This window comes from Kushneria marisflavi (assembly GCF_002157205.1).
Classification (GTDB): Bacteria; Pseudomonadota; Gammaproteobacteria; order Pseudomonadales; family Halomonadaceae; genus Kushneria; species Kushneria marisflavi.
In genome coordinates this window covers 2,936,812-3,167,497 of record NZ_CP021358.1, presented here as the reverse complement: position 1 = coordinate 3,167,497, position 230,686 = coordinate 2,936,812, and the positions used below count along the sequence as shown (strand labels likewise).

Here is a 230,686-nt window from a genome sequence, read left to right as displayed (position 1 = left end):
CATCAAGTGATGCCAGCGCACTGCTGACCTGCTCGATCCCCGACAGCTGCTCTTCGCTGGCGCGGCTGATCTCATTGACGATAACGCTCAGACTTTCCATTCGTGCGGTGATCTCTGCGATCTGCTCACCGCTTTGCTGGATGTGAGCGTTGCCGGTAGTGACCTCTTCGATGGTATGTCGAATCAGTTGACCAATGTCGGCAGAGGCTTCGCTGCAGCGCACTGCCAGACGCCGGACCTCGTCAGCCACGACGGTAAAGCCGCGCCCATGGACGCCGGCACGCGCCGCTTCAACCGACGCGTTGAGTGCCAGCAGATTGGTTTGGAAGGCAATAGCATCAATGGTGGCGATGATATCGGACATCTTAGAGGCCGTAGCATCGAGGTCTCTCAGAGTGGTCACGGCACGCTCCAGCCGCTGCTGCCCTTCCCGGGCCGAAGCCACCACTTCTCCGGCCATGATGTCACCCTGATGGGCTCGCTCGGTATTCTGGCGCACCGTGGCGGTAAGCTCTTCGATGCTGGCCGCGGTCTGCTCAAGGCTTGCAGCCTGACTTTCGGTACGGCGAGATAGATCCATGTTGCCACTGGCAATTTCGCCTGACGCATGGCCGATACTTTCCACCGACTGACGAACGCGACTGACGATATCACGCAGACCATCTCCAATCCCGTTCATGGCCCCAATCAATGAGCCAATTTCATCCTGACGACGACTGTCAAGATGCTGCCTGAGATCACCACTGGCCAGATGGCCGGCCATCCCCTGAACGCGAGCCAGAGGATTGCTCAGGCTGCGACGCATCATGATATAAACGCCCAGTGCGGCGGCCAGCGCCAGACCCAGTGCGATCAGCAAGAATCGGTTACGCGCGGCGGCAATCCGATCATCGATGTCATCGTTGATGGCTGTGGCCGTGACGATCCAGTGCCAGTCGGGATACTGCATGAAATAGCTCGTACGACCCGCGTGTTCGGTATCAGGCAGCTGATACTCGAAAAGCCCCTTCTGTCCGTTAAAGATCGGTGCAAAGGCAGGGTTACCCTCGACATCGGAGACATCACGCAGGGACGACCCTTCATTTTCACCCCCTGCCAGTACCTTGCCGGTATCATCGTCCACAATCATGAAATAGCCGCTGTCCCCGATCATCAGTGATCGAACGCGCGACTCGAAGTTTTTCAGGTCTTCCGTGATGTTCACACCGATGAAGCTTGCACCGATCACGCGCCCCTGGGCGTCATGAATGGGCTCGTAGCGGGTGATATAGGGCGTACCAAACAGCGTGGCAATCCCCGAGTAGACACGGTCTTCCATCAGGGCACGATAACTTGCGCCACTGCGATCAAGCAGCGTACCGATGGCACGAGCCCCCTGGTCATTCTTGAGAGAGGTGTTCACCCGAACGAAATCGTCACCGGTACGGGCAAAAATGGTAATCGGAGTGCCGGTACGCTGGGTAAAGTCATCCACCCGCTGAGTGTCCATGTTGAGCACCCCGCGCTGGTCCATCAACAGAGGGGTCTGGCGAGCATTGATCTCCATGGTCTGATCAGCATCGAGCACAAAGGGCGGGGCCAGATTATCGGTCTGAAAAAGCTTCAAAAAGCGCGCACTCTGCTGCTGTAGACTTTGATCAAAAAGCGCGACCGAATCGGTGAACTGCTGCGTTTGTTGCTCCATGCTCTTCGTCGCCTGCTCACGAAGCGCCCGAGCACTCGAAGCCGACAGCCCCCAGCTCAGGGCAACAAATGCGATAATGGCCACCAGCCCGATAATCAGCGCCAGACGTGAGCCGAGCCCCATGCGACGAAGATAGTTTCCCATGATAAAAATCCGGTAATGTGACGTGTCGTTTTCGGTGGCCAGAACCTGGCAAACCCTTCCGAAACTCAATGTCGGCCGGAATGGATAAAACTTAAGAGGCTTTAACGTGTCACCGGGCATCTGCCAATGCACCACCATTATGCCGGTCTCAGAGGTGCAATCATGATCGATTGGCTCGCCCCCCGGCCTGTCGGTTTCCCACCGCCGGAGAACGCGCTTCAAACGCCCAACGGCCTGCTGGCCGCAGGAGGGGCACTCACGCCGAACTGGCTGCTGGCGGCCTATCGGCGTGGCATTTTCCCATGGTTCAATGAGGAAGACCCCATACTCTGGTGGTCACCCGACCCCAGAATGGTGTTGTTCCCGGCCTCCCTTCGCGTGCGGCGCAGTCTGGCCAAACGAATGCGTAACTCGGGGATGACAGTGACGTTTGACCAGGCCTTCGAATCTGTCATCACACAGTGCGCCGAACAGCGACAGGCCCGGGAAGGAACATGGATTTCATCCGACATCATCAGGGCGTATGTGGCCCTGCATCAGATGGGTCATGGGCACAGCGTTGAAGTATGGGAAGGGAATACACTGGTGGGTGGACTCTACGGTATCCTGCTGGGGCGCGTATTTTTCGGCGAATCCATGTTCTCGATACGCCCTGACAGCTCCAAGATTGCCCTGGTGCGGCTGGTAGAATGGTTATCCGAGGGGCATGACCTGGCGCTGATAGACTGTCAGATGCATACGTCACACCTGGCCAGCATGGGTGCCTGTGATATTTCACGCGAGCATTTCAATGCCCTGCTCAGGCGCTACATACCTGCAGATTATCAAGAAGCCTCGACACCGCGCCGATAATCATGATCAAGTCATCCATGTCACAAGCCTCGGCCCACTCTTTTGGATGTTGCGCCCGTTGAAGAACTCAAGCACGCAGTCGTCTCTTCAGAATTTACGATTTTTTCTGACCAAGCCTCATGATTGCAGTTACCTGGGATCACATGAGGCCACAACGCTGTTCATGGACCCGCATACCCCTGTGGATCATGACATGTACAGCGCACTGACCTTGATGGGGTTCAGGCGCAGCGGCACGCACCTCTATCGCCCTCACTGCCAGGAGTGCAATGCCTGTGTCTCCGTACGCGTGCCGGTTGATGATTTCGAACCCGACCGCTCGCTCAGACGTACCGAACGCAATAACCAGGATCTGGAAGTCATCGAGCGGCCGGCCGTGTTTGATGACGAGCATTATGCGCTTTACGAGCGCTATATCAGCACACGTCACAGCGATGGCGAGATGTATCCGCCAGCCATCGAACAGTACCGCGCCTTTTTAAACATCGCGCACGACTTCTCACGCCTGGTCGAGTTTCGCCTGGAGGGGAGGCTTCTGGCGGTGGCCGCCGTGGATTTTCTGACCCACGGGCTCTCTGCCATCTATACTTTCTTTGATCCCGATGACGCATTTCGGTCGAGATCAATGGGAAGCTGGGCAGTCATCTGGCAGATTCGCAGGGCGCAGTCACTGGGACTCAAGCACGTTTATCTCGGGTACTGGATCCACAAGAGCCAGAAAATGGATTACAAGCAGCGCTTCAAACCCCTTGAATATCTGCAGGGACATCGCTGGCGCCGGGGCATTCCAATCACCCAGACACATCATTAAAGGCGCATCAACGTCAAGCGGCTTTGCGCTTCAGGCAGGTATCAGGCAAAATATCGCACGTTCAGTCCGCCATCATTTACGTTGCCTGATTATTTAATCAGCAAGACTGCCCTGATGGCGTGCTCATATTACGATTATCGGGGACTACATCATATGGCAAGAGAAGATCATATTGAAATGGAAGGCGTGATTGTCGATACGCTTCCCAACACCATGTTTCGCGTCGAGCTGGAAAACGGCCACGTCGTGACCGCGCATATTTCCGGCAAGATGCGCAAGAACTACATCCGCATTCTGACCGGCGACAAGGTCAAGGTTGAGCTGACCCCCTACGATCTGTCCAAGGGCCGTATCGTTTATCGCTCCCGCTAAAGGACGCCACGCGTCCTGACGACACTGCCCTCCTCATGCCCTTCGCTGCTCGGCAGCGCCCTGACGGTCCTGACAATGGCTGACAGCCCGCTGCCCGAGGCATGTCCTTCTGTCTGCCGTTCATGTCATGCATAAAAAAACGCCCCGTCCGAAGACAGGGCGTCAGTAGTGACCGGCAGCCGATCAGGCCACCTGTTCGGCAGCCGCTGACAGCTGCAGCTCGCCGTTTTCCAGCGTGACATGTACCGTTCCACCGTTATCGGCCAGATCACCAAACAGGATCATCTCGGCCAGAGGCTTCTTGAGCTTTTCCTGAATCAGGCGCGCCATGGGACGTGCGCCCATTTGCGGATCGTAGCCGTGCTCGGCCAGCCAGCCCCGTGCATCCTCGTCGACGTCAAGCTGTACACGCTTCTCGTCCAGTTGGGCCTGCAGCTCAACCAGGAACTTGTCGACGACGCTTCGCACAATCTCCATGTCCAGATGGCGGAACTGAATGATGCTATCCAGACGGTTACGGAACTCGGGCGTAAAGGTGCGGCGAATGGTTTCCATGGCGTCGGTAGTGTGATCCTGCGTCTGGAAGCCAATGGAGCGACGCGAGGCCAGCTCTGCCCCGGCGTTGGACGTCATAACCAGAATCACGTTGCGGAAATCCGCTTCACGACCGTTATTGTCGGTCAGCTTGCCGTGGTCCATCACCTGCAGCAGCAGGTTAAAGACATCCGGATGCGCCTTTTCGATCTCATCAAGCAGCAGCACGCAATGCGGATTTTTGGTAACGGCTTCGGTCAACAATCCACCCTGATCGTAACCAACATATCCGGGAGGCGCACCGATCAATCGCGATACGGTATGACGCTCCATGTACTCGGACATGTCAAAGCGTACCAGCTCAATGCCCATGATCTGAGCCAGCTGACGGGCCACCTCGGTTTTACCCACCCCGGTTGGTCCGGCAAACAGGAAGTTGCCTACCGGCTTGTCCGGAGACCCAAGCCCTGCACGCGACAGCTTGATCGCCGAGGACAGGCTATCGATGGCCTCATCCTGTCCGAAGACAAGCATCTTGAGATTGCGATCCAGATCGGCCAGCAATTTGCGGTCCGAGCTTGAAACGCTCTTGGGCGGAATACGGGCAATGGAAGCCACGATCGATTCGATCTGCTCGACATCGATCTGCGCCAGACGTGCCTCAACCGGTAGCAGCCGTTGATGGGCACCGGCTTCATCAATGACATCAATCGCCTTGTCCGGCAGATAACGATCATTGATATACCGTGACGCCAGTCGCACGGCAGCCTCCATGGCGGCATCGGTGTACTTGAGCTGATGATGCTCCTCGAAACGACCGCGCAGCCCTTTCAGGATGCGGATGGCGTCATCAACGGTCGGCTCCAGTACATCAACCTTCTGGAAGCGACGCGCCAGCGCTCGATCCTTCTCGAAGATGCCGCGGAATTCCTGGAAGGTTGTGGACCCGATACAACGCAGCTCACCCGAGGAGAGCATGGGCTTGAGCAGGTTGGAGGCATCCATGACACCGCCTGAGGCAGCACCGGCACCGATAATCGTGTGAATCTCGTCGATGAACAGAATCGAGTTGGGCTCTTTTTTGAGCTCGGCGAGAAGCCCTTTCAGGCGTTTTTCAAAATCGCCCCGATACTTGGTCCCTGCCAGCAGGGCCCCCATGTCAAGTGAGTACACTACGGCATCACTGATGACATCAGGAACATCTTCTTCAACGATGCGCTTGGCCAGACCTTCCGCGATGGCCGTCTTGCCAACACCGGCTTCGCCCACCAGCAGTGGATTGTTCTTGCGACGACGCGCCAGAATCTGCACCACACGCTCCAGCTCGTGATCACGGCCGACCAGAGGATCGATACGACCGATACGCGCCTGTTCATTCAGGTTGGTCGCATAACCGGTCAAGGGGTGCGAAGAGGCATCACCGGAGGCATCCTCGCTGTCCTCGGACTCTGTGCCACCGTTGTGCTGGCCCTGCTGCTGGTTGTGCCCGGCCACCTTGGCAATGCCATGGGCGATATAGTTGACCGCATCCACTCGAGCTACATTCTGCTGCTTGAGGAAATAGACAGCCTGGCTTTCCTGTTCGGAGAAGATGGCCACCAGCACATTGGCGCCAGTCACTTCCGACTTGCCAGAAGACTGAACGTGAAACACCGCGCGCTGGAGCACACGCTGAAAGCCCAGAGTAGGCTGGGTTTCGCGATCATCCTGATCCTCGGGGATCAACGGTGTGGTGGTATTGATGAAATCCTGTAGATCGGTGCGAAGCTTGTCGAGATTTGCCCCGCAGGCCCGCAGAACGTCTGCAGCTGACGCATTGTCCAGCAATGCCAGCAGAAGATGCTCCACGGTCATGAACTCGTGTCGCTTTGAACGCGCCACGGTAAATGCGGTGTTCAGGGTCAATTCAAGTTCTTTGCTCAACATGGCAGTCCCCTCTTGGCCGCTGCAGACAGCTCAGTCTGCCCGGTCGATATCGCACAGCAGTGGATGCTGGCATTCTCGAGCGTATTGATTGACCTGCTGGCTCCTGGTTTCCGCAATATCACGGGTATAGATGCCACAGGTCGCCTTACCCTGAGTGTGAACGGCCAGCATGATCTGTACCGCCTTCTCGTGATCCATGGCAAAAAAGGTTTGCAGTACTTCGACGACAAACTCCATGGGCGTGTAGTCGTCATTGTGAAGCACCACCTTGTACATTGGCGGTTCTTCAAGTTCCGGATCGCTCGACTGCTCGGCCACATCGCCCTGCTCCTGATGATCAGGATCGGAATCGGGAGGTGTCATGCCTGCGTGAGTAACCGTATTACGAAAATCGTAGTGAAGTGCTTCACTATCTATCTTGAACATATGTGTCCGGATCGATGAAAACAAGCGGAAAGATGATTGAATGCACTCATCGAGCTAACAGTTTGAGCGCTAACACGCCTCAGTGTTCCCCATAAAGATGGTGCTGCCATGCCGACGATGCAAGCGTGCGGCGATAAAAACAGTATCTCATGCCTTGAGGGTGGCAAGGGAGTCGAGCATGAACGGATATATCACGCAGGCGGCCATCATCCCCTCAGCAGCCGCCATGCCTGATATCAGACGTTCCTGAAAGGCCTTCAGGCCGACATGTTGTGCACCACGGCATCGGCAAAGGCCGAGGTACTCAAAAGCGTTGCCTCTGACATGACCTGATGAAAGTCGCCGGTTACCTCACCGCGCGCAATTGTGGCTTCCATGGCGCTGACGATACGAGCTGCCGCCTCATCCCAGCCAAGGTAGCGCAGCATCATTTCAGCCGAGAGGATCAGTGACCCGGGGTTGGCACTGTCCTTGCCGGCCAGCTTCGGCGCCGTTCCGTGAGTAGCCTCGAACATCGCTACCGCGTCCCCTCGATTGGCGCCGGGCGCGATACCGATGCCACCGACCTGAGCCGCCAGTGCATCAGACAGGAAATCTCCATTGAGATTGAGGGTCGCAATGACATCAAACTGCTCGGGGTGAATCAGGACTTCCTGCAGCATGGCATCGGCGATGACATCCTTGATCACGATGGTGCTACCATCGCGCGGGCTTTCCATGGAAAGCCACGGCCCGCCGTCCAGAGGCGTCGCGCCGAACTCGTCACGCGCCACCTCAAGGCCCCACTGTTTGAAGGCGCCTTCGGTGAACTTCATGATGTTGCCCTTGTGCACCAGCGTCACCGACTCCCGGCCATTATCAATGGCGTAGTGAATCGCCTTTCGCACCAGTCGCTTGCTGCCCTCCTCCGATACCGGCTTGATGCCGATTCCGCACTGCTCGGTAAAACGAATGTTGTCGACCTGCATCTCTTCCTGCAGAAACCGGATGATCTTACGGTTTTCAGCAGTACCCGCCTGCCACTCAATACCGGCATAGATGTCTTCGGCATTTTCCCTGAAGATTACCATGTCGACATTCTGCGGCTGACGTACCGGGCTGGGGACGCCCTTGAACCAGCGTACCGGACGCTCGCACACGTAAAGATCCAGCGTCTGGCGAAGCGTGACGTTCAATGAGCGCATGCCGCCGCCGACCGGCGTGGTTAACGGCCCCTTGATGGACACCACGTAATCCCTGACGGCGTCGAGCGTTTCCTGCGGCAACCAGGTGTCCTCGCCGTAGACACGTGTTGCCTTTTCACCGGCATAAATCTCCATCCACTGAATCTGGCGTTGCCCGCCATAGGCATCTGCTACGGCGGCATCTACCACCTTTTTCATGGCCGGCGTGATGTCTGCGCCGATGCCGTCGCCTTCAATGAAGGGAATGATGGGACGATCCGGTACCGACAGCGTGTGATCGCTGTTGATCGTGATCATGTGGCCACTGTCAGGAATGCTGATATTGCCGCTGGACATGGGGTGAGGTACTCCGACGTGATGAGGACGAAAGGTTCTGTCCTGAGATGAGTCGCCTAATGTAGCATCAAGGGGCTGTCACTGCGTAGAGGTTGTCGACAATCAGGCTGAACTTATGAGTACACTTTATCTTTTTCACAAGCCCTTCCAGGTGCTGACCCAGTTTACCGACCCGCAGGGCCGTAACACTCTTGCCCGCTGGCTCGACATCCCGAACATCTACCCGGCAGGCCGGCTGGACTATGACAGCGAGGGGTTACTGCTGCTGACCGATGACGGCATGCTGGCCCACCGAATAACCCATCCTGATCACAAACAGTCCAAAACCTATCTTGTACTGGTAGAAGGTCAACCTGATGACAATGCCTTGAAGGCCCTGTCCAATGGAGTGACGCTCAAGGATGGCCTGACTCGCCCCTCCCGGGTGCGTCGCGTGACCTCACCGCAGGTTCATCGACGAGAACCGCCGGTGCGGCATCGTGCCAACATTGTTGACACATGGCTTGAAATCTCGATTACCGAAGGACGCAATCGTCAGGTACGTCGGATGACCGCGCATGTGGGCCATCCCACACTGAGACTGATCCGCACCGCCATCGGCCAATGGACGCTGGATACCCTTTCGCCGGGAGAATGGCGGCGCGAGACCATTCACATGCCACGCAAGACGTCATCGAAAAGTGCACGACCATCTCGTGACAGGTCACGCAGGAAACCAGAATGAGCCGATTTCTGCCTCACGTGACAGTAGCGGCCGTAGTGGTTGACCGCGATCGCTTCCTGCTGGTCGAAGAGCGCGACCGGATCAACCCGGACGCGACCGCAACGGTCTTTAATCAGCCAGCCGGCCATCTCGAAGCCGGTGAATCGCTTTTCGACGCCGCGCATCGGGAAACGCTCGAAGAAAGTGGCTGGGAAATCACGCTCAAAAGCTATCTGGGCCTTTACATCAATACTGCCCCCAATGGCGTGGTCTATCACAGTCATACCTTCTTGGCGCGCCCGTTGCGACGGGCCAGCGAGATACTCGATGAAGGCATCATGCGGGCTGACTGGTATTCGCTGACCGCCATCAAGGCACTGGAACGTGATGGACGGCTGAGAAGCCCGCTGGTGGTCAGACGCATACATGATGCCCTTGAAGGCCGTTCGTGGCCGCTGACTCTGATTCGAGACTTCGATCACCCCGATAACGCCTCATGAAGCCTCGGGAGCAGCAGCGCGTCAGCCTCGTTGACTCCCGCCTGTCAAGGCAGGGGGCGGCTGACGTATAATGTCGGCCAAATGATTTCTGACGACGGGTACGCCATGACATCCCCTGTCAATAACACAGTCTCCTCTTCCACCCCTTCAAGGGTCATCGTGGGCATGTCCGGCGGTGTGGATTCTTCCGTGACGGCACTTTTGCTGCTCGAGCAGGGCTATCACGTGGAAGGTCTTTTCATGAAGAACTGGGATGAGGATGACGGTACGGAGTACTGCACGGCGAAAGCCGACCTGGCCGATGCACAGGCCGTCTGTGACCGACTGGGCATTCGCCTGCACACGGCCAATTTTGCCGCCGAATACTGGGACAACGTCTTCGAGCACTTTCTTGAAGAATACCGCGCCGGAAGAACGCCCAACCCGGACATCCTTTGCAACCGTGAGATCAAGTTCAAGGTCTTTCTCGACTACGCCGCCATGCTGGGCGCCGACCTGATTGCCACAGGCCACTATGTCCGCCGCGAGGATCGCGATGGACGCACCCTGCTGTGCAAGGGGGTCGATGCCAACAAGGATCAGAGCTATTTTCTGCACGCCGTCAGCGAACAGGCCCTGAGCCGTACCCTGTTTCCAATCGGTGAAATGGAAAAGTCTGAAGTACGAGCGATCGCCGAACAGCACGGCCTGGCAACCGCGCGTAAAAAGGACTCCACCGGCATCTGCTTTATCGGCGAACGTCGCTTTGCCGATTTTCTGCGTCAGTATCTGCCGGCGCAGTCCGGACGCATTCAGACTCCAGAAGGCCAGGATATCGGCAAACACATGGGGCTGATGTATTACACCCTGGGGCAGCGCCAGGGACTGGGCATCGGTGGTATTAACGGCTACCCGGAGGCCCCCTGGTATGTGGCCGACAAGGACCTTGAGCACAACGTATTGATTGCGGTACAGGGCAAGCACCACGACCTGCTCTATCGACAGTCGTTGACTACCGAAGCCATGCACTGGATCGGCGAGCCGCCGTCAACGCGCGATTTTCGCGCCAGCGCCAGGATTCGCTATCGCCAGAGCGATCAGCCCTGCCGGGTGATCGTCAACGATGATCAAAGCATCACCCTGATCTTTGACGAACCCCAGCGCGCCGTCACGCCAGGCCAGTCCGCGGTGCTCTACCAGGACACTGTCTGTCTGGGCGGTGCGGTGATTGCCACGACATTTCGCCAGGCACTGGAGAGTGCAGCATGAATAGCGAAGAACGCCAGGCAGTGGCACTGGCTGGCGTATTCCAGGCCGCTACCGTGGTCGATGAACTCGCTCGTACGGGACATACCAATGAACGGGCCTGGTCGACGCTGATCAGGGCCACGCTGGATACCGACCCCGCCTCATTCGAGGATATCTACGGAGGTCAGGTCAACAATCTGCGTCCGGGTATCGAAGCACTGGAGAGTGTTCTCACACGCCAGCAGGTCTCCCCCAATGTCATGCGCTACGGCTTCTCGCTGATTCTGCTCATGCACCGCCTTCGCAAGAATACCGAGATGATGAACACACTGGGGCAGCGCCTGGGGCGAATCCAGGGCCAGGCGGAACATTTCGGCGAGCTGCACGAAAACGTGATCGCAAGCCTGGGGGAGCTCTATCAGGAGACCCTGTCCACCTTTCGCTACCGCATCGTGGTACAGGGTGACCCCTCCCTGCTGCAAAGCCGGCAGATGCCGGAGCGGGTCAGGGCGATTTTGCTGTCCGGCGTTCGTTTTGCCCTGCTCTGGCATCAGCAGGGCGGCCGACGATGGAAACTGGTCGCCGGCCGTAGCGGCATTCGACGCGCGCTTAAATCGCTCGACGAGTAACGGCTTTTCGGGCAGCTCTCCCCCGGGCTGCCCTTTTCATTTCACAACGATTGGGCAAAGACCCGGGAATCACGATGGAACTTTCTGCACTGACCGCTCTCTCTCCTGTTGATGGCCGCTACGGCAGCAAGACGATGGCACTGCGTGAACACTTCAGTGAATACGGCCTGATTCGCGCCCGTGTCATTGTCGAGGTGCGCTGGCTGGAACGTCTGGCCGAACATGAGCAGATCGAGGAAGTCCCGCCGCTGTCGGATGAGGCACGACAGGTTCTGGATCGGTTGATCAGCGACTTTTCCGCTGAAGAGGCCGAGCGCGTCAAGACCATCGAGCGCACCACCAACCATGACGTCAAGGCCATCGAATACTTTCTCAAGGAGAAGTTCGAGGGGCATGCAGAGCTTGAAGCCATCAGCGAGTTTGTACACTTTGCCTGTACCAGTGAGGACATCAACAACCTGTCCCACGCCCTGATGCTGCGCGCCGGGCTCGACAACGTCCTGCTGCCGGCCATGCGCGACATTGTCGACGCCGTGACCGCACTTTCACAGGCGCATGCCGAGCAGCCCATGCTGTCGCGCACGCACGGTCAGACCGCCAGCCCCACCACGCTTGGCAAGGAAATGGCGAACGTGGTCTATCGCCTGCGCCGCCAGCTCAAGCAGATCGAATCCATCGAGATGCTGGGCAAGATCAACGGCGCGGTCGGCAACTACAACGCCCACCTGGCCGCCTATCCCGAAATCGACTGGGCCGAGAATGCGCGCGTGTTCATCGAGCGTCTGGGGCTGAGCTTCAACCCCTATACCACCCAGATCGAGCCGCATGACTATATCGCCGAGTTTTTTGACAGCGTCTGCCGCTTCAACACGATCCTGATCGATTTTGACCGTGATGTCTGGGGCTACATCTCGCTGGGGTATTTCAAGCAGCGCACCGTGGAAGGTGAAATCGGCTCCTCGACCATGCCCCACAAGGTCAACCCGATCGACTTTGAAAACTCCGAAGGCAATCTGGGACTGGCCAACGCCATTCTTGGGCATCTGGCACAGAAGCTGCCCATCTCGCGCTGGCAGCGCGACCTGACCGACTCTACCGTTCTGCGTAATCTGGGCGTGGGGCTGGCTCATGGCCTGATCGCCTACCAGGCCACGCTCAAGGGCATCAGCAAGCTGGAAAGCAATCCGGCACGACTGGACGCCGACCTTGATCAGAGCTGGGAAGTATTGGCCGAACCGGTTCAGACCGTCATGCGCCGCTACGGTATCGAAAAGCCCTACGAAAAGCTCAAGGAGCTGACGCGCGGCCGCCAGATCGACCAGCAGGGCTTTGCGGAATTCATCGATACGCTGGCGCTGCCGGAAGACGTCAAGACGAGGCTCAAGGCCATGACACCGGCGAGCTATATCGGTAACGCCGCCGAGCAGGCACACGACATTACACGTACCTGAAGCGTGTCCAACAGCAGGGATCCCTCATGACAGATCAAACACGCCTCCCTCTGGGAGGCATGTCAGCCGAAACCTTCCTGCGCGACTACTGGCAGAAAAAACCGCTGTTGATTCGGGGCGCCTTCCCGGATTTTCAGTCGCCGCTAGAGCCGGACGAGCTGGCGGGACTGGCCTGTGAAGACAACGTCGAGGCTCGTCTGGTCGAACTGGAAGGTCCGGACAAGGCATGGCAGGTCTCGCACGGTCCGTTCGATGACGAAACCTTTGCCCGACTTGGACGCAAGGACTGGTCCCTGCTGGTTCAGGCCGTCGACCACTATGTGCCGGATGTGGCCGAACTGCTGGAGCACTTCACCTTTATCCCGCGCTGGCGGCTTGATGACATCATGGCAAGCTTTGCCCCTCCGGGCGGCAATGTCGGCGCGCACGTCGATAATTACGATGTGTTTCTCCTGCAGGCCAGTGGCCAGCGTCGCTGGCAGCTCGGTGATGTCATGTCCGAGGATGCGCCCATCATTGATGGCATCGATCTGCGCATTCTTGCCGACTTTCAGGTGATCAGGGATCAGGACTGGGTACTCGAACCCGGCGACATGCTGTATCTGCCGCCGCGGGTGGCGCACCATGGCATCAGCCAGAGTGAAGACTGCATGACCTTTTCGGTCGGCTTTCGCGCACCTTCCATGGATGAAATGGTGACGTCCTGGGCGGATTACCTCGGTGAACAGCTTGAGGAATCATCGCGCTATCACGACCCGGATCTGGAAGCATCGAGCGATAGCGCCCTGATCAATGATGTCACACTCGCCCGCGTGCGTGAGCAGATGCTGGCCGCGCTGGATAATCCCGAGCAGATGGCGCAGTGGTTCGGGCGCACCATGACCCAAGTAAAATATCCCGATCAGCTGATGCCGCCCGCCACATTGGCCAGCGAAGACACGCTGACCCGGGCGCTGGAAGAAGGTGACCTGCTGGAACCGGCGCCCGGCTCGCGCCTGGCCTGGCACCCTCAGGGTGAGCGCGCCACGCTCTTTGTCGATGGCGATGGCCATGCGTGCAGCCCTGCCCTGGCAAGGCGCCTGACTGGTAATCGGATTCTGGATCAGGAAATACTGTTACTGGAAGGTGCAGGCGCTCTGCTCGTAACGCTGATCAATTGCGGCAGCCTGCGCTGGGTGGATGAAGATGAGGATCTGGATGACGACGATGAGTTTGCGGATGACTGACCATGTCGGGTAATGACATCACGATCGAAGCCGGTAACTGGGACACGCTGAGCGAGGCCTGTAGCCATATCCGACGGGTTGTCTTTATCGATGAGCAGGGCGTGGATGAAAGCGAGGAACTGGATGCACTGGACCCGACGTGCATCCATTTTCTGATCCGGGATGGCCAAATGCCCTGTGGGACTGCAAGGTTACTTCCCGATGGCCATATCGGGCGCGTCGCTATTTTCAAGACCCACCGCGGTCTTGGACTGGGCGCAAGATTGATGCGTCATGTGATTGAACATGCCAGAACGCAGCACTTCACCGAGTGTGCGCTCAGCGCTCAGACCCACGCCACCGGGTTCTACGAACAGCTTGGCTTTGTGGCGCATGGCGAGGTGTATATAGATGCGGGAATTCCACATCGTGCCATGACGCTAAGGCTTGCCTGAACCAGAAGGGTGACGCTGGCAGTGGCCATATTCGCAGGCTACAGTGTTGCAGTATATCTTCTGGCCTTTTGTCAGACAGTGATCATGACCATGTAGCCCGGATGGAAACCTGTCCCGGGTTCCATTGTCAAACAGTGTTCCAGAACAAACAGCCCGTCGGTTCAAACAGCCGGCGCAGGAGTGATCCATGAAGCGTTATCTTGCTGTTGCAGCCGTTGGCATTCTGACCCTTGGCGGGTGCGCCAACAGCGATATCTACTCCGGTAATACCTATACCGGCAATCAGGCCAAGACGGCACGTAATGTCACCTATGGCACGGTGACCGGCGTGCGCCCCGTGACCATCCAGGCGGGTAACGAAAACAACTCGGGGCTTGGTGGCATCGGCGGTGCCGTTCTGGGCGGCCTTTTGGGCAACCAGTTCGGGGGCGGCTCCGGGCGCGTTCTGACCACGGCAGTAGGGGGGATTGGCGGTGCCATTGCCGGCAGCAAGGTTGAAGACCGTGCCAATCAGGTCAGTGCCTATGAAATTCAGGTTCGCACCGACAGCGGGCAGGACATTGTCGTGGTGCAAAAGGCAGATACACCCTACCAGCCCGGTCAGCGCGTCAGGCTTATCGGTTCGGGTAACAGCATGAGCATCGCGCCTGAATAAGTGCCACCCTGCTTTCGACGCTTTAAAAACCGCCTTTATGGCGGTTTTTTAATGCCTGAAGGATTGATACAGCACAGTCTGCCATCATCGGCTAAAGTAAGCCTGTTAACGAAAACAGCCTCATAAAAACGGGAACTTTTCTTATGATCGGTCGCGCGATACTGGTAGGCGGTGGCCTGCTTTTTTCCGCTTCTTCCATGGCAGATGGCGTTTTGACCCTCAAGCTTTCCAACGACTTCTTCAGCGCCCGAAGTGATGACGGTCACTACACCAGCGGGCTTGAGGGAAGCTGGACCTTTGAGCCGCAGGATGGCCATTGGACACGCACAATGGCCGGCTGGATTCCGGGCTGGACTGCCGGTGACGTTGATGCCGCCGCCTACCGCTTTGGTCAGCAGATATATACCCCCAGAGATACCAAACGTGACGACCTGATTACCGATGATCGCCCCTATGCAGGCTATCTCTATGGCGGAGTGTCACTTTACCGCCACAACCTGACCCCAGAGTGGCGCATCAATGACGCCTTCTCTCTGGATGTTGGTCTTGTCGGTCCGGGCTCTGGCGCCAAGACAGTTCAAAAGAATTTTCATCACCTGGTCGACAGTGATGATCCAAAGGGATGGCATCATCAGCTCAACAACGAACCCACCCTCACGCTTGCCATGCAGCGTAGCTGGTGGTATCGCGACAGCCTGGGCGGACTGGCCATGGAATACGGCCCCAATGTCGGCTTTGCTGTCGGCAATCTTTACGACTATGTTTCTGCCGGGCTGGGGATTCGTCTTGGGCGCCAGCTGGATAATCAGTACACCACACCCAGTACAGCGCCCTACTCCTCTTCGAACATGATGTTCTCGCGGGACCGCAGCTTTAACTGGTATGTCTTCAGCAATGTCCAGGGCCGTTTCGTGGCGCGCAATATGCTGCTGGAGGGCAACACATTTGAAGACAGCCACAGTGTCGACAAACGCCAGTGGGTTGGCGACCTGGAACTTGGTGGTGCCATTGCCTGGCAAAATTACAACTTAAGCCTGACAACATTAAAACGCAGTCGAGAATTTGAACGACAGGATGATGCTGACTATTTTAGCGTTGTGACGTTATCGAGCTGGCTTTGATTCCTGCTTGAGAATTCAGGGACCGGCCACTATGTACAACCGCCGTAGCGGTTCATAGGATTCGATTATTAAAACGATAAGAAACACTGTAAAAAAATTACGTGACAAACAAAACACTGTTCTCTATAGTTGATCTCAAGCATTAGGAAACAGCGTTTTCCAACTACAACCCCATCGATATGAACCTTTTCATTTCGAGCAAGGAGAAGATCATGACTCTGAACAAACTCTTCGCAGCTTCTGTTCTGGTAGGCTCCAGCGTTTTCGCCGCTCAGTCTGCCATGGCTTATGGCCAGGGTGATGTCTATGCCCGCGCCGATGTTGTTAAATCCGACATCTCTGCCAGCGGAAAGTTCGACGACGAAAACACCTGGAATGGCGCGATCGGTGTCATGCCGTTCGACAAGCTGGGTGTTGAACTCAGCGGCAGCAACAGCAATGACTATGATGGTAACAACGGCGACAGCTTCAAGATGAAGCAGTACAACATCATGGCGCAGTACTACCCGCTGGGCGGCACTGATTCACGCGTACAGCCTTATGCAGGTCTGGGCGCCAGCTATGTTACCTTCAATGATTCAAGCCTCAATGGCGGTGCTGACTCCTTTGAAAAGCGTCAGTGGGCACCGACAGCTCAGGTGGGTACCGATCTTCTGATCACTGATAACTGGGCGCTCAACGGCTTTGTCCAGTACACCGATCTGAAGGCCGATTACAACGACGGTGGCGATCGTGACCTCAACCCGCTGACTGTAGGCGGTGGTGTCTCCTTCCGCTTCTAATCGCTTGATATGACAGGTTCTGCATGAGTTGCTGCAGAACACAAAAGGCCACCTTTACAGGTGGCCTTTTTCATTTATATGGCAATCATCCCGGCGTGGTTCGAGAAATGCCCAGTGACAACAGCGCTTCGTCTCCAAGACTGTCGATGCAGTGCTGGGCACCTAAACGCTCAAGATAGGCGTGACTGAGGAAGTCCCTGCCTTCCAAAAGATGCCCCAGATATTCGCGGGCCGGCAATCGCCCGGGCGCCGTTTTTTCCGGCAGGGCCACATAGACCCACGCCGCCCGAGGCCCATCGGGGGTATCAACGCTTTCTACCTGACGGCAGTATTCTGCGGGGTGGCCCTCAAAGGGGTCCATGTCCCTGATCTGTGCCGGATGATTCAGCTCGTATAAAACACCTTCGACCTGCCCTCCTGCTTCCTTTCTGACGTTGGCATGCGCCACGCCATCAATCCGGGAAGCCTTGTCGAAATAAAGCTGCCAGCCCTCAAGAGTTCCGGACATTCTGCGCCGGGTATCTCCCACACGAGCCTGCATTCGGGCAGCGTTCATATTGCTGCCGTAGGCAAAGTAGAAGTGTATGTCGTCGTCATCGTGGTGTTGAAAATCGCTGCTCATTGTCCCTCCTGTGGACGCAGCTCCCCGTTGACGAGCACGTTATCCACATCGCGCAGCGCCTCCAGAATAGGCAGTCGAACACTGGACCGATTTTCCTGCAGATAGACTTCAGCCGCCGGGGCGATGTTGGCATTGTCCGGCAGCGGGTGCCTGCCCTCCATCAGGCTACGCAGTCGAGGAATCAGTACATAGCGCAACCACTGGCCCATTGACATGGTATCGGCATTGAAAGGCTGCTCACTGTCAAAGGCTGACGGCTCCGGCTGCACCTGGCTTTTCCAGAGATCTCCTGCGCGCATGGCAGCTTCAAGACGTGTCAGTGCAACATCCAATGATTCATATTGGGTCATGGAAATTCCTGCCTGGTAAAATGGGATGTCCGTCATTATGCGGGCGTAAAACAATGAATAAAATGATGAGTACCTGACACGGACCTGTCATCACCCGGTCATCATGTTTTGCACAGATCGGCTGAACGAACGTGTGGATAAGATCGGGATAGTTTTGCCTGCCCCTGTTAATTCGCTGGCTGCAGGGATTTGTTTATTTTTTGCACAGCACTGGACTGGCGCACCGACCATCAACACGATACATTGCGCGGCCGCGCCGACATGAACCCTTCTGGAAATGCCCTGATGTTAACGCCCACACTCGTCGACCTTTTTGATCATGCCGACATCACGCTTCGAGTCTATCATCTCGGCCGGCGGGTCGTGCCCTGCCCCATCGATCATTTCAGGGACTTTGAGAGACAGGAAATTGCCTGGTCTCAACCATGGCAATCACAGGCACAGGTAGCACTGGTCTTTACGCCTGCCTCTGCTGACGATCCCATTATCTGGTGTCTGGCGCTGCCTCTGGATGAGCAGTCCATGCTGGTGCCGGCACTGCGTGACGGATTTCTCGAGCAGTTGATGAGTGCCTTCAAGCGTCAGCCGGACGGCAGTCTGGCACTGGACAGCGCCGCTGAGACACTCAAGGAGGTGGCGATTGCCCTGCAGCCCAACGAGCTCACCAAAGCGCTTTTGCATGCGCGCATTGCCCAGGACTTCAAGCGGCCGGCCAGCCGTTTTCATGCCGACGCTCGTACCTACTATTTAAGCAATGACCCGGCATCGACATGGCAGGGTCTGGGGCTGCAGGGCATCGCTGATCTGGTCGTCCGCCGAACCGACGAGGATGAAACGCACCTGGCCGGCCGGTTGGAGGAGCTCTCCCATCAGGCGCTGATTGCTCTTTGCGACTGTCTGGCACACGCGCCCATACAGCAGCCGTCACTGCTGGCTGCCATGGTGTCACGGCATCAGGCAATGACCACGGACGATCCCGGCCAGCAGGCGATTATGGGCGCGATTCTGGCCAGCCCGCTCGAGGAGGCAGGCCTGTGGCTGGCACCGCTGCTGAAGCACTCGATGGATATCACAGCACTGGCCATCATTGCCGCACGTGGCTGGCACCATCTAGAGCATGAACAGCGCAGCATCGACTATCTTGTTAATATCTCGCAGCTTTCGACGCATGATTTCAGGGTGCTGATCAAGGATCTGACCCGAATACCACGTCTTCGGCTGCCCATGATCATGGCCATGAAGCAGGCAAGCCCCGGCTCTACCCTGTGGCAGCAGATTGACGCGATACAGAGAGAACAGCATGGATGAGCTACCTTATAAACCAAGAGCCATCGTGGGTCGCCGAGAGATGGTAGCCCTGCCGGAACTTGATCTGCGCCTAGCCTGCAAGATCGATACCGGCGCCAGAACCTCTGCCCTGCACGCCCGCAATATTCATGCCTTTGAGCAGCAGGGTCAGTGGTGGATCAGCTTTGACACCTGGAGCGGTGAAGACACACGGGATGACAGCCGATTTACCCTGCCCCTCAGTGACCGGCGCAAAGTCAGAAGTTCCAATGGCCATGCCAGCTGGCGATATGTGATTCGCACTACCATGCAACTGGGAGAACTGACCCAGGAGCTGGACCTGACCCTGGTCGATCGCGCGGCCATGAAACACCCAATGCTGCTGGGACGTCGTGCCATGAAAAGGGTGCTGGTCGCACCCGGCACTGCCTTCCTGCACGGTACACCCTGAGCTCGGCTCACAAGGACATCTTCATGCATATCGCCCTGTTGTCCCGCAATCGTAATCTTTACTCCACCAAACGACTGATCGAGGCCGCCGAGCAACGTGGACACACGGTGCGCGTTATCGACACCCTGCGTTGCTACATGAACATCGCCTCTCATCACCCCACGATTCATTATCGGGGCGAACAGCTTGAGCCCTTTGACGCTGTCATTCCGCGCATCGGGGCTTCGGTCACGTTCTATGGCACGGCAGTATTGCGCCAGTTTGAAATGATGGGCACCTATGTACTCAACGACTCGGTCGGCATTACCCGGTCACGCGACAAGCTGCGCTCGCTGCAGCTTCTGTCTCGCAAGGGGCTGGGCCTGCCGATTACCGGTTTCGCCCATTCTCCCGACGATATCCACGATCTGATCAAGATGGTCAAGGGCGCCCCGTTGGTCATCAAGCTGCTGGAAGGGACTCAGGGAATCGGCGTGGTGCTGGCAGAAACCCAGCAGGCGGCAGAGAGCGTCATTCAGGCCTTCATGGGCCTGAATGCCAATATCATGGTGCAGGAATACATCAAGGAAGCACGCGGGGCGGATCTACGCTGTTTCGTGGTGGGTGACAAGGTAGTCGCGGCCATGAAGCGTCAGGCCGCCGAAGGAGAGTTTCGCTCCAATCTGCACCGAGGTGGCAGCGCCAGCAGTATTCGAATCACGCCGGAAGAGCGCTCTACCGCCATTCGCGCCGCGAAGGCCATGGGACTTCAGGTGGCAGGCGTCGACCTGCTGCGCTCCAATCACGGACCGGTGATCATGGAGGTTAACTCGTCGCCCGGTCTTCAGGGCATTGAAACCAGCACCGGCAAGGATGTTGCCGGCATGATCATCGAGCACATTGCTCGCAACGCGGCCCCGGTAACCAAGACACCACCACGCCCCAGGGGCTGACGGGAAACGAGTTCGCAGTCCGCCTGAAGATCGGAACACCATCAGCGGGATTTTCCTCTAATAAATCCCTGCTGATGGATATCACAATTCCCTCAAGCACGTTAGAATTTCAAGACCCTTCCCCCCCCATTCTTCTGGCATCAGTGGAGATAGCCCCTCATGTTTCTCGACAATCGCCAGGCGGCGATGGATGGCCTGCTCGAGGCTCTGGCCGATAGCCTTGACTACTATCAGGATAATGTCGCCCGCCTGCGTAATGACATGCGTGAGGCACTAAATCCCTGCTTTGAAGAACGCCGTCATGATATGCGCTTGTTGCAGCAACAGGCACGACGTCATCTTGATCTGCTGCCCCGTGACGCCGATGTCGAGCGCGATGATTATCTCTGGCTCTGGAGCCGGCTCAAGAGTTTTGTGGTCAACAATGAACATGTGCTGATCAATGAGCTGCTGGAGCAGGAACGCATCATCATGCAGGCGCTTTCCACCATGATGACCCACGCTCTTCCGGAAGAGATCGAGCCCGTCATGGAGCGGCTCTGGAAGAACTGCCGCGCCACCATCCGTGTCCTGCATCAGTATCAGCACCAGAAAAAGCGCTGATCACCGCGCCAACGTTGACCGATCAAGCAGCACCGTTTCATCGGATGACGCGCCAGGGCGTCTTCGGTTGTGGCGCACTCGGCGCATCGAGTCGAATTCTAAGATTTCCCAGAGCCTGCTCTACGGGGTCGGGCATGGCAACGCGTTGGTACACCGGGATGATATGACCGGGGCCCTGAGCACTGGTGGGCAGAACAATGCTCGGCCCCAGAAAATAAGGATGGCGGTCAAGAATATAAAGATCGGCGATGACCTGTACGCGCGCAAGGATCTCTCTGGCCCACATCCAGCGGTCATCGAACATCGTGCGTCCACGAGTGGCGCAACCTCTGGCTTCAAGTCCAAGATACTGAGCAATGAAAAGCGCGCGAGGCAGATGCCATCGCTGAGAAATGAGCGTTACCCTTGATACGCCGAAGACATCACGACTGCGTGCCAGCGTATCGAAGGTACTGAAACCGGCGTAATCGAGCGTCATGGCAGCATCCGGTATCTGTGCCTGACGAAGGTCACGCCACATGCGAACAGGCTCGTTGTAATAGCGCGTGTGGTTGTCCCCGGAAATAAGCAGATGATCCACCTGCCCGGATTTCCAGAGGCTTGCAGCCAGATCCAGTCGGGCCCGATACCAAGGGTTCTCCCCGCCACCGCGCAGCCCGTAGGACGTGCCGAAGACCAGCCCTACCGGTTCATGAGCACACTGCTCGCTTTCAAGCGTGATACTGGCATGGGTCTTTCGCCATACCCAGTAATTGGCGCTCACCGTCACCACAACGATCAGTACCAGCGCCATGGCACCCACGATTGCCATGCCCTTGAGCAATCCTGCCATGTATTTATTCATTCGCCAGGCAATCACCAGAACAAACCGCCAGCCAGCTTAAGCGACCACTCCCGGGCGGGCAATACCCCTGCGAAAACGCCCCAAGCCTGAGCTCTCGGGGCGCTGAATATCGGGCTTTTAAGCCTTCAAAACATGTTGAGCGCAAGCCTTGCCTCATCGCTCATCATTTCACGTGACCATGGCGGATCAAAGACCAGCTCAACATTGACGCGATTGATCTGTTCGGCGCCCAGAATCTTGTGTTTGGCATCCTCGGCAATGACTTCACCCATGCCACAACCCGGTGCCGTCAGCGTCATCCTGATCTGGACCATCTTTTGCCCATCAATCAGGGTCGTGATCTTGCAGCCATAGACAAGGCCCAACTCAACGATATCGACCGGAATTTCGGGGTCGAAACAGGTATGAAGCTGCGCCCAGGCAAAGGCTTCCAGCTCCTCGTCGGTGGCGCCATCAGCGAGATAGGGCCTTTCCATGGGCTCCATCCCGAAAGCATCCAGATTGAAGCCTTCGATCAGGAACATGTTCCCCTTGTGCAACACCGACACCGAGGTACCGAGTGCCTGCATGACCTGAACCGTCTCGTCCTCATCGAGCCAGACCGGCTTGCCGAAAGGAATCGAAATCGCCTCGACATCACGCTGCAGCGGTAACTGATGCCCTTTTTGCAGGGACATAATCGCGCTCATCAATAACCCTCTCTGATCATGCTCAATCCCGCACCATGCTCACGACACGCTGAAGGGCATCAACAAAGTAGTCGACTTCTTCAAGCGTATTGTAGGCAGCAAACGATGCACGGCAGGTGGCATCGAGCCCATAGTGGTGCATCAGGGGCTGTGCGCAGTGGTGGCCGGTGCGTATGGCCACGCCGAACTGGTCGACCAGAAGGCCGATATCCTGCGAGTGGGCACCTTCCACGACAAAGGAGATGACCGCCGCCTTGTGCTGTGCCTCACCAATGATGCGCATACCATCAATGCCCTTCATGCGCTCGGTGGCATGCTTCAACAGACGCTGCTCCCAGTCTTCCAGAAGCTCGAAGTGCAGATTGGTGACCCAGCGAATGGCACGCTCAAGCGCGATGACCTCGGCAATCGCTGGCGTCCCGGCCTCGAATCGATGAGGCGGCTCGGCAAAGCTCGTCCCCTCTTCAAGGCTGACGGTCTTGATCATCTCGCCACCGCCCTGCCAGGGCGGCATCGCTTCCAGCAGGGACAAACGGCCATAAAGCACACCAACACCGGTCGGCCCGTAGAGCTTGTGTCCTGAAAAGGCGTAGAAGTCGGCATCGAGTGCCTGCACATCCACCCGGGTATGCGCGACCGCCTGGGCACCGTCTACCAGAATGCGCGCATCATGCTCATGCGCGATGCGTGCCATCTCGGCAATAGGATTGACCGTTCCCAGCGCGTTGGAGACATGTGCAACACAGACCAGACGGGTTCTAGGTGTGAAGAGTTCACGATAGGCCGCCATATCCAGCTCACCGTGCTCATCGACCGGAATGATCCGGATGGTGAGTCCCTTCTCCTGCGCCAGCATCTGCCAGGGCACAATGTTGGAGTGATGCTCCAGCCTGGAAATCAGAATCTCGTCGCCCTCGACGAGCTGGCTGCGACCCCAGCTCTGGGCGACCAGATTAATGGCTTCCGTGGTCCCGCGCGTAAAGATGATCTCGCGAACATCTTCAGCATTGACGAACTCACGCACGGTATCCCGGCTATGCTCGTAGGCCTGTGTGGCCTCATCAGCCAGACGATGCAGCCCGCGATGGATATTGGCGTTGTAGCGCTCGAAATAGTCCACCCAGGTATCCAGCACGGCTTTGGGAGTCTGGGTCGTGGCAGCATTGTCGAAATAGACCAGTGCCTTGTCCCCATGAACCTTGCGGCCCAGCACGGGGAATTCCGCGCGCAGGGCCTGGACATCCAGCGTGAGTTCGTCGGTCATGCTCATAGCGAAGTATCTTCTACCAGGCTTTCGAGATTGAAGCGGTCAGGCAGCTTGCCCGCTACCGCACGTTCAACACGATCGGTCAGCTCGCCATGGCGAATGCGCTCCATGACTTCGTTGGCAAAGGCCAGCGTCAAAAGCCCACGGGCCATCTGCTCGTCAATGCCTCGGGCACGCAGGGCAAAAATGGCGTTTTCATCGAGCTGACCGGTGGTCGTCCCGTGAGAACACTGAACATCGTCTGCGTAGATCTCGAGCTCGGGCTTGGTGTCGATCTCGGCGCGATCGGAAAGCAGCAGGTTGGCGTTGTTCTGATACCCCAGCACCTGCTGTGCGTCCCGCTTGATGTAGACCCGGCCGTTGAACACCCCGCGGGCGCGACCGTCGAGAATACCCTTGTAGTTCTCGTTGGAGTACGTGCGTGGCGCGTTGTGATTGACCTTGGTATGGTTATCGATGTGCTGTCGGTCCTGACCGAAGAAGAGCCCCAGCAGATCTACCGTGGCATTCTCATCGTTGAGATCAGTGATCAGATCGTTGCGCACCACGGCACCACCCAGATTCAGGTTGTGAGAGGTGAAGTTCGTGTCACGCTTTTGATCAACCTGAAGGCTTGCCACGTGATACTCACTCTGGCTCGCTTCCTGCAGCTTGTAATGCGAAAGCCTTGAGGCCGGTGACATCTCGATTTCAGTGACCGCGTTGGTCAGGTTGGCAGCTCCCTGTTCACCCGCGTAATGCTCAATCAGCGTCGCCTCGCTCTCGCCACCACAGCGCACAAGAATGCGCGGATGGCTCATGACCGGGCTTGCGTTATTGCGTGAGATGAACAGCAGATAGATCGGTGTCTTGAGCGCCTGACCCTTGCCAATATCAATCACCGCCCCTTCCCTTGTCAGCGCGGTATTCAGCGCCGTAAAGGCCGAGAACTCGATACCGGTCAGCTGCTCCATCCGCTCACTGATGGCGTGCTGATCGCCTTCCAGCGCCTGGGACAACGGAGTGACAGTCACGCCTTCGATCGAAGGCGCATCGGACAGCTCGGCGTTGAAAACGCCATCGACGAACACCAGCCGACAGGCGTCAATGTCGAGCTTGAGCGCATCAAAGCGGGCCTGATCAAGTTCTCCCTCCTCGGCCTGACCAAACTCAAGGCCGGAGAGGCGAGACATATCGGTGTACTTCCACTCTTCTTCACGACGCGTGGGAAAACCGACCGTTTCAAAGCGTGAAGCACCGGCACGACGCCTCTCGGAGAGCCACTCGGGCTCACCGACGGGGACTTCATGCAGACGCTTCATGAGTGTTTCTGGCAGACTCATGCGGCCGGCTCCTCAATCACCCATTCATAACCACGCGCTTCAAGTTCTTCGGCCAGATGTCGATCACCGGACTTGGCGATGCGACCATCAATCAGCACGTGAACCTGATCAGGCGTAATGTGGTTCAGAAGTCGCTGGTAGTGCGTAACCATCAGGATGGCGCGATTCTCGTCACGCAGCGAATTGACGCCTTCGGCCACGACCTTCATGGCATCGATGTCCAGACCGGAATCGATCTCGTCAAGCAGCGCCAGTTTGGGCTGAAGGATCAGCATCTGAAGGATTTCGTTACGCTTTTTCTCACCGCCCGAGAAGCCTTCGTTGACGGCGCGGTGCAGAAAGCTTGAATCCATTTTCATGAAGGCGATCTTTTCCTTGATCAGCTTCATGAACTCGGGCGCCGGCATCTCATCGAGCCCGCGAGCGGCACGCTGGGCGTTGAGCGCCGACTTGAGCAGATAGATGTTCTTGACCCCCGGGATCTCAACCGGATACTGAAAGCCCATCAGAAGGCCTGCCTGGGCACGCTCTTCAACTTCCATTTCCATGAGATCCTTGCCATCAAACGTGATGGTGCCCTGAGTGACCTCATAGCCATCACGACCGGCCAGTACGGCCGACAGTGTTGACTTGCCGGCACCGTTGGGACCCATGATGGCGTGTACTTCACCGGGCTGGATGGACAACGTGATTCCCTTGAGGATTTCGTTGCCTTCTACCGTCGCGTGAAGATCCTTGATCTCGAGCATGTTGTAACCCTGATTCTGTAATGATGCGCCGCCGGGCGGCTACACGAAAATTGCCAGCGCGGGCAGCCATCAGGGCTGCCCGCATCAACTGTTATTAGCCGACCGATCCTTCAAGCGTGACACTCAGCAGCGCCTCGGCTTCTACCGCAAACTCCATCGGCAGCTCCTGAAAAACGTCCTTGCAAAAGCCGTTGACGATCATGCTGACCGCATCCTCTTCCGAGATACCGCGGCTTTTGCAGTAAAAGAGCTGGTCGTCACCGATTTTCGACGTGGTCGCCTCGTGCTCGATGGTAGAGCGGCTGTTACCGATTTCCTGATAGGGAAAGGTATGGGCGCCGCACTTGTCACCAATCAGCAGTGAATCGCACTGGGTAAAGTTGCGTGAACCGCTCGCACGGGGTGAGACCTTGACCAGGCCGCGATAGGACTGGTTGCTTTTGCCGGCCGCAATCCCCTTGGAGACAATCGTCGATGAGGTGTTCTTGCCGATATGGATCATCTTGGTGCCGGTATCAGCCTGCTGACGCCCATTGGTGACCGCCACCGAATAGAACTCGCCCTTGCTCTCGTTGCCACGCAGCAGGCAGGACGGATACTTCCAGGTAATGGCAGAACCGGTCTCGACCTGTGTCCAGCTGATGCGTGAACGATCACCACGGCAGTCACCACGCTTGGTGACGAAGTTATAGATGCCGCCCTTGCCGTCTTCATCGCCCGGGTACCAGTTCTGAACGGTGGAGTACTTGATGTAGGCATCTTCCAGTGCCACAAGCTCTACCACTGCGGCGTGCAGCTGATTTTCATCACGCTGCGGCGCCGTGCAGCCTTCCAGATAGGAGACCTGCGCGCGCTTATCACAAATGATCAGCGTACGCTCAAACTGCCCGGTGTTGGCAGCGTTGATGCGGAAATAGGTCGACAGCTCCATAGGGCAGGTAACGCCTTCCGGAATGTAAACAAACGAGCCGTCAGTGAAGACTGCCGAATTGAGCGCCGCGAAGTAGTTGTCGCCCTGAGGCACGACCGTGCCCAGATACTGGCGTACAAGCTCGGGATATTCGCGAATGGCTTCGGAGATTGAGCAGAAAATGACGCCGGCTTCAGCCAGCTTTTCCCTGAAGGTTGTGGTCACTGACACCGAATCAAAGACGGCGTCCACTGCCACTCCGGCGAGCGCAGCACGCTCATGCAGCGGAATACCCAGCTTTTCGTAGGTTTCCAGAAGCTTGGGATCAACTTCATCCAGACTCTGGGGACGATCTTCCGGCTTCTTGGGCGCACTGAAGTACGAGATGGCCTGATAGTCGATCGGCGGGTAATCAAGGTGTGCCCAAGAAGGCGAGGTCATCTTGAGCCATTGATGATAGGCCTCAAGACGCCAGTCCAGCATCCACTGGGGTTCGCCCTTTTTCTGCGAAATAAAGGCGATAACGCTTTCGTCGAGTCCGGGCGGCACCGTATCGCTTTCGATATCGGTCACAAACCCCTGCTTGTACTCGCGACGAGCAAGCTGCTCCATTGCTTCGGTAGCCATGATCCTCTCCCCTCAAACGGGTACTGTTCGTCTCATCGGTCGTTGGTCGGAGCCGTCGTGTTATATCGTCTGCGGTCCGTCAGATCCCACGCGCCTCACCGAGTGCCACACTCTGTATGGGCAGCTGTACGGGTAGTTTGATCGGCGCATCATGCGCCAGATCGGCCAGCGTGACACTGTCAAGCAGCTGGCGTACGGCCAGCGATACGCGCTGCCAGTTACTGGCCACCCCGCAGCTGGACATCAGGTCACAGTCACCGTGGCCATGACTGCATTCGGTCATGGCCACCGGACCATCAATGGCGGTAATGATATCGCGCACCGTGATCGCGCTGGCCGAGCGGGCCAGTCGATAGCCGCCGTTGACACCGCGCTGCGATGTCAAAAGCCCGGCACGCAATAAAAGCTTGAGTGTCTTGCTGACGGTGGGTCGAGGCAGTCCAACGCGGTCGGCAATATCGGCAGCAGCATGCGAGCAGTCAGGATGGCGCGAAATCTGCGCCATCACTACCGCTCCGTAATCGCTCATTTTCGACAGCTTCAGCATGTCGGCCTCTTGCCTGACTTATTGCGGACTATTTTAGTCCTAATTACAGACGGTGTGAACCCACTTCCTTGCCAATCAGCATGATAGCTTCAGGCTCTAAAGCCCTCTGTGGCCTTTCCAGACATTAAAAATCCCCGATAAATCATCGGGGATCTGAATGCGATGTCTGTTATGGCTCAGCTATCGAAGGGATTGCGCAAAACGATGGTTTCCACACGATCCGGCCCTGTCGAGATGATATCGATGGGCGTGCCAATCTGTTCTTCCAGAAAGCTGATATAAGCCCGGGCGTTGTCAGGCAGGTCATCCAGCGAACGAGCACCGACCGTGGATTCACGCCAGCCCGGCAGATCGTGATATTCCGGATTGATCGCCTCGTAGCCTTCGCTGTCCACCAGATTGTCGATCAGCTCGCCATCCTTGGTGCGATAGCCCACGCAGACACGAATGTTTTCCAGTCCGTCCAGCACGTCCAGCTTGGTCAGACACAGCCCGGAGATCGAATTGATCTGTACGGCATGGCGCAGGGCCACGGCATCAAACCAGCCGCAGCGACGAGCACGGCCGGTGTTGGAGCCAAACTCGTGACCGTGCTCTGCCAGGTGACGCCCGAACTCGTCGAAAAGCTCGGTAGGGAACGGCCCTGAACCGACACGCGTGGTGTAGGCCTTGGTAATCCCCAGCACGTAATCAAGATAAAGCGGTCCAACGCCGGAGCCGGTCGCTGTACCGCCAGCCGTAGTGTTGGAACTGGTCACGTACGGATAGGTGCCGTGGTCGATATCCAGCAGCGATCCCTGGGCACCCTCAAACATGATGTTCTTGTCCTGCTTTCGCAGGTTATGCACAAAAGAGACCGTGTCACAGATCATCGGACGCAGCTCTTCGGCCATGGCCATGGCATGATCCAGCACTTCCTGGAAGTCCACGGCGGGCTCGCCGTGATAGCGGGTCAGCACGAAATTGTGATAATCCAGCACCTCTCCCAGCTTGCTGGCAAAACGCTCGCGATGCAGGATATCACCGAGCCGCAGCCCGCGACGGGCAACCTTGTCTTCGTAGGCCGGCCCGATACCGCGACCGGTAGTACCGATCTTGGCCACGCCGCGCGCCTTTTCACGCGCCACGTCGAGGGCCACGTGATAAGGCAGAATCAGCGGACAGGCCGGTGACAGACGCAGCCTTTCACGCACCGGTACACCGCTGTTTTCCAATTCGGCCATCTCGCTGAGCAGCGCTTCCGGCGACAGCACTACGCCATTGCCGATCACACAGGTCACGTCCGGACGCAGAATACCTGACGGAATCAGACGCAGAATGGTTTTCTTGCCATCGATGACCAGCGTATGGCCGGCGTTGTGCCCGCCCTGAAAGCGCACCACGGCGGAGGCGGATTCCGTGAGCAGATCGACGACCTTGCCCTTGCCTTCATCCCCCCACTGCGTGCCCAGTACTACGACATTCTTGCCCATTGTTTCATCTCTGATTCAAAGGCCTGCCCGGAAGGGGCAGACACCGGGTGTCAAATTCAGTTGGCGAGCGGCTCGACCTGCCAGGCGCCATCGCGACGGACGAGCTGACGGTCACAGAAGTGGGCCAGTGCATCGGTAGACTGTCCCGGCAACTGCTGAACGACCCTCTCCCCTGCATTGCGCAGCTCGTCAATGCGCCGACTCAGGGTCTCGTCATCTTCCTCGGGTGCCCAGATACCGTCATGGGAAGGCGCGCGCTGACTCAGGGTCGCCAGCTGCTTAAGGTCCATGGAGCAACCGGTCGCCGGACGTGGCCGCCCGAACGCACGACCGGTATCGTCATAGCGACCGCCCTTGACCAAGGCCTGACCATAGCCGGGTACGTAGGCGGCAAAGACCAGCCCCGTGTGATACTGGTAGCCGCGCAGCTCTGCCAGATCGAAATACAGCGTGACATCTTCATGCGCCATGCGCAGGACTTCCTGCAGCGAGGTCAGCTGATCCAGCGCGCCAAGAATGGCTTGTGAACCATGAGCAAAGACATCGCGAGCGCGCTCAAGGACATCGGCGCTGCCGTGCAGACGCGGTAGCTGCTTGAACATGGCGGCAAGCGACGCATCCGTAATGTGCTTTTCGATCAGCGCGTCGACTTCCGAGACGGCCTTGCGCTCCAGCGCCTCAAAGATCAGTGACTCGACGTCATCCTCAAGCCGGGCCTCTTCGGCCAGCGCCCGATAGATGCCAATATGACCAATGGCGAGGTGAACATCACAGGCGCCAGCAAAGGAAAGACTGGCGAGCGCCAGCTTCACGATCTCGATGTCGGCTTCGATACCAGCATGCCCGAACAGCTCAAGACCCGCCTGAACGGGGCTGCGTCCGCCCTGATGCTCATCGGCTCTGGCACGCAGAACGTGAGCACAGTAACAAAGTCGCACCGGCCCCTGACGTCGTAGGGAGTGAGCATCCATCCGGGCCACCTGAGGCGTCACATCAGCGCTGGCCCCCATCAGTCGGCCGGTCAGCTGATCTGTCAGCTTGAACGTCTGTAAATCAAGGTCAGTACCGGCACCGGTCAGAAGCGAGTCCAGAAACTCTACCGGTGGCGGCATGACCAGGTCATACCCCCAGCGATAGTAGAGATCCATCAGGCCACGACGCAGCGACTCCATGCGCAGCGCCTGAGGTGGCAGCACTTCATCCATACCGTCCGGCAGCAGCCAGCGATCCGCAATGGTCATCGAACATGCCCTGGCAGAAGTAAAAAAACGGTAGCCCGAACAGCCCCCGAACAGGCACCACACCGAGACCATCGATAAACGACAGCCACAAAAAAACCGGGGGAGGCCCCCGGTTGAAGAATACTATCACAACTCGTCAGCGGAGGAATCCCGCTTGAGTATCTTCGCTGGTGTCAGGGCGTCGCTGCCGTTGAAGCATCACCGTTACCCTGCTTGAAAAGCTGCAGGAACTGGTTGCTCGACGGGCTCAGCACCATCAGGTCATTCTTGCCCTTGAAGCTCTCACGATAGGCCTGAAGGGTTCGATAGAAATCGAAGAACCCGGCATTTTGCTGATAGGCCGCCGAATAGATGGCGGCCGCTGCCGCATCGCCCTCACCACGAGTGGTTTCAGCGATCTGACGGCCGCTGGCAAGCGTCTCTTCACGCTGGCGATCAGCATCAGCCCGAATTTCTTCAGCCTGACGCGTCCCTTCGGCGCGATACCCGCGGGCCGCCTGCTCACGTTCCGAGTTCATTCGCTCATAAACCGCCTGAGTGACTTCGCTGGGCAGTTCGATACGCTTGACTCGAATATCGAGAATTCGCACCCCAAGCTCGCGACGCATGGCCTGATCAAGCTGAGAGATGGGATCTACCATCAGCTCGTCACGCTCGGTGGCCACGTCGCTGTTCTCTTCCTTCACCTTCCTGACAACTTCCTGATTGTTGCTTTGCGTCGCCGGACGCTCACGAACAATCTGTGTCAGGGTGGTCTGGCCGAACTTGTTACGCAGGGCTTCATCGGTACGTGGCGCAATCAAACGTTCTGCAGCCTGTTCGTTACCACGCGTGGCTTCGTAGAAAAGGCCCGGATCGATGATCTGCCATTTCACAAACGAATCCACAATGACGGCCTTGGAATCGCTGGTCAGATAGCGTGTGGCACTGGCATCCACCGAAAGCACACGCGTATCAAAGATTTTCACCGTATTGAGGATGGGCCACTTGAAGTGCAGACCCGGCTGAATGTCATTTTCCACGATTTCACCAAAGCGCAGCTTGATGCCACGCTCGGTTTCATTGACCGTATAGAGGCTGGCACTACCCACCCAGGCAAGAATGCCGAGTACGATCACGATGACAAGGGCGCGATTGTTGAACATTAGCGTCCCTCCCGCAGACTGCTGCGGCCATTGTTTTGATTCTGATTGCTTCTCATATGCTCGACGACCTGCTGAGAAAGCTGCTCAAGCTGGCGTGCATCCACACCACTCTGATCACTGTCACTGTTGCTACTGTTATTGCTGTTGCTGCGGCCCATCTGATTAAGCGGCAGAACCGTGACGGCATCGTTGCCCTCGCCCAGATCGACCAGCGCCTTGGGCGTGTTCGACAGAATCTCGGTCATGGTGTCCAGATACAGACGCTGACGCGTCACTTCCGGTGCCTTCTGATATTCACCCAGCAGCGAAACAAAACGGTTGGCATCACCCTGTGCATCAGCAACCACTGCCGCCTTGTAGCCCTGGGCTTCCTCGATCATGCGCTGACGATGACCTTCGGCTTCCGGCAGGATGGCATCACGATAGGCATTGGCGCGGTTGATGGTGCGCTGCTGCTCTTCACGAGCGCGAATCACGTCATCAAAGGCGTCCTGCACCTGATCCGGCGGTGAGGTCGACTCCATGTTGACGGTCTGCAGCCGGATACCGGTGCCGTAGGCTTCCAGATAGGACGCCAGTCGGTCATAGATGTCGCCGGCCAGCTCTTCACGACCGGTGGTCAGAATCCGCTGCAGCTCCATGTTGCCCACTTCCTGACGAAGCGCGCTGTCCATGGCATTTTGCAGCGTCATCTCAGGGCCGCGAACATTGACCAGAAATGCATGCGGATCCGAGACCACATACTGGGCGGAGATGCTGACACGCACGATATTTTCATCACGCGTGAGCATGGAATCCGTCTGACTGGCAGAACGAATGCGAGTGACGTTGACGCTGTCTACCCGATCAATCAGCGGAGGATTCCAGTGCAGGCCCGGGCCAATGGTATTGGTATATTTACCGAAGCGAAAAACGACACCGCGCTCGGACTGATCGATCAGATGGAACCCTGAGCCTGCCCAGACCACGGCCCCCACTATCAGCACAACAATGGGTAACAACAAAGCACTACGGCCACCGCCACCCTGATTGTTGCCACCATTGTCGTCGCCACTGTTGACCGACCGAAGCTGCCGACGGCCCAACAGTCCATTAAGCTTGTTGCGCAGTTTCCTGATGACCTCATCGAGATCAGGAGGTCCACCACCCTGGTTTTTATTGCCGCCACTGTTACCACCGCGGCGGTCACCACCACTCCAGGGGTCCTGCTGGTTATTATTGCCGCCACCACCAGGCTCATTCCAGGCCATACATCTTCTCCACTGGGCAAGAGTTGCGAAACGCCAGTCTCATAACGTCATTGCGCGCCATTCTTACAGTAGCGCTTTGAATATCCGATCATCCTGATAATGACGGAAGCGTCCCTATTTGTAACATGTCGTGATACCAAAGACCTGAAATTCTTCCTGGCATGACGAAGTGGCGATTTATTCCTGCCACTGCTCCCGGCCCTGCTCTGCCTGAGAGAGGTAATCATCCGGGTTTTCATCAGCGTGGGAAAGAAGACGCAGCAGGTCACGACGTGGCAGTCGAACCTTTAAATGCGTTCTACCTTCTTCATCGAAGGTTTCTTCCTGGACGGCATCGTGGGAAAAGAGCTGAGCCCGCAACCAGCCCTGAGAGGGCTCAAGCCTCATGGTGGTCTCTACCAGATCCGTGGCGAGTCGCTCTGAAAGCGCCTGCTCCAGCAGATCAAACCCCGTGCCCTCACGTGCAGAAAGCCAGACGGTCGCGGCATCGTCACTGCCACTGCGCTCAAGGCGCGGCGACATTCCCAGCAGATCGGTCTTGTTCATGACCAGAAGTCTTGGCACTTCGCCGGCACCAATCTCATCAAGCACGGCATTGACCTGCTCGATATGTGCCTCGCGCTGAGGGTCTGCCGCATCAATGACATGCACCAGCAGCGTGGCCTCGGCGGCCTCCTGAAGCGTGGCACGAAAGGCTTCGACCAGCTTGTGTGGCAGGTGACGGATAAACCCGACCGTGTCGGCCATGACGATAGGGCCGACATCACTTATTTCAAGGCGTCTGAGCGTGGGGTCCAGAGTGGCAAAGAGCTGATCGGCGGCATAGACCTCGGCATTGGTCAGCGCATTGAACAGCGTCGACTTGCCCGCGTTGGTGTAGCCCACCAGCGAGACAGAGGGAATTTCTGCCCTTGTACGCGATCGGCGGTTCTGGTCGCGTTGGCTGCGAACCCGATCAAGGCGCTTGTGAATGGCCTTGATTCGTCCACGCAGCAGGCGTCGGTCGGTTTCGAGCTGGGTTTCCCCGGGCCCGCGCAGACCAATGCCCCCCTTCTGACGCTCAAGGTGTGTCCAGCCTCGCACCAGACGGGTCGACATGTACTCAAGCTGAGCGAGTTCCACTTGCAGCTTGCCTTCATGCGTTCTTGCGCGCTGGGCAAAAATATCAAGAATCAGACCGGTACGATCCAGTACGCGGCACTGAAGGGCCCGCTCAAGATTTCGTTCCTGAGAAGGCGAAAGGGAGTGATTGAAGATGACAAGCTCGGCGTGATGCGTGGTCAGCATCTCGCGCAGCTCTTCGAGCTTGCCTTCACCAATCATGAGCTTGGGGCTGGGAGAGCGTCGACTGCCTGTCAGCAGCGCCGCCGGTACGGCACCGGCGCTGCGAACCAGCTCCATGAACTCTGAAGTGTCTTCACGCTCGGTGCTGTCCTGGAAATCGATATGCACCAGGACAGCCGTTTCTCCCGAATCGGGGCGTTCAAAAAACAATCAGCGCCTCTCTATTGGATTTCCTGACCGGGGGCAGAAGCATCCTGCGCCGGCAAACGAACGTTACGCGCAGGCACGACAGTAGAAATGGCGTGCTTGTACACCATCTGACTGACGGTATTACGCAGCAGAATGACAAATTGATCGAAGGACTCGATCTGGCCCTGAAGCTTGATGCCGTTGACCAGAAAGATGGAGACGGGGATACGCTCCTTACGCAGGACATTCAGATACGGATCCTGAAGGGATTGTCCTTTGGACATGTGGCTCTCCCAAAATATTAGTATTAATTGCTGTATGTTTATCGGTTTTTAACTTGCTGTAAGCGCAAGAAAGATCCACGTCCCGGAGCTTCATGAGAGGCTCGCTGGTAACCGATCATATTACGCTAAGTGCCGATGTCGCGCACGATTTTCAGTAGTCGTGGCACAATCGCGGCATCCTGCGGGTCAAGCTGCAATGCGCCCGGCCAGCGCCGCAACCAGGTCATCTGACGCTTCGCCAGTTGCCGGGTCGCAGTCAGTGCCTTGAACGCCATTTGGGGGCGATCGTCGCCGCGATCAAGTCCTTCCCACACCTGACGATACCCCACACTTTTCATCGAAGGTAAATCCGGGCTTAAATCGCCACGAGCACGAAGCCCTTCCACCTCTTCAACGAAGCCATCGGCAAACATTTTGTCAAGACGCTGACCGATCCGCGTATGCAACTGTTGGCGATCGCCAGGCAATAGCGCAATCGGATGCGGCGTAAACGGCAGCGTCACGGGAGCTTGACGTGCCCAGTGCGCGCTTAGCGTCTCTCCGCTGACACGATAAACTTCCAGAGCGCGCATGAGTCGCTGCGGATCGTTGGGGTGAAGCCGCGCGGCGGCCTCGGGGTCCACTCGGGAAAGCTCATCGTGCAGGGCGCCGGGGCCGCCTCTTTCAAGCATCTCCCGCAGCGCCTGACGAATGTCAGGGTCGGCCTGAGGCATATCGGCGGCGCCTTCCGTCAGAAGACGAAAATAGAGCATCGTCCCACCGACCAGCAGCGGCACTCGACCGCGGGCGGTGATGTCTTTGATGCACCCGAGCGCATCGTCGCGAAAGGCAACACCTGAATAGGGCTCGGACGGATCCCGGATATCGATCAGCCGGTGCGGCGCCCGGGCAAGCTCCAGCCTTGATGGCTTGGCGGTCCCGATATCCATGCCTCTGTAGACCAGCGCTGAATCGACGCTGATCAGCTCTACCCCGAGCTGCTCGTGGAGTTCGATGGCCAGATCGGTCTTGCCGACGGCCGTGGGCCCCATCAGCATGATGACCGGCGGGCCCGATGCAGTAATGTTCATGAGGGCATCCTACTGGCCACGCAAAAAGAGACGGTCAAGGTCACGCATCGACATTTCAGTCCAGGTCGGTCGGCCATGGTTGCATTGCCCGCTGCGCTCGGTGCGCTCCATGTCTCGCAGCAGCGCATTCATCTCCTCGATTTCAAGACGACGGTTGGCGCGCACGCTGCCGTGACAGGCCATGGTCGAAAGCAGATCGAAAAGATGATCCTTGACGACCTGACTGCGACCGTAGCGCTCAAGCTCCTCGAGCATTTCACGCACCAATGCCTCAACGCTGCCGTTTTTCAAAAGCGCGGGAACCTCCCGAATCAATAGCGTTTCCGGCCCGGCCGCCTCAAGCGTCACGCCCATCGCCTCGATTGTTGACTGCTCTCGCTCGGCAAGCTCGACCTGTGCCTCGCTGACCGACATGGAGACCGGCACCAGCAGCGGCTGTGTGTCGATGCCCTCTCCAAGATACTGCGCCTTCATGCGCTCATAGGTAATCCGCTCGTGCGCGGCATGCATATCAACGACCACCATACCGCGCTCGGTCTGCGACAGAATATAAACGCCGTGCAGCTGTGCCACGGCATACCCCAGTGGCGGTGCTCGAGTCGCATCCACAGAAGAGGTTGGTGGCGTACTGCCCGGCGGTGATGCGTTATCGCGGGGTGCCGGCACGCTTGCAGGTGCCGAAGGCGCAACCTGTGGGCCATCCGTTGTCGAGCGGGACGTCAACAGCCGCGACTCATGGTCCGGATGCAGCGCCCGGTAGCCAGCCATGAATTCTCGCACCTGCTGCTCACCTGGCCGCCCGGCACCACGATATTGTCCCTGTGGTGACCGGTCATTATCCGAGTAGGTAGCACTTTCCTCCCCGGTGACCTGGTTGAGCGCCATACGCTGCTGATCAAAGCGGGGTTCCGGCGCAGGCGGCGCAGAAGAAGCCTCGGGTGCCGGCGTCGACCGTCCCTGTGGCCTGACCTCCGCCAGCGCCCGATGCAGGCTTGAAAATAGAAAATCATGCACCAGCCGGCCATCACGAAAGCGCACTTCATGCTTGGTAGGGTGCACATTGACGTCCACGCCATGGGCATCCAGATCCAGATAGAGCACAAACACCGGATGACGGCCGTGAAAGAGCACGTCGCGATAGGCCTGACGTACAGCGTGCGCGACCAGACGGTCTCGAATCACCCGGCCATTGACGAAAAAGTACTGCTGATCGGCCTGGCTGCGGGTGTGGGATGGCAGCCCCACCCAGCCCTTCAATGCCAGTCCGGTCGCCGCCATATCAATATGGATGGCATTGTCCAGAAAGCCACGCCCCAGTAGCTGGGAAATGCGCTTTTCCATGGCGACCTGGCTATTGCCGCCCATCAGCTGATGCACGGTCTTCTGGTTGTGCCGCAGCACCAGATCGACATCCTGACGTGACAGGGCCAGCCGACGAAAGGCTTCCTCAACGTGATTGAACTCGGTCTTTTCGGTACGCAGAAACTTGCGACGCGCCGGCGTATTGAAAAAGAGATCGCGCACCGCCACGGTCGTGCCGCGCGGATGCGGCGCGGGTGACAGGCGTGGGGCCATCTCGCGCCCCTCCGCCACCACACGCCAGCCATTGACCGGATCATCACTGGTATTTGAATACAGCTCGAGCCTTGACACTGCGCTGGTAGCTGCCAGTGCCTCACCGCGAAATCCGAGGCTGGCGACACCTTCGAGATCATCCAGCGAGGTAATCTTGCTGGTGGCATGCCGCGACAGCGCCAGGCCGAGATCGTCATGTTCGATCCCGCTGCCGTTGTCGCGCACGCGAATCAGCCGGCTACCGCCGGATTCCAGCTCAATCTCGATGCGAGAACTGCCGGCATCGATGGCGTTTTCGACCAGTTCCTTGACGACCGACGATGGGCGCTCGACCACTTCGCCGGCCGCAATCTGGTTGGCCAGACGCGGGGCCAGCGCCTGAATGCGGCGGCTTCCGATTGCTGTGGTATCACTCATTGCCGCTCTCCGAGATTATGAACACAGGCATAACCATCCCATCAGGGGATGGTCAGTACCTGTCCCAGACGCAGCACATCGGTATCCAGACCGTTGACGCGGCGAAGCGCCGCCAGGGACACGTTCTGGCGTGCCGCGATACCTGACAGCGTATCACCGGGCTGAACGCGATACTCATTGGAAGCACCACCACGGTTCTGATCACGCTGCCACGCCAGCAAACTGTCCGGCGGCGGGCTGCGCAGGAAATGCTGTCGAATTCCCTGAGCAATGGCCTGCGCCAGCTTTTCCTGATGCGCAGGAGACCGTAGCAAACGCTCCTCGGAAGGATTGGTCAAGAAGCCGGTCTCGACCAGCAGCGACGGAATATCCGGCGATTTGAGCACCACAAAGCCGGCCTGCTCGACGCGTGAATGGAATAGCTTGTTGAAACTGGAGACGCGGCTGAGTACATCCGTACCGGCCGACAGCGAATCGTTGACGGTTGCCGTCATGCTCAGATCCAGCAGCACGCCACGCAGTACCTGATCCTTGTCATCAAGATTCAGGTCACCATCCACACCACCGATCAGATCGGAGCGGTTTTCACTCTGTGCCAGCCAGCGGGCGCGCTCCGAAGTGGCACCGTGCTGGGACAGGGCATAGACGGACGTGCCGCGGGGTGACGAGGAGCCACCGGCATCGGCATGAACCGATACGAAGAAGTCGGCATGATGCTTGCGAGCGATGCGCGTACGGCCGCGCAGCGGAATAAAGGTATCGTCACTGCGGGTCATGTAAGCCTTGAATCCGGGCATGGCGTCGAGCTTGGCCTTGACCCGCAGGCCAATCTGCAACACCACATTCTTTTCATGAGTACCGCCGGGACCGGAGGCACCCGGGTCCTTGCCGCCGTGACCGGGATCAACCACCACGATGATATCGCGTCGCGGGTGAGGCTTGGCCTTCTGGCGCGACTCTGCAGTGGGCTCGTTGCTGACCTGCTGTGCCACCTGAGGATTTTCCGTGGGGCGGCTGCTGGCCAGCTTGCTGCGGGCGGCCTGTTCCTGCTTCTGGATCATGGCCGTGATGGGGTCTTCACTCCCGCCTGAGGCTTTCGAGCTGCTGCCACCCTTGCCGGGCGCCAGATCCACTACCAGACGATGGCCGTGCCCGCCTCCCGGAGGCAGCTTGAAGGCATTGGGGGTGGCCTGATGTTCGAGTTCCACTACCACACGCAGGTCCGTACCCGCGCGCACTCCGGAACGAACGTCCTTGACCAGCCCGCGGCCATTCACGGCGCTGCCAAGATTCGTGTCCAGAGTGGTATTGGAAAGATCGATGACCAGTCGTGCCGGGTCATCCAGAGTGAACACATCCGCGTTGACCTCACTGGAGAGGTCAAACACCAGACGGGTTCCGTCGCTGTCGGTCCACTGCCGAAGCCCCTCAAGCTGGGCAGCCTGAGCGGCACTGGCCATGAGACTCAGCATGATCATGGCAAAAAGGGTCAAGAAAGCTGCCGGAAACTTCATCACTGCCTTATCACTATATTGGTGTTCATGGCGGGCAGGGCCGGCCCGGAATCAGACATCATGAAAGGTCCAAGCGGTGTCCGCCATTTGTTGCAGGGCCTGCACCCCATGGTCGCTGCCGGCCTCGAAGACCAGACGTCGCCCCTGATCGATCAGCGACAGCGTAATGACAACATCGGCAGCAGGCAGCCATCCTTCACCACGTACCGGCCACTCCACGAGCGTCAGGGCCTCGTCGGCAAACATGTCACGACCGCCCAGAAACTCGAGCTCTTCGGGATCGCCCAGACGATAAAGATCGAAGTGATAGACCCGACCGGCCGCCAGATCGTAGGGTTCTACCAGCGTATACGTCGGACTCTTGACCGCGCCGTCATGCCCAAGCGAGCGCAGAACGCCTCGAGCGAGGGTAGTCTTGCCGGTTCCCAGATCGCCGTTGAGATACACGATACCGCGATACTCCAGCGCTTCAGCCAGCCGTCGACCGATGGCGACCTGTGCAGCCTCATCGCCGGCTTCAAGGATGATGGTTGTCTTGCTCACGTTATCCCACTTTAAACTGATCAAGGTCCTGCCCTGTTATCGGCAGGCCGCCGTGTCGATGACATCCTTTCATCCGCCGGGATTAGCGCGGCGGCGCGCGTAGCATGCCAGATCGCTTGCCAGCAGGCCACGCTCGCCCTGGTCGCGCGCCGCATCATCGGCGGCCAGTCCATGGATCAACACGCCACTGGCGGCGGCCTCCAGCGGCGAAAGGCCCTGTACCAGCAATGAGGCAATCATGCCGCCCAGCACGTCGCCCATGCCACCGGAGGCCATCCCCGGGTTACCAAAGGGACTGATGAAGCACTCTTCAGGGCTTTCACCGCCGACCACCAGCGTGCCGGCCCCCTTGAGCACGATCACGCCGCCATAGAGACGGTGCAGACTCAACGCAGCCTGATAACGATCGGCCTGCACTTCGGCCACACTGCAGTCCAGCAGCATGGCCGCCTCCCCTGGGTGCGGGGTCAGAATCCAGTCATCACGACGCTCGCCTGCGTAGCCCGCCGCCAGCAAATGAAGGCCGTCGGCATCCACCAGTCTGGGCCCCTCCGCCTTCATGACAGCCTGCATCAGCCCCTGCCCCCAGGCGCCCTGTCCCAGGCCCGGACCGATCAATACGGCCGTGGCCTTGTCGACCAGCGCCTCGATATCCAGGCCGTTGCGCGCCTCATGCACCATCATTTCCGGGCAGCGTGTCAGGGCCGGCGGAATATGCACACTCGCTGTGGCCAGACTCACCAGTCCGGCACCCAGACGTGCAGCAGTCTCGGCGCTCATGATGGTCGAGCCACCAAAACCCGGCTGCCCGCCTACCACCAGCAGATGACCACAGTGGCCCTTGTACGTGGTGGGCTGCCGCCGAGGCAGCGTGTCCTGAAGCCGCTCGGCCAGCATCAGCTCGCCCACGTGACCACTCTCGGTCAGAGTCGACTCGGCAACTGCCAGCGGTGCCAGTACGATCTCGCCGGTCACATCAGGCGCCTGGCCGGTATAGAGCCCGAACTTGCGCGCGATGAACGTGACCGTCAGATCAGCCTTGACCGCCTCACCCAGCAGCGCGCCCGTATCGGCATGCAGTCCGGAAGGAATATCCAGCGCCACGACCGGCGCGCCTGATCGATTGATGCTCGCAATGGCGCGATCAAACGGCGAGCGAATTTCACCACGGGTACCGGTACCCAGCAGCGCATCAACGATCACGTCGATTTCAGACGGAATCTCGATCTCCGGATGCCAGTCATCAATGCTCACGCCACTTTCGCGTGCCAGCTGAACGGCGTCAGCGGCCTCACCCTTGAGCTGATCCGGCGCGTGCAGCGCCAGAATCCGTACGTTCAAGCCCAGTCGATGGGCCAGTGCCGCGACCACATAGCCATCGCCGCCGTTGTTGCCACTGCCACAAAAAATGCAAAGACGCTGCGCTCTGGGCCAGCGTCGGGTAATTTCATCCAGGGCCGCACTGCCGGCCTGCATCATCAGGGCAAATCCCGGCACGCCCTGCTCGATGGTGCGTTGATCCAGCGCCTGCACCTGTTCTGCGCTGTAAAGTCGTGCATTCGCCGCCATGGCGTTCTCCTTCCAGACCATCCGTGTCTTTGATATTGATTGTGGCTGTCGTGAGTCGGCCATCATACGCGGCCAACACATACGATCAGCCGATATAGGCCGACGAGTAGTGTTGTGACCCTGTTGCCCCGGGCAGGTTCCGATCATCAGCGCGCGTTCACGCCGCAAAACGTCCCTTTGGCCGAAGGCGTTGGCGCTGTCATACTGTCATCTTCATATCGCGCTTCACTTGACGGGCGCCCATCATGCCCCGCACTACCGAGCCTCGAGGCTCGAATACCATGACCACTGCTTCTTCAGATACTGCTGCTTCAGAGATGGCCACGGGCCATGATGCCGATTCATCGACCGCGCTCGAGACGACCCGGGCGCTGGACCCTGCCCGGATGGCAGAAAAGCTTAGGGTCTGGGCACGTGAACTGGGCTTTCAGCAGCTGGGCATTACCGATACCGACCTTGGCGCTCACGAAGCCCGCCTTGAGCAGTGGCTGGAGGCAGGCCATCACGGTGAAATGGATTACATGGCGCGTCATGGCACCAAACGAACCCGTCCGGCCGAACTCGAGCCCGGTACGCTGCGTATTATCAGCGTGCGCATGGACTACCTGCCCCCCGAAATCGAGAGCACTCGGGTGCTGGGTCAGCCAGAGCGCGCCTATGTGGCACGTTACGCGCTGGGACGCGACTACCACAAGCTGATCCGCAAGCGTCTGACGCAGCTGGCGCAAAAGCTGCAAAAGGAGATTGGGACGTTCGGATTTCGTGCCTTCGTGGACTCCGCACCGGTCATGGAGCGCGCGCTGGCTCAGAAGGCGGGCATCGGCTGGTTTGGCAAGAATGCGATGATTCTCAACCCGAAGGCCGGATCACTGTTCTTTCTTGGCGAGCTTTATACCGACCTGCCCCTGCCCGTGGATGAGCCCTTTGAAGGCGATCACTGTGGCAAGTGTACGCGCTGTCAGACCTGGTGCCCTACCGGCGCCATCGTGGATGACAAGGTGATCGATGCAAGACGCTGCATCTCCTATCTCACCATCGAAAAGCACGGTGCCATCCCGCTGGAGTATCGCCATGCCATGGGCAATCGCGTCTTCGGCTGCGACGACTGCCAGCTTGTCTGTCCCTTCACGCGATTCACACGCGCCACCCGGGAGAAGGATTTTGCGCCTCGCCACGCGCTGGATCGTACCCGGCTGGTCGATCTTTTCAACTGGAGCGAGCCCGAGTTTCTCGAGCATACTCAGGGCAGTGCCATTCGACGACTGGGCTATGAACGCTGGCTGCGCAACCTGGCCGTGGGGCTTGGCAACGCCCCCTTCAGCGAGGAGATTGTCTCGGCGCTCAAGGCGCGTCTGGCCTGGCCCAGCGACATGGTCCGCGAGCACGTGCGCTGGGCGCTGTCACAGCAGGCTCAAAAGCGCGACGCCACTCGGGAAGCGGCGTCAGCACCACTGATCGAGGCCGGCTTCAAGGACATCATCGCCCGCCAGCCGGCCTGATAGGGAAAGCCGGGAATCGAAACAGGCCTACAGCGCCAGCAGATTGGCGCGGTAGTAGCGCAGCTCCTCGATGGAATCACGAATGTCATCAAGCGCCAGGTGCGTGCCCTTTTTGCTGATCCCGGACAGGATTGATGGCTTCCAGCGACGTGCCAGCTCCTTGAGCGTCGAGACATCCAGATTGCGATAGTGAAAGAAGGCTTCCAGCGCCTGCATTTCGTGCTGCATGAAGCGTCGATCCTGATGGACGCTGTTGCCGCACATCGGTGAGGCGCCCTTCTCGATGTGCTGTTCCAGAAAGCGCAGCGTCGCCTGCTCGGCGTCCTGTGTAGAGACGCCGCTTTGACGTACCCGCTCGGTAAGGCCCGTATTGCCGTGTGTGCAGGTGTTCCAGTCATCCATCAGCGCGAGCTGCTCATCGCTTTGATGAATGGCCATGACCGGGCCTTCGGCGATCACGTTAAGCTGGCTGTCGGTCACGATGGTGGCGATCTCGATAATACGATCCCGCGCCGGATCCAGACCGGTCATTTCGAGATCGATCCAGATCAGACGTTCGTTTTGAGTACTCATGACACTTTCCGGATAGACTTGAAGGGAGATTCCTCCCGATGCCCCTGATAGGCCGGGATGAAACACGAATGCCCTAAAGCGTACAATTGCGCGACGCTTTCCACCAGCCGGGATCGGCACCGGCGTGCAAGCCCACGATCGCCCAGGAGTTTCATGAGTCAACGCAAGCTATCCCGCCAGCAGCGCTGGCGTGTCGAGAAGGTCCAGGCCGAGCGGGTCAAACGCGCCGAAAAGCGCGAGCAGACCGACCAGCGCCAGCTGGCCGAGGGAGAATACGGCCCCGAACAGCTGGGACGGGTGGTGGCGCACTTTGGCCGCAACATGGAGGTGGAAGGCACCGACGGCGTGCGACACCTGTGTCATCTGCGCGCCAATCTCGACACGCTGGTGACCGGTGATCGGGTCAGCTGGCGCGAGGCAAGCGATGGCAGCGGCGTGGTCGAGGCACGCCTTGAGCGTTATTCGACGCTGGAGCGCCCGGATGCTCGTGGACGGCTCAAGAGCGTGGCGGCCAACATTGACCGCATCATGATCGTCTTTGCCGTGGAACCCGAGCCGCATCCGTTTCTGATCGACCGCTATCTGGTAGCGGCTGAAGCCACCGGAATCGCGCCGGCACTGGTCCTCAACAAGATGGATCTGCTCGATGAACATCATGCGCTGCACGCGCTGGCCAGTCGTTATCGCACACTGGGGTATCCGGTCATTGGCGCCTCGACCAGGCGTGACGGCGGCCTCGAGGATCTGATTGCGGCCATGGATGACACCACCGCCGTCTTCGTCGGCCAGAGCGGTGTGGGCAAGTCCTCCCTGATTGATGCCCTGCTACCCGATGAATCGCTGGCCGTGGGTGAGCTTTCCGTGGATAGCCGCAAGGGTCGCCACACCACCACCACCGCACGGCTTTATCATTTCAGCCAGGGCAGCGGTGCCCTGATCGACTCCCCCGGCATCCGTGAGTTCGGTCTGGGCCATCTCGACGAGCAGCAGGTTGAAAACGGCTTTATCGAGTTTCGTCCGTACCTGGGGCACTGCCGCTTTCGCGACTGCCGCCATCGCCTTGAGCCCGGCTGCGCCATTCTGACTGCGGCGGAAAACGGCGAGATTCTTCCCGAGCGACTGGAAAGCTTCCGCCGCATCGTGCACGAACTCAATGCCCCGCCGCGATAGTCTCTCGCCCGCCCCGTGACGCCTCATCATCGACAATACAAAAGGGGCCGCCCGAAGGCGGCCCCTGAGTCATTCCCCACACCGAGCAGTGCCTACTCCTGAAACAGCAGTAGCAGTGACAGCGCGGCCAGAATCCACATGGTCGGGTGAATCTCGTGACGCTTGCCCACACCCGCCTTGACCACCACAAACGCCAGAAACCCAAACACCACACCGTGCGTGATCGAGTAGGTCAGCGGAATCAGAATCATGGCGATAAAGGCCGGAATGGCGTCATCAAACTCATACCAGTTGATGTGACGAATCGGGTCGAGCATGAACACGCCCACCATGATCAGCGCCGGTGCCGTGGCAATCGAGGGCACCAGTGACAAAAGCGGCGACAAAAAGAGAAACGGCAGAAAAAGCAGCGCCGCTGTCACCGCCACAAGTCCGGAGCGCCCCCCCTGGCTGATGCCCGCCGCCGACTCGACGTAGGCATTGGCCGGACTGGTGCCCAGCGGCCCGGAAATGATTGCCGACATCGCATCAACCATCATGGACTGGCGAATGTTGCGCGGCTCACCGTTGCGATCAAGCAGCTTGCCGGCCTGACACACGCCCATGAAAGTCGACAGGGCGTCAAAAAACGTGGTGAACAGCACAACGAAGATAAATGGCCAGTAGGCGATATTAAGCGCCCCGATCAGATCCAGCTGTCCTACGGCACTAAAGTCCGGCAGGGCAAAGATGCCGCTGAAATTGACCAGCGTTGCACTGCCCGTGGGAGAAAATGCGCTGGCATCGCCCCAGAGCCGACCGATGGCTGTTGCCATCAACGTCGTGGTCACGATGCCGATGATCAGTGCCCCCGGCATGTTGCGCGCCACCAGGACAGCAGTGATGGCAAGGCCGATCAGAAAGGTCACCAGGGTTGGCGTCATCTCGCCCAGGCCCACCACAGTCGCCGGATTACTGACCAGAAAACCGGCATTGACCAGGCCAATGACCGTGATGAAAAGCCCGATACCGCATGAGATGGCATAGCGCAGCTGCGCCGGAATGGCATCAATGATGTAGCGACGCACATTGAGTACTGCCAGCACGGCAAAAAGAACGCCGGCCCAGAAGATGCACCCCAAGGCCGTCTGCCAGGGAATGCCGGCACCAACCACCATGGTGTAGGTAAAAAGCGCGTTGATGCCCATACCCGGCGCCACCAGAATCGGGTTGCGCGCATAAAGGCCCATCATCAGGCTTCCAAAAAAGCTGACCAGCACGGTGGCCGTCAGGGCACTGGCAAAGGGAATTCCTGCCGCATTCATGATGGTCGGGTTGACCACGATGATGTACATGGCCGCCAGAAAGGTGGCGATACCGGCCAGGATATCGCGACGGACGCTGCTCCCCTGACTTTTTGTTTTAAAAAACGATTCGAGCACGCTGACTCTCCACTTGCACTGTTGTCTGTCCTGATAGCGGGTTGATTGTCGACATATCCCTGCCTGTGGTGTCACTGGAACACCGTTGTCCCTTAAGACCGGCACTGCCACCGTTCGCGAGCGGCCATCGAGTGTGCAATGCTTGGGCCATGTTAACCCGCTCGCGTCACCAAAAGGAGAGTGAGGATGTCACAGGATGAGCCAAGGTTTCCCCGAATCATCGAGCCCGGGACGCTATCCGAGCATCTCGAGGCGCCCGATCTTCTGATCATCGATGTGCCGGCCAGCACCCAGAGCTATCAGGACGGCCACGTCCCCGGCGCCGTTTTTCTCGATTATCGTCGCCTGCTGTCGGGTCAGGCCCCGGTGGCCAATGACGTGCCTGACGAGGACGCCCTCTCGACACTTTTTTCCGAACTGGGCCTGACGCCGCATACCCATGTCATCGTCTACGACGATGAAGGGGGCGGATGGGCCGGGCGACTGGCCTGGACGCTGACCCTGCTGGGCCATGACCAGTGGTCTTATCTCAACGGCGGCATTCACGCCTGGCGCGCCGACGACCTGCCCCAGTCACAGCAGCCACATTCGCCTACCCCTTCACGTTATCAGGCCCGCATTCAACACCCGGAGCTGATGATCCGACGCGAGGAGCTGATCGAGCGCCTTGAAGACCCGGAGCTTGCCATCTGGGACGCCCGCAGCCTCGAGGAGTATGACGGCCTCAAGGGCAACAATCAGCGGCTGGGCCATATCCCCGGTGCGGTCAACCTCGAATGGACCGACACCATGGACAAGGCGCGCCATCTGCGTCTGCGCGATCTATCGGAGCTGGTTACCGAACTGGCCGCGCTGGGCATCGATGCCGATGGCGACATTGCCACGCACTGTCAGAGCCATCATCGCAGCGGGCTGACGTGGATGATCGGTTATATTCTGGGCTACAACATTCGCGCCTACCCCGGCTCCTGGCAGGAGTGGGGCAATCGCGACGACACCCCCATCGAGACCTGACGCCCCGACCCTGCCGGTGCAAGGCTTGAGCCCCCGGCAGGGGTATGTAACATTGCCTCCCCATCATGACTGTTTTCAGGTGCCCCTTTTGAATCGTGATCGTCTGTTTGCCCTGCTGCAATATCCGCTGCCCCAGCACGCCATTTCCCGACTGGCAGGACAGCTTGCCGATGCGCGCACGCCCTGGATCAGGGATACGTTCATTCAGCGCTTTGCCAGCCACTACGACATCGACATGAGCGAGGCGCTGGAACCCGACCTCGGTGCGTACAAGAGTTTCAATGACTTCTTTACCCGGGCACTCAAGCCCGATGCCCGTCCCATTGATTCCGGGATCGTCTCACCTGCGGACGGCGTGCTCTCGCAGTTCGGGCGCATCGATCACGGCACGCTAATGCAGGCCAAGGGCCATGCCTACTCGCTGACGGCCCTGCTTGGCGGAGATGATGCCGCAGCGTCCGAGCTGCGTGATGGCAGTTTTGCCACCGTGTATCTCTCGCCACGGGACTATCACCGCGTGCACATGCCCCTTGAAGGACGCCTGATTCGCACCATCTACGTGCCCGGCCGGCTCTTTTCGGTCAACCAGGCCACCGCTCGTGAAGTGCCCGGGCTTTTTGCTCGCAACGAACGACTGGTGTGCCTGTTTGAAACCGAACTTGGGCCCATGGCGCTGGTACTGGTCGGCGCGATGATTGTTGCCGGCATCGAAACCGTCTGGTCGGGTCAGGTCACCCCGCTGTCGCGTCAGCCCCACAGCAATGACTGGGCCAAAGGCGACATCACTCTGGGCAAGGGCGACGAAATGGGCCGCTTTCACCTCGGCTCTTCCGTGGTCATGTGTTTGCCGAAGGCCTACACCTTCAATGAGACGCTCACGCCCGGCATGAAGATTCGTCTGGGTCAGCAGCTGGCGCCTGATCCTGACATCCCGACCGATACACTCACGCCGGAAGAGCTTTCCTGAAGCCTGAACACATCGCTCACAACACGCCCTGCGTCATCATCGGATCAGGCAGGGCGTCGATCCACCCGGTGGCCGCCGCCTCATAAGCACCTGCCAACGCCAGCATGGCCCGTTCGGCACGGTGGCGCCCGATCAGCTGAACCCCCATGGGCAGCCCATTGTCATTGAAGCCTGCCGGCAGACTGATTACCGGACAGCCGGACATCGACCCCGGGATAACCACCTCCGTCCAGCGATGATACGTATCCATCGTCCGTCCATTGATCTCTGACGGCCAGCGCTGCTCGACCGGAAAGGGAAAGACCTGTGCCGAGGGCAGGGCCAGATAATCGTAGCGCTCAAAAAGTTCAAGCAGACAGGCATACCAGCGGCTGCGCGTTCTATTGGCTTCAAAGACCTGCATGGCCGACAGCGCTACCCCTCGCTCAATTTCCCAGCACGCCTCCGGCTTGAGGGCATCGCGGCAACGGCTGTCCTGCCATAGGGATGACAGATTGCCCGCCACGGCCCACTGACGCAGCACCAGCCAGGCCGACCAGAGCGAATCCGGATCAATCCCGGGTGTAACAGGCGCTATCTCGCAGCCCAGCGTTTGAAAAACGTTCAGCGCCTTCTCACACAGGGGCAGGACACCCTCTTCCATCGCGAGGTAACCCTCCCAGTCGCCGATCCAGCCGATACGAGTACCGGCAACGGATGTTTCAAACGGCGGCAACAGCAGCGTCGGGTCATCGGTAATGGAAAGCGGAACACTCGAATGGGCACCAGCCTGAAGGGAAAGCAGTCGCGACAGATCCGATACACTGCGTGCCATCGGTCCGGCCGTTGACAGCTGCTGGCCGAAATTATCACCGGCCGACAGCATTGGTACCCGGCCAAATGACGGCCGCAGCCCAAACACGTTATTGAATGCTGCAGGGTTGCGCAGCGATCCCATCATGTCGCTGCCATCGGCGACCGGCAGTAGACGACAGGCCAGTGCCGCGGCCGCGCCACCGCTGGAGCCTCCGGCACTCAGTGCTGGCTGCCAGGGGTTTCGAGTCGCCCCATGGACCTCGTTGAAGGTATGGGAGCCAAGGCCGAATTCAGGCGTATTGGTCTTGCCAATAAACAGCGCTCCGGCCTGGCGCAGGCGGGCTGCCATGAGGCTGTCACTGCCTGCAGACTGCCCGACAAAAAGCGGCGAGCCCATGCTGGTAGGCAGTCCCCTTGCATCACTCAAATCCTTGATCGCCTGAGGAATACCGTGCAGCCAACCGCGACTTCTCCCCTGATCCAGCTCGAGATCGCACTGATCGGCCTCCCTGATCAACTCATCGCTGTCGCGACGCGACACGATGGCGTTGATGCGCGGATTAAAGCGATCGATATGGGCCAGGTAGGCACTCATGACCTCGCGACAGGAGACATCACGTGCATGAATGGCGCTTGAAAGCCGGGAAGCGTCCCAGCGAACAATGTCGGGAAAAGACTCGGCAGATGAAGCAGCCTGCGACATGGTAGGTCTCCACTAAAAGAGGGGCCAATGGCTAGACGGCGTCACCGGTGAGTCGTCGCTCGGCAATCCGCGCCAGTAGACTGGCTCCTATCGGCAGTATCCCATCATCCAGCGTAAAGGCCGGATTATGGACCGGCACATTGCCGGCATGGCCTACCCAGCAATAGGCCCCCGGCACCACTTTCAGCATGTCGGCAAAGTCTTCACTGCCCATGACCGGCCGTGGCAGGCGAGTAACCCCCTTTTCACCCACAATGTCCCGTGCTGCCCGTGCCAGAAACTCAGTCGGCTCGGGATAGTTTTCAAGTACTGAAAAGATATTGCGAATATCAACTTCAATCTCCACCCCATAGGCACTGGCAAGCCCCGCCGCCAGTTCTCTGATGCGACGATCCACCAGCGACGCTACTTCATCATCAAGGCTTCGAATCGTGCCGGACAGCGTCGCCGACTGCGGAATGACGTTATAGGCCGCGCCTGAATGGATCTGGGTAATCGAAAGCACTGCCGCATCCAGCGGATGCGTATTGCGACTGACGATACTCTGCATGGCCTGCGCCAACTGAGTGGCCACCACAATCGGGTCACGGGCATTATTGGGTTGCGCGCCATGACTGCCGCAGCCGCGAATATGGATATCGAAAAACTCGGCTCCCGCCATCGCCTTGCCGCTGAGGATCCCGACCTGACCATGATCGAGATGAGGCGCATTGTGCAGGGCATAGATTTCATCACACGGGAAGCGCTCGAAAAGCCCATCGGCCAGCATGGCACGGGCACCGCCAAGCCCCTCCTCGGCGGGCTGGAAGATCAAGACCACGCGTCCGGCGAAATCACGATGAGCGGCCAGGTGCCGGGCAGCGCCCATCAGCATGGTGGTATGACCATCATGACCGCAGCCGTGAAATCGCCCGGCATGACGTGATGCAAACGGCAGACCGGTCTCTTCTTCCATGGGCAGGGCATCCATGTCGGCACGCAATCCGATCGAACGACCCGGCCCCTGATGCCCCTCGACAATCCCGACCACACCGGTTTTACCGATACCGGCATGCACCTCGATATCCAGTTGCCGCAGGTAGTCTGCGACGATGCCGGCGGTACGCTGCTCCTCGAATCCGATTTCCGGATGGGCATGCAGATCCTGTCGAATACGGGTCATCTCCTGCGAAAACGCTTCGATATCTGCCATGACGGCCATATTCAGCTCCTTGTATTGTTGTTGGCAGGAAAGGTCTGGGATTCAGACAACGGGACCTGAAAGTTGAAGGGTGTCCCCAGCGGTGAAGTACGAAGCCCCGGACGCAGACGACGCCAGGGCAACCGCCCGGGATCAACCGCCATGGGGCCGGGCGCGGCACAGACCAGAATGGCCCGGGCGATCGGGGCGAAGTCGGCACGAAAGTGCACCGAGCTCTTGTTGACCAGAATATGCTGCTTTTGCGGCTCGATCCCTACCGAGCGGTACATGGCCTGATCGGCCATCTGTGCCTTGCGACTGACCACTACCACCCGGATGCCACCAATGCGCAGACAGGCCGATGGCCCCATATCAAGCCGCGCACCACCATAGTAGGGGCCAGCGGCCTCGAACCGGCCGTCGGAAAGGGCCTCCACCACAAATAATGCCTCAAGTGGTGCATCCCCCACCACGTTCGAACGACCGCCCAGTGACAGCTCGACCACGGCCCCGACGCCGGCCTCATGCGCAAGACGTGCCGCCTCCGGGTCAAAGATGTTACCGATGGCAGCGTGATCGGCGCCACAGGCCATCAGCGCCCTGAGCATCCCCATGGTGTCGGAGTTACCCCCGGCGCCGGGATTGTCCTGCGTATCCGCGATCACGACCGGAGCCATGCCCTGACCGATCAGCCGCATCGCCTCTCGCACGCCCTCCTCGGGCAACAGCACTCGACCGGCAAAGGCGGCCTCCTGTGTCCTGATATTCGCCACCAGAGCATCAGCAACCCGGTCAATGTCTGCCTGTTTGTCTCCATAAACCAGCACGCTTGGACCGCAGTCAGGGATATCAGCAGCCGGAAAGCCGGTCAGAAACGATACGGAGGCCAGCGCCGGCCCCTCCAGTGAGCGGATATCGTCATAAAGGGCCCTGCATGGCAGCTCATCGGTGCACTGCCAGGCAATCGGCATCAGAAAATCGAGCTGACGAAACGCCTTGAACGGGGGTGCCTTCCGGCTCAGAAGATCACTCATGGCCACCGCACAGCGCTGACCGGTCTCGGCCATGTCAACGTGCGGGTAGGTCCGATAGGCGATCAACATGTCGGCCTCGCTCACCATCAGGGCGGTGACATTGCCATGCAGGTCCAGCGAGGCCACGATCGGTACCTGCGGCCCGACCAGTGCCCTCACCCGGCGCAGAATTTCTCCTTCGCCATCATCGAGATGAGTGGTCACCATGGCCCCATGCAGATCGAGATACACGCCCGCCAGCGGCATGGCATTCTCGATATGCGCCAGCAGGCGAGCCACAATGTGTTCAAAGGCCGCCTCGGTGACATGGGCTGAAGGACTGGCTGTTGTCCATAGCGTCGGCAGCAGTGTCCAGCCCTGAGCGCGTGCGCCCTCGATGAACCCGCACAGACCGATATTGCTGTCGGCAAGGGCCGAAAAAATGGCCTCACCTTCTGTTAACGGCGGCATGCCGCCCCCTTGCATGAAATCTTCAAGCGTCGCCGGACTGGGCCCAAAGGTATTGGTTTCATGCAGGAACCCGCCCATGGCAATACGAGGTGGTGCCATGCTGCCTCCTTGTCTCGTGACTTTTATGCCTGCATTACCCGATCGAGAAGAGATTGCTCGGGAGCTGTTCCGACGTTTCTGCCAGCGGTCTGAAGGCGGCAAAATCCCAGTGTCGCCCCGGCGCCGCCGCCATCAGGGACCGGGTATAGGCATGCTCCGGCGCGCCCAGCACATGGGCCGTTGGCCCGTACTCCACCACGCGGCCCTTCTGCATGACCATGATGTCATCGCAGATTCGAGCCGCGACCCGCAGGTCATGGGTAATGAACAATACCGCCACGCCCATGCGCTTTTGAATATCCTCCAAAAGGGTCAGCACCTGCGCCTGAACCGACACATCCAGTGCCGAAACGGCCTCATCCGCCACCAGCACATCAGGCTCCATCGCCAGCGCCCGGGCAATGGCGATGCGCTGACGCTGACCGCCGGAAAACTGATGCGGATAGCGGGTCATGGCATCTTCCGGTAGCCCGACGATTGCCAGCAACTCACTGGCCCGTGCCAGCGCCTGCGTCCTCGTACTGCCGTAGTTGACCGGCCCTTCGATCAAGCTCTCACCGATGGCAAGCCTCGGATTGAGCGAGCGAAACGGGTCCTGAAAGATCATCTGGATTCGCTTTCGATGTGGTTTCAGCGCGGTGCGCCCGAGACTCGAGATATCGCGCCCCATCACGCGCACGCCACCGCCCGTAGGCTCAATCATGCGCATCACACAGCGCGCCACCGTGGATTTGCCGGATCCACTCTCACCGACAATGCCCAGAGTACGCCCTCGGGTCAGCGCGAAACTGACGTCGCTGGCTGCGTGTGTACGCATGTCCCGCTTGCCCATCAGTCGCGCCCATCGCGAGCGCTCGCCGTAACACTTTTCAAGCTCGATCGCCTCGAGCACGATCTCGCGCTCGGTCACCGGACGCGCCGGCCGGGGCTGAAGGCCTGGCACCGCCATCAAAAGAGACCGGGTATATTCCGTGGCCGGATGGCGCAGCAGGGCTTCAACCGGCTGTGTCTCGACCACTTCGCCATGACGCATGACACACACACGGTCGGCAATATCGGCCACGACGCCCATATCATGGGTAATAAACAGGACCGAGGTGCCGTGACGCTCCTGCAGCTGTCGAATCAGCCAGAGAATCTGCTTTTGAGTGGTCACATCCAGAGCGGTCGTCGGCTCATCGGCAATCAGCAGCCGGGGCTCGAGAATCAGTGCCATGGCGATCATGATGCGCTGACGCTGCCCGCCCGAGAGCTGATGCGGCCAGCTGTCATACATGCGTTCGATATCCGGCAGCTGCACCTGCTCCAGCATGTCGAGAACACGTGAGCGCCGCTCGCGGGCAGAGCCCTCTCGACGGTGCATGACCAGTACTTCCTCGATCTGCTCCCCGACGCGCATCAGAGGATTGAGCGCTGTCATGGGCTCCTGAAAGATCATCGCAATGCGACTGGCACGCAGCTCGCGCAGTCGAGCGGATGACAGCGACATCAGCGAGGTCTGCTCCAGTCGAATATCACCGCCGCGATGTTCAAGAACTCCCCTGGGCAAAAGCCCCATGATGCTCAATGAGGTCACCGATTTTCCGGACCCCGACTCCCCTACCAGACACAGGGTTTCGCCGGCCGCAATATCGAAGCTGACCCCCTTGAGAATCTGCCGGGCGGGTGAGCCGTGACTCGATACGCTCAGATCCCTCACCCTGAGAACGATCTCGGAGGACATGTCATGAACGGCACCTGGTGCGGTCATCGGGCACCTCCACGCTTTTGCAGTCGGGGGTCAAGATGGTCACGGGCGGCATCACCCAGCAGATTGATGGACAGGATGCACAGCGACAGCAACAGTCCGGGCCAGAAAATCAGGCCGGGCTTGATCATGAAGTAGGTTCGCCCCTCGGCCATGATGTTGCCCCAGGTCGGGGTTTCCGTGCCCAGCCCGGCGCCCAGAAAGGAGAGGATGGCTTCGGTCAGGATGGCCGAGGCACAGATGTAGGTACTCATGACGATCAGGGGCGCCAGGGTATTGGGCATCAGGTGTCGCCACATGATGGCCGGCAGACTGCTTCCGAGCGACACGGCAGCCTCGACATAGGGTTCTTCCCTTGCCGACAGCACCACCGAGCGCACCAGCCTGACCACCCGCGGAATTTCGGGCACGGTAATCGCGGCCATGACCGTCCACAGACTGGCACTGGTGAGCGAGACAATCGCAATGGCCAGCAACACGCTGGGAATCGCCATCAGACCATCCATGACGCGCATGATCAGCGTATCCAGCGTGCGGAAAAAGCCGGCCAGAATACCCAGCGGCAGACCGATCACTACGCTGATCAGAGCACTGCCGATCCCCACGATCAGGGAAATCCGCGCGCCGTAAAGAATGCGTGACAGCAGATCGCGCCCGTAGGCATCGCTACCCAGCCAGTAGCTGTCACCGGCAGGCTTGAGACGATCGGCAGGCGACATGGCCAGCGGATCGTGTGGCGCAAGCCACGGCGCCAGTATGGCGACCAGCACGATCAGCGCCAGACACAGAGTGGCTGCCATGACCGTCCAGCCAGGGAGCCGGGCCGGCCACAGACGCCAGCGCCGCCCGGGAACAGGGCCTGCAGCCATTGAGGGAGAGGATGTATTCATTGGTAGCGAATCCTCGGGTCGAGCAGCGCATAGGAGAGATCAATCAGAAGATTGATCAACACATATACCCCGCTGGTGACCAGGATCAGTCCCTGAATGACGGGATAGTCCCGGGAGAGAATGGCATCCACGGTCAGACGTCCGAGCCCTGGAATGTTGAACACGCTCTCGGTGACCACAACGCCTGTGATCATCAGCGCAAACCCGGTTCCGATGACCTCGAGAATCGGTACCCCTGCGTTGCGCAGGGCGTGTCGAAACAGGACCCGTTTTTCGCTGGCCCCCTTGGCATGGGCCGTACGGATGTAGTCCTCGCCCAGCACATCCAGCATGCTGGCGCGCGTCATGCGGGCAATCAGGGCAATGTAGATGGTCGAGAGCATTATGGCAGGCAGCAGGGCGTGCTCAAGGAAGGGCCATGGCCCTTCCTCGCTGAGACGGCGAAACCCCTGCACCGGCAGCCACCCAAGGTCGATGGCCAGCAGCTTGATCAGCAGATAACCGATCACAAATACCGGAACCGAAAACCCGATAACCGACAGCGACATGATGGCCCGGTCAATCAGGCTGCCGTGCTTCCAGGCCGCCAGAACACCCATCGGCACCGCCACCAGCACCGACAGCAGCATGCTGAAAATGGCCAGACTGACCGTGGGCTCAAGCCGCTGTGCCATGAGCGTCGTGACCGACATGCCGGACATCAATGATGTCCCGAAGTTGCCCTGCAAAAGCTCTCCTGACCAGCGGAAGAACTGAATGTGCATGGGCTCGTTAAGCCCCAGCGCCTCGCGAATGCGCGCCAGCTGATCAGGCGTTGCCATGTCACCGGCAATGATGGCGGCCGGATCACCGGGTGACAGCCGCAGCAGCAGAAAGACAAAGAGCGCCACAATGACCATGACAGGAACCGCCGCCAGGGTCCGTTTCAGACAATAACCGAGCATGGGAACACCTCTGCAGACGTGAGAGACATCAACACCAGCGTCAGGTGTGTCGACTATCTGGACCGTGACAGATTCCAGAACACCGGCAGCGGCGCATGCAGTATTCCCGTGAGGTCACTGCGCCAGGCAGAAGGCGTCTTGTACTCCCCCAGCGGGATGTAGGTGACCTGCTCGAAGGCGTGGACCTGAAGGCGCTCGGCAATGTCCTTGCGCGCCTCATCGGTCTCGGCCCTTGCAAACGCCTCGCGCATCTCCTCCAGCGCCTCGTCCTGCGGCCAGCCAAACCAGCCACCATCACGACCGCGCCCGTTCAGCATGGGATTGACCAGCGGGTTCCAGACCTCAGGCAGCGCCCAGTTGGTGAAAAACATGTTCCACCCTCCCTGATCAGGCGGCTGCTGACTGGCTCGACGGGTGACCAGCGTCTGCCAGTCCATCGGCTGCAGATCCACCGTAAAGCCGGCACGGCGCATGAGCTGGGCGGCGATCACCGGCTGCGGGCTGACCGTAGGGGAATCGGTGGGCTGCATCATGACCACTGGCGTACCGTCATAGCCGGCATCCTTCAGCAGCTGTTGCGCGGCCGCCACATCACCCTTGCCGGTCAGCAACGCCGGCGCGCCGGCATCGGTCGCCAGCGGCGTCGAGCAGCCATACATGGAAGGACAGGTCGAATAGTATTCGGGATTGCCTACCAGTGAGGCCAGCACATCGGTCTGATTCAGCGCCATGAGCGCAGCGCGTCGAATGTCGGGATTATCAAAGGGCGGGTAAAGAAAGTTGAGCCGGCCCATGGTCTGACTGCCCAGCTCGTTGGGATTGTCCACCACGATATCGGCATTGGCCTGGAGGATCGGCAGCAGATCAACGGAGGGCGCCTCGAGGAAATCGATTTCACCGGTATTGAGCGCGTTCAGGGCCGTCTGTGCATCACTCATGTTGATCCACTCGACGCGGTCGACATTGACGACCTTGCCACCGGCCAGCCAGCTTGCCGGCTCATCACGAGGCACATAATCCTCGAATTTTTCATAGACCACCCGGTTGCCCGGATCATAGTCCCCGGCGACGAACCTGAAGGGGCCGGAGCCGATCTGATCCTCGACGCTGAGCATTTCATCGGGCGATTTGTCGGCAATTCGGGCGGGCATGATAAATAGCGGTATGGAGGAAGGCTTTGCCATCAGCTCAAGCACATAGGCAAAGGCGGATGACAGCGTCAGGGTCACGGTCTGAGCGTCCGTGGCTTCGATGCCTGCGACATGATCCATCAGCATCTGGCCGCCGCCATCCCGTGCGGCCCAGCGCTGAAAGGACGCTACAACATCGCTGGCAGTGACATCGCTGCCATCGTGCCATTTGAGGCCATCACGCAGGGTAAAGGTATACACCATGCCGTCATCGGAGACCGACCAGTCCGCCATTTGCGGCCGTGGCTGGAACTTCTCGTCCATGGCCAGCAGGGTATCGAAGATCATGTAGCCGTGATCGCGCGTGATGTGCGCCGTCGTGGCCACCGGGTCCAGTACGCGCAGTCCTGAGTGCATTACGGCGCGAACGGTTTCGGCCTGCACCGGTGTTGCCAGCAGTGGCATCGCACTGACCATCGCAGAAGCCATCAGAGCGCATGCAGCACCCTGAGCACCCTTTTGAAGCCCTTTGAGCGGTTTCATGATGTGTCCCTCGTTGAATATTGTTATGTCGTGACATGTCCTGGGCCCTCGCTTGTTGTTTTTGGATGCGATGGGCAAGGACATGCGACCACGGGGATCAACCCGGCGGTGAGCCACCTGTGCGCGGATTGCTTTCAGCATAACGAGGGCTGGGAGGGAAGCAATGTCATCGACAGGCAGGGAGTGTTGCTCCAAAGGCAACACTAATGGATAGTAGACAAAGCGTTTTCATGATCGCGCCTGAAACTTCAACACAATAAAAAGGCCGTCTGCCCCGGCGCAGACCATCGCAGGAAATGCCCATGTCCATCGTTCAGGAACAGCTGTTTCATCAGCTCAATCCACGCAGCATCCACTATTTCAGTGAGGCTATCGCGGCAGGCTCCATTCGCAGCGCATCCGATCGGCTGGATATCGAGCCTTCCGTCATCAGCCGGCAGATCCGCCAGCTTGAGCAGTGTCTTGGCCTGGCCCTCATGGAGCGTCATGGTCGAGGGGTAAGGCCTACCGAGGCGGGAGAACTGCTGTCCGACTTCCATCGGGAGCGCCAGGCGTCCGAGCAGAGCCTGCTGGGGAGACTGGCCGCGCTGGATGGCCTGCAGCGTGGCCAGATCAAGCTGTCCATCAGCGAAGGATATAACGAGATCCTGGCGGGCAACGTCATGGGCAGCTTCAGTCGTCGTCATCCTGCCGTCCAGATCACGTTATTGCTGGCCAGCGTCAACGAGGTCGTACGCCAGGTCTTTGAAGGGCAGGCCCACATGGGGGTGGCCTACTCGCCCCGCTTGATACCGGGCATTCATGCCGTGGCATCCGTTTGTCAGCCGGTACGACTGCTGGTCAGGCCGGACCATCCACTCGCGCGCAAGCAACGGCCCCTGTCTCTTGAAGATATCCTGGCCTGGCCACTGGCCCTGATCGATCATGGGTTTGGACTGCGTCAATTGATCGACACGGTCGAGGTCATCGAAAAGTGCAACTTTCAGGCCACGCTGAACAGTAACTCACTGGCGACACTCAAGCATTACGTGGCCAATAGCGACGGCGTAACCTTCATGGCCGAAGTCGCGGCACTGGGTGACATCAGTCAACAGCGACTGGTGGCCCTGCCCATCGACCACCCGGTCTTCATGAACGCCGAAACACATGTGCTCGTTCGCAGTGGCCGCCCCCTTTCTCCGGCGGCCGCGCAGCTTTTACACCATATTCTGCAGACACCGCCGTTCAGCGAAGGCCGTATCGATACGGATGGTCTGTCAAATATCATGAGCCGGGCCGGACACTGAAGGGATCGACGATCGGACCCAATGAGGCGAGACCATCCCTTTGACATGACCCATTCATTCACAAGGAACAAGACATGACACAATTTACGCTGCTGGCCTGGGACTACACCGATGATGGCGCACTCGAGCGCCGCATGGGCTGTCGAGAGAAGCATCTGGAGGATCTTCGCGAGCTTGCCCGACAGGGGCATTTCATCAGTGGCGGCGTCATCCTGGATGATGAAGGCAAAATGATTGGCTCCAATGTCCACTGCCGGTTTGAAAGCCGGGAAGCGCTGGAGGCCTGGCTCGAGACGGAGGTCTACGTCACCGAGAAGGTCTGGGAGCATATCGATGTTCGGGAGATCAAACTGTTCGACCCGAACGCCTGACCCCGATACCTGAAACGCCCCGTGGCGAGATGACGACGGGGCGGATCAAATCATCATGTGATGCCGACCGAATCAGCAGCGGGCGGTGCCAAAGGCCATGGCTCTATCGATATCATCAATACCCAGTGCCAGCATGACCAACCGGTCGACGCCCAGCGCCACGCCGCAGCCCTGTGGCATTCCGGCGCGCAGTGCCGCAATCAGGCGTTGATCTGCCTCGACCAGAGGTTTACCCAGTGCCAGACGCGCCTGATTATCCGCCTCAAAGCGGGCCTGCTGCTCATCGGCATCGGTCAGCTCATCAAAGCCGTTGGCAAGCTCGACACCTTCCAGATAAACCTCAAATCGCGCGGCCACCATCGCACCGTCATGATCAATGTGTCGACGCGCCAGCGCCGCCTGAGAAGCCGGATAATCCATCACGACATCAAGCCCCTCTCGCCCCAGAAGTGGCTCGATGACCAGCGACATCAGAAGGTCACAGCAGTCATCGCGCGACCAATCATCCGTGTCAGCGCCTGAATGCTGAGCGGCCAGGGCACGCAACGCTGACAGCGTCTCCGGGCCATCCATTAGCGGGTCCACCGACAGGTGGGTGATGAACAGTGCTCGATAGGGTTGCAGGCGTACCGCTGGCAGGGATCTGTCCAGCACGGTCTCGATCAGCGTCACCACCTCCTGGATCAGCGCCTCCAGTTCAAAGCCGGGACGATACCACTCCAGCATCGTGAACTCGATGTTGTGACGCCGCCCCGCTTCATTGTCTCGAAACACCCGCGACAGCTGAAAAATGGGGCCGCTGCCGGCCGCCAGCAGACGCTTCATGTGGTATTCCGGCGACGTCTGCAACCAGAGCCGTTCATCACCATTCATGGTGCGGGCGCCGAGAGAGAGCGAATCCAAGTGCACGTCACTGCTGCCGGCATGGCCCAGCACCGGGGTTTCCACTTCCAGCACGTCACGCGCGTCAAAAAACTCGCGGATGCGGCGCATTAGACCTGCGCGCGCGCGCAGGACCTCCAGGGTGGCGCCGGGACGCCAGTCATCAGCACTCATGGCACTTCATCCGTTGATGGGGCAGGACCAAACGCAAGCGCCGGGCCATGGGGCCCGGCGCTTGCCATACTTCAGGACACGCCTTATGCGCGGCTGACGTACTCACCGCTGCGGGTATCGACCTTGAGCGTTTCGCCCTGGTTGATGAACAGCGGGACACGTACCACGGCGCCGGTGGTCAGAGTGGCCGGCTTGGAGCCGCCCTGGGCCGTGTCGCCCTTGAGGCCCGGGTCGGTTTCAACCACTTCCAGTTCGATGAAATTGGGCGGCGTGACCGAGATGGGATTGTCGTTCCAGAGCGTGATGGTGTAGACCACCTGCTCCTTGAGCCATTTGGAAGTGTCGCCCACGGCCTTCTTGTCGGCAGCAAACTGCTCGAAGGAGCCGTCGGTTCTCATGAAGTGCCACATCTCGCCATCGTTGTAGAGATACTCCATGTCGATGTCGAGCACATCGGCACCTTCCAGCGATTCGCCGGATTTGAAGGTGCGCTCCCAAGTGCGGCCGGTCATCAGATTGCGCAGCTTGACGCGGTTGAAGGCCTGACCCTTGCCGGGTTTGACGAGCTCGTTTTCGACGATGTTGCAGGGATCGCCGTCGAGCATCACTTTCAGACCGCCCTTGAATTCGTTGGTAGAATAGCTTGCCATAACGCCTCGTTGTGTTCGCAGCCACCTGAACACCAGAGCAGCTGCGGGGACAGTGAATCAACAGAAAGCCTCGACGCCCTGCCCACCCGGGCCCGGCGACGTCGAAGCATGACAATGTGTGCGATGATAACGCGAACCATGCAGCCTGTGCAGACTATCTCTTTATCCGCTGACGGTAACGACAGCGCTCCCGACCAGAGCTGGCAGTCACAGCTCTCCGGCGCCCTTCGTGATCCCGGAGCACTGTTGAGCGCCGTTGGCCTTGACGAGCGCTGGCTGCCTGGTGCCCGGGCGGGCCATCAGGCCTTTGAGGTGCGTGTGCCCCAAGCCTATCTATCGCGCATTAAAAAGGGCGACCCGAACGACCCTCTACTGCGACAGGTGCTTCCGCTGGGAAGTGAGACGCAAACGGTGGCAGGCTATGTCACCGATCCGCTGGAGGAAGCCGATCACACCCCGGCCGCCGGACTGATCCACAAATACGCTGCACGTGTATTGATGATCGCCAGTGGGGCCTGTGCGATCAACTGCCGCTACTGCTTTCGTCGTCACTTCCCCTACGAGGATCACGCCGCCTCGCGCGCACAGTGGCATAAAACGCTGGACTACCTGCGTGATGACGCGTCATTGATCGAGGCGATCCTTTCCGGCGGCGACCCGCTGGTGTCAAGCGATGCCCGGCTTTCCTGGCTGGTAGGTGAGCTTGATGGCATTCCCCACCTCAAGCGACTTCGGCTGCACACGAGGCTGCCGGTGGTCATTCCCGACCGGGTCGATGACGCCATGCTTGAATGGCTTGCCGCGACACGTCTTCAAAAGGTGATCGTGTTGCACATCAACCATGCCAACGAAATCGATGACAACGTGATCAGGGCCTGTGACCGGCTTAAAAGGGTGGGAGTGACGCTGCTTAACCAGAGCGTACTGCTGCGGGGTGTCAACGACAATATCGAGGCACTCAGAGCGCTGTCCGAGCGCCTGTTCGAGGCCGGCATTCTGCCCTACTACCTTCACGTGCTGGACCCGGTAGCGGGTGCTGCACACTTTGATGTGCCGGATGATGAGGCTCAACGCCTTCACGACACACTAAGGGACTGCCTGCCCGGCTTCCTGCTGCCGCGATTGGTTCGTGAGGTCCCGGGTGAAAAGGCCAAGACACCGGTCCAGGCCCACCACACGTCTTCAGCGCCGTGATAATCCGGCTGCCTCAGTCGTCGCAGGGCCCGTTTTTCCACAGCGTCACCAGCGACTCCGGGGCACGATGCTCGGGAACATGCAGGGTGATCACATCATTATCGCTGCCGATGGGCATGATAATGATGCGAAAGTAGCGCTGATCACCCTGCCCGGCCTGATCCCCCGGGCATTTCAGCTGTTCGGCTTCATCCAGAAGCCTGCAGACCTTCTTGCGCTGCGACAGCGAACAATCATGAAAGGCAATTTCGCGAGGATGAGCGAGCGCCGGCATATAGGCCACGCCGCCCTCTCGCGCCAGGCGAACGCGTGCGCGCTCACCCAGAGTATGTTGATAGCTCACAACTCGACTCCTACGCCCAGCCAACCATCACGGACAGCATCACGCACCTCGCTGCCATCAAACAATGTCTCGGCGTTATCCAGTGTCAGGCGGGCAAAGTCCAGAAATTCAGCATCGTTGGCCAGGCGATCATCCGTAAGCGTGGCATACCAGACCCGTCCGGCGCGCTCCCAGCTGTAACCGCCCAGCGCCATGGCCGTCAGGTAAAAAGCCCGATTGGGAATACCCGAGTTGATGTGAACGCCGCCATTGTCCTCATTGGTTTCCACGAAATCGCGCATGTGCGCCGGCTGTGGATCACGCCCCAGCAGAGGGTCATCATAGGCCGTGCCCGGTTCGGACATCGAGCGGAGCCCTGTTCCATTGATCCCGGGCGCCAGCAGTGCGCGCCCGATCGCCCAGTCAGCCTCATCGACCGTCTGGTGGGCGTCATACTGAGCCACCATCACGCCAAAGACATCGGAGACGGATTCGTTCAGCGCGCCTGACTGGTTGTAATACACAAGCCCGGCTTCACGCTCGGTAATGCCGTGGGTCAGTTCATGGGCCACCACATCGAGCGCTTTTGTAAAGGAGAGAAAGATTTCGCCATCACCATCGCCAAAAACCATCTGATAACCGTTCCAGAAGGCGTTCTGATAGTCCTCGCCATAATGCACGGTGCCCAGCAGCGCACCGCCCTGATCATCGATGGCGTTGCGCTCAAACACTTCCCAGAAAAAACGGTAGGTGGCGCCAAGGTCCTTGTAGGCCTCATCCACGGCCTCGTCCCCGGTGCTGTGCTGGCCTTCACGTCGGACCTGCTGCCCCGGCAGCTCCATGGTATTACCCGCATCGAAGATGTAGCGCAGCGGTTCCCCTCTTGCCCCACGACGCGCATCGGTAGGCGCCGTGTGGCGCTCGGTGCGGGCCCTGAAACGCGAATCGAGCGTCAGGGTGTTCAACGCGCAACGGCGATGGCGGTCGTTACCGTTTTCAATCAGGTAATTGAGAAGATGAGGAGGGATGACCCCATAGGGATTGTTGCGCGTCGCCTTCATGATGACTCTCCGACTGTCCACCGCAGTGACCGCACACAAGGGGGTAGGGCCGTCACTGTCTTTAATTGAATCCTTTCGTCAGTAAGCCTAGTCGATTACGGACGGGTGGCCCTTTCCAGTGTGCTGAATCGCCACATCGACTTTTGTCTAACCCCGCCCGATATTCCAGATCCGGCCAACTGTTTGACTGCGACTGTCAATATTATGGCTGGCGCAGTGCTTCCAGCACGCTGCTGCTGGGGAAGCCATCCGGCGTTTTCCCGACGCTGCGCTGCCAGGCCCGCAGCCCTTCCCGGGTATTGGGCCCCATGATGCCGTCCGGCGTGCCGGTGCCAAACCCCTTCTGATTCAAAAGTGTCTGTATCTCCCTGGTCTGAGAGCGCGTCAGCGGTTTCAGACCACGTGGCCAGTCACCCTGCACGCCGGGGCCGCCGTCGATGCGCTGTGACAGCAGCGCCACAGCCAGCGCGTAGCTGGTGGCATTGTTGTAGCGCATGATGACGCGGAAGTTGGGCCCGACCATGAACGCGGGCCCCTGAGCGCCGGCCGGCGCAATAATGGAGGCCTGATCGAATGCCGGCAGGGATTGCCCCTGCACCGCGCGAACGCCCTGCGCCTGCCAGGCCTGAGTAGACTGACGTGTGGAAAGCTCGGTGCGGGTGTAGTCAAAGCCCTCCGGCAACGTCACCTCAACCCCCCAGGGCTGACCAGACTGCCAGCCGTTTTTGGCCAGATAGTTGGCGGTAGACGCCATGACATCCGGGATACTGCCCCAGATATCGCGGCGGCCATCGTTGTCGCCATCCACGGCATAGGCCAGGAAGCTGGTAGGGATGAACTGGGTATGTCCCATCGCCCCGGCCCAGGACCCCAGCATATGGTCGCGGTCGATATCGCCTTCCTGAATGATGCGTAGTGCTGCCATTAACTGCTCTTCGGCAAAGGCGTGGCGGCGCCCCTCATAACCGAGCGTGGCAAAGGCATCAATGGTCGAGAAGCTGCCAAAATTACTGCCGTAATTGCTTTCGATCCCCCAGATGGCCGTAATGACCGAGCCCGGCACGCCATAGCGGGCCTGCGCCTGATCGGCGGCACTGCGATGCTCGGCCAGCTTCTGGCGGCCGTTATCAACCCGGCTTGAGGATACTGCGCTGTCGAGATACTCCCAGATCGCCCGGGTAAACTCTGGCTGTGAGCGATCCAGTTCGATAATGCGCGGCTGATAGCGCACGCCTGCCAGCGCTTCATTCAGCGTGTTGGACGTAATGCCCTGCGCGCGCGCCTTTTGGCGAAACTCGCTGACCCACTGATCAAAGGATTCCCGCTCGGCGGGCGTCTGATCATCGCGGCTGGAAGTACTGGCCTCGGCCACCGTTGATGACGTCCCGGCGCTCGCGTCACTGGAAGTCTCGTTCGTGGACGCCGCCTGAGGTGCGGAGGATGTCGGCGAGGACGGCGAAGCCCCGGCCTGACAGCCCTGCATGACGCCGCTGCCAAGCAACAGCGTCAGCATCACCGTGCGCGCACCTGTCACCGACATGCCGGCAACTCGACATGACGATCCCTTTCCCTGAATTCCTGGTGGCATTACCGCTTCCCTGTCTGATGAGCTGAACTATCATGGCTGATAATGCATGGCATTGACCACTTTTGAGCACATGATGTGGCCGGGTATTTCAGCATCGCTTCATGAACTGCCTTAAAGGCCAACTCACGGATGACAGGATGAAGGCATGAGCACATCAAAGGCTGCCCTGACCGGCCAGCCACATCAGAATGATGGCGAGAAGCCGGACTGCCGCAGGCACCCGGAACATTATCGCGTAGGCCGCGGCGAGCAGGGCGTACTGACCGTTGAACCCTACAAGGGAGAGTTGCTGCCGCACTGGCGCTTCAAGACGCCGGCTGACGCTCATGCCTCATCGCAAAAGCTTCTGGAAATGTTTGAAGATTACCGCGCCCATGATGATTTTGTCGGCATGGATATGGCACGCAAGTTCATCCAGATGGGCCATACCCGCGCCCGGCGCTACGCCAACTATCCTGGCGGGCGCAAATACGATAAAAATGGCGAGATTCGCGAGCGTGACATTGACGAGGAAAAGGCCAAATCAGCGGCCATCTTTGAAAAGGTCTGGATAAAGGTTCGCGAAGACGAGGACTATCTGAAACGCAAAAAGGCCCATCAGCGCGCCCATGGTTGACAACCACCGTGACTGAAAGACCTTCACTACGGACCATCGATATGCCCACACTGCTTTTCCACCATCCTCGGGAGCTCGGTGATGACACGCTTGCCCCGTTGATGGACGCCCTGCATCACTGCGCGCTGGATTCAGGGCTCTTTGAAGCACGCGCGATCAAGGTCGCCACGCTTCCCCTGTTTCACACGCGTCAGGCCGGCGAGGCAAAACCCTTTGCCATGCTGCAGGTGCGTCTGTTTGCCGGGCGAACGCAGGAGCAGCGCCAGGCGCTTTCAACCGCTCTGCTGGCCACCATCAATGAGCATTTAGGCGGGCACATGAGCGCCATTGTCGAGATAGTGGAAACCGATCGCGCTACCTTCTCGCGCTGATCCATCTTCTCGCGCTAGGAGGTTACCAGGGCGTCATGGCGCTGTCATGACGTCCGACACAGCCTTCAAGCGACCCCAGCTGTACCAGCTCCTCCCCTTCAAGCATCTGATTCATGCGCTTGTCATGCGTCAGTTCACGTACCACCCGCACTCGCGATGGCTGCCCTCTGGCATCAAGACGCATGACCCAGGCCTGAAAGCCGCTGGAAAAGGTCACCAGAGAACCGATCGGGGTAAATCCATAGCGTTTGACGTAACGATTGACGCTGGCAGTATCAAACTGGCTACCGGCGTTGAAGATGTGGCGATAGATGTCCAGCGCCAGCCAGGCGGGTCGATCCGAACGTGGCCGACTCATGGCATCCACGGCGTCTACCACCGCGGCCATGCGTGCCAGACGATTCAGCGAGTGCCCTTTCAGGGCGCGTGGATAGCCACTGCCATCGAGTCGCTCGTTGATACTCAGCAGTACATCACGGCGCATGTCGGAGGAAACCCCGTCTCTTTCGATGCGAAAGCGCAGCAGTTCCACGTGGGCGTGCAGATGCGACAGCATCGAATGGTCCATGCTGCCCTGATGCAGCCGCACGTTTTCGGGGAGCAGGATCTTGCCGAAGTCATGCACCATCGCACAGGCCATCATCTGCACGATCTGCTCCGTGGTGCGATCACCACTTTCCAGATCGGCCAGGCGCGCGGCCACCGATAATCCATGACAGACCAGCGGCGTGGAGTGAGGCTCGACACAGGCCAGTGCATACAAAAGCGCCTGACGATCTTCCTGCAACAGCGACAGCAGCATGCGCGCCTGCTCGCAAAGCACCGCTGTTTCCAGACTCATGCCGGCCTGCAGATTGATCAATTGAACGCCCAGCGCGCGGGCAATGCTCTTGACGTTATCAAACAGGGGCAGTGACACCAGCGCCTCTTCCTGAGGAGAAGCGACAGGCTCCATCTCAAGGGCGGCACTGCCTTCGTTAAAAAGCCTTGAAGGGGCCACTGCCCGCTCTACCGGGGCATCCAGACGCACGGCCTCGCGCTCGATTTCGCGCACATAAAACCATACCTTGCGCTCAAAATCGGCCAGGCTGGCATCAAAGACAATGCCGACCAGCACATCGCTATTGTCATCGCTGCAGCGCATGTGACGCACGCAGCCGCTCGCGTCAAAGACCTCGGAATTGGGAAAGACCGCCCGCAGCTGATGCAGCGGCATACCGATCTGAAAATTGATCGCGTCATTGACCGACACCGCAATCAGACAACCGCCAATAGAGAGATCCACCAGCCGTCCCTCTACCTCGTTGCCCCCTCGCTGCGCGGTCATGAGCATGTTGACCTTCATGCCGCGTTCGAGCGTGGCCCGAAACAGATTGCGCTGGCGGGTCAGCTTGAGCGATACGGGCAGCGCCGCACGAATATCGATCCAGTCGCCCTGCCCGCTGATCTTGAGCGGACGCATCATGGCGCTGGTCATCGTCATCGAGCTGTACTGGATATCAAAATAGAAGGGAAGACGCTGGGTCAGCAGCGAATCGAGGTCCCTGAGGGCACTGGCTCTGAGCACACACTGGTGCAGATCACGGTCCAAAAGGGCCAGCGTCACGGGATACTGAACATCAAGGTCTTCAAAACGAATCGTGAGCCGAGCATCGCTCTTGATCAGGTCGGCAAAGGTTTCAACGATCTGATCCGGCGCGCCGATGTCCAGATGGCGCGCCTTGCTTGCATTGAGATTGGAATCTGGAAACATGAGATTATCCACCGGAGAGGCTTGAGCGCCTAAATGCCGGGGATATCGGCATACGGGAGGCTTTCTTGAGCGCAGGTCCTGCGACCTGCGCCCGAGTGTTACCCCTGCATCCGGCGTCGCGCGTCGTGTCCAAGCAGATACAGGATGGCGTCCAGACCCAGAATGGACAGCGACATACGCGCCTTTTCCCGTACCAGTGGTTTGGCATGAAAGGCAACACCCAGCCCGGCCGCGGCCAGCATTTTCAGATCGTTGGCGCCATCTCCCACGGCCAAGGTCTGCTCAAGTGCGATACCGTGACGACTGGCGATCTCACCCAGCAACACCGCCTTGCGCTCCGCATCCACGATCGGCAGATGCACCTCTCCGGTGACCACCCCGTTTTCGATCACCAGTTCGTTGGCGTGAATCTCGTCAAAGCCGAGTCGCTTTTGTAGATAGCGTGCAAAGTAGGTAAAGCCGCCCGATAGAATCGCCGTGCGATAGCCCCGTTGCTTGAGGCCAGCCATTAAACGTTCAAGGCCGTCCATCAGCTCAAGCCCCTCGGCCACCTCTTCCAGTACCGACTCGCTGAGCCCGTTGAGCATGGCCATACGCTCGCGAAAGCTCTGCTGAAAGTCGATTTCACCGCGCATGGCACGCTCGGTGATGGCCGCCACCGCCTCATAAACCCCATGACGACGCGCCAGCTCATCAATGACCTCGGCCTTGATCAGAGTGGAATCCATATCAAAGCAGACCAGCCGGCGCTGGTGCCGCCAGGGACTGTCTTCCTGCAGCGTGATGTCGACACCTAACTCCGCACCCAGCGTCAGCAGCGTTTGTCTCAGCGCCGCCAAATCGATGGCATCGCCACGTAGCTGGTATTCAAGGCACACCCCCTCGACGGGTGCGCGCTCGACCAGAGAAGACGGTCCGGACAGGCGCTGCAAACGCTCGATGACAAGCCCCTGCTCGCCGATCCACCGATCCATCTGCGCCAGAAGATCCGTCGGCAACTGCGCGGCCATAAGCGTCATGATCAGCTTTGGTGACTGATGCAGACCCTGCCAGTGCTCGTACGTTGGCTGGTCGATGTCGTAAAGCGAGATTTCGAGTCCTGTGGCCTCCCCCATCACCTGAGGCGATGGCCGCTCATCACACACGATCAGCGCTTCAAGCACGGTCTGACCCAGCGTGACCTGCTGATTGATGTCCAGCAGCCGAGCGCCACTGTCATTGAGCGTCTGGCTCAACATGGCCAGCTGATTGGCCCTGACCGGGCCGGTGGCACGCAGGAGCATCCTTTGGTTCATGTCGTTCTCTCACACACTCTGGAAAAAGCCCAGGGCCGGGGGTTGCCCCACCGGCCCTTCCAATCACGATCAGCGGTGTTCGCAGCACACCTATTCGGCGTCCAGGCGATCCACCTTCTGAAAGCCCTGCGGAAGTTTCATGCCCCGCTTGCCGGCACTACTCACATAACCGGCCAGCTCATCACCCGCCAGACGTTTCTTGCGCTTGCCGGCATGCACAACCAGCGCACTGCCCGGATCAAGCACGATCCAGTCACGGACGAACTCTTCCCGATTAGCTGCCCGCGCACCGGTAATGTCCATCATGCGCGATCCCTTGCCCTTGCTCATCGCCGGCAGCTCACTTGCCTCGAACACCAGAAGCCGCCCCTCATTGGAGACCACGGCCACCCGTTGCGCCTCACCCGAGAGCGGTAGTGGCATCAGGACGTCGCAGCCTTTCGGAATGCTCAGCACCGCCTTGCCGGACTTGCTGCGTCCGATCATCTCCTCCAGCGCCACACTAAAGGCATAACCGCCGTCGCTACCCAGCAGATAGCGCTGCGATGGCGCCCCGATCATGGCCGCACGAAGCTTCGAGCCTGCTGCCAGATTGACCCGGCCGGACACCGGTTCACCCTGCCCGCGCGCTGAAGGCAACTGATGAGCCGCCAGCGTATAGGCACGGCCGCTGTCTTCCAGCAGCACCAGCGGCTGGTTGGTCTTGCCGTGGGCGGAAAAGGCGAAGCTGTCACCGGACTTGTAGGAGAGGCTCTTCGGATCGATGTCGTGGCCCTTGGCCGCTCGAATCCAGCCCTTTTCGGAAACCACCACGGTAATCGGGTCGGCGCCAAGCAGGTCGACCTCGGAAAGCGCCCGCGCTTCCTGCCGCTCGACCAGCGGACTGCGACGCTCGTCACCGTAGGCCTTGGCATCGGCGCGCAGCTCACGCTCGATCAGGTTGGTCATGGCCCGTTCGCTGCCCAAAAGCTTCTCGAGCTGCTTGCGCTCGCGCTCGAGTTCGTCGCGCTCACCCTTGAGCTTCATCTCTTCAAGCTTGGCCAGATGGCGAAGGCGCAGCTCGAGAATGGCATCGGCCTGGCGTTCACTGAGCCCGAAATGGGCGATCAGGGCAGGCTTTGGCTCATCCTCTTCACGAATGATGCGAATGACCTCATCGAGATCGAGATAAGCAATCAGCAGGCCTTCCAGGATATGGAGGCGATCCTCGACCTTGCCCAACCGATGCTCCAGACGTCGCCGTACTGTATTGCGTCGAAACAACAGCCACTCATCAAGCAGACGATCCAGCGACATGACCTGCGGGCGCCCGTCCAGCGCAATCAGGTTCATGTTGACCCGCGTGCTCTTCTCCAGATCGGTAGTGGCAAAGAGATGGTCCATCAGCGCGTCAACATCGACGCGGTTGGAACGCGGTACGATGACCAGCCGCGTGGGCTCTTCATGGGTGGACTCATCGCGAAGGTCCGCCACCATCGGCAGCTTTTTGGCCTGCATCTGGGCCGCCATCTGTTCCAGCACGCGAGCACCACTGACCTGCCAGGGCAGCGCGTTGATGATGATGTCGCTACCGTCCTGATAATAGCGCGCGCGCATGCGCACCGAACCACGCCCGGTGGTATAAAGCTTTTGCAGATCGGCACGCGGCGTCACGATCTCGGGGGCGGTCGGAAAATCCGGTGCCGGCAGCAGTTCGCACAGGGTCTCGACGCTGCAGTCGGGATGACGCAGACGATGTACGGTCGCCTCGACCACCTCGGTCACGTTATGTGGCGGAATGTCGGTGGCCATGCCCACGGCAATGCCGGAGCCGCCGTTGAGCAGCACATGCGGCAGACGAGACGGCAGCACCGCCGGCTCGTTCATGGTGCCGTCAAAATTGGGAATCCAGTCCACGGTACCCTGGCCCAGCTCGGCCAGCAGCACTTCGGAAAAGCGGGTCAGACGGGACTCGGTATAGCGCATCGCCGCAAACGACTTGGGATCGTCAGGGCTGCCCCAGTTACCCTGACCATCCACCAGCGGATAGCGATAGCTGAAGGGCTGTGCCATCAACACCATGGCTTCATAGCAGGCGCTGTCACCATGAGGGTGAAACTTGCCCAGCACGTCGCCGACGGTACGCGCCGACTTCTTGTACTTGGCATTGGCCGTCAGCGACAGCTCGCGCATGGCATAGACGATGCGGCGCTGCACCGGCTTCAGGCCATCACCGATGTTAGGCAGGGCGCGATCCAGGATGACGTACATCGAATAGTCGAGGTACGCCTTTTCGGTGTAGCTTCGAAGCGCCAGACGCTCGACGTCGCCCTCGCGCACATGAATATCCATGGTCATTGTTAAACGTCTACCTCAGCCATATTGCCGTAACGTTCCAGCCAGCCGCGCCGATCGCCGGCACGCTTTTTGGCCAGCAGCATGTCCATCAGCTCCAGAGTGTCGTCACCGGCCTCGCGGGTCAGCTGTACCAGTCGGCGCGTGTCCGGCGCCATGGTGGTTTCGCGAAGCTGGACCGGGCTCATCTCCCCCAGCCCCTTGAAGCGCTGAACGTTGGGAGTACCCCGACGACTGGCCAGCTTCTTGAGCACGGCCGCCTTTTCGCTCTCATCCAGGGCGTAGTGCACTTCCTTGCCCAGATCGATGCGATACAGCGGTGGCATGGCCACAAATACATGACCGGCATCGACCAGTGACGGGAAATGGCGCACAAACAGCGCGCACAGCAGCGTGGCGATGTGCAGCCCATCGGAGTCGGCGTCGGCCAGAATACAGATCTTGTGATAGCGCAGGCGCTCAAGGTTATCGCTGCCCGGGTCCATGCCCAGTGCCACGGCGATGTCATGAATTTCCTGGGAGCCCAGCACCTCCTGGGAATCGACTTCCCAGGTGTTCATGATCTTGCCCTTGAGCGGCAGGATCGCCTGGGTTTCCCGGTTGCGCGCCTGCTTGGCGCTGCCGCCAGCCGAGTCCCCTTCGACCAGAAACAGCTCACCAACCGTTGGGTCCTGACTGGAGCAGTCAGCCAGCTTGCCGGGCAGTGCCGGTCCCTGGGTCACCTTCTTGCGCGCGACCTTTTTCGAGGAGCGCTGACGGCGCTGGGCGGCGCTGATGACAAGCTCTGCCAGCTGTTCGGCCTGGGCGGTGTGCTCGTTGAGCCACAGCGAGAAGGCATCCTTGACGACGGCCGAGACGAACCCTGCCACGGCACGCGAGGAGAGACGCTCCTTGGTCTGGCCGGCAAACTGCGGCTCGAACATCTTGATTGAAAGCACAAAGGCCACCCGCTCCCACAGGTCATCGCCCGAAAGCTTGACATTGCGCGGCAGCAGACTGCGGTAGTCACAGAACTCGCGCAGCGCGTCCAGCAGTCCGGTACGAAAGCCGTTGACGTGGGTGCCGCCCAGCGTGGTGGGAATCAGGTTAACGTAGGATTCGACCAGCGCCTCACCGCCTTCGGGCAGCCATTGAATCGCCCAATCAACGCTATGCTCATCGTCTTCGAAGGCACCGACAAAGGGTGAGGCCGGCAGCGGCTCGAACCCGTCGGTGGACTGGGCAAGATAGTCGCGAAGCCCATCTTCGTAATGCCAGGTGCTGACATTGCCGTTGCTCTCGACCAGCCTGACTTCAAGCCCCGGGCAGAGTACAGCCTTGGCGCGCAGCAGATGCGACAGGCGTGCCACGGAGACATTGGGACTGTCGAAATAGGCGGCTTCCGGCCAGAAGCGAACCGTCGTGCCACTCGCCTTTTTCGGGCAGTCACCGATGACGGCCAGCTCTTCGATCTTTTCGCCGAAGGCGAAGGCAGTACGATAGCGCTTGCCGCCCTTGCAGACTTCTACTTCAAGGCGCTCGGACAGGGCGTTGACAACCGATACCCCCACGCCGTGCAACCCGCCCGAAAAGCGATAGCTGGACTGGGAGAACTTGCCGCCCGCATGCAGGCGCGTCAGGATCAGCTCGATCCCGGATACCCCGTGCTCGGGGTGAATATCGATGGGCATGCCGCGGCCGTCATCGACCACCTCAATGGCACCATCCTCGCGAAGATGCACGCTGATCTTGCGTGCGTGCCCGGCCAGCGCTTCATCAACGCTGTTGTCCACCACCTCCTGAACGAGGTGATTGGGTCGGGTCGTATCGGTATACATACCGGGGCGCTTTCTCACCGGTTCAAGACCGGAAAGCACCTCGATGGAACTGGCACTGTACTGGGTCATACGTGAAATCGCGTCAGAAATGAACGAGAAGCGCTCATCGTCAAGCGCCGAAGGGGCTCTCTGGAATAATCGGCACTGACGCAACAGGCCGGCATCTCGATCCGACCGGTCACGTCAATGGCATGGCGCTGTTACTCTTGAAGCCTACGGTACGGGATTGAAATCTTCCGGCAGCGTCAGGCCACCATGGGCCAGCACGGTCGACAGCAGCTCAGGATACCGGCTCAGGCCGTGATCATCACCTTCATTGATGACAAACCGGCTGCCTTCCAGCATTTCCAGGGCCTGCCGATAGTCGAGGATCTCGTCCTCGCTGCCCAGCAGGACCAGAAAGCGCTCCGCGTTGACTACCTCGGCCTGCTGCTCGCGCAGGGCATCGGCATAGCTTTCATCGATGACAAACATCTCACCGGTTTCAACGTGCTCAATCTCGCTACCCATTCGCTCCAGTGCGATCCTCAGCGGATCGACGGCCGGATTGATGAGCACCACGCTTGCCACATCATGTGTCCGGGCAAGGCCCATGGCGAGAAAGCCACCCATGGAGCTCCCGATCACCATGGTACGCCCCTTGAGCGTACTCATGACTTCCTGCGCGGTTTCCCAGGCAGGGCCGGGGTGATGAGACAGCGCCGGCGCGATAAAGCGCGGACGCGGACGAGCCTGCTCGCAGGCCCGCCGCGTCAGTTCGGCCTTGGCCGAACCGGGGTGGCTGTTGAAACCGTGCAGATAAAGCACGTTGTCGACGGCATTGGCATGATCATTCATGACATCAGCATAACGCAGTTACTGTATAAATAAACAGCCATTTTTTTAAGCGTTGCCGCGCTTGCCCAGCACGGTCTCGATCAAATGACGGCTTGAATCATCGAGCTGATCGGCACCCTGCCCGGTTTCCAGAATGTCGGCCGCTTCATTGGCGATCTTCTTGCCAAGTTCCACGCCCCACTGATCGAACGAATCAATGTTCCAGATAGCGCCCTGGACATACACCTTGTGCTCGTAGAGCGCGATGAGCGCACCAAGCGACTCGGGCGACAGCGTCTCGAACAAAATGGTCGAGGACGGCTGGTTGCCGGCATAGCGCTTGTGCGCCGGCGGCGTTTCATTGCTCTTGATGGCGTCATCGCCAAGCATCAACACACGGGACTGGGCAAAGCAGTTGGCCAGCGACAGGCGATGCTGGCGCTCGAGACTTTCCCGTACCGGCGCACTGTCGATGTGGTCATAGCGCTTGATCGGGGCGATGAAATCACAGGCCACCGAGCGCGTGCCCTGGTGGAGCAGCTGATAGAAGGCGTGCTGACCGTTGGGACCGATTTCGCCCCACAGGATCGGACAGGTGTTGTAGTCGACCTTTTCGCCATCGTTGGTCGACGACTTGCCGTTGGATTCCATCTCAAGCTGCTGAAGATAGCCCGGCAGATGCTTGAGGCGACCGTCGTAGGGCAATACCGCCAGCGATTGAATATCGAGGAAGTTGGTGTTCCAGATGCCCAGCAGGCCAAACAGGACCGGCAGGTTGTCTTCCAGCGGTGCCGAGGCGAAGTGCTCATCCATGGCATGGCCACCGGCGAGCAGGCGACGGAAGTTGTCCATGCCCAGACGAATGGCGATCGGCAGACCGATGGCACTCCAGAAGGAGTAGCGGCCGCCGACCCAGTCCCAGAACAGCAGCTGGTGATCGGGCGCGATGCCCCACTCGGTCATCTTCTCCGGCTTGGTGGAGACGCCGATAAAGTGATGACGCTTGATGCGCTCGATGTCGCTGCCGGTCTGCTCGGCAAGCCAGGCCAGCGCCGTGTCGGCGTTGGCCGAGGTATCGATGGTGCCAAACGACTTGGAGGAGTAGATGAACAGCGTCTCGTCGGCCTCCAGCGTCGGCAGCAGCTCGGCCAGCTGTGAACCGTCGATGGTGGAGGCAAAGTGCACTTCCAGCGCATTGGGCGCCACAAACGCATCTTCGAGCGCCTTGACGACCATCAGGGGACCCAGATCAGAGCCGCCCACCCCCAGGTTGATGACCTGTTTGATGGCACGGCCGTTGGCACCGCGCCACTGGCCGGACTGAAGCTTTTCAACCATCTGCTGCATGCGATCAAGGCTTTCATGCACGTCGGCCTGGACGTCTTCGCCCTCGACGTGAAACTCGCCGCCCTGGGGCAGACGCAGCGCCGTATGCAGAGCCGGTCGATCTTCGGTCAGATTGACGCGACGTCCGGACAGCAGACGCTCGACGGCCTCTTCAACGCCGGTTTCACGAGCCAGATCCAGCAACATGTCCAGCGTCTCGCGACGAATGCGCTGCTTGGAGAAATCAAGCGTAAGCCCGGCAGCCTGACGGGAGAAGGCGTCAAAGCGCCCATCCTGTTCAAACAGGGTGGTCAGGTGCACATCGCGCATGGTCTCGCGATGGCTTTCCAGCGCCTTCCATGCCTTGTTTTGACGAATTGACATCCTTGCTCTTCCTCCGTGATAGGTGCAGCTTTAATGCTCAAAGCGTAACATGGTCGGCCGTAAAGACCGCCCCTGTTCGATATTCATTCTGGCAGACGGCGTATCCGACACGCAGCGGGTCTCTATCAGACCACTGTCTGCATGACCGAACAACCTCCTCTCAGAGCCTGATAGATCGTGGGTACCCCGATGACCGACGTCTCCCGACGCGACGCCCTTTTTTCGACACCGCTGGATCAGGTCGCCGACTTCTCGTTTGATGAGCGCGTGGTCGACTGTTTCCCCGACATGATTCGCCGCTCGGTACCGGGCTATGCCCAGATCACCAGCATGGCCGGTGTGATCGCCGCACGCCACCTGAGCCCCGGCGCCCATATTCTGGACCTGGGCTGCTCTCTGGGCGCCTCGACGCTTTCCATCTGCCAGCGGCTGGCACCCGAAGCCTTCACCCTGCAGGCCATCGATCTCTCCCAGCCCATGGTCGACAAGGCCCGCGGTCTGCTGGCACAGCAGGCACCCGAGCATCGCATCGAGGTGCTGCAGGGTGACATCCGCGACTGCCCACTTCCCCGGGCCGGCATGATCATGGTCAATTTTACGTTACAGTTTCTTGACCCGAGCGAGCGTGACCAGGTCGTTCAACGCCTGTATGACGCCCTCACACCGGGTGGTGTGCTGCTGCTGTCGGAAAAGATCCTGGGCGAGCCCGGCCAGGAATCGCTTTTGATTGATCTCCACCACGACTTCAAGCGCGCCAACGGCTACTCGGATCTCGAAATCAGCCAGAAACGTACCGCGCTCGAGGAAGTCATGATTCCGGATCGGCTCTCCACCCATCATGAGCGGCTGGCGCGCACGGGCTTCACACGCCATGACACCTGGTTTCAGTATCTCAACTTCGCCTCGATGCTGGCCTTTAAATAAGTGACTCCTTTTTCATCAGGCTGGACCCCCGCATGTCGATCGATGAGCGTCATCTTCCCCTTTATCACGCCTTTCTCGAACAGGGGCTGGAGAGCTGGCTGGCCCGTCTGCCCGAGCAGCTGGCCCGCGGCCTTGACCGCCAGCGCTTTGGCGACCTGCCCGCCTGGGAGCGTGCCGTCAAACGCCTGCCTGCTCTGGAAGCGTCACAGGTTCATCTGGATCAGGACACGGTGAGCGTGGAGGTGGCCATGGACGCCTCCAGTCGTCGACAGTGCGACAACCTTCTGAAGATTCTCGCCCCCTGGCGCAAGGGTCCCTACCGAATCGGCGAGATCACCATCAATACCGAATGGCGCTCGGACTGGAAGTGGCAGCGTCTGGCGCCGCACCTGAGTGACCTCAAGGGTCGACGCGTGCTCGATGTCGGCGGCGGCAACGGCTATCACGGCTGGCGCATGGCCGGGGCCGGCGCCGATTTTGTGCTGGTCATCGACCCCTCCCCGCGCTTTTACTGGCAGTTTCATGCCATTCGCCACTTCATGAAGGATGCCGGGCGCGGCGTTCATTTTTTGCCGGTGGGCATCGAGGACGTTCCGCCACGGCTGGCCGCCTTCGACACGGTCTTTTCCATGGGCGTGCTCTATCATCGCCCCTCGCCCATCAATCACCTGCGCGAGCTATACGACACGCTGCGTCCCGGCGGCGAACTGGTGCTTGAAACGCTGGTAGTGAAAGGCGATGAGCATCAGGTGCTGGTCCCTGGCGAGCGCTACGCCCAGATGCCCAACGTCTGGTTTCTGCCCTCCTCCAGAGCCCTGACCCACTGGCTATCGCGGGTGGGCTTTCAAAATCCCCATGTAGTCGATGAAGCCGACACCACGCTTGATGAGCAGCGGGCAACCGAATGGATGACCTTCCAGTCGCTGGCCGACTTTCTCGACCCACAGGACCCGAGTCGCACGGTAGAAGGCCATCCAGCGCCGAGACGGGCCGTGGTTATCGCGACAAAACCCTGACGCGGCGCTGAAATGCTCGACATTTGATCAGGGCCAGCGAGCTGCCGGACGATACACGTGGTTTTTGCTTGATGGCTTCTTGCAAATGGTTATCATTAGCATAATAAGCCCTGTATCCATCCATCACGCTGCGAGGGTCGCCGCATGCACCAGACCAACGTTGTGTTTGAAGCGTTTGAAGAAGCACGCCTGCGGGCCCCGCATCTGGAGTGTCGCGCGCTTGCGAGACTGCTTGGCTGCAGTGAAGGCGAGATTCAGGCCTCGCGTCTGGGGCGTGGAGTGCACTCGCTGGCACTGACCCCCTGCGACCTGATCATGATGCTGCCACGGCTGGGGCGGGTGCAGATGGTGACCCGGACCACACACGCGGCATTGTCGAGCCGGCTGAACGCCTGTCACATTGACGCCGACCAGCGCCATGCCAGCCTCTGGAGCGATCAGGCCCTGGCCATGCAACTGCTTTTGCCCTGCTGGTACTGGGTCTGCCTCTCGAATGAGCGGCCCACCCCCGGAGAACCAGAGGTGCCCTGCCTTCAGGTCTTTGACCGGTTCGGTCGCGTGCTGCATCAGTTGTATGGCCTGACGCCCGAGGCACCGGGCTGGACGCTGCTGGACTACTTTACCGCCCTGAAACGCCCCGGCTTCACCCGCTGCATCGAGATGACCCACGCCTGCTCCGAAGATGATCGGCCGGCGCTGCTCGAGTCATGGCGCGCCCTGCGTGATCCCGGGGGTTCTCGCAGCTTCTGTCGCATCATCGGCTACGACGGGTGGAGGCCAACCGTGCCGTGGCCGGACATTTCAGCACGGCGCTGCCACGTGAGCGTTTTGTCATGGCACTGGCCGGCGCCTGTCGGCGTACGCAGCCCACCCGGGCCAGCCTGATCCACGCCGGTGGTGCTCACCATCATCGTGCCCGTTTCAAACACTTCCATCAGGGCCGCTGCAATGCTCTGCGCCTTGAAAGCGATCACCTGACCCTGTCGCTCGACAGCAGCGCCCTGCACGAGGTCTGGCAGGTCGTGCGGCCGGGCCCCGACGGGCTTGCGACGTCACTGGAGGCATTCGACGCCAGCGGTGAGATGATGCTCGCCCTCGATCTGGCGGAGCGCGGCTAACCCTTCCGGACGCCCTTCCAGCGCCAGCAGGTGGGCCTTGCGCGCCAGACCGCCCGCATAGCCGGTCAGTCCACCGCTGCCGGCCACGACGCGATGACAGGGCACGATCATGGATACCGGGTTGCGTCCGACCGCGCTACCTACTGCGCGGGCATGGCCGCGTGACAGACCCAGCGCTCGCGCCAGCGCGCCATAACTCATGACCTCACCGAACCCAATGCCTTCAAGGCACTGCCAGACGCGCCGCTGGAAGGGGCTGCCCTGCAGCGACAGCGCCAGCTCGAAATGCTGCCGCTCTCCGGCAAGGTACGCCTCGATCTCCTCGCAGGCCTTTCGAATGACATTCGAGCGGCTCTGTTTGGCCAGTATGAACGGTCCCTTGACCGAAGGCGGGAAATGCCGCTGATCATTAAAGAATACCCCGGTCAGATGCTCCGACTCGGCGCGCAGTACGGTATCCCCCAAAACAGAGGGCATAACGGCATATTCGATCATGATGATGAATCCTCGCTCGAGGGCGCCGGCGCAATATCTGCCTGCGCGCCCATCCGTGAACCGGCATCGGGTGACGTGATGACTGGAGGTGACGTCATGACCGGGTATGAAACGGCTTCACCGGAGGCCTGCTGCCAGAGCCGAATGGCGACGTAAGCACGCCACGGCGACCAGTGGCTCACCCGCTGTGCAGCCTCGCGGGCACTGTCACAGCCCAGCGCCCGTTTGAGCATCAGATCACCGGCCGGAAAGGCATCGGGCCAAGCCAGCGCCCGCATGGCGATATATTGTGCGGTCCAGTCACCAACGCCGCGAATGTCGCAAAGCCTTGCCATCGTGTCTGCCACCGACACCCCCGGACACAATCTCAGCGCGCCGCTGTCCATTGCTTTCGCCACGGTAATGATCGCCTCGGCCCGAATGCGCAACAGACCCAGTAAAATCAGGTCTTCACAAGGCTGTGCGGCCATGACCGAAGGGGTCGGGAATCCATAATAACCGGGAGAGCCAGACAGCGGCTCGCCGAACCGGGCCACCAGCTCGGCCAGCACCCGCCGCGCCCGGGTAGTCGTGATCTGCTGACCAACGATGGCGCGTACGGCCATTTCAAAGCCGTTGACGGCACCGGGAACGCGAAGGCCGGTGCCCGCCAGCCCCTCGAGATGTGACTCGATCAACGCCATGGGCGCGTCCAGATCAAACACATGACGCACGATGCTCAGCACATCGCCCATGACCGGCACCAGCGTGACCGGCAGGATCAGCGCCAGCTGCCCCGGGCCGGCATGTTCAACGCTGATCCAGCCAGCACAGGTCACGGGCTCACCGCCTTTATCCTTTTCGATCAACAGACTGCGCTGCCAGCGCCCTGCCTCAATCTTCTCAAGACCGTCGATCTGGCGGGCGGCCAGAAAATCGAGCATGGCGGCCCAGTCCAGCGGCGGCTGATAGGCCAGCGACAGCGTGATCGAGGCGCAGGTATTACCGGCGCGCGCGGCGCGACGCAGTCGACTCGGCGACAGGCGATAGTGCGACTGAAAAAGCGCGTTCAGGCGACGCTGGCTGCCAAGGCCGACAGCATGAGCCACCTCGCTGACGGGCAGCGTGGTATCGGTCAGCAGCCGCTTGGCTAGCAGCAGGCGTCGGGTTCTGGCCACCTCGACCATCGTCACGCCGAAGGAGGCCTTGAACAGGCGACGCAGATGACGTTCGCTGACGCCGATTCGCGCCGCCAGAGCGGCGCTGCTGTCACGGTCCAGAAAGCCGTTATCGATCATGACCATGGCGGCCCGTGCCAGCTGATCGCGAGCATCCATCATCGAAAGCCCCGGTGCCAGTTCAGGCCGACAGCGCAAGCAGGGACGAAAGCCGGCCTGCTCGGCCGCCGCCGGGTGCATGAAAAAACGGCAGTGATCAAATTTTGGACAGCGTACGCGACAGACCGGCCGACAGTAGATGCCGGTCGAGGTCACCCCAACGACGAACTGGCCGTCAAAGCGGCGATCGCGGGAGCTCAGGGCCTGATAGCAGAGATCGGGAGCAAGGTTCATGCCCCCCAATATATCCTGTCCGGGATCACATCACTGGCCGTTTTCGGACATGTGGTTAACGGCCCGCGACGTCGATCAGAACTTCATCGCTGCTCTGGAAGCCCCTGACGCCGTCATCAAAAGTCGTAGCGCAGCCTGGCCAGCACTGAATCGGGCTCACTGTCCGAGGTATTGGCAAAGATGCGCTCAAGATCCAGCCGGAAGCCGTGATTGAACTGGGTGGTGACCCCCAGCACCTGATGGTTGGTCTGGGAATCGGCACTGCCTAGCCGTTTCAGGCGGTCACCGGCCACAAAGGGCTTGATGCTCTGCACCCAGTCGTGATCGATCTGAAAGCTATAGCGGGCGATGTATTCGACTCCATAGGCATCGCTTGCAAAGTAATTCTCGAGCCCGCCCGCCGGATCAGGCACAAAATCCGTGTAATAACCGGCGCCCATGGCGAGATACCAGTTGCCGCCCGTCCAGGTCAGGGAGCTACCGGTCAGCTGCTGACGAAAGGACTGCTGATCACCGCTGCCCTTGATCTCGGCAGAGGTATTGGCATAAGCCGCGCCCAGCGTCAGGTCATCCGTAAGACGCCATCGAAAGCCCAGCGAGCCGCCGCTACGGCGGCGATAATCATAGGGGCCGTCCAGATGCAGGTCATCATCGGGAAACAGCCAGCCGGCAAAGAGTGTGAAGTCTTCGGTGCCGTTGGAATAGCGCAGGCTTTTACGCGCGCGATAGGAGCCATCGTAACTGCCGTCGACCCCGACGCCCGGTGCCTGGGCGAACTGGTTGTAATCCCAGACATCCGTGCTCACCCCGACGGTGTCGTAATAGACGCTGTTTTGCTTGCCGGCGGTGAAACGGCCATAGCGGTCGCTTTCAAAGCCAAAATACACCTGGCGACGGTTGGTCGCGCTATCGGCGCTCTCCCGATCGTAATGGTCATGCCAGCCCATGGCTTTTGCCGTATTTACGCCCAGCTCGCCGTAACTCAAAAGCGTCAGATCATCGCTCAAGTGATAGTTGACGTGCAGGCGAAAGCGCGTGCCCCCGTCATAGCCGCGGTGCTTGTAGCTGCCGTCATCGCCGCCGCCCATCTCATTGAAATACTGTGGCCTGATGCTGCCGCCGACCTTGACCTCAACGCGCTCAAGCGCCGTGCGTGGCTGTTCGGCAGGCGACAGCAGCGTGACTTCGGCTTTCGCAGCCCCTGCCTGCGAAAGCATCAGACCACCCGTGGCCGCCAGCAGCGCTCGCCTTCCCCTTGCGATATTCATGATATTGTTCCGGTTGTCACGATAAAAACGCCGCCCGGGACAGGACGCACGCTGCCTGACGGTTTGATAAGCGGTGCGAGTATAGTGAGACGGCGCAACGATTTGAAACCGGATGGAATACCCGGCGGGACATGCCTTGCAGCGCATCAGCGACCGGGCCCCATACGACAACGCCCGACACAAGGCCGGGCGTGAATCGATCAGCGGATATCTTCAGCGCTTGAAGATATCGCGCACGTCTTTCGCTTCCCAGTGCGGGAAGTGACGACGAATCAGATCGTTGAGCTCTACCTCAAAGGCCTGCCAGTCGACGGTGCCACCATTATCGGCACTGTCGGCGGCCTGGCGGATCATGCCGGCGCCAACGGTCAGATTGGTCAGACGATCAATGACGATAAAGCTGCCGGTGCCCGGACTGACATCGTAGGCATCCACCGGTACGGGCTGGGTCAGTGTGACCTGACAGCGACCGATTTCGTTGAGTGCCAGCCGGTCGGCGTCGTGATGTTCCAGCGTGTTGACGTCGATGCTGTAATCAATGGCGCTGATCTGACCGCTGACATCCCGTGTGGCCAGCTTGAAGTCATAGCCGCGGCCGGGCGTCATTTCACGCTCGTTCATCCAGACGATGTCGGCGATAAACGCATTGGACATCGGCAGCTCGGTGTCGGAAGCGACCAGCCAGTCACCGCGCGAGATATCGACCTCGTCGGCCAGCGTGACCGTAATGGCCTGACCGGGCCGGGCCTCATCAAGATCACCATCAAAGGTCACGAGTCGCTCGACCGTGGAGACCTTTCCGGAGGGCAGTACCTTGACCTGCTGACCCGGGCGCAGCACACCGGCCTGTAATGTCCCGGCATAGCCGCGAAAATCAAGATTGGGGCGGTTGACGTACTGCACCGGAAAGCGCAGGTCCGTCAGGTTCTGGTCACGCGAGATTTCGACGTTTTCAAGCTGTTCCAGCAGCGGCACGCCGTCATGCCAAGGCATGTTGACGCTTTTGTTGACGACGTTATCGCCTTCAAGCGCTGACATGGGCACAAAACTGATGTCGCGGGCCTTGAGGTTCTCGGCAAAGCTCAGGTAATCGCGCTTGATCTCCTCAAAGCGCGCCTCGCTGTACTCTACCAGGTCCATCTTGTTGACCGCGATCACCAGATGCTGGATGCCCAGCAGGTCGGCGATGAAGCTGTGACGGCGCGTCTGCACCTGCACGCCGTAGCGCGCATCGATCAGAATGACCGCAAGGCTTGCGGTGGAAGCACCGGTGGCCATGTTGCGAGTGTACTGCTCGTGCCCGGGCGTGTCGGCAATGATGAACTTGCGCTTGTCGGTCGAGAAAAAGCGATAGGCGACATCAATGGTGATGCCCTGCTCGCGCTCGGACTGAAGTCCGTCAACCAGAAGCGCCAGATCCACGCGCTCGCCGGTGGTGCCGCGGGTTTTCGAGTCCCGCGTCAAGGCTGCCAGCTGATCTTCATAGATCATTTTCGAGTCGTGCAGCAGTCGCCCGATCAGGGTCGACTTGCCGTCATCGACGCTCCCGCAGGTAATGAAGCGCAACAGATCCTTGGCTTCATGCTCCTTGAGATACGCCTCGATGTTTTCGGCTATCAGGGATGATTGGTGTGCCATATGCGCCTCAGAAGTAACCTTCGCGTTTCTTGCGTTCCATGGAACCGGCCTGATCGTGATCGATGGCACGCCCGGAACGTTCACTGGTACGGGTCAGGAGCATTTCCTGAATGATATCGGGAAGCGTGGCCGCCTCGGATTCCACGGCACCGGTCAGCGGATAGCAGCCCAGCGTTCTAAAGCGCACGGACTTCATCTCGGGTACTTCGCCCTCGTTCAGTGGCATGCGTTCGTCATCGACCATGATCAGCGTGCCGTCACGCTCGACGACCGGACGTTTGGCGGAGTAATACAGCGGCACGATCGGGATCGATTCGAGATAGATGTACTGCCAGATGTCCAGCTCGGTCCAGTTGGACAGCGGGAAGACGCGGATCGACTCACCCTTGTTGATGTGACCGTTGTACAGGCTCCAGAGCTCCGGGCGCTGGTTTTTCGGGTCCCAGCGGTGATACTGGTCACGAAAGGAGTACACGCGCTCCTTGGCACGCGAGGCTTCTTCATCGCGACGCGCCCCGCCAAAGGCGGCATCGAAACCGTATTTGTCCAGCGCCTGCTTGAGCGACTGGGTCTTCATGACGTCGGTGTACTTGGAGCTGCCGTGATCAAACGGGTTAATGCCCGCTTCACGGCCTTCCTCATTGATGTGCTCGATCAACTCCATGCCGGTCTCGGCCGCCATGCGATCGCGAAACTCGATCATCTCGTGGAATTTCCACGTGGTGTTGACGTGCATCAGCGGAAACGGCGGTGTACCGGGGTAGAACGCCTTGCGAGCCAGATGCAGCATGACCGAGGAGTCCTTGCCGATCGAATAGAGCATGACGGGATTACGAAACTCGGCCGCCACCTCGCGAATGATATGAATCGACTCGGCTTCGAGCTGTTTCAGATGTGTTTGCCGCTCGGGAGAAAGCATGCGTATCACAACCTCTCATGACCAAACGTCATCACCGAACGGCGATGACGCTATAAACGGGGGTGCTCGCGATAAAACGTCACAAGCAAACAAGGATGCGCTCACGTTAGCGAGCCGCCTTCATAACGTCAAAGAATCAACGTTTCTTCCTTTAGACGTTTAAGCTATAAAAATCAGCTGCCGGCCGCTTTGCCGATATGTGCCATTAGACCGGCACGTACTCTACCCGGGTTGATAATCGAGGCCGCTGCGTATCATCAATGGACAGTCGAATCAGGCGAAAGCCGCCCGGAGCGCACGCATCGACGGCAAAATCGGGTCGATCGGGCACGAACTGCGCCGCAATGGCCGGCACCGACATGACCGGTACGCCCTGATGCAGACAGGTCATTTCATGATGAATATGGCCGCACAGCACGGCCTGGACATGATCATATCGGCCAAGGATCTTCCAAAAGGTTTCGCGGTCCTCAAGACCGATCTCATTCATCCAGGCGGTGTCCACGCTTACCGGCGGGTGATGCAGCACAATCAGCGCCGGTGATTCATCGCCTGCCAGCTGCGCCTCAAGCCTTACCAGCTGCGCCTCACCCAGTCGGCCGCCCTCCTCACCTTCAATCCAGGTGTTAAGCAGCAGAATCTGCCAGCCGTTGGAATGGATGACCGGCTCCAGCGCGCGCACTTCGGTCATGGTGGCGGGATGGTCATGATTGCCCGGCATCCAGACCCAGGGGCAGCCGAGCGCCTCAAAAGACGCTGCTGCCCTTTGATACGAGGCAGTCGAGCCGTCATCGCTGACATCACCGCTGACCACGACCAGATCCGGCTGATACCGGGCCACCCGCGCCAGCATCGATGCCAGCCGCGTGTCAGCGTCGACATCGCGATACCGCCGCGCGGGATCGGCGCTCAGATGGCTGTCCGAGAGCTGAACAATCAGCATGACACGCTCCTTGCGAAGGGATATTCAATAGGCTCAGGGCTTTACAGCGAACCGGCATGGCGGGGCTTTGACGGGAGCGGCGCGATGGATGATGCCCGAATCAGGGCGTTTCAAAGATGCGGGTATCATGGCCGTGGGCCAGACCGTGCTCGAGCCACTCGCCCAGAAAACGATTGAGCTGTAGCTTCTCATCGGGCTGGTGCATATGAGCATTGGGGTAGCGATAGCGCCCTTCGAAGTGACGCTTGCGCTGGAAGTCGGTCACCTCGGCCATCTGCACGTCGTGATACAGATGGACCATCATGCGCGGCGCATCGATCATGCCATCCAGCACGCCACTCTGAAAAACGCGCACAACCGTGGTATAGGGCGCTCGTTCGACGACCTCGAGATGCAGGGTACCAAAGCGCGCGGTGTGGCTTGCCAGCGGCAGCTCTACCCGCTCGCCGGCCACCGTATCGCCCAGCAGCCGGTCAAGACGCACGAAATTGGCCGTACACTCGGCCTGTAGCGTCCTGAGATCGGTAACGTAAGCGGTTCGTTGACTCAAAAGACTATCTCCTTGCTCTGAGGGCCGGGCGCTCACGGGCCAGCCAGTACAGCGCAATCAGTAACATGGCATTGTTGATGGTACCGTTTTCCAGCATTTCCCAAGCGTCACGGAAGGGTAGCACACGCACCATGATGTCCTCGTGCTCCTCTTCCAGCCCGTGCACACCGCCGACATCGCCCGAATCCACCAGCGCACAATAGAGCGTAATGTATTCGTCACAGGCTCCGGGACTGGGGAAATAGCGGTGGACCTCCATCAGCTGTTCGGTGTGGCATCCCGTTTCTTCTCTCACCTCGCGTCGGGCCACGTCTTCCGGTGACTCGCTGGAATCGATCAGGCCGGCAGCCGGCTCCAGCAGCCAGGGGCTGAAAGCCCGCCCCATGGCCCCGGCGCGAAACTGTTCGACCAATACAACGGCGTCGCGTTCCACGTCATACAACAGCACGCCCACGGCATCATGATGACGAAACACCTCACGCGAAACGGTCTCGCTCCAGCCGCCCTGATACTGGCGGTAGCGCACATCCACGCGGTCAAGATTGAAAAATCCACGATGCAGCGGTGTGTCCTCGATATGCTCGACATCGTTGCCATCAAAGCGTGGCAGAGAGGTCGTATCCCGGTTAGTCATCGGCTTTTCCTTGAAAAACATGAGCATGACTGCCGAATAAGGAAGGCAGGCAATGTCTGGTGACGGGAAGACGGAAGGCGCCGGTCACAAGGGAAGTGTGGGCGTGTTTATGGGCGCTGCGCCAGAAACTTTCAAGCCTGTGGCAACGGCCGGCCTTGGCAGCACAATACGAGGCGATTATGGTAACTGCCCCACTGTCATACGGTCACCGCCTGCATGAAAGGACGCAATATGACTCGCTGGCGCGATCCCGCCAAGGATCCGCGCCAGGAGAAAAAGACCGATCTGATCACACCGGAAGGTTACGCCTCGATGCAGAGCCTGCTCGAGCATCTGGTGCGCGTACGACGCCCGGAGCAGTCCCGCAAGACCGGAGAAGCCGCCGCCCAGGGGGATCGCAGCGAAAACGCCGACTACACCTATAACAAGAAGGCCCTGAACGGCACCATTGCCCGGATCGCCTATCTGCAAAAGCGCCTCGACGCCCTGACCGTGGTCGACCGTATGCCGGCCGACCGCGACCGGGTTTTTTTCAGTGCCTGGGTGACGCTGGAAGATGACGACGGTGAAGAGATGCGCATCCGCATTGTCGGTCCCGACGAGACCGACAATAAAAAACACTGGATCAGTGTGGATGCCCCGCTGGCGCGGGCACTGCTCGGCAAGCCGCTGGACGCTGAAGTCACCGTCGACGCTCCGGGCGGCGAGACCACTTACATCATTACCGACATCACCTACGCCGAGCGCTGATTGTTGGTTAAAAACAGTCGTTGCTCGGCGCCAGGCTCTTAACGCCGGCTACAGCGATAAACCCGAAAGCGGCTGCTTTCCGCCAGCACATCGACGCGGCCGAAGTGTTTTTTCATCAGGCCCATATAGGGCAAAAAGCTGTTGGCCACGATATACAGCGCCCCCTTGGGGGTCAGCTTTTTGCTGGCCTGCTCGATCAACTTGCGAGCCGGATCGATCGAGACATGGCGCTCCTGATGGAAGGCCGGATTGCTGATGATGGCGTCAAAGGGACCCTCAACGGCGTCCAGCATATCACTGGCAAGCACGTCGCCTTTCAGGTCATTGGCTTCAAGCGTTCGGCGCGTGGCTTCAAGTGCCAAGTGATTGATGTCTACGGCCGTGACGTCTGCGCCCTGGCGTGCCAGCCAGGCACTGATGACACCATCGCCACAGCCGGCATCCAGCACGCGTCCCTCACTCACGGGCAAAACATCCAGCAGCATGCGGGTGCCGTCATCCAGCCGGCCGTGGCCGAAAATGCCCGGATGACTGACCAGCGTAAGATCCAGCGCCTCGAACGTGGACCAGTGATCGCCCGCTTCACCGGCGATGGTGGCCGCTTCATACAGCGAGCAGCGCCGCGCGTTATCCAGACGCTGATGCGTCATGCCGCGTGCCTTTAGCTCACCCGGCACCCGCTTGCCACCGCCGTGATGCTCGCCGACGATGCGCAGTGTGCTGCCCACATCGCAGTGCGCATTGAGCTGATCCAGCCACCAGCGACCCAGGTCCATCGTCTTGGGCCAGAACAGCAGTGCCGCCGTCATGCTTTCCGGCGGTGTCAGCCCTTCGACGACCTCATGACCATGCTTGCGCCACACCTCGGCGATCAAGTGATCCAGACTCCAGATGCGGTGTTTCGCGCCGCTTAAAAGCCCTTCATCCAGCGGCGGGGCAATCAGCCATTCCCCTTCTCTGATCGCGGGTGACTGTCGGTCCAGTAACTGCCCCATGGGCGTGGAAAAACTCATGAATCCCCTGCTTTACTCAAATAATGACTGGCCTGTCCTGTGACATGGCCGTAAAGATAACGGTATATCTCCGAGCAAGCCCGGAAACACCCCTGCGATGAGGTGAAGAATATCAGCTCGGACGATAAACGCTGTAATGAAGATAGCGCCCCAGGCGCCAGTAGGGTTCCTGCCGGCAATAGCGATGCTCGAGTTCAAACAGCCGTTCCAGCGTGGCCTCGTCCGGGTCGCGCTCGCGCAGATAATCATGGAACACGCGAATGCCGGTCACGGCCCGAACCTCCAGCCCCGCCTCACTCAGCCAGCGCACCACGTCATCATGGCGCAGCGGGGAAATCGGCGTCAGACGCTTGCGTTTACCAAAGCCTGCCAGCTGGTCATCAAGTACCTTTTGCAGGTTGCCCTTCACCACGTTGGAAAAGCGCAGCGCATCCTCATTGAACACCATTAGGGATAGCCAGCCATCAGGTGCCAGCTGTTCGCCCAGTCGATGAACCGCTGCTTCGGGGTCAATCAGCCACTCCAGCACCGCATGGCAGAACATCAAAGGCCATGGCCCGGGCGCCACCTCGGACAGTTTCTGCAGATCGCACTGATAAAAGCGGGCGTCATGCCCCTCCAGACGCTCGCGTGCCGCGGCAAGCATATCCTCGGCCGGCTCCAGCAGCGTGACCGGGTGGCCCTTTTGTGCAGCCCAGTGCGCCATTTGCCCCAGCCCTGCGCCGACATCAACCAGCGGCTGTCCGCATAGCGGAATGGATGCTTCAATGGCCCGCGTCAGCAGTGACAGGCGCAGCCGTCCGCGAGAGTGGTTATACAGGGCGTGTTCGAACTTCTCGGCCATGCCGTTGAAGTGGCGATCTGTCGTGATGCGTTCTTTCATGCGAACTCGATGGGCGGCGTTAATGCGTCAGGGTTTCACTATACGCGTGAAATCCCTATAATGGCGCCCGCTTCGCCCCCGTAGCTCAGCTGGATAGAGCGTCCCCCTCCTAAGGGGAAGGTCCCAGGTTCGAATCCTGGTGGGGGCACCAGTCAAATCAAATACTTATCTACTTAGCTTTCGATTTTAAGGCTCTCACAAAGCTTCTCGCCCCCAACAGCGCCCCCAACAAACTCCATTACTGGATTCAGTAATTGAGAATACTGCTCTGCCAAGCCCTACGAGATTTCGAACAAGAACGCTCATACTGCTGCGGTTCATTTTCTTCTCGCGAAGCATCGCATCCCCTTTTTCAATCGCTGAAACAGCCCCAAGCGTTCCTGTGGCCACCATTTCAAGCTTTTGGTGTAGCTCAAAGCACAATCATCAAGCGTTGGATCTTCGGTAATTTTAGCTTCCGGCCATCGAGGCGTTGCATAACTTATGTATATAGGAAGGGGAAGGTACCCCTCCGGGGTTTTTCCATCGTCCGGTATTTCCGGCAAGGGATAAGAGCGATTAGAAGCCATGCAGTATCCTCCATCAGAAAAGTCAGGCCAGCTATAAGACAAGCGCCGTTAAAATGCCTCATCTACAAGCTACCAGCTACAACCTTCTGCCTTGATAGTCCCTTAAAGCCACGCACGGCATTTAATAACGGCAACGGTACGCTCAGAGCTTGACCGGCAGAACGCGCACCCCAAAAGCAAGAATACGCTCTCGATTCGTTCATTCTGTTCAGGCACACTGAGGTCCAGTGGCGTTTAGAAAAACGGACTTGGCCACTTCATAAAACTTCAGTGATGAGTCAATTCGGGTCTGCTTTTTCTTGCCCTTAGTGGCATGCCATCCATGACCGATGCGTAGCAGATCTCAACGAGCGCAGGACGTCCTCTAGATCACTCAATGCTTGAAGGTATATGCCAGCCGACCTCTGACAAAGTCATGAGCCTTGGCGTGTAGGAGCAGTGCGGCCACCGTTCTGCTTGCATTCCCTGATCAGATCGAAGAGGACATCTCATGAGCAATGACATTGCTTCAGTAGGCAGATATATCTCCTATCCCGCTGCTTTCAAGCTTCTTGCAGAGCGATGTGAAGCCACTAATGAAGATTTAGCCGGTTGGGTCAAGTTGGGGCCGGAAGATGAAGGAATTGCGGCATACAGTTCTGCCAATGAGCTGACTCCCCCTCCCCGCTTTTATTTTTTAGAAGATGATCCCCGTGACTATTTTCACTTACTTGAAGGATGCTGGTTCGATCGTTTTGAACTCGAACGGTTTCAACCCAAGCATCGTTTTATAAATGCCAAGATTTTACGAGATCGCTGGGCGCAGCGATTGGGCTCATCAGCGGACGGGTTTATACAAGCTAAAATCAAAGAAAGCAGCTTGCTTGATGTAAGGACTTTTTATGCTGTTTCAGACGAAGGCGCATCAGATTCCGAATCGTTACAGGACGACACGCTTTTCTTTTTAGAACACATTGAAACTATAGAGCAGAAAGAGTTCGAAATTAAAAGCATGCCTTCTTCTCGAACCCTTTCAGCTTCATCAGAAATACAAAAATGTATCTGGCAGGAAATGTCACACAAAGGACATGACGCTCGATATGGTGGGCCAAACGGAAGACGTACGAAAAAAGAAGAACTAATCGATATATGGAAAAGCGGTGAATACCCAACAAAAGTTGCATGCGCCAAGGCAAAACATGAAGCATTTGGAGTTACTGTGCAAGTTGCTCAAAAGTATTTGAATGGCCAGCCAAAACCATCCAACTGATCCCAAGCACACATAAGTTTTTCAATTAACGGTCTTTTTCCAAAACGGACCAACCTAACAGCCAGGTCAGGCACGCCGAAAGCCGCGCCTACTATTGATTAGCTATAGCTGCTGCATATACTCGCATGAAAATATGCATAAAATCTAAAATTTCTTAAAAATTATATCTTTGCCCTTCGTATCGAGCCATGTATTTATAGCTTCTGCCGGCAGCGGCTATATGCTGCCGGCAGAAGCTATTTTCACAATCATCAAAATGTTTAAAGCTTCTTGTGTCTTCCAACGACACCCAAGGAGAGCACTACATGACCAACAGGATACTTCGACTTCCAGACGTCATGGCTTATACGGGCCTCGCCCGCAGCACTATTTACCTTCGTATATCGGAGGATAATTTCCCGAAGCCCATCCCATTGGGAGGAAAGGCAGTTGGATGGCTTGTAAGGGAAATCGATGAATGGATTGAGTGGCAAATGAAATCGAGAGAAGCCTCGTAAGCTCGATATTTGTCTGCGAACTCTTAAAGCAATCGCAACATCAGCTCATTCCATCAGGAAAAGCAGCATGAAGACACCAAAAAAAATGCCCGCCTCCGAAAGGAGGCAGGCAATTACAACGCAAAATATCAATATTAATTATACCCATAAGTATCTTACCAAAAAAGGTATTTCACTTTCAGAACTGCAGGCTCATGCCAATGCTTGTATCAAGATACAGGGGTCGATTCTTTACCGAGAGTTAATCAACCTGGTTGGAGAACATCAAGGATTCGAAAGAATCTGGCCGGATGGCACAAAGAAAGTTACCTATAGAGGAAGAGTAAAAGGCAGCTTTACTCCCTTTGGTTTCAGTTGGCGGGACAGGCTGACGCTTCAAGGAAGCCTGATCGTCTGTGCAGGCCTTGCAGACGGCTATCGCATTCATACCGCGACGGGACTTCCGGTGGCGTGTGGCGTTGGTGAAAACAATCTGAAGTCGATTGCTGATCCACTGTTCACCTGGTTTGGACGTTCTCATATTGTCGTTGCAGCTGATAACGACGCACCCGGTATCAGAGCAGCCAAAGCGACCGGCCGCCGCTGGATCGTGCCAGGGGAGGTATCCCATGTCGCATAAGGACTGGTCAGACCTGTACCAGGCGGAAGGTAATGATGCTATCGGCAGATATTTTAATGGCAATTATCGTCCCCCTGAAAAACTCGACGGAACCTCTGGAACTGATGGAACCACCAGTGATGGTCAGGCTCCTCCTGGTTCCGTATGCCACCAGGAGGACGGAACCAGCGGAACCCCTGAACGGCCATACTTCAGCGTGCGTGAAGAGCCATTTCAATGTGACGGGAGAATATTAAGCCCGGGCGTGTGGTTTCACGGTATAAAAAAGGGACAGCCCTTTGATCAACTGGTCTGTTCTCCCTTATACGTGGAGGCCATAACATCATGTGAAGGCGCGGATTTTGGAAGACTTCTTCATTTCCGCAACAGTCTTGGCCGATGGCGGCAATGGTCCATGCCCATGAGCCTAATGGCTGGATCAGGGGAGATCTTACGAGCCGAACTGCTCGGCCTCGGACTCGAAATCAGCACGGTTTCCCATCGTTTACTGAATCAATATCTGCAAGACCATAAACCGAAGCGTGAGGTAATAGCGGCCACCTCCACGGGCTGGCAATCGCCTCAACTATTCGTGATGCCAAGCCGCAATATCGGTTCAGGTGATGTTATTTTTCAAAGCGAAACCGCAAACGCTGACGATTATGGCCAGGCGGGGACATACGCAAAATGGAAAGCCGAGATCGGCAACTACTGCGCAGGCAACCCGATACTGATGCTTTCGATATGCGCAGCGCTGGCGGGCCCGCTGTTGAGCCATTTACAACGTCATGGCGGCGGTTTCCATTTAAAAGGGGACAGCTCCACCGGCAAGACCACAGGTCTGATGGCCGCTGCATCAGTATGGGGAAAACCGGAAAGGTTTGTCCGAACCTGGTGTGCCACTGCCAACGGTCTTGAAGGCGTAGCCGGCCGACGTAACGACACACTGCTTGCACTGGATGAAATAGGCGAGGCTTTGCCAAGAGAGATCGGAAATATCGTCTACTCATTGGCTAATGGCGTAGGCAAGGCGCGCGCCACTAAAACGGGCATGGCCAGAGCAACAAAGCAATGGCGCGTCATGGTTTTGTCTTCAGGCGAGACAGGTTTGAACAGCCAGATGCAGGCATCCGGAGGACAGGCGCGGGCTGGTCAGGAAATAAGATTGCTCGATATTTCTGCACACCACGTCTTTGGCGCCTGGGATAACCTGCATGGAATAGAGAGTGGCAAGTCGTTTTCAAACGCCATACAGAAGTCAGCTTCAAGCCACTACGGTCATGCCGGGCCAAGGTTCGTTGAGCAGCTTATCGACTCGGACAGGATCGATCAGTTGCCTGAAATGCTGGCGAACCTAACAGAACAATTTCAGGCGCTTTCAGGACAGGAAGAGCGAGCGGCTGAACGGTTTGCCATAGTAGCTCTGGCTGGTGAGCTGGCCATCAGCTTTGGCATTTTTGATATGCCAGAGGGTGAGCCAACCAAAAACATGGTGCAGTTGTTTGAGCGATGGCGTCAGGAGCGTGGAAAGGGTCAGTCTGAGGACAATCGCATTCTCGAGCATCTGAGCGATTTCCTGACTCGACATGGCGACAGCATGTTTTCAGAGCTTACTGACAACAGTGCCAATGTTCGTGACCGCGCTGGCTGGTGGAAAGACAGCCCCCAGGGAAAAATATGGCTCTTTACTTCCGAGGGATTGAAACGCGCTGTTCCCGGCTTTGAGATAGCTCGAATTAATCAAGCTGTAGAGCAAGCCGGTTGGCTGGCGGATCGCAGTGGCCGCGGGCGTGCTAAAAAAGTGAAGGTGAATAAGCGGGCAATATGGCTGTACCACCTTCGTGAGCCGGATTAACAACCAGTGACCTCAAGGGTTCCGTACGTTCCGTATAGTGAATATGCTACGGAACCCTTCGAGGCCCATTATTGCTGGGCGTTCCATTGGTTCCGCTGGTTCCGTTCGACTTTTCTACGCCTCTGAGATTGAAGTCATAGCGATACAATAATTGCGACCATCCATCACATAGAACTTCTATCCTGATTCACCCGTCCCGCCAGCAATTTGAGCACCAGCAACGCAAACTCCCTGCCCGCCTCCTGCGTTAGCCAATTAATTTCTGGATAGTTTCCAGATTTGTATGGAGGCGGGCCTACTCCACTCCCAGTGCTTTGACAACGGCATCCACTGGCTCGGCGTAGAAGCTGGTCTGAAACTTGGTGAACAGTTCGGCGGGGATAGTAGGGATATCCGCGGCGCTGGCCATGGGTAAGGTGACGCGCTTGCCGCCGGCATCAAAGGCTACCTGCAGGCACTCTGCAAGGTTCTCCACCGGCTTCAGACTCCCCCCCAAGCTCATATCGCCGAGCACTACCATCTGGCTTTGGGAAGGCCGGCCCAGCAGCCCTGACGAGAACGCTACCAGGCTGGCCAAGGCAAGATCTCGAAGTACGCCAGTGCTCTGCAGGTCCACGACGTGTAGGTGGAAGTCATGTTCCAGCACCCTGCTGGAGCCACTGATACGGCTAGCATTGGCCTTGAAGTAGTCGAAGGCCATCTTGACCTGCTCCTTGGCAGCAGTGGAGTTCCACAGCCCCGACATGGCCAACTTACCGCTGCCGGCAGTAACCTGTAGTTCGATACGGTAGACCCCGGGCATACCCTTGTCGCTGAGGCCGATGGTATGCACGACGCCCGGCTTGCCAAGCCCTTCAGGGATCAGCCCGCCACTACCCTGCTCTTTTACCGCGACGAAATGCTCCTCCAGTGTCTGCTTGTCGATGTAACTGAAGTGGACGTCGTAAAACTCCATGCCGCCAATCTTCTTGAGCTGTTCCTTTACCCGGCGCCGCACCTGAAGAGCGTACTTTAGGCACTGGCGTACATCCTCCTTCTGATACTCCCCGTGCGGGTAGAGCAGCTTGAGCAAACCGGAAACGGTCTTGCGCACAGCGATGACGTCGCGCTGGTTAAGGTTATCGCCCAGGCGGAAGTGATAATCGATGGCATCAGCGAAGCTGCGCTTGCGCATCTCGCGGAAGAACTCGGCCAGGTAGTCGACAATAAAGCCGTAACGCTGGGTGAAAAACGACGGGCGCATCTTGGGAATCTCCCAACCCGGGATATAGGCGTGGAAGCGGTCGAAGAAGGCAGCGTCGATCATCGCATCAGGGAACGGGGTCAACAGGTGGCTGGTCTTTACCAACGACTCGATGCTCTGATTGATGTTACCGACGAATACCATGGAGGCAGAGGCTTCCATCTGCTCACGCCCACGGGCGAAAGACCCGGAAGCCATGTAGTCCTTCATGATTTGTACACCGTCCCTGTCCTTGAAGGAGATGCCGGCCACCTCGTCGAACGCTACCAGATCCCACATGCCCACCAAGCCGATACGTCGCGAGCTCATGTTGTAGAACAGGTTGGCGACAGTGGACTGCCCCCCCGAGACCAGAATGCTGTTGGGCGAGCACTCCTTGTAGATATGACTCTTGCCGGTACCGCGCGGGCCCAGCTCACAGACGTTATAGTTGTTCTCGACAAAGGGAACCATGCGGGCAAGCAGGTGCCACTGCACGCTCTCATCGAGCTCGGCGGGCTCCATACCAATGGAGCGGATCAGCACCTCGCGCCATTGATCGGTGGTGAAACCGCGCCGTCCTTCGAATAGCGCTTCCATGTCCATGTGGGGCATCTGGATGGGCTTGAGTTGACTGACCCCGAACGGTGAGCCGCGCTGGCCCTCCTCGTAGAAGTAGCTCAGGGTAGCGATCACCCAGATCCCGCCCACCAGCAGCTTCTCATGCTCCTTAACGATGCCCGCTGAGATCTCAGCGTCCTTGATGCCCAGATTGCTGAATGCTGCCTCGTAGCAGTCCTGCTTTTCGTTGAGACGCACCGTCACCCGATCGATCACCTTGAAGCTACCGCGTTCGCGGACCAGAGACTTGATCTTCTCTGCCTCATCGGGACGCACGTAGTTGTCGGTGAGGATCTTCCTGACATTCTTCAGCCCCTCATCGATCACCTCATGATCGTCGGAGGCGCAGTACATGCCGAGCAGGTACTCCAGCACATACACCGGTACGTTGGCGCCTTCCTTGACCCGCTGGGTCAGGTCCTTGCGCACCACCCGACCGGCGAAGTGTGTATTGAGCAGGGTATCGAGGTCGCTCTCATGCTCCGCGGTAGATTGAGAGATATCGGTCTGCGGTTCACTGTCCATACTGAAAGTCACGCCAGAGGCTCCAGAATAGTGTGATAACAGGACGCCATCACGAACGGACAACAGCGCCGGACTCTTGGCTTAGAAAAAATCATCGGTGAAAGCCAGATCGATAACTACTCGATAGCGCTCCAGCTCGGTGCCGAGATCCTTATCGTGCAGCACCAGAAAGTATTCGCGCTTACGGTCGAAGTCGGTACCCGACAGCGACAGGCGAATCGATTTCATGCGCTCATTCATGTTGTCGCTCGTGCTGTCGAAGGTCACCGTCTCCTCGCTGGAGACCATCTCAGTACCCTCGAAGATGGCCACGGCCAGGGTAATAGGCTTGAGCTGCTCGCTGACCGCTTCGGTCTGCAGCAGCTCGAAGCGCTGGATGTTGTTAACCATCTTCAGCGAGGCCCTTGACGAGATCACGTCCACCTTGCGTCGAGTTCGCTTCTCGACCTTCTCGCCGCGCAGCTGCTTGACGGTAAGCAACGGAACGACGATCTCCTGGGGCATGATACCGCCGTGCACGAAGCGGGCACCACCGACAAAATGGAAGCGGTGAGCCCCCTTTGGTATCCAGAACTCGGTCCCGCAGGTGGTGCCAGCGGTCTCGCGAGTATGGCCATGCCACACACTGGGATTATCGGGAAGATTGGTCCCCAGCACGTAGCGCTTCTTGCTCTTGAAGGCGCTGGTGGGCTTCTCCATCAGGCTGGTCCGATCGGTGGCGTCCAGCTTGCTTCGCTGGAACAGGAAGCCATGGTCAGCGGTAATCAATACAGTGCTGGTGTTGAGGTGCATGAGAATCTTGCGGGTGAGCGTATCAAGCTCCTCGATAGCATCCTCAACGGCAACAAAGGTCTCACTTTCAGTACTGGCAGTATCGCCCCGGGCATCCACCACATTGTGGTAGACGTAGACCAACTGCATACCCCTGATCGCTTCACGGCCCTGGTCACGCGACCAGCCCTTGACCTCCTCTGCGGTGACGGCCATAGCCTGCCCACCTACGGCGGCACTCAGGCGCTGGCTGCGGTTCTCAGTGCCCTGGCTTGATTTGCCATCCACCAGCACGCTATCACTTCCGGGCTGATAGCTTAGCTCGCGGTGCGGCAGTAGCGAGGCCATCCCCAGGGTGGTATAGCTGGGCACCACACCTAGTTGGTTGCTCAGGGTGGCCTCGCTGTAGCGCTTGGCATTGATGCGCTCGCGCAACTCCTCGGCGGCTTCATAGCGGAAGGCATCACTGATAATCACTACCAACCGTTTATTATGGTGGCCGTCCAGATGTGGGCGCACCACATCGCGAAAAAAGTGCTGCTGGTTGGGAATTCTCGGCAGTTCCCAATCGTCCAGGCGCCCCTCGACGTCGATGCGCTCACTCCAATTGCGAGTAAGCTGGCCCATAAACCACTCGTTGTAGCAGCGCTCCACCACTTCATCGAGCTTCTTGAGCAGCTCTACGCCGGTATTGTCAGAGGCCACCGCATAGTGGCGGTAGGCGGTATCAAAGCGGTAAAGCTCGGCACTGTAGGCGTGGTAAAGCGCCTCGACGCTCTCATAGTGGAAACCATCAAGATATTGCTGCCTCAGGTCGAACAGGTCGATGGCGGCGCTCAGGGCTGTGTAGAGCTGGCGGTAGCGGGCCCGGCGCTCATCGTTTTTATGGCGCGAGGCCCAGTAGCCGTCCAGTCGGCTGGCGATGATGGCGCGGAACATCTCCAGATCGCGCCCATCGGCCTGAGGGATGGCCAGGCACAGATCGACGATGATCTGCTTTTCCACCATTTCAAAGGTGGCCACGTGGGCCAGCTGCTCCAGCGGAACGTCTCGGATTTTGTCTTCGATACGTAGCGCTTCCGCAACCCAGCCGGAGATTACATCGAACGCCGCATAGAAGCGCGAACTGTCTCGCCAGCGCGACAGCAGGGCCCGCGAGGTAGCTTTGGCATTTACAGAGGCTATGGCGTGACTCTGCGCCCAATCGGGAATCTCGGAGAGACTTTCGCAGTAGCCGGTAGTCAACAGCCGCAGCATCAGCTGGCCAAACTGCAGCGAAGCTTCTCCACTGAGCTCCGGCTGGCTGGCGGGATAACCGACCTCCATCTGCAGGGCCCGTACTAGGCTCGGCACCAAGGCATATTTGGCCATCTCCTCGAGTGATGAGGGGTTGCCCTCTAGTCCAACATCCTTGGCCACCGCCTCATCAGCCAGATAAAACAGTAAGATCGCGATATCGGAAGTAGGCGAACCCACCACAGCCGCGCACATGGCCAGATCCAGATCATCTTCATCCATCTCCGGCGTGACCAGGCGCTTGAGCACTTCGATACGCTTGCGGCTGCTCAGGAATGCCTGGCGCTTTGCCAGATGCTCACGCAGCGTATGGCGCACGAGCCCCAGCTCATTGAAGATCATCGATATCTGGTCGGCGTAGAAGCGACCGGAGTAAAGTTTGATGTCCAGTAGCCAATCATCCTCCGGCGCCGGCTCGGCGCAGGGGAAGTAAAGCAGTGCAGGTATATCCGGCTCATCCAGTTCCAAGCGCAGCTTCATGCCGAAGGTAGACTGACCGGCCATGTTGAAGATCTGGACACCCTCCAGAGCAAGCTCATCCAGTGCGTCAATGAAGTGACCCGGAGGGTCATACCAGAAGACAAGGCGATAGCCATCAATGAAGAAAGAACGTGATAGGCCCTGGTGCAGCTGTTTAAAGTCCATCTGACTTCCCGTTGACTACTTGCTCGATCCTTGATTTGAAGACTTTTTTTCTCTGATTATAAAAAACTTCAAAATCCTTGATGTCGACCGGGAGCAAATCCATGCCTTGGGAGTTTAGATGGCGTTGACGCGCTTCAGGATCAGGCCATGCCTGTTCATACCAATCTGACGGCATTTTTTGCCGCTTCTCATTATTGATTGAACCTTCAAGTAATTGAAGATTTGGCAATCGATTAGCCCATATCTTGAAGAGCTCTATCTTTTCCTCTGGAACCCCTGACTTTCTTAGCCTGCTTGTGGAGAACACCCCTTTGGGATAAACGTGATCAACATGAAAGTGCCTGGAAAAATCAAATCCTGGAAATAGCAGCGAAAGAAGAGCAAAGGTTCTTTTTCCACCATATTCAAGCTCTGATAGCTCATCGACTTCTTCCGCGATGAAGTGGAGCGATTTTCCTCGCGAGGCCATGGCAGAACCTACCGCATCCGCAGGGAAACCCATTTCTCCTTCTTCTTTTATAACCCGTCGCAAGCTGGTAAGAAGGGTATCGAGACCACTCCCCCAAATTCCCGACGCCTTTAGAAGCGATTTGATCAGCCATTGCCTCAGGGCTTCACGGTCCTTGGCGAACTCTGATCTAGACAGGTAGCCATCACCAGGCTTGCGCGTATAAAGATAATAAGCGATAGGCAAAATTGAACTATCTGCTCGGAGGTTTTGGGAATTGAAACCAAAAGTGGCCAATAGCTCCGTCGCCAACAAAAGAGCGCTGCGAATCCCCAGCCAGTTCTCCTCAAGGATTTCCATATTGGTTTTGTTGAAATTCTCGACCTTGAACCCTACGCTGCCAATGTCTGACAGCATCAACCCCGCTTTTAGAACAAGATCCTTGCTAAAAGAGAAGCCGTCCCCTGTCTCATTCATCTCATCTACCAGAGAATGAATTTCCTCACGAGCATCAAGACTTTCCCACTGAGCCACAGCTATCGACAAAAGCAGATCCGAATATGAAAGGAAGGTCCCGCCACTATTCATACGTATGAAAATATTTAGTACACGCTCAAGGCTTTGATCTTTTTCCTCGTAGTAAGCAATTTTATCCTTATCGAATATTGTAGTGACCAGATGCCTGAGAACACTACGAGCGGATTTTAAGGATTGCTTGTCATTTTCCCAGCCATCGTTAAGCTCATCATTTAAATCATCTCGATCTTCTTCGAGGATGCGACCAACACGAAACCAATATTCCTCGCCAGACCTATTAGCAGCCTGATTGGGCGTGAGAAATTCAAACTGATACTGGCTGCCGGTTTCTTCCTGCGGTTGGCCAAGCAAATTTATATGAAGATGTCTCTTAGGAAACGCATCTGAACTCGACCACCATTTCCCATGGATTTTCTGACTGTAGGAACCCTGGAGACCGATATTCAGCGCGGTTATTCGTTGTTGGCCATCAAGAACGGCAACAAATTCACGCCTTGGAAGATCCTTTAGCGGTGGACAATGAGGGCTGTCACGCTGGTGAAAGTCTTTAACGAAATCGTAAAATTGGTATTTTTCCCGATTTTCAGACTGAATTCGCCAGAAAAGGAAAACACCGAAGGGATAACCTTGAAGAAGACTATCAAACAAATTGCAGATCTGATCAGGTTTCCATACAAATTCCCTCTGGATTGCTGGTAGGATCAGCTCATTGTTATTAACTTGTTCCATCAGTGATGCGATGGTACCGCCAGCCTGATACATAACTACTCCGATTTGCTACCCGTGATTTCTTTTACGTTGGCGAGCAGATCCCCAAATTTCCCATAATTCACTTTCACACCATCATCCAGATCCAGCGAAACCCGCTGATCCGCATAATGACGCAACTTCTCATCGAAGGCATTGAGCTCGGCCTGCTGTTTGTAGAGCTTGTCCAGCTCTTTCTCGATGCTTTTGGCTTCGGCGGCGGAGGTACTGGCTTCCTTGTCTTGCTCCAGTTTTTCAACGTAGCTGGCGAGCCTGGTGGTGAGCGGGATCACGTAGTCGGTGCGCATCTCGGCGAGAGTGCTCTCGTTGTAGCGGTGCAGGTAGACCAAGCACTCGAAGGCCTTCTGCTTTCCGGAGCTGAACAGCCAGTAGATGGGTCGTTTCTTGTAGGTGCGCAGGTGATCCTTGTAGAACTGGGTGCTCAGATAACGACGGATGGTGTCCAGTGCGGCTTCGCCCTTCTTGGGCTTGATGGCGTGGAGGCAGAGGCTTTCGGAGACGAAATCGAGGTTTTCCTGCAGGTGCTCCTCACCCCACCCGGTGCGGACGAAATCACGGAAGCGGTTAGTGGCGTCGTCGGGGAACCATTCCTGATCGGTGAGCGGGATGATGGCGTTTTTATCCGGTACGAAGCTGGGCTCAGGGATCTGGGCAAGGTAGTCGTGGATGGTTTCGCCCTGGCTGGCGAGGATTAGGCCAGGCTTGTCCGGCGAGTAGCGGCCCATCATGCAGCCTATAACGTAAGACACTAAAGAGGAAAACAACCCATTATCTTTAATTTTACTCACAACATTGTTTTCTAAGGAAGGCTCATCATATAACATCGTCCCTAGGCCATAAGATAAAGAAACAGTTTCATTTACCTCCCTCTCTAAGTTCTCGATATTTTTTTTTGTCTTTAGCAATTCAGCATTTGCCTCATGGTGTTTTTCTTCAATTTTACCGACATCTCTTTTTACAAGGATATGTGAAAAGTTAAGTCTATTTGTCTCTATGTAACTAGACGCAGCCTTGAGACAAGCTATGATTTTACAGCCACATTCAGCAATCCTTTCGGATTCTGCCACCCCCAGCTCTGGATAAGGCATTTTTTTTATTGTTCCGCACTTAAAATGTAAGTTCGGCATCGCATAAGCGCATAAAACTCTAAAAGGAAGAGAGTTCATAATAGATATATCTTTGGCGATATTTTCTGATATGACGACCGGCCCGGCACCATCGAACAAATGCCCCTCTTCGTAATAACGCACTCCAAAGCCCTTTGTCGCAACGTCAGACCAAGTTCCTCCTTCTTTAAAATAAAGTGACTGGCTAGGCCTAACATGCCCTTTTATCTTTTCCATCTTCCTTCTAGATGGTGCATCATAAGCCAAGACAAAGTCTGTAGGATCATACCATCTGCTAGTTGTACCACCTTTGTTGTAAGGGGCCCACTTCCATTTTCCTCTATCAAAACACTCAACACTCATGCATTCTTTAGAAATCGTCTTTTCGCTCACTTCCCACCAGAACCTAATAAAAGCCTCATTGTCTCCTGTGTGAACACCCTCTCGCAGCGTGACAACTTCGCCAAATGATTTTGATAGAGAAAATGCGTTCAACTCCTCCTCTTTTAAAAAGTAAAGGACAGGATTTCCGAGCGAGCTTGGGAACCTGTCGGACGAACAGTCAAAACGATTCCTGTGACCTTTGAACAAACCTTCCTTGCCTGCTTTTTTAGATGTGCAGTCCACATATACTTGTTTATAATTTTTTACATGCCAAGTGTTAAATATAAATGCTGCGGCTTGCACAACCTCGCCAGACAAAGATGGAAAGCCACCGGAGCCAAGCTGAACCAAGCTATTTAGCTGCCATTTCTTTAGTATTTTTCCTCTAAGGTCACTGTAAGATGATGTATGCATCCAGTCTTGTCTAGTGACCATTGAGACAGTTGATAATGAGTCTTTGGTTAGCTTCGCGTTCCTTTCTATAAATATTGCATACAAGTCAGTTCTGGTGGTTTTATATCTTTCCGACAACTCTTTCTTGAGAGATTTTTCGAAATAGCTGCTTCCCATATATGGGGGGTTTGCGACGATAGAATTATAGCTATTAGCCAATATACAAGCCTGCTGCACAACCGGCATCAGCTGTTTCGCAGCAGTCTTTTGAATGGTATCGCCTCTGTTACTGAGCTCTGTCAGGTCTTCCAGCAGAGTCTTGAGTAGGGCTTCGAAGCTGTTTGGCACTTCGATCAGCGAGCCAAAGGTCTTGGCGTCTTGGAATCGTTCGATCAGGTCGACGATGACCTTGTAGGTATTGTCGTTGCTGGAGAGCTCCTTTTGCTCGCCCTCGAAAAGGCTCTGGGACTGGCCCTGGTGCCAGTCGCCGGTAAGGTTGAGGTTGCGCCACAGGGTGCTGACATCCAGGTACTGGGAACTCTGCAGGGCCATCACGTTGAGGCGGATGCCTCTTGTGAAGATCCGGCGGTCGTCTTCTCGGGCCTTCATCAGCAGCGCGAAGCCGGCGAGCTGGGCGGCGCGGTCGTCGATATCCAGACCGAACAGGTTGCTCTCCAGGATCAGCTTGGGAATATCCCGGGAGCGGTAGCCGCGCTCCTCGTAGATGGCCTTCAGCACGTTGTAGGCCTCGACCAGGATATGGCCGGAGCCACAGGCGGGGTCCAGCACTTTGATGGTCTCGGGGTCGATGCTGGCCGGGGTGATGGCGTCCAGCTGGGCCTGCACCTCTGGCTCCTGCTCGGCGGGCTCGATGTAGTACGGCATCTCGCCCTTGAGGGGGGAGTCCGGATAGGTCTGCAGCCACTGGCGGCCCACAGAATTCTGCACCAGGTATTGGACGATCCAGTTGGGGGTGAACAGCTGAGTCGCGGCGGGGATGTCCTCGCTCTTCACCACCTTGCCGATCACCTCGCCCTTCTTCTCGGCGATGTAGAACTGGTAGAGCCAGCCGATCACCTCGACGTCCTGCCAGTCCTCCTCGGGAATCGCCTCGACCAGCTCGCGGATCAGCGAGTCAGTCTTGGTCAGGTTGTCCGGCAGCAGCAGTTCGCTGGCGTCGTCCAGCGGCTCGAACAGGAACGGTATGGCCTCATGCAGGGCGTGACACTGGGCCAGCAGCAGCTCGCGGTAGAGCGCCTCGTCCTGGGTGCCGTCGAGCTTGAGCTCGCGCACCCGGGTCGTATCCAGCCCGGGCAGGTCGATCTCCAGGCAGTCGTCGAGGATCTGGAAGCCGCCCTCGTGGTCCGGGTGGGAGAGTACCCGCCGGCCATGATCCAGATAGCCCTTGAGTTCCATGAAGCGAATCGCACACAGGCGGTTGAGCCAGCTGTAGGCGGCCTGCTCCATGGCCTGCTCGAAGCCCAGCTGGGTCACCCACTTGGCCAGCGCCTCGCGGGGGCCACGCAGCGCCTTGGAGAAGCTGTGGGTCTGGCCATCCAGGGCGCTGATCAGCATAACGTCGCCACGCACCTCGGCGGGCGCCACACGCTCCTTGGTGATCCCATAGCGGGCGGCCTGGCGGGTCATGGTCTCGATAAAGCGGGTACGTGCCCTGGGGGCGTACTTCTTGATGTTCCCTGTGTTCATGCTGGATTCCTGATCGTGCGGATTGCCCATGGCGGACAATATGTTCTCGCCTGCTTCCTATCCCAGGACGCGGGACAGGCCTCGTCGTGAAATAGTGGTGGTGTTAAGAAGGGGTGCAAGATAAGAAGATGGCGAACCGAGAATGCCGAATCTTGTCATCCACGGTATCGACTTATTCCGTTATCACTTGATACCGGGCCGGTCGGTTCAGCTTTTTCACCCGACCCTCTTCGACGGCCTGCTTCAGCCAAGTGTTCACCTGGGTCTTGTGCAGGCCTGTCTCGGTAATGATGTCGTCAACGGCTTTGGGAGTCTGGGCCAGCCGTTGCAGCTTGCGCAGAAACAGTTGATAGAAGTCGATCTGCTCGGGCTCGAAATTGGTCTCACGGCTCTCGGTGATCGATTCAGTCATTGGCCGTTCTGGTTCTTTCGAATCAGCCGTCTCGGTGATTACCTGTTCCGGTGCTGCTGACTGAGTGACATCTTGGGCCTTTTGATCACTGGCGTTGCCGCTACCAAAAAGATCGGGGTAAGGGACCGTGGCAAGTTTCGTAGCGCTCTCTTCATGCCACCCGGCTTCAGGTTCTTCAGCAGAAGGTGCAACGTTTGACTCTTCGGTCTCGGATTTTTGCTGAGCCTCATTTGCCATGGTGTCAGCGACTGTGGACAGCCCGTCGTAGATCACTGTCTTGTCTGGCTCACTTTCACTAGGCTCGGTACCGAGGCCGGACTCCTGAAGCAAAACAGAGTCTGGCTGATCCAGCGTTTCTTGAAAGAGCTGTGTTCTGGCAGGAGCCAATAACGAGCCGATATCCAGCCGTTCGATCCTCTCTTCGCACCAGGCACCGCCTGCGTTCACCAATGCCTGATTGCCGGCCTCGGTATCATGTGTGGGCTTCACCCAGAGTGGTACCCAGCTCTTCTTGAGGCTTTCTTCTGCCCCTGCCTTGGTGCCACCACTACTGCCTGAGTGCACCACCACGGCAGCATCTGCCAGACAATAGATGTACTTGTTGCGCCCCATGGCATTGCCGGTGTTGAAACTCGCTTCCGGGTAATAGGGCGAAACCAACACCAGGCCACCACTCATCAGACCCTGGCGCCACTGCTTGGAAGTCGCTGCCTTGAGGAGCCCTTCACTAAGGATGCCGATGACGGGGCCGCCTTCCTGAATGGCTCCTTGCATGGCAGCCTCATCGATACCGCGCGCCCCGCCGGACACAACACCAATACCTGCTTGAGTGGCCTTGGCGCCAAGCCTTTGAGCATAGGTCAGATCCTCATTATCCGACTTGCGAGAGCCCACCACAGCCAGACCACCAGCGTTGAGCAGACCCGCGTTACCACAGCCATACAAGACAGGGGGAGCGGCATGTTTCAGACGCTTTTTCAAACGCTTGGGATAGCTAGGGTCCGAACGGGTGACAATCCACAAGCCCGAGCGCTGCCATTTCTCCAAAGCCAGCGCCATGCTGCTGCCACGCTGTAGCAGAGCCTCCAGCCGATCACGAGGAATCTTCTCATCACTCCACTTACCCAGCACCCAAGGTGCGGTATGATTCAGCAGATCCCCTGGGGCGTGATTTTTTTCATGCAGCCATTGAGCAAAACGTCCCCACTCGATGGGGGTCAGCGGTTTAGGTGCCCCCTTGACAGGCTTGCTGAAATAGCTGGTCAACAACAGGGTTGCCTGAGCGGCAGTCGAAAGGGTCATCAATCACTCACCGAGCTGGATGCCAGGGCCACAGGATAGACAGGCCCCGTACCGGCACGCTGCAGGAGCGCGGCGATCACGGTCATCGTCCAACCTGAGTCCACGATATCATCGACCAGCAGCACGGCTTCTCTCGGTAGCTCGTTGGTTACCTCGAAGACGCCATCCAAGTTACGGCACTGGTGGAAGCGGTTCTGCTGGGCCTTCTGGGGCTCATTGTGCCTGATTTTGTAAACCGCTTTGACGTAGCGCAGCCCTAGCCGATTAGCCAGCCGCCAGGCGAACTCCGGCACCAGATGTGGGTGGTTGAGAGAAGGTACGGCACACACCCAGCCGGGTTGGGGCTGCGGCTGCCAGCGCTGCACGATCATTTCGGCCATGGCCTCGATCAGCTCGTCGCTGAATCGGCCCTGATGCTTTTCCTGCTTGACTCGCTTCCCCCATCCACCATCGTTCCAGCGCGACAGCACGCGCCCCTCCTGCGTCTGTAGGCTTGGGGGTAGGTTGCCGCGAAAGCCATACTGCTGGAACGCATTGGCGGCAACCTGCTTTCTTGGTTTGATGGGCATCTCGGCGTGGCGCTGAAAGGTCGCGGCCTGGTGCGTCAACTGCGGATCAAGGTGGGTTGGCACCAACTGCTGCCCCAAACAATTGGCACACCGGCCACAGGGCTCACTTTGAGGATCGTCCAGTGCACGGCGTAGAAAGTTCATCAAACAGCCCGTGGTGTTGATGTAGTCGTTAACCTGCTGCCACTCCTGCTGGCGAATCTCTGTCAGGTGGCGGATGCGTTGGTGATCCGGCTGATAAGCGACCGGCGTGCGTCGCCATACACTGCCATCCTTGATGACCGGTGCAGGCGACTCCACACTAAGGATCTTCAAGGTTTTGTCGATCTGACTACGCCTGAGATTGGCGTTTTGCTCAATGCTTGGCACCGACAAACCGTCGAAGTGGTCGAGGGTATCGAGAACCGTGCCGATTTCTTGATCCGAAGGAAAGGCCGAGCGCCGAAAGTAATCGTGGATATCGTCATCCTCATGGCCAGCGATCAGAACGCCCAAGGCGGAATCGATGGCCCGCCCCGCTCGCCCGACCTGCTGGTAGTAAGCGACGATGGAGCCAGGCGCCTGGTAATGAATGACGAAGCTGAGATCCGGCTTGTCATAACCCATGCCCAGTGCCCCCGTGGCAACCAGCACCTTGATCTCATTACGAAGCAGCCGGTTTTCCAGGTACTCGCGATAGCGGTTCTTGTCGGTCAGGCCATTCGCCTGTAGCCACTGCGGAGGACTGACGTCAGAATAGTAAGCACTGGCCTCGACGCCATTACGCTGCAGCCACTCAGCCACCTCTTCAGCATCGCGAGTCGTTAGCGTGTAAACGATCCCGGTTCCCGGCAAGCTGGGAATCACCTGCGCCAGCCAAGCGAGACGAGAGGCCTGGTCCGGTAGCGTCATCGACTGCAGCACTAGGCTCTCACGGCCCAGAGGGCCACGTTGAATCAGGATGTCCCCCAGTTGATTGCGGATATCTTCAATGACCCGATCATTGGCGGTTGCCGTAGTACCCAGCACCGGCACCCCGGGCGGAAGCTGTCGAAGTATATCCACGATGCGCCGGTAGTCCGGTCGGAAATCATGCCCCCAATCGGAAATGCAATGCGCCTCATCGATTACCAGCAGGCCGATATGATCGGCAACGGGCATCAGCACGGTCCGTACAAAGTTATCGTTGGATAGACGCTCCGGAGAAATTAGCAAACAGTCGACCTGACCAGCGAACAATGCTCTCTTTATGGACTCTTCTTCATGAGAATTCGTCGAGTTGATGGTGGCGGCACGAATACCCAGCCGCTGGGCCGACTCGATCTGGTTGCGCATCAGCGCCAGCAACGGTGAGATGATGATGGTGATGCCGACGCCACGATCGCGCAGTATCCGCGTACTGATGAAATAAACTGAGCTCTTGCCCCAGCCAGTGCGCTGCACCACCAGCAGTTTTTGGCGCTGATTGACCAGTGCATCTATGGCCTCCCACTGACCCGGGCGAAATGAGGCAGCCCCATCGCCAAGTGCAGCCTTGAGTAGCTGTTCGGCTTGTTGTTTATCCATGCCCTTTTCCCTTCAGATCACTTGTTTCAGCGCAGGCGAATTCGCTTATTAGCTTGGACAGCGTCATCGAGCTCGCGCTTGAGAGCATCCAAAAAGGTATCGACCTCCTGCTGGCTCTCTAGGTAGACCCCTTCATGAGTACGGCTGAGCACCTGACTGACGCTGACATTGGCCACCAGTTTGGGTGCGGCCACCGGGGTGGGTTCACGCACTTCACCGGGTGGCGCATCGGTATCGCCACTGCTATTACCTTGGGGTGAGCCGCTGTCACCGGCAGGCTTGGCGTCCCCGCCTGACTGGCCACCATAATTCACCGTCTTGCGCGAGGCGCGCTGGCGTTCGGCTTCGACCTGCTGTTCGCGGTGGAGCTCGTCGAGGCTCTCCTGCTCACGGTCATTGGCGGTATCGCCCTGCAACAGGTAGATCTGCGCGATACTGGGTGCGTTTTCGATGTCCTGCTTAAGCAGCTGCAGCGGACGCAGCAGACGGTTACTGAATTCCGGCGTGCCAATGCCACTTCTGACGATCTCGGCACTGACCCGGGCGATGCGCTTGTCGATCAGGCCGATGGCATGCTCGCGTTTCTGCTCCAGCAGTTTGGTGTTGGTCTCATCAACAGTGTGAATCAACCCGGATACCTTCTGCAGCATGGCGTAGGGCGCTTCAGAGGCGTAGATGCGGTCCAACTCAGTAAGGGCAGCCTTCACCTCGGGCGCCTTCTCCAGCGCAGGACGATTGGGCTGGAACCGCGTCAATTCCTGCTCTAGCTGCTTCCAGGTGTTGAGCTGCTTGGTGAAGAACTCGTGGAGGTCACGGTACTCCTCTTCGAGGTCAAGTAGATCCTTCTGCTGATCGACCACTGCCTTGAAGAAGTCAAAGCTGTTGTCGATACGCAGCAGCCGTTCGACCTCCTTGAGGGTGCTATCGATGGAGGCACGCCCGGGAAAACGACCTATCTCAGTCTTGCTGCGGTAGGCCTCCAGGTCCTTTTTCCACGCTCTGAACTGCTCGATGTAAAAGGTATAGAGCTCAGTCTCATCGGAGGGCCCAAGCCTGGTGAAGAGGTCCTTGGTGAGGTTGCGCACCTGGCGCATTACGGCATCGTCGGTCTGGCGTTTCTTCTGGATTCGCACCTCGCTACGCCGCCGACTGTTATTGAGCAGCTCGAAAGCTTCCTTGTCGGGCAGCGCCGGGCCAGCGGTGTGGAAAGTAAGGCGGCCCACGGCATATAGCCGCCCAAGCATCAGCAGGGTTTCATCTAACGGCCAGCCAAAGGGGCGATCGTTAAATCGCTCAAGCAGCGGGACAAGCGGCACCGGCTCGCCACCGTGCAGGCTGATGTACTGTTCCACCTCACGAATTGCCTGGGGGTTGCTCTCCTCGCCATCGAGCTCGATGGCCTGCTGACCGATGTCGTCAGCGGTCATCACGGCGAGCAGCTCGCGCATGGGATCGGGAGCGCTCACCTGCAAGTAGCCGAGCTTGCTGTAGGTATTCTCCAGCAGGTACTGGCAGGCATCGTCGAGGCGGCTATTCAGGCTGCTCCTGTTGATGTCGAGCTTCTGACCCAAAGCGTAGACGTCGGCATCCAGCAGCATCTCCTCCAAGCGTACCAGCAGGCGTTTGCGGCGCTCCTGATTCTCACGGCCACGATCGGCGAGAATGCGTTCCACGCTGCTGTCGCCGGAAGCGGCGTTCAGGCGGATATATTTTTCGGTCCTGATGACGGTGCGCAGATCGTCAAAGAAGGCCTTGTTGTCGCCGAGCCGGATCACCACCTGGCCCTGGTTTTCGTTGCTGCGGTGGATGCAACCTGCTTCACCGTTCTGGACCGAGTAGCTCTGGACGTAGTCGATATCCAGGGGAGAGACTACCTCAACGCGTAGCTGACTCTGGAAGCGGCCATCGATAGTATGACCATCCAGATAACGGCCTATGGTGTAATCGGTCTTGTTGAGCGGGTAGCGGTACTTATTGCGATCGCGCAGGCGGTCCTTGTAGATCATCTCGGCCAGCAGCTTGTTCTCGTCGCCACTGGTGATCTCGGTGCCCTTGATCTTGCGCGTGATGTCGCGCTCCTCGTTGGTTAGGAACAGGTACTCCTCGCCGTTACGCGTGACCAGGCTCTCTTTCTCCAATCGCGCCAGAGTGCCCTCCAAGCGCTCGCGGATCGCCAAGCGGTCGTCGTCGATGCGCGTAATAGAAAGCGTCACCAAATTGTCGAGAGTGCCCTTGACCAGATCCACATAGCGAATCATGAACAAGGTGCGCAGGATCTCCACGTCGAAGTTGTCCAGCGCCGCGTTCTCGCTGGCCTGATCTATGGTGCGCTTGACTGCGGTGTCGAGAAACCCCTCCACGGCACGGTAGAAATTGTGCATCGGCACCAGGGCACCGATCTCCTCATCGCCTACTGCCTTGGCGGCCATCTGGAAGGCGTCGAGCATGGAACGCTCACCGTAGGCCAAGTGCGCTCCGGTGGCGCCGACCTTGCGGATTTCCTCGAAGATTTTCTGAACCAGCTGAAAGTGGTACGGCACGAAGGGGTAGTTGGCGACGAAGCTTTCTACGCCGTCAACATTTCTGAGCGTAGGGCCGGAGCGGTCGAAGGTGAGCTGGTTGCGCAGGACTGCGCCCTTGGCCTCGAACACTTGAGCCAGCTCGCCGCTGGCCTCCGGGGTCTTGGCCAGCAGGCGCTTGCGGATCACCTCGTCGGAGTTGGAGCTCGACAGCGACAGACGGGTCTTGAAGCGTCCGGCGATCTTGGAGAAGTCGTTGGCCTTGGAAGAGGTCATCTCACCGAGCACGGCATCCATGTCGGCCTGAGAGGTAACCACGATCCAGGCACGGCCGCCGCAAATGGTGCCGAGGTTCTCGGTCAGCGTCTGCAGGGTCAGCATCAGCCGGGTGTTGCTGCCGATGAACTGGCCCACCTCGTCGACCATGAAGACGATACGCTGGGTCGGGGATTTCGCGTCCAGGTACTCCTTCACCCAGCGGCAGAAGTTCTCCACCGAGACACTGAATGTCTCCTCGGAGTCCTCAAACCACTTGTGGGCCGCCTCCGGAGATAAGTCCAACACCTGACTGATCGCCAGCTCGATGTCGTCCTGGTAGAACTGAAAGCCATCACGCTCCTCTTCCCAGATCATGCCGCTGGCCTCCTGGAAGGCGGCCTTGAAGCGTTCCAGCGCGCCGCGCTGGGCCAGGTGGCGCTCCATATGAGCGATATGAGGGTGATCGCCGCTGAAGCCCTGGTATTCGTTAAATACCCGTAGAAAGACGTTAAGGATCGGGTTGCCGCCGTCGTTGGAGCTCGCCTTGCTGTCAATGTTGAACAGGATGACGTCGGCCGGCTGTTGCACCGCCTTGGTGACGTCGGCGCGAATCATCGGGTCTTGAAGCTTGTGCTCATCGAAAAAGTCAGCGGCGCGACGATGATTAGCGGCCTCGTCCGCGGCCTCGATATTGGCCAGCAGATACGAGAGAGCCTTGAGAAAGTGTGACTTGCCCGAGCCGAAGAACCCCGAGATCCACACGCCGACGCGGTTGGAAATGGAAGGGTCGCTGAGCGGCGTGGCGTAGGACTCAAAGAAGGCACGGAAGTGCTTCTCCAGCTCATTCGTCACCACGTACTCATCGAGCTCCTGGTAGATAGTCTCGCGATCATTCTGGTCGGCCTTCACCACTCCGTTGATGGGGCGGCTCAGAGATTTCTGGAAAAGTTCCTGGATACGCATGTCCGATCGATACCTTAACGGGCAGCGCCTTGCCCTGGAAACTGGGCAAGGTGCTCAAAAACGGGATAAAAGGCAGCAAAACTGCCGACCATCATCGGGGCACCAGCGAAAAAGCGCGATAGTAGTGATTGCTGGCAATTTGGTTGAACAGGGCCAGGCTCTGCCCGTCGTAACGACCAGGATAGAAGAGCACTAACGGCTTGTGGCCGAGTCTGCCGTGTAGCGCATTGAGTAAGCTGTGGGCGCGCATCACCGGCCAGACGCTACCCAAGCCTGACAATAGAACGATATCAGGATCGTCCGACAGGGCATGCATCAGAAAGGGCGCGAACTTATCCATGTGTAGTGGGCCACGAAGCGCCTTGAGTAGAGGGTCATCACCTTTCTTCTGCTGCATGGCGATGGCCTTGTCGAGGAAACCACGCTCCTGAAGGTAATCGCGCAGAACGCGCAACAGGTTGACATGGTCGACCGTCAGTTCGCTGTGTTGGCGGTCCAGCACCCCTTTCAGAAAGGTCAGGTACTCGCGTACCTGCAACTCGTATTCGGGCGGATAGTCGAAGATCCAGAAGCCAATTTCATTACCCAGCCCCTGACTGGATAGAAAAGCTGGGCTGGTGATCTTCTCGGCAATCTGGTTAAGACGGTCCTTCAGGTGGGGATCATTTCGGTAAACCCCGTTCTGTGTAGATGCTGACATGCGACTTTTATTCCTGCGTCTGAGCATCCCTTTATAGTTTCAGGGAGTTCTACGTACTGCCATTTGGCGATGCCATGGCTGATATACCGGCATGGTATTGCCCCTCGACTCTTTGGCGCAGTTTATCGCGGGCGCAAGATATTCAGGCAATTCTGGATACGGGCCAAACGATGATCCTCCAGCAAAGACATCACCTCGGGCCGTACCATAAGCGGTCGTAACGTCCGGTTACGTACATCAGTTATTAAACCAACTTCGCTAAGCATGCGAAATACCACCTGCCCCATCTTTCTTCGAGAGGAAGCAGCCCATCCAGCAATGGCTGGATCGCGGAAAGTACGCTCTTCAAGAAAGTCATGCCACTGATAGGGCTCCAGACTTTCTGTCTGAGTAACGAAGGCATCGGCTACTACCGTCTCCAGGAATTCCACCAGTAACAAATTGCGCGCCAAGGCGGCACAGAAAGCGACCTGGGTAGCCAACTGGTCGTCACCATCACGCAATGCTTGCCAGAACGGCGATTCCAGTTTCTCAAGGCGCTTACGGATCGCCTGAGTCATGCGCTTTGCAGTGGCGGGACGCGCCTTCTGCAGGCGGTTTTCCTCATGGATTGCCACCTTCCAGGCAGCCTGATCGACCCCCGACAGCATTAGATTCGCCACGATGCGGCTCTCTCTAACCATCAGTGAGCCACCGATAAGATCGGAGTTGTAATGAAAGCTATACACGTTTGTGTTTACGAGCCTCTACATAGACATAAATAAAAAAGTTATGAGGCAACTAACGATCCTTTTGTTACACCTCTGCTCTTCATGGGGAAGGCATCTTTAAATCCCACACGTTAAGCATTCTTGGAATGCTTTCAAAACTTGCCTCGTAGCCTGGTCAGGCACATTAGTAACCATACGAACAACGCCAGTACGTATGCATATCGAACCAGAATATCGCTTCATCAGGCGTCTGAAGCTGTCCGGCCACGAGGAGGTAGTACAGCCCGACCACTTATTCGTAAAGCCTCGGCCGTCAGCTGTTTTCGGCACCTCGTCAGCCTTGCAGCGATGACAATATCTAGGAGCGCGGTTAGCGATACGCAGCAACAGCTTCTCCCATTCGGCTTTGAGCTTATTGGCATGTTCTCTACAGGCCGCCAGCACCTGCTGCCCTAGCAGGCTCAAGGCAAGGCCGCACTCCAGTCGCTGTAGCATGATGATACACGCTGGACCGAGGCAGACGCAGTCGATTCCAACAGATCTACCAAAGACCAAACCGTATTTGGCGAGACCACTTCAGACGTTGCTTATTCAGGGGTATATTCATGCCAACGGCTCAGATTTGAGCCATTGCCGCAATGAAACATTCATTCCCTGACGGAACAGCGCCACATGGCCACCATCATTCCAGCATTGAGCACTCTTTCGGGCATGACTGCCGGCGAACGTCGCTTTGGCCAGCGGCTCGAGAGCCTACTGGAGGATGATTACACCGTCTGGTACGACATTCCGCTTGGGCGTCAGCGCCGCTACCCGGACTTCATTGTTCTGCACCCCGGACGAGGCCTTCTTTTTCTGGAGGTGAAGGACTGGAAAGTCGATACCATCAAAGCGGTAAACGCCAACGAATTTGTCCGTGAAACCAACGGTGGCCGAAAGAGTGATCCCAACCCGCTTATCCAAGCGCGCCAATGCGCTTTCGCGGCTATCGATCAGCTCAAGCGGGATCCTCAGCTGACTCAGACGAAGGAACGTTATCAGGGCAGGCTGTGCTTTCCCTATGGGTACGGTGCCGTTCTCACCAATATCACCCGCCGCCAGTTGAACCAGCTTCTTGACGAAGAAATACAGGAGAATGTACTGCCCGCAAGCCGCGTGATCTGCAAGGATGAGATGCTACCTACAGCTGATCCAGAGCTGTTTCAACAGCGTCTGTGGGACATGTTCGATTACCAGTTTGGCGAAAAGCTGACACTGCCTCAGATTGACCGGATTCGCTGGCGGCTTTTCCCGGAAGTTCGTATCGATGCCCCTGCTCAGGACCTTTTCGATGACGATGATTCGGAAGACAACGAGAAACCAGCGGATACTATTCCCGATATCGTCCGTGTCATGGATATCCAGCAGGAGCAACTGGCCAGAAGCATGGGTGATGGCCACCGCGTGATTCATGGCGTTGCCGGCTCCGGCAAGACCTTGATTCTCGGCTATCGCTGCCTATACCTAGCACAGGCGGTTCAAAAGCCGATATTGGTGCTTTGCTTCAACATCACACTGGCGGCGCGGCTGCGCTGCTTCATTGCTGAGAAAGGTATCGAAGACAAGGTCAGGGTTCACCACTTCCATGACTGGTGCAGCCTGCAGTTGAAGACCTATAGCGTGGATCTTATACCTGGCAAGGAGCCGGCCTATGAGCGACAGGTGAAAAGCGTAATTAAGGGCGTAGAGCAGTCACAAATTCCGCGGGCACAGTACAGTGCGTTGATGATTGATGAGGGGCATGACTTCGAGCAGGACTGGCTCAAGCTGGTTGTGCAAATGATCGACCCGGAGATCAACTCTCTTCTCATGCTCTATGACGATGCCCAGTCCATCTATCAGAAAAGCTCACTGAAATTTCCGCTTTCCGCTGCAGGCATTCAAGCGCGCGGGCGTACCACCATTCTCAAGCTCAACTATCGCAACACTCGAGAAATCCTGACGTTCGCCTATGACTTTGCCAAGGACTTCATTCAGGCGCATGACGCTGATGAGGATCATGTTCCACTGATCGCCCCCGAAGTAGCCGGCGTCAACGGCCCTCCTCCTGCATTTCGCAGATTTCCAACGCCAGCCGATGAGGCGAGTTACATGGTGCGCTGCATCAAGGCATGGCAGGGACAAGGCACTGAACTCAGCAGTATCGCCATCATTTATGCCAACCATGCTCAGGGCCGCCGATACCACAACGCGCTTAAAGCCGCCGGCGTTCCCAGTAGCTGCCTGCAGTCTACTGCTGACAAGCGTGCCTATGACCCGCAGGCCAATCAGGTTGTGTTGCTCAGCCGGCAGAGCAGCAAGGGGCTGGAATTCGATACTGTCATTCTTGGCGGGATCGGAGAACTGGCGGACGATGAGGACAAGCTGGCGCAGGAAGCACGCCTGCTCTATGTCGGCATGACACGGGCACGTCGAAGGCTACTGGTCACCGGCAGCGGCAACAACTGGTTTGCTGATAGGCTTCGTGAGATGAGTTCGGCTCAAGGTTGATCCATAGGCGTTTATATTTTGAAAAAGAACAACGAAAGCTAATTTTTATGGCTCATAAACACCACATTACCTTCAGGCGATGTTTCCGTTATCTCTGCCATAGTGCTTCCCCACTTCTCCCATACATCGATTTGTATCTGATAGCGCTTACCCTTGTTGTAGGTACCCACCAGTCTTGGCGGAACATGGGCCAGCATCGCATCTACCAGCAAAGGATCGGCCATAAAGGTCTCCGTCCACATGGTCGCTACCGAGCGTCTTAAATCATGAACAGTGAAATGCTCCAGTTGATAGAGCGGCGCCGAATCTTCATGATCCTTGCGGCTACGGCCCTGCAGTCTGGCAACGGCTGTAGTGATGGTGTCGTAATGAATGGGCTTTGCAGCATCACGAGACGACTCAAAAACGAACTCGCTTTTTGAAAGCCGATGCTGTTCAGCCAGTATCACTAGTGCCAGTGCTGACAGGTGCACTTTGTGCTCACGTCCACTCTTGGTGCGCTCGGCGGGTATCGTCCATGTATCCTTTTTCACTTCTACCCAACGCATTGCTGCAACCTCGGCGCGACGTGCACCGGTCAACAGCAGCAGCTTGATCGCATTGGCGACTGAAGCAGACAGCACTACAGAAGAAGCCACACCATCCAGCACTATCTGCTTTTCATCGATAGCTTCCCACAGCGCCTTCAGCTCTGGCAGCTTGAGGTAGCGCTCCCGAGGTTTGCCCGGGCGGGCTTTGATTTTCGCAGGTTTGAGGCCGGCAGCTGGGTTGTCCTCTATCTGTTCACGGTCTTCGCAATAGTCCAGCAGTTGACGCAACAGAGTGAGGCATTGGCGCCCTTCCTCTCTGGCCCTGGTAGCCACCTGCTCCAATACTTCGATCAGATATCTTCGCGACATGTCGCGTACATACGCTCCGCCCAGCGGCTTTTCCAGATATAGCCGCCAGCGCCCTCTTTGCTTAGATACAGTTCGCTCGGTAGGTACCTTGCCAGACCGACTCGGTGAAGACGCATAGAATTCGATCCAGCGATCAAACGCCTCACTCATGGTCCAGGCAGCTTGATTGCGAGCTTTCTCGGCCTTGCGATGCTTTCGTGGATCAATACCCTGCCTTACCAACTCAGCCGCTTCGCGGTGCTTCTTTCGCGCCTTAGCCAAGCCCATCTGAGGGTAACTACCCAACTGCTGCTCGACGGTCTTATCGACGACTCTGTAGCGATAAAGCCAGCTCTTGGCCTCGCGGTCAGTTCGAGCCTCCAAGGCAAGACCACCATAGCCACCATTCGACACTGCGAGCCGAGCTTTCTTCCTGCCTTCAGGCACAGAGAAATTTTCGATCCCCTTGGAAGTAGTTATTCCCTTGCGTTTCTCCTGTACCTCAGCCACTTACACTCTCCAAAATGTCCGTATTTCGCCCCCAACAGCGCCCCCAACAAGGTTACTGTATAGGGCTGTACGTCGTCAGACAACACTGGACGATCAGTCGAGCAAAATTATACATAAGGTCATGATTTTGATGTGTATTAAAGACGAATCAGGACGAAGTGAGACGCATCTGGATATAGGCCAAAAGCCTAACCTTGACGCTCCTAAGGGGAAGGTCTCAGGTTCGAATCCTGACGGGGGCGCCAGCCCTACCCTCCTGCTTCAGGCCTGATTGTCCTTGATCAGTCGCTTGCCCATTGTCACAACCTCGTTTTCTTCAAAGCCCAGCGCGCCATAGTATTTTTCCAGCGCCGGCTGACCACGACGCACCATCAGCATGATTTTCGGACACCCCCGCTCGAGCAGAAGCCTCTCTGCCTGCTCGATCAGGACACGCCCATGGCCGCATCGCTGACTGCCAGGTAATAGAGACAGCCGCGATGACCGTCAAACCCCACCATGGCAGAGGCCATCACCCGATCATTGTCATCGGTACCGACCAGAAACAGCGCCGGGTCTTCACTGCATTTACGCTCGATGTCCGAAGCGGGATCGTTCCATGGGCGCGTCAGGCCGCAGCGCTGCCAGAGCGCGATGACGGCTTTCTGGTCCTCGGGCCTGAAGGTTCGAATCTGCATGCTGTCGCCCTTCTGAATGAGAGATGTGGTGGGCAGGTTTATCCAAACCACTATCCGGGAATGGAAGGCTCGGTGGTTTCACCATCCGGCGTTCGCCACTGTGACAGCAGGGTTTCAACAAAACGCTCTGCTGCCGGTGACAAATGACTGTTGCGATGACGCACCAGACCCAGCGTTCTGCGAATCACGGGGTCGATCAACAGGCGCTGTATGAGCGTTGCGTGCTCCTGCCTTGGCATGGCCAGACGCGGCACGGCAGCGACCCCCAGCCCGGCCTCGACCATGCCCAGCGACGTCGAAAGATGCTGCACTTCAAAAAACCAGGTCGGCCTGTTTTCCAGAGAAGCCAGCTCGTGGTCAATCAACGTTCGGTTGCCACTGGCGCGCCCGACACCAATCATCCGATGCCGGCTCAATTCACTCCAGCGCACCTGCTTGCGCGAGGCGAACTCATGATCGGACCGACAGGCCAGAACAAACGGCTCCACGACCAGCGGTGTAAATTCGATATCCGGGTGCTGTCCGCTCAGCATGTTGATACCGACATCGGCCTCACCGCTGAGCACGGCTTCCAGCCCCTCGTTGGCGCTTAAATCCAGCAGGCGGATACGAATGTTGGGGTACTGGGCGTTGAAGTCGCGGATGACCGAGGGCAGAAAATAAAAGGCCGCCGTCGGGATACAGGCCAGCGTGATCTGCCCGATCCGGTGTTCCGCCAGGGCCTTGATATTGAAGACGGCGTGATCAAAGTCGTCGATCAGGCGGCGTGCCTGAGGATAAAAATCCCGGCCCACGGAGGTCATGCCGACATGGCGTGTGGTTCTTGAGAGCAGTGAGGTTCCCAGCGCCTGCTCAAGCTTCTGGATACGCCGGCTCAACGCCGGCTGTGACACGTTGAGCGCTTCAGCCGCGGCGTGAAAGCTTTCCAGCTCTACCACCTTCAAAAAAGCCAGTATGTGTTGCAGCTCGTAATGCATTCTTCTGCCCTCCCCACAAAATCTCGGGTTTTGATAATGAGCTTATGCCCCATTACATAGCGACCCTACCGTTTTGATTCTCTAAACGCATCAATAACGCAAACAGTTGCATTGGAACAATAAAAACAGGCATGCGATTTTCACTCCATCTGAAGCTGAACGCTTGCTGCAAGGAATTTACTGATGCATCCCATTCCCTGTGTTTTGATGCGTGGCGGGACTTCCAAGGGGCCCTTTTTCCTCGCCAGCGACCTCCCCGATGATGAAGAGGCCCGTAATGAGCTGCTGTTGCAGATCATGGGTTCGGGCAATGAGCTTGAAATAGATGGCATCGGCGGTGGGTATCCCCAAACCAGCAAGGTTGCCATTGTGGGACCGTCGTCAACCGAAGGCGTCGATGTCGACTATCTGTTCGTACAGGTCATGGTCGAACAGCGACGTGTCGATGTTTCCCCCAACTGCGGCAACATGCTGAGTGCCGTTGGGCCGTTTGCCATCGAAAAAGGGTTGGTTAAACCGTCAGGCGATACCACCTGCGTACGTATTCGCAACGTCAATACCGATACGCTGATAGAGGCCACCGTTCAGACCCCCAACGGGCAGGTTCGCTACGATGGCGATGCCGCCATTGATGGTGTCCCCGGCACTGCCGCTCCCATTCATCTGACGTTTCTCAACGCCATCGGTGCGCGCACCGGCAAGCTGTATCCAACCGGGCAGAGCCGGGATACGTTTGACGGTGTTGAAGTGAGCTGCGTGGATGCGGCCATGCCGATGGTTCTGATCCATGCCTCGTCACTGGGCAAGCGAGGCGATGAAGCCCCGGCCGAGCTGGATGATGACAAGGCCTTCATGACACGGCTAGAGCTGATTCGATGCCAGGCCGGACTGGCGATGGGATTCGGGGATGTCAGTGACAAGGTGATTCCCAAGCCGGTCCTGATCAGCAAAAGCGACGCTCATGCCCCGCTGACCGTGCGCTATTTCATGCCCCATCGCTGCCACAAGGCACTCGCCATTACCGGCGCCGTGGGGCTTGCCATTGCCTGCAGTAACGGGGAAAGCCTGATTCGTGACCTGATCGATCCCGACTCGATCAAGGGAGAGATGGACATTGCACACCCCAGCGGCCGATTGAGTGTGGCCATGACGCCTGATCCCTCCGGGCAGGCGCCGATCTGTTCGCTGCTACGTACGGCCAGACGCCTGTTTAGTGGCGATGTGTTTGTTCCTGACGCCAACGATTAACGATATCCCCTGTCGTATCACCTTCAAGCGCCCTCTCAAGGGCGCTTTTTCATGCCGGCCCTCAAGATTTTCAGGCACCGTCCGGCCCTGATCAGGGCAAATCTATCCGATGGCCTCTTAAACATTGGTATATAGCCGGCCTGAAAATTGGAAACACCGAATTTCCCCTTCTTCACGCCAGGCCCTGATCTGACGGGGCCGATTGAAACCTTTCGCCCATTAATGCAATAGAGACATCAAAACAGCCGATTGAATGCATTGGAATGATCGATGACAACTATGCGAGCTTGTCGCCTAACCACTGCGCCGGGCCTACGCCGTCAGCGCAGAACCCATTAAAAAACCGTGCATGAGGTGAGCGATGTTTGGACGCAAAAAACATCACCCGGGGAAGTTTGGACGAGTGCTGATGCTGGCCCTGGTAACGGCAATGGCATTTCAATCATCGCAGGCTTCGGAAACGGCCAAAACGCCAGTGCCTGACACACTGACGTGGACGGTACCTTTTGGCGTCGGTGGTGGTACCGATGTCTGGGCACGGTTCATGTCCCACTGGGTTGGCGAGTCGCTTGAGAATCACCCTGCCATTGTTATCAACAATGTACCGGGGGGCGGCTCGATTACCGGCGCGAATCTTTTCTATAGCCGCGCTCGCAGCAATGGTGCCGAAATGATCGTCACCTCGGCCTCGACCCAGTACCCGGCCATGCTGAAAGACCCCAGGGTCCGTTTCGATTACAGCCGCTGGACGCCCATTATCGCGGCACCTACCGGTGGGGTGGTGTATGCCCAGTCCAGCATGGGAGATGATCCAAAAAAGGTACTTGAACACCTCCGCCAGCATGAGACCAAGTTCGGCGCCCAGACCCCGACCGGTCTGGAACTGCCAATTCTGCTGGCCTTCGACATGCTGGGCCTGCAGGTAGACCCGGTTTTCGGCATGCGCAGTCGTGGGGAAGGTCGACTGGCCTTTGAACGTGGCGAGGCCGGCATCGATTTTCAGACGACTTCAGCCTATTTCAGCAGCGTGACCCCACTGGTCAAATCGGGGCAGGCCGTTCCTCTGTTTTCACTGGGCGTCATGAACGATGACAACGTCATCGTGCGTGACCCAGCCTTCCCTGATCTGCCCACCTTCAGCGAGCTCTATCTCGCTCAGCCGGGCACCAGCCGTGACGATATGGCGTATCAGGTTTATCACAAGTTTTTCGCTTCGGGATATGCCCTCCAGAAGCTGCTGCTGGTGCCAAAGGATATCGATGCGTCGATGCTTGAGACCTATCGTGATGCAGCCAAGAAACTGGCCAAAGACCCCGAATTCCTGGAAGCCGCGCGTCAGCGTATCGGGCCCTATGACCCGGTCACGGGCGATGTCGCTGCTCGTCAGCTTGAAGCTGCCATGCAGATGAGTCAGGAGCGCCGCCAATGGATCGTCGATTGGCTCAAGCAAAAGCACGACATTCGTGTGGTGACGCAATGAGTCTGAAATTTTCCAGAACAATGACACGGCATCGGGCCATCGAGGACAGTCATCATGCTTGAATCCATGATCTCCGGGATCAGCCAGATCCTGACGGTCTCCCACCTTTTGTATATGTGCCTGGGCGTCTCGGCAGGGCTGCTCGTAGGTATCATTCCGGGCCTGGGCGGGATTGCCGGCATGGCCCTGTTACTGCCCTTTCTCTACGGCATGGAGCCGGGGCTGGCGCTGGGCATGCTGATGGGCATGGTGGCCGTCATTCCGACCGGCGATACCTTCGCCTCGGTCCTGATGGGCATTCCCGGTTCGAGCTCCTCTCAGGCCACCGTCATGGACGGCTTCCCGCTGGCCAAAAAGGGGCAGGCTGCCCGCGCCCTTTCCAGTGCATTTCTGTCGTCACTGTGCGGCGGGGTCATCGGCGCCCTGATTCTGACCGTTTTCATTTTAATGGCTCGACCGCTGGTTCTGGGTTTTTCCTCCTCCGAGCTTTTCGTCCTGACCATGCTGGGTCTGGCCATGGTCGCTGTGCTCTCCGGTGGTCAGCTTTTCAAGGGCATTGCCGCCTGCGGTCTGGGGCTTCTGGTCGGCGCCATGGGTACGGCACCGGCCACGGGCGAATTTCGTCTCAACATGGGCATCGAATACCTGTTTGACGGTATTCCTCTGGTCGTGGTGGGTCTGGGCATTTTCGCCATCCCCGAAATCATTGAACTGATGATTCAAAAAAGCAGCATCGCTCGGGATCAGGCTGGTCTGGGGAAAGGCTGGAAACGTGGCGTTCAGGATGTCTGGCAAAATCGCGGTCTGGTCGCTCGCTGCGCCGGGATCGGCAGTATCATCGGCACCATTCCCGGGCTTGCCGGCTCGGTGGTCGACTGGCTGACCTATGGCTACGCCAGCCGAACGGTCAAGGGCGAAAAACATTTTGGCCAGGGTGATATTCGCGGCGTCATCGCGCCCGAGGCTGCCAACAACGCCTGTGCCTGCGGTGCCATGGTGCCGACACTGTTGTTTGGCGTGCCCGGCTCGGGTACGGCAGCCATTTTCCTTGGTGGCCTTTTGCTGCTGGGTCTTGAGCCCGGTGTCAGCATGATCACCACGCACCTGGACCTGACCTACAACATTATCTGGTCGCTGGCGCTGGCCAACATCCTCGGGGCTGCCTTTTGTCTTTTACTGGCCCGGCCCGTTGCGCAACTGACGCGCGTACCGTTTGCGCTGATCGCGCCGGTCATCACGATGCTGGTGCTGTTTGCCGCCTATCAGGCAACGCGCTCTCTGGGAGACTGGTATGCCCTGATCGCCATAGGCGCCATCGGTCTGCTGTTCAAGCAGGCAGGCTGGTCCAGACCTGCCTTTTTGATCGGCTTTGTACTGGCTCCCGGCGCTGAAACGTATTTCTATCAGAGCATTCAGTTCAATGGTCTGGCAGGATTCATGCGCCCGGGCGTTCTGATCATCCTGTCGCTCACCGCACTGGCGCTGCTCTACCCGCTGGGCAAAAAACTGCTGGCACGTCGCCGCAATACCGCATCTGAAAAGACAGCGACAGCCTCCGTCGTTGAAAAGACGAAGCCGACATGGGGCGTGGTGGACATGATACTGGTGGTGGGCATGCTGTTGATCGCGGCCCTGTCCTGGTATGACGTCCGCGATATTTCCTTCATCGCGCATGTCTTCCCGATGCTCTCCATTGTCTTTCTGGGCGGTGGTGCGCTGGCGGTCGCCATTCAGATTCGAACGGAAGGCGCCCTCCGTGTCGAGCAGCCGGCACTTCAGGGCCTGTGCTGGCTGGCCGGCCTATTGATGGTCGTTGTCGTGGCATCGGTACTAGGCTTTATCAGCACTGCCACCCTGGGCAGCCTCCTTTTCCTGACGTTTGTGGCAAAGTCGCGCTGGCTGACCATCGTGTTGATTACGCTGGGGATTGTGGCCTTCTTGCTCGGCATGCAATCACTTCTGTCACTTCACTATCCTTCAGGCCTGCTGGATGCCCTGATTTTTCCAGCCAGCTGAGGTAAATGACGACGCAAAAAAGCCCCGCCATGTGCGGGGCTTTTTCATGGCATGACCAGGGTCACAGGGCCCTTTCCACAGGCCGGAGAACCCAGGCACTGCCAGACACTGATAACCTACCCATTTCTCCCGTCAGCCCCATCCTGACCATCGATACCCTTGCCGCCATCACCGCCGTCACCGCCATTGCCACCGGCGCCGCCTCGGCCACCAGCCCCCCCATTGCCACCGTCACCGCCTCGGCCGCCAGCACCGCCATTACCACCGTTGCCGCCATCCATGCCGGGCATCCCTGCACCGCCATGGCCACCCTGGGGGCATGTCGCCGTGCCGGTCTTGCCATCTTCTCCCGGCGCGCCATTGAGGGCGCTGCAGTCAGTGGCGTTACCAGCGGCAAATACCGGCCCGGTGGCAGCCGTCAGCAGCATGGCACAGGCCAGCAGTGTGGTTTTGGCAAGGCTCATCGAAGGCTCCTTTCGCGTTACGGGCATTGTCTCAAGGCTATCCACTCCCTTGACTTTCTCTCCAACTGAAAAAAACTACAAGACTGTTCTGCCAACCCGCCTCCGGCGTGCCACCATGACAATCTCCCCCTGACTATCGGTGTTCCATGACGATTGCTTCTCTCAACGATTGCCGGCACTGGGTATTCGATATGGATGGCACGCTGACCGTAGGCATTCATGACTTTGCGTTCATTCGACGTGAGCTCGGGGTGCCGGACGACAGTGGCATCCTTGAGCACCTTGAATCACTGCCCGAGGCCCAGCGTCGGGCCAGCCATGACTGGCTGATGGAACACGAACGCGAACTGGCGGCGCGCTCGACACCAGCAGACGGTGCCATGGCGCTGATTCGCGAGCTGTGTGAGCGCGACGTTCGGCTGGGTATTCTGACCCGCAATGCGCGGGAGCTGGCGCATATCACACTGGAGGTCATCGGACTGACGCAGTGCTTTGAACATGCCGACGTGCTGGGCCGGGAGGATGCATCTCCCAAACCGCACCCGGAGGGGCTGGAGCATTTCATCAGGCGCTGGGGCGTGGCGCCTGATGACATCGTGATGGTGGGCGATAGTCCACTGGACATGCAGTGCGGGCGCGCGGCGGGCACCCGTACTGTACTGGTCAATGTGCCGGAAAATTCATGCCCGGAGGCCACCGACCATCACCTGGCCGATTGCCATGCCCTGCTGGCCGCGCTGCGCGGGTCATGACACGGCTGGCGCCGGGTAAGGACTCAGCTGCAGGCCGAACGCTCGGCGTCACAGGCCTCGAAGGCGGTGTCCACCGGTTGTGCGCGCACCCCGGCCATCACCAGCGCCGCACCGGCCAACAGCATCGTGCCGGCCGTGGCGCAGACGGCGAGCACACCGCCGATCCCGAAGACAACCCCCCCAGCGGCCGCCCCCAGGGCGATGGCCAGCTGAATCGATGCGACGATCAAGCCACCGCCGCTTTCGGCTTCATCCGGCACGACACGAGTGATCCAGGTTGACCAGGCCACCGGTACGGCGCCAAAGGCGAAGCCCCACAGCGCGACCATGAGCGCATCAGTTCCCATCGAGAAGCCGCCCAGTGTCGCCAGCAACCAGCCCAGCGAGCCCATGATCAATGGCATCAGCAGCAACGTCAGACGCAGGCTGCGCTCAAGCAGGTACCCCGCGGCCAGCGTCCCGACGAAGTTTGCCACCCCGAACGCCAGCAGGGTCGATGACAGCGCATTGATGCCCATGTGCGACACGCCCTCGAGAAACGGACGGACATAGGTAAAGAAGGCGAAATGGCCACAGAACACGAGCAGGATGGCAACAATACCGACCATCATGCCCGGTCGTTTCATCACCCTCACCAGCGTACCGAGTGGCGAGGGTCGCTCCGGCGTCATGCGCGGCAATGTGGCGTACTGGAAGATCAGCGTCAGCACCGATATCGCCGTCGTGAGCAGAAACACGTTACGCCAGCCGACCAGCTCGCCGAGATAGCTGCCCAGCGCCGCGGCACTGATGGTGGCAATGGGGACACCGGCAAACAGTATCGACAGTGCGCGGGGCACGTCGTGCTCCGGCACCAGTCGCATGACGGTAGCGGCGGAGAGTGCCCAGAATCCGCCCAGCGCCACGCCCAGCAGCACCCGCCCGGCCAGCAGCCAGATCAGGTCCGGCGAGTAGGCGACCAGCAAATTGGCGGCGATCATCAGTAGCGAAAACGCCAGCAGCACGTGGCGGCGGTCGAGCCGCTGGGTGACAGAGGCCACCAACAACCCTGACAGCAGTGCCACTACCGCCGTCACCGTGACGGCCTGGCCCGCCTGCCCCTCGCTGATCCCCAGAGAATTCGCCATTGGCGTCAGCAGACTGGCCGGTAGAAACTCGGCCATCACCAGGCTGAACACGCCCAGCGTTAATGAGAAAACAGCGCGCCAGGCGCCTCGCGACGCGCCTGGCGGAGGCGAATCGTGCAATTCATTTGTCGTCATGTGAGACATCCATTGATCATTGAGATGCCGCATAGACTAAAGTAGCACCTCTGAACCGGCCATCCTCAAAGCTCCAAAATCCTTAATTAAAAATCCCGGTTAATAGCAAAGCCCTCGACGTCTCAGCTGGACACCCTATGCCTAAGCGTGACATTCGCGCGGCCGACGATGCCGGAATCCTGTCACGACTCGTAGACGTGATGACCGCCTGTATGATCCGTAGCCGGATTGAATGTGGCTGCACCGAGATCGGCGGCATGACCGATGCGCACAACAATGGTGCAGGAGCAAGCATTTGACTGCGACGACCGGTCGCACAAGCGCTATCATGACGTCCTGCTCTGCCCCAGAATGGGGCGCTTTCGATCCAACAGGGAATGTCGCGGCATGTCATCGGTGAGCTATACGAACAAGGGATCTCGGGCCGCACTGGCACTGATCGGGCTGTTGCTGGTGGCCATCAACCTGAGACCGGCGCTGACCAGTGTCTCCCCTGTCCTTAAAAACATCGCCGCCGGACTGTCACTGTCGCCGGCCGCCCAGGGCGTGCTGACCACCCTGCCGGTGGTTTGCCTGGGGCTGGCCGCGCCGCTGGCGCCCAAAATGTCGCGGCGTATTGGTCCTGAGCGCACCATCTTCATCATTTTGATCCTGCTGGCCGTGACACTGCTGGTGCGCCCCTTCAGCGGTATGCTGGGGCTTTTCGTGTTTACAGCACTGGCCGGGGCCTGTATCGGCCTCATGAATGTCCTGCTGCCGGGCATCGTCAAGCGCGACTTCCCGACCCGGGTCAGCCTCATGACCGGCCTTTATACCGTCGCGCTCAATCTGGGCGCGTCACTGGCAGCCGGTGCCACCGAGCCGCTGCGTCAGGCCTTTGGTGATCAATGGCAGCCGTCGCTGGCTTTCTGGCTGGTGCCGGCCGTCATCGCCGCGCTCGTCTGGATTCCACAGCTTCGGGTCAAACATACCGTTCGCGTCCGCCCGCGGCAGGAGCACTCTCTGTACCGCAACACGCTGGCATGGCAGGTCACGCTGTTCATGGGATTGCAGTCGTCGCTGGCCTATACGGTCTTTGGCTGGTTGCCGACCATCCTGCAGGACCGCGGTGTCGCACCGGTTACCGCCGGGCTGGCGCTGTCGGTCTCGATCCTGTTTCAGGTCATTACCGCCATTGTGGCGCCGCTGCTCGGTGGACGTATGAAGGATCAGCGGGCGGTGCTGATCGTGGTCATGCTGCTCACCCTGTGCGGTCTGGCAGGCTGTCTGTATGCACCCATCCAGAGTGTGTGGCTGTGGGTGGTGATTCTGGGGCTGGGTCAGGGTGGTACGTTCAGCATGGCACTGACACTTCTCGCCCTTCGCGCACCCGATGCCGACACCGCCTCCGAGCTGTCCGGCATGGCACAGGGATTTGGTTACGTGCTGGCCGCGTTTGGCCCGTTGCTGGTCGGGCTGCTGCACGACTGGTCCGGCGGCTGGGACGTGGTCGGCATACTGCTGGGGCTGATCGGGCTGGCCGCCATGATCGTGGCACTGGGTGCCGGAAGAAATCGTCTGGTCAGACCGCACGGTTCAACCTGACTCGGTCAACCGCGACTCTCCAGCTTTTGGGCCGTTCCAGACCCATAAAAAAACGCCCCGCTTGTCCGGGGCGTTCGGTTTTGCCATGACAGAGGCCGAATCAGCTCAGGCGCTGCATGTAGTCGATATACCCGAAGGTCCTGACCGTTCGGATCTCGCGGCTTGTTTCATCGATCCTACAGATCGAGGGCAGGCGAATGCCATTGAAGGTGGTGGTCTTGACCATGGTGTAGTGCGCCATGTCGGTAAAGACCAGCCGGTCGCCGATGTTGAGCGGGGCGTCGAAGGCGTAGTCACCGATGACGTCACCGGCCAGACAGGTCATGCCGCCCAGTCGATAGGTATGCGCCTTCTCGCCCGGGTGTGCACCGCCGATAATCCCGGGACGATACGGCATCTCCTGCACGTCCGGCATGTGGGCCGTCGCTGAGGTATCAAGAATCGCGATCGGACCGTTGTTGTCGACGATATCCAGCACGGTGGCCACCAGATAGCCGGTATTGAGCGCGATCGCCTCACCCGGTTCCAGATAGACCTCCAGATGCGGATGACGCGCCCGGAAATCCCGAATCACGCGCACCAGTCGCTCTAGGTCGTAGTCATCACGCGTGATGTGGTGCCCGCCACCGAAGTTGACCCAGTTCAGGTCTGCCAGATACTGACCGAACTTCTGCTCGAACGCCGCCAGCGTCTCTTCCAAGGCATCACTGTTTTGCTCACACAGGGTGTGAAAGTGAAGCCCTTCGAGACCCTTGAGATCATCCGGGGCGAGATCGCCCGCGCGGGTGCCCAGACGTGAGCCGGCCGCACAGGGGTCATAAAGCGCCACGGCGCCGGTGGAGTGCTCGGGATTGACCCGCAGGCCACAGGAGACACGACGCGGCGCGGCCGAGACCGTGTCGCGATGGCGCCGCCACTGATTCGGCGAATTGAAGCTCAGGTGATCAGCGTAGCGCAGTACTTCCGCCATCTCGGCCTCGCTGAAGGCCGGCGAGTAGACATGCACCTCGCCGCCGAAGGTCTCGGCGCCCAGGCGTGCTTCATCCTGCCCGCTGGCCGTGGTGCCCACCAGGTACTTTCGCACCAGCGGAAAGCTGTCCCACAGGGCAAAGCCCTTCAGGGCCAGCAGGATTTTCGCCCCGCTGTCCTTTTGGACCTGCCCAAGCCGCTCGAGGTTGCGTCTGAGCAGCGCATCATCGACCACATAGGCCGGTGACGGACAGGCATGAATGTCGAAGTCGATACGGGGATCGCTCATCAACGCTCAGCCCAGCGGATCATGGTCGGGGTCGAGCTCGACCATCTGCCAGGGCAGGCCCATGTCGCCAATACGCTCCATGAAGGGGTTCGGATCGAGCTGCTCGACGTTGAATACGCCATCGCCCTTCCAGAGCCCTTCCAGCATCAGCATGGCGCCAGTCACTGCCGGGACGCCGGTCGTGAAGGAGATCGCCTGGGACTGCACTTCCTGATAGCACTTCTCGTGATCGCAGATGTTGTAGATATACACCTTGCGACGCTTGCCATCCTTGATGCCGTCGAGGATAACGCCGATGTTGGTCTTGCCTTTCGTGCGCGGGCCAAGCGATGCCGGGTCCGGCAGAACGGACTTCAAAAACTGCAGCGGCGAGATCTCACAGCCGTTGACGTTGATCGGCTCGATGCTGGTCATGCCGACATTTTCCAGCACTTTCAGGTGCGTCAGATACTTCTCGGAGAAGGTCATCCAGAAGCGAATGCGCTCGATGCCCTTGATGTTCTGCGCCAGTGATTCCAGCTCTTCGTGATAGAGCAGGTAAAGATCCTTTTCACCGATGCCGTCGAAATCAAAGGTGCGCTTTTCCGACAGCGGCGCGGTTTCGACCCACTCGCCCTTCTCCCAGTAGCGACCGTTCGCGGTGATTTCGCGAATGTTGATCTCCGGGTTGAAGTTGGTGGCAAACGGATAGCCGTGGTCGCCGCCATTGGCATCGAGAATGTCGATGCGGTGGATCTCGTCAAACAGGTTCTTCTGGCCATAGGCGCAGTAGATGTTGGTCATGCCCGGATCGAAGCCGCAGCCGAGCGTGGCCATGTTGCCCGCTTTCACATAACGGTCCTGGAAGGCCCACTGCTCCTTGTACTCGAACTTCGCCTCGTCGGGATGTTCGTAGTTGGCCGTGTCCAGATAGGGCACGCCGGTACGCAGGCAGGCTTCCATGATGGTCAGATCCTGATACGGCAGTGCCACATGAATCAGGATATCCGGCTTGAAGGACTCGATCAGCGCGACCAGCGCTTCGACGTCATCGGCGTCGACCTGCGCGGTCTGAATGGGGCGCGACAGCTGATCGGCAATCGCCTTGCACTTTGCTTCGCTGCGACTGGCCAGACAGATCTCGCCAAATACTTCAGGGTGTTGCGCACACTTGTGGGTCACAACGCCGCCGACGCCACCGGCGCCAATAATCAGGACTTTGCTCATGAATTCGATTCCAGATCGGGAAAAGTCAACAGTGAAAGGTCTTATCGGTAGTGGGCAACTCATCTGTCGTGCAGATTCAGCGCACCCCGACCCGATGCCACCCCGGTCGTGGTCTCGCCTGCCCAACGGGCTTTGAGGCAAGAAGGCGCCGATAATGGCCTTGCAGGCCGTCGGTCTCAAGTGTTTTTACATTAATATGTGGAGACGCACAGCCATCCATAAAGCTCGAGTCGTGCCTGACTCACGAATGACCGGCCGCTATCGGCAGGGGGATGCATCCGTATCAAATTGTCTTTACCATACTGGGGTATAGTATAGAGACTTTGTCATGCCGCATTCTCCTGCTGCAAAAAAGCGTGTTCTTACCCGGGTGCGTCGCATTCGAGGTCAGTGCGAGGCGCTGGAACGTCAGCTGGAAGCCGGCGCCGAGTGCGCCCCGATTCTGCAACAGATCGCGGCCATGCGCGGTGCCATCAACGGCCTGATGTCGGAGATGATGGAAACGCACATCCGTGAGACCTTTGGCGACGCTGCCGCCAGCGATGAGGAGCGTACTGATCGCGTGGATGAGACGGCCTCACTGATCCGTTCCTATCTGAAATAGCCTGTGGCCCGGTAGGCGGGCCCTTCGCAACCTCTAAGGAGAGTCACTTGAAATCACGTGCTGCTGTCGCCTTTGGACCGGGCAAACCGCTCGAAATCGTGGAAATTGACGTTGAACCGCCCCGCAAGGGCGAGGTACTGGTGCGCATTACGCATACCGGCGTGTGCCACACGGATGCCTTCACGCTCTCCGGCGATGACCCGGAAGGCATCTTCCCGGCCGTGCTGGGCCATGAGGGTGGCGGTATTGTCGAGGCCGTTGGTGAAGGCGTGACCAGCGTCAAGCCGGGTGATCACGTTATTCCGCTCTACACGGCCGAATGCGGCGAGTGCAAGTTCTGCCGTTCGGGCAAGACCAACCTGTGCTCGGCGGTTCGCACCACCCAGGGCAAGGGTCTGATGCCGGATGGCACCACGCGCTTCTCCTATAACGGAGAGCCGATCTATCACTACATGGGCACCAGCACCTTCAGTGAGTACACCGTGGTTGCTGAGGTGTCGCTGGCCGTGGTCAACGAAGAGGCGCCGCTGGAGAAGGTGTGCCTGCTGGGCTGTGGTGTGACCACCGGCATCGGTGCGGTACACAATACTGCGAAGGTCAAGGAAGGCGATACGGTTGCCATCTTCGGTCTTGGCGGCATCGGCCTTGCCGCCATCCAAGGCGCGGTGCAGGCGAAAGCCTCACGCATCATCGCCATTGATACCAACCCGAACAAGTTCGAGCTGGCCCGCTCCATGGGCGCGACCGATTGCGTCAATCCGAAGGATCATGATCGTCCGATCCAGGAAGTGATTGTCGAGATGACCGACGGCGGCGTTGAGTTCAGCTTTGAGTGCATCGGCAATGTCGACGTCATGCGCTCGGCGCTGGAGTGCTGTCACAAGGGCTGGGGCGAGAGCATCATCATTGGTGTGGCAGGCGCCGGTCAGGAAATCCGCACCCGCCCCTTCCAGCTGGTCACCGGCCGCGTCTGGAAAGGCTCCGCGTTTGGCGGCGTCAAGGGTCGCTCGCAACTGCCGGGCATGGTCAATGACTATCTGGGCGGCAAGATTGACCTTGATCCTTTCGTCACTCATACCATGCCGCTGGAGCAGATCAACGAAGCCTTTGAGCTGATGCATGAAGGCAAGTCGATCCGTACGGTCATCCATTACTGATCGACAGCCAGTTTTCGATCCCCCTTGATCGATAGCGCTTGAAAGTGCAAGGGGCGGGACAGCCAGTGTGCTGCCCCGCCCCTTTCATATCTGACCCTTGCGCACACGATACCTTGATCACTCCTGAGCCGCCCGGGCGGAGAGGATCTCGCACCCGCTGATCAGGCGCACCCGCCCGCATTGTGATCCGGCGCCGACCATGATGTCAGCCGGGGCAGCGCCGAGCGCGCACCGCAAGGCGTATCTGCCCGTTTTGCCAGCAACAGCGCAATCTGATCCGGCGTCATCGGGCGGGACAGAAAATACCCTTGCGCCAGCGGACAGCCAAGTCGTTGAAGCATCTGTAGCTGCTCAAGGGTTTCCACCCCTTCTGCCACGATATCCAGCTCCAGCGTTTTGCCAAGCCACAGAAGGCTCTGCATGATCGCCAGCGAGCGCTGATGCATTACCATGCGCAATACAAAGGCACGATCCACCTTGATGGCATCAATCTCGTACTGGTCGATGTAGCTCAGCGCCGAATAGCCCGTACCGAAATCATCCAGCACGATACTGACGCCCAGCGCGCGAATATCGTGCAATATTTGACCGATGATTTCGGGGTGATAACGAAAAACGCCTTCATTGATTTCGAGCTGCAGCAGATGCGCAGGCACCCCGCTGCTTTCCAGTGCCGAGACAAGATCACTCTTGAAACTGTGATGCTTGAGCTCCTGTGCTGAAACGTTGATGTTGAGCGTCAGATTCTCACAGACCTGCGGATGCTCATGACGCCATGCGGCCAGCTGCTGACAGGCCTCATGAATGACCCAGTGGCCGATGTCCCTCAGAATGCCCAGTTCCTCGGCCATACCAATGAAGACTTCCGGCGCCACGCTACCCCGTTTGGGATGTTGCCAGGTCAACAGGGCCTCGATGCCCCTGATCATTCGCGAATGCGGCTCATGAATGGGCTGATAGCACAGCGTAAACTCATCACGCTTCATGGCATGGCGCAGATCATTTTGCAGCGCCAGCGTTTCCACCACGCTTTCACGCATCGACGGTGTAAAAAATACATAGCGCCCGACACCTTCCTCCTTAGCCACATACATGGCGGTATCAGCATCGCGCAGGAGCTCCTCGGGCGTATGGTAATGCGCCTCCAGCAGCACAATGCCGATGCTGCTGGAAGAAAAAATATTCTGCCCCTGAATTCTGAAGGGCTTTTGCAGACACTGGGCAATGCGATGCGCCACCTCGCCGGCGGCGCGCTCGGGGGTGTCGTCCTCGATCAATACCACAAACTCGTCTCCGCCCACCCGAGCCAGAGTATCGGCACTGCGCAGACAGGATTCGAGTCGCCGGGCCATGTCGGTCAGCAGCTGGTCTCCCGCGCGATGGCCGAGGCTATCGTTGACGAGCTTGAAGCGATCCAGATCCATGAACAGCACCGCCGCCTGCGGCTGCGATGGCGGCGTTCTGGAGAGCAGATCGCGCAATCGGCCCATGATCCAGGCCCGATTGTAGAGTTCAGTCAGGTTGTCATGGGTCGCCGCCCAGGAGAGCTCCTGTTCGATACGCTGGCGCTCAAGCAGCCGCGCCTCAAGCGCCATGTTTTCCGCCTGCGCCCGGCGCGCCTGCTGCTCGATCTCCTCGGCGCGCTTGCGCTCGCTGATATCACGCTGCACCGAGATCCAGTGGGTGAACCACCCTTTCTCGTTGGCTACCGGAACAATGCTCAGCTCCACCCAGAACCGGGTGCCATCACGGCGGGAGTTCAACAGCTCGACCTCTACGGGCTGCCATTTTTCCAGCGCCGCGCGCAGCCGATCCAGCGTGGCGCGATCGGTGTGCCTGTTTTGCAGAATACGGGGCGTCTTGCCAAGAATATCGGCCTCGCTGTACCCGGTGGCTCGAGTAAAGGCAGCGTTGCAATAGACGATGCGTGGACCGGGCAGGCCGATCGGCTCGGCTTCGGTAATCAGGATGGCGTCATTGGCGTGCACGACCACCGACTCCAACAGCCTGAGCCGTTCACTACCCGTGGTATTGGCAATGGCGAACGGTTCACGCACCTGCTGGCAATCATGATAATGGGCTATTTGTGCCGCATGCGTATGCAGCACGTAGCGCTGGGCCGTACTCAACCCTCGCCGCGATCGTGTATCGCAGACCACAAGAAGCCCCAGCGGCTCGCCGGAAATACTTTTGGCAACCGTCAGGGCTGTAAATGCCACACTTTCCGGCCAGGGCAGGCCTGACAGGGAGTCTTCGGTTCGATGCACGTCTTCAAGGCACAGATACTCTTCGCCACTGCTGTCGATCAGATGACAGAGCATCGCAACCTGTTCGCGTGACAGAGGACTTGCCGACTCGCAGCCATAACCTGCCATGATGTCGCCGCCGGTGCCGTAAAAAATGCTGCAGGCACAGTCAGTGGCATGCGCTGCACTGCGCAGCAACTGCTGTAGTTCGGGGGCACCCTTGCGGTCGTAGGATACGGTCATGGTTGATCAATCATCTCTTTGGAGCCTGCTTCGTTGATAACGGCCTCGATGCATTTTCCTGAAGTACTTATCACACATTGTTACACGCCTTCGGAAGGCCTGCTTCAGTTTCAACAGTGACGGCCGATAAAGCGGCATCATCAGATAATCCTTCGACTTCCAGAAAAGGGCGCAGATCGAACATGAAGCTGATCGATGACATGACCGTCAAAACAAGCTGGACACTGGTGATTGCCGTTTTCATGGTACTGATCATGGGTGTCAGTGCGATTGGTTTTTATGGTCTTCATTACAGTGAAGGCATATTTTTAGAGCTTGCAGCCGATAGTGGCGGTCGCGCCAGCCAGCTCCAGACCGATTTTGAAACCACGGCCTCCTTGCTTCGAACGATCATGATAGTAGCCATCGTGATGGCGATCATGGTCAGCGCCGTTGTGATGTGGGGCGTCACGGTCAATGTCATCAACCCGCTCAAGCGGCTTGTCATTCACTTTGAACGCATGGCCAAGGGCGACCTTTCACAGGGCGCCGAGAAGCGCGGCGATAACGAAATCGGGCGACTGTTCAACGCCCTTTCGGCAACCCAGCGCAGTCTCTCTCACACGGTCAATACCGTACGGCTGGGCAGTCACCGCATTAATGACAACGCGCAGTCGATTGCCCGCGACAATACTGACCTTTCGGCCCGTACCGAGCAGCAGGCCGCCTCGCTTGAGCAAACGGCTGCCAGCATGGAACAGCTCACGGCTACCGTCTCGCAAAATGCCGAGAACTCTCGCCAGGCCAGCCAGCTGGCTCAGGAAGCGTCGCATCAGGCACAGCGCGGGGGCGAGGTCATTGTCGAAGTCAAGCAGACCATGGAGGGCATCACTCAGAGCTCGCAACAAATGGGCGATATCATTGCCCTGATCGACTCGATTGCCTTTCAGACCAATATTCTGGCCCTCAATGCTTCTGTCGAGGCAGCTCGCGCCGGTGAACAGGGCAAGGGGTTTGCCGTGGTGGCCGGCGAAGTGCGGGCACTGGCAGGACGTTCGGCCAGCGCCGCCGGCGACATTCGCGAGCTGATCGACAACTCTCTCAAACGGGTCAACAGTGGCTCGACGCTGGTCGAACAGGCCAGCACGACCATGCAGGGCATTGTTGATTCCGTACAGCGCGCCACCGGCCTCATCAGTGAGATCGCCTCGGCGTCGCAGGAGCAAAGTAGCGGTATCGGTCAGGTCAATCAGGCCATTTCACAGATCGATCAGGTCACGCAGCAAAACGCCGGACTGGTGCAAAATGCCGCACAGGCTGCCAGTGAGCTGGAACGTCAGGCCCACGCGCTGCGTGACTCGGTAGATCTGTTCGTGCTGCCAGAGTCAACCGGCATAGAAGATACGGCACCCGCTTCCCCCCAGGCGCCCGAAGTGACTGCCAAAACAGGCCCTGCGACCCGAGGCATCAAACCGGTCGGTACTCACCGACCCAATGCCTCTGGGGCCGACGGGACCAATGATGCACCAGCGAAAACATCGGTGCCGGTAAAGACAACCACTTCAGCGAAGGGTTCGACTTCTGCACCCGCGGTACAGGGAGGGAGCTCACGCGTCACCAGTAATGAGGACGAATGGGAAACCTTTTAGCACTGCCTTTGAAGACGTATTGAAAACAGGCAAGCATGGAGAAGCCCCTGCCAAAAAAGGACCGCCTCGGCGGTCCTTTTGCATTCCAGCTGGCCAGCCCGCGGGTCGTCAAGACCGATCAACACCGGCTTCCAGCGCCAGCAGCGCCTGTTCGATGGCCTCGACATGTGTATCGTCATGGCCCATTTCGCGAATCGAATCGGCCAGCATCAGCAGATAGTCACGATTGGGGCCACTGGGCCCGACCGCCGTAGAAATCTGCTGCGCAATCTCCAGCACAGAGGCCTCCCCCAGCCAGGCCTCGTTGCCTTCGGTTGCCATGTAGACCAGCGCTTCACCGCATGTTCCATCGTCAAAATAAAGATCGGTCACAACACGCAGATAGCCATTCTTTTCCCGGACATCGAGCCCTTCAAGCACGTCAGGCGTAATCAGATAGGCCATGCCATGACAGACGGCCTCCTTTTGGGGAACAAGGGTGGCTACCCTTCCCGGCGCTTCAAGCGTGCCGCGATGGTCGTGTGACCCCTGCCAGAAACGCCGTGTCCATCCCTTGATGCTGGCAGGACGGCGAGTCTTGAAGGCAAAGCCGGTCTTGTAGATCAAAGACCCGTAGCCAAACAGCCACATCGGCGTGTCGGATTGATCCGGGCGTGTCTCGGCGTTGGAAAAAGCGGGTGTCTCGAACATGGGGCATCACGAAATTGAAAGTCGAAAGTACAAGATGAACGATGGCATGGAGACCCTGATTATCCGGTGCTTTCCACATCATCTTCGTCATTGTCTGCCACCAGCGCATTGGTTCGGGCCAGAAGCTGTTCGACTTCCGGACTGCAGGGCACTTCGGTGGCGTCATCAGGGGCCAGAAGATTATCTACATCATCAATGGTGCAGAGCATGCCATCGACCACAACGAAAGGAACGCTGCCGCGCTTTTGAACCTGGCGCACCAGTTTCATGGAGGCCGGCACACACTGGAGCAGCGGACTTGCCTGCCACGCCCCTGGAACGCTGGCCATAGCCTCACTTTCATCACAGCCGGCCGCCAGAATATGCTCGCCCTCAAGCACAACAATGCCTGTAACAAGCGCACCCGTAGAAAGGTCGTCCATGAATTTTCCCTCAAGTGCCCGATAAGAATGGCTATTCTAAACGGCCGGAATCAAATCATCATCTTTCGATTAATCTTCAAGACATTATTCCGGCCATCCTGCCACTCCGACTGACCTGATACTGCCACTGCCATGTGTTTTGCAATCTCGACAGCGCTCATATGGCAAAAGACATTGAAGAATATACCCTGGGCCACCATATCCACGAGGGGTAATGGCCCGCAATGTTCTAGACTCAGGGCAATGGATGTCGATCATCCCCTGCTAACGATGGAGTGTACTCATGGATGAGGAAAAGAAAGGCCCAGTCGACCAGCGCCCGGCTCTCGACAGCAGAGACGTGACCGCTGCCACGCCGGAAACGGACGCCTGGACCCATGATCTGGAAGACATCAACGACGGCACGGGCTCCACGGAAGACGCTTCCGTTTTACCTGACGAAAATGATGAATACGCCGATCTGGTCGAAACCGGCGTGCTGGATGCTGATGAGCGTCTTCTGGATGCAAAGGACGCCGAGCTTGAAAATGAGCTGGAAGTGACCGACGCCGACGAAGAGGGGGTTGAGGCCAATATCAAGGCGCTTGATTTTGAAGAGCCTGACGGCGGTGACCACGTCGACCCACAGCGCACGCGTCCCGACATGGAAAGCCGCGACCCGGACGATCTTTAATGGCTGACCGATCCGGTCAAACCGCCGGGAAAGCGTCATCTGCAGAACCTGTCACATATTAAAAAGGCGGTGCCTGAATCGGCACCGCCTTTATCAATCGCTCTTTAATACGCTCTTCAGGACGTCTGCTCCAGAACGTCACTGATGTCGCCCTGATCCCGGCTGCTGCTCATTTTCGCAAAGCGATGTAGCGTAATGTTCAGACGCCTGACCATTCCCTCGATGAGTTCGATCTGCTCATCGTCCATTTCACCGGCCTCACGCAACCTTTCCAAAAGGGTCTGACTGGCCTCGGTAAAGCGTTCATCAAAATCACCCCATGCGCAGGCCTGGTAGGCATGAGCCAGCGCTGTCTGCCACTGCCTGAGTGCTTCACGGGTGTCCGGCGTGTTATCAAGGCTTGTGACGCGGCGATAGTTGGCCAGAATCAGATGCCCAAAATTCATGCCCGTCATGCCAAGGTCCAGTAGATAGCGCTCCTCTTCAGGCAGCTGACTGTCAAAGTTGGCAAGGCGCTGCACACGCTCCACCATGCGACCGTTGAACCAGTCAGAAGCCCTTTCCCGCGATTGCCGACAGGAGCGCGCCCACAGCTGCATCATGTCATCGGTAGTGGCACGAATGACGCGACGGCGCAGTACCAGCGCATTGGGAGATGGAACAATCCGGAAAACACTATAGAGAATGATCAGGCCCAGCCCAATGGCCAGCGTACGATCCATGAAGCTGCTGATATTGAAGCTCATGTTATTACTGGGCATGGTCAGAATAATGTAGAGAATACAAAAGCCCAGTCCATTGGCAAGAACTTCACGATTGTTGATCGCCATCAGCCCCAGGAAAAGCGGGCCACCGAAAACCACCACCAGCATGATGTATTCATGCGCTGCCTGCGCCAGCAGAATATTGCCAAATATCAGCGCTGCAAAAATCCCCACAAGGCCCCCTTTCATGACATTTTTCAGCATGGCCGTGGGTGAGGGAAAAGAGGCGAACATGGTGCCGAAAATTACCGGCATCACCATCATCAATACACCGGAGCTCCACTGGGTCGAGACATAGATGATGGCGCCAATGGCAAACAGCAGACTGGAACGAATGCCAATGGTCAGGGCAGGCATATAGTCACGATGGCGTGACAGTCGGGGGGCCTTGAGCCGGGTATTTTCGGCATCGTTGATGGCGTGATGTGCCTCGATCATGACACTGGCATAACCCAGCAGCATCATCAGCCCTTGCGCCATCCGTCTTGCCAGCGGCGTACCGTGACGATGAAGCTCGGCCTTCTGGATTCGCTGCCGGAGACCATTGATCTCCCGCTTGCGCTCGCTGTAGGTCTGGCGTGAGCGCACGCGCTCCATGGTGTCGCGAATATCCTTGAGCGCACTCTCAAAAGCTTCGCTGGCCAGGGTTGGATGCTCCCGGACCAGTCGACCATAGGTCTGCATCTCGGCCATCATTGATAGTGCGCGCTGGGATAAAAGGTAGGCGGCACGAGCACGCCCGGGGCCATGCGGGCCTTCATAAACCACAGCGCTGCTGTCATTGTTGAGCGTCAATGCCTGGCTTAGCGCGGTCATGATCTGCTGGCGCGCGTCAATCATCGAGATAGTGGCATCAAGATGCATGGTAAGCGCCTTGAAGGTCTCATCAATGACCGTGTTGGCATGGCCGTGAATGATATATCTGACCCGATCAGGCCAGAGCAGCATGCTGACCAGCGTGGCGCATGTCGCCCCCAGCACGATCTCACTGACGCGCGCCACGGCGACATCAAAAACGCCCTGACTCGAATTGTTATTCACAATGGTCAGTACCACGACAAGAATTCCCGTGGCGGCTCCCATCGCAAAGCCGTAGGTCAGATTGAAATTTCGGGTCAGTGATGACGAGGTAGCACAGATAAAGACCCAGACCATCAATAGCATCAACGCAATGGCCGGCATCTGCATGCTCAATGCCATGATCAGTACGCCCATGCCGCCACCGATGATGGTGCCGCCGATCTGGCACAACCCCTTTTCGATTACCAGTCCGCTCTGAGGACGAATCTGCAAGAATACGGCCGAGATCAGAGCCCAATAGGGTCGATCCAGCTGCATTTCCATGGCCAGATAAAGTGACAGGGTCATGGCCACCAGACCCTTGGTCGCAAACTTCAGGGTATTAATGTCCGGCGTAAGATACACACGCCCCCATGTGCCGAGCGCCACGGTCAGGGTGCCTGCTGCCCGGCACCTTCGGGGGTGGCCGGAGGAATATCGGGATCACTGGCCTGATCGCTACCATTTCCCATACCCTGTGGGCGCACACCATCCAGGCCATCATCCTTGCGGTGTTGGTCATCGATGCGAACACTGGCGGTCATGCCCGAACTCAGATAAACCCCGTCAGGGATATGGTCGATGGCAATGTCTACGGGAATACGCTGGGAAAGACGTACCCAGGTAAAGGTTTGCTGTACCTGCGGCAGAAGCTGTCCATTGGGCGTGGTGTTGGTGTTGGCAATACCGCGGCCGATGCTGACCACATGCCCCTGCATTTTTTGATCGCCCCCCATCAGCCAGATGCTGGCCCTGTCATTGATATCGATCGAGGGAATCTTGGTCTCTTCGAAATAGGCCGTGATATAGAAGGAACCTTCACGCACGATCGACATCTGGGCATTGCCCTGAGTAACGTAGTTGCCTTCACGCAGTTGGAGGTTGATGACGGAACCATCGACCGGCGCCTTGACCACGCTACGCTCAAGATCAATGCGGGCGCTGTCGAGCTGTGCCTGGGCCAGGTCACGCTGCGCCCTGGCGATCTGCGCATTGAGCCTTGCAGTCTCGCGGTCCTCGGTGCTGATGGCATTGCTGCCCAGATGACGGCGACGCTCATATTCGTGCTGGCTGAGCTGAAAGGAGTATTCCCGATTGGCAAGCGTCGCCTCGGCCTGACGTGCAGCCGCTTCGTAGCGCTTGTGATTGATCGTGAAAAGCACGTCGCCGGCCGACACGTGCTGATTATCATGTGCCTCAAGGTTCATGACCCAGCCTGAGACATCGGGTGCAATGGTGACAATGTCGGCACGAACACGAGCATCACGCGTCCACGGCGTATACATATAGTACTGCCACAGCCAGACCCCAAGGGCGATGGCGATAGCGGCCAGCACCAGCGTAATAAAGACTCTAATAATCGTGCGCATTCAGATTTCGCTTCTACAACACATGGCTTGAAAGGTAGGTCACCACGGCCAGCACAATCACGAACAGACTGACGTCAAACCACGCCTCCTGCCACACCCAGCGTGTCAGACCCGCCTTGTGCATCATGGTTCGCAGCACCGCCGAAATTACCAGGGATACCAGCGCAAACAACAGCATCGGACTGATAAAGACCCCGCCAATGGAAAGTTCACGCAGCAACACGCCCTTCTCCCGTCTCTGTTTCGTTAAACATATCCATCATGGAAGGCACGTCCATGCTGGTGAGCTCACCGGTAACGCAGTGCTCAGAGCATAGTGCAGTGCCACCGATTCGGCCGTGTTGAAAATACCGTGTGGTGGACGCGCCATTGTACGCGTCATGCCATGGGAAGGCATTGCAGAAAAGGATGGGATGACACCATACCGGCCAGCAGATCAGCAATCTCCCATGCTCAGAATTCAATGCATAAAAAACCGGCCTCTCAAGAGAGGCCGGTTCATTATGAGTCATGAGCGTCACAGGGACGGTCAGATCAGAGGCTTAGAAGCTGTAAGCGATACCGGTAGCGAAACCGTCACCTACATCTTCTTCACGATCGTACTTGGCGCCTTCCAGCCAAACGTACATCTGGCTGCTCAGGTTGTAGGTCGCGCCAAGAATGAACTCATTGTAGCTTTCGTCGTCACCCTGATTAAGTCCAGTAAATGCATCAGAATCCGTCACCGCTACTGCGTTACGATCGGCATCAACATACTGATAAGAGCCATAGACATCACCCATGCCGTAGCTGTAGCGCGCGCCGATGCCATAACGATTTACATCAGCATCATCCGCCCACTGAGCATGAAGCTGTTCCCACTTAGTGGAAATACGCAGATCGTCATTCATCTGCCAAGTTGCGTTCAGACCGAACTGCTGGCCATAGTCGCGCTCACGATCGTCAGTGACATACTTGAAGTTTTTCAGGTCGTCATAGACCGCCGCCAAGGTCCAGTCGCCGACCATGTAGCGCAGGCCACCAAACAATGCGGCACTACCACTTTCATCAGTCTGGAAATCACCAGGCAAGGTCACGTTGTCGTTAATAGCGCTGTTTTGAAAATCCTGAGTGTCTTCAGCATCACCAAAGTAACGCGTACCAATAGCGAACTGAAGCCCGCCGGTCACCGGCGAAGTATAGGTAACCTTATTGGCCTCACGATAAGTGCTACCACCTACATCCGCACTACTATCGGTGTTGTCAAAATATTCGTTGTTGGAGACCGGATCCTGAACCCAGTCATCCAGCAGATCGTCCCAGGAACCTATACGCAGATCACCAAAATTGCCGGTCAGACCCAGGTAAGCCTGGTCACCGGTAGAAAGACCTGAGTTGCCCGATTTACCACTACTTTCGCTGTAATACCCTTTTTGGCGATCGGCATTGAATTCGAATTCAGCACGAAAATAACCGGTCAGATCCGGGTTGATAATATGTTCGCCGCGGAACCCGATAGTCGAACCATTGTCAAAAAGATCATCGTTACTTTCGACAGTACCATCATCTTGCGTATCTTTAATATTACGCCAGCCCAGCTGAACGTTACCGTAAACGTCCAGTTTGGAACCGTCCTGGTTGTAAACCGTGGCCGCCTGGGCACCAGCTGCCATTGTGCCGAGCGCACCGGCAATCGCAGTCGCTAAGAGCGTCTTTTTCATCTTGATTTTCCTTAACTGGCTAACTGTTCGATTGTCTGCCGCAGCAGATGCCCGACGCCGGTGGCGTTCGAGCTTTTTTTATTTGTTGCTCGCCGGGCTACCTTATAACGGCGTTTTCACTAACGCAACAAGAAAAAAACAGCGTTTTCGTTCTTTTTACTATTGGACTAGAACATTGCTGGAAGGCCGGTATTTTGCGTAAAAATCATGACCTTTCTATGACATATTTGAATCTGGAATCAAAAAAAAGAGCGCCCTTTTGGGGCGCTCTTTTATTAAAAACAAAAAAACATCAAAGCGTTACACCATACAATTAAACTCTGGCAAAACACGTGCCATTTTGTTCGCAGAGTAACGATTAAATGCCCTCGTTACCGCTGACTAACGCTGACTAACGCTGATGACGATGCGCCAGCTCAGACATTTTTTGTGCCAATCTGCGCTTTTGCTTTTCAGCCTCTCGTTCCTGCTGACGGTCCTGCAGGTGCTTGAGCTGCTCTTTCGCATGTCGCGCATCTTCTTCCTCGACCCTGCCAGCTTCCTGGCCTTCAAGATCAATGCGCGGCGCATTGACCCGAACCGATTTCAGATAGCGCGGCAGATTGACATAGCCTGCCAGCGCTCGGCGAATCAGTTTTTCGCTGTAGGGCTCGCGCTCTGATAGCGCCTCGTGGATACCGATGGCCAGCGGACGGGTGTGACGCTCGAAAAAGGTCTTGGGGTAGCGTTTGTACCACTGCTTGAGAAGCGCCTGAGGAGAAATGTCCTCCTGGACAGGATCAAGCGGTGCTGCTTCAACAACTTCGGACATGTTCTGCTCTGTAGGCGTGGTTGACTCTTCTGGCATCGGCGACAAGCTCTCGGAGACCTGAGGCTCGTCCGGGGTGGACGAACGAGAGACGTCGCTTTCGTCGGTGGTTTCCATACTGCCGGCTTCTGCCCCTTCAGACGCCACCGGCACGGCCTCCGGGATATTATCTGATGGCGCAGGCGACATGGAGGAGTATCCACTGTCGGCCCCCGACATCTGTTGAATGCGGGTCAGACGCGCTGCCAGCTCCCGATTGGTGTTTTCAAGCTCGCGAATGCGGGATCTCGCACTTTCCAGACGCGCTGTCAGATCGCCTGCCTGCTGCTCAAGCGCGCTGAACACTTCATCAAAACGGTCGCTCACGCCCATCTCCCAAGGCTTTTTTTGACGGTGCCTGCTTTCGGCATCACCGAACCATACATTATTTTATGGCGCCTGCAGCCATCATCCTACGAGGAAAACCTTACGCCTGCGCTGCGCCTACCCTTTCATAGCGCACGAAGTCGTAGCCGGGCTGACCCTCAGCAGGCGACCCTGCCACTCGTTCGACTTCCTGCCAGTCTTCATCCAGTGAGGGAAAGAAGGTATCCCCGTCCACCTCGACATCAATTTCTGTCAGATAAAGCCGGGATGCGCAAGACAGGACCTGCCGATAAATATCGCCGCCGCCAATGACCATGATCTCCTCATTACCCTCGATCATGGCCTGATCGTCCGCCAGGGCCAGCGCACTGTCCAGGTCATGGCATACCCGCACCCCGGGATGCTCGAAGCCCGTGTCACGCGTGACCACGATATTGAGACGATTGGGCAGAGGCTTGCCAATGGACGCAAAGGTAGCGCGTCCCATTACCAGCGGCTTGTGTAATGTGACTGCCTTGAAAAATTTCAGATCCTCGGGCAAATACCAGGGCAGCTTGCCCTCAACACCGATAACGCGATTGCGTGACACAGCGGCAATCATGGCAATGGGGACCAGGGTTTCCTGCATTGTAGTGCTCTCCGGTCGCATCAGACGGCCACCTGGGCGCGAATGTGCGGATGAGGGTCATAGTCGTCGATGGCAATGTCTTCAAAACGAAAGGCAAAAATGTCCTTCACATCAGGATTGAGCCTGAGCGTCGGGCGCTGCCGAGGCGCGCGCGTCAGCTGAAGGTGAGCCTGTTCGATGTGGTTGCTGTAGAGATGTGCATCTCCCAGCGTATGGATGAACTCCCCCGGTGCCAGATCGCACACCTGAGCCACCATATGCGTCAACAGCGCGTAGCTTGCAATGTTGAAGGGCACACCCAGAAAGATATCGCCACTGCGCTGATAAAGCTGGCAGGAGAGTTTGCCGTCTGCCACAAAGAACTGAAACAGCGCATGACAGGGAGGCAGCGCCATCTCATCGACCAGCGCCGGGTTCCAGGCAGAGACGATCAGGCGCCGGGAGTCGGGGTGGGTCCTGATCTGCTCGATCACCCGGCTGATCTGATCCACATGACCACCGTCCGGCGCCGGCCAGCTGCGCCACTGATAGCCGTAAACCGGGCCCAGCTCGCCGGTTTCATCGGCCCAGGCATCCCAGATCGAGACGCCATTGTCCTTGAGATAACCGATATTGGTATCGCCGCTTAGAAACCAGAGCAGCTCGTGAATGATCGAGCGTAGATGCAGTTTTTTGGTGGTCAGAAGCGGAAAGCCCTGCGAAAGATCAAATCGCATCTGGTGACCAAAAATGGCGCGCGTCCCCACGCCCGTACGATCATGTTTTTCCACGCCATGATCGAGTATCTGCTGCATGAGTTCGAGATAGGGATGCATGTACTTGAACCGTTTATACCTGAGAAGAAGAACGTACGTCGTCAATGCCCTGGCGACGCGACCAGACAATCAATACCGCGCCTAGAAGCAGCATGGGAATACACAGCAGCTGACCCATGGTCAGCCAATCGAAGGCGATAAAGCCAAGTTGCGGGTCCGGGCGGCGAAAGAATTCGACAAAAAAGCGGAAGGCGCCATAGCAGATCAGAAAGAGCCCCGAGATCAAACCGCGCTGTTGCGGCTTTCTTGAAACCGTCCAGAGAATGCAAAAAAGCACCACGCCTTCAAGGGCAAACTCGTAAAGCTCGGATGGATGACGTGGCTCGGGGCCATAAAGGGGATACACCATCCCCCAGGGGACATCCGTCACACGACCGGGAAGTTCCTGATTGATAAAGTTGCCCAGACGACCAGCTCCCAGACCGATGGGCACCATGGGGGCAATAAAGTCGGTCAGCTGGAAAAAGGTCAGCTGATGGCGGCGGGCAAAAAGCAGGCACGCAATAAGAACGCCTATGAGTCCGCCATGAAAGCTCATGCCGCCTTCCCAGACCTTGAAAATCCAGAGCGGATTGGCCAGAAACTGCTCCCAGCCGTAAAAGATCGCGTACCCGATACGCCCACCCAGCACGACCCCGAGGGCGCCGTAAAAGATCATGTCGCCGACCTGATCCTTCGTCAGACCAAGCCGTTCGGCGCGCACGCGGGCCAGCCACCAGGCGCCCACGAAGCCCACGACATACATCAGGCCATACCAGTGAATGGCCAACGGCCCAAGCGAGACCGCTACCGGATCAAACTGCGGATGATGAAACATGCAACCTTCCCTGCACAGGAGCCTATCGGACCCGACAACATCTTCCCTTGCGGGAGATGCCAACGACTGCGGCGAGTCTACCATGAAGCCATCCGGCCTCGCGCCTTCAGGGCAATGCTCGTCTGCTCGCACGGGGCGCGTTAAGGTAGCAGCCCCATGATCAAAAGGGCCGCCATGAGACTGCGTACCACCATCCTGCTGACCATCATCTTTCCCCTGCTGCTGACGTTAATCACGTTCAGCGGCGTGGGGCTGTGGGTACTGGAAGACAACATGCAAAAGCGTCAGCAGGAAGAGGTGCGACTGATTGCTCATGGGATACGCCTGCCCCTGACGCAGGCACTGACCCATCAAAACATACAGGCCCTGCAGGAAGGCTTGAGCACCACCTTTTCTCTTTCAAGGCTTTATGGCGCCTTCATCCTGTCCCCCTCGGGACAGCAGATTGCCGGCGTCGGTCTCGCAGGGGGGCTACAGAACAGGGAAATGCTGCAAGAAGCGATCAATAATGCCCGAGAGGCTGAAGGCTATTCACAGCAGGGTGGGCAGAACTTTTATACCTATCTGCTCCCGATGACCGATGCTCAGGGCAAGGTACTGGGCGTTTTGCAGATCAACCGTCTGGCCACCGGCATCGAACGCTACATGAGCCTCATGACCACCGTGGCACTGCTGCTGGCTGCTTTTGTAGGCATCTTGGTGGTGCTGCTGGTGTGGTGGGGGTTTCGCCGCGACGTGGATCGCCCGGTCAATCGGCTTTACCGCAGCATGAAGGCCGTTCAGGGTGGCAATCGCCTTCATCGCATGACACCCGGCGGCGCTCGGGAGTTTCGCGAACTCGGTGAAGCGTTCAACGCCATGCTCGACGCCGTGGCTCACAAGGAACAGACCGTCCGCGAACAGCAACACCAGCAGCTTGCGCTGGAGCGCAGTCTGAAAAAATCGCGCCGACTGGCCGAAATCGGCGTACTGGCTGCAGGCGTGGCGCATGAACTCGGCTCGCCGCTGACGGTCATTGATGGACAGGTTCAGCGCCTGCAGCGTCGCGACGACCTCCCCGACGACGCCCGCCAGCGCCTGACGCGTATTCGACATGAAACCCGACGCATGGAGGATACCATTCGCCAGCTGATGGACATGGGTCGTCGCCACACGCTCCACCTGGAGCAGCACTCGTTGCAACACATGATCAATGAGGCCGAGCGGCTGGCACGTGACGCCCTGCATCTTGAACATGCCCCCCCTCGGCTTGAAACGCATCTTCCGGAAAAGGATGCTCTGACCATAGATCGACAGCGCTTTCAGCAACTGCTCGACAACCCGATCAAGAATGCCTTTCAGGCTGGCAGCCAGCAGGTCGTTATTTCAGCGCAATACTCGGCCCAGGGCGTTGTATTGCGCATCGAGGATGATGGCCCGGGCATTGACGCCAAGCACCGCAGCCAGCTTTTCGACCCTTTCTACACCACCAGAGGCGCCGGCCAGGGTAGCGGCATGGGACTGACCATTGTTCACCGGGTGGTCGAAGATCATGGCGGTCATATCACGCTGGAAGAAAGCTCGTTTGGTGGGGCTGCCTTTGTCATCACTCTACCACCCGAGACGCTATTGCCTGCTGATACCGTCACGGTCAACAAGGCTTCAAGGCATGCCGGCGTGGAAGACTCAGAGACCATGGAGAATGTCATGCCACGGAAACACGGTCATGAATAATCAAATCCTGATTGTTGAAGATGATGCCGCCATTCTTGAGCTGCTGGTTGAGGAGCTCGAGGAAGTCGGTCACCTCGTTACCGGAGCCGACAGCGCCGAGCAGGCCCTGATGCTGTCTGAAACCACCGATTTTGATGTCATCATCAGCGATATTCGCCTGCCCGGCATGGATGGCATGACACTGCTGGACACGCTGGCACGACAGCCCGACCACCCCGCCATGATCATCATTACTGCCTTTGGCAGTATCGAACAGGCCGTGGACGCACTTCAACGCGGCGCGGATGACTTTTTGACCAAGCCGCTGGACCTTGATCAGGTCCGCGCCAGCGTTGCCCGATTAAGCCAGCGTCATGCACTGAGAACGCGCCAGCAGGCCGATGAGGCCCGCGACATCTTCAAGCTGAATGACATGACCAGCTGTACGCCCGCCATGTCGGCCCTTTTTGACCAGGCCAGACGCCTTGCTACGCAGCAGGCCGCCGTTTTGATTCAGGGTGAAAGCGGTACCGGCAAGGAGCTGCTGGCCCATGCCCTGCATCGGGAAAGCCCACGCAAGGCAGGACCCTTTGTCGCCGTCAACTGCGCCAGCATCGCGCCGGATGTCATGGAAAGCGAGTGCTTTGGTCACGTTAAAGGCGCCTTTACGGGCGCCGTTGCGCATCGCCGGGGGCTCTTTCAGCAGGCCCACGGTGGCACGCTCTTTCTTGATGAAATCGGTGACATGCCCCTGGCGCTGCAGGCCAAACTGCTGCGCGTGCTGCAAACGCACTGCATCAGGCCCGTGGGCAGTGAAGAGGAACAACAGGTCGATATTCGCATTGTGGCGGCCACCAACCGTCCCCTTGCAGAGCTTATCGAGGCGGGGCTTTTTCGCGAGGATCTATTCTACCGGCTTGAGACCTTCAATCTGACGCTGCCACCACTGCGAGAGCGGCCCGATGACATCGCCCTGCTGGCCGAGCACTTTATCGAACGCTATCGCCGTGAGCAGGGACGAGACACCATGACGCTGTCGCCTTCAGCGCTATCGCTGCTGTGGGCCTACCCCTTTCCCGGCAATGTGCGGGAGCTGGATAATGCCATTTTGCGCGCCGTCACTCTGGCGCGAACGGAAGTCCTGGAACCCGATGACTTCCCCGAACGCTTTCGCCAGACCGTGGCCACCCGAGAGGGCCATGACGCCCAGGCGCGGGAGTGGCTCAGCCTTGAACAGATGGAACAGCGCTATATCCGGCGTGTGCTAGACGCCGTCGACGGCAACAAGCGCCGTGCCGCCGATATTCTGGGAATCGGCCGCAAGACGCTTTATCGTCGTCTGGAAGAACGCGAGTCGTCCTGACCCGTCACCATGTTTTCAGGACGCGATCACGACCAGCCGGACGCCAGCGCAGGGTCCTTTTGACGCTGCTCGCGGCGCCGGGCTCGTCGCTTGTACAGTACGGCGGGATCACCCAGACACAACAGCCTTGTCCAGCCGTTATGGCGCACCAGCAGATATAAAAGAACCGGCAGCGCCATCATCAAACCCCAGCGCGGTGCCAGCGCTTCCAGCATGTCATGATGATCGAGCGTGACCTGAATGCTCAGGTGCACGAACATGATCACCATCGACGCCTCACCCACCAGCCCCACAGTTCTGGCCACCACCGGTATACGCGCCAACTGATGCGATAGCGCCATCAATACCAGCGTCACGGCAAATGCTGCCAGCAGGCTCAGCACCGGTATTCCGTAATCGGCATACTTCATGTCCATGGTGAAATGTGGATGGGCGTGCACGCACCACATCGCCAATACACTGCCCCCGGCGCTCAGCAGTAGCACTCGCGGCCTTTCGACGTCGATCCGGTAATGCGCGAGCAAATATCCCAGATAGAAACAGGGGGCGGCCATAAGCACCACATTGAGATTACCGACCAGCCAGAGCTCTCTGAAAAAATACTGATTCACTGCCGCAAGTCCCAGCATGCCCAGCATGACGCTGCCCGTGGCGCGCAATGACAGCCGTGTCAGCAGCACATTGACCAATTGCTGCGTGGCCCAGAAGCAGGTCACGAACCAGAATGGCGACAGGCCGGAAATCAGATCACGCCCACCCAGCACCATGGCCAGCAGCGCACTGGAAAGCGATGTTTCATCACCCAGCGCCTGATAGAGGGTCGGCGTATATAAAAGCACCATGAAAAACCCATAGGGCACCAGCAGGTGCAGGCTCTTGCGACGGAGGTAGGCGCCAGGATCGGCGTTGGGTCTGAAGAGATAGCCGGCAATGATGAAAAAGAGCGGCATATGGAACAAAAAGAAAAAATCCCGCACGAATCCGGACGTCATGTGGGCATACACCACCATCATGATGCCGAGTCCTTTCAAAATGTTGATCCATTCAAGTTTTTTAACCATGGGGAGTCGCTATCCGTTGTCGTCCTGCCACAGACAGGAGCAACGACCATGCCAATACGACCCACCATGACATAAAAATTCAAACTACTGTTTTTATTGATATTTTATCAAAAGGGCATTGTACTGACTGAATGGCCAGCAGACAGGACAATGTGTCATGCCGACACATGGGTCGTCACGACACACCCATGGCAGGGCTCAAAACGACACATGTAAGCGTCGCGATCAGTCCCTGGGCGGTAATAGATGGGCCAGTTCCCACTCTTTCATGCGCTGATAAACCAGCTCGCGCGTTTCGGTCAGCGAATGCAGCGCCAGCACATCACTGACCAGGTTCTGGGCCCCCTCCATCGACACACGACGAATGGCGGCGCGCACACGTGAAAGGTTGGGCGCGTTCATGGACAGCACCCGGTATCCCATCCCCATCAATAACAGCGCACCAATGGGGTCGCCCGCCAGCTCGCCACAGACCGAGGCAGAGACCTTCAAACGCCGGCTTTCACGTGCAATGTGATCCAGCGCCCGAAGCACTGCCGGCTGACAGGCATCGTAGAGTCCGGATACACGCGCGTTGTTACGATCCACCGCCAGCAGATACTGGATCAGATCGTTACTGCCCACCGAGAAGAAATCCACGCGTGAGGCGAGCGCTTCGAGCTGATAGATCACGGCCGGCACTTCCAGCATGACCCCCAGCAATGGGCGCTCGACCTGAACACCATCATCACGCAGTTCCTGAATGGCGCGGTCCAACAGGCGACAGACCGCATCGACCTCTTCAACACTGGTGACCATCGGCAGCAGAATCCGAAGATTATCAAGACCTTCTGCTGCCCTGAGCATGGCCCGCAGCTGCACCATCAGCACTTCGGGATGATCCAGTGTTACCCGAATGCCACGCCATCCCAGAAACGGGTTCTCTTCCTCGATGGGGAAATAGGGCAATGACTTGTCGCCCCCTATATCGAGTGTGCGCATGACCACCGGCAGCGGCGCAAATCCCTGAAGCTGCTCGCGATAGATCCGCGTCTGCTCTTTCTCGCTGGGAAAGCGCTGATGCATCATGAAGGGCACTTCGGTGCGATAAAGCCCTACACCGTCGATGCGCGCCGCAGGCGAGCCGCTCATTTCCACGGCAAGCCCCGTATTGATCATCAAACGGATACGAAAGCCGTCGCTGGTTTCACTGGGCAGCGATTGCTCACTTTCAAGCATCGAGGTGAGGGCTTCTTCTTCCTCGATCATGCTCTCGTAGCGCACCAGCAGATCCGGCTGCGGGCGAAGAATCAGCCGACCCCGATAGCCATCAACGATCATGGGTGTACCGGCCAGCCGGGAAATGGGCAAATCGTTCATCCCCATCACGACCGGGATGCCCATCGCTCGGGCCAGAATCGCCACGTGAGAGGTGCTCGAGCCGCGCAGCGCTACCAGCCCCGCCAGTTTTTCACGCGGAATTTCACCCAGTTGCGCAGCGCTGATCTCATCGCCTACCAGAATGGTACGTTCGGGGTAGACCGGCTTTCGGGTGTCACTGTCCTTTTGCAGATGCGCCAGCACGCGACGCCCCAGGTCGCGAATGTCCGCGGCGCGTTCGCGCAGATAGTTGTCATCCACACGCTCGAGATAACTGACATGGCGCTGCACGACCCGTGACAGCGCATAAGGGGCCCACTGCCCTTCCCGGATGCGCTTTTCGACCTCATTGCCCAGCGCAGCGTCTCCGAGCATCTGCTGATAAACATCAAACAGCGCCTGCTCCTGCGCCGAAATACGACTGGCCAGACGCTCTGCCGCCTGTCGAATGTCATGACGCACGCAATCGATGGCCTCTCGCAGCCGCAGGACCTCGGCCTCGATATCGTCGGGCACACGCTCGGGCACGGCCTCCAGGTTGGCCGAGGGCACCACCACAAAGGCTTCACCAATGGCCATCCCGGGCGCGGCCGCAATGCCGCTGAGCATGGCCTGGGTCCCGGGGTCGCTCAGTCGCGCCAGCGCACCGGTCGACAGGGCATGCACCAGCACACCGGCCAGCTGAGCCGCCATGGTAATCAGAAAGGCTTCTTCACCTTCGCCGAACTGGCGTTTTTCACGCTGCTGGACGACCAGAACACCCAGCACGCGGCGCTGATGAATGATGGGCACGCCAAGAAAGCTTGAATAGCGCTCCTCGCCGGTCTCGGCGAAGTAGCGAAAGTGGGAATGTGACGGGGCCTCCTCGATATTGAGAGGCTCTTCACGCTGACCGACAAGACCCACCAGACCTTCCCCCGGTTTCAGGGTCACCTGACCGATGGCCGAGGCGTTAAGTCCGATGGTATCCATCAGGATGAAGCAGTCACGCTCGTCATCGCGCAGATAGACCGAACAGACGTCGGTCTGCATTGCCTTGCGTATGCGCCGCACAATGATCGACAGCGCCGCATCCAGGCTGCGGGCGCCGTTCACCTCCTGAACGATGCGGCGAAGAATTTCGAGCATGGCGTTATATTTTCATCCCTGTATATCTGCCATGCCCGGCGGCCTGTCATGGTCAGGCCGCCGAGCACATCAATGGCCGCTATTGGCCGGCCGCATCCACCGGACGCTCTCCGGGCAAACGCGGCGCCAGCTCTCGCAGGGCGCGCCGATAGACGTCACGCTTGAAAGACACCACCTGGCCCAGAGGATACCAGTAACTGACCCATCGCCAGCCGTCAAACTCGGGCTTGGGCGTGGTATCCACACAAATACTGGATTCCTGACAACGCATGCGCAACAGGAACCACTTCTGCTTCTGGCCAATGCAAAGCGGGCGCGAATGGGTACGAATCAGCCCCTTTGGCAATCGGTATCTGAGCCAGCCACGTGTGCAGGCCAGTATATCGACGTCATCGGGATGCAGGCCGATCTCCTCTTTCAGTTCTCGATACAAGGCGTCATGAGGCGTCTCATTTTCCTTGATCCCACCCTGTGGAAATTGCCATGCATTCTGTCCTACCCGTCGTGCCCACAGTACCTGGCCACCGCAGTTGGCAATAATGATGCCAACGTTGGGCCGGAAACCGTCGGGATCGATCACGACTTGCCACCTTTTAAAAATAGATTACAGGCATTCTTCCACAAAGCGCGAAAGCGCATCAATATGCTGCGCGTCGGCAGGTGCGAGTTGTTGCACGCGCATATTAAAGCGCGGCCATCTTTGTAATAATGAAATTAAACAAACCGACCCTTGCCTTTGATGGGAGCCTTCCCCTTGACGCTGGCCATTTTCGATCTGGACAACACCCTGCTGGGCGGCGACAGCGATCACGCCTGGAACGATTTTTTAGTAGAACGAGGCATTGTCGACCGTGATCATTTTCGCCGTGAAAATGATCGATTCCATCGCGCCTACGATGCCGGCACGCTGGATATTCACGAATACCTGGCCTTTGCCCTCGAACCGCTGACTCGCCACAGCATGGCAGAGCTTGACGAGCTGCACCGCCGTTTCATGAAAGAGCGTATCGATCCCATCATTCTGCCCCATGGCGAGGCGCTACTGGAGAAGCACCGCGCCCACGGCGATCTGATTCTGATCATTACGGCCACCAATCGCTTTGTCACCGGGCCCATTGCGCAAAGACTCGGCGTCGAACATCTGCTTGCCGTGGAGCCCGAAATGGAAGATGACCGCTATACGGGGCGCGTCACGGGCACACCAAGTTTCCGCGAAGGGAAGATTGTCCGACTGGAGCAATGGCTCAAGACACATGACGTGTCGCTTGAAGGCGCCTTTTTCTACAGCGACTCCCAAAATGACCTCCCGCTGCTCGAACGGGTTGATCATCCTGTCGCCGTCGACCCGGATCCGGTGCTGGCCGACGTTGCCAGGCAGCGGAACTGGCAAATCATTACCCTGCGGGATCGCGACGAACGTCTCGATTCCCTATAATCGACATATCCATCGCGGAGTGTGTCACTTTGACACCATCGGTTGAACAGGACGGGCATTCACACAAGGCCTCCCCGACCGGGGCCTGCCCGCCGGTCAGCCCATGGAAGTGCCGTATGACCCAGCGTGTCCTGTTCGTCATCCAGTCATCTGCGACCATGACCCTTCGGTGTGTAAAGACCCCGTGTCATGTCGGGCTGGCAGATCAGGACGCAAATCTCGCATCAAACCGAGCGTGAGAAGCCATGGCAGCAACGACGTATGATGTCCTTATCGTGGGTGGCGGCGTATCAGGCACTGCCCTTTTGTATGAACTGGCTCGATATACCGATGTCAATGCCATCGGTCTACTCGAGAAGTATGACAAGGTTGCCATCGTCAATTCGCATGGTCGCAACAACAGTCAGACCATTCACTGTGGCGATATCGAGACCAACTACACGCTGGACAAGGCGCGTACGACCAAGCGTACTGCCGGCATGGTGGTCAACTTTGGCACCAAGCTCCCGGCCGAAGAGCGCGATCACATCATCTATCGCTATCCCAAGATGGTGCTGGGCGTCGGCGACAAGCAGTGCGACTTCCTGCGCCAGCGCTTTGAAACCTTCCGTGAACTCTTCCCCAACATGCGTCTTCTGGAGCGCGACGACATCGCCGCTCAGGAACCTAAGGTGGTGGAAGGTCGCGACCCTGCCGAGAAGATTCTGGCATTGGGCTCGGCCGACGAATATACGGCGGTCAACTACACCACGCTGTCCGAAGCCTTTGTGAAATATGCCGAGCAGGATGCCGAGAAAAAGGGCATGACCTGCGATCTGCACCTTTCCACGCCGGTTCACAAGATCGAGAAGGAAGGTGATCTCTTCAAGATCACCACGCCCAACAAGGGCACTTTGCAGGCACGCTATGTTGTCGTCGCTGCCGGTGGTCATTCCCTGCTGTTTGCCCATCAGATGGGTTACGGTCTGGACAAGTCCTGCCTGCCGATGGCCGGGTCGTTTTATTTCACGCCCAGGGTGCTCAACGGCAAGGTTTACACCATCCAGAACGAGAACCTGCCCTTTGCGGCCGTTCATGGAGACCCGGACGTTCTGGTGGACGGCAAGACCCGCTTTGGCCCAACGGCCCTGATGCTGCCGCTGCTGGAGCGTTATAACAGCAAGACCTTCACGGAGTTTCTGCGTGTATTCCGCTTCGACGGCAGTGTGGCGAAGGTCTTCTGGGACCTGCTCAAGGTTCGCGACATCCGCAACTACGTGTTCAAGAACTTCATGTATGAAGTGCCGGTGCTGCGCGAGAAGCTCTTCCACCAGAGCATCAAGAGCATCGTACCAAGCCTTCGCGCCGAGGATGTCCAGTTCGCCAAGGGGTTTGGGGGCGTGCGTCCACAGTTGATCGACAAGACCGCTAAAAAGCTGGTCATGGGTGAAGCCAAGATCGATCCTGGCACCGGTATCGTGTTCAACATGACGCCATCGCCCGGCGGCACCAGCTGCCTGGGGAACGCAGAAAAGGATCTTTATCTGGCGCAGAAATTTCTGGGCTTCAATATCGACAAGGAAGCCTTTGAGCGCGATCTTCTGATGGGTGAAGTTGAACTTCGCGGCCTTGATGAGGCGCCGCAGATGTCGCCGGAAAAATCCTCTCACGGCGAAGATCTCGACCATGAGCGGGAAAAGGAAAAGGAAGACAAAAGCGTTGGTCCCAGCGTCTGATGTCTGATCATTAGGCATAGAAAAGGCACCCATTCGGGTGCCTTTTTTGTTTCGACGAGAGCCCTTTGGCTGGCAGAGACCTCGTTACAACTGGTGTTATCCGACGCGGGCGTTTAAACGCTGACGCAGGATGGCGCTGGTGATCAGGCCCAGTATGATCAGGGCCAGCACAATGAACCCGAGCAGCGTCCAGCCGGGCAAAGCTACCCCCAAAAAGCTGCCCTTGATATCGGCACACTCACCAGAAGAGCTCAGCACGGTGGCAATGACGCTTTGAAGCGGCAGCACGTCCATCATGTAATCCAGCCCCGGGCCACAGCTTGGCACCTGGTCGGCGGGAAGGTGCTGCAGCCAGACATGACGACCTGCCAGGAAGATACCGGCACCGGCACCGATGAGCGCCAACACTCCATAAACACTGCCGCCCCAGCCACGCGGATTGTGCAATGCACCAATGATCAGGGGCACCAGCGCTGCAAGCACAGCCACTCGCTGGAAGGTGCACAGCGGGCAGGGCTCAAGCCCGAAACCGTACTGGAGCACCAGCGCAAAGGCCAGCATGGCAATACAAAAGGCACTGCCAACAAGACACCACTGGCGTGCCGACCGATTCAACAGATTCGTCATGCGTCATTCCACCAATTTACATTGTCATTTCGTTATTGAGCGCCATTATTGACCTTCAATCGACGCGCATGTTCGAAATAACGCTGCAAAAAGGTCGAAAAGTCGATGTCATCACTCTCTTCGGTTTCACGCTGCTGTTGATGTGAAGTTTCCACCAGTTGATCAAGCAGCGTGTCGCGTGCCGGGTCCATTGGAGTCTCGGCAAACCACTGCGCGTGCTCACGTGCCCGCTCCAGCGACCAGGTCACGAAATCACTGCCGCTATCGCGCATCTGCTGATGCATGCGCCCGGCCGGGGTCTTCTCGGGGTGGTGAATCAGCTCACGCAATCCGGCTAGCGCCTGTTGATGAGCGCCATCATCATCGGCGCTGTCCATTAGCTCGGCAATAGGTGCCATGGCATCGAAGATTTCTTCCAGACACTCGGCCAAAGGGCGATCACCCTGAGCAAAGGAAAGCTTCAGTGACGCATCACGGCCGCTTCGCACCACATGTGCACGATTGTCATCGAGGCGGTCACATTCTTCATCGTTGATCCAGGGGCTGGGGGACAGAAGACACCAGACGAGGAATGTATCGATAAAGTGGATCTGCTGTTCATCAATGCCTAGCGGCGTGAACGGATTAAGATCCAGACAGCGCACTTCAATATATTCAACGCCACGTGACTCCATCGCCTGAGTCGGCGTTTCATCGTGGCGCGCCACACGCTTGGGACGAATATCGCTGTAATACTCGTTTTCAATCTGCAGCATGTTGGCATTGAGCTGACGCCACTGCCCATCCACTTCAACGCCTTCGCGCTCATAGGCAGGCCATGGCGTCACGATGGCATGGCGCAGGGTACCGATATAGTTTTCAAGCGAGTTAAAGCAGATGCGCAGCTGCGACTGCACCTTGTTCTGATAGCCCAGATCGCTCATGCGAAGCGTGGACGCGGTATCAGAAAGCAGGGTCTGCTGCCCATGAGGCAGTAATCCGGCATCGCGTCCTTCGAGGAAACTGCGATCCACCGCAGGAGAGGCGCCAAACAGATACATCAGCACCCAGCTGTTACGGCGGAAATTGCGAATCAGATCAAAATAGGCCCGCGAGCGAAACGCCTGTGCCGAGACATCCTGCTGACCGTCAATCTCCTGAAGATGCGTCCAGAGCTCATCGGGCAGCGAAAAATTGTAATGGATACCGGCAATGGACTGCATGATGCGCCCATAGCGCATGTCCAGACCGTTACGGTAAACCCGCTTCATGGTGCCCACGTTGGAGCTGCCATAATCGGCAATCGGAACACTATCGTTGCCATCGAGTTCAGCCGGCATGCTCGAGGGCCAGATCAGTTCCTGCCCCAGGTAGCGATAGCTGTAACGATGAAGATCGCCCAGAAAGGCGAGCGCATCCGAGGGTCGCGAGAACACCGGGGTAATGTACTCCAGCAGCGACTCGGAATAATCGGTCGTGATATAGGGGTGGGTCAGCTTCGAGCCCAGAGCATGCGGATGAGGCGTGGCCACAATGCGCCCCTGAGAATCCACGCGCAGCCCTTCCTTTTCAATGCCACGGCGAATGCGGCCAAAAAGGCCCTGCTGCGCCGGTGCGCTCAATCCATCGATGCGGCGAGTGAATTGCTCGGACAAGGTTGAACACCTTCTCTTGCGGGAGCCCGCGCGCCGTTATTCAGACACGCATGCCGGCAGATTGCCTGGGCAGGGCTCCGGAACTGTTTTCATCGACCGGCACCCGCTGACCCTGCGTCAGTCAGGCACCGAATCTGCCAATTGTGCGCTCATTATGAAGCGCCACCTGGCCCTTTCAAGCGCCAAAGTGTGCATGCTAACGAATTTATCACCTCAGCGCTTGCGATCGCTCGGCTTGCCGGCGCCTGCCTTCAAAAGCGCAGCCCCCAGTGACCCGACCGGCTCCTGCGAGGCAGTCTTTTCCCTGCCTTTTGCCTTTGGCCTGTCACGCCCGGATCGCTTAGCACTATCGGTGCTGACGCCCTGCTCGGCCTCCGGGGTATCGTCAAGACGCATGGACAGCCCGATGCGCCCGCGCGCCTGGTCTACGCTCATGACCTTGACCTTCACCACGTCGCCGGCCTTGACCACCGACCGCGGGTCCTGCACAAACTGATGCGACAGCGCCGAGATGTGCACCAGACCATCCTGATGAACCCCAACATCCACAAACGCGCCAAAGTGCGTCACGTTGGTGATCACGCCTTCAAGTACCATGCCGGCCACCAGATCGCTGACCTTCTCGATACCTTCCTGGAACTGCGCCGCGCGAAATTCGGGCCGCGGATCACGGCCCGGCTTTTGCAACTCCTTCAACAGATCGCTGACCGTTGGCAGCCCGAAGCGCTCGTCAACGTAGTCTGCAGCACGCACACTGCGCAGAAAATCGCTGTCGCCGATCAGCGCCTGCAAATTACGTCGACTGGCCTGAGCAATGCGCTCGGCCAGTGGATAGGCCTCGGGATGCACTGCCGAGGCATCCAGCGGGTTGCTGCCACCGCTGATACGCAAAAAGCCCGCGCACTGCTCAAAGGTCCTGGGTCCCAGACGGGCGACCTCAAGAATCTGGCGTCGGTTGTCAAAGGCGCCATGATTGTCACGCCAGGCCACGATATTGTCGGCCAGAGTATTGTTAAGGCCCGATACGCGGGCCAACAGCGCCGATGAGGCGGTATTGAGATCCACCCCCACGGCGTTGACGCAATCCTCGACCACGGCATCCAGCGAGCGCGCCAGCATCAGCTGTGACACATCGTGCTGATACTGCCCTACCCCGATCGACTTTGGATCGATCTTGACCAGCTCGGCCAAAGGGTCCTGCAGGCGGCGCGCAATCGATACGGCGCCGCGGATGGTGACATCCAGCTCCGGCAGTTCGCGCGAGGCAAACTCGGAGGCGGAATATACCGAAGCGCCGGCCTCACTCACCATGACCTTTGCCACATCCCGACCCTTGAGCCGATCCAGTAAATCAGCAGCCAGTCGATCGGTTTCGCGACTGGCAGTACCGTTCCCGATGGCCACCAGCCCCACATCATGTCTTTTGCACAGCTCGGTCAGGGTAGACAGCGAGGCCTCCCATTGATTCCGTGGCGCATGCGGATAGATGGCCGTGTGATCCACCACCTTGCCGGTGGCGTCCACCACGGCCACCTTGACGCCGGTGCGAAGCCCCGGGTCGAGCCCCAGCGTCGCGCGCGCCCCGGCCGGCGCTGCCAGCAGCAGATCCTTCAGGTTATCGGCAAAGACGCTGATCGCTGTAGCTTCTGCCTGCTCACGCAGTTGCCCAAGCAGCTCGGTTTCCAGATGCGTATAGAGCTTGACCCGCCACGTCCAGCGCACCACCTCCTTCAGCCAGCGATCGGCAGGCCGGGCATGGTCACTGATACCAAACTCGCGTGCGATCTCGACTTCACAGGGATGAATCGGGGCCTCATCTTCGTCCGGCAGCTTGAGGGCCAGCCCCAGCACGCCCTCCTGACGACCACGAAACATGGCCAGCGCTCGATGCGAGGGCGTTTTGATGAGCTTTTCACGATGATCAAAGTAGTCCGAAAACTTCGCCCCGCTGTTTTCCTGCCCGGCCAGCATCGTGGAAACAAGCTCGGCCTCCTGCCACAGACGATCCCGCAGCCGACCGACCAGCGTTGGAGACTCGGCAAAACGCTCCATCAGAATCTGGCGGGCACCATCCAGTGCCATGCGAGCATCCGTGATGCCCTGCGCCTCATCGAGATAGTCATCCGCCAGCGACTCGGGCGTCAGTGTTGGGTCATTCAAAAGGGCATCGGCCAGCGGCTCGAGCCCCGCCTCCCGGGCAATCTGCGCCTTGGTGCGTCGCTTCTTGCGATAGGGCAGATAAAGGTCTTCCAGACGCTGCTTGGTGTCGGACGCAAGAATACTGGCGCGCAAGTCATCATCGAGTTTGCCCTGCTCCTCGATTGACGATAGTACCGTCGCTCGGCGCTCATCGAGCTCACGCAGATAGCGCAGCCGGGTCTCGAGAAGGCGCAACTGACTATCATCAAGGCCACCAGTGGCCTCCTTGCGATAGCGGGAGATAAACGGCACTGTCGCGCCCTCATCCAGCAGGGCGATGGTGGCCTCGATCTGAGCAGGGCGAACAGCAGTGGCGCCAGCAGCTTCGGAAAGCTCAGCAGCCAGTCGTTCTGCCATCGAAGAAATCTTTGTCATGAAAACGCATTCCCTTCCTAACAGGTCGCCAGGGTATCACAAACCATGAACCGACGGGACAGCGCTTAAATCGGGAAAACCTTCACGAAGGCATGGTGACAGCCAGGGGGCTGTCACCATGAAGGTCTACAGGTCAGTAGACCGGGGAGAAAATATCAGAACAGAGTTCAGAACAAGGCGTTTTCAGGCCTCAAGGCCCTCAAGCCATATTTGGGCCAGCACGAGTGATGGCGTCATCTACCCCGTCAAAACGGTTGAAATTATCGATAAACTTCTTGATCAGAAGACGTGACTGCTCTTCGAAGGCCGACTCATCCTGCCAGGCCTTGCGCGGGTCCAGAAGTGCTGGATCCACACCGTCCACGGCTTTGGGCACGGACAGATTAAGCCCTGGCAACATGACCGTCTCGGCATCCTTCAGAGCGCCGCCTTGAATGGCACTGATGATGGCGCGGGTCGTGGGAATACTGAAACGCTCACCACCCTGCCCGTAGGCACCACCGGTCCATCCCGTGTTGACCAGATAGACCCTTGAGTCAAAGGCCTCGATTCGCTTGATCAAAAGCTCGGCGTACTCATGAGCCGGACGAGGGAAAAACGGGGCGCCAAAACAGGTCGAGAAGGTCGCTTCAAGTGCACTGCTGGCACCAATTTCGGTCGACCCGACTCGCGCGGTATAACCGGAAAGGAAATGATAGGCAGCGGCTTCACGCGACAGGATGGATACCGGCGGCAGCACACCACTCATGTCACAGGTCAAAAAGACAATCGCGCTCGGCTCCCCGGCCCGGTTATCTGCGGTTCGCTTGTCGACATGCTCCAGCGGATAGGCCGCCCGCGCATTCTGGGTCAGTGAGGCATCGTCATAGACCGGCGCGCGATCATCATCGAGTACGACATTTTCAAGTACGGTCGGAAAGCGAATGGCGCGATAGATGATCGGCTCGTTTTTTTCGCTAAGATCGACCGTCTTGGCGTAACAGCCGCCCTCGAGATTGAAAACGGTGCCTTCTCCCCAGCCATGCTCATCATCACCGATGAGATAGCGCGTTGGATCGGCAGACAGTGTGGTCTTGCCGGTGCCGGAAAGCCCGAAAAAGAGAGTCGTCTCACCGTTGTCACCGACGTTGGCACTGCAGTGCATGGGCAATACGTCCTTTTCCGGCAGCAGAAAGTTCTGCACCGTGAACATTGCCTTTTTCATCTCTCCGGCATAGTGCATGCCGGCAATCAACACGCGACGACGCGCAAAGTTGATAATGACCGTACCGTCGGAATTCGTATGATCACGCTCGGGATCACAGACAAACTCCGGGGCGCTCATGATCTGCCATTCGCTTTTGTCACGCGGATTGAAGGGCTGCGGTCGCACAAAGAGGTTGCGTGCAAACAGCGTATGCCAGGCATACTGGGCCATGACACGAATCGGGAGATAGTGTTCCGGGTCGGCACCGACGTGCAGTTCGGTCTCAAACGCGCCCTTGTCGGCCAGAAATTCTTCAACACGCTCCCACAGCGCATCGAAATGCTCTCCGGCAAAGGGGCGATTGACGCTTCCCCAGTCGATTTCATGACTGGTAGAGGGTTCATCGACGATGAAGCGATCGACCGGTGAGCGCCCGGTACGTCGTCCGGTTTCCGCTACCAGCGCCCCGTTGGCTGCAAGCCTTGCTTCCCCCCGAGAAATGGCATACTCAACCAGCTCGGCGGCACTTGCATTGATACGTGGAGTACTCATCTTCGTTGTCATGTCTATCCCGGGCATAAGCCGTTCTCTCTCGTTAAGCGGATGGGCACTTGTTATATGCCTCTCGCATTATATTTCCGCATATCCCTGGCCCTGCCCTGAACAGGGCCGGGACACACGGCAAAGCATATTATGACCAAATTACTACCAACGGAGAATGTATCACGGCAGCATTACGCGCACAGGCACAACAAACTGCCTTTCGCATCCGCCCGAAACACACATTTTCAATGCAGGGTTGGTGAGGGGGCATCAGGCGACTCGATCAACGCTTCGATATCAGCAGCATTGAACAAGTAATCCGTGTTGCAGAAATGGCAGGTGGTACTCAGCTCACCCTGCTCCTTGACCACCGAGCGTAACTCCTTCGGGCCAAGCTGATGCAGGGCACTGGCAAAACGCTCACGAGAGCAGGTGCAGCCAAAACCGATGGGGTCAGGCTCAAAAACCCGAATCTGCTCTTCATGAAACAGACGCACCAGCACTTCGCGAGCCGGTAGTTCCAGAAGCTCTTCAGATTTGAGGGTGTCGGCCAGCATATTGAGGCGCGGCCAGGCGTCGATGTCCTTGAGGGTGTCATCCTCGGGCAGTGTTTGAAGCATCAACCCGGCAGCATGCTCTTTTGAAGCAGAAAGCCACAGGCGACTGGGCAGCTGTTCGGAACGCTCAAAATAGCTCTCAAGACATTGCGCCAGCGTCTGTGACTCCATGGCCACGATCCCCTGATAACGCTGCCCGTCACGAGGATCAAGCGTCATGACGATATGCCCCTCGCCCATCAGCGTCTGAAGCGATGCGCCTTCGTCAGGCAGCGGCTGGTCTTCGGCAAGACGAGCAATGGCGCGCAGCTGTTGTCCCCTGTCATCGCGGGCGGGATTGGACTCCGCCATCAAAAGGCTGACCGGGCCGTTGCCCTTGACCTCAAGGGTCAATACGCCGTCAAGCTTGATGGTCGCCGTCAACAGCGCCACAGCCGCCAGCATCTCACTGAGCTGGTGATTAACCACATCGGGGTAGTTGTGGCGGCCGATGATGTCCCGACAGGTATCGTCTGCCTTGACCAGCTCGCCGCGAACATTGGTATCGTCAAAGATAAATCGTTGAATATGGTCCATGAGTCATCCGAAAGGAAAAAGGGTACCCGGCGCGGCAGGCAGAGCAATGAAAGAGTCGATCAGCAAAGCGCCGTTAAAGGCTAGGAATCGTCGTGCTGGTGACGCTGAAAGTTCTGAATATCGCGTCGGGCTCGACGGTCCGGACGGCCCTTTGGGGGCTGCATGCTTTTATCCATGCGGCGAATTTCGGCTTCGCGGGTACGACGCTCAATACTTGCCGGCGTCTCGCGATAAAGCGTCCGAGCTTCCTCAGCCCCACGGCGCTTGTCGCTGAGATCAATGATTTCCACCTCGATACGATCCCAGCCCTGAGGCAATACCAGCAGCGCGCCCGGTTCAACAATCTTGCTGACCTTGGTCCTCGCGCCGTTATAGTGAACCTTGCCGCCATCAATGGCTTTCTGCGCCAGCCCGCGCGTCTTGAAAAATCGAGCTGCCCAGAGCCATTTGTCGAGTCGAACCTGTTCGCTCATGCCATGTCTCCACGCCGTTTCTGAATGCCAATATGGGGGCAAAAAACAGGCTCTCAAGGCTATACCATGATGACGCCAGACAGATGCTGCCCACCATACAATGCGATAATCTGTCGTGCAGGCATCGAAGACGTATTCCGCCGCGCCCGTTTTTTGAAGCATCCGGAGGTAGAAACATGTCCCCATCAGGAAAGCCCGAAATTGGACGGCGGCGTAGTATCGCCCGGAGCCGGCTTTTTGCAGTAGAAGCACTGGAAATCGAGTTTTCCAATGGCGAACAACGCACCTTTGAACGTCTGACCAGCAATGGTCAGGGCGCAGGTGCTGTCATGATCGTGGCCATGCCGGACCCGGATCATGTGTTACTGATTCAGGAATACGCGGCCGGTATCGAGGAATACGCCCTTACCCTGCCAAAGGGGGTGATCGATCCTGGCGAAGATATTGTCACGGCTGCCAATCGCGAGCTCCGCGAGGAGTGTGGCTATGGCGCACGCGTGATCGAGCCTCTGATTGAACTGACACTGGCGCCCAATTACATGACTCACCGTATTCATGTGGTCATGGCCACCCAGCTTTATGAAGAACGCCTGCCCGGCGATGAGCCCGAACCCCTGATTGTCGAAAAGCATGCCATCGAAGATATCGAAGCCCTGCTGACACGAGGTGATTTTCATGAGGGCCGTGCCATTGCAGCCCTGTTTATTGCCAGGGACAGGCTTCGTGAACGTCAGGCCTCACCGGACCCCATGTTCTGGTAAACATCTTCCCGTGGAGGTAGTGCGAGCCACAACGCAAAAGACCCCGGCAACCTTGGTTGCCGGGGTCTTGAGAAACAAGGCTCTAAAACCGAGTGCGGATCAGTTGCTGGACGGGCTGTCACCGTGTTCGGTGTCATCGCCATCCTGCATCGGCTCGGTAGATTCCATTTGAGCTGAATGTCCCTGACGGCCAGTCATGGTTTCATCAGCATTCTCGATGCTGGTGCTGTCCATCGAGCTTTGGGTGGAGTCATCCATGCCCTTCATGTCATCCATCTGAGCAGAATGCCCCTGACGGCCGGTCATGGTCTCGTCAGCACTGGTTGCGCTGTTATCCATGGTGCTGGAGGATTCAGTAGCCGCCGCCCCCGTCATTTCCTGACCGTCATTGGCAGCACTGTTATGGGTTGCTTCAGATGAAGCCATGGCAGACATGGCTGGCAGCACAAAAGCGGCACAAAAGACGGTAGCGATCATTTTCTTCATGGTACTTCCTCCAGGACTCTGATTTTGATGTCGGTGCGCAAGTCCGTCCTGCAACCTGCACTTCCGAGTACACAGATACTTCCTGCAACAAGCATCGAGCGGTATTGCAGCCTGCCCTATCGGATCATGCGAGGCAGTCACAGCGGCACTCTGCAGGGCACCACTGAGTAAGTAAGCGTAAAGTTAGGGTACAAAAGGTCGTCTGTCAAAGTGCTGTACAACGAAAGGTAAAGCTCGAGTAAAGGAAATTTTCGATAACAACAGGCAAAACACCCAGCGTGAGAGACCCGGCCTCTTTATGACGAGCGGATGAGAAGCAGAACTGGCTACCCTTCAGAAGGATAATCAGCATTTCTTAACAAAAGAAGGAAGCAGAATTGATATCTTGCATACCCTGGCGATCTCGATCATGGCGGAAGGTACAGGAATGTTTTCCTACTACATCAGGCAAAAACGCAAGATAAAGTCGATCATTTATTCAGGCTATATGCGCGCCCTGAACCTTTTACGCAAGCAGCGCCATGCCGGGGGCGATGGTCATTTAATTGTCTCATTAACGACCCATCCTCCCAGGATATCCGACGTATATATCACCATCGAATCCATTCTTTTGCAGCATGTCAGCAACTTTGAGGTTCATCTTTATATTTCGAAACAGGACATGATGACGATTGGATCCCTACCCGCCACACTGCAACGGCAGGTAGACCGCGGTTTAAGGATTATCACGACGACAGAAGATTATCGCTCCTACGACAAGCTGGTTCATGTCCTCAAGGAAAATCCCGATGCGACCATCGTGACCGCCGATGATGATGTCATCTATCCACGGGACTGGCTTGGTCGTCTTCTGGAAGGTGCAAAAAAGCATCCAGATTGCGTCATTTGTCACCGAGGGCATCTGCTCAGGGAGTCCAGCCCGGGATCGGGTCATATCTGCTATCAGACTTCCCGTGCCGCCAGACAGGACCCCATCGAGCGCCCCCTTTTCAACCTCATGCCGACCGGCAATGGTGGCGTACTCTACCCGCCCGGATCACTGGACCCGATGGTCATCGATCACACCGCCTTTCAGGAACTGGCTCCCAACGCTGATGACATCTGGTTCAAGATGGCATCCCTCAAGCGTGGAACACGATGCTTTCGTATTAATGCCTACAATGCCAATTTTTTACCGACACGAGCGGCTCATCATGATCCCCTTCACAAGGAAAATGTGAAAGGCGATGGCAATAATCAAAAATTCGACAACTGTTTAAAACGCCATCCTGAGCTCATGGCGAAGCTTCTTGCGTCATAAATGGGTAACATGACGCCATCAGAGATTGACTACGTTTACGGATCCGTTGGCCTGACTCCATGACACAGCGCGTTTTACTCATTGTTCGCAAACTCAATATTGGTGGCATTCAGCGTGTCACCATCAATCTTGCCAACGTGTTGCATCGCGCCGGACATGACGTTCATGTGCTTGTCCTCAAGGGCGGCGATGAGCTCCTGCCCGACCCGGGCGTTACCCTGCATTACGAGGATTTCGACAAGGCCTTTCGTCGCACCGGCACCGGTCTGGCTTATGATCTTGTCACCCGCGCACTTCTCAAACCCGTAGTGCCAGGTTCCGGTTTTCTCTGGCGAGGGCATTACGGCGGACGCTATCTCAAGCAGTTCGTTGAGCGGCTGGAGCGCGATCACGGCCCGGTCGATCGCATCATCGCTCGCGGCCAGGGCGCCTTCGAGACGGTCTGGTCCTGGCAGGACCCTCGCTTCTGGCAGGTGACCGTGTCGTGGCCGGGCGACTATGGCAGCCGACTCAAGGGGTTTTATCTGAAGCGCCTCTATGACGGCAAACGTGTGGTCTGCAATACGCCCAACGTACGTGAACAGCTGGAAAAACAGCTTGGGCATTATGATATTGCGCCCTCTCACTGGGCCACAATCGGTAACCCCTGCGATATAGAAGCCATTAGAGCCATGGCCGATGAGACGCCTGATGACCTGCCGGTCAAACCCTATGTGGTCCATGTCTGCAGGCTGTCCAGAGTCAAACGTCAGGATTTTCTGATTCGCGCCTATCTGAAATCGGGCATTGAAGAAGACCTGGTCATTGTGGGCGATGGCCCCATGCGCGAAAGTGTGGAACAGCTCGTCGACGAGCTGGATGTACGTGACCGCATCCATGTGATCGGCAGCCGAACCAACCCGTATCCCTGGATGAAGCATGCCCGCCTCTTTGTACTGAGTTCGATGAGCGAGGCCTTTGGTATTGTGCTGGCAGAAAGCATGATCTGTGGCACGCCCTGCGTCGCCGTGGATGCCCCCGGCGGGATTCGCAATGTCCTGATCAATGATCAGCGGCGACTGATCGTCGACAACACCATCGATGGGCTTGCTGAAGGCATTCGAGAAGGACTCAGGCACCCGCCGGCACTCGACCAGGACCCGGAGTTGATCGAGCGCTATCGTGATACCCGCATCATGCAGCAGTTCCTCGAGCTTCCCACCACCTGAACGACGAGACTCCCACCTGCCCGTCCTGCCGGCCAGTGGCGGGCATGGTAAACTGAACGTTTCATGCGTCCTGTCTCGAACTATCGGTTCCCTTCATGTCCTCAAGGTCCTTCCCTCCCTCTGCGTCGACAAAAGACGACGATGCCTTCGCAAGCCTTGGCAGCGAGCGTCTTCGCTGGTCGAAGCGCCGCGTTCGCCTGCAGGAGTGGCTCAAATCATCGTTTCAGCAACAGGTAGGCATTCCGTTCGAAGAGTTCTGGTTTCAGCGCTGGCTGAAAGGCCAGCCCGGCGGCGCTCAGCTTGAAAGGGTGGGCCTGCCTCGCCGCTCGATCGAGAAGCGTCTTGGCGATCGACTGGTCGTCCATATCCATCCGCGCGATATGATACGTGATGTCAACTTCAAGGGCGTTGGTGGTAAACGCCCTTCGTCTTCAGCCTTCCTCTGGGATGGCGAATGGGATGAGAGCCGTGGTGATCTACGACACGGCTCGCGCTATGAGTTCATTACCGATCTGGACGAGCATCGCGACGACCTCACCAGAACGCGGCGCTTTCAGGCGCATGCTGCACGCTTGAAGGCAGGGAAGCCCTGGGCCTCGGCGCATGAAGGCATCCTGCTTGATAGCGAAGAAAAGATTCTGGCTTACCTGAACATCTATCTGACCTTCCTCGACGACATGGCCTGTCATGGCTTTGACACCAGCCGCAGCAAGGACACCCTGGGTGTGGTCGTCACGCGTGAGGGCCATCTTCTCAAGATCAATCGTGGCCTTCATCGTCTGGCCATGGCGCAGCGCCTGGGGCTTGCTTCGATACCGGTGACGGTCATGGCGGTCCATCGACAGTGGTGGGAAAGAGTGACGGCCGGAACCACCGGACAGGTCGCTCTGGACAGGCTTGCCTGTGCCCTCGTGGACTGCACGCCAGAGCAGCGTCCGGGACGGCTGGACCCGGGCGGCGAGCAGGATCCGATCCAGTGGCCGGCGCCCATCGACCGGAAATAATCGGCGCTCACGACGCTCGAAATCATAAGCGCATCTCCTGTTTCCCTCCGGAACCCTCTACGCTGAAAGGGCCCTCTCAAAGGAGCCCTTTATGCATCATTTTTATAACTCACCGGAACATCTGGTCAGCGAACTGCTGGAAGGGCTGGCCATGTCGGCCAGTGTCACCCTTTCCGATCATGGTGACGCTCGCATCGTGATGCGTGCCGACTGGCACCCCGATCGTGATGGCCGCCAGCAGGTCGCCCTGATCTCGGGCGGCGGTTCGGGGCATGAACCGGCCCATGCAGGCTTCGTGGGCCAGGGCATGCTGACGGCAGCCGTCGCGGGCGACGTCTTCGCGTCTCCGGGCGTGGAAGCGATTCTTGCCGGTATTCGAGCCTGCTGTGGCGCCGCTGGCTGTCTTTTAATCATCAAGAATTACACCGGTGACCGGCTCAATTTCGGCCTTGCCGCCGAGCGCGCCCGCGAGGAAGGCTATCGGGTAGAAACGGTGATCGTGGCCGATGATATGGCCCTGCCCGAGACGCCTCAGCCACGTGGACTGGCCGGTACGCTGCTGGTACACAAGATGGCCGGTTACTGCGCCAGCCGCGGTGATGATCTCGAAACGGTTCATCAGGCGGCCCGGAACATGGCCGAACGCGTACGCTCCATGGGGATGGCGCTCTCCAGTGCCACCCTGCCAGGTCAGGAATCGTCTTCTCGCAGGACGCCTGAACTGGGACTGGGCATCCATAACGAGCCCGGCGTTCGCCAGGTTAACCCCGACAGTGCTGATGACGCCGTGACACAGGTGCTTGAGGCGCTGGGCCGTCCCGATGACGGGCCCTGGGTGGCCCTGCTCAACAATCTGGGCAGCTGCGCCCCGCAGGAGATGCAGGTGCTCAAGCGCGCCTGCCTTGACCAGCTCGGTCGCGCCAATGTGGCGCTACTGCTGGGCCCCGCACCGCTGATGACCTCACTGGGCATGCACGGTTTTTCCATTACGCTTGCGCCAGCAGACGAGACAACACTTGAGGCAATGAACGCACCGGTTCAGGCGCCAGCCTGGCCCACACCGCAGAAGGTGCACGACATCGAGACCTTCTCGCCACGTTTCAGCCAGCAGCCGCCAGCGGGGCAAGGCCGCCATGATGAGACACGCGGCCAGCTGATCGCGCGTCTGGCAACCACCCTCAAGGAGAGCGAAAAGGCGCTGGATGAGCTTGATGCCAGAGTCGGTGACGGTGATGCCGGCGCGACCTTCGCCTCGGGCGCGAAAGCCGTTTTGAAGGCACTGGATGAGGGTCGGCTTTCTACCGGTGAAGACGCACGTCTGGCCAGCGAACTGGGGCATCTCCTCGCTACCGCCATGGGCGGCTCCAGTGGCGTATTGCTGTCGATTTTGATGACCAGTGCCGCCCGGCAACTGGAGAAAAACGGCGACTGGCCCGAAGCCCTGCAGGCAGGGATCGAGCGAATGCAGCACTACGGCGGCGCAAGAAAGGGCGATCGCACCATGCTGGACGCCCTGATCCCGGCGGTTGAGGCGCTGACAGACGGCCACTCGACTGAAGCGGCGGCCCAGGCAGCCCGCTCGGGTGCTGATGACACCGGCCGCATGCGCAAGGCAGGCGCCGGGCGATCATCTCTGGTACCGGAACAGGCACTTGATGGCGTGGTCGACCCGGGGGCTGAAGCCGTAGCCCGTTTGTTTGAAACGCTGGCCGGGCGCGACACTCGCGCCTGAGCGCTCACACAACACATCCTCATGCTCATCAAAAAAGCCGCCCGGCCAGGGCGGCTTTATCATATAGGCTCTGGTATCGACTCAGCCGAAGACCACCTTGGCCACATCCTGATAGGTACGGGCAAAGTTCACGGTCATGCCCTCCTTCAGGAAATCCGGCAGCTCATCGAAGTCACGCTGATTGGCCTGCGGCAGGATCAGCTCGAAGATATCACTGCGTCGGGCCGCGATCACCTTTTCACGAATCCCGCCGACCGGCAGCACCTGCCCGGTCAGCGTGATCTCACCTGTCATGGCCAGCGGCCGGTTGATGTCCTGCCCGCGGGCCAGTGACAGCAGTGCCGTCGTCATGGTCACCCCCGCTGACGGGCCGTCCTTGGGCGTCGCGCCCTCAGGCACATGCAGGTGGATAAAGGCCTGATCAAAATAGCCCGGCTGCGCCCCGAACTCCTGCAGATGCCCCAGCACAAAGCTATAGGCGAGGTTGGCAGACTCCTGCATGACATCGCCCAGCTTGCCGGTCAGCTTGATGCCCCGCTGCAGCCCGTGAACCCGCGTGGCCTCGATAGGCAGGGTGGCCCCACCCATGGCCGTCCAGGCAAGACCTGTTACCACGCCTACCCCCTTGAGCACCTTCTCCTTGCGGAAAGTCGGGGCGCCCAGAAACTCCTCGAGGTTATTGACCGACACCTTGACCGTCTCAAGATCCTCCTCCAGCAGCTTGACGGCCGCCTTGCGAACGATACGGTGCAGCTGCTTTTCAAGCTGACGTACGCCGGATTCGCGCGCGTAGCCCTCGATCACGTGCTTGAGCGCCGCATCAGTCAGGTTGATGCGTTTTTTAGGGATGCGATCGCGCTCAAGCAGCCTCGGCCAGAGGTGATGCTTTGCGATCGCCACCTTCTCCTCGGCGATGTAGCCGGCCAGTCGAATCTGCTCCATGCGGTCAATGAGCGGCCCGGGGATCGTATCGAGCTGGTTGGCCGTGCAGACAAACAGCACCTTGGAAAGATCCATGCGCACATCAAGATAATGATCGAGAAAGTCGACATTCTGCTCCGGATCAAGCACCTCCAGCAGCGCCGAGGCTGGATCCCCCTGGAAGGACTGCCCGAGCTTGTCGATCTCATCGAGCATGATGACCGGATTCTCGACATCGACCTCCTTCATTGCCTGCACCAGCTTGCCGGGCATGGCGCCTATGTAGGTACGTCGATGGCCCTTGATCTCGGCCTCATCGCGCATCCCCCCTACCGAAAAGCGGTAGAACTTGCGCCCCAGCGCCTCGGCAATCGAGCGGCCTACTGACGTCTTGCCCACTCCGGGCGGGCCTACCAGCAGCAGAATCGAGCCACCGACATCGCCCTTGAAGGCGCCTTCGGCAAGAAACTCGATGATGCGATTCTTGACGTCCTGCAGCCCATCATGATCGCGGTCAAGCACATGACGCGCACGGGGCAGATCAAGCTGATCCTCGGAAGTTATCCCCCAGGGCAGCGCAGTCAGCCAGTCCAGATAGTTACGCGTGGTGCCATATTCGGGCGAGCCGGTTTCCAGCACGGAAAGCTTGCCCAGCTCGTCATCAATACGGGCCTGCACGCGCTCGGGGACGACCTTGCCTTCCAGACGCTCGCGGAAAGTATCGACATCGTTTTCACGATCATCCTTGGAGATGCCCAGTTCCTTCTGGATGACCTTGAGCTGCTCGCGTAGAAAGAATTCGCGCTGACGCTCCTGCATCTGCGCGTTGACCTGCTCGGAGATCTCGCTTTGCAGCTGAGCAACCTCGATTTCCTTGCGCAGCAGCGGCAGTACCACCTGCATGCGCTCCAGCACCGGCAGGGTTTCCAGTACTGACTGAAGCTCCGGACCGCGTGCCGAGGTAATGGCCGCGGCAAAATCGGTCAGCGGGCCGGGCTCGTTGGGGCTGAAGCGGTTGAGATAGTGCTTGAGCTCTTCCCCATAAAGCGGGTTGATGGGCAAAAGCTCCTTGATGCCATTGATGATGGCCATCGCATAGGCCCGCGTCTCATCGCCTTCCTTGTCGACCGGCTCACGCGGATAGTGCACCTCGACAAGATAGGGGGGCTCCTGAGACAGCCAGCGCGTGATCTTGAATCGACGCAACCCCTGAGCAATAAACTGCAGTTGTTCCTGATTGTTTTCGGCGCGGTGGACGCGCACGGCGGTGCCATACAACGGAAACTCACCCGGCGCCGGGTCGGCACCGGTATCGCCGATAAAGGTCAGCCCCACGATGTGATGAGAGGTATTGCCGACCTGCTCGAGCGTGTCGCTCCAGCGCTTGCGATTGAGCACCAGCGGCTGAACCTGGGCCGGAAAAAAGGGACGATTGTGGACCGGCAGCAGATAGAGCCTGTCGGGCAGATATTCGCTGGCCGGCACCACGGCCTGCGTCATGGCACTGTCGTTGTCATCACCGGGCTCGATGGTGTAGGACTGATCTTCTTCACTCATGGACTACCCTGCTCTCCCGTATCGAAACCGTACGCCGGCAAGCTGCGTCTACAGCAGCACATGGCCGGCGCTGCCTGTTGTCTCTGGCAATGCGGGCGCCGGACGTCGTTATCAAGTCCGACAGCGCGCTAAAACCTTCACCGGTTCAAAACGACGACGGCTGCCAGAGGCAGCCGCGTGGTTCATTCCCGACAAACCCTTCTCATGAAGGCCTGCCCTGATCGAAAGCCTAGTTCAATAAAAACCAGGGCTCACCATTGATCAGAAAAACACCTTTTCGAATGGCAAGCTCCAGAGTGTCCTGGTCCGGCGCCTGCCCCGCTACCAGGGCCAGAAGTGGCGGCGCATTGTGCAGCGTGAACCGACCGTCGAGACGGCGCTTGAAGGCGGCCCGACCCCAGGAAGTTTTCAGCTGTTCGATGCGGGTCGTTGCGATATGGGTGCCATCCAGTGTCACTTCGCCATCCAGATGCATTTGCTGATCCAGCATCGGGCTTTCCAGCGCCAGCTGATTGACCACCAGTCGTGGCGAACTGCTCAGCACGGCGAAAAACGCTTCCTGCCATGGCGACATCAGCGAGGCGATGTCGTGCACATCATGGACGTCTTCAATGTCAGCCACGAGCTGCGGCTCGGCAGCTGCGCCCGCCTGCACCGCTGCACTGTTCGTGGAAGGCTGCCGGGCGCCCTGCCAGCGCTGTCTGATATCACGTGCCATGGTCTGCAGCAGCGTGCGTGCGGCGGGTTCGTTGATACGCCGTATGGCGGCATCCAGCGAGGCACTGCCCAGCTGCTGTTCGGAAAACGCGGCATTACCCAGCTGCGCCTTGAGCAGATAACTGAGCTCCTCACGGTCGTGATGCGTGCTGCCTTCGAGATGAAAATTGTTCAGCGTCAGGGGCAGCCCGCCCTGACGCTGCAGCCGGGCATCGCTGATGTCCAGCCGATCCACGCGACCCGGGCGATCCTGCGAGTCTGCATCGACCGGCTCGGCATCAACGGTCGGAAAGCGCATCGACCAGTGCGTCTCCCCCATGTGCACCTGACGTTCAGGGCTTTCATGGGCCAGTTCGGACCATTGCCCCTCCAGGCGCAGCCCATGGTCATCATCAACAATGCCGATGCGGGCGCCGGACAGATCCAATGACATGCCGTGGCCCTGATAGTGCATTGCGTCGGGGAATCTGGCATTGAGTATCAGATCATGGCTCAGGTGCTGAATGCGGGCATCGACATCAAGCGCATCTCCGCTGGAGAGCTCATCGGCCAGCAGGGCCTTGCCATCAGGCATCCGGATATCGCCATGCCCGGAGAATCGAGTACTCAGAACACCATAGGCCACGCGCCAGTCGATCACCCCGGCAGGGGCGTCAGTGTCGGTATCGCTGTCGGTCATGATGACCCTGAGCGTCCCACGGGAAGAGAAAAAGCCATCGCTTTCGACGGTATTGAGCGCGCGAACGCCCGTCAGAGCATTGATATCGGCGACCTGCTCGGCCATGCGGGACTGCACTTCGTGACGACTCCAGGCCAGCGCCCCCAGCCAGAGCCCTCCGGCCAGTATCACCAGCGCCATCGATCCGGCGACCACTTTCCTTTTCATCAACGCTCTCCGGGTGGGGCCAGGGGGTCACAATCATGCCGACATAGCCGGTACGGATGCCCCCACGATAGTGGGACTCATGTTTTTCGCGACATCAATGCAGCCAGAGCCAAACGTGCATGACACTCCAGGCGTAAATACCGGCCAGAACGTCGTCGGCCATGATGCCAAAGCCGCCGGCCACACGCCGATCGACTGTCCTTACCGGCCAGGGCTTGATGACATCAAAGACCCGAAAGATGACAAACCCCCATAGGGCAGACTGCCAGGAAAACGGGACGGCGGCCATGGTCAGCCAATAGCCGACAAATTCGTCCCAGACGATACCCGAATGGTCGTGTACGCCCAGATCCTTTGAGGTGCGATCACACAGATAGATACCAATGATGGTCGCCACCGCCAGAATCGCCAGATAAATGCCCAGCGGCAGCGTTGACATCAACCAGTAGAAGGGAATGGCCGCAAGTGTTCCAAAGGTCCCCGGGGCGAAGGGCGCGGCGCCACTGCCTAGCCCGAAGGCCAGAAAGTGTACGGGACGCCGCCAGATGCTTGCAGGTGCACGGTTCATGGTGCCACTCCCGTGCCGTGGTGTGCCTGAGCCTGCTGATCCTGTGCATGAAAATGCTGCCAGCCGCGGCCGGTCGATACGACACCGGTGATGCCGGGCTCGGCCGTCACTCGACCAATGACATGCAGCGCGCCGCCCAGAGTTTCGAGCGCCTGGCGAACCGCTGCTTCCTGGTCGGGTGCCAGTGCCAGCAAAAGCTCATAGTCATCTCCGCCGTTGAGGGCCGCTTCAAGCGCCTGAGCCTCGCCCAGTGATGCCACCAGCGCCTGATCCAGCGGAATCGCGCCCGCCTCAAGACAGGCCCCCACGCCCGAGCGCGCACACAGATGTCCCAGATCGGCCAACAGACCATCGGAAATATCAAGGCCGCCCGAGACCATGTGACGAATGCTCATTCCTTCCCCCACGCGGGGCGAGGGTCGCAGATAGGCTTGCACCAGCGGATGATGCTCATCACGCTGCCCATCGAACCAGGCTCTCAGGCCGCCGTGAGCGCTGCCGAGCGCCCCGGTGACGGCCAGCAGATCACCCGGGCGCGCGCCGTGGCGAGTAATCGCGCCCTCCTCCGGCACATCGCCATGCACGGTAATGGTGATGGAGAGTTCACGACCGCGGGTGATATCGCCGCCGACCAGGGCAATGTCATGTTCACGTGCCAGCCCATAGAGCCCGCGAGCGAAACCGTCCAGCCACTGTTCATCCACCTCGGGCAGCGTCAGTGCCAGCACAAACCAGCGTGGCCTGGCCCCCATGGCCGCCAGATCGCTGAGATTGACCGCCAGCGCCCGATGGCCGATTGCCTCTGCAGAGGCATCGCGCGGAAAGTGCACGTCAGCCAGCGACGTATCCACGCTGACCGCCAGTCGGAGACCGGGAGACGGCGCCAGCAGCGCGCAGTCGTCCCCCTGCCCCAGCACGACGCCTGCACGGGCCTGATGCGCTGACACCTGACTCGAGCGGCAGGCGGGTTCAACGTCCTGCATGAAATAACGCCTGATGAGTTCAAACTCGCCAGGAGTGGCTGCATCGCTCATCGCCCGGACATCTCCCTGACAGGTGAAGGAAAGCGCTGATCAGTGATGATCAACCGGCACAGGCCATGCTCCGGATGGACCATGCTCAGTCACGGCGCCTGCGTGCCTGAACCTCGGCTTCACGCAGCTTCCTGGCCAGTCGATCAAGAATGGAGTTGATATATTTATGCCCCTCGGTGGCACCAAACGAGCGTGCCAGCTCAATGCCCTCATTGATCACCGAGATATAGGGCACCTCAGGACGATGTGCCAGCTCATAGGCGCCAAGGCGCAGGATGGAAAGCTCGATACGATCCAGCTCCTCCAGCTTGCGATCCAGTGCCGGCGCGATCAGGTTATCCATCTCGCCACAATGTCTGGCCACGCCATGAAGCAGCTGGTGAAAAAGTCCCAGGTCAGCAATCTTCATGACCTGAACCCAGTCCTCATGCGGCTCCAGATCGTCATCAGCGGTCTGCGAGCGAAACTCGGTCTCGAGCTGAGCGATCGACGTTCCCGTCATCTCCCACTGATACAGAGCCTGTACCGTCAGCTCGCGTGCTGCCCTCCGGGCCTGCTGCTGCTTTGAAGGGGCCCGTTTCTGCTGGGTCACGCCACACCCCCATGATCGGCAGCATCGTCCTCAAAATCATCATTGCCGCCCAGCTGACGCAGCAGGGACACCATTTCCATGGCCGCCATGGCCGCTTCAAAGCCCTTGTTGCCTGCCTTGGTGCCGGCACGTTCGATGGCCTGCTCGATGGAATTGACCGTCAGCACGCCGTTGGCAATGGGCGTATCGAAATCGAGCTGCAGGCGGTTGAGTGCAGCATTGCACTGACCGGCGACATGCTCGAAATGCGGCGTCCCCCCACGAATGACCGCGCCGAGTGCGATGACGGCATCCGGCTGAATGCGGGTCAGCGCGCGCTTGACGGCCAGCGGCAGCTCCCAGGCCCCAGGAACGTGAAGAATATCGATATTGGCGTCGTCGACACCATGGCGCACCAGCGCGTCCACGGCGCCCTCTACCAGAGAGTCAACCACGTGGTGGTTAAAGCGTCCGACCACGATGACGTAGCGGCCATCGATCTCGTTGAAACGCCCTTCCAGTTGTGCAATCGGTTGCATGTCTTGAAATCCTGTTGTCTCTGATAAAACGCATCAGCGTGTCATGTAAGCCGTGAATCCCGGCATTATCGGGTTCCGGCGGAAAGCTGTTGTTACCATTGATTGCTATTGTCAGTGCCGTGGCATGCGGCTGTCATCAACGCTGCTGATCTGTTCGATGACTTCAAGGCCAAAGCCCGCCAGCGCCGAAAAACGCCAGGGCGAGCTTAAAAGGCGCATTTGACCGACCCCGAGACTGCGCAGGATCTGCGCGCCGGTGCCGATGCTCAAATAGTTGCCGGCCCCATCCGTCTGCGGGTCCTGGGTCCGCGGGCGCCGCTCCAGAAAGAGATCGAGCTGATCACGAAAGTTCGTCATGCCACGCGGGTCGGCGAGCAGTACCAGCACACCGGTCTCGCTGGCAGCAATTTCGGCCAGGGCATCACGTGATGACCAGCTCTGATGCCCACCCTCACGGCGAAGCCCCAGCAAATCACGCAAGGCATCCGCGACATGAACCCGTACGGTTGTGGGCTGATCGCTTTCAGGTGAGCCCTTCACCAGCGCCAGATGATGAGAGCCCTGAATCCGATCCCTGAAGCAGTGCAGCTGAAACGGACCGGCATCCGTTTCTACAGGATGCGACTCCACGTGTTCAACGGTCTGCTCATTGTGGATGCGGTAGTGAATCAGATCGGAGATGGTACCGATTTTAATGTCATGAAGCGCCGCAAAGCGTTCCAGCTCCGGACGCCGCGCCATGGTGCCATCCTCGTTCATGATCTCGCAGATCACACCGGTGGGCTCGAAACCGGCCATGGCCGCCAGGTCACAGGCTGCTTCGGTATGTCCGGCCCGACGCAGCACGCCACCCGCTTCCGCCATCAGCGGAAAGATGTGACCGGGCTGTACGACATCGCCGGGCCTGGCATCACGCGCAGCGGCGGCCTGAACGGTACGCGCCCGATCGGCGGCTGAAATGCCGGTGCTGACGCCGGTAGCCGCCTCGATGGAGACCGTAAAGCGGGTACCAAAGCCGGAGCCATTGTCATTGACCATCAGCGACAATCCAAGCTGCTCGCAGCGTTCGCGCAGCATGGGCTGGCAGATCAACCCACAGGCGTAGCGCGCCATGAAGTTGACGTGTGAGGCTTCCACGCATTCAGCGGCCATGATCAGGTCGCCTTCGTTTTCGCGGTCCTCGTCATCCATGAGGATGACCATCCTGCCCTGGCGGATATCTTCGATCAGCGCTTCCACGGAAGCGAAGTTGCCCGTTGACTGACTCATAACGCTTGCCGGCTAAGCCGCTCCTTTCGATACAGGGTCGCTGAAATGGATGCCTCCAGGGAGATCAGGTCGCTGGATCTATCCCGATCAAGAGGTTTCATGATCGTTGACGGGGCGCGCGATAATACGCCAATCAGGGCCGAAGGCGCGAACATCAACAATGGAAAGCTGTCGACGCTGCGACAGCTTCTCGAGCCCAGACAGGGTCAAAAGCCCACGCGCTTCATCACCCATCAGTATCGGCGCCATATAGATAACCAACTCATTGACCAGCCCTGCATCCAGCATGGCACCGCTCAAACGCGAGCCGCTTTCAAGCAGCACTTCGTTACACTGCTCGACATCGGCCAGATAGTGCATCAGGGCTTCCAGATCGACCTGCCCGCCCGCACTTGCCGACAGCGTAACGACTTCGGCGCCTGCTGCCACCAGCGCTTCACGTCGACGGAAGTGGCCCCGGTTGTCGAGCGCCCCAGGGCCGGTCGGTGACACCGTGGCCACCAGCGTACGCCCCGGCTCCGTCAGGCAGCGGGCCGTAGGCGGCAATGACAGGGTCGAGTCGACGATCACCCGCAGCGGCTGGCGTACGCCCCGCTCATGCGAGACCTGAACGGCATGTGATTCCGGGCGGCTAAGCTGATCCATACGCACGGTCAGCCGGCTGTCATCGCGAATGACCGAGGCAACGCCACTGAGAATCGCACTGGAGCGCGCACGCAGATGCTGCACATCACGTCGCGCACGCTCGCCGGTAATCCATTTGGATTCACCGCTGGCCATGGCCGTACGGCCATCCAGGCTCATCGCCATCTTGAGCCGAACGTGGGGCAGCGAGCGCGACATGCGCGAGATAAATCCCACGTTGAGTTCGCGAGCATCGGCTTCCAGCATCCCAACCTGTGTGCCGACCCCGGCGGCTTCCAGCATCGCGATACCGCGACCGGATACCTGGGGATTGGGATCGAGCATGGCGGCCACCACCACATCTACCCCCGCCTCCGCCAGCGCCTTGGCGCAGGGACCGGTTCGTCCGTAATGAGAGCAGGGTTCCAGAGTGACATAGGCAGTTGCCCCACGGGCCGCCTCACCGGCCGCGCGCAGGGCATGAATTTCGGCATGGGGTTCGCCGGTCAGCTCGTGCCAGCCCTCCCCCACGATCTGATTGCCACGCACCAGCACACAGCCTACCCGCGGGTTGGGGTCTGTCGTATAGAGGCCGCGACGCGCCAGATGCAACGCACGAGCCATGTAATCCTCGGGTTGGCGTGTCACGCTTGAGCTTCCCTCCATGCGGCAGGGAAAGACTGCTGCACCTTCTGCAGGCCCTTCAATGCTCATGAGACTCCTGATCCCTGCCGGTGATATCGACACTCGATGACGATGCGGAATCACTGGAAAGGCGCTCGATTTCGGCGCGGAACTCATCGATGTCCTGAAAGCGCCGATAGACCGAAGCAAAGCGGATATAGGCAATCTGGTCCAGGGCTCGAAGCTGCCCCATGACTTCTTCTCCGATCGCCAGCGCATTGATTTCACGCTCACCGCGCGCTCGAAGGCGCTGTCGGATGCGCTCGATGGCCGCCTCGATATGCTCACTGGATACCGGACGCTTTTCCAGTGCCCGCAACATGCCGGCACGCAGCTTGGCAGGATCAAAGCTTTCGCGCGAGCCATCGGCCTTGACGACACGGGGCATGACCAGCTCAGCGGCTTCATGCGTTGTGAAACGCTCACCGCAGGCCAGGCACTGGCGACGTCGGCGCACCTGATCGCCATCAGCCACCAGCCGGGAATCAGTGACCCGCGTATCCTGCGCACCGCAAAAGGGGCAATGCATGAATGTTCTCTGTTTCGTCGATGAAAGACCCGGTAAACGATGCCCAGGCCTTCGGACCGTCGCCAATCGCAGGGACATTGCCCACCAGGGCCGGATTCGTGGTCTGGCAGAGGCGACCGGCAGCGCAGGCAGGCGTTGCGACATGTCGACGCATACTCGGGCCCGATATTGTAACGTTTTACCCTGTGTTCGGAAACGCATCACCACGCTCAGGACGCAAACATGCACGGTTTAACGCCAAAATGAAGCCAGAACCGCACATGTCGCCATGCCTCTCATCAAGGCTGCGACGTGTGACGCGCAGTTGAGTGCCATCGCCCATAGCGCTATTTTGAACCCGACAATGTCGATCGGTTGAGAAAGCACATGAACATTATCTCCTGGATTTTCGCAAGCATTGCCGTGGGCATGCTGGTGACCCTGATTATCCCCCGACGCCTGAGTGTCGGCTTTCTCGGTACGGCTGGCATGGGCGTACTGGGCGGTGTGGTACTGGCCTTTATCGTTACCGTGTTTGGCTTTGCCGCCGAACTTTCCTTCGATGTTCGAAGCCTTGCCGCGGCGATTGCGGGCGCGCTGGGAGCGATCGCGGTCATGACATTCTGGATGGCGCGTTATCACAAGGGATAGGTCTATCGGACATACCCAATTACTACTTTTCAATCAGTGACATACTGCAATACAGCCAGCTTGCCAGTTTGCGATGGCCGATCTAGTCTTGAGCTCAGTCGGGCGGGAAAGATCAAGGGATGGTATTTCCTGCCGGCCCTTTCACACTGGACACTGCCGGACACGGCAACAGCACGGAGCAGCTGATTATGGGTATTATCGCGTGGATCATTTTTGGTCTGATTGCAGGCGCCATCGCCAAGTTCCTGATGCCCGGCAAGGATCCCGGCGGCATCATCGTGACCATCATCATCGGTATTCTGGGCGCCGTTGTTGGCGGCTGGATAGGTACGGCACTGGGTTTTGGCAGTGTCAGTGGTTTTAACCTCGGCAGTTTTGTTGTGGCTGTTATCGGTGCACTGGTTCTGCTGTTTCTTTATCGAGTGGTCAAAAAATAGTCGCGTTTTCATGAAGCAGTGATTGCCTGACCGCGGCTGCCCCGGCGCAGCCGTTCGGAGCGCTTCCCAATGCCCCTGTCCGATTCAAACATCACACCTTCTTCCCAAGCGTCCTCAGTACGACATGTCGCCTTTTTGCTGCTTGAACGCTTTTCGATGATGGCGTTTTTCTCCGCCATCGAGCCACTTCGCATTGCCAACCGTATCGCCGAACGCACGCTTTACCGATGGAGCGTGCTCAGCATTGATGGGCAACCCGTCAGCGCTTCCAACGATATGCGCCTGATGGCGGACACCACGCTTGAGCATGTCGACCGACCCGATGCGCTGGCCGTCTGTGCCGGATTCGCGCCGCTGAGCCTGCCGACTCGCGCCCTGCATCGAAGGCTGCATCAGCTCGATCAGCAGGGATGTTGTCTGGGCGGTATCGATACGGGCGCCTTTGTACTTGCCATGGCGGGCCTGCTCGAGCCACGAGACCACATCACCCTGCACTGGGAGAGCCTGCCGGATTTCAGGGAACGCTGGCCCCATCTGCAGGTCAACGAGTCGCTTTTCGAACTGGGCCGCAGACGCTTTTTTTGTGCCGGCGGTGCCGCCGCCATGGACATGAGCCTGGCCGCGATTGCCCAGCACCATGATCAGGCGCTGGCCAACGCCGTGGCCGAGCAGTTGATTCATGACCGGGTTCGCGGGCATGAAGATCATCAGCGCCTGTCGATCGCCAGACGTCTGAAACTTCATCATCGCCCCCTGATCGAAGCCCTCCATCTGATGGAGCAGCATATCGAGCATCCGATGCCCATCGACACACTGGCACAGAAGGCAAGCGTTTCACGCCGTCAACTGCAGCGACTGTTTGCCGAACAGCTCGACAGTACGCCCGCCGCCTGGTATTTATCCCTGCGCATGCGCCGGGCGCGTACGCTGCTCGAAGAAGGTGAGATGAGCATCACTGCCATCGCACTGGCCTGCGGATTCACCTCTGCCTCGGGGCTGAGTCACGCCTTTCAACGCCACTACGACCACACGCCCGGCTATTATCGTCAGGCCAGTGGGTTTTCAAAAACGCCATGAATCATTTCCGGTGACGAAACCCGATACGCCGTCCGGCCTGCTCTGGCCAGTCGCCGTGCGCCGGTTTCGGCAACTGCTCGATTCGGGCCAATACCTCATCCGGAAAGGCCGCCGGTCGATCCGTCCGGGTATCGATGCCCATCAGCATCTGCTCGCTGGTGGCCAGGATCTCCTGTTCGTGCTCCCCGATCAGGTTAAAAAAGACATGCAGCCGTTTGGCATCCGCCTCCAGTAACAGGACCTCACAGCGCACCTGCGCGCCCTCTCGCACCTGCTGCAGATAGCAAAGATGAGTTTCAAGGGTATATATCGTACGGTCATGGGCATGACGACCGCTTTCATCCAGACCGATATGCGCCATCAACGCCTCGACACCGTGTGAAAAGAGCAGCGCGTAGGCGGCATCGTTCATGTGGCCGTTATAATCCACCCATGCCGGCAGTACGGGTTGCGTCAGCAGGGACAGTGCCATCAGATACGCCCTCCCAGTCCTTCCTGCTCCGGCCAGTAGCGCTCTACCACCTCAAGCAATTCGCCAAGAAAGCGATCACGTCGCGCTTCAAGCGTTGCGATCGAACGTCCCCCTGCCTGAAATTCACTGCCCGAGGCCACGCGTTCGATCAGCTCGGGGGTCAGCTCGGGGGCTTCCAGCCGTGTCCAGGGCTGCTTCAGGGCCGGCCCGAACTGTTCCAGCATGTGCCGCATGCCACCCTCGCCACCGGCCAGGTGAAAGGTCAGGAAGGTGCCCATCAGCGACCAGCGCAGCCCGGCACCATAGACGATCGCCGCGTCGACCTCCTCGGTGGTGGCCACGCCGTCATTAACCAGATGAAGGGCCTCGCGCCATAGCGCCTCCATCAGGCGGTCGGCAATATGGCCCTCGATTTCGCGTCGAACGATCAATGGCCGCATGCCCAGCTGCTCATACTGCGCCCTGGCGGATACCATCAGCGCCGGGTCGGTATGCTGACCGCCAACCAGTTCAACCAATGGCAGCAGATACACCGGATTGAAGGGGTGAGCCACGATGACCCGCCCCGGCGCCCTGTGACACTGGGCCTGAAGTTCACTGGGCTTGATGCCCGATGTCGACGACCCGATCAACACATGATTCGGTACGCGCGCATCGATGCTGGCCAGCAGCGACTGTTTGATCTCGAGCCGCTCGGGCGCGTTTTCCTGCACCAGATCCGCCCCCTCAAGCACTTCGTCAAGATCGGTGGAGAAGTGAAGATGATCACGCGAGGCGCCCTCCGCCAGTCCGCGTCGAACCAGGGCGGGCCAGGCGGTATCGATATTGTTCTGCAGCCCCGTGATGGCCTCCGGGTTCGGATCCCATGCCTGCACCTGCATGCCGGCGGCCAGCGCCCGCGCCACCCAGCCGCTACCGATCACGCCACATCCGATGACGGCCATGACCTTTTGTGAAGACTCTGCCTTCATGCTGCCCCTCCCGGTGTCCGCAGTCCCAGATGCTGGCGCGTCTCGTCCGGCCGCATGACCCGCGCTCCCAGCGACTCGACAATGCCGACCGCCTTTTCGACCAGCGCAGCGTTGTCCGCTCCGATACCACGAGAGAGATAAAGATTGTCCTCGAGACCGACACGAACATGGCCCCCCAGCAACACGGCCTGAGCCACCATCGGCATCTGCATCCGACCGATGCCAAAAGCGGCCCAGTGCGCGTTGTCCGGCAATAGATCACGCATGGTCAGCATGGTCTGGGTTTGTGCCTCAGCGCCCCAGGGGATGCCCAGGCAAAGCTGAAACAGGGGATCGCCATCGATCAAACCTTCATCGATGAGCTGTCGGGCAAAGCGGATATGACCGGTATCAAAGCACTCGAGCTCGGGTTTGACGCCCGCCGCCTTGACCAGGGCTGCATGCTCACGCAGCCAGTCGGCACTGTTGAGATAAACCATGTTGCCAAAATTGAGGCTGCCACAGTCCAGCGTGCAGATTTCAGGCAAGAGTTCAGCCACCGGCGCATGACGCTCTGCCGGCGTTTGCAGATCGCTGCCGGCACCGGCTCGCAGCACGCCACGGTCGAGTTCGGGGATTAGATCGCCACCGCCGCCGGCCGTGAGGTTGAGCACAATATCGACATCGGCTTCGCGCACCCGCGCCACCACCTCGCGGAAATGGTCGATGTCATGGCTGACGCCCCCGGTAGCAGGATCACGTACGTGGATATGGGCAATGCTGGCCCCGGCTCTGGCCGCCTCAAGAACCGACTGGGCGATCTCCTTTGGCGTGACGGGAACAGCGGAATTGCGTGAGGGGGTATCACCTGCCCCGGTCACGGCGCAGGTCAAAATGACATCGTGGTTCATGACATCTCCTTCAGCGGATGGGAATACACCCAGTATCCGGGCTCCGAGGAAGGAGAATTTGACGCCAGGTGACCTCCTGATGACGCAGTGCGACACCAGAAGGTCATGGCGATCAGGTCATGATGTCAATGGGAAGAGTCGGACGAGACCTTGCCCGCGGCACGGCTCTTCAGAAGGCTGGCTACGGTTGTGATCAGCAAAATACCGATAATGACGGACAGCGACAGCACGGTCGAAATATGCGGCACCCAGTCCAGCGGCTGACCGTTATTGATAAAGGGCAGCGTGTTTTCGACCATGGCATGCATCACCAGCTTCACGCCGATAAAGGCCAGAATCAGCGACAGTCCAAAGCCCAGATACACCAGCCGATCCAGCAGCCCACCCAGCAGGAAATAGAGCTGCAACAGTCCCAGCAGCGCAAAGGCGTTGGTCGTAAAGACAATGTAGGGTTCCTGAGTCAGCCCGTAGATGGCCGGAATCGAGTCCAGGGCGAACAGCAGATCGGTCACCCCCAGGGTCAGAACGACCAGAAACAGCGGAGTCACCACACGCTTGCCGTTTTCACGGGCGATCAGCTTTTGCTCATGGAATTGATCCGTCACCGGCAGATGACGCTGAGCAAACTTTACCAGCGCGTTGGGTTCAAAATCGTCGGCGTCCTGCTGCTTGTGCTGCGCACTCTCGACCGCCAGCTTGAAGGCGGTATAGAGCAGAAACAGCCCGAAGATATAGAAAACCCAGCTGAACTGATTGATGGCGGCAGCGCCCACGGCAATGAAAATACCGCGCATGATCAGCGCCATGATGATGCCGATCAACAGCGCCTTTTGCTGATAGATTCGCGGGACCGCGAATTTGGCCATGATGATGGCAAAGACAAACAGGTTATCGACCGACAGGCTCTTTTCGGTGATAAAACCGGCGAAATACTCTACCCCGTGGTCATGGCCCCATACCATCCAGAGGCCGGCACCAAAAACGGCCGCCAGGCTGATATAGAACACGGACCACAGCGCCGACTCACGCATGGTCGGAGCGTGCGGCTTACGCACGTGGGAGTAGAAATCAAAAATAAAGATGGCTGCGAAGCCCGCAATGGTGGCTTCCCAGATCCAGGCAGGAACGTTCATGCACGGTTCTCCGGCAAAGATGATTTACCGGAGGTCTCTTCCGCCAGGCGTGTACCACACATTATCGTGGCACTCCCCTGACCAGCGGCACCGGGCAATTGTCTTCAGGGAACCATTTCCTGGAGGCAACTCACCGTGATGACGACACCGCTGTAGAAAAAACGCAGGCCTGAACACAGGCGTTGCGCCCTGCAGGGAATACTCCCCTCCTTCAACAGCGGCCAGTGTCGATCAGCTTGTAAACAGGTGCAAGCTAATAATTAAGCCTTAATATTTTTTCAGACCGGATACAGTTTGAATTCCTGCACATCCGGGTCTTTGCTTACAGGACCTACAATAATAGATACCGGAACTCCGCCATGTCTGATGCCCCTCTGATTGCCGTCCTTTCCCGCGATGCCTTTCACGCCCGAGCCCGCGCCGAGCTCACTCAGGTTTATGGTGACAAGGCCCCTGACATTCTAACGCGACTGGAACAGCTGATCGCTCAGCATCAAAAGGACATCGTTCATGAGCCGCGTCCGCTTTGGAACGAGCGTACCCAGATGATGATCACCTACGGTGACAGCATCATTGATGGCGAAGACAGCGTGCCACTGGAGGTACTGGAGCGCTTCATGCGCGAGCATCTTGAAGATACCTTCAGCGCCGTGCATATCCTGCCCTTTTTCACCTGGAGCAGTGATGATGGCTTTTCGGTCATTCACTATCGAAAGGTCAGTCCCGCCGTAGGCGACTGGCCTCATGTGCGCCATCTCGCCGGGCGTTTCAACCTGATGTTTGATCTGGTCATCAACCACGTCTCGCGCGAATCCCTTTGGTTTATCGACTACCTCTCCGGTACCCGGCCCGGATGTGACTACTTCATTGAACTGCCCGAGCAGACCGACGTCAGATCCGTCACTCGACCACGCAACACGCCGCTGCTGGCACCGGTATCGACGCGCCGGGGCATGCGCCATGTCTGGGCTACCTTTTCTGAAGACCAGATCGATCTCAACTTCGCCAATCCCGATGTGCTCATCGAGATGGTGGGCGTTTTGCTGTACTACCTGAGCCAGGGCGCACGCCTGATTCGACTTGATGCCATCGCCTACCTCTGGAAGGAGCTGGGCACACGCTGCATTCATCTGCCTCAGACGCACGCCATCGTACGGCTGTTGCGCGCCATTATGGAGCGTGTGGCCCCCGGCGCGCTGCTGCTGACCGAAACCAACGTGCCACATCATGAAAACCTGAGCTATTTCGGCAACGGCGATGAAGCCCATATCATCTATCAGTTCACTCTGCCGCCGCTGCTGCTGCACACCCTCACGACCGGCGACTCAAAGGCGCTGACCGAGTGGGCCGCCACCCTGCCCCCGCTGCCTGCCGGCTGTACCTACCTCAACTTTACCGCCAGCCACGACGGGGTCGGCGTCCGGGCGCTTGAAGGCCTGCTGCCGCGCCATGACATCGATGCCCTGCTGGAACTGATGCAGCGCTTTGGTGGCTTTATCAGCATGAAAACCGACCCGGACGGTCAGGACTCGCCCTACGAAATCAATATCACCTATTTTGATGCCCTCAAGGGCACACGACGGGGCGCCGACCCATGGCAGATCGCCCGTTTTATCTGCTCTCAAACCATCATGCTGGGCCTGCAGGGCATCCCGGCCGTCTATTTTCACAGTCTTGTCGCCACGCTCAACGACCATGAGGGCGTGACCCGTACCGGTCGACTGCGGGCCATCAACCGTAAACACTGGCAGCGGGAGGCGCTGGAACCGCTGCTGGAAGCCTATAGCACGCCCACTCATATCGTGTTCGAAGCGTTGACCTCACGATTGAAAACCCGCCGTCAGGAGCCCTGCTTTCATCCTGACGTGCCGCAGAAGATCATTGATCTGGGACCCCACTTTTTTGCCTTCATGCGAGGCCCGCTGCCTGATGGCCGGCGGCTTCTGGCGATACATAACGTGACCGATCGTTCCCACCCCCTGAATCTGCCCGAAGCCTATGCCAATCATCAGTGGCGTGACCTGCTGGGACGCATCGACCCGGAGCTCGACGCGCCCGTGCTCAAACCCTATCGCAGCTGCTGGCTGATCACTCGGGGCTAATCCAGAACCGAAGACTGCCATGTCCACTTCACCGGGTTGCAACAACCATCGTTCAGGATAACAGGGCCCTGTGCTGCCCATGGCGGCGCAGGGCCACGACAATCGACAATCTCCTGCAAGGACGCTCTCATGTCACTGTTCTCCCGGATTAACGCTCCCTGGAGCTTCCATCAGACATCGCAGCCATATGGCAACGGCCATGGTCCAATCGTGGATTGGACGCACCAGTGGCGCTCACCCATCGAGTCGCTGCTCGAGCGCTTTGACAACCTGATCGACAGTCTCCGTGACCGGCTCTCGCCAGAAATACCCGAACAGCGGCCTGAGATGCCGTCAGCCCCCGTCATTACGGTGGACACTAAGCGTACCGAAGGCCTGATGCTTGAAGAGCATCAGGCCAGTATCCGCGGGGTCACAGGGGACCCGACCGACCCGGCCCTTACCCGTGGCATTGCGTTTTCCTTTACGGATGAAGACACGCCGCGTGAACAGCTTTCGGTCACGATCGAAAGCAGTGACCCGGAGGTAGCCCGCGCGGCGCTGGACGATCATGACGTACTGTGCATCGCCCCGGTCAATGCCGGCAATGCCACCATCATGGTGACGGTCAGTGACGGCAAGCGCGATAGCCAGTACACCATTGACTACGCCGCCGCCGATGGCAGCCAGACCAACAACAATGCCCGCTTTCACACCGGCGCTTCCGACACCTCCGCTGCCATCGCCATCGGCAACGGGCTTACGCTGGTGGGTGACGACGAAGACCAGACCCTGCGCCTCTACGACCACGACCAGTCCGGCGCACCGCTTAAAAGCTTCAACCTCGATGAGGCGCTGGGACTGGAAGAAGGTGAAGAAGTCGACATCGAATCCGTCGTCGATGCAGGTAACGGCCAGCACTACTGGCTCGGCTCACTTCAGGACAGCGAGCGCTCAATGGTGTTCGCCACACAAATTACGGGAAACGATGCTGCATCACTTGAAGTCGAGGTGGCCGGACAGTTCAGCGGTCTGGATGCCGCGATCGAGCGCTGGGCCGAACAGAATCGCCCCGAGATGGATTTCGATGGATTTGAAGTAGAAGGCTCGGCCTACGCCGACGGGACCCTGTTTCTTGGCCTGCGCGCACCCATCGATGCCGACGGCCGTGCGCTGGTGCTACCGGTGCTCAATGCCGAGTCGCTGATGGCCTCCGGCAGCGCAGATGGGGCCCAGTTCGGCGCGGCACTCACGCTCGACCTTGATGGCCGCACCGTACGCGACATCGCCCCGGCAGGCGATGGTACATGGCTGATCAGCGCGGGGCCGGCCAATCCAGGCGATGATGATGGCGACCCGGACAACGACAACTTCCAGCTCTATCGCTGGGATGGTGCCCACAAGGTCGAGGAGGTCGATCTCAACACCAATGCCAACGCCACAGGCGGCACGGCCGAGACGCTGAGCAACGCTCGGATCCATGACGATGGCTCGGTGACTCTCGATGTTGCCTACGATAACGGCACCACTGACTGGTCGGATACCGGTACCGCGTCAAAGGATCTGGACGACGACATCCAGACCTTCACCTCGGCCACGGTGACATTCGATGCCCTGCCGAGCCTTGAGCCGGCGGTCGGCGACGTGGCCTTCACCGCACTTGATTCAAATACAAATACCTTCAGCTTCGTGGCGCTCGACGCCATCGCCACCGGTACCACGCTAACGTTCACAAGCGGCGACAGCGCAGTGACCTGGACCGCCCCCCAAAGCGGTCTCGCTGCTGGCAGCGTGGTCGATTTCACGGCCAATGCCGGATCATTCACCGGTGAGCTGGCCCTGTCGCTGGCCGATGGCGTGACGATCACCGCCAATGGCGAAACCCTTTACCGTGCAGGACTTGAAGGTGGCGAAAACGATCTGACACTGCCGGGCGATGACGAAAGCCTTCATTACGCCGGTTCAACCAGTGACACCGCTGAAGCCCTGCTCAAGGCGCTCAGTGACGCCTCCGCCTGGCAAACCGGTGGCGAGGCTGCAGGTGACTTCACCATCGACACCGGTCATGCCCCGCTGCCGCCACCGGAGCCGCAGGATCTGGGCATCGCCATTAGTGAAATCTGGTCCGGCCAGTCAGGCAGCGATGTCACCGAGGACTGGTTCGAGATCACCAACACCAGCGACACCGTGATTGACTTCAACCAGACGCCGCTCTACTACGATGACGACAGCGCCGATCCCGAAGAAGCGGTGCAGGTTCAGGGACTGACGACGCTGGCCCCCGGTGCCACGGCGATCGTCATGGTCGATGGCGACGAGGACGCGGTGGCCGGCTTCCGCGAGGCCTGGTCAAGCGTTGACCTCAATGGGCAGGAGATCGGCTACACCGGAAGCGCGGCGGGACTGGGCAGCGGTGGCGACCAGGTCACCCTGTGGCTGGGCGAGCCGGATCGCGACACGCTGGCGGCCGAGGAAAGCTATCCGGATACCGAAGCCTTCGATGCCGCGTCCTGGGACGTCGCTCATCAGCGCTTCATCACGCTTGAAAATGGCGGTACCGCCAGTGATGCGCTCGGCGGTGACGGAGAAAACGTGCCTGCCGTGGCTACGCCCGGCCGGCTGAGCGGAAATAATGAAGGCGCCACCAGTGAATGCAGCCTGTTGATCACCGAGTACGTCGAAGGCAGTGGCTATAACAAGGCCATTGAACTGACCAATCGTGGCGGCAGCGACCTGTCGCTGGAAGGCTTTACGCTATCGCTCTACGCCAATGGTAATACCGAGGCCAACGCCACGCAGGCACTGGGCCAGTACGGCACGCTGGCCGTTGGACAATCTCTGGTACTGGCCAACAGCCAGGCGGACCAGACCGTGCTGGATCAAAGCGATGACACCAGCCGTGTGATCAACTACAACGGTAACGACGCCCTCGTGTTGACCGATGGCGCGGGGGAGATTCAGGACATTGTCGGCACCATTGGCGATGACGCCTACTTTGCCCGCGACGTTACCCTGCGCCGTGACGAGAGTGTCACCGAAGGCAGCGACCGCTTCGACGCCGGCCAGTGGCAGGCGTATCCGCAGGACACCGTCGACGGTCTTGGCAGTGATGCCACCGGCGATGCCGATACACCAGCGGACGACGTCCCGAATGATACGCCCCCGGATATCCCCGACGACAACGGAGACACCATGGATCTACCGCCCGTAGAGCTGATTTCCACCCTTCAGGGCAGCACCATGAGCAGCGAGCGCGTGGGCGATGAGGTCAGCGTCGAGGCGATCGTGACGCTGGATGCCCGCGACGGTCTGGAGGGATTTTTCCTGCAGGAAGAGGATGCCGACCAGGATAATGATGAACTGACTTCCGAAGGCATCTTTGTCTACCTGCCCGACAGCACAAGCGTCGCCGATGTCGCGGTGGGTGACCGCGTACGCCTGACCGGCACGGTCGAGGAGTACCAGGGCAAGACGGAGCTGACCGATGTGAGATCACTGGAAGTGACCGCACAGGACCAGAAGCTGCCCACGCTCACCGAAGTCGACCTGCCCATCGCTGACAAGTCGACGCTGGCGGCGCTTGAAAGCATGCGGGTCAGCTTTCAGGGCGAGGATGGCGCGCCGCTGACGGTCACCGACACCTATGAGCTGGGCCGCTACGGCACGGTCACGCTCTCAAGTGGTGGGCGGCTTTCGCAATACACCGAAATCAATGCCCCGGATCAGGCCGGTTACCAGCAGTGGCTGGACCAGATCGAAAGCCGCTCGATCCTTCTGGACGATGCCAGCAATGCTCAGAACCCGGCCGAGATCCTGTTTGGCCGCGGTAGCGAGCCACTCTCGGCCGATAACACCCTGCGCGGCGGCGACACACTGGAAGCGGCCACCGGGGTGCTCGATTTTGCCCATCAGCAGTGGCGCCTTCAAAGCGATCAGGGGCTCGACTTCCAGCCGGCCAATCCACGACCCGAGCAACCCGATGCGCAAACGCTGGAGGATGCACCGCTCAAGGTGGCCTCCTTCAACGTCCTGAACTACTTCGAAACGCTGGATCAATCCGGCAACCAGATCACCACCCCTGAAGGCACCGAGCACGGTCCGCGCGGCGCCAACAGTGAACTGGAACTGATCCGCCAGCAGGACAAGCTGGCCAGCGCCATCCTTGACAGCGACGCCGATATCGCCGGCCTCATGGAAGTGGCCAACGATGGCTACGGCGCAGAGAGCTCGATCGCCGGGCTGGTCGAGGCGCTCAACGCCCGAAGCGAGGCACAGTGGGATTACATTACGCCACGCGATGACAGCGGCAACGTGGTCTCACCCGGCAGCGATGCCATTGCCGTAGGGCTGATCTATCAACGCGACAGCGTGACTCCCGAGGGGAACGCCGCCATCAACACCAGCGGCGCCTTTGTGACCGGCAACCGCGCCCCCATGCTGCAGACCTTTCAGGACAACGACAGCGGTGAGACCTTCTCGATCGCCGTCAATCACTTCAAGTCCAAGGGCAGTGTCATCAATGGCGAGGAGGCGATCGGCGATGGTCAGGGCAACAACAACCCGACCCGGGTCGAGGCGGCCGAGCAGCTGGCCGCCTGGATCGGGACCGATCCTACCGGTAGTGGCGACAGTGATGTCCTGATCATCGGTGACCTGAACAGCTACGCTATGGAGGACCCCATCACCACCCTGCAGGGCGAAGGCTATACGCTGCTGGATAATGACTATTCCTACAGCTATAACGGCCAGTGGGGCTCGCTGGATCACGCGCTGGCCAGCGCGTCGATGAGCGACCAGGTGACGGGCACCACCACCTGGCACATCAACGCCGATGAGCCGACGGTGCTTGACTACAACACCGAGTATAAAAGCCCCGAACAGATCGAGGCGCTCTACAATGATGCCCCCTTCCGCGCCTCCGACCATGACCCGATTATCATCGGCATTGATACGGGCAGCGATGTCCAGCAGGCGGCCGGATTCTGAGGCCGCATCGAACAGGAGAGACGTAAAAGGGCGCCACGGGGCGCCCTTTCTGATGCTGGCTTTGCCAATGATGAAAGGCCTGCAGGGTGATTCCAATCGACGGGTCGTGATCAATCCAAACCGGTACGCCATCTGGCGCACCGGCATCACCGGTCGATGATCAGGCCACCGCTATCTCGTTGCCCTGCATCAGCGTATCGATGCCCACGACCTCGGCACTGGGCAGGTCAGAGAACTCAAGACCCATGGCCGTGGCCAGCCCCTGACCGACTTCGGTATTGTCCAGCAGCCCTTCGAAGATATCCGAGCCCGGGCCGGAGGCGTAGAGCGGCACGTTTTCAGCCGTGTGCCCACCGGAGCTGAAGCTGATGCCGCCATATTCATTCAGCGTCTGAGTCAGGGCTTCAAGACCTGCGTCAGCATCCTCGGCCGACAGGACATTGGTCAGTTCATCTCTTGAGAGCAATACCTCACCGCCGGTCATCTCGGCCACGGTGCCCTGCATGATCCAGGCAGCGCCGTCATCGCCCTGACTGATGCCCGCAGACTCGATGCGGTCGCTGGCCTCGTCGTACATCTGCTCGTAGGTGGCCGTAAAGTTTTGATAAATCGAGGCATTATTGTCCAGAGTGGACTGCGCCGACATGCCACCGGTTTCATGATCAGGGGCGATCACCAGCAGCGTGTCCGGATTGTCCTCGGAGAACTGCTGCGCCACCTTTACCGCGTCTTCAAAGGCCAGCGCATCATTCATGGCCCAGCCGGCGTCGTTGGCATGACCGGCCCAGTCGATCTGACTGCCCTCGACCATCATGAAAAAGCCGTTGTCGTTTTGCGACAGCGTGTTCAGGGCCGTCTGCGTCATCTGCGCCAGTGACGGCTGATCCTCACCGCTCTCACCGAAACTGGTGTCCATGGCGTCATCGGCAAACAGCCCCAGCAGGCGGTCTCCTTCAACGCCTTCCAGATCAGTGGCATTGCCCACGAAGGTATATCCCTGTGATTCGGCCTGTGCTAGCAGATCGCCTTGTGCCATACCGCCCTGCTGCTCATCAGTGAAGTACTGCAAACCACCGCCGAGCATCACATCAAGCTGGTCGTTATCGATGAACTGCTGCGCGATGGTGGTGGCATCGTTGCGATCTTCCACATTGGCACCAAAGACCGCAGGGGTGGCATGGGTCACCGAGGAAGTCGAGACAACCCCCGTCGATTTGCCGGCGGCTTCAGCCAGATCCACGATCGACTCCAGATCCTGCCCATCCGGCGACTGGGAGATCATGCCGTTATCGGTTTTCTGACCGGTCGCGAAGGCCGTTCCCGCCGCTGCCGAATCGGTAATCAGGGAATTGGCCGAATGGGTCTTGATCGCCCCGGTCAGCATCTCCTCGGCTTCCCAGGCCGGCAACTCTTCGCCACCCTTGAAGGTGCGAAAGGCCGTCGAGTAATCCGTGCCGAAACCGTCCGGCACCATGAGGATCACGTTCTGAGCCATGCCATCGTTGGCGGGCACTTCAGGCTCGGGCATGTCGGGCTGGTCATTCATCACCTCGCGAAAGGCGCTGCTCAGCTGTCCCAGCGCCTTGCCATAGCCTTCAAGTATGGAGGCAGTGGCATCCAGAAACGCCGGCACCAGCGCCGGCTCGGCGCCCCAGGGCATATCATTGCCGGACCACAGATCTGAAATCGGGGAGAGAGACTGGAAGGGAGAAAACATGGCGGGTGACGCGCCGTTCATGGTCATCGTGTTGCTGCCATACAGTGAACCGGTGCTGCCAAACATGGCGTTGCTGTAGCCGAACATCGTCATTCTCCTGAGTCGTTATGGTCCCATTGTCGGGCCATTTGCGCTGTTATGAGAGTGACCTTCTCCGCGAGCGTCTGCGAAGTTCAAGGCCCGGGCGCTGATTTACCCGCCCGGGTATGCTCGCCCGTGACTCATGACGATTTGCCTGCATCGACATGACGACGGCGTTTTAAAATGCATCCATTGGCAACAATATGTAACTGATTCGAATCACCAATTCAGTCAAAGCCAACGCTGCGCTCTATGGTTCAAAAGGCGCAGGACGTCGCTAGACATCACCCTGGTTATCCGCCTCCACCGCGTCATACATGCGCTCAAGCATGTCGGGAAAGGCCGACTGTACTCGGCTCCAGCTGGGAATAAAGGGCTTGTCCCGGGGGCTTTCGAGAAAGGCCACACCGGCTTCCATGATGCTCTGGGCGAAAAGCTCTACGGCCTGCTCCTCACTGTGACGATCCACCTTGAGACCGTTCATCATCGCATCGTGATAATAGTTTTCGATGATATCGAGCGCCGTGCGGTAGTAGGTCGCCTTGAGCGTGCGAAAATGTGCTTCGTTCATGGTCACGCCAAGCGTTGCCAGCTTGCGATAGAGGGCCTTGGCAATGTCGGTGCTCATGCGATAGAGCCCGGTGGAGGCGTCCTCCGGGGAGAGCGGCTGATGCTTGTGATCGTAGTTGTCGGCAATATCAACCTGACACAGCCGCTTGGTCGAGTAGTTACGATGCACCTCGGAGAGCACCCCGATCTCGAGCCCCCAGTCGCTGGGAATGCGGATATCGTTTAATACGTCGGCACGCATGGCGAATTCGCCCGACAGCGGATAGCGATAGCTGTCGAGATAGTTCAGGTAATCCAGCGGGCCGTGAATTCGCTTCAGCGCCCTCAACAGCGGCGTCACCATCAGCCGGCCGACGCGGCCATTGAGCTTGCCATCGGCGATGCGGGCGTAATACCCCTTGCAGAATTCGTAATTAAAATGAGGATTGGCGACCGGATAGAGCAGGCGTGCCAGCATCGAGCGGTCATAGGTAGTGATATCACAATCATGCAGTGCAATCGCTTCGGTACGATTGGAGGCAATCGCATACCCCGAGCAGAACCAGACATTGCGCCCCTTGCCCGGTGCCTGCGGCGAAAGCGACTCGGCCGCCAGCTCGTCATCCAGCGCTCTCAGGCGCGGGCCATCATTCCAGAGAATGCGATGACGCTGCGGCAGACGGGAAAAGAACTCCCTGGCATGGAGAAACTGGTCCCGATTGGCGCGGTCCAGCCCGATGATGATTTCACTCAGGTACTCGACCTTTGAGAGATGATCGATGATGCGCGTCAGCGCCGGACCTTCGAGCTCGGAATAGAGCGAGGGCAGAATCAGCCCCATCGGACGGCGTTTTGAAAACCCCAGCAGGTCACTTTCCAGAGCTTCCAGCGGGCGTCGCGTGAGATTATGGAAGTTGGTAATGATGCCGTTTTGATAAAAATCGCTCATGGCGTCTTTTCCCTGTCGCTGTCAGCCCAGCCAGTGATCAAGACCTTCCGACCATCCTGCCGGGCCCTTTTGTGTTGTTGTATAAAGTTGGACAGTCTCGACGATACGGATCGGGGTGTCATGCTCACCGCGAATCAGCACCGCCCGGTCGACGCTTTCCAGCATCGGTATATCGTTGGGGCCATCTCCCAGACCCACGGTCAGAGGACGCTGCCCCTTGAGCAGGTGATAGCGATCCACCAGCCAGGCCATCGCGCGCCCCTTGCCACTGTTATCCCCCAGCACGTGATAGAAACGCCCCCCCTGGGTCAGGCTCAGGCCGGCACCAATCAACAACAGGCGAAAGCGCTCGAGCGCCTCCTCCGTGTCTTCCCAGATCAGGGGTTCTGAGGCTTCCCGCAGATGGGCAAGCTCGGCATCGTGGATATCAAGCCCGGTATGCTCGGCCACCTCATCAATACTGAAATCGCCAAAACCTCTGAACTGGAAGCCTTCGGTGGCCCTGATCGCCTCCAGAACATCGCGAATCCGGCGGTAGGATTCGCCAAGCACAATATCGGCCCAGCCGCGCTCATCAGGCGTTTCATTCAGACACCAGGAAGCCGGCAGATGAATCGAGGCTCCGTTCTCGGCAATAAAGGGCGCATCAAGCCCTAACGCCTGATGCAGTACCATGACCTCTGCCGCGGTCTTGCTGGTATTGATGATCACCGGCACCGCCCCTTCTCTAAGACGCTCAAGCCAGGTCATGGCCGGCGTATAGTCATAGGTGGCATGGTCCAGCAAGGAGCCATCCAGATCCGTAAACACCAGTAGCGGCTGTTGTGGCGTTGATGTCATGGCGTTCGCCCTACGAAAAAAGCCCGTTTATTAGCAAAGATCATCAGAATAGCCTTTTTTTACCCCCACACACCATATTGCGCGCCAACCCCCTCCCGGGCCGCTCAAACCTTTCGGACAGGGGCGCAAGCGCCATGCCCACGCCTTTTTCATGCCCATAACGAAAAGGGCCCACCGCAATGCGGTGAGCCCTTTTCAGCCACTGATGCCATGAGGGTGGTCATGCCATCAGTGCCACTTGAATGCTTTTAAACAGCTGCCGGTCACGAACACTGCTGCGGGTCAGGAATAAAAGTGCTGCCACCGCCGTTACCGCCGTGCCCACCATCCTGATGATAGCCCGCATGACCGCCGTGGCTGCCGCTGTCGTGACGATTGCCATTCCACCAGGCAACAGAGCCGCCAAGGAACAAAATAATAAGAAGTGCAATGGTTGCCTGACTCATTTTTTCCTTTCTCCACCGTCTAATGCGGTAAATGTGAACGAGGAGAAAGATGACGCAACTAAAGGTAACAATATGTGCAGATTTGCGGCCTAATCGTCAAAATAAGACAGCAGTATCAAGAGGCTTATCAAATTCCTTAACCAGTTTGTGCCAAAACAGAATCGACGAATTCATACCTAACACTGAATCAAGGCATTAGATTTCTACTGACAACGCAATACCAATGAATGGCTTTTCACTCCGGAAAATTAACCCCTAAAAAGACAAGAAATTAATCTTCTCAGCAAGCAATTGATAAAAGGACGGTTTTAAAAAGACCAGTTCAACACGCCATCGCCTCCATCAAGTCGTGGTACTCCATTTCCTGATCCGGATTTCACGAGATTTTCTGTAGCGTCAAAAAATGCCTCATGGACGTATCGGTACCGTTATTTTCACCAAACTGTCATCTACCTGACGCCCTGGCGTCATGTTGAATCGTCACCATCACTACCAACCCCCTTACGCAGGAGAATGCTCATGGCTTCCTTGTTAATGACAACGGCAGTGATCGCGTGGTGTGGTATCAGTCTATGGATTGCGAGCCGTTTCGGACGCACCGCTCAGGCAACCAAAAGACCGGCAGGAGATGAGCACGCTCTGATCATCATCGGCGCTGCCCGCCCCCGCACCCGCGATAACAGCGCCAACGACGATGATTATGATGCCCCGACGCTGCGCCGCATCAGGGAATGGAATGCCACCTGATCCACGCTGCATCCTTTTGCCCAAATGCCCGGAAATGCATTTACCGCTATAAAAAGAACATCGAACGCTTTATCGTTTTGCCCTGTTTTCGATCCGCTCAAGGCGGATTTTTCCTGTCTGTATCACGCTTTTTGCCGCCCTCCCTCTCGATCCTTGATGACTGCCGACACTTTATTTTTTGAATTAAATAAAATCGGTCCGCATTTTTTATAACTTCATAAACGCCTTTATAAGAACAGCTGCGTTAAAGTGCCGCACTTATTCTTTAACGTTTCTTAATTTCTGCCGGTTCTTTTGTGACAGGGTGTCTCAATCCAGCCTCGGATAGAGTCCCGGATTGGCAAGCCGAGATATTTTTAATCATGAAAAAACATTTAACAGCGGCGCTATGCATGAATTTATGTATGGTCTCAAGCTACACGCTGGCCTCCGAGAACAGTGCCGGGACCAGTGATGACGACACCGTCGATGTTGTCATGGTCGGTGGTGGCATCATGAGCGCCGTACTGGGCACTTATCTGGAAGAGCTCCAGCCTGACTGGAAGGTCAATCTCTACGAGCGCCTGGACCATGTGGCCGAAGAAAGCTCCAACGGCTGGAACAATGCCGGCACCGGCCACTCCGCCTTTTGCGAGATGAACTACACCCCACAGCTCGAAGATGGCAGTGTGGACGTTTCACGTCCGCCAAAAATTACCGAAGCCTTTGAAATTACTCGCCAGTTTTTGTCCTATCAGATTCTCAATGGCGTCATGCATGACCCCTCCTCCTTTATCAACAACACCCCACATGTCAGCTTCGTATGGGGTGACGACAACGTTGATTTTCTGCACAAGCGCTATGAAGGCATGAAGCAGAACGCCTTCTATGACGCCATGGAATACACCGAAGACCCGGACGTTCTGCGTCAATGGGTACCGGCCATGATGGCCGGACGTGACAGCTCCCAGCACGTGGCTGCCACCTACATGAAGCCCGGTACGGATGCCAACTGGGGTGAAGTTACTCGTCAGTTGATCGCTGCACTGGACCAGAATCACGAAAACTTCACCCTGAGCACCGGCAGTGAAGTTCGCGGTCTGGATCGCAACGATGATGGCACCTGGAAGGTCACCATCGCCGATCTCGACAACGGCGGCCGTGAACATAGCGTGAACGCTCGTCGCGTCTTCATTGGCGCCGGCGGTGCGGCCCTGCCGTTGCTGCAGGAGTCGGGCATCCCCGAAGCCGAGCAGTACGCCGGCTTCCCGGTAGGCGGACAGTTTTTGGTGACCAGCAATCCCGAGGTCGTCGCACGCCATGACGTCAAGGCGTACGGTCTGGCCGCGGAAGGCTCGCCCCCAATGTCAGTACCGCACCTGGATCGTCGCATGCTCGATGGCCAGCCGCGTCTGCTGTTCGGCCCCTTCGCCACCTTCTCGACCAGATTCCTGAAGGAAGGCTCGTGGACGGATCTGTTCGGCTCGCTGACGATGCACAACACCGTGCCCATGATGCAGGTCGGAATGGATAACTTTAATCTGGTGCAGTATCTGGTCGGCCAGGTCGTTCAATCCGAAGATGATCGTTTTGAAGCCCTCAAGGCCTACTTCCCCGAAGCCAAGCGCGATGACTGGGAACTGATCACCGCCGGCCAGCGCGTTCAGATTATCAAGGACAAGGACGACAAGGGCGGCGTACTGCAGTTCGGTACCGAAGTCGTGGCCTCAGAAGACGGCACCATGTCGGCCCTGCTGGGCGCCTCACCGGGTGCTTCCACATCGCCGACCATCATGCTGGGGCTGATGGAAAAGATCTTCCCACAGGAGCTGGCCTCCGAAGAATGGAAAGCAAAGCTTAATCGCATCATTCCGTCCTACGGGCAGACGCTCAACGGCAACCCCGAGATGATCAACGCGGTGCGCGCCTACACCAGCAGCGTGCTCGAGCTTGATGACACCCAGCCCAGAGGCGACAACGCCCAGCGCGTTGAAGCGTTCCGTCAGCGGGCGCTGGGGCAGGAAACCGGGCAGACGCAGGCTCATTCGCAAGAGAGCGATTCGACAGACCACGTCTGATCGCTTTAGAGCCAACAAAAACGGCACCCCACGGGGTGCCGTTTTTCGTTGGGCGCATCAGGGCCGGAGAACGTCCGCCCAGCGGTCACTCAACCCGGTTATAGACATCTTCAAAGCGCACGATGTCATCTTCATCGAGATAGCGCCCGGTCTGTACCTCGATCAGCTTGAGCGGCACTTTGCCCGGGTTTTCCAGACGATGCACTGTGCCCAGCGGCAGATATATGGACTCATCCTCGGTCACCAGCATCGAGCGCAGTGAGGTCATCGCCGGGTCATCGCGATCGGCCCGGGTCACTTTCGCCGTCCCCTGCACCACGACCCAGTGCTCGGCGCGGTGATGATGCATCTGCAGTGACAGGGCCGCGCCCGGCGTCACCATGATCTCCTTGACCTGAAAGCCAAGCTCTCGAACCATCGTGCGATACCAGCCCCAGGGCCGATGAACCCGGCAATGGGCACGACTTTCTGTACGCCCGTCACGTTCAAGCCTTGCCACCACATGCCTGAGGTCCTGCATGCGGCTGCGATCGGCCAGCAAAATGGCATCCTCGGTCTCGATGGCCACGATATTGGCAAGCCCAAGCGTCGCGACCAGCCGTGACTGGCTCATGACCAGGCTGTCCGTGGTGTCGTGCAGCAGCACATCGCCGGTCGAGACATTGCCTTGCGCATCGCGCTCATCGCCACGTGCCTCAAAGACCGCATCCCAGGCGCCGATATCGCTCCAGGGGCTTGCCAGCGGCAGCACCACTGCCTGATCTGTATGCTCCATCACGGCGTAGTCGATTGAAATATCCGGGCTTTGCTCGAAGGCCGAATGATCGACCCGGGTAAAGTCCAGATCGCGTGTACATGTCTGCCAGGCTCGTGTCACGGCCTCCAAAATCTCTGGCGCGTGCTGCTCAAGCGCTGCCAGATACGTTTGTGCGCGGAACATGAACATGCCGCTGTTCCAGTAATATTTCCCTTTCGAGAGATAAGTCTGCGCCGTTGTGCTGTTCGGCTTTTCAACGAAGGCATCAACGGTGAAGCCCTCACCCATCGGCGTACCGGCGCGAATATAGCCGTAGCCGGTATGGGGGGATGTCGGCGTAATGCCGAAGGTGACCAGCCTTCCCTGCTCCGCCATTGCTCGCCCCCTTTCAAGCGCCTGATGAAAGACCTGAACATCCCCGATGACGTGATCGGCCGGCATCACCAGTAGCAGCGCATCTTCATGGGTGTTCAGCGCCTGAAACGCGGCCAGCGCGATGGCAGGCGCCGTATTGCGCCCGGCAGGCTCAAGCAGGATTCCCCCATGCGCCATATCGATCTGGCGCAACTGCTCGGCGACCAGAAAACGGTGCACCTCGTTGCAGACCAAAATGGGCGCACCAACCTCCGCCATCCCTTCAAGGCGCTGGAGGGTCTGCTGCAGCAGAGAGTGCTCGGCATCCATCAGGGGTAAAAACTGTTTGGGATAATCGCGACGGGAAACCGGCCAGAGCCGGGTGCCTGACCCACCGGAAAGCACAACGGGGATCAGCGGATCAGAGGCGTTGGAGAGAGCGTTTGGCATGACGGACTCGACTGAAAAAAGCTTGATAACAGCATAGCCGACAACGAGATCATCTTGTCATATGGGCTAACGCAAGGCATGGCCTCGAATCAGGATAGGCGTGAGACATACCCTGCCATGAAAGCAAGGTTTCAGACAGCCAACAGTTGGTGGCTATCCGGGTAGCTCAGCCTGCGTTGCGATTGATGAAACCGTGTAACACGGTGAGATAAAAGATCTTCATGTCCAACCAGAAAGACCAGTTTTCGATATACCAGAGGTCCATCTCAATGCGCTTTTCAAGCGAAGTGTCACCGCGCCAGCCATGTACCTGCGCCCAACCGGTCATACCGGCCTTGACCATATGCTTTTGCATGTAGCCCGGTATTTCATGTTTGAACCTTTCAACAAACTGAACCCGTTCCGGCCGCGGACCGACCAGCGACATATCGCCCTTGAGTACATTAAAAATCTGCGGAAATTCATCGATGCTGGTTTTTCTCAAAAACCTGCCGACAGGCGTTGTCTTTTTTCGACTGGCGTTGCCCCAAGTAACCCCCTCTTTTTCATTATTGATAGGCATGGTCCGGAATTTAAGCATATTAAAAGACTTACCATTCCACCCCATTCTTTTTTGTTTGTAAAAAACAGGTCCCTTTGAGGTCAACTTTATCAAAATGGGCACTATCAACATGACAGGCAAGGTCAGTATGAATATCAGCAAACCCAGCAGTTTGTCTTCAATTTCCTTTACGACTCTGGCATTGCCATTCATGGGACTACATGACATATCGAGTAAATACATGCCTGCTACGGTCGATACATCATGGTTGATCAACAAAAACTCGCGCATATCCGGCATGTAACGAACATTGGCAAACGTTGATTTAAAAACATTCAGAACGTTTTCAACCTGCTGTCCATGGCTGAGTGGTAAGCAGACCCATATCTCATCCACAACCATTTTGACATCTCTTTGAGGATCAAAGGTGTCACAGTCGATATCACGAAAGGAAATACACTGTTCTGATGAGAGGGTCCTGACCGCTACTACATCAAAACCAGCCGACGGTAACCTTTTCAATCTCGCCACGGCAGGCATGCATGATTTTTTATTGCCAATCAACATGACTTTCTTGCGGTTTTTACCCCGCTTGCGTAGGCGATTGAGAACCGGATAGGCCACCGTGCGCAGACCCACGCAAAAGCAAAAGGAAAGGATTAACCAATACCCCAACCACAAGCGTGAGAACCGCTCACCTGTCTGCGTGAAGAACAGATAGGCAGCAATGATGGCCACCAGAATCAGGAAGGCGCGGCTGAATAGCTTGACCAGAACCACATGCACTGCCCCGCGCCATGACTTGTAGATGCCACAGGCAGAAAAAATGATACTGCCGAGCAGCGTGCCCGACAGCATCATCCATTGGTATCTCTCGATGAGCTCAGGCTCGTGGCCAAACCTGAAATAATAGGCCACAAAGCCGGCAGCAATGATACAGGAAGCATCTGCCAGCCTTGCGACCAGACTCGAATAAACCGAAAACCCCGAAATGTTTTTCATATCTGGACAGGTAGCACCATCAATCTTCAAACAGCAGGTGACCATCACGCCTGGCAAGCACGCCCTTTTCAGTCATGGTATCGATATAGCGTCTGGCCTGCTCGCGCTCACCATTTAACAAAAACCGGTAGGTGACCTTCAAAAGGTAACTGACTGATTTAGCCGTATTGGAGTAGCTGATATTCGGGGGATCGATACTGCAATCGAACTTCTTGACGGGTGTACGCCAGTCTCCATAGTTTTCCGTCAGATACCGATCAGCTTCATCAGGGCCTTTTACGCTCTCCTTTCCAAGAAAGTATTCAGCCACCCAAAAATCTTCATTATCCCAGCGATGGATAGCAGAACCGTGCCATAAAAGGCCGTTTTCACGCACATGGATAAACACATCCACGATCAGCCCCGTGTGATGTTTGATCTTGACCAAAATCGGCTTTTCCATGCGGTGATACACTACATCACCATCGGGCTGCGGGGTGCGGTACAGGCACTGACTGGAAGACTTGATCGACCAATTTTCAGAGCTCTCCACGGCCGCAGACAGAGCCGCCATATCGAACTGCTCATAGAGCACACCGATATCGATGTCATAGTCGTGACCCAAAAAATCCTGCTCACGCACAGCTCCCAAAAAGGTACCGCTGATGACAAACCACTCCCACCCCAGGGTGGTGAACAGTGTCTTGGTATCACGCAGCGCAGAATAGGCCTCTTCCTTGTTGAAAGAGTCCTTTAGTTTCTTGAAATGGATCGCCTTGGACGTCTCCATCTCCTTTTCAAGCAACCTGTCGATATCCTGCACGGCACTGTTAATAGCACTCTTGAAATGACGATCATACTGGTATGCCTTTTCATTCGGCGTGAGCCTGAACGTCAGTTCATCTTCGTGCTGCTTATCTATTAGCCCGCTGGCAAGGTCTGCACACCAGATGCTGCGCTCAAAATGCGCGATGTGCTTATTGGACCGGAGCCATTCGACCAGAGACAGTGACGCCTTTTCCCCCAATCGCTCTGAAATATCGAAAAAGTAGTCAGAACGCATCTGAACCGGAAACCAGCTGGTATGCAAAGACCAGATAAACCGGCGCACAGCAATCTTGATGCCATTGTCTTCGAATGCAAGGTTGAACGTGTCCTGTCGGTAAGCAGCAGGCAAGCCCAATACTAAAAGGTATAGTTTTGAAAGGTAACCAAAAAGCACCTTGAACCAATGAGGCTTGGGCGCATTTAAAAAACGAAGTAACCGATATGACTTTTCAAGTTCTATGTTCATTGCAGCCCTAAAAGGTGATTACTCAAGGTCCCTTCTAAGCAATTCTATCACCTCGAACGCCCTGATTAAATCTTCCTGCGGAATCGATAAAAAATTCTTGAGCGACTTCTTCAGCTCGGTTGTTGATATATCTCTGGTTCTGGGCAAATATTTAACTTCACAAAGATTAGATAAAAAATCGAACTCACCTTTCCAATCTTCACCGATAGCAAAAATATCTACCCCATACTTGACCACATCATCACGCTTTTGTTCCCAAGAGAACTCCGGAATGACTTCATCAACGAACTTTATATTTTTGACAATTCTGGCTCTTTGCTCATAAGGAATAAGGACTTTTTTACCCTTTTTCTCATTAAATTCATCGGTAGACACACCGACAATAACGCGCCCGCCCATAGAGGCAAGCGTTTCAAGCAGATTAAGATGGCCGATATGAAACATATCAAAGGTGCCATAGGTAATTATGGTTTTCATATCTCACCTTAATGCTGATTTAAGGGTTTTAGCTTTTCTAGTTAACGACCACAACCAATAAATATCAAAATAGGCCACCATCTTTTTCCATAAAGGAACTGTAGGCAACCTGAAAAACTCAGACGCTGAAAACCAAGTGCGAACAAAAATGGATATTTTTTTCAAAAATACTTTTTTATTTTCTGGGGCTAAACGAGCATTTGACTGCAAAACCGCGAAGAAATGCTTTATTGACTTATCCTTGATTACTTCCTGAAAGCGGCCATTCATGCGGACCGAGTTTTCCATAGCTCGATGATAAGCTTCTATTATTGCAAGATGCTGTATACCATTTTGTTTTAGCACTGAGCCATCGTGCTGCACATAGGTGTAAAGCACATCACTCGTTACGGAAACCGTTGAAGCAAGCGAAAGACACAGAAAAGACCAGTCAATATCCTCATAAATACCTTCATGAAAAAAAAGGTTGTTTCCTATCAAAAATTCTCGCCGACACAGCTTATTCCAGCAAACATTGAAATTATAAAAAAGACGCTGTCGGTCATGGATATTTTCAATGTTGATTTCATGGCCATTAACAGCTTCCAGAATGCCCGAAGCCTGATTCATCTTGATAGACCCATCGGCATAACGACGCTGATGGTTATACATCACCACATCAGATGTTGAGTTTTCAGCAAGGGCAATCAAGCGCTCTAACTGCCATTCATCATCAACGTCGAGAAATGCTATATATTCTCCTTTGGCTAACCGAAGCCCTGTATTACGAGCAGGGCCTGGCCCCTGTCCCGGTGACTGCTCCAAGCGCACCGGCAGAGTTTGATATTGAGATAGTTGAAACTTCAGCAACTCAAAGTTTTTTTCGTCACTATGATCATCAACAAAAATAGCCTCCCATACGGAAGACCTTAATTTCTGCAATTTTTTTGTACAATACTCTGTCCACGAAGAAGCATCCCTGCATGGAAAAACAAAAGATATCTTTATATTTTCAAAGCTGGCAATCATTGCGATCGCCTTTTAACGATCTCTTGATATACTCTTTCACAAGCTTTTCCCTTTTCGTATGGAAATGTTTTTTTCATCCTGCCTATATATTTATCATCGATTTTGAAATCATTTTCGAGATAGTTCGCAACACTCTCCTCCAATTGGGCTTGCTCAGTTAAAACAGGACCAAAGCCATGATTTTCAAAATTAAAATAGCCTTCAACATATAGACTTTCCCCACTATAAACGGAAAGCCTATCAAACTGATAATAAATAACGGGTTTTTGTAAAAAAGCCATTTCAAATGCTACGGAGGAATAATCCGTAATCATCAAATCTGAATCTACAAACAAGTCTTGCATACTGTCAACGTCACCATGACGCAGAACTTTGACATTTGACGTGTCAAACTCAGCGACATAAGGTTCTATATTGGCATGCATAAATAAAATAACTTCAATATCTTGAAAAGCCATTTTTTTCAGGAACTCGGACTTAAAAAATTTGTTCCATTCGCAAAAATACTCAGTATTGATAAAATCATTATTATAATGCCGCTCATTAGTTAAACCTATAGTTTTACCAACAATCCCTTTACGCCATGTGGGCATAATAACAATTCTACTCTTATCATCTCTTTTCTTCTTCTTGTAAAGGCAATCATGCCTAGGCAAACCTGTAAGAGCAACTTCTTTTTTTGTGAAATTATATGAATTGAAATCACCTGCTATTGAACAAAACTCATCTGCTGTAGAAGTAACAAACAAGCTTATATTTTTATTGTTTAGCCATGAAGACATGTCATGCTTAATAACGCCGTGCTGCAAAAAAATGAATTTATACTTTAAAATATCTTTGTAAAATTTTTGCGGCATTACATTAATAATATACTCGTCGGCATGAGACGAAATCAGGAATTCACATTTAAGCAGCGCAAGCTTATGACTTATCGATCCATACTCTATTAGCTTGAATCCTTTTTCCTTTAACCTTTTCCAATCAAAAGAATTTTTTCTTAAAACAAACCATATATTTTCTTGCTTATTTTTACTAACGAACTCATAGAAGTATTCGGCATTGTCATCTGCTTGAGTATCTCTATCCATAAATAGCCAGCAGCTATCGAACTTTTGGCTCAAAAAAGTAGACGAAGCTTTCCTATAAAACTTCTTGCTAACTTCAAAAGCTTTATCGTTTATTTTATTTTTTCTATAAAATCTTTTTATTTGATTACAAAAAACTCCATCCATTTTTTTTGAATTAGGGTTTCTTCCAATTTTTACAGGCTTTACTTTTTTATTAGAATCCTCAAATGAAATATAATCTCTATCACCCACATTAACCCAGGCAATATGTTCGAAAGCGAAAACCTCTCCCAAGAAGTTGGATTGTTTTATCTTTTCATGAACAGGCACTAACTTTTGACCTAAGACTACAGGATAAATCTTAAAATCTTTTTCATTAGTAAAGTATCTATACTTAACATTTTGCTGGCCATCAACATCTAAAATATTTATTTCGCTAGCATCAATCTCGCTAAACGCAAAATTATAGATCCCATATTCATAAAACAGACCAAAATTGAATCTTTCAATAAACCTTATGTTTTCTTGATTTACATACTTAAAAGCCTCTTTCAAAAGAAGCTTGTACTGGTATTTATCCTCATCACTCAAAAAAGATATCTTTTTTTCGTTTCCAACCGAATGTTTAAAATGCCACATCAAGTCGTATGCAACTACTTTTTGAATTCGATCAGGAACGCTTCCCTGAAGCTTCATAGCCAATTTGCACAGGCTCAAATAACCTTTTATTTGCTCATTATACCTCTCTTTCTTATCCCACGATGTGGATATCAATGACTGACTATTTTCTTTCTTCCTATAAAAATATTTTGAACGCGGAGACAAAATCATTAATTTGTTACTCACCAACATATAATGATTGATAAAATAACCATCTTCAAAACTAGGCTTTATATCTGGAAAAATTATATTGTTATTTTTTACCACATTGTTTTTTACAAGGCATGAATTAGCGAACAGTTGAACTGCATGACTTGAGCAGTGATCTATGTTAACTATCATACCGCCCTCACGGTATTTATAGTTCAATGGATGAGAGGCTGAAATTTCATCCTTTCCATCTTTAAAGACCAGCACATTACAAGAAATAATATCAGGTTGATTCTCAACATGCTTATTTAAAAGGGCGCATATCTCCTCAAAATATTTTCCATTAACAAAGTCATCTGAATCTATAAAACTTAGCCATTCCTTGGTGGCTTTATCAATGCCAAAATTCCTAGCTCCAGCAACTCCTTGATTACTCTGCTTATAATAAAAAATATTTTCTGGGTACTCACACACCCACTTTTCACATTTCTTTTGAGTGGAATCTGTGGACCCATCATCAACAAGTATTACTTCTATGCACTGCTTGAACTCAATGGTTTGATTAACTAAAGATGTCAAACAAACGTCTATATCTTCTTCTGAGTTATACATTGCTATAATAATACTAACCGAAAAACCTTTAGGAGCTATTCTTTTTTTTCCCTTACAAACCTCGTCATATACTTGCTCACTGTTAAAATAGTTTTTTAACTTTTCACCCCTCTTTCTTTTTCTTTTGTTTTTAATAAAATTACTATAACTTTTTTGCAGCATGACCAACCTCTATATCAGTTTGCTGAAGTAAATATTTTCTATTGAGAATCTTTGAACAGCTTGAAACAATTGTCGTGATAAAAGCAAAGCTAAAATTGCCCCATATATTTCACCAGACACCAGATACATTTGCACAACCAGTAGCGCAAAAACGATCAGGTAATTACTTGATGCGATATATTCGACAAACTGTCGCTTATGAAGCTTCAAAATGGTAATCCGAGTATCGTCATGAACGTAAAAGGCCTTTTTCACAAAAAGGCTCAGGTTCAAAAGGGTTACTACCCATATGGCCAGCGTTAAAATTGGATTAATCAACAGCAATATAACACTGGTCAGTAAAAAGACGATGATGTCCGAAAAGGCTTTTGATGTATGATTGTGCAGTCTTTTGAGCTTGCCGAGGTTAGCATTTCCATACCCATCCACGTGATACTCTTTTTGTGTAAAACGAGCGACATCCTTGTCAATCAATAGTCGAAAAAAAATACCAAATGCAAGATGCATAACGTATACCACGGGCACTATTGCAATTAAAAATACTAGAACATCATTATAATTCATGTACTCGCTAAATGGAGAAAGGTATTTCGGCATCTTTTCCGAGCCGAGCATGATCAATACTTTGATAGGCAGGAAAAAAGCGATTGTTTGCAGCACCTTTGAACTGGCAAGGAAAAAACATCCCCAAAAATAAAGTCCTTTAGGGGATTTAAAGAAGAACAAAACAATGTAGAAAAGCTTCTGAAAATGCGTTTTCAAACCTTTAAACCTCTTCGCAGTAAACTCCTAAAGTACGAGTTTTAAAAACCTTTCTAATGCTTTATAAAAATGACACTTCAAATACGTGACTTATTATTTCCTATGCAGCATTCGCTGAATAAATTTCAGTAGCCGCATCACTCTCTGCACTAACCATCTCATGGGTAATACTGCCAACATCTGCTTTTATAGATTTGATCCGAGCAGTTATTTTCCGAATTCCTGCAACAAAAAACCGCACCTTGGGGTGCGGTTCGAATGCGGTGCGAATATCTGAAGTTTATACAAACAGGACTTCAGGAGTAAACAGGCAGCCTTTCACAAACACAGGCAACCTGGTTCTTCACCGTCTCTTCTGCATCAGCGCTGTCACCCTTTTGCATGGCATCAAGGATATCGCAGATCCAGCCGGCCAGCTCGCGACATTCGTCTTCCTTGAAGCCACGCGTGGTCACGGCAGGGGTACCGATACGCAGGCCGGAAGTCACGAACGGGCTTTGCGGGTCACCTGGGACGGCGTTCTTGTTGACCGTGATGTGAGCACGACCCAGAGCGGCGTCCGCGTCCTTGCCGGTCAGGCCCTGTTTGACCAGCGAGAGAAGGAACAGGTGATCTTCCGTACCACCGGAGACCACGTCAAAGCCGCGCTCCATGAAGACACCGGCCATCACCCTGGCGTTCTTGACAACCTGCTGCTGGTAGGCCTTGAACTCGGGTTCCAGCGCTTCCTTAAAGCAGACAGCCTTGGCAGCGATGGCATGCATCAACGGGCCACCCTGTCCGCCCGGGAACACGGCCGAGTTTAGCTTCTTGTAGAGATCAGCATCACCGGACGCGGAAAGGATCAGGCCGCTACGCGGACCACGAAGCGTTTTGTGCGTGGTGGTCGTGACCACATGGGCGTGCTTGAGCGGGCTGGGGTATTCACCTGCCGCCACCAGACCGGCGATGTGGGCCATGTCGACAAAAAACCAGGCGCCCACTTCGTCTGCAATCTCGCGGAACCGTGCCCAGTCGATGATCTGTGAATAAGCCGAGAAGCCGGCAATGATCATTTTCGGCTGGTGTTCACGAGCCAGACGCGCGACTTCGTCGTAGTCGATCAGGCCCTTGTCGTTGAGTCCGTACTGCACGGCGTTGTAGTGCTTGCCGGAAAAGTTGGGTTTGGCGCCATGGGTCAGGTGACCACCGGCATCCAGACTCATACCCAGGATGGTGTCGCCCGGCTTGACCAGCGCCTGGAAGACGGCGCTGTTGGCCTGAGAACCAGCATGCGGCTGAACATTGGCGTAGTCACAGCCAAACAGTTCGCAGGCACGGGAGATGGCCAGCTCTTCAACCACGTCAACAAATTCACAACCGCCGTAATAGCGCTTGCCGGGGTAGCCTTCGGCATACTTGTTGGTCAGCTGAGAGCCCTGGGCGATCATGACGCGCGGGCTGGTGTAGTTTTCCGAGGCGATCAGCTCGATGTGATCTTCCTGGCGGCCGTTTTCCTGTTGCATGGCCTGCCAGAGTGCATCGTCATAGCCGGCAATGGTCATATCGCGTGTGAACATGAACTTCCTCGATACCAGAAGAGTAAAAACGCACCGGACGGGCTGGACAGGCGCGTGAAGAAAAGACATTGCCCGCCATCATACACAACGCTTTTGGGCCTTTCACTTGAAACGCGGCCCCGTCTATCCTGACCACGACACTCACCAGCATTGAGCTTAAAGCGGTTAGTCAATCCGGGCGTTTTACCGTAGCATTCCGGCTACATCGCTTTCTTCTTCTCTTATGCCGACCGTTGACTCATGATTGCGTCCCTCCCCCCCGTACCGGCATGGAATCACAATGCCGCCACTCGCTGGTGCCACCGCATCGGTGTTGTTGCCCTGTTGCTGTATATGTTCACCTGGGTTTTGAATCTGGAAGTGACTCGAGCCTTCGAATCGCTTTTGGTGCCGTTATATCTCGTGGCGCTCCTGTCACAACCGGGAAGAGCTCGCGCCTTTAGTGACCCTCTGTGGATACTGCTGGCCCTTTGGTTGGCACTTCAACTGGTAACCCTCCCGGCAGCGATTCAGATGTTTCCCGAGTATGCACGCGATGAAGTGCGCTCCATGCGCCAGCTCTCCAAGGTCTTCATGATCCTGCCGATTGCCTGGTTCATGGCCGGTAATCCTCGAATTGCCCTGTGGACTCTGACCGCCCTGATACTGGGTATGGTACTGGGCGCCATCTTCACCGGTCAGGACATGGAGACGCTGCTCAGATTCGTACAGGAAGGTAAACGACCCACGCTGGGCTTCAAGAACTGGCAGCATGCCGGCGTCTGCGCGGGTGGCATCCTGATCGCACAGGCCTGCTTTGTCTGGCGTTTCTTTCAGGAAAGCGCTGGCTATCAGCTGGTTTTGAAATGGCTGGCCAGACTGGGGTTTGCCGCAGTGGCGCTGCTTTCCCTGTTTGCATGGGCCATTACCATGACCCGTGCCAGCTGGCTGGGCGTGATTGTCGTGGCCCTGCTGGCAATGGCAGGTCTTGTGGTCATGATCCTGCGGGGGCATATCCAGTCGCGTCGCATGCTTAGACAGATCCTGCTGTCGAGTATTGTGCTTGCGGTCCTTGCCGTGACACTGGGCGCGCTATATGGCGATCAGGTCGCGGCAAGGGTGTTCAAGGAACATGATGTCATTCTCGAAGTGCTACAGGGCGATCTCCGCAACGTCCCCTTCTCAAGCATCGGCTTTCGCATTCATGCCTGGCACTATGGTTTGCAGCTGGTCGCTGAGCAACCCTGGTTCGGCTGGGGCCCCAAGAGCCACATTCCGCTTCTGCTTCAAAGCACCAACCCGGTAGGCGATACCACGTTGGGTGCGATTGCCGACACATACAATCTGCGCCATTTTCACAACAGCATGATGTCCCTGCTGATTGCCAATGGCGTGCTGGGGCTGGCAGTCTGGATCGCGCTGACCATCACGGTCGGCCTGTCGGCCTGGAAAAGCTGGCGACGCGGCGACATGCCAAACGACATGGCCGTCTTTGTTGCCCTGTTTTTTGTGTTCTGGTTTATCGTGAACCTGTTTGAAAGCTACGTGAATTATCGCACCGGGGTGTACTGGATCGGCGCCGTGGGGGGCATGGCCTATACCTTTGGCATGCGCCGACGCCTTGCTCGTCATATCCAGCCGTCATCAGACAGCCTGTATCGGTAGACCATAAAAAACGGCAGCCCTCAGGCTGCCGTTCCTGTTTCTGTCAGCTCAATTTTTTGTCAGCCCAAATCACCAGGCCCGAGCACTTTCGGCGACAGGAGCACGTTTTGTGGTCTTGGGAGACTGCCTGGGCGGTTGGCTCAGATCGATATTTTCCGGAAATGCGATTTTTTCACCCAGTTCGATATCGGCACTGGTCGGGTCCAGAACGAATTCGCCGGCAACAGGCGTAAAAGTCAACTCTCCTACGTAACAGCGGCCGCCAACCACAAAGAAATCCACGCGACAGAAGCTGAAGGGTTCTGAAAGCGCTTTGGCCACCTGAATCATTTCATTGAGACATTCCGGCGCCTCCAGCTCTTCGCCCTGCAAAGGCTTGTAGCCACGGCGGTTAAAGGGCGCAATCTTCCAGTCTTCGGTAAAGAACTGACAGCGAATATCGGTAAAGCGACCGGCAATCAGCTGGATATAGATATCCTGCTCCTGCCCGTTATTCAGCACCAGAACCTTGTAGTCCGCCGGAACCTCACCATCGATCAGCAGTGCCTTTTCAATGACCAGTTGCGGCTTGATGGCACGATAATGCTTTTCGCGGTGCAGGCTTGCGTAATCATAGTGCAGCCACTGATTGGCCTCGCGGGCCAGCTCAAACATGTCCGTGTGCCAGGGCTTTTTGACCACCTTTACCTGACCGGCACTATGGTTGGCCTTGATGACAAAGGGTTCCTGAATCCGGTTCAGTTCACGCTCCGTGATCGTGTCGTAAACCCCGACAAAGGGAACCAGATATTGTTCGCCGGCACGCTCACGGATATAGGCACGTACTGCTACCTTGTCCGCCAGCGTTGAAAAGCTGGGATGTGGATAACGCATTCGATAAAAGATTTTTTCACTGACGCTTTTCGGCGATCTGAAATTACAAAAGCGACCATGGAGGCGCAGATAAGTCAGATTAAAATAGATGATATCCGGCGATTTCTTGAAAAGCCGATAGATCAGACTTCGCAGCTTTCTCATGCATTCATGTCCCTTGATGAGATCGACATCAATGACAAAATCCCGCACATGATTCATGGCGGGTTGTCATCTCTACCCCTGCTTGCCAACGAAGCGTTGCGATCGACAATCAGCGGGTTCTCTGGCGCCTTTTTATAATGAAAAGCCGCGATATTGTGAGAAAGGCTGTCAGAGCGATGACAATGTATAGGGGTGGCTGCGATACAACTATGCAGAACCGCTTTTCAAGCACCAAAAAAGGGCGCACATGCACCAAAGTAGATCATCATGATTTTTTACTACATTCTGCTGACTTTACGAATTTCCTTTTTATTGTTGAATGAATACATCAATCCCGAGCTACCCGTACTTCAGATAAAAATCATGAAACACTTGATCAGCTAGTTCGGAAAAACGGCTAAACTTGAAAAAGGATGACATCATCTTTCAATGAAAACAGGCCGTTTCAAAAAACTTGATGTCATCGCCTGCGTTCCAGCAAGCACCAAACTGTTTGCTCATGACCAACCAAATATTGGCATGAAGGGGTTTGGTGACCACCAGCGAATTGACTACCCCTCCCCCAGCAGTCGAAGGCTCTCCATCGGCGCCTGACGCCGAAGCGGCGTACTGAGCAGATAGCCGATGCCGCCAATCAACAGCGCCCCACTTAAAGGCATCAAAAGCCACAGACTCAAGTGCAGCCGCACATCGAGATCCAGCCATACGCCATAAAGCAGCGCACTGATGCCTTCTGCCAGCATGGCACCGAGCAGGCCGCTGGCAAAACCCAGCCAGCCAAATTCCGCCAGCTGGGTGCTCACCAGCCTTTTATCGCCGGCACCAAATACTCTGAGCAGCGCCCATTCATGCGCACGCGCCGGCAGGGACGCCGTCAGCGCGGCATAGAGCACGGCAATACCCGCCAGCAGTACAAACAAAAGCACCAGCTCTACGGCTCGAGAGACCTGACTCAGCAGATCACGTACCTGCTGCAGGATGGCATCAATGTCCAGAAGCGATACCGACGGGTATTGTTGTATCAACGGCCCCAGCGCCTGCTGCTCGCTGGCGGGCAGATGAAAGGCGGTGATAAAGCTGTGGCTGAAGCGCTCAAGCGGCCCGGGCGGGAAAATGACGAAGAAGTTGGGCTGAAATGACTCCCAATCCACTTGGCGCAGGCTGGTAATTCTGGCCGTTACCTCACGCCCGCCGATGTCGAAGGTCAGACGATCGCCGAGGGCGAGTGAAAAATCCTTCGCCATGCTTTCTGCCACCGACACACCTACAGGCGCATCGCGGGTTGCTGGTGCCGTTTCGCTGTCGCCTGAAAAGCCGTCGTTCGAGAACCAGCGACCCTGCGTCAGGGTATTATTGGCGGGCATGGTGGCCGCCCAGGTCAGATTGATTTCGCGTCGCAGGTTGCCATCGTTGCGCGCTTTTTCCGGCACCGCATCCCGCGCGGTCACGCCGTTGATTTCAACCAGTCGCCCACGCACGATCGGATAGACCTCCGAGCGACTATCGGTCATCTCATCCAGTGCGCTGACAAAGCCTTCTCGCTGGCTGGGCTGAATGTTGATGGCGAACTGATTGGGCGCATCCTGTGGCAATTTCGACTGCCAGTCGTCGATCAGATCGGTTCGTACCAGCGCAATCAAGGCCATCAGGGCAAAGGTGACGGCAAAGGCGAGAATCTGCCCGATACTGGATTGCCGCCGACGCGCCAGCTGTCGGCTCCCCATGCGCCAGTGCTGTGGCAGCAGACCCGCACCTTCAAGGAGTACTGACAGCATCACCTGTGCCACGCCCCACAGCACCACCAGCGTGATCAGCCCGCCGACCAGCAATCCGCTTGAAAGGATCAGGTCACCGCTGTAGAGCCACAAAAGCCCACCGAACATGAGACTGGCACAGGCAATGATGATCCAGCCTGAAGCCGGCAATGGTGCCAGCTCGCGACGCAGCACCTTGAGTGCACTGACCTGCCGGAGACGCAAAAGCGTCGGGCCGGCAAACCCGATCAGAATGGCCACGGCCGTCAGCATGCCCAACAACAGCGGTAGCGGCCCGGGCGGCGGCAGCTCCAGCGGCAGAAACTGCACCAGCAGTTTCAACAGTGCCCACTGCCCGATCAGCCCCATTACGGCCCCTGCCGCTGCCGCCGTCAACGCCAGCATGGCCAGCTGAGCGGCAAAGATACGGGCAAGCTGTTGCTGACTGGCACCAAAGCAGCGCATCAGGGCGGCGGTATCCAGATGGCGGTCGACATAGCGACGTGTGGCCATGGCCACGGCGACACCTGCCAGCAGCACGGCAGCCAGCCCGGAAAGGCTCAGATACTGCTGGGAACGCTCCAGCGCCCGACCGATGCGCGGGCTATCCTTGCGCACATCAATCACGCGGATGCCGCGATCCTGCCAGGCCTCAAGCTGATCATCCAGCGAGCGCACCGCCTCCGGCGGACCGGCCGCCAGCAGACGCCAGGTCAGTCGGGCGCCCGGTGCCATGAGTCCGGAGCGCTCAAGATCGGCCAGATCAATCATGATGCGCGGGTTGAAGCTGGCAAGGCCCACATCCTGATCCGGCTCTTCCAGAATCCAGCCGCTGACCCGAAACGGTTCATCACCCAGCGTGATGTCATCTCCCAGGCTCAGGCCCAGCGCTGTCCCCAGTCGTGGCTCCACCCAGACAGTGTGTCGCTCGGGCAGCATGGTGGTGGTCTCCGGACCATCCCCAAAATCGACCTGAAAGCTGCCATACAGCGGATAGGCCGGCGCCACGCCCTTGAGGCTCGCCAGTTGAAAGCGATCACCAAACCCTGCCATCGAAACGGTATTGACCTGACGAGACGTCGTCATCCCGGCATCTTCCAGCGTGTCGAGCACCTGCGTATCGAATGGATTGCCCTGCACCAGCACCAGATCACCGCCCAACAGCTGTCCGGACTGCCGTTCCAGCGCGCTGCCGATGCGATCCAGGAAAAAGCCAATCATGGTGGTGGCCGCGACTGCCAGCACCAGCGCCATAAAAAGCGCGCGAACATCGGCAGCCCGTAGATCGCGCCGCAAACCGGCCCAGCCCAGGCGCAGGGTGTGCAGACCCCCGCTGGAAGGAGGTGGCGTCGAAGCGCCGGCCCCGGAAGTCGAGCGAGCAGTCATCAGCGATCGACTCCCTCGGGACCATGGCTCGGCACCGTCGTACCGTCGTGGGTGTGCAGACGGCCCTCATCAAGCGTCAGGGTACGGTCACAGCGCGCCGCCAGCTGCGGGTCGTGAGTGACCAGCACCAGTGTGGTGCCAGATTCACGATTGAGCGTGAAGAGCAGATCCGCCACCCGGTCGCCCGTGGCGCGATCGAGATTGCCGGTCGGCTCATCGGCAAACACCAGCGCCGGCTGGGTGACAAAGGCACGCGCGATCGCGACCCGCTGCTGCTCGCCACCCGAGAGCTGTTTGGGCAGATGCTGTACGCGCGCCTCAAGCCCCACCCGTGCCAGCCACTGCCGGGCCTGCTCGGTATCGACACGGCGCTCGCTCAGCTCCAGCGGTAACAGGACATTTTCCTGCGCGGTCAGCGTTGGCAGCAGTTGAAAGTTTTGAAACACGAAGCCGACCTGACCGGCTCTCAGGCGTGCACGACCATCTTCATCCAGTGATGACAGAGACTCGCCAAACAGGGCAAGCTCGCCATGAGTGAGTGTGTCCAGCCCGGCCAGCAGCGCCAGCAGCGTGGATTTACCCGCGCCCGAGCTGCCCACGATCGCCACGCTTTCACCGGCGTGAATCTCCACATCCAGCCCCTTGAGGATGGTAATGGCACTGGCGCCGCTGCCAACGGTCTTTTCAAGCTGGCGCGCCATCAGAACGGGTGTTCTATCCTGTGGGCGTGCGCTTAGTGCGTGATCATCCCGACCATGACGTGAACGGTCATCCTGACTGGGGTGCTCAACGTCCTGTTTTCTGGTTTCTGGAGTCGACATCTTGCGCTACCTGAATTGGATGAAGGTTTCACGTCGCATCGCGCCGAAAGGCCGGCGACGTTTAATGATGCTGGTGGTGGTACTGGCAGCGGCACTACAGCCGGTGCAGGCCGAAACGCTGCTGGTAGTCGGCGACAGTCTCAGCGCTGCACGAGGCATCGATCGTGATGAAGGCTGGGTCAACCTGCTGCGCCAGCGACTCGACGCCGAAGCGCCCGGCCAGCACAGGGTGGTCAACGCCAGCATCAGCGGTGACACCACGGCGGCCGGCCTTGAGCGGTTGCCTGACGCACTCGGGACCTACCACCCCGATATCGTGCTGCTGGAGCTGGGAGGCAACGACGGATTACAGGGACTACCGCCACAGCGCATGCAGGATAACCTGGCGCAGATGATCGAGAAGAGCCAGGCCAGCGGCGCACGCGTGGTTCTTCTGGGCATTCTGATCCCCCCCAACTATGGCAAGACCTACACAAGGGCCTTCGCCAATGTTTTCCCGACGCTGGCCAGCCGCTACGATGTGCCGCTGGTGCCCTTTATCCTTGATGGCGTGGCCCTCAATGCCGATCTGATGCAGGACGATCGCATCCATCCCAATGCAAAGGGACAGCCCATCATGCTCGATAATATCTGGCCGACCGTGGCCTCGATGCTTGAAACAGCATCGCCAGGCGATACACCCCATGCCAGTCACCATTAAGTACTGATTCAAGCACGGCGGCACGGCCGCCGTATTCATGATCCTTTCGACTCACGGTGGAAAATCCGACATGTCCTCTGCTTCTACTTCTTCCTTTGTGGTGGCCTATCGTCTGGATGGCGAGGGCAGCGGTACGCCACTGGACAACGAAGAGCTTTCCCGCGTCTGGCAACACGATGAGGCGCCGCTCTGGATGCATCTGGACTTTACCCACAAGGATGTTGATCACTTTCTCGGCACCATTGCAGAACTTGATGAGGACATCATCGAGGCGCTGACGGAAGAGGACACCCGCCCGCGCGTGGCCATGTTCAAGGCCGGGAGGATCACGACCCTGCGCGGTGTCAACCTGAACCCGGGTGCGGACCCCGACGACATGATTTCGCTGCGGGTCTGGCTGACCGAAAACCGCTTGATCACCGTGCGTCGACGACCGCTGCAGTCGATCACACGCGTTCGTGCCTATCTTGACGCCGGTGAAGGTGCCCGCAATGTTGGCGAGCTGATGGCCGGCATGGCGGATACGCTGGTCGACCGCGTGGGCGACCTGACCCATCAGATCGATGATGCTCTGGGCGAACTGGAAGAGCGCCAGACCCTAAAGGATAGCCCTGCCATTACCAACGAGGAGCTGACCGATATTCGACAGCCCCTCATTACACTGCGTCGTTTCATGGAGCCGCAGTATCACTGTCTGGCAAGGTTGGCCGAGGATGACATTTTTGATGAAACGGCAAGGCTGTGGCTTCGTGAAGCGTCCAACCAGCTCTTCCGTTATGTGGAGGATTTTCGCGCCATGCAGGAGCGCGCTCTGGTTCTTCAGGAGCAGCTTTCGAATCTGCACAATGAAAGGCTCAACGAGCGCATGTATCTGATGTCCATCATCACGGCCGTGTTTCTGCCACTGACCTTTCTAACCGGGCTTCTGGGCATCAATGTCGGTGGCATTCCAGGCGCCTCAAGCCCGGCGGGATTTGCCGTCGTGGTAGTGCTGTCGATGCTGGTCGGCGCCGGCGTCATGGCATTGTTGAAAAAGTGGCGCTGGTGGTAGTGAGCCTGGGAGGCAGTGCCTCAAGCCCGCTGTCTCAGCGGTCGACATGACCAAGATCCCGTCCGGGGTCAAGTCGATCCCGGACGCGTCGCTTGAGCTCCTTGATGTCGGGAAACCCGCCATCGCGCTTGCGCTCCCAGATCACCTCCGATAAGGCCTGGTCGTCGTCAACCATCACGATTTCGAAATGGCCGCCATGGCCGGGCGCCAGTGCCACCTGCTCAAGACTTTCGCCAAAGGTGGATAAAAGCTCCTGCGCGTACCATCCCGCGCGCAACAGCCACTGACACTGTGTGCAGTAATGAATGGTGACTTTCATCAAGGGCTCCTTGTAGGGAATTATCGGGTCGGTGATGGTTTTCAGTCCGGTTCACGAAGTTACATCATGCAACAGAGAGACTTAAAAAACTCCGCCACCCATTAGGTAATTTAATGGGACTTTGCAGGCAGTGTGCTTTTGCTACTCATTATGCTGGCATCACGCCCGCTGGACTTCATATCATGCAAGCCTATCTTTCATGACCGAAAAGCCGCTACCTGCATGACAGGGAAGCATTAAACTCAAGGAAATATCGATCATGCAAACACAGCGGATGATCAGCCCCGAGCTGCTCGAACGTGTCGTTAACGCCTCGGGAGATGGCATTGTGGTGGCAGAACAGGAAGGCAACGAAAATATCCTGATCTACGTCAACAGCGGGTTTGAAGGACTGACCGGCTATAGCGCTGACGAAATTCTTTATCGCGACTGCCGCTTTTTGCAAAACGGCGATAACCAGCAGCCCGGTCTGGATCGCATCAGAGACGCTCTCAAGGAGGGTCATGCCTGCCGTGAGGTCATCCGCAATTACAAAAAGGATGGTTCCCTGTTCTGGAATGAACTCTCGATTACGCCTGTTCATGACGAAGAGGACCAGCTGCTGTACTTCATCGGTGTCCAGAAGGATGTGACCAGCCTGGTGGAAGCTCAGCAGGAACTCGAGCGCCTGCGCGCACGCGTTGAAGAGATGTCCTGAGCTTTACAGGCATTCGTACGAATGGCCCGCCATGAGTGGGCTCGATGTTCTTTCCTGCAGGCTTGACCCCATTGTCATGCATTGGTTATATGAGGGTGCAAAAAGCGCTTGCCCGGGATCTGAAAGGGCGTTATACAGCTTTTTTTGCAGCTGAGGGCAGCCACCATGAGTACCGAGCTGTTTGATGAAGCCCCCGATGAGCTTGACGCGGTCAATGATGACACCTGGACACCCAGCGCACGTCCCAAAAAGGGCGAGATCTGTGCTCGCCGACGCGTTGAATCGCTCCTGGAAGCGCGGCGACTCGAGCGCGATCTGATCGACGGCTGGGATGAATGGGACGAAGAGGAATAGCCGCCTCCTTCTGAACCAGAGTCTCTCCTGCAGGGCGCCCTTGTGGCGCCCTGCCCATTTGTATGAAATCGTGACTGCCGCTTTACGCTGGCCGTGATGCCCCCTGATCTCTATCATCACGGTACTGGCAGACGACTGCCTCTGATACCCTGCCTATCACCATTGACTACGAGGCTGAATCCACTCCATGGCGCAATACGTCTATACCATGAATCGGGTGGGCAAGACCGTGCCCCCAAGCGCGACATCCTCAAGGATATCTCCCTGTCGTTTTTCCCCGGCGCCAAGATCGGTGTTCTGGGACTGAACGGTTCGGGCAAGTCCTCCCTTCTGAGAATCATGGCGGGCGTCGATCAGGACTATCACGGCGAAGCCCGGCCCATGCCCAATCTCAATGTGGGCTATCTGCCGCAGGAACCGGAGCTCGACGACAGCAAGACGGTTCGCGAGACCGTTGAGGAAGCCCTGTCCGAAATCACTGAAGCGCAGGCGAAGCTCGATGCCGTCTATGCCGCCTATGCCGAGCCGGATGCCGATTTCGACGCGCTGGCCGCCGAGCAGGCACGCCTTGAGAACATGATCGAGGCCAGCGACGCCCATAACCTCGAACGCAAGCTGGAAGTGGCTGCCGAGGCCCTGCGTCTGCCACCATGGGATGCCCGCGTCGAGCATCTCTCGGGGGGGGAACGTCGTCGTGTCGCCCTGTGCCGATTGCTGCTGTCCGGCCCCGACATGCTGCTGCTCGATGAGCCGACCAACCACCTGGATGCTGAATCCGTGGGCTGGCTCGAGCGCTTTTTGACCGAGTTCAACGGTACTGTCGTGGCCGTCACGCACGACCGCTACTTCCTGGACAACGCCGCCGGCTGGATTCTCGAGCTCGACCGCGGTCGTGGCATTCCCTGGGAAGGCAACTACTCGACCTGGCTTGAGGCCAAGGAAAAGCGCCTTGAACAGGAAGCCAAGCAGGAAGCAACGCGTCAAAAGGCAATCAAGCAGGAGCTTGAGTGGGTTCGCCAGAATCCCAAGGGCCGCCAGGCCAAGAGCAAGGCACGCCTGAATCGTTTTGACGAGCTGCAGTCCGGCGATTTCCAGAAGCGCAACGAAACCAACGAGATCTACATTCCGCCGGGACCGCGTCTGGGCGACAAGGTCATCGAGCTGCACAACGTCACCAAGCGCTTTGGCGACAAGATGCTGATCGAGGATCTGACCATGTCCGTCCCGCCGGGTGCGATCGTGGGCATCGTGGGCGGCAACGGCGCCGGCAAGTCGACCCTGTTTCGCATGATCACCGGTCAGGAACAGCCCGACAGCGGTGATGTCGTGATCGGTGACACCGTCGACATCGCCTACGTCGAGCAGCTGCGCGATGCCATGGATGATCGCCAGACCGTCTGGGAAGCCGTCTCCGGCGGTCAGGACATGCTCAACATCAATGGCTACGAGGTCTCCTCGCGTGCCTATGTGGGGCGCTTCAACTTCAAGGGCAATGACCAGCAGAAGTATCTGAAGGATCTCTCCGGCGGTGAACGCGGTCGCCTGCAGCTGGCCCAGACCCTCAAACAGGGCGCCAACGTGCTGCTGCTCGATGAGCCGTCCAACGACCTGGACATCGAGACCCTGCGCGCGCTGGAAGAAGCCCTGCTGGCCTTCCCGGGCTGTGCGATGGTCATTAGCCACGACCGCTGGTTCCTGGACCGTGTTGCCACGCACATCCTGGCCTACGAAGGTGACTCCCACGTCGAGTTCTTTGAAGGCAACTACACCGATTATGAAGCGGACTACCACAAGCGCGTGGGCAGCGACACGCCCAAACGCGTGAAGTACAAGCGCATCGACGCCTGACCTGCATCACTTTCCGGTGTATTGATGTAGTGTCTTGAAACGCCGTATCAAAAAGGGCCACCCCGTCGGGTGGCCCTTTTTTCACTTTATCGTTTTGTTCATCCCATCACTTTTTGATGACGCCTGTGAACACGCTAGTCGTAGAAGGACGCCTCTCCTTCCGGGCGGGTCTTGAAGCGACGATGCAGCCAGAGATACTGCTCGGGGTGCTTGCGAATGGCCATCTCGATGAAGGCGTTGACCTGAGAGGCATCGGCCACCTCATCCCCGCTGGGAAAATTCTCAAGCGCCGGCAGGTATTCGAGCGTATAGGTGCGATTGTCCGGGTTGCGATGAAACATCAGCGGCATGACCGGCGCGCCGGTCATGCGTGCGATCTTGGAGGTCAACCGGATTGAGGCCGCATCGATACCGAAAAACGGGGCGAACACGCTCGCCTCTCGGCCAAAGTCCTGATCCGGTGAATACCACACCGCATGACCGCCCTTGATGCGTCGAACCACGCCGCGAAGGTCATGACGATCGATGGCCGCGCCAAAAATGCCGCGCCGCGCCCTGGTCATGAAATGCTCGAACAGCGGATTGTTGTGGGGGCGATAGACCACGTCGGCATCGAAAAACAGCGAGTGCAGTGCCCCACCCAGATCCAGCGTCGAGAAATGGATGCCGATGATCAACACACCCTTGCCGCGGGCTTTCGCCGCTTCCATGTGTTCGGTGCCCTTGAAGCTGACACGATGGCGTAGATGCTCCGGGTCGCGACACCAGCCGGTCGCGGTTTCCAGAATACCGATACCGTTGGCATGAAAGGTGCGTCTGACCAGTCTGGCGAGCTCGCGCTCATCAAGCTCCGGAAAACACAGGCGCAGATTGGTCTCGGTGATATGGCGGCGGCGTTTGACTAAGCGCCACACCAGCTCGCCGATGGCCGTGCCAACCCACAGCTTGAGACGCCAGGGCAGAAAGGCGCCCACGCGCATCAGGCCGATCGCACACCAGGTCGGCCAGTAACGCGGGTGCGCAAAGGATTCGGGATATTCGTGACGTTTACGTTTACTCATCAATCAGCCTGTGCAACTTCCTTGCGAACAGACGCGATGCCGATTGAGCACCACGCTGCAGATACTATAAGGGATTACGGAGACAAGAGGACCTCAACGCCTGTCGTACCAGCCGATCAGGGCAGCACTCCGGCGTCGATCAACGTCTTTGGGGCATCACTTCGATGGTAACAACGCGGGACGCGCGGCAGTATGCCGGTCAAAAGCGTATAGGCGATGGTATCGCACCAGCGCGCCACCTCGCTGACACTGAGCGTAGCGCCACTGGCGTCGCGTCCCCACAGGGTCACACGTGAACCAATGCCGGCCTCGGGCAGCTCGGTGATGTCCACGGTGAGCATGTCCATCGACACGCGGCCAGCAAGGGCAACGCGCTGACCATCGACCAGCACCGGGGTCCCCTCTTTGGCATGACGATCATAACCATCACCGTAGCCACAGGCCACCACGCCGACCCGTGTCGGGCGACGGGTCACATGACGGGCACCATAGCCGATCGGCTCACCGGCGGGTAATTCCCGAACGGCAATGATCCGGCTTTCCAGCGTCATGACCGGCTGCAGCACCTGATTGATCTCGTCGTGAAGCGGATGATGGCGCTCAAGTGGATTGACGCCATAGAGCATGACGCCGGGGCGCACCCAATCGTGGTGGGAGGCCGGTGCGCTCAGGGTGGCAGGAGAATTGGCGAAACAGCCAGGCAGATCGAGTCGACTTCGCAGGGTATTGATGGTCTCCAGCTGCCGGGTGAGCAGCGGATTGTCCGGTACATCAGCGGTGGCGAAATGGGTCATCAGCAATGTCTGCTCGATGCCTTCATGCGTGCGCAGGCGCTGACAGATATTCTGGATCTCGTCGGGGGAAAACCCCAGCCGATGCATGCCACTGTCACATTTGATCAGTACGGTGAGGCGATGCTGCGGCCAGTGCGCAAGCCGCTCGAGCAACGCCTCGACCTGCCAGGGCGTGTGCAGCACGCTCCAGTAGCCGCCGGTGATGATCTCATCGAGTTCACTGACCTCGAAAAAACCTTCCAGCAGTACGATGGGACATTTGATCCCGTGTGCACGCAGCGCCTGCCCTTCCTCAAGACAGGCCACTGCCATGGCCGGGGCCAGATCGCCTAGAGCCGCAGCACAGGCCGCAGCGCCATGGCCATAGGCATTGGCCTTGAGTACCGCCATGGCGCGGGCCTGAGGCGCACATCGGCGCGCCTGCAGATAGTTGTGACGCAGCGCATCCAGGTCAATATGCGCTGTCAGCGGCCTCATTTGATCAAACCCCGTACAGAAAAATGTGTATCAGTAGCCGGTATTACCGGGCATGCCATTTCTCAGACCATCAGGCATACCACTATTTCCCAGACCGTTGAGATCATCGTCATCCGGCAGGGCGGTACGATTGGGCGGTGGCAGCCGACGCTGGCCCTGACTGCCTTCCAGCGGGCTGGGACCGTTCATGCCGGGATCAGGCTGATCATCGCCGATGCCAAGCCCGGTCGTACCCTGCGATTCGAAGTTCAACAGTACCGCCTTGTCGGGACGCAGCCAACCGTTGAGCACCTGCAGCGTATCAACATCCAGAATGCCGGCTTCCTGACGAAGGCTCAGCAGGTTAAGGACATAATCATAACGCGCATCGGCGTAGTTGGAGATGGCGGTAAAGAGATTTTGCTGAGCCTGCAGCACATCGACGATATTGCGCGTGCCGACTTCATAGCCGTTGCGAGTGGCTTCCAGAGCGCTGCGATTGGACTCGATGGAGCGCTTTTGCGCCTGAACGGTCAGGACATTGTTGAGCGTCTGGGCATAGTAGGAGCGCACCTGCTGAACGGCCGTGCGTAGCTGTGACTCCTGCTGATACTGGGTCTGCTCCAGGGAGTACGTGCTCTGCCTGACCTGAGCACTGGTTGAGCCACCGGTATAGATGGGGATGGTGGCTTCCAGACCGATCTGGTTCTGCTCGTTATGACCGCGCAGGGTGTCCTGATCGCTGTCGCCATACTGGTAGTTGGCAAAGGCGGACAGGGTCGGCAGATGGCCGGCACGCGAAGTATCGAGGTTGGCACGCGCCACTTCAACGGCAGCGCGAGCGGCCAGAAGGTTCAGATTCTGACTGGAGGCCATCTCGACCCATGCCTGCTGGCTGGTCGGTGTCGGACGCTCGATGGGCATGTCATCGGCCAGGCCATCAATGCTGGAATACTGCTTGCCGGTCAATTGTTCGAGCGCTTCGAAATTGACCTGCAGGGTGCTCTCCTGCGAGATACGCTGTGAGCGCGTCAGATCATAGGACGCCTGAGCCTCATACACATCGGTGGCCGCCACGATGCCGACATCAAACTGTTGACGGACCTGCTCGAGCTGACGCGAGACGGCCTGCTCCTCGGCGCGCAGGGTATCGAGCTGCTCCTTGGCACGCAGCACGTCGAAATAGGCCTGAGCCACATTGTAGAGAAGCTGCTGACGATCGACACGCAGGTTCAGGGCTTCCTGGGCGGTCTGGCGCTTCGAGGCTTCCAACTGATACCAGTTGGTGGCATCAAAAAGAGCCTGAGTGGCCTGGACCTGCACCGTGGTGCCGGTATAGTGATTGTCGCTACCGCCACCGGTAATACCACCAGCACCAGCCCCTCCGCCGAGACCCGCAAGATTGCTGCGTTGCGAGGAGGTAATGTTGTAGCGTGTAACGCCGCCGGTAGCACTGACCTGAGGCAGTAGATCACCGCGCTCAATATCTTCACCGGCCTCTACGCTGCTATAGCCGGATCTTGAGGCGGCGAGATCGGCATTACTGACCAGCGCATCGCGTGCGATGGATATCAGGTCAGCGGCCTGAGCCTGGCCCGCGAGCGAGACGGCAAGCACCAGTGGCAGTACTCTGAACTTACGCATCGAATGATTCCCTGTCTAAAACGGTTATGGCCGTCTCTGGTCGGTATCCCGTGACCGGCTGGCAACCTTGTAGCATCTCGAGTGCACCGGCATGATCACAGTGCAACCCTCTTGTGGGGTGCGAGCTTAGCACATTGCAGGATTTTACATACATCCCTGAATGTTTAAAGGCGATTCAATTTCATCGGCCTCTAGGGTAAAAATCAAAAGCAGAGATCAAAAAAACAGCGCCAGATTGGCGCCGTTTTTGTTCATCCTGCCCGGAAGCAGCTGATGGCTGATCAGACCACAGGCGGTCTACTCGAAAATGGCATCCAGTGACAGGCCCTGTTTCTCCAGCATGCGGCGCAATTTCTTGAGCGCCTCTACCTGAATCTGACGAACCCGTTCACGTGTCAGGCCAATTTCTTCGCCGACCTCTTCAAGTGTGGCCGCTTCATGACCGCGCAGACCAAAGCGACGCACCACCACTTCCATCTGCTTCTCGGTCAACTCGCCAAGCCACTCATCGACATGCGCCTTGACGTCAAAGTCGACCAGATCGGACTCGGGTCCGGCCTCGTTTTCATCAGCGATCGTGTCCAGCAGCGGCTTGTCGTTCTCGCTGCCCACCGGATAGTCGACCGAAGAGACGCGCTCATTAAGCCCCATCATCCGCTTGACCGACTCGACCGGCCGGTCCAGATGCGTGGCAATGTCATCAGCCGTCGGCTCATGATCCAGCTTCTGGGTCAGCTCGCGCGAGGCACGCAGGTAGACGTTGAGTTCCTTGACCACATGGATGGGCAGGCGAATGGTACGGGTCTGATTCATCAGCGCCCGCTCGATGGTCTGACGGATCCACCAGGTGGCATAGGTCGAGAAGCGGAAACCGCGCTCCGGATCAAACTTCTCTACCGCACGGATCAGACCCAGGTTGCCCTCCTCGATCAAATCCAGAAGGGTCAGGCCACGATTGAGATAACGCCGCGCGATCTTGACGACCAGGCGCAGGTTGGATTCGATCATGCGCTGACGCCCGGCGGGATCACCCTTACGTGCCAGACGGCCGTAATGGACTTCCTCTTCCGGTGTCAGAAGCGGTGAAAATCCGATTTCATTGAGATAAATCTGGGTCGCATCAAGACTTTGATGCTGCTGGCGTTCTTCCCTGTTCAAGGCTTTTTCGAACGCGTCTTCGTTGTCTGCTTCCTTGTCATTATTATCATCGAGCGTCAGCTCGTTTTCGTTCTCTTCCAGTTCAACGTCGTCGTGCAATCCCTGTTCAACCACGCTCATATCGACTTCCCCTTTTCGTTTGAGGTCCCCGTATCATCGACTGGGTCGATCATCCTTCGGGTCTCATAACACCGCCCATCTCGATAGGGATGAGCGGTCTCCCTGGTGCCTCAGCGATCCGGCAGATACTGCAGCGGATCCTTCGGTTGGCCATCCTGGCGTATTTCAAAATGCAGCTTGACGCTGTCTGCGTCGGTCGAGCCCATGGTGGCAATGGTTTCGCCCTGGCGCACGACATCGTTTTCCTTGACGTTCAAGGCATCATTATGCGCGTAGGCGCTGAGGAAATGATCGTTGTGCTTGAGGATGATGAGATTGCCATAGCCGCGAACACCGTTACCGGCGTAGACGACAATACCGGGGCCGGCTGCCTTGACAGGTTGCCCCTTTTGACCAGCAATATCAATCCCGGCCGTGAGATTTGTCTTGTCGCCGAAATCACCCACGACCTTGCCCTGTGTCGGCCACTGCCACTGGATGTTGCTTGTGGGCGTATAGGTGCGATCAGAGCGGTCTTGGCTGGTGGTTTTACCTGCCACGGCCGCCCCACCGGTATCTTCCTTCTCGGCACTGCTGCCACCGGAGGACGAGCCACTGCTGCCCTTCGAAGGCGCCGGGCTCTGAGCGCTGCTCGAGCTGTTGCCTGAACCACCGCTGGCAGCACTTCCGGCAGCAGCGCCCACACCAGCCGCGGCACCTACTGCGCCCTGTGAAAGCTGCGTTTGCGAGTCTGCATTGGCACCGGTACTGCGATTGCGGTTGATGGTGTCCTCATCCGGAGACAGCCAGCTGTCATCACCGCCGCCGCTGTCACTGCCCTGAGCGCCGCTGAGCGCAGTAGCATGCGTGCCACTGGTGCCTGATACGGAGGCTGAAGACGCTGAAGAGACTGCCGGGGCGCTGACACTATCGTTTAGCCTGAGCGCCTGGCCAGGCTCTATGGCGTAAGGCGGTTCAAGGTTGTTCAGCGATGCCAGCCGACGGAAATCAATGCCGGTTTTCCAGCCGATCGAGTAGATCGTATCGCCACGCTGGACATGGTAAATGCCGTTGGCCATCGAATTCTGGTTGAATGAGGCCTCTTCTACTGCAGGCGCATTGCTGATCTGAGCGCAGCCTCCCAGCACTGCCATCAGGACAACGCTGCTGCCCAGTGTGACCTGTCGCATGCGCAGATGAAATCGAACCATGTCTCTGCTCTACTCCTTTGACATTGATTGACTGTCCGTGGAGACCCGTGACGAGTCATCACCGGAACGTTCTCCCACGGCCACTACCAGGATAAATCCGATCAGCGCCAGCGCCAGTGCGATCCACATGTGTGCCGGCTCACCGGTCACGGCCGTATAGGTTTCCGGTGACAGCAGCTTGTAGGTCAGTGGCACCACTTCTCCTTCCGGCGACATCGCGTAGCTGTCCAGCGAACGCCAGGGCCACAGTACCGGAAGTGATCCCAGAATGAAGCCGATCAGCAGATAAAGTGTGGTGGAGTAATGATGCCTGAAAAGCCACGACAGCACGCGCGAGAAGGTAAAAAGCCCTACCAGACAGCCCAGTGCAAACTGCGCCATGGTGACGATATCGAACGCCTTGATGGCATCAATCACCGTATGATACATGCCCATGGTCAGCAGCAAAAAGCTGCCGGAGACACCCGGTAACAGCATGGCACTGATGGCGATGGCGCCCGCCACGACCAGCATTACTGCCCCGCCACCGCTGGGCAGGACCGCCGGTAAAAAGTGTGCCAGCAGCGCCCCAAGCGCCAGCGGCAGAAGAAACACCAGACGCCAGCGATCCAG

Annotated in this window: 193 protein-coding genes, 1 tRNA gene and 2 pseudogenes (2 of these 196 running past the window's edge); 68 read left to right on the top strand and 128 right to left on the bottom strand. The window is 57.7% G+C overall.

The window, feature by feature from the left end; translation table 11 throughout:
• Positions 1–1,828: the 5' portion of a methyl-accepting chemotaxis protein gene (locus B9H00_RS14370; protein ID WP_169713447.1), read on the bottom strand. The gene continues 116 nt to the left of window position 1, outside the view; 1,828 of the gene's 1,944 nt are visible here — the first part of the coding sequence; its start codon is at positions 1,826–1,828; its stop codon lies off the left edge, out of view.
• A gap of 162 nt (positions 1,829–1,990) precedes the next feature.
• Between B9H00_RS14370 and aat the strand changes: the two genes are divergently transcribed.
• From aat to infA, 3 genes are all read left to right on the top strand, one after another.
• Positions 1,991–2,680, top strand: coding sequence for a leucyl/phenylalanyl-tRNA--protein transferase (gene aat / locus B9H00_RS14365; protein ID WP_086901909.1), 690 nt, complete (start codon positions 1,991–1,993; stop codon positions 2,678–2,680).
• Positions 2,681–2,726: 46 nt separating this feature from the next.
• Positions 2,727–3,491 carry an arginyltransferase gene (locus B9H00_RS14360; protein ID WP_086901234.1) on the top strand — a complete coding sequence of 255 codons (765 nt, stop codon included), beginning with the start codon at positions 2,727–2,729 and terminating at the stop codon, positions 3,489–3,491.
• 153 nt (positions 3,492–3,644) lie between these two features.
• Positions 3,645–3,863, top strand: a complete 219-nt coding sequence (gene infA / locus B9H00_RS14355) for a translation initiation factor IF-1 (RefSeq protein WP_007111068.1) — start codon at positions 3,645–3,647, stop codon at positions 3,861–3,863.
• A gap of 183 nt (positions 3,864–4,046) precedes the next feature.
• On the opposite strand, the gene clpA is transcribed toward infA, so the two are convergent.
• From clpA to icd, 3 genes are all read right to left on the bottom strand, one after another.
• Positions 4,047–6,323, bottom strand: a complete 2,277-nt coding sequence (gene clpA / locus B9H00_RS14350; protein WP_086901233.1) for an ATP-dependent Clp protease ATP-binding subunit ClpA — start codon at positions 6,321–6,323, stop codon at positions 4,047–4,049.
• Between the two features lie 30 nt (positions 6,324–6,353).
• On the bottom strand, positions 6,354–6,749 hold the full coding sequence (gene clpS / locus B9H00_RS14345; RefSeq protein WP_086901232.1) for an ATP-dependent Clp protease adapter ClpS: 396 nt from the start codon (positions 6,747–6,749) through the stop codon (positions 6,354–6,356).
• A gap of 257 nt (positions 6,750–7,006) precedes the next feature.
• Positions 7,007–8,269 (bottom strand): NADP-dependent isocitrate dehydrogenase, encoded by a 1,263-nt coding sequence (icd, locus tag B9H00_RS14340; RefSeq protein WP_086901231.1) that lies wholly within the window; start codon positions 8,267–8,269, stop codon positions 7,007–7,009.
• Positions 8,270–8,384: 115 nt separating this feature from the next.
• Here icd and B9H00_RS14335 point away from each other — a divergent pair, with 115 nt between their 5' ends.
• From B9H00_RS14335 to B9H00_RS14290, 10 genes are all read left to right on the top strand, one after another.
• On the top strand, positions 8,385–8,993 hold the full coding sequence (locus B9H00_RS14335) for a pseudouridine synthase (protein WP_086901230.1): 609 nt from the start codon (positions 8,385–8,387) through the stop codon (positions 8,991–8,993).
• The gene (locus tag B9H00_RS14330) at positions 8,990–9,472 is read left to right on the top strand and encodes an NUDIX domain-containing protein (RefSeq protein WP_086901229.1); all 483 of its coding nucleotides are present in this window, start codon (positions 8,990–8,992) and stop codon (positions 9,470–9,472) included. The genes B9H00_RS14335 and B9H00_RS14330 overlap by 4 nt, the downstream gene beginning before the upstream one ends.
• Positions 9,473–9,577: 105 nt before the next feature.
• A complete protein-coding gene (gene mnmA / locus B9H00_RS14325; RefSeq protein ID WP_086901908.1) occupies positions 9,578–10,720 on the top strand; it encodes a tRNA 2-thiouridine(34) synthase MnmA in 1,143 nt (380 codons plus the stop codon).
• Positions 10,717–11,328, top strand: coding sequence for a high frequency lysogenization protein HflD (hflD, locus tag B9H00_RS14320; RefSeq protein ID WP_086901228.1), 612 nt, complete (start codon positions 10,717–10,719; stop codon positions 11,326–11,328). The genes mnmA and hflD overlap by 4 nt, the downstream gene beginning before the upstream one ends.
• Before the next feature lie 74 nt (positions 11,329–11,402).
• The gene (gene purB / locus B9H00_RS14315; protein WP_086901227.1) at positions 11,403–12,779 is read left to right on the top strand and encodes an adenylosuccinate lyase; all 1,377 of its coding nucleotides are present in this window, start codon (positions 11,403–11,405) and stop codon (positions 12,777–12,779) included.
• A 26-nt stretch (positions 12,780–12,805) separates the two neighbouring features.
• On the top strand, positions 12,806–14,005 hold the full coding sequence (locus tag B9H00_RS14310; RefSeq protein ID WP_086901226.1) for a cupin domain-containing protein: 1,200 nt from the start codon (positions 12,806–12,808) through the stop codon (positions 14,003–14,005).
• 2 nt (positions 14,006–14,007) lie between these two features.
• Positions 14,008–14,439, top strand: a complete 432-nt coding sequence (locus tag B9H00_RS14305; RefSeq protein WP_086901225.1) for a GNAT family N-acetyltransferase — start codon at positions 14,008–14,010, stop codon at positions 14,437–14,439.
• A gap of 187 nt (positions 14,440–14,626) precedes the next feature.
• Positions 14,627–15,094: an outer membrane lipoprotein gene (locus B9H00_RS14300; RefSeq protein WP_086901224.1), complete on the top strand. Its 468-nt coding sequence runs from the start codon at positions 14,627–14,629 to the stop codon at positions 15,092–15,094.
• A 143-nt stretch (positions 15,095–15,237) separates the two neighbouring features.
• Positions 15,238–16,215, top strand: a complete 978-nt coding sequence (locus tag B9H00_RS14295) for a lipid A deacylase LpxR family protein (RefSeq protein ID WP_086901223.1) — start codon at positions 15,238–15,240, stop codon at positions 16,213–16,215.
• 212 nt (positions 16,216–16,427) lie between these two features.
• Positions 16,428–16,997, top strand: coding sequence for an OmpW/AlkL family protein (locus B9H00_RS14290; RefSeq protein WP_157663231.1), 570 nt, complete (start codon positions 16,428–16,430; stop codon positions 16,995–16,997).
• Between the two features lie 85 nt (positions 16,998–17,082).
• On the opposite strand, the gene B9H00_RS14285 is transcribed toward B9H00_RS14290, so the two are convergent.
• Together B9H00_RS14285 and B9H00_RS14280 are read right to left on the bottom strand one after the other, a co-directional pair.
• Positions 17,083–17,619, bottom strand: a complete 537-nt coding sequence (locus B9H00_RS14285; RefSeq protein ID WP_236944298.1) for a gamma-glutamylcyclotransferase family protein — start codon at positions 17,617–17,619, stop codon at positions 17,083–17,085.
• Positions 17,616–17,969, bottom strand: coding sequence for a YqcC family protein (locus B9H00_RS14280; protein ID WP_157663230.1), 354 nt, complete (start codon positions 17,967–17,969; stop codon positions 17,616–17,618). Before B9H00_RS14280 ends, B9H00_RS14285 begins: the two co-directional genes overlap by 4 nt.
• Positions 17,970–18,254: 285 nt before the next feature.
• Between B9H00_RS14280 and B9H00_RS14275 the strand changes: the two genes are divergently transcribed.
• The 4 genes from B9H00_RS14275 (at position 18,255) to B9H00_RS14260 (ending at position 21,242) form a co-directional block, all read left to right on the top strand.
• Positions 18,255–19,277 carry a DUF3549 family protein gene (locus tag B9H00_RS14275; RefSeq protein ID WP_157663229.1) on the top strand — a complete coding sequence of 341 codons (1,023 nt, stop codon included), beginning with the start codon at positions 18,255–18,257 and terminating at the stop codon, positions 19,275–19,277.
• Positions 19,270–19,707, top strand: a complete 438-nt coding sequence (locus B9H00_RS14270; RefSeq protein ID WP_086901219.1) for an ATP-dependent zinc protease family protein — start codon at positions 19,270–19,272, stop codon at positions 19,705–19,707. The genes B9H00_RS14275 and B9H00_RS14270 overlap by 8 nt, the downstream gene beginning before the upstream one ends.
• A 23-nt stretch (positions 19,708–19,730) precedes the next feature.
• A complete protein-coding gene (gene rimK / locus B9H00_RS14265; protein WP_086901218.1) occupies positions 19,731–20,639 on the top strand; it encodes a 30S ribosomal protein S6--L-glutamate ligase in 909 nt (302 codons plus the stop codon).
• Positions 20,640–20,798: 159 nt separating this feature from the next.
• Entirely contained in the window at positions 20,799–21,242 is a 444-nt protein-coding gene (locus B9H00_RS14260) for a hypothetical protein (protein ID WP_086901217.1), read from the top strand.
• A 37-nt stretch (positions 21,243–21,279) separates the two neighbouring features.
• Here B9H00_RS14260 and B9H00_RS14255 read toward each other — a convergent pair whose 3' ends face one another.
• From B9H00_RS14255 to B9H00_RS14170, 18 genes are all read right to left on the bottom strand, one after another.
• Positions 21,280–22,074, bottom strand: a complete 795-nt coding sequence (locus tag B9H00_RS14255; RefSeq protein WP_236944297.1) for a SanA/YdcF family protein — start codon at positions 22,072–22,074, stop codon at positions 21,280–21,282.
• Between the two features lie 137 nt (positions 22,075–22,211).
• Positions 22,212–22,775, bottom strand: a complete 564-nt coding sequence (gene sufT, locus B9H00_RS14250) for a putative Fe-S cluster assembly protein SufT (protein ID WP_086901216.1) — start codon at positions 22,773–22,775, stop codon at positions 22,212–22,214.
• A gap of 22 nt (positions 22,776–22,797) precedes the next feature.
• A complete protein-coding gene (locus tag B9H00_RS14245) occupies positions 22,798–24,045 on the bottom strand; it encodes an aminotransferase class V-fold PLP-dependent enzyme (RefSeq protein ID WP_086901215.1) in 1,248 nt (415 codons plus the stop codon).
• Complete coding sequence (gene sufD / locus B9H00_RS14240) at positions 24,042–25,364, bottom strand: Fe-S cluster assembly protein SufD (RefSeq protein WP_086901214.1); 1,323 nt, start codon at positions 25,362–25,364, stop codon at positions 24,042–24,044. The genes B9H00_RS14245 and sufD overlap by 4 nt, the downstream gene beginning before the upstream one ends.
• Positions 25,361–26,113: a Fe-S cluster assembly ATPase SufC gene (gene sufC, locus B9H00_RS14235; RefSeq protein WP_086901213.1), complete on the bottom strand. Its 753-nt coding sequence runs from the start codon at positions 26,111–26,113 to the stop codon at positions 25,361–25,363. The genes sufD and sufC overlap by 4 nt, the downstream gene beginning before the upstream one ends.
• Before the next feature lie 94 nt (positions 26,114–26,207).
• A complete protein-coding gene (gene sufB, locus B9H00_RS14230; RefSeq protein ID WP_086901212.1) occupies positions 26,208–27,650 on the bottom strand; it encodes a Fe-S cluster assembly protein SufB in 1,443 nt (480 codons plus the stop codon).
• A gap of 79 nt (positions 27,651–27,729) precedes the next feature.
• Positions 27,730–28,197, bottom strand: coding sequence for an SUF system Fe-S cluster assembly regulator (locus B9H00_RS14225; protein ID WP_086901211.1), 468 nt, complete (start codon positions 28,195–28,197; stop codon positions 27,730–27,732).
• 176 nt (positions 28,198–28,373) lie between these two features.
• Entirely contained in the window at positions 28,374–29,669 is a 1,296-nt protein-coding gene (locus B9H00_RS14220) for an adenylosuccinate synthase (RefSeq protein WP_086901210.1), read from the bottom strand.
• Positions 29,670–29,725: 56 nt separating this feature from the next.
• Complete coding sequence (locus tag B9H00_RS14215; RefSeq protein ID WP_086901209.1) at positions 29,726–30,910, bottom strand: ATP phosphoribosyltransferase regulatory subunit; 1,185 nt, start codon at positions 30,908–30,910, stop codon at positions 29,726–29,728.
• A gap of 173 nt (positions 30,911–31,083) precedes the next feature.
• Entirely contained in the window at positions 31,084–32,055 is a 972-nt protein-coding gene (gene hflC, locus B9H00_RS14210; protein ID WP_086901208.1) for a protease modulator HflC, read from the bottom strand.
• Positions 32,055–33,305 (bottom strand): FtsH protease activity modulator HflK, encoded by a 1,251-nt coding sequence (gene hflK / locus B9H00_RS14205; protein WP_086901207.1) that lies wholly within the window; start codon positions 33,303–33,305, stop codon positions 32,055–32,057. Before hflK ends, hflC begins: the two co-directional genes overlap by 1 nt.
• A gap of 177 nt (positions 33,306–33,482) precedes the next feature.
• A complete protein-coding gene (hflX, locus tag B9H00_RS14200; RefSeq protein WP_086901206.1) occupies positions 33,483–34,799 on the bottom strand; it encodes a ribosome rescue GTPase HflX in 1,317 nt (438 codons plus the stop codon).
• Positions 34,800–34,810: 11 nt separating this feature from the next.
• Positions 34,811–35,062, bottom strand: a complete 252-nt coding sequence (gene hfq, locus B9H00_RS14195) for an RNA chaperone Hfq (protein ID WP_086901205.1) — start codon at positions 35,060–35,062, stop codon at positions 34,811–34,813.
• A gap of 125 nt (positions 35,063–35,187) precedes the next feature.
• Positions 35,188–36,132, bottom strand: a complete 945-nt coding sequence (gene miaA / locus B9H00_RS14190; protein WP_174678731.1) for a tRNA (adenosine(37)-N6)-dimethylallyltransferase MiaA — start codon at positions 36,130–36,132, stop codon at positions 35,188–35,190.
• 9 nt (positions 36,133–36,141) lie between these two features.
• Positions 36,142–38,124 (bottom strand): DNA mismatch repair endonuclease MutL, encoded by a 1,983-nt coding sequence (mutL, locus tag B9H00_RS14185; protein ID WP_086901204.1) that lies wholly within the window; start codon positions 38,122–38,124, stop codon positions 36,142–36,144.
• A 41-nt stretch (positions 38,125–38,165) separates the two neighbouring features.
• Positions 38,166–39,617 carry an N-acetylmuramoyl-L-alanine amidase gene (locus B9H00_RS14180; RefSeq protein ID WP_322788249.1) on the bottom strand — a complete coding sequence of 484 codons (1,452 nt, stop codon included), beginning with the start codon at positions 39,615–39,617 and terminating at the stop codon, positions 38,166–38,168.
• 72 nt (positions 39,618–39,689) lie between these two features.
• Positions 39,690–40,181, bottom strand: a complete 492-nt coding sequence (gene tsaE / locus B9H00_RS14175; protein ID WP_236944296.1) for a tRNA (adenosine(37)-N6)-threonylcarbamoyltransferase complex ATPase subunit type 1 TsaE — start codon at positions 40,179–40,181, stop codon at positions 39,690–39,692.
• Positions 40,182–40,250: 69 nt separating this feature from the next.
• Positions 40,251–41,750, bottom strand: coding sequence for an NAD(P)H-hydrate dehydratase (locus B9H00_RS14170; RefSeq protein WP_086901202.1), 1,500 nt, complete (start codon positions 41,748–41,750; stop codon positions 40,251–40,253).
• Positions 41,751–42,136: 386 nt separating this feature from the next.
• Between B9H00_RS14170 and queG the strand changes: the two genes are divergently transcribed.
• Complete coding sequence (queG, locus tag B9H00_RS14165; protein WP_236944428.1) at positions 42,137–43,249, top strand: tRNA epoxyqueuosine(34) reductase QueG; 1,113 nt, start codon at positions 42,137–42,139, stop codon at positions 43,247–43,249.
• Between the two features lie 27 nt (positions 43,250–43,276).
• Here queG and orn read toward each other — a convergent pair whose 3' ends face one another.
• Positions 43,277–43,822, bottom strand: a complete 546-nt coding sequence (gene orn, locus B9H00_RS14160; protein WP_086901200.1) for an oligoribonuclease — start codon at positions 43,820–43,822, stop codon at positions 43,277–43,279.
• 153 nt (positions 43,823–43,975) lie between these two features.
• Here orn and rsgA point away from each other — a divergent pair, with 153 nt between their 5' ends.
• The gene (gene rsgA / locus B9H00_RS14155) at positions 43,976–44,992 is read left to right on the top strand and encodes a small ribosomal subunit biogenesis GTPase RsgA (RefSeq protein WP_086901199.1); all 1,017 of its coding nucleotides are present in this window, start codon (positions 43,976–43,978) and stop codon (positions 44,990–44,992) included.
• Positions 44,993–45,084: 92 nt separating this feature from the next.
• Here rsgA and B9H00_RS14150 read toward each other — a convergent pair whose 3' ends face one another.
• A complete protein-coding gene (locus tag B9H00_RS14150; protein ID WP_086901198.1) occupies positions 45,085–46,413 on the bottom strand; it encodes an NCS2 family permease in 1,329 nt (442 codons plus the stop codon).
• Between the two features lie 186 nt (positions 46,414–46,599).
• Here B9H00_RS14150 and B9H00_RS14145 point away from each other — a divergent pair, with 186 nt between their 5' ends.
• Both B9H00_RS14145 and asd read left to right on the top strand, forming a co-directional pair.
• A complete protein-coding gene (locus B9H00_RS14145) occupies positions 46,600–47,427 on the top strand; it encodes a sulfurtransferase (RefSeq protein ID WP_086901197.1) in 828 nt (275 codons plus the stop codon).
• Positions 47,428–47,515: 88 nt separating this feature from the next.
• Positions 47,516–48,394 carry an archaetidylserine decarboxylase gene (gene asd, locus B9H00_RS14140; RefSeq protein ID WP_086901903.1) on the top strand — a complete coding sequence of 293 codons (879 nt, stop codon included), beginning with the start codon at positions 47,516–47,518 and terminating at the stop codon, positions 48,392–48,394.
• 16 nt (positions 48,395–48,410) lie between these two features.
• Here the strand turns inward: asd and B9H00_RS14135 are convergent, their stop codons facing one another.
• Genes B9H00_RS14135 through B9H00_RS14105 form a run of 7 tightly spaced genes read right to left on the bottom strand, consistent with a single transcriptional unit; the run spans position 48,411 to position 57,909 of the window.
• A complete protein-coding gene (locus tag B9H00_RS14135; protein WP_086901196.1) occupies positions 48,411–49,892 on the bottom strand; it encodes an amidase in 1,482 nt (493 codons plus the stop codon).
• A 31-nt stretch (positions 49,893–49,923) separates the two neighbouring features.
• Positions 49,924–51,093 carry a M20 aminoacylase family protein gene (locus B9H00_RS14130; protein ID WP_086901195.1) on the bottom strand — a complete coding sequence of 390 codons (1,170 nt, stop codon included), beginning with the start codon at positions 51,091–51,093 and terminating at the stop codon, positions 49,924–49,926.
• A gap of 2 nt (positions 51,094–51,095) precedes the next feature.
• Positions 51,096–52,655, bottom strand: coding sequence for a M81 family metallopeptidase (locus B9H00_RS14125; RefSeq protein WP_086901194.1), 1,560 nt, complete (start codon positions 52,653–52,655; stop codon positions 51,096–51,098).
• A gap of 34 nt (positions 52,656–52,689) precedes the next feature.
• Complete coding sequence (locus tag B9H00_RS14120) at positions 52,690–54,405, bottom strand: ABC transporter ATP-binding protein (RefSeq protein WP_236944295.1); 1,716 nt, start codon at positions 54,403–54,405, stop codon at positions 52,690–52,692.
• Positions 54,402–55,292 (bottom strand): ABC transporter permease, encoded by an 891-nt coding sequence (locus tag B9H00_RS14115; protein WP_086901193.1) that lies wholly within the window; start codon positions 55,290–55,292, stop codon positions 54,402–54,404. The genes B9H00_RS14120 and B9H00_RS14115 overlap by 4 nt, the downstream gene beginning before the upstream one ends.
• Positions 55,289–56,236: an ABC transporter permease gene (locus B9H00_RS14110; RefSeq protein WP_086901192.1), complete on the bottom strand. Its 948-nt coding sequence runs from the start codon at positions 56,234–56,236 to the stop codon at positions 55,289–55,291. Before B9H00_RS14110 ends, B9H00_RS14115 begins: the two co-directional genes overlap by 4 nt.
• Positions 56,237–56,289: 53 nt before the next feature.
• On the bottom strand, positions 56,290–57,909 hold the full coding sequence (locus B9H00_RS14105; protein ID WP_086901191.1) for an ABC transporter substrate-binding protein: 1,620 nt from the start codon (positions 57,907–57,909) through the stop codon (positions 56,290–56,292).
• A 302-nt stretch (positions 57,910–58,211) separates the two neighbouring features.
• Between B9H00_RS14105 and B9H00_RS14100 the strand changes: the two genes are divergently transcribed.
• The gene (locus B9H00_RS14100; protein WP_169713445.1) at positions 58,212–59,195 is read left to right on the top strand and encodes a LysR family transcriptional regulator; all 984 of its coding nucleotides are present in this window, start codon (positions 58,212–58,214) and stop codon (positions 59,193–59,195) included.
• A 74-nt stretch (positions 59,196–59,269) separates the two neighbouring features.
• Positions 59,270–59,566 carry a YciI family protein gene (locus B9H00_RS14095; protein WP_086901189.1) on the top strand — a complete coding sequence of 99 codons (297 nt, stop codon included), beginning with the start codon at positions 59,270–59,272 and terminating at the stop codon, positions 59,564–59,566.
• 72 nt (positions 59,567–59,638) lie between these two features.
• On the opposite strand, the gene epmA is transcribed toward B9H00_RS14095, so the two are convergent.
• Both epmA and efp read right to left on the bottom strand, forming a co-directional pair.
• Positions 59,639–60,622, bottom strand: coding sequence for an EF-P lysine aminoacylase EpmA (gene epmA / locus B9H00_RS14090; RefSeq protein WP_086901188.1), 984 nt, complete (start codon positions 60,620–60,622; stop codon positions 59,639–59,641).
• A gap of 83 nt (positions 60,623–60,705) precedes the next feature.
• Positions 60,706–61,272: an elongation factor P gene (efp, locus tag B9H00_RS14085; protein ID WP_086901187.1), complete on the bottom strand. Its 567-nt coding sequence runs from the start codon at positions 61,270–61,272 to the stop codon at positions 60,706–60,708.
• 138 nt (positions 61,273–61,410) lie between these two features.
• On the opposite strand from efp, the gene epmB reads away from it, so the two are divergent.
• Positions 61,411–62,466: an EF-P beta-lysylation protein EpmB gene (gene epmB, locus B9H00_RS14080; RefSeq protein ID WP_236944294.1), complete on the top strand. Its 1,056-nt coding sequence runs from the start codon at positions 61,411–61,413 to the stop codon at positions 62,464–62,466.
• A 13-nt stretch (positions 62,467–62,479) separates the two neighbouring features.
• Here epmB and B9H00_RS14075 read toward each other — a convergent pair whose 3' ends face one another.
• The 3 genes from B9H00_RS14075 to B9H00_RS14065 all read right to left on the bottom strand — a co-directional run bounded on the left by B9H00_RS14075 (position 62,480) and on the right by B9H00_RS14065 (position 65,332).
• On the bottom strand, positions 62,480–62,809 hold the full coding sequence (locus B9H00_RS14075) for a protealysin inhibitor emfourin (RefSeq protein ID WP_086901185.1): 330 nt from the start codon (positions 62,807–62,809) through the stop codon (positions 62,480–62,482).
• Positions 62,806–63,849 carry a M4 family metallopeptidase gene (locus B9H00_RS14070; RefSeq protein WP_086901184.1) on the bottom strand — a complete coding sequence of 348 codons (1,044 nt, stop codon included), beginning with the start codon at positions 63,847–63,849 and terminating at the stop codon, positions 62,806–62,808. The genes B9H00_RS14075 and B9H00_RS14070 overlap by 4 nt, the downstream gene beginning before the upstream one ends.
• A 202-nt stretch (positions 63,850–64,051) precedes the next feature.
• Positions 64,052–65,332, bottom strand: a complete 1,281-nt coding sequence (locus tag B9H00_RS14065; RefSeq protein WP_086901901.1) for a lytic murein transglycosylase — start codon at positions 65,330–65,332, stop codon at positions 64,052–64,054.
• Positions 65,333–65,582: 250 nt separating this feature from the next.
• On the opposite strand from B9H00_RS14065, the gene B9H00_RS14060 reads away from it, so the two are divergent.
• Entirely contained in the window at positions 65,583–66,053 is a 471-nt protein-coding gene (locus B9H00_RS14060) for a DUF4385 domain-containing protein (protein ID WP_086901183.1), read from the top strand.
• 41 nt (positions 66,054–66,094) lie between these two features.
• Positions 66,095–66,424, top strand: coding sequence for a 5-carboxymethyl-2-hydroxymuconate Delta-isomerase (locus B9H00_RS14055; protein WP_086901182.1), 330 nt, complete (start codon positions 66,095–66,097; stop codon positions 66,422–66,424).
• Between the two features lie 22 nt (positions 66,425–66,446).
• Here the strand turns inward: B9H00_RS14055 and B9H00_RS14050 are convergent, their stop codons facing one another.
• The 6 genes from B9H00_RS14050 to pgi form a co-directional block, all read right to left on the bottom strand.
• Positions 66,447–68,177 carry an HD domain-containing phosphohydrolase gene (locus tag B9H00_RS14050; protein WP_086901181.1) on the bottom strand — a complete coding sequence of 577 codons (1,731 nt, stop codon included), beginning with the start codon at positions 68,175–68,177 and terminating at the stop codon, positions 66,447–66,449.
• 98 nt (positions 68,178–68,275) lie between these two features.
• Positions 68,276–69,472 carry a phosphoserine phosphatase SerB gene (gene serB, locus B9H00_RS14045; RefSeq protein ID WP_086901180.1) on the bottom strand — a complete coding sequence of 399 codons (1,197 nt, stop codon included), beginning with the start codon at positions 69,470–69,472 and terminating at the stop codon, positions 68,276–68,278.
• Positions 69,473–69,562: 90 nt separating this feature from the next.
• Complete coding sequence (gene parC / locus B9H00_RS14040; RefSeq protein ID WP_086901179.1) at positions 69,563–71,809, bottom strand: DNA topoisomerase IV subunit A; 2,247 nt, start codon at positions 71,807–71,809, stop codon at positions 69,563–69,565.
• 2 nt (positions 71,810–71,811) lie between these two features.
• Entirely contained in the window at positions 71,812–73,692 is a 1,881-nt protein-coding gene (gene parE / locus B9H00_RS14035; protein WP_086901178.1) for a DNA topoisomerase IV subunit B, read from the bottom strand.
• A 144-nt stretch (positions 73,693–73,836) separates the two neighbouring features.
• Complete coding sequence (locus B9H00_RS14030) at positions 73,837–74,460, bottom strand: YqiA/YcfP family alpha/beta fold hydrolase (protein WP_086901177.1); 624 nt, start codon at positions 74,458–74,460, stop codon at positions 73,837–73,839.
• Positions 74,461–74,505: 45 nt separating this feature from the next.
• On the bottom strand, positions 74,506–76,149 hold the full coding sequence (gene pgi / locus B9H00_RS14025; RefSeq protein ID WP_086901176.1) for a glucose-6-phosphate isomerase: 1,644 nt from the start codon (positions 76,147–76,149) through the stop codon (positions 74,506–74,508).
• A gap of 189 nt (positions 76,150–76,338) precedes the next feature.
• Between pgi and cmoA the strand changes: the two genes are divergently transcribed.
• From cmoA to B9H00_RS14010, 4 genes are all read left to right on the top strand, one after another.
• Complete coding sequence (gene cmoA / locus B9H00_RS14020) at positions 76,339–77,073, top strand: carboxy-S-adenosyl-L-methionine synthase CmoA (protein ID WP_086901900.1); 735 nt, start codon at positions 76,339–76,341, stop codon at positions 77,071–77,073.
• A gap of 32 nt (positions 77,074–77,105) precedes the next feature.
• Positions 77,106–78,089, top strand: coding sequence for a tRNA 5-methoxyuridine(34)/uridine 5-oxyacetic acid(34) synthase CmoB (gene cmoB / locus B9H00_RS14015; protein ID WP_086901175.1), 984 nt, complete (start codon positions 77,106–77,108; stop codon positions 78,087–78,089).
• 144 nt (positions 78,090–78,233) lie between these two features.
• Complete coding sequence (locus tag B9H00_RS16845; RefSeq protein WP_157663228.1) at positions 78,234–78,974, top strand: ChuX/HutX family heme-like substrate-binding protein; 741 nt, start codon at positions 78,234–78,236, stop codon at positions 78,972–78,974.
• Complete coding sequence (locus tag B9H00_RS14010; RefSeq protein ID WP_322788248.1) at positions 78,860–79,207, top strand: hypothetical protein; 348 nt, start codon at positions 78,860–78,862, stop codon at positions 79,205–79,207. The genes B9H00_RS16845 and B9H00_RS14010 overlap by 115 nt, the downstream gene beginning before the upstream one ends.
• Here B9H00_RS14010 and B9H00_RS14005 read toward each other — a convergent pair.
• The 8 genes from B9H00_RS14005 to B9H00_RS13970 form a co-directional block, all read right to left on the bottom strand.
• On the bottom strand, positions 79,142–79,702 hold the full coding sequence (locus B9H00_RS14005; protein WP_086901173.1) for a methylated-DNA--[protein]-cysteine S-methyltransferase: 561 nt from the start codon (positions 79,700–79,702) through the stop codon (positions 79,142–79,144). The two genes, B9H00_RS14010 and B9H00_RS14005, sit on opposite strands and share 66 nt — an antisense overlap.
• A complete protein-coding gene (locus B9H00_RS14000; RefSeq protein WP_086901172.1) occupies positions 79,699–81,252 on the bottom strand; it encodes an Ada metal-binding domain-containing protein in 1,554 nt (517 codons plus the stop codon). The genes B9H00_RS14005 and B9H00_RS14000 overlap by 4 nt, the downstream gene beginning before the upstream one ends.
• A gap of 116 nt (positions 81,253–81,368) precedes the next feature.
• Entirely contained in the window at positions 81,369–82,520 is a 1,152-nt protein-coding gene (locus B9H00_RS13995; RefSeq protein ID WP_086901171.1) for a porin, read from the bottom strand.
• A 213-nt stretch (positions 82,521–82,733) separates the two neighbouring features.
• Complete coding sequence (cysN, locus tag B9H00_RS13990) at positions 82,734–84,158, bottom strand: sulfate adenylyltransferase subunit CysN (protein ID WP_086901170.1); 1,425 nt, start codon at positions 84,156–84,158, stop codon at positions 82,734–82,736.
• A gap of 7 nt (positions 84,159–84,165) precedes the next feature.
• Complete coding sequence (gene cysD / locus B9H00_RS13985) at positions 84,166–85,077, bottom strand: sulfate adenylyltransferase subunit CysD (protein WP_086901169.1); 912 nt, start codon at positions 85,075–85,077, stop codon at positions 84,166–84,168.
• A 205-nt stretch (positions 85,078–85,282) separates the two neighbouring features.
• Positions 85,283–86,020: a metallophosphoesterase gene (locus B9H00_RS13980; protein WP_086901168.1), complete on the bottom strand. Its 738-nt coding sequence runs from the start codon at positions 86,018–86,020 to the stop codon at positions 85,283–85,285.
• Between the two features lie 100 nt (positions 86,021–86,120).
• Positions 86,121–86,570, bottom strand: a complete 450-nt coding sequence (locus B9H00_RS13975) for a DUF1249 domain-containing protein (protein WP_086901167.1) — start codon at positions 86,568–86,570, stop codon at positions 86,121–86,123.
• Between the two features lie 4 nt (positions 86,571–86,574).
• Positions 86,575–87,204 carry an NUDIX domain-containing protein gene (locus B9H00_RS13970; RefSeq protein ID WP_086901899.1) on the bottom strand — a complete coding sequence of 210 codons (630 nt, stop codon included), beginning with the start codon at positions 87,202–87,204 and terminating at the stop codon, positions 86,575–86,577.
• 216 nt (positions 87,205–87,420) lie between these two features.
• On the opposite strand from B9H00_RS13970, the gene greB reads away from it, so the two are divergent.
• Positions 87,421–87,954: a transcription elongation factor GreB gene (gene greB / locus B9H00_RS13965; protein ID WP_086901166.1), complete on the top strand. Its 534-nt coding sequence runs from the start codon at positions 87,421–87,423 to the stop codon at positions 87,952–87,954.
• 38 nt (positions 87,955–87,992) lie between these two features.
• Here the strand turns inward: greB and B9H00_RS13960 are convergent, their stop codons facing one another.
• Entirely contained in the window at positions 87,993–88,967 is a 975-nt protein-coding gene (locus B9H00_RS13960) for a class I SAM-dependent methyltransferase (RefSeq protein WP_086901165.1), read from the bottom strand.
• 112 nt (positions 88,968–89,079) lie between these two features.
• Positions 89,080–89,850, bottom strand: a complete 771-nt coding sequence (locus tag B9H00_RS13955) for a methyltransferase domain-containing protein (protein ID WP_086901164.1) — start codon at positions 89,848–89,850, stop codon at positions 89,080–89,082.
• A gap of 74 nt (positions 89,851–89,924) precedes the next feature.
• Here B9H00_RS13955 and B9H00_RS13950 point away from each other — a divergent pair.
• Positions 89,925–90,001 (top strand) — tRNA-Arg (locus tag B9H00_RS13950).
• 166 nt (positions 90,002–90,167) lie between these two features.
• Here the strand turns inward: B9H00_RS13950 and B9H00_RS16840 are convergent.
• Positions 90,168–90,419 (bottom strand): hypothetical protein, encoded by a 252-nt coding sequence (locus B9H00_RS16840; RefSeq protein ID WP_147376553.1) that lies wholly within the window; start codon positions 90,417–90,419, stop codon positions 90,168–90,170.
• A 490-nt stretch (positions 90,420–90,909) separates the two neighbouring features.
• Here B9H00_RS16840 and B9H00_RS16835 point away from each other — a divergent pair, with 490 nt between their 5' ends.
• The 4 genes from B9H00_RS16835 to B9H00_RS13935 all read left to right on the top strand — a co-directional run bounded on the left by B9H00_RS16835 (position 90,910) and on the right by B9H00_RS13935 (position 94,618).
• On the top strand, positions 90,910–91,668 hold the full coding sequence (locus tag B9H00_RS16835; protein WP_147376552.1) for a hypothetical protein: 759 nt from the start codon (positions 90,910–90,912) through the stop codon (positions 91,666–91,668).
• 305 nt (positions 91,669–91,973) lie between these two features.
• On the top strand, positions 91,974–92,165 hold the full coding sequence (locus B9H00_RS13945; RefSeq protein ID WP_086901163.1) for a helix-turn-helix transcriptional regulator: 192 nt from the start codon (positions 91,974–91,976) through the stop codon (positions 92,163–92,165).
• A 67-nt stretch (positions 92,166–92,232) separates the two neighbouring features.
• A complete protein-coding gene (locus tag B9H00_RS13940; RefSeq protein WP_086901162.1) occupies positions 92,233–92,784 on the top strand; it encodes a toprim domain-containing protein in 552 nt (183 codons plus the stop codon).
• On the top strand, positions 92,774–94,618 hold the full coding sequence (locus tag B9H00_RS13935; protein ID WP_086901161.1) for a DUF927 domain-containing protein: 1,845 nt from the start codon (positions 92,774–92,776) through the stop codon (positions 94,616–94,618). Before B9H00_RS13940 ends, B9H00_RS13935 begins: the two co-directional genes overlap by 11 nt.
• 295 nt (positions 94,619–94,913) lie before the next feature.
• On the opposite strand, the gene brxL is transcribed toward B9H00_RS13935, so the two are convergent.
• From brxL to B9H00_RS13890, 9 genes are all read right to left on the bottom strand, one after another.
• Positions 94,914–96,998, bottom strand: coding sequence for a protease Lon-related BREX system protein BrxL (gene brxL / locus B9H00_RS13930; protein ID WP_425323817.1), 2,085 nt, complete (start codon positions 96,996–96,998; stop codon positions 94,914–94,916).
• Positions 96,999–97,067: 69 nt separating this feature from the next.
• Positions 97,068–99,698 (bottom strand): BREX-1 system phosphatase PglZ type A, encoded by a 2,631-nt coding sequence (gene pglZ, locus B9H00_RS13925; RefSeq protein ID WP_086901159.1) that lies wholly within the window; start codon positions 99,696–99,698, stop codon positions 97,068–97,070.
• On the bottom strand, positions 99,688–101,445 hold the full coding sequence (locus tag B9H00_RS13920; protein ID WP_086901158.1) for a DUF262 domain-containing protein: 1,758 nt from the start codon (positions 101,443–101,445) through the stop codon (positions 99,688–99,690). Before B9H00_RS13920 ends, pglZ begins: the two co-directional genes overlap by 11 nt.
• Before the next feature lie 2 nt (positions 101,446–101,447).
• Positions 101,448–105,041 (bottom strand): BREX-1 system adenine-specific DNA-methyltransferase PglX, encoded by a 3,594-nt coding sequence (gene pglX, locus B9H00_RS13915; protein WP_086901157.1) that lies wholly within the window; start codon positions 105,039–105,041, stop codon positions 101,448–101,450.
• 172 nt (positions 105,042–105,213) lie between these two features.
• On the bottom strand, positions 105,214–106,755 hold the full coding sequence (locus tag B9H00_RS16975; protein WP_086901156.1) for a DNA-processing protein DprA: 1,542 nt from the start codon (positions 106,753–106,755) through the stop codon (positions 105,214–105,216).
• On the bottom strand, positions 106,755–108,869 hold the full coding sequence (locus B9H00_RS13905) for a RecQ family ATP-dependent DNA helicase (RefSeq protein ID WP_086901155.1): 2,115 nt from the start codon (positions 108,867–108,869) through the stop codon (positions 106,755–106,757). The genes B9H00_RS16975 and B9H00_RS13905 overlap by 1 nt, the downstream gene beginning before the upstream one ends.
• Before the next feature lie 26 nt (positions 108,870–108,895).
• Complete coding sequence (brxC, locus tag B9H00_RS13900; RefSeq protein WP_086901154.1) at positions 108,896–112,609, bottom strand: BREX system P-loop protein BrxC; 3,714 nt, start codon at positions 112,607–112,609, stop codon at positions 108,896–108,898.
• A 91-nt stretch (positions 112,610–112,700) separates the two neighbouring features.
• Positions 112,701–113,309, bottom strand: coding sequence for a DUF1788 domain-containing protein (locus B9H00_RS13895; RefSeq protein ID WP_086901153.1), 609 nt, complete (start codon positions 113,307–113,309; stop codon positions 112,701–112,703).
• Positions 113,310–113,431: 122 nt separating this feature from the next.
• Positions 113,432–113,971: a DUF1819 family protein gene (locus tag B9H00_RS13890; protein ID WP_236944292.1), complete on the bottom strand. Its 540-nt coding sequence runs from the start codon at positions 113,969–113,971 to the stop codon at positions 113,432–113,434.
• A 720-nt stretch (positions 113,972–114,691) separates the two neighbouring features.
• Between B9H00_RS13890 and B9H00_RS13885 the strand changes: the two genes are divergently transcribed.
• On the top strand, positions 114,692–116,548 hold the full coding sequence (locus B9H00_RS13885) for a 3'-5' exonuclease (protein WP_086901151.1): 1,857 nt from the start codon (positions 114,692–114,694) through the stop codon (positions 116,546–116,548).
• Positions 116,549–116,586: 38 nt separating this feature from the next.
• Here the strand turns inward: B9H00_RS13885 and B9H00_RS13880 are convergent, their stop codons facing one another.
• The 4 genes and pseudogenes from B9H00_RS13880 to B9H00_RS13870 form a co-directional block, all read right to left on the bottom strand.
• The gene (locus tag B9H00_RS13880) at positions 116,587–117,936 is read right to left on the bottom strand and encodes a tyrosine-type recombinase/integrase (RefSeq protein ID WP_086901150.1); all 1,350 of its coding nucleotides are present in this window, start codon (positions 117,934–117,936) and stop codon (positions 116,587–116,589) included.
• Between the two features lie 378 nt (positions 117,937–118,314).
• Positions 118,315–118,362, bottom strand: a pseudogene (locus B9H00_RS17225) (hypothetical protein); the annotation flags it as partial.
• Positions 118,362–118,613, bottom strand: a complete 252-nt coding sequence (locus tag B9H00_RS16965) for a GNAT family N-acetyltransferase (RefSeq protein WP_211329581.1) — start codon at positions 118,611–118,613, stop codon at positions 118,362–118,364. The gene B9H00_RS16965 and the pseudogene B9H00_RS17225, both read right to left, overlap by 1 nt.
• Positions 118,614–118,663: 50 nt before the next feature.
• Positions 118,664–119,590, bottom strand: coding sequence for a LysR family transcriptional regulator (locus B9H00_RS13870; protein ID WP_086901149.1), 927 nt, complete (start codon positions 119,588–119,590; stop codon positions 118,664–118,666).
• Between the two features lie 183 nt (positions 119,591–119,773).
• Between B9H00_RS13870 and B9H00_RS13865 the strand changes: the two genes are divergently transcribed.
• From B9H00_RS13865 to B9H00_RS13855, 3 genes are all read left to right on the top strand, one after another.
• Entirely contained in the window at positions 119,774–120,838 is a 1,065-nt protein-coding gene (locus tag B9H00_RS13865) for a 4-oxalomesaconate tautomerase (protein ID WP_086901148.1), read from the top strand.
• A 430-nt stretch (positions 120,839–121,268) separates the two neighbouring features.
• Positions 121,269–122,318 carry a type 2 periplasmic-binding domain-containing protein gene (locus B9H00_RS13860; protein ID WP_236944291.1) on the top strand — a complete coding sequence of 350 codons (1,050 nt, stop codon included), beginning with the start codon at positions 121,269–121,271 and terminating at the stop codon, positions 122,316–122,318.
• Positions 122,319–122,372: 54 nt separating this feature from the next.
• A complete protein-coding gene (locus B9H00_RS13855) occupies positions 122,373–124,334 on the top strand; it encodes a tripartite tricarboxylate transporter permease (RefSeq protein WP_086901147.1) in 1,962 nt (653 codons plus the stop codon).
• 116 nt (positions 124,335–124,450) lie between these two features.
• Here B9H00_RS13855 and B9H00_RS16875 read toward each other — a convergent pair whose 3' ends face one another.
• The gene (locus B9H00_RS16875; protein ID WP_086901146.1) at positions 124,451–124,798 is read right to left on the bottom strand and encodes a hypothetical protein; all 348 of its coding nucleotides are present in this window, start codon (positions 124,796–124,798) and stop codon (positions 124,451–124,453) included.
• A gap of 146 nt (positions 124,799–124,944) precedes the next feature.
• Between B9H00_RS16875 and B9H00_RS13845 the strand changes: the two genes are divergently transcribed.
• Positions 124,945–125,550, top strand: a complete 606-nt coding sequence (locus tag B9H00_RS13845; RefSeq protein ID WP_086901145.1) for an HAD family hydrolase — start codon at positions 124,945–124,947, stop codon at positions 125,548–125,550.
• A 23-nt stretch (positions 125,551–125,573) separates the two neighbouring features.
• On the opposite strand, the gene B9H00_RS13840 is transcribed toward B9H00_RS13845, so the two are convergent.
• Positions 125,574–126,812 (bottom strand): MFS transporter, encoded by a 1,239-nt coding sequence (locus B9H00_RS13840; protein WP_086901897.1) that lies wholly within the window; start codon positions 126,810–126,812, stop codon positions 125,574–125,576.
• 387 nt (positions 126,813–127,199) lie between these two features.
• On the opposite strand from B9H00_RS13840, the gene B9H00_RS13835 reads away from it, so the two are divergent.
• The gene (locus tag B9H00_RS13835) at positions 127,200–128,396 is read left to right on the top strand and encodes a CynX/NimT family MFS transporter (RefSeq protein WP_086901896.1); all 1,197 of its coding nucleotides are present in this window, start codon (positions 127,200–127,202) and stop codon (positions 128,394–128,396) included.
• Between the two features lie 100 nt (positions 128,397–128,496).
• On the opposite strand, the gene nspC is transcribed toward B9H00_RS13835, so the two are convergent.
• Both nspC and B9H00_RS13825 read right to left on the bottom strand, forming a co-directional pair.
• Positions 128,497–129,654, bottom strand: coding sequence for a carboxynorspermidine decarboxylase (gene nspC / locus B9H00_RS13830; RefSeq protein WP_086901144.1), 1,158 nt, complete (start codon positions 129,652–129,654; stop codon positions 128,497–128,499).
• A 6-nt stretch (positions 129,655–129,660) separates the two neighbouring features.
• Complete coding sequence (locus B9H00_RS13825) at positions 129,661–130,860, bottom strand: saccharopine dehydrogenase family protein (RefSeq protein ID WP_086901143.1); 1,200 nt, start codon at positions 130,858–130,860, stop codon at positions 129,661–129,663.
• Between the two features lie 328 nt (positions 130,861–131,188).
• Between B9H00_RS13825 and frmR the strand changes: the two genes are divergently transcribed.
• Positions 131,189–131,464, top strand: a complete 276-nt coding sequence (gene frmR / locus B9H00_RS13820; protein WP_086901142.1) for a formaldehyde-responsive transcriptional repressor FrmR — start codon at positions 131,189–131,191, stop codon at positions 131,462–131,464.
• A 47-nt stretch (positions 131,465–131,511) separates the two neighbouring features.
• Complete coding sequence (locus tag B9H00_RS13815; RefSeq protein WP_086901141.1) at positions 131,512–132,621, top strand: S-(hydroxymethyl)glutathione dehydrogenase/class III alcohol dehydrogenase; 1,110 nt, start codon at positions 131,512–131,514, stop codon at positions 132,619–132,621.
• Positions 132,622–132,782: 161 nt separating this feature from the next.
• On the opposite strand, the gene B9H00_RS13810 is transcribed toward B9H00_RS13815, so the two are convergent.
• Positions 132,783–135,110 carry a putative bifunctional diguanylate cyclase/phosphodiesterase gene (locus B9H00_RS13810; protein WP_086901140.1) on the bottom strand — a complete coding sequence of 776 codons (2,328 nt, stop codon included), beginning with the start codon at positions 135,108–135,110 and terminating at the stop codon, positions 132,783–132,785.
• Positions 135,111–135,292: 182 nt separating this feature from the next.
• Between B9H00_RS13810 and B9H00_RS13805 the strand changes: the two genes are divergently transcribed.
• Entirely contained in the window at positions 135,293–136,738 is a 1,446-nt protein-coding gene (locus tag B9H00_RS13805) for a methyl-accepting chemotaxis protein (protein WP_086901139.1), read from the top strand.
• A 108-nt stretch (positions 136,739–136,846) separates the two neighbouring features.
• Here the strand turns inward: B9H00_RS13805 and B9H00_RS13800 are convergent, their stop codons facing one another.
• Positions 136,847–137,428 (bottom strand): gamma-glutamylcyclotransferase, encoded by a 582-nt coding sequence (locus B9H00_RS13800; protein ID WP_086901138.1) that lies wholly within the window; start codon positions 137,426–137,428, stop codon positions 136,847–136,849.
• Between the two features lie 59 nt (positions 137,429–137,487).
• On the bottom strand, positions 137,488–137,850 hold the full coding sequence (locus tag B9H00_RS13795; RefSeq protein ID WP_086901137.1) for a hypothetical protein: 363 nt from the start codon (positions 137,848–137,850) through the stop codon (positions 137,488–137,490).
• A 283-nt stretch (positions 137,851–138,133) separates the two neighbouring features.
• Here B9H00_RS13795 and B9H00_RS13790 point away from each other — a divergent pair, with 283 nt between their 5' ends.
• Positions 138,134–138,523: a hypothetical protein gene (locus B9H00_RS13790; RefSeq protein WP_086901136.1), complete on the top strand. Its 390-nt coding sequence runs from the start codon at positions 138,134–138,136 to the stop codon at positions 138,521–138,523.
• A 116-nt stretch (positions 138,524–138,639) separates the two neighbouring features.
• Here B9H00_RS13790 and B9H00_RS13785 read toward each other — a convergent pair whose 3' ends face one another.
• The 8 genes from B9H00_RS13785 to lgt form a co-directional block, all read right to left on the bottom strand.
• On the bottom strand, positions 138,640–140,736 hold the full coding sequence (locus B9H00_RS13785; protein WP_086901135.1) for an FUSC family protein: 2,097 nt from the start codon (positions 140,734–140,736) through the stop codon (positions 138,640–138,642).
• 2 nt (positions 140,737–140,738) lie between these two features.
• The gene (locus B9H00_RS13780; RefSeq protein WP_086901134.1) at positions 140,739–141,716 is read right to left on the bottom strand and encodes an efflux RND transporter periplasmic adaptor subunit; all 978 of its coding nucleotides are present in this window, start codon (positions 141,714–141,716) and stop codon (positions 140,739–140,741) included.
• Positions 141,717–141,729: 13 nt separating this feature from the next.
• On the bottom strand, positions 141,730–141,939 hold the full coding sequence (locus tag B9H00_RS13775; protein ID WP_086901133.1) for a DUF1656 domain-containing protein: 210 nt from the start codon (positions 141,937–141,939) through the stop codon (positions 141,730–141,732).
• Positions 141,940–142,258: 319 nt separating this feature from the next.
• Entirely contained in the window at positions 142,259–143,416 is a 1,158-nt protein-coding gene (locus tag B9H00_RS13770; protein WP_086901132.1) for a porin, read from the bottom strand.
• A gap of 391 nt (positions 143,417–143,807) precedes the next feature.
• Positions 143,808–144,590 (bottom strand): ProQ/FINO family protein, encoded by a 783-nt coding sequence (locus B9H00_RS13765; protein ID WP_236944290.1) that lies wholly within the window; start codon positions 144,588–144,590, stop codon positions 143,808–143,810.
• Between the two features lie 100 nt (positions 144,591–144,690).
• Positions 144,691–145,218 carry a dihydrofolate reductase gene (locus B9H00_RS13760; protein ID WP_236944289.1) on the bottom strand — a complete coding sequence of 176 codons (528 nt, stop codon included), beginning with the start codon at positions 145,216–145,218 and terminating at the stop codon, positions 144,691–144,693.
• A 20-nt stretch (positions 145,219–145,238) separates the two neighbouring features.
• Positions 145,239–146,033, bottom strand: a complete 795-nt coding sequence (locus B9H00_RS13755; protein ID WP_086901130.1) for a thymidylate synthase — start codon at positions 146,031–146,033, stop codon at positions 145,239–145,241.
• Between the two features lie 13 nt (positions 146,034–146,046).
• On the bottom strand, positions 146,047–146,850 hold the full coding sequence (gene lgt, locus B9H00_RS13750) for a prolipoprotein diacylglyceryl transferase (protein WP_086901129.1): 804 nt from the start codon (positions 146,848–146,850) through the stop codon (positions 146,047–146,049).
• 156 nt (positions 146,851–147,006) lie between these two features.
• Between lgt and B9H00_RS13745 the strand changes: the two genes are divergently transcribed.
• Together B9H00_RS13745 and B9H00_RS13740 are read left to right on the top strand one after the other, a co-directional pair.
• Positions 147,007–148,563, top strand: a complete 1,557-nt coding sequence (locus B9H00_RS13745) for a sensor histidine kinase (protein ID WP_086901128.1) — start codon at positions 147,007–147,009, stop codon at positions 148,561–148,563.
• On the top strand, positions 148,556–149,905 hold the full coding sequence (locus B9H00_RS13740; RefSeq protein WP_086901127.1) for a sigma-54-dependent transcriptional regulator: 1,350 nt from the start codon (positions 148,556–148,558) through the stop codon (positions 149,903–149,905). Before B9H00_RS13745 ends, B9H00_RS13740 begins: the two co-directional genes overlap by 8 nt.
• 26 nt (positions 149,906–149,931) lie before the next feature.
• Here B9H00_RS13740 and B9H00_RS13735 read toward each other — a convergent pair whose 3' ends face one another.
• The 3 genes from B9H00_RS13735 to B9H00_RS13725 all read right to left on the bottom strand — a co-directional run bounded on the left by B9H00_RS13735 (position 149,932) and on the right by B9H00_RS13725 (position 154,033).
• Complete coding sequence (locus B9H00_RS13735) at positions 149,932–150,966, bottom strand: acyltransferase family protein (protein ID WP_086901126.1); 1,035 nt, start codon at positions 150,964–150,966, stop codon at positions 149,932–149,934.
• A gap of 225 nt (positions 150,967–151,191) precedes the next feature.
• Positions 151,192–153,453 (bottom strand): phosphoenolpyruvate--protein phosphotransferase, encoded by a 2,262-nt coding sequence (ptsP, locus tag B9H00_RS13730; protein ID WP_086901125.1) that lies wholly within the window; start codon positions 153,451–153,453, stop codon positions 151,192–151,194.
• Positions 153,454–153,532: 79 nt separating this feature from the next.
• Complete coding sequence (locus tag B9H00_RS13725; protein ID WP_086901124.1) at positions 153,533–154,033, bottom strand: RNA pyrophosphohydrolase; 501 nt, start codon at positions 154,031–154,033, stop codon at positions 153,533–153,535.
• Positions 154,034–154,207: 174 nt separating this feature from the next.
• Between B9H00_RS13725 and B9H00_RS13720 the strand changes: the two genes are divergently transcribed.
• A complete protein-coding gene (locus tag B9H00_RS13720; RefSeq protein WP_086901894.1) occupies positions 154,208–154,888 on the top strand; it encodes a histidinol-phosphatase in 681 nt (226 codons plus the stop codon).
• 245 nt (positions 154,889–155,133) lie between these two features.
• Positions 155,134–156,603, top strand: coding sequence for an FAD-dependent oxidoreductase (locus tag B9H00_RS13715; protein ID WP_086901123.1), 1,470 nt, complete (start codon positions 155,134–155,136; stop codon positions 156,601–156,603).
• Between the two features lie 96 nt (positions 156,604–156,699).
• On the opposite strand, the gene B9H00_RS13710 is transcribed toward B9H00_RS13715, so the two are convergent.
• From B9H00_RS13710 to B9H00_RS13685, 6 genes are all read right to left on the bottom strand, one after another.
• Positions 156,700–157,230, bottom strand: a complete 531-nt coding sequence (locus B9H00_RS13710) for a disulfide bond formation protein B (RefSeq protein WP_086901122.1) — start codon at positions 157,228–157,230, stop codon at positions 156,700–156,702.
• 32 nt (positions 157,231–157,262) lie between these two features.
• Positions 157,263–158,864: a glutamate--cysteine ligase gene (gene gshA / locus B9H00_RS13705; protein ID WP_086901121.1), complete on the bottom strand. Its 1,602-nt coding sequence runs from the start codon at positions 158,862–158,864 to the stop codon at positions 157,263–157,265.
• A 213-nt stretch (positions 158,865–159,077) separates the two neighbouring features.
• Positions 159,078–161,438 carry a Tex family protein gene (locus tag B9H00_RS13700; protein WP_086901120.1) on the bottom strand — a complete coding sequence of 787 codons (2,361 nt, stop codon included), beginning with the start codon at positions 161,436–161,438 and terminating at the stop codon, positions 159,078–159,080.
• A 199-nt stretch (positions 161,439–161,637) separates the two neighbouring features.
• Positions 161,638–163,188 (bottom strand): phosphoenolpyruvate carboxykinase, encoded by a 1,551-nt coding sequence (locus B9H00_RS13695; RefSeq protein ID WP_086901119.1) that lies wholly within the window; start codon positions 163,186–163,188, stop codon positions 161,638–161,640.
• 224 nt (positions 163,189–163,412) lie between these two features.
• Complete coding sequence (hslO, locus tag B9H00_RS13690; RefSeq protein WP_086901118.1) at positions 163,413–164,300, bottom strand: Hsp33 family molecular chaperone HslO; 888 nt, start codon at positions 164,298–164,300, stop codon at positions 163,413–163,415.
• Positions 164,301–164,380: 80 nt separating this feature from the next.
• The gene (locus B9H00_RS13685) at positions 164,381–164,773 is read right to left on the bottom strand and encodes an RNA-binding S4 domain-containing protein (protein WP_086901117.1); all 393 of its coding nucleotides are present in this window, start codon (positions 164,771–164,773) and stop codon (positions 164,381–164,383) included.
• A 176-nt stretch (positions 164,774–164,949) separates the two neighbouring features.
• Here B9H00_RS13685 and nudE point away from each other — a divergent pair, with 176 nt between their 5' ends.
• Positions 164,950–165,534 (top strand): ADP compounds hydrolase NudE, encoded by a 585-nt coding sequence (gene nudE / locus B9H00_RS13680; RefSeq protein WP_086901116.1) that lies wholly within the window; start codon positions 164,950–164,952, stop codon positions 165,532–165,534.
• A 99-nt stretch (positions 165,535–165,633) separates the two neighbouring features.
• Here the strand turns inward: nudE and B9H00_RS13675 are convergent, their stop codons facing one another.
• A complete protein-coding gene (locus B9H00_RS13675) occupies positions 165,634–166,020 on the bottom strand; it encodes a hypothetical protein (protein WP_086901115.1) in 387 nt (128 codons plus the stop codon).
• 409 nt (positions 166,021–166,429) lie between these two features.
• On the opposite strand from B9H00_RS13675, the gene B9H00_RS13670 reads away from it, so the two are divergent.
• The 4 genes from B9H00_RS13670 to B9H00_RS13655 all read left to right on the top strand — a co-directional run bounded on the left by B9H00_RS13670 (position 166,430) and on the right by B9H00_RS13655 (position 171,264).
• Positions 166,430–167,320, top strand: a complete 891-nt coding sequence (locus B9H00_RS13670; protein ID WP_147376551.1) for a glycosyltransferase family protein — start codon at positions 166,430–166,432, stop codon at positions 167,318–167,320.
• Between the two features lie 59 nt (positions 167,321–167,379).
• Entirely contained in the window at positions 167,380–168,528 is a 1,149-nt protein-coding gene (locus B9H00_RS13665; protein WP_086901113.1) for a glycosyltransferase, read from the top strand.
• 95 nt (positions 168,529–168,623) lie between these two features.
• Positions 168,624–169,532, top strand: a complete 909-nt coding sequence (locus B9H00_RS13660) for a hypothetical protein (protein ID WP_086901112.1) — start codon at positions 168,624–168,626, stop codon at positions 169,530–169,532.
• A 91-nt stretch (positions 169,533–169,623) separates the two neighbouring features.
• The gene (locus tag B9H00_RS13655; protein ID WP_086901111.1) at positions 169,624–171,264 is read left to right on the top strand and encodes a dihydroxyacetone kinase subunit DhaK; all 1,641 of its coding nucleotides are present in this window, start codon (positions 169,624–169,626) and stop codon (positions 171,262–171,264) included.
• Between the two features lie 81 nt (positions 171,265–171,345).
• Here B9H00_RS13655 and lon read toward each other — a convergent pair whose 3' ends face one another.
• The 9 genes from lon to nrdR form a co-directional block, all read right to left on the bottom strand.
• Positions 171,346–173,685, bottom strand: coding sequence for an endopeptidase La (lon, locus tag B9H00_RS13650; RefSeq protein WP_236944427.1), 2,340 nt, complete (start codon positions 173,683–173,685; stop codon positions 171,346–171,348).
• Positions 173,686–173,971: 286 nt separating this feature from the next.
• Positions 173,972–175,345, bottom strand: coding sequence for a DUF945 family protein (locus tag B9H00_RS13645; protein ID WP_086901109.1), 1,374 nt, complete (start codon positions 175,343–175,345; stop codon positions 173,972–173,974).
• Between the two features lie 94 nt (positions 175,346–175,439).
• Positions 175,440–175,913, bottom strand: coding sequence for a phosphatidylglycerophosphatase A family protein (locus B9H00_RS13640; protein WP_086620443.1), 474 nt, complete (start codon positions 175,911–175,913; stop codon positions 175,440–175,442).
• The gene (gene thiL / locus B9H00_RS13635; RefSeq protein ID WP_086901108.1) at positions 175,910–176,947 is read right to left on the bottom strand and encodes a thiamine-phosphate kinase; all 1,038 of its coding nucleotides are present in this window, start codon (positions 176,945–176,947) and stop codon (positions 175,910–175,912) included. The genes B9H00_RS13640 and thiL overlap by 4 nt, the downstream gene beginning before the upstream one ends.
• A gap of 85 nt (positions 176,948–177,032) precedes the next feature.
• Complete coding sequence (nusB, locus tag B9H00_RS13630; RefSeq protein WP_086901107.1) at positions 177,033–177,539, bottom strand: transcription antitermination factor NusB; 507 nt, start codon at positions 177,537–177,539, stop codon at positions 177,033–177,035.
• Positions 177,536–178,057, bottom strand: coding sequence for a 6,7-dimethyl-8-ribityllumazine synthase (gene ribH, locus B9H00_RS13625; RefSeq protein ID WP_086901106.1), 522 nt, complete (start codon positions 178,055–178,057; stop codon positions 177,536–177,538). The genes nusB and ribH overlap by 4 nt, the downstream gene beginning before the upstream one ends.
• A gap of 111 nt (positions 178,058–178,168) precedes the next feature.
• Positions 178,169–179,326 carry a bifunctional 3,4-dihydroxy-2-butanone-4-phosphate synthase/GTP cyclohydrolase II gene (gene ribBA / locus B9H00_RS13620; RefSeq protein ID WP_086901105.1) on the bottom strand — a complete coding sequence of 386 codons (1,158 nt, stop codon included), beginning with the start codon at positions 179,324–179,326 and terminating at the stop codon, positions 178,169–178,171.
• An 87-nt stretch (positions 179,327–179,413) separates the two neighbouring features.
• The gene (gene ribD / locus B9H00_RS13615) at positions 179,414–180,616 is read right to left on the bottom strand and encodes a bifunctional diaminohydroxyphosphoribosylaminopyrimidine deaminase/5-amino-6-(5-phosphoribosylamino)uracil reductase RibD (protein ID WP_086901893.1); all 1,203 of its coding nucleotides are present in this window, start codon (positions 180,614–180,616) and stop codon (positions 179,414–179,416) included.
• 37 nt (positions 180,617–180,653) lie between these two features.
• Complete coding sequence (nrdR, locus tag B9H00_RS13610) at positions 180,654–181,163, bottom strand: transcriptional regulator NrdR (RefSeq protein WP_086901104.1); 510 nt, start codon at positions 181,161–181,163, stop codon at positions 180,654–180,656.
• Between the two features lie 366 nt (positions 181,164–181,529).
• Between nrdR and B9H00_RS13605 the strand changes: the two genes are divergently transcribed.
• From B9H00_RS13605 to B9H00_RS13595, 3 genes are all read left to right on the top strand, one after another.
• A complete protein-coding gene (locus B9H00_RS13605; RefSeq protein ID WP_086901103.1) occupies positions 181,530–181,793 on the top strand; it encodes a hypothetical protein in 264 nt (87 codons plus the stop codon).
• A 188-nt stretch (positions 181,794–181,981) separates the two neighbouring features.
• Positions 181,982–182,230: a GlsB/YeaQ/YmgE family stress response membrane protein gene (locus B9H00_RS13600; protein WP_086901892.1), complete on the top strand. Its 249-nt coding sequence runs from the start codon at positions 181,982–181,984 to the stop codon at positions 182,228–182,230.
• A gap of 69 nt (positions 182,231–182,299) precedes the next feature.
• The gene (locus B9H00_RS13595) at positions 182,300–183,307 is read left to right on the top strand and encodes a GlxA family transcriptional regulator (protein ID WP_086901102.1); all 1,008 of its coding nucleotides are present in this window, start codon (positions 182,300–182,302) and stop codon (positions 183,305–183,307) included.
• Between the two features lies 1 nt (position 183,308).
• Here the strand turns inward: B9H00_RS13595 and B9H00_RS13590 are convergent, their stop codons facing one another.
• The 4 genes from B9H00_RS13590 to B9H00_RS13575 all read right to left on the bottom strand — a co-directional run bounded on the left by B9H00_RS13590 (position 183,309) and on the right by B9H00_RS13575 (position 186,773).
• A complete protein-coding gene (locus tag B9H00_RS13590) occupies positions 183,309–183,779 on the bottom strand; it encodes a thioesterase family protein (RefSeq protein ID WP_086901101.1) in 471 nt (156 codons plus the stop codon).
• The gene (locus B9H00_RS13585; protein WP_086901100.1) at positions 183,779–184,750 is read right to left on the bottom strand and encodes a 3-hydroxyacyl-CoA dehydrogenase NAD-binding domain-containing protein; all 972 of its coding nucleotides are present in this window, start codon (positions 184,748–184,750) and stop codon (positions 183,779–183,781) included. Before B9H00_RS13585 ends, B9H00_RS13590 begins: the two co-directional genes overlap by 1 nt.
• Positions 184,747–185,640 (bottom strand): BKACE family enzyme, encoded by an 894-nt coding sequence (locus B9H00_RS13580; RefSeq protein WP_086901099.1) that lies wholly within the window; start codon positions 185,638–185,640, stop codon positions 184,747–184,749. The genes B9H00_RS13585 and B9H00_RS13580 overlap by 4 nt, the downstream gene beginning before the upstream one ends.
• Before the next feature lie 125 nt (positions 185,641–185,765).
• Positions 185,766–186,773: a TerC family protein gene (locus B9H00_RS13575; RefSeq protein ID WP_086901098.1), complete on the bottom strand. Its 1,008-nt coding sequence runs from the start codon at positions 186,771–186,773 to the stop codon at positions 185,766–185,768.
• A 359-nt stretch (positions 186,774–187,132) separates the two neighbouring features.
• On the opposite strand from B9H00_RS13575, the gene B9H00_RS13570 reads away from it, so the two are divergent.
• Both B9H00_RS13570 and B9H00_RS13565 read left to right on the top strand, forming a co-directional pair.
• Positions 187,133–188,875, top strand: a complete 1,743-nt coding sequence (locus tag B9H00_RS13570; RefSeq protein ID WP_086901097.1) for a sugar phosphorylase — start codon at positions 187,133–187,135, stop codon at positions 188,873–188,875.
• 129 nt (positions 188,876–189,004) lie between these two features.
• The gene (locus B9H00_RS13565; RefSeq protein WP_086901096.1) at positions 189,005–193,840 is read left to right on the top strand and encodes an ExeM/NucH family extracellular endonuclease; all 4,836 of its coding nucleotides are present in this window, start codon (positions 189,005–189,007) and stop codon (positions 193,838–193,840) included.
• A 160-nt stretch (positions 193,841–194,000) separates the two neighbouring features.
• On the opposite strand, the gene B9H00_RS13560 is transcribed toward B9H00_RS13565, so the two are convergent.
• The 4 genes from B9H00_RS13560 to B9H00_RS13545 all read right to left on the bottom strand — a co-directional run bounded on the left by B9H00_RS13560 (position 194,001) and on the right by B9H00_RS13545 (position 198,422).
• Complete coding sequence (locus B9H00_RS13560; protein ID WP_157663226.1) at positions 194,001–195,644, bottom strand: alkaline phosphatase; 1,644 nt, start codon at positions 195,642–195,644, stop codon at positions 194,001–194,003.
• Between the two features lie 271 nt (positions 195,645–195,915).
• Positions 195,916–197,136, bottom strand: a complete 1,221-nt coding sequence (locus tag B9H00_RS13555) for a glycosyltransferase family protein (protein ID WP_086901094.1) — start codon at positions 197,134–197,136, stop codon at positions 195,916–195,918.
• A gap of 21 nt (positions 197,137–197,157) precedes the next feature.
• Positions 197,158–197,976, bottom strand: coding sequence for a mannosyl-3-phosphoglycerate phosphatase-related protein (locus B9H00_RS13550; protein ID WP_086901093.1), 819 nt, complete (start codon positions 197,974–197,976; stop codon positions 197,158–197,160).
• Positions 197,977–198,239: 263 nt separating this feature from the next.
• Entirely contained in the window at positions 198,240–198,422 is a 183-nt protein-coding gene (locus tag B9H00_RS13545) for a hypothetical protein (protein ID WP_086901092.1), read from the bottom strand.
• Between the two features lie 519 nt (positions 198,423–198,941).
• On the opposite strand from B9H00_RS13545, the gene B9H00_RS13540 reads away from it, so the two are divergent.
• On the top strand, positions 198,942–199,169 hold the full coding sequence (locus B9H00_RS13540) for a hypothetical protein (RefSeq protein WP_147376550.1): 228 nt from the start codon (positions 198,942–198,944) through the stop codon (positions 199,167–199,169).
• Between the two features lie 392 nt (positions 199,170–199,561).
• Positions 199,562–201,226 (top strand): malate dehydrogenase (quinone), encoded by a 1,665-nt coding sequence (mqo, locus tag B9H00_RS13535; RefSeq protein ID WP_236944287.1) that lies wholly within the window; start codon positions 199,562–199,564, stop codon positions 201,224–201,226.
• An 85-nt stretch (positions 201,227–201,311) separates the two neighbouring features.
• Here mqo and B9H00_RS13530 read toward each other — a convergent pair whose 3' ends face one another.
• From B9H00_RS13530 to glyA, 8 genes are all read right to left on the bottom strand, one after another.
• Positions 201,312–202,787 (bottom strand): mannose-1-phosphate guanylyltransferase/mannose-6-phosphate isomerase, encoded by a 1,476-nt coding sequence (locus tag B9H00_RS13530; RefSeq protein ID WP_086901089.1) that lies wholly within the window; start codon positions 202,785–202,787, stop codon positions 201,312–201,314.
• A gap of 166 nt (positions 202,788–202,953) precedes the next feature.
• Entirely contained in the window at positions 202,954–204,378 is a 1,425-nt protein-coding gene (locus B9H00_RS13525; RefSeq protein ID WP_236944426.1) for an undecaprenyl-phosphate glucose phosphotransferase, read from the bottom strand.
• Positions 204,350–205,603, bottom strand: coding sequence for a hypothetical protein (locus tag B9H00_RS13520; RefSeq protein ID WP_086901087.1), 1,254 nt, complete (start codon positions 205,601–205,603; stop codon positions 204,350–204,352). The genes B9H00_RS13525 and B9H00_RS13520 overlap by 29 nt, the downstream gene beginning before the upstream one ends.
• Positions 205,604–205,621: 18 nt before the next feature.
• Positions 205,622–206,080 (bottom strand): adenylyltransferase/cytidyltransferase family protein, encoded by a 459-nt coding sequence (locus B9H00_RS13515; RefSeq protein ID WP_086901086.1) that lies wholly within the window; start codon positions 206,078–206,080, stop codon positions 205,622–205,624.
• A gap of 3 nt (positions 206,081–206,083) precedes the next feature.
• Positions 206,084–207,088 carry a glycosyltransferase family 2 protein gene (locus tag B9H00_RS13510; protein WP_086901085.1) on the bottom strand — a complete coding sequence of 335 codons (1,005 nt, stop codon included), beginning with the start codon at positions 207,086–207,088 and terminating at the stop codon, positions 206,084–206,086.
• Complete coding sequence (locus B9H00_RS13505) at positions 207,085–209,739, bottom strand: CDP-glycerol:glycerophosphate glycerophosphotransferase (protein ID WP_086901084.1); 2,655 nt, start codon at positions 209,737–209,739, stop codon at positions 207,085–207,087. Before B9H00_RS13505 ends, B9H00_RS13510 begins: the two co-directional genes overlap by 4 nt.
• Positions 209,740–209,748: 9 nt before the next feature.
• Entirely contained in the window at positions 209,749–210,501 is a 753-nt protein-coding gene (locus tag B9H00_RS13500; RefSeq protein WP_086901083.1) for a hypothetical protein, read from the bottom strand.
• A gap of 296 nt (positions 210,502–210,797) precedes the next feature.
• Positions 210,798–212,060: a serine hydroxymethyltransferase gene (gene glyA, locus B9H00_RS13495; RefSeq protein WP_086901082.1), complete on the bottom strand. Its 1,263-nt coding sequence runs from the start codon at positions 212,058–212,060 to the stop codon at positions 210,798–210,800.
• A 240-nt stretch (positions 212,061–212,300) separates the two neighbouring features.
• On the opposite strand from glyA, the gene B9H00_RS13490 reads away from it, so the two are divergent.
• Positions 212,301–213,704, top strand: coding sequence for an O-antigen ligase family protein (locus B9H00_RS13490; protein ID WP_086901081.1), 1,404 nt, complete (start codon positions 212,301–212,303; stop codon positions 213,702–213,704).
• Between the two features lie 69 nt (positions 213,705–213,773).
• On the opposite strand, the gene B9H00_RS13485 is transcribed toward B9H00_RS13490, so the two are convergent.
• The 3 genes from B9H00_RS13485 to B9H00_RS13475 form a co-directional block, all read right to left on the bottom strand.
• Positions 213,774–214,721 carry an ATP-grasp fold amidoligase family protein gene (locus B9H00_RS13485; RefSeq protein WP_157663225.1) on the bottom strand — a complete coding sequence of 316 codons (948 nt, stop codon included), beginning with the start codon at positions 214,719–214,721 and terminating at the stop codon, positions 213,774–213,776.
• A 551-nt stretch (positions 214,722–215,272) separates the two neighbouring features.
• A complete protein-coding gene (locus tag B9H00_RS13480; protein WP_086901079.1) occupies positions 215,273–217,861 on the bottom strand; it encodes an ABC transporter permease in 2,589 nt (862 codons plus the stop codon).
• Entirely contained in the window at positions 217,861–218,682 is an 822-nt protein-coding gene (locus B9H00_RS13475) for an ABC transporter ATP-binding protein (RefSeq protein WP_086901078.1), read from the bottom strand. Before B9H00_RS13475 ends, B9H00_RS13480 begins: the two co-directional genes overlap by 1 nt.
• 1 nt (position 218,683) lies before the next feature.
• On the opposite strand from B9H00_RS13475, the gene B9H00_RS13470 reads away from it, so the two are divergent.
• Both B9H00_RS13470 and B9H00_RS13465 read left to right on the top strand, forming a co-directional pair.
• Positions 218,684–219,382, top strand: a complete 699-nt coding sequence (locus tag B9H00_RS13470) for an arylesterase (protein WP_269466847.1) — start codon at positions 218,684–218,686, stop codon at positions 219,380–219,382.
• Positions 219,383–219,452: 70 nt separating this feature from the next.
• Complete coding sequence (locus B9H00_RS13465) at positions 219,453–220,433, top strand: zinc transporter ZntB (protein WP_086901077.1); 981 nt, start codon at positions 219,453–219,455, stop codon at positions 220,431–220,433.
• A 34-nt stretch (positions 220,434–220,467) separates the two neighbouring features.
• Here B9H00_RS13465 and B9H00_RS13460 read toward each other — a convergent pair whose 3' ends face one another.
• The gene (locus B9H00_RS13460; RefSeq protein ID WP_174678730.1) at positions 220,468–220,752 is read right to left on the bottom strand and encodes a SelT/SelW/SelH family protein; all 285 of its coding nucleotides are present in this window, start codon (positions 220,750–220,752) and stop codon (positions 220,468–220,470) included.
• A 259-nt stretch (positions 220,753–221,011) separates the two neighbouring features.
• Here B9H00_RS13460 and B9H00_RS13455 point away from each other — a divergent pair, with 259 nt between their 5' ends.
• The 3 genes and pseudogenes from B9H00_RS13455 (at position 221,012) to ettA (ending at position 223,651) form a co-directional block, all read left to right on the top strand.
• Positions 221,012–221,449, top strand: coding sequence for a PAS domain-containing protein (locus tag B9H00_RS13455; RefSeq protein WP_086901075.1), 438 nt, complete (start codon positions 221,012–221,014; stop codon positions 221,447–221,449).
• 165 nt (positions 221,450–221,614) lie between these two features.
• The gene (locus tag B9H00_RS13450) at positions 221,615–221,803 is read left to right on the top strand and encodes a PA3496 family putative envelope integrity protein (RefSeq protein WP_086901074.1); all 189 of its coding nucleotides are present in this window, start codon (positions 221,615–221,617) and stop codon (positions 221,801–221,803) included.
• A 187-nt stretch (positions 221,804–221,990) separates the two neighbouring features.
• Positions 221,991–223,651: pseudogene (gene ettA, locus B9H00_RS13445) on the top strand (energy-dependent translational throttle protein EttA).
• Between the two features lie 134 nt (positions 223,652–223,785).
• On the opposite strand, the gene lpxL reads toward ettA, so the two are convergent.
• From lpxL to B9H00_RS13415, 6 genes are all read right to left on the bottom strand, one after another.
• Positions 223,786–224,712 (bottom strand): LpxL/LpxP family Kdo(2)-lipid IV(A) lauroyl/palmitoleoyl acyltransferase, encoded by a 927-nt coding sequence (gene lpxL, locus B9H00_RS13440; RefSeq protein ID WP_086901073.1) that lies wholly within the window; start codon positions 224,710–224,712, stop codon positions 223,786–223,788.
• A 116-nt stretch (positions 224,713–224,828) separates the two neighbouring features.
• Positions 224,829–225,983 (bottom strand): alanine racemase, encoded by a 1,155-nt coding sequence (gene alr / locus B9H00_RS13435; protein ID WP_086901072.1) that lies wholly within the window; start codon positions 225,981–225,983, stop codon positions 224,829–224,831.
• A 30-nt stretch (positions 225,984–226,013) separates the two neighbouring features.
• Positions 226,014–227,606: a TolC family outer membrane protein gene (locus B9H00_RS13430; RefSeq protein WP_086901071.1), complete on the bottom strand. Its 1,593-nt coding sequence runs from the start codon at positions 227,604–227,606 to the stop codon at positions 226,014–226,016.
• A 297-nt stretch (positions 227,607–227,903) separates the two neighbouring features.
• A complete protein-coding gene (rpoS, locus tag B9H00_RS13425; protein ID WP_086901070.1) occupies positions 227,904–228,884 on the bottom strand; it encodes an RNA polymerase sigma factor RpoS in 981 nt (326 codons plus the stop codon).
• A gap of 110 nt (positions 228,885–228,994) precedes the next feature.
• The gene (locus B9H00_RS13420) at positions 228,995–230,074 is read right to left on the bottom strand and encodes a peptidoglycan DD-metalloendopeptidase family protein (RefSeq protein ID WP_236944286.1); all 1,080 of its coding nucleotides are present in this window, start codon (positions 230,072–230,074) and stop codon (positions 228,995–228,997) included.
• 9 nt (positions 230,075–230,083) lie between these two features.
• Positions 230,084–230,686, bottom strand: partial view of a DUF368 domain-containing protein gene (locus B9H00_RS13415; protein ID WP_086901069.1) — the 3' portion only. 351 nt of this gene lie beyond the right edge of the window; the window shows 603 of its 954 coding nt (coding positions 352–954); its start codon lies beyond the right edge, outside the window; its stop codon occupies positions 230,084–230,086.

Excerpts from the sequence above, each read along its gene's own strand:
- aat (WP_086901909.1), top strand. The coding sequence starts at position 1,991 with ATGATCGATTGGCTCGCCCCCCGGCCTGTCGGTTTCCCACCGCCGGAG.
- B9H00_RS14360 (WP_086901234.1), top strand. The coding sequence starts at position 2,727 with ATGTTGCGCCCGTTGAAGAACTCAAGCACGCAGTCGTCTCTTCAGAAT.
- infA (WP_007111068.1), top strand. The coding sequence starts at position 3,645 with ATGGCAAGAGAAGATCATATTGAAATGGAAGGCGTGATTGTCGATACG.
- clpA (WP_086901233.1), bottom strand. The coding sequence starts at position 6,323 with ATGTTGAGCAAAGAACTTGAATTGACCCTGAACACCGCATTTACCGTG.
- clpS (WP_086901232.1), bottom strand. The coding sequence starts at position 6,749 with ATGTTCAAGATAGATAGTGAAGCACTTCACTACGATTTTCGTAATACG.
- icd (WP_086901231.1), bottom strand. The coding sequence starts at position 8,269 with ATGTCCAGCGGCAATATCAGCATTCCTGACAGTGGCCACATGATCACG.
- B9H00_RS14335 (WP_086901230.1), top strand. The coding sequence starts at position 8,385 with ATGAGTACACTTTATCTTTTTCACAAGCCCTTCCAGGTGCTGACCCAG.
- B9H00_RS14330 (WP_086901229.1), top strand. The coding sequence starts at position 8,990 with ATGAGCCGATTTCTGCCTCACGTGACAGTAGCGGCCGTAGTGGTTGAC.
- mnmA (WP_086901908.1), top strand. The coding sequence starts at position 9,578 with ATGACATCCCCTGTCAATAACACAGTCTCCTCTTCCACCCCTTCAAGG.
- hflD (WP_086901228.1), top strand. The coding sequence starts at position 10,717 with ATGAATAGCGAAGAACGCCAGGCAGTGGCACTGGCTGGCGTATTCCAG.
- purB (WP_086901227.1), top strand. The coding sequence starts at position 11,403 with ATGGAACTTTCTGCACTGACCGCTCTCTCTCCTGTTGATGGCCGCTAC.
- B9H00_RS14310 (WP_086901226.1), top strand. The coding sequence starts at position 12,806 with ATGACAGATCAAACACGCCTCCCTCTGGGAGGCATGTCAGCCGAAACC.
- B9H00_RS14305 (WP_086901225.1), top strand. The coding sequence starts at position 14,008 with ATGTCGGGTAATGACATCACGATCGAAGCCGGTAACTGGGACACGCTG.
- B9H00_RS14300 (WP_086901224.1), top strand. The coding sequence starts at position 14,627 with ATGAAGCGTTATCTTGCTGTTGCAGCCGTTGGCATTCTGACCCTTGGC.
- B9H00_RS14295 (WP_086901223.1), top strand. The coding sequence starts at position 15,238 with ATGATCGGTCGCGCGATACTGGTAGGCGGTGGCCTGCTTTTTTCCGCT.
- B9H00_RS14290 (WP_157663231.1), top strand. The coding sequence starts at position 16,428 with ATGACTCTGAACAAACTCTTCGCAGCTTCTGTTCTGGTAGGCTCCAGC.
- B9H00_RS14285 (WP_236944298.1), bottom strand. The coding sequence starts at position 17,619 with ATGAGCAGCGATTTTCAACACCACGATGACGACGACATACACTTCTAC.
- B9H00_RS14280 (WP_157663230.1), bottom strand. The coding sequence starts at position 17,969 with ATGACCCAATATGAATCATTGGATGTTGCACTGACACGTCTTGAAGCT.
- B9H00_RS14275 (WP_157663229.1), top strand. The coding sequence starts at position 18,255 with ATGTTAACGCCCACACTCGTCGACCTTTTTGATCATGCCGACATCACG.
- B9H00_RS14270 (WP_086901219.1), top strand. The coding sequence starts at position 19,270 with ATGGATGAGCTACCTTATAAACCAAGAGCCATCGTGGGTCGCCGAGAG.
- rimK (WP_086901218.1), top strand. The coding sequence starts at position 19,731 with ATGCATATCGCCCTGTTGTCCCGCAATCGTAATCTTTACTCCACCAAA.
- B9H00_RS14260 (WP_086901217.1), top strand. The coding sequence starts at position 20,799 with ATGTTTCTCGACAATCGCCAGGCGGCGATGGATGGCCTGCTCGAGGCT.
- B9H00_RS14255 (WP_236944297.1), bottom strand. The coding sequence starts at position 22,074 with ATGGCAGGATTGCTCAAGGGCATGGCAATCGTGGGTGCCATGGCGCTG.
- sufT (WP_086901216.1), bottom strand. The coding sequence starts at position 22,775 with ATGAGCGCGATTATGTCCCTGCAAAAAGGGCATCAGTTACCGCTGCAG.
- B9H00_RS14245 (WP_086901215.1), bottom strand. The coding sequence starts at position 24,045 with ATGAGCATGACCGACGAACTCACGCTGGATGTCCAGGCCCTGCGCGCG.
- sufD (WP_086901214.1), bottom strand. The coding sequence starts at position 25,364 with ATGAGTCTGCCAGAAACACTCATGAAGCGTCTGCATGAAGTCCCCGTC.
- sufC (WP_086901213.1), bottom strand. The coding sequence starts at position 26,113 with ATGCTCGAGATCAAGGATCTTCACGCGACGGTAGAAGGCAACGAAATC.
- sufB (WP_086901212.1), bottom strand. The coding sequence starts at position 27,650 with ATGGCTACCGAAGCAATGGAGCAGCTTGCTCGTCGCGAGTACAAGCAG.
- B9H00_RS14225 (WP_086901211.1), bottom strand. The coding sequence starts at position 28,197 with ATGCTGAAGCTGTCGAAAATGAGCGATTACGGAGCGGTAGTGATGGCG.
- B9H00_RS14220 (WP_086901210.1), bottom strand. The coding sequence starts at position 29,669 with ATGGGCAAGAATGTCGTAGTACTGGGCACGCAGTGGGGGGATGAAGGC.
- B9H00_RS14215 (WP_086901209.1), bottom strand. The coding sequence starts at position 30,910 with ATGACCATTGCGGATCGCTGGCTGCTGCCGGACGGTATGGATGAAGTG.
- hflC (WP_086901208.1), bottom strand. The coding sequence starts at position 32,055 with ATGTTCAACAATCGCGCCCTTGTCATCGTGATCGTACTCGGCATTCTT.
- hflK (WP_086901207.1), bottom strand. The coding sequence starts at position 33,305 with ATGGCCTGGAATGAGCCTGGTGGTGGCGGCAATAATAACCAGCAGGAC.
- hfq (WP_086901205.1), bottom strand. The coding sequence starts at position 35,062 with ATGTCCAAAGGACAATCCCTTCAGGATCCGTATCTGAATGTCCTGCGT.
- miaA (WP_174678731.1), bottom strand. The coding sequence starts at position 36,132 with ATGAACATTACTGCATCGGGCCCGCCGGTCATCATGCTGATGGGGCCC.
- mutL (WP_086901204.1), bottom strand. The coding sequence starts at position 38,124 with ATGAGTGATACCACAGCAATCGGAAGCCGCCGCATTCAGGCGCTGGCC.
- B9H00_RS14170 (WP_086901202.1), bottom strand. The coding sequence starts at position 41,750 with ATGGCGGCGAATGCACGACTTTACAGCGCAGAACAGGTGCAGGCGCTG.
- queG (WP_236944428.1), top strand. The coding sequence starts at position 42,137 with ATGGCAGAAAAGCTTAGGGTCTGGGCACGTGAACTGGGCTTTCAGCAG.
- orn (WP_086901200.1), bottom strand. The coding sequence starts at position 43,822 with ATGAGTACTCAAAACGAACGTCTGATCTGGATCGATCTCGAAATGACC.
- rsgA (WP_086901199.1), top strand. The coding sequence starts at position 43,976 with ATGAGTCAACGCAAGCTATCCCGCCAGCAGCGCTGGCGTGTCGAGAAG.
- B9H00_RS14145 (WP_086901197.1), top strand. The coding sequence starts at position 46,600 with ATGTCACAGGATGAGCCAAGGTTTCCCCGAATCATCGAGCCCGGGACG.
- B9H00_RS14135 (WP_086901196.1), bottom strand. The coding sequence starts at position 49,892 with ATGTCGCAGGCTGCTTCATCTGCCGAGTCTTTTCCCGACATTGTTCGC.
- B9H00_RS14130 (WP_086901195.1), bottom strand. The coding sequence starts at position 51,093 with ATGGCCGTCATGGCAGATATCGAAGCGTTTTCGCAGGAGATGACCCGT.
- B9H00_RS14125 (WP_086901194.1), bottom strand. The coding sequence starts at position 52,655 with ATGGCACCACCTCGTATTGCCATGGGCGGGTTCCTGCATGAAACCAAT.
- B9H00_RS14120 (WP_236944295.1), bottom strand. The coding sequence starts at position 54,405 with ATGACCGCACCAGGTGCCGTTCATGACATGTCCTCCGAGATCGTTCTC.
- B9H00_RS14115 (WP_086901193.1), bottom strand. The coding sequence starts at position 55,292 with ATGAATACATCCTCTCCCTCAATGGCTGCAGGCCCTGTTCCCGGGCGG.
- B9H00_RS14110 (WP_086901192.1), bottom strand. The coding sequence starts at position 56,236 with ATGCTCGGTTATTGTCTGAAACGGACCCTGGCGGCGGTTCCTGTCATG.
- B9H00_RS14105 (WP_086901191.1), bottom strand. The coding sequence starts at position 57,909 with ATGAAACCGCTCAAAGGGCTTCAAAAGGGTGCTCAGGGTGCTGCATGC.
- B9H00_RS14100 (WP_169713445.1), top strand. The coding sequence starts at position 58,212 with ATGTCCATCGTTCAGGAACAGCTGTTTCATCAGCTCAATCCACGCAGC.
- B9H00_RS14095 (WP_086901189.1), top strand. The coding sequence starts at position 59,270 with ATGACACAATTTACGCTGCTGGCCTGGGACTACACCGATGATGGCGCA.
- epmA (WP_086901188.1), bottom strand. The coding sequence starts at position 60,622 with ATGAGTGCTGATGACTGGCGTCCCGGCGCCACCCTGGAGGTCCTGCGC.
- efp (WP_086901187.1), bottom strand. The coding sequence starts at position 61,272 with ATGGCAAGCTATTCTACCAACGAATTCAAGGGCGGTCTGAAAGTGATG.
- epmB (WP_236944294.1), top strand. The coding sequence starts at position 61,411 with ATGCAGCCTGTGCAGACTATCTCTTTATCCGCTGACGGTAACGACAGC.
- B9H00_RS14070 (WP_086901184.1), bottom strand. The coding sequence starts at position 63,849 with ATGAAGGCGACGCGCAACAATCCCTATGGGGTCATCCCTCCTCATCTT.
- B9H00_RS14065 (WP_086901901.1), bottom strand. The coding sequence starts at position 65,332 with ATGCAGGGCTGTCAGGCCGGGGCTTCGCCGTCCTCGCCGACATCCTCC.
- B9H00_RS14060 (WP_086901183.1), top strand. The coding sequence starts at position 65,583 with ATGAGCACATCAAAGGCTGCCCTGACCGGCCAGCCACATCAGAATGAT.
- B9H00_RS14055 (WP_086901182.1), top strand. The coding sequence starts at position 66,095 with ATGCCCACACTGCTTTTCCACCATCCTCGGGAGCTCGGTGATGACACG.
- B9H00_RS14050 (WP_086901181.1), bottom strand. The coding sequence starts at position 68,177 with ATGTTTCCAGATTCCAATCTCAATGCAAGCAAGGCGCGCCATCTGGAC.
- serB (WP_086901180.1), bottom strand. The coding sequence starts at position 69,472 with ATGAACCAAAGGATGCTCCTGCGTGCCACCGGCCCGGTCAGGGCCAAT.
- parC (WP_086901179.1), bottom strand. The coding sequence starts at position 71,809 with ATGACCATGGATATTCATGTGCGCGAGGGCGACGTCGAGCGTCTGGCG.
- parE (WP_086901178.1), bottom strand. The coding sequence starts at position 73,692 with ATGACCCAGTACAGTGCCAGTTCCATCGAGGTGCTTTCCGGTCTTGAA.
- B9H00_RS14030 (WP_086901177.1), bottom strand. The coding sequence starts at position 74,460 with ATGAATGATCATGCCAATGCCGTCGACAACGTGCTTTATCTGCACGGT.
- pgi (WP_086901176.1), bottom strand. The coding sequence starts at position 76,149 with ATGTCAATTCGTCAAAACAAGGCATGGAAGGCGCTGGAAAGCCATCGC.
- cmoA (WP_086901900.1), top strand. The coding sequence starts at position 76,339 with ATGACCGACGTCTCCCGACGCGACGCCCTTTTTTCGACACCGCTGGAT.
- cmoB (WP_086901175.1), top strand. The coding sequence starts at position 77,106 with ATGTCGATCGATGAGCGTCATCTTCCCCTTTATCACGCCTTTCTCGAA.
- B9H00_RS16845 (WP_157663228.1), top strand. The coding sequence starts at position 78,234 with ATGCACCAGACCAACGTTGTGTTTGAAGCGTTTGAAGAAGCACGCCTG.
- B9H00_RS14005 (WP_086901173.1), bottom strand. The coding sequence starts at position 79,702 with ATGATCGAATATGCCGTTATGCCCTCTGTTTTGGGGGATACCGTACTG.
- B9H00_RS14000 (WP_086901172.1), bottom strand. The coding sequence starts at position 81,252 with ATGAACCTTGCTCCCGATCTCTGCTATCAGGCCCTGAGCTCCCGCGAT.
- B9H00_RS13995 (WP_086901171.1), bottom strand. The coding sequence starts at position 82,520 with ATGAATATCGCAAGGGGAAGGCGAGCGCTGCTGGCGGCCACGGGTGGT.
- cysN (WP_086901170.1), bottom strand. The coding sequence starts at position 84,158 with ATGGCACACCAATCATCCCTGATAGCCGAAAACATCGAGGCGTATCTC.
- cysD (WP_086901169.1), bottom strand. The coding sequence starts at position 85,077 with ATGCTTTCTCCCGAGCGGCAAACACATCTGAAACAGCTCGAAGCCGAG.
- B9H00_RS13980 (WP_086901168.1), bottom strand. The coding sequence starts at position 86,020 with ATGCTGATTGTTCAGCTCTCGGACAGCCATCTGAGCGCCGATCCCGCG.
- B9H00_RS13970 (WP_086901899.1), bottom strand. The coding sequence starts at position 87,204 with ATGACTAACCGGGATACGACCTCTCTGCCACGCTTTGATGGCAACGAT.
- greB (WP_086901166.1), top strand. The coding sequence starts at position 87,421 with ATGAAAGGACGCAATATGACTCGCTGGCGCGATCCCGCCAAGGATCCG.
- B9H00_RS13960 (WP_086901165.1), bottom strand. The coding sequence starts at position 88,967 with ATGAGTTTTTCCACGCCCATGGGGCAGTTACTGGACCGACAGTCACCC.
- B9H00_RS13955 (WP_086901164.1), bottom strand. The coding sequence starts at position 89,850 with ATGAAAGAACGCATCACGACAGATCGCCACTTCAACGGCATGGCCGAG.
- B9H00_RS16840 (WP_147376553.1), bottom strand. The coding sequence starts at position 90,419 with ATGGCTTCTAATCGCTCTTATCCCTTGCCGGAAATACCGGACGATGGA.
- B9H00_RS16835 (WP_147376552.1), top strand. The coding sequence starts at position 90,910 with ATGAGCAATGACATTGCTTCAGTAGGCAGATATATCTCCTATCCCGCT.
- B9H00_RS13945 (WP_086901163.1), top strand. The coding sequence starts at position 91,974 with ATGACCAACAGGATACTTCGACTTCCAGACGTCATGGCTTATACGGGC.
- B9H00_RS13940 (WP_086901162.1), top strand. The coding sequence starts at position 92,233 with ATGAAGACACCAAAAAAAATGCCCGCCTCCGAAAGGAGGCAGGCAATT.
- B9H00_RS13935 (WP_086901161.1), top strand. The coding sequence starts at position 92,774 with ATGTCGCATAAGGACTGGTCAGACCTGTACCAGGCGGAAGGTAATGAT.
- pglZ (WP_086901159.1), bottom strand. The coding sequence starts at position 99,698 with ATGGACTTTAAACAGCTGCACCAGGGCCTATCACGTTCTTTCTTCATT.
- B9H00_RS13920 (WP_086901158.1), bottom strand. The coding sequence starts at position 101,445 with ATGTATCAGGCTGGCGGTACCATCGCATCACTGATGGAACAAGTTAAT.
- pglX (WP_086901157.1), bottom strand. The coding sequence starts at position 105,041 with ATGAACACAGGGAACATCAAGAAGTACGCCCCCAGGGCACGTACCCGC.
- B9H00_RS16975 (WP_086901156.1), bottom strand. The coding sequence starts at position 106,755 with ATGACCCTTTCGACTGCCGCTCAGGCAACCCTGTTGTTGACCAGCTAT.
- B9H00_RS13905 (WP_086901155.1), bottom strand. The coding sequence starts at position 108,869 with ATGGATAAACAACAAGCCGAACAGCTACTCAAGGCTGCACTTGGCGAT.
- brxC (WP_086901154.1), bottom strand. The coding sequence starts at position 112,609 with ATGCGTATCCAGGAACTTTTCCAGAAATCTCTGAGCCGCCCCATCAAC.
- B9H00_RS13895 (WP_086901153.1), bottom strand. The coding sequence starts at position 113,309 with ATGTCAGCATCTACACAGAACGGGGTTTACCGAAATGATCCCCACCTG.
- B9H00_RS13885 (WP_086901151.1), top strand. The coding sequence starts at position 114,692 with ATGGCCACCATCATTCCAGCATTGAGCACTCTTTCGGGCATGACTGCC.
- B9H00_RS16965 (WP_211329581.1), bottom strand. The coding sequence starts at position 118,613 with ATGCAGATTCGAACCTTCAGGCCCGAGGACCAGAAAGCCGTCATCGCG.
- B9H00_RS13870 (WP_086901149.1), bottom strand. The coding sequence starts at position 119,590 with ATGCATTACGAGCTGCAACACATACTGGCTTTTTTGAAGGTGGTAGAG.
- B9H00_RS13865 (WP_086901148.1), top strand. The coding sequence starts at position 119,774 with ATGCATCCCATTCCCTGTGTTTTGATGCGTGGCGGGACTTCCAAGGGG.
- B9H00_RS13860 (WP_236944291.1), top strand. The coding sequence starts at position 121,269 with ATGGCATTTCAATCATCGCAGGCTTCGGAAACGGCCAAAACGCCAGTG.
- B9H00_RS13855 (WP_086901147.1), top strand. The coding sequence starts at position 122,373 with ATGCTTGAATCCATGATCTCCGGGATCAGCCAGATCCTGACGGTCTCC.
- B9H00_RS16875 (WP_086901146.1), bottom strand. The coding sequence starts at position 124,798 with ATGAGCCTTGCCAAAACCACACTGCTGGCCTGTGCCATGCTGCTGACG.
- B9H00_RS13845 (WP_086901145.1), top strand. The coding sequence starts at position 124,945 with ATGACGATTGCTTCTCTCAACGATTGCCGGCACTGGGTATTCGATATG.
- B9H00_RS13840 (WP_086901897.1), bottom strand. The coding sequence starts at position 126,812 with ATGACGACAAATGAATTGCACGATTCGCCTCCGCCAGGCGCGTCGCGA.
- B9H00_RS13835 (WP_086901896.1), top strand. The coding sequence starts at position 127,200 with ATGTCATCGGTGAGCTATACGAACAAGGGATCTCGGGCCGCACTGGCA.
- nspC (WP_086901144.1), bottom strand. The coding sequence starts at position 129,654 with ATGAGCGATCCCCGTATCGACTTCGACATTCATGCCTGTCCGTCACCG.
- B9H00_RS13825 (WP_086901143.1), bottom strand. The coding sequence starts at position 130,860 with ATGAGCAAAGTCCTGATTATTGGCGCCGGTGGCGTCGGCGGCGTTGTG.
- frmR (WP_086901142.1), top strand. The coding sequence starts at position 131,189 with ATGCCGCATTCTCCTGCTGCAAAAAAGCGTGTTCTTACCCGGGTGCGT.
- B9H00_RS13810 (WP_086901140.1), bottom strand. The coding sequence starts at position 135,110 with ATGACCGTATCCTACGACCGCAAGGGTGCCCCCGAACTACAGCAGTTG.
- B9H00_RS13805 (WP_086901139.1), top strand. The coding sequence starts at position 135,293 with ATGAAGCTGATCGATGACATGACCGTCAAAACAAGCTGGACACTGGTG.
- B9H00_RS13800 (WP_086901138.1), bottom strand. The coding sequence starts at position 137,428 with ATGTTCGAGACACCCGCTTTTTCCAACGCCGAGACACGCCCGGATCAA.
- B9H00_RS13795 (WP_086901137.1), bottom strand. The coding sequence starts at position 137,850 with ATGGACGACCTTTCTACGGGTGCGCTTGTTACAGGCATTGTTGTGCTT.
- B9H00_RS13790 (WP_086901136.1), top strand. The coding sequence starts at position 138,134 with ATGGATGAGGAAAAGAAAGGCCCAGTCGACCAGCGCCCGGCTCTCGAC.
- B9H00_RS13780 (WP_086901134.1), bottom strand. The coding sequence starts at position 141,716 with ATGCGCACGATTATTAGAGTCTTTATTACGCTGGTGCTGGCCGCTATC.
- B9H00_RS13770 (WP_086901132.1), bottom strand. The coding sequence starts at position 143,416 with ATGAAAAAGACGCTCTTAGCGACTGCGATTGCCGGTGCGCTCGGCACA.
- B9H00_RS13760 (WP_236944289.1), bottom strand. The coding sequence starts at position 145,218 with ATGCAGGAAACCCTGGTCCCCATTGCCATGATTGCCGCTGTGTCACGC.
- B9H00_RS13755 (WP_086901130.1), bottom strand. The coding sequence starts at position 146,033 with ATGCATCCCTATCTCGAACTCATGCAGCAGATACTCGATCATGGCGTG.
- lgt (WP_086901129.1), bottom strand. The coding sequence starts at position 146,850 with ATGTTTCATCATCCGCAGTTTGATCCGGTAGCGGTCTCGCTTGGGCCG.
- B9H00_RS13745 (WP_086901128.1), top strand. The coding sequence starts at position 147,007 with ATGATCAAAAGGGCCGCCATGAGACTGCGTACCACCATCCTGCTGACC.
- B9H00_RS13740 (WP_086901127.1), top strand. The coding sequence starts at position 148,556 with ATGAATAATCAAATCCTGATTGTTGAAGATGATGCCGCCATTCTTGAG.
- B9H00_RS13735 (WP_086901126.1), bottom strand. The coding sequence starts at position 150,966 with ATGGTTAAAAAACTTGAATGGATCAACATTTTGAAAGGACTCGGCATC.
- ptsP (WP_086901125.1), bottom strand. The coding sequence starts at position 153,453 with ATGCTCGAAATTCTTCGCCGCATCGTTCAGGAGGTGAACGGCGCCCGC.
- B9H00_RS13715 (WP_086901123.1), top strand. The coding sequence starts at position 155,134 with ATGGCAGCAACGACGTATGATGTCCTTATCGTGGGTGGCGGCGTATCA.
- B9H00_RS13710 (WP_086901122.1), bottom strand. The coding sequence starts at position 157,230 with ATGACGAATCTGTTGAATCGGTCGGCACGCCAGTGGTGTCTTGTTGGC.
- B9H00_RS13700 (WP_086901120.1), bottom strand. The coding sequence starts at position 161,438 with ATGACAAAGATTTCTTCGATGGCAGAACGACTGGCTGCTGAGCTTTCC.
- B9H00_RS13695 (WP_086901119.1), bottom strand. The coding sequence starts at position 163,188 with ATGACAACGAAGATGAGTACTCCACGTATCAATGCAAGTGCCGCCGAG.
- hslO (WP_086901118.1), bottom strand. The coding sequence starts at position 164,300 with ATGGACCATATTCAACGATTTATCTTTGACGATACCAATGTTCGCGGC.
- B9H00_RS13685 (WP_086901117.1), bottom strand. The coding sequence starts at position 164,773 with ATGAGCGAACAGGTTCGACTCGACAAATGGCTCTGGGCAGCTCGATTT.
- nudE (WP_086901116.1), top strand. The coding sequence starts at position 164,950 with ATGTCCCCATCAGGAAAGCCCGAAATTGGACGGCGGCGTAGTATCGCC.
- B9H00_RS13675 (WP_086901115.1), bottom strand. The coding sequence starts at position 166,020 with ATGAAGAAAATGATCGCTACCGTCTTTTGTGCCGCTTTTGTGCTGCCA.
- B9H00_RS13670 (WP_147376551.1), top strand. The coding sequence starts at position 166,430 with ATGGCGGAAGGTACAGGAATGTTTTCCTACTACATCAGGCAAAAACGC.
- B9H00_RS13665 (WP_086901113.1), top strand. The coding sequence starts at position 167,380 with ATGACACAGCGCGTTTTACTCATTGTTCGCAAACTCAATATTGGTGGC.
- B9H00_RS13660 (WP_086901112.1), top strand. The coding sequence starts at position 168,624 with ATGTCCTCAAGGTCCTTCCCTCCCTCTGCGTCGACAAAAGACGACGAT.
- B9H00_RS13655 (WP_086901111.1), top strand. The coding sequence starts at position 169,624 with ATGCATCATTTTTATAACTCACCGGAACATCTGGTCAGCGAACTGCTG.
- lon (WP_236944427.1), bottom strand. The coding sequence starts at position 173,685 with ATGACGCAGGCCGTGGTGCCGGCCAGCGAATATCTGCCCGACAGGCTC.
- B9H00_RS13645 (WP_086901109.1), bottom strand. The coding sequence starts at position 175,345 with ATGAAAAGGAAAGTGGTCGCCGGATCGATGGCGCTGGTGATACTGGCC.
- B9H00_RS13640 (WP_086620443.1), bottom strand. The coding sequence starts at position 175,913 with ATGAACCGTGCACCTGCAAGCATCTGGCGGCGTCCCGTACACTTTCTG.
- thiL (WP_086901108.1), bottom strand. The coding sequence starts at position 176,947 with ATGAGCGATGCAGCCACTCCTGGCGAGTTTGAACTCATCAGGCGTTAT.
- ribH (WP_086901106.1), bottom strand. The coding sequence starts at position 178,057 with ATGCAACCGATTGCACAACTGGAAGGGCGTTTCAACGAGATCGATGGC.
- ribBA (WP_086901105.1), bottom strand. The coding sequence starts at position 179,326 with ATGAGTCAGTCAACGGGCAACTTCGCTTCCGTGGAAGCGCTGATCGAA.
- ribD (WP_086901893.1), bottom strand. The coding sequence starts at position 180,616 with ATGGAGGGAAGCTCAAGCGTGACACGCCAACCCGAGGATTACATGGCT.
- nrdR (WP_086901104.1), bottom strand. The coding sequence starts at position 181,163 with ATGCATTGCCCCTTTTGCGGTGCGCAGGATACGCGGGTCACTGATTCC.
- B9H00_RS13605 (WP_086901103.1), top strand. The coding sequence starts at position 181,530 with ATGAACATTATCTCCTGGATTTTCGCAAGCATTGCCGTGGGCATGCTG.
- B9H00_RS13600 (WP_086901892.1), top strand. The coding sequence starts at position 181,982 with ATGGGTATTATCGCGTGGATCATTTTTGGTCTGATTGCAGGCGCCATC.
- B9H00_RS13595 (WP_086901102.1), top strand. The coding sequence starts at position 182,300 with ATGCCCCTGTCCGATTCAAACATCACACCTTCTTCCCAAGCGTCCTCA.
- B9H00_RS13590 (WP_086901101.1), bottom strand. The coding sequence starts at position 183,779 with ATGGCACTGTCCCTGCTGACGCAACCCGTACTGCCGGCATGGGTGGAT.
- B9H00_RS13585 (WP_086901100.1), bottom strand. The coding sequence starts at position 184,750 with ATGAAGGCAGAGTCTTCACAAAAGGTCATGGCCGTCATCGGATGTGGC.
- B9H00_RS13580 (WP_086901099.1), bottom strand. The coding sequence starts at position 185,640 with ATGAACCACGATGTCATTTTGACCTGCGCCGTGACCGGGGCAGGTGAT.
- B9H00_RS13575 (WP_086901098.1), bottom strand. The coding sequence starts at position 186,773 with ATGAACGTTCCTGCCTGGATCTGGGAAGCCACCATTGCGGGCTTCGCA.
- B9H00_RS13570 (WP_086901097.1), top strand. The coding sequence starts at position 187,133 with ATGTCTGATGCCCCTCTGATTGCCGTCCTTTCCCGCGATGCCTTTCAC.
- B9H00_RS13565 (WP_086901096.1), top strand. The coding sequence starts at position 189,005 with ATGTCACTGTTCTCCCGGATTAACGCTCCCTGGAGCTTCCATCAGACA.
- B9H00_RS13560 (WP_157663226.1), bottom strand. The coding sequence starts at position 195,644 with ATGTTCGGCTACAGCAACGCCATGTTTGGCAGCACCGGTTCACTGTAT.
- B9H00_RS13555 (WP_086901094.1), bottom strand. The coding sequence starts at position 197,136 with ATGAGCGATTTTTATCAAAACGGCATCATTACCAACTTCCATAATCTC.
- B9H00_RS13550 (WP_086901093.1), bottom strand. The coding sequence starts at position 197,976 with ATGACATCAACGCCACAACAGCCGCTACTGGTGTTTACGGATCTGGAT.
- B9H00_RS13545 (WP_086901092.1), bottom strand. The coding sequence starts at position 198,422 with ATGAGTCAGGCAACCATTGCACTTCTTATTATTTTGTTCCTTGGCGGC.
- B9H00_RS13540 (WP_147376550.1), top strand. The coding sequence starts at position 198,942 with ATGGCTTCCTTGTTAATGACAACGGCAGTGATCGCGTGGTGTGGTATC.
- mqo (WP_236944287.1), top strand. The coding sequence starts at position 199,562 with ATGAATTTATGTATGGTCTCAAGCTACACGCTGGCCTCCGAGAACAGT.
- B9H00_RS13530 (WP_086901089.1), bottom strand. The coding sequence starts at position 202,787 with ATGCCAAACGCTCTCTCCAACGCCTCTGATCCGCTGATCCCCGTTGTG.
- B9H00_RS13520 (WP_086901087.1), bottom strand. The coding sequence starts at position 205,603 with ATGAACATAGAACTTGAAAAGTCATATCGGTTACTTCGTTTTTTAAAT.
- B9H00_RS13515 (WP_086901086.1), bottom strand. The coding sequence starts at position 206,080 with ATGAAAACCATAATTACCTATGGCACCTTTGATATGTTTCATATCGGC.
- B9H00_RS13510 (WP_086901085.1), bottom strand. The coding sequence starts at position 207,088 with ATGATTGCCAGCTTTGAAAATATAAAGATATCTTTTGTTTTTCCATGC.
- B9H00_RS13505 (WP_086901084.1), bottom strand. The coding sequence starts at position 209,739 with ATGCTGCAAAAAAGTTATAGTAATTTTATTAAAAACAAAAGAAAAAGA.
- glyA (WP_086901082.1), bottom strand. The coding sequence starts at position 212,060 with ATGTTCACACGCGATATGACCATTGCCGGCTATGACGATGCACTCTGG.
- B9H00_RS13490 (WP_086901081.1), top strand. The coding sequence starts at position 212,301 with ATGATTGCGTCCCTCCCCCCCGTACCGGCATGGAATCACAATGCCGCC.
- B9H00_RS13485 (WP_157663225.1), bottom strand. The coding sequence starts at position 214,721 with ATGAGAAAGCTGCGAAGTCTGATCTATCGGCTTTTCAAGAAATCGCCG.
- B9H00_RS13480 (WP_086901079.1), bottom strand. The coding sequence starts at position 217,861 with ATGACTGCTCGCTCGACTTCCGGGGCCGGCGCTTCGACGCCACCTCCT.
- B9H00_RS13475 (WP_086901078.1), bottom strand. The coding sequence starts at position 218,682 with ATGTCGACTCCAGAAACCAGAAAACAGGACGTTGAGCACCCCAGTCAG.
- B9H00_RS13465 (WP_086901077.1), top strand. The coding sequence starts at position 219,453 with ATGTCCTCTGCTTCTACTTCTTCCTTTGTGGTGGCCTATCGTCTGGAT.
- B9H00_RS13460 (WP_174678730.1), bottom strand. The coding sequence starts at position 220,752 with ATGAAAGTCACCATTCATTACTGCACACAGTGTCAGTGGCTGTTGCGC.
- B9H00_RS13455 (WP_086901075.1), top strand. The coding sequence starts at position 221,012 with ATGCAAACACAGCGGATGATCAGCCCCGAGCTGCTCGAACGTGTCGTT.
- B9H00_RS13450 (WP_086901074.1), top strand. The coding sequence starts at position 221,615 with ATGAGTACCGAGCTGTTTGATGAAGCCCCCGATGAGCTTGACGCGGTC.
- lpxL (WP_086901073.1), bottom strand. The coding sequence starts at position 224,712 with ATGAGTAAACGTAAACGTCACGAATATCCCGAATCCTTTGCGCACCCG.
- alr (WP_086901072.1), bottom strand. The coding sequence starts at position 225,983 with ATGAGGCCGCTGACAGCGCATATTGACCTGGATGCGCTGCGTCACAAC.
- B9H00_RS13430 (WP_086901071.1), bottom strand. The coding sequence starts at position 227,606 with ATGCGTAAGTTCAGAGTACTGCCACTGGTGCTTGCCGTCTCGCTCGCG.
- rpoS (WP_086901070.1), bottom strand. The coding sequence starts at position 228,884 with ATGAGCGTGGTTGAACAGGGATTGCACGACGACGTTGAACTGGAAGAG.
- B9H00_RS13420 (WP_236944286.1), bottom strand. The coding sequence starts at position 230,074 with ATGGTTCGATTTCATCTGCGCATGCGACAGGTCACACTGGGCAGCAGC.